Origin of the sequence: Pelagibacterium sediminicola, assembly GCF_003390885.1 — a bacterium.
GTDB classification, from domain to species: Bacteria; Pseudomonadota; Alphaproteobacteria; order Rhizobiales; family Devosiaceae; genus Pelagibacterium; species Pelagibacterium sediminicola.
In genome coordinates this window covers 55,816-286,501 of the sequence record NZ_QMEL01000003.1, presented here as the reverse complement: position 1 = coordinate 286,501, position 230,686 = coordinate 55,816, and the positions used below count along the sequence as shown (strand labels likewise).

Here is a 230,686-nt window from a genome sequence, read left to right as displayed (position 1 = left end):
CGTCCTCGATTTCCGAAAGCATCGCCTGCCGTGCCCGCACGTCCGCGACGAGGCGGTCTGGGTCGAAGGGCAGGCGCACGGTCCTGAATCCCGCTTCGTGCAGGAATTCGAGCACGGCATGGCTGGGCGCAAGGCCAGGCCCATGGGGGTCGTCGAGCCAAAGGGGTATGTTGATGCCGTTCGATGGGATGGGAGCGGGTCGTGCAAAACCGGCGAAAGGCATTGCGGCGCTTGCCGCCAGACCGGCAGCAAGGGACAAAACGGTCCTGCGGCTAAGGCCTTCAGAAAGCATTGCGGAAAGCCTTCCGTGAGAACACGGTTTTCCAGATGATGACGATATCGGTCCAGAGGGACCAGTTGTTGATGTAATCGAGGTCATGGGCGACACGCATGGACATGTGCTCGTGGTCTTCGGCAGCACCCCGCCAGCCGTTGACCTGCGCCCAACCGGTTATGCCGGGCTTGACGTGATGGCGGTATGCGTAATTGGCAATCAGCGTCATGAAGGCATGATTGTGCTCGATTGCGTGCGGGCGAGGGCCGACGAGGCTCATGTCGCCGAGGAACACGTTGATGAGCTGGGGCAGTTCATCGAGATTGGAACGACGCAGAAACGCGCCGATGCGCGTGATGCGGTTGTCATCCTTCCGGGTCTGCTGGAACCCGCCCCCGGACGATTTGCGCATGGAGCGGAACTTGTAGATGGTGAATGGCTGTTCGTTAAAGCCGTTTCGTTGCTGGTAAAAGATTGGAGAGCCGGGGCTTTCGAGACGGATGGCAAGGGCAATCAGCACGAGCAAGGGCGACAGAACGACAAGGGCAGCGCCGGATACGGCAATGTCGAATGCCCGCTTGGCCAGCCGGCTGAGGGGAGGAATAGGACGACGCGATATGCGAATGCCGGTCAGCCCGCTATCCATGTCAGTGAGTGCCTGGGACAGGCTGGTCTGGCCGAGGACCGATCGTTCGAGATGGCGGAAGGCAGGGTCGGGCGAAAGATAGAGCGAGACCGGCAACACGGCGAGCGCATTCAGTGTGGTCTCGATCTTGTCCTGCGCGGACCACGGCAGTATTAGCGCGATATCGTCGACGCCCAACCCGCGCAGAGCCGTGCTGAGGCTCTCGAGCGTGGCGTGGGTCTGCCTGCGTTGGGGCCCGGCGATCCAGAGTTCGGCGGCAATGCTGTTATCGCCGGTTTCGAGATTGGCCGTTCCGGCTACGCGTATCCCGCGCTCCCAGAGCCGGTGCGTGCGGTAATAGCTGTCGATATCTTCGCGAAAGCCCACGAGGGCGACACGGCGGGCATCGTACCGCAGCGTCTTGACGGCCTGTTGCCAGATCACGGACTGGGCCTTGCGGAAAAGCGCAAGCGTCATCAGGCCTGAGATGGCCAGGGTTATCAGCGCGCCACGCGAGATTTCTTCGGACGTCTTGGACAGGAAGGAAATGACGACCACCAGCGCCACCGCACAGGTCCAGTCGCGCAGCAGGTGGGTACGACCCGCCTTGCGGCTGAGGACGCGCGCAACCTTGTATTCACCCGAGGCCGCTTGAATGGCAATGAAGACCATGCCGGCAACCACGCCGTTGCTGAGCGCGAGATCGGAAAACGGCTCGCCGAGCGCCAGCCTGTGGTAGAGGCCATCGGCAGCGAGCGCCGTTGCAAGGATGATCAGCATTTCGACGAGCGCCACCGCAAGACTGGCTGCGGATTGGCGATCTTCAAGCCCGCGTTGCAAGGTGCCTGCTGCCTTGTCTTGTACGCCCGGCAATCCGGGAACGGGATTGATGCCGAATGCAGTCACAGCGCTGCCCCCTCCATGTGCAGGGCGCGCCAGAGGCTGCGCCGGATGCCGATGTCGTTTGCGTGCCCCTTGAAATCTGTTTGGGGTACACCCTTTCCGATCATGGCCAGCAGATCGGCTTCGTTCTCGGCCACGCGGACATTGGGATAGGCTGAAAACCGCTGTGCGAGCCGGAACTGGACGTCGCCATAATCCTCTCCAAAGATCGCAAGTCTTGGAAGAATCAGGGTGGGAAGGTTGCGCTCGACCGCCGCGATGAGCAGTTCGATATTGGCATCGCAGACCAGCAATCGGGTTTCATCGAGCGCAGCGTCCCGGGCGGCGCGGTCGGCAAAATGGAGAATCCATCTGCAATGGACCGGTCTGGCGCCTTTGTCCCCGATCTGGGCGAAGACCGGCGTATCGCGGTGCTGGCCCGCCCAGCGGTCGAGGGTGGATATCAGGCGGTTGAACGGCGCGCGATGTCCGCTGGCTACGAGGATCATAGCGTTCCTCCGTGATAATAAGGGCCATCCTCGCGGGCCAGGTGTTCCCATTGCGTGAGCCAAAGATGCGCGATCCGCCCGGCCAGCCGCCCCGAAAGTGAGAGTTCATCCGTACTCGTGAGGCTCTCCACCCAGATGCAGCGGGCACCCGTCAGCCTGCCCAGCATCAGTGCAAGCGCCCCCGGCGCCGCACCGGTCGAGATGACCACGCGAGGACGAAGCCGAATGAACGCAATGGCAAGCTGGACAGCGCACACAGGCATCCGCCAAAGCTGGAAAAGCGAAAAGTCGACGATCCCGACGAACCGCTCGCTGGCTATTCCCCACCTCCGGGCTGAACCGGATGTAGCAAAATGGACCTCTGCATTGCCGAAGCCATTCGCGATCACGCACAGTTCGGCCAGGCGGCTGCCAGGCGAAGAAACGGCAAGGATTCGACAGGATCGAGTGTCAAGCACGTCTGTCATCCCCTCATCGCGTTCCGTGCCATCATCCTCGCATCACTCTCGGTGGAAAGTGTCAGCGGATAAAACCGGGCGCGAGAGGTTAGCGGGGCGAGGTCGGATCGATCCGGCATTTCGCTGGCATGCAGGCACAGCACCAGTGTTTCGCCTTCCCCGTGACTGAGCGCGCTTATCGGAACATGGCGGTTCAGTCCGTTGACGACCACCACCTGATAGCGCTGCGCTAACCGTGCGGAGAGATGCGAAGGAAGCAGCCGGACCTTCGCAGGGGCTACGGGCAGCGTATCGGCAATAATGTCGAGGCCGACCGTCTCATCGTGAAGATCGGGAAGGGACGTGTCGCGCCCATTAAGATCATGGAGGCGCCGTCCGGAAAACCGCGCATCGATGCCGGTTCTGACGGAAGGGTCGCAATCAAGCAACACGGCCCTGTAGCCGTCCGTCTGAAGGGCCTGCGTCAGTCCATAGGCAAGGGCAGACCGCTCGCGTCGCTGGGATATGGCTTCAACGCTGATAATTATCAATGTTTCGGCGTACTCGATAGCTCTGCATGTGTCCCGGTAAATTCTGGTTGGGGCGATCGCACGGGCATTGTCGCCAGGGGCGGCCTCAAGTGTGACGGCTTCCCGTTGGTTCGGGAGTTCCGGCAAGGACGCGGTTTCTCCTGCGCCGCTTTGACCGACCACTGCAAGGTGTCCGGATGCAGGGGAATGACTTGTCGGACGGCCATCTTCTTTTTTTTCCGGGGACGGCGATCGAGGGCGTCCGGTGGGAGAGGCCGGGGAGGGACTCTGGCCGGCTTGCCGATCCATCATGAGGGCCAGGGCGCAACCAAGCAGCAGTCCCAATGCGCCGGCAACCGCAAGTATGAGGTTGGACCGGGGCCAGGCTGCACTTATGGGAGGAACGGCGGGACTGATCACGCGCGCATCTGAATTCTGAAAGCCATCCAGCTCTTCGGTTTCGCGCGCGCGGCGAAGGAATTCCTCGAGCACCAGGCGGGCGGCCTCGGCCTTTCGCTCGAGCTGGCGCAGTTCGATGTCGGAAGCATTGGTGCGTTCGAGCTCAGCGCGCAGGCGTTCGAGCTCGTTTTCCGCCGCCTCGACATCGGCGAAGGCCAGTTCCTTTTCCGCTGCGAACTGGGCGATGACCCGCTGTGCTTCGCTGCGGATCAGGTTTTCGAGCTGAGCGACTTCGGTCTGGGGCGTGGCAAGACCGGGATGGCGCGGCCCATATACGGATTGAAGGCTGGAAAGCTCGACCGTACGGGCGGCGTGCTCGTCGCGCAGCCGATCCATGGCCGGTGACGTCAGCGTCTGGAGCATAACCGTCATGTCCCCACTCGCCCCTGCCGCTGCAGCTTGCGCATGGCGCGTTTCTGCGGCCCGCGCTTCGGCACGCACGGCGCTGAGCTGACCCGACAGCTGGTCCAACTGGGCTTGGTACAGCATGCCCCCGGATCCCGATCGGAGAATTCCGTTCCGGGCCCTGAATGTGTCGACTGCTGCGTCCGCGGCGGCTACGTCCGCTTCCAGGGTCTCTATCCGGACATCGAGCTGCCGGGTTACCGTGCTGTTGGCTTGTGATTTCAGCCCCACCTGATCGGCCCGGTAGGTTTCCACAATGGCATTCACGACTGTCGCCGCCTTTTCGGGATCGCGCGATGTAAAGCTTACGGTAAGGACATAGGTCAGTCCCTGCCGCTCGGCCTTTACCCGGTTTCGGAACGTTTCAAAGCTGGCACTGGACGAAGAGGGCTCGGCCCTGCCGGTAAGACGCGCGATCAGGCCAGGATCAGAAAATTCGGGGTCGTTATCGAGACGGAGGGCGGTATAGACCTCGGCCAGCAAGGTGCGCGAACGGAGGATTTCGACCTGGCTGGATATCGCAGCGCTATCCGGGCCAATTCCGGAGAGCACGGAATCCGCGCCGGTCACGTTCTCCTGCCTGGGGTCGATGACGATCGTGGATACGGCGACGTAGCTCTTTGGCGCCGTCGTCACATAGGCGAGCGCAAGACCGATGCAGATCAGCGTAGTGAGCGCTATCACGATCTTGCGGCGCCAAAGGACGCTGACAACGCCGCTTATGTTAATCAAGCCTTGAGGCTCGCCGCTCATTTCTTCGCGAAAATGGGAAGAGCGAAAACGGTTTGAGACGCTGTTACTCGCTCCGAGCGTCGCAATTGTATCGTTGTCAGGCAATGAAGCACCAGTTTTCGCTAAGGAAAGGATTTATAAGTATTAAATTTTGCAAGGCGCGCAAACAACATTAGCCAAATGTTAACCTTAATTACGGGGGTTTTAATTAAATTTTATTGTTTAAATTATACACAGGGCGACCATGTGGCTGGCTCTGTGAGGTGGTCCAGTTTCAATCACGATGCATACTTGGCTTTTTACCCATCGCCTGTGCGGATAGTGGTGTTAACCCACATGGCGGTATGAACGATGCTCTTGGCGTCGGTGGTTTATGGTCGAGTGATGAGCTCGGCCGCTCGGTTTTTCAACGATTCAGCAACTGAACGCCAGGGTGGGGGCGGCCATTCCTGCGTTGCGGCGAAAGCTTGATGTTAAAGGTGGTCATATCTCTGCTAACCATTCCGCCACTGCCATCAGGCTTGGAACAGAAATACAGCAACGAGCCATTTAGAGTGCCTAACAAAACCAGAGATGGTCACGATGGGGTTTGGACGAGTCGGGTGCAAGGACAGCCGCTTGGCGATACCGGGGGTATCGCCAAGCGGCTGGACACGGCAGGCAGCCGTCCAAACCCCACCTGCGGCGCGCGGAATTTGTCCATCCGCTGCGTTCCCGCGTTTGCCGATACCTTGGTATCGGCTGCACGCGGCGCCTTGCGGGCTGAACAAATTGCGCGCGTCGTGGCCGTCTCTGGTTTTGTTAGACACTCTTAAGCGCCATGGCCGGATTGGCAATAACTCCCTTGCCGGAAAATATCCTCCGTACCTTTAGCGAATGCCCCGAATATCGCCATCAGCCGACAGCAGCGCTACTTGCGAGACTCATACTCCCTCGCTGCAGCTCTGAGGGGTGAGATGGAGCCGCGTTTGACGACGGGGCAGGGCAGGAGTGTCTGCGTTGGCTTGAGCTTCTTTTTGCGCAACTGGAAGATGCGTTGCACAGCGGTGCGCGCCATGTTCTCGTGCGGCAGCTCGACCGTGGTCAGGCCATTGGGAAAAAGCTTGGACGAGAATGAATCGTTGTCGAAGCCTACGATTGAGAGGTCGTGGGGCACGCGCACCTTCATCTCACGTGCTGCCTGGAGCGCTCCTACCGCCATGCGGTCATTGAAGCAGGCTACGGCGGTCGGTGGCGTGCTCATTGCCATCAGCGCCCGCGTTCCTTCGATGGCGCCCTCGAATGACGAACCCAAGCGCTGGATGTACTGAGGATGGACCGGCAGGCCAGCCGCCTGCAGGGCCGAATAATAGCCGAGAAGGCGGTCGCGTCCCGCATCGAGCCAATCCTCCCCCGCCAGATAGCCGATGGCGGTGTGGCCATCGGCAATCAACGCGCCAGTTACGGCACGAGTGCCAGATAGATCGTCCAGAAGTACCGAGCAATAGCGGTCCTCGGCCTCGTAACAGTTGAGCAGGACGACGGGGACATCCGCGCCGAAATTGGGCAGACATACCTCGCGGGTCAGCAGCGAGGCGTAGATGATGCCAATAACCGGTATGCCCAGAACAGCCTCTATGGTTGCTCGCTCCATGGGTTCGTGCGACCGGGTGGTGACCGTCGCGACCAACGACTGATGCTCCCATGCGGCCTCGCGCGCGCCCGCGATGAAAGGGGCTGCAAACGGGCTGGCATCTACCTCGTCAATGACCATGGCGATCATCGACCCCAATCGTGCATCGGAACGTGTGCGTTTCGAGCGCTTGTAGCCGAGCGCGCGGGCGGCCTTCACTACCCGCTGACGGGTCTGTTCGGAGACCCGCGCGGTGGCCACTCCGTTCAGCACAAAGGACACCGTGGCCTGTGAGACACCGGCCCTGGTCGCCACGTCCTGCATAGTTGCGGCTCGCTTGCGTAAAACCATGTGTCGTTTCCTTAGGTTATAAACCAGACTGATAGTGATAATTTTTTTATCAAAAATTTTCTTTTAATTACAATATGTTATGGAAAAATAAACAAGTTTTTCCGCCGTGATGCCGGTTTGGGCTTGAACCTCTCCGCTTATGATTATTATTGTACTATAAATAGCGGCGGCGCGACTGTCATGAGTAGAGGCCGGCCCACAATAAATAATACAGTTGAGGAGGAAAGGCATGCGCGTAAGGGCGTCGCTGCATCGTGATTTTGCGATCAGCAAAATCGATGACCGGCTTTATTCTGCCTTTATCGAGCATATGGGCCGCGCGATCTATTCAGGCATTTACGAGCCCGGCCACCCCAGGGCCGACGCCAACGGCTTCCGCCAGGACGTGCTCGACATGGTACGCGAACTCGATATTCCTGCCATCCGCTATCCTGGCGGTAATTTCGTTTCAGCCTATCGCTGGGAAGATGGCGTGGGCCCCAGGGATCAGCGTCCGGTTCGCCTCGATCTGGCCTGGCGGTCCAAGGAAACCAACCAGGTGGGCATCAACGAATTTGCCCAATGGGCCGACGCGGCGGAAACCGAGATGATGCTGGCCGTCAATCTTGGCTCGCGGGGCCTGGACGATGCGCGCAACTTTGCCGAGTATGTGAACCACCCCTCCGGGACTCACTGGTCTGACCTGCGGCGCAGTCACGGCGTGGAGCAGCCCTATAATGTGTCGATGTGGTGCCTTGGCAATGAAATGGACGGGCCATGGCAGATCGGCCACAAGCAAGCCAGGGAATATGGCCGGTTGGCCGACGAGACGGCAAAGGCGTTGCGGCAACTGACGCCGGGCGCCGAGATGATCGTATGCGGTTCGTCCAATGACGAGATGCCGACCTATCCCGAGTGGGAGCGCGAGGTCCTCGAGGAATGTTACGAAAATGTCGATTACATCTCGCTGCACAAGTATTTTGGAAATTCCAGTCAGGACACGCTGAACTTTTTCGGCAAGATCGAAGAGACAGGCCGTTACATCCAGACTATTGCCGGTGTCATCGACTTCGTGAAGACAAGAAAGCGCGCCAGGAACGACGTCTATATCTGCTTTGACGAGTGGAACGTATGGTATCATCGGCGCGAGGAAGACTCCCGGCGCTGGCGCGAATGGGATTGGCCCGAGGCTCCCGATCTCCTCGAGGAAGACTATAATTTCGAGGACGCGCTGTTCGTTGCCGGACTGCTCAACGAGTTCATCCGGCGCAGCGACCGGGTGCGGATCGCGTGCATCGCCCAACTCGTCAATGTCATCGCCCCCATCCGTGCCGAAAAGGGCGGGCCGGCCTGGCGTCAGACCATCTACTATCCCTACCAGTTCGCTTCGCTTCATGGCCGGGGCACCGCGCTCAATGTGAGTGTGGACGGGCCGACCTACGACTGCCAGGTCGCCGACGACGTCAATTATCTCGATGCCGCAGCGGTCCACAATGAGGCGCAGGGTACGGTGACGTTGTTCATGGTCAACCGCCATCTCGATGAAGCCGCCGAACTCGATTTCGATCTGGCCGGCTTCCCGAAAGCCCGCGTCATCGGGCACAAGGTCATGGAGGGGTACGGGCTGCGCGATACCAATGGCCCGGACAAACCCGATGCTGTCGCTCCGCGCGACGGCAAGGGGCTCGGTGTCGAGGATGGGCGTGTCAGAGGTGCGCTTGCACCGCTGTCCTACCATCTGCTGCGCCTCGATGTGAGCTGAGGAGCACGATAATGAACGGTGTTCGTCTCCAGTCCGTCGACAAGTATTTTGGGGTTGTCCAGGTTATCGATGGGGTTTCCATGGAGGTGCCCCAGGGCGAGTTCGCCGTCTTTGTCGGCCCGTCGGGTTGCGGGAAATCCACGCTCTTGCGCATGATCGCCGGGCTCGAGGACACGAGTGGAGGCACCATCGAGATCGAGGGGCGGGACGTCACGGCGACGGAGCCGGCCAAACGCGGGGTGGCGATGGTGTTCCAGTCCTACGCGCTTTATCCGCACTTGAGCGTTTTCGAGAACATGGCCTTCAGCCTGCGTCTTGCGCGCGCGCCAAAGGCCAGTGTGATCGAGCAGGTCAACGAGGCCGCGCGGATACTCAAGCTCGAGGAGCATCTGGACAAGAAGCCTTCCCAGCTATCGGGAGGCCAGCGCCAGCGAGTCGCCATCGGGCGTGCCATCGTGCGTCAGCCGAAGGTATTCCTTTTCGATGAGCCGCTCTCCAATCTCGATGCCGAGTTGCGCGTGCAGATGCGGCTCGAGTTGACCCGGCTTCACCGTCAGATCGGCGCGACCATGATCTATGTGACGCACGACCAGGTCGAGGCCATGACACTGGCGGACAAGATTTTCGTTCTGCGCGATGGGGTCGTGCAGCAGGCCGGCGCCCCGCTCGAGCTTTATGATGATCCCGTCAATCAGTTCGTCGCAGGTTTCATCGGTTCGCCGGCGATGAATTTTCTCGACGCAACGATTGCTCGCCGCACCGAGGGCGGCATTGTCGCAACCATAACTGGCACCGAAGGGCAGACCCTCGAGGTGCGCGTTGACGGACGCGACCCCGTGGAAGGGCAAGCCGTTTCGCTCGGCATACGTCCTGAACACCTGAAAATCGGGGAGGGGGGCATTTCGGTCACCGTGGAGATGACCGAAAATCTGGGCGGGGTCGCCTATCTGCACACGCGGCTGCCCGATGGGCGTGAGGTCGTGGTGGAGCGTCGCGGGGAGCGGGAATCGCGGACCCGGGAGACGATTTCGGTCACGGCGAATCCAGAAGATGTCCTGGTCTTTTCCAATGAAGGCCAGCGCATACGGTAGGTCATCTGGTCTGCCGCTTGTTGTCACGATGCACTGCCACAACAGGACTGGCAGGGCGTGATTGTTCCAAGGGAGGACACCATGAAGCTGTTCAATTTGAAGTCCGTACTGCTTGCTACGGCCAGCATGGCCATCGCGGTGCCGGCATTTGCTCAAACAGAAGTGATCTGGTGGGATTTTCTGGCGGGAGGTGATGGCGTGCGCATGAAGGCGCTCATCGACCGGTTCAACCAGGAACATCCCGACATCACCATCACCGGTACGACGAGCGAGTGGGGCGTTCCATTCTATACCAAGGTGCGCACCTCGGCGGCGGTCGGGCAGGGCCCCGACGTCATGACGTATCACCTCTCCCGCGTACCACTTGCGCTTTCCGAAGGCGTGCTGACCCCCATAACCGATGAGGATCTGGAAACGGCCGGGCTGTCCAAGGACGATTTCTTCGACAGGGCGATAGAAGCGGCCTCGGACGACGATGGTACGCTCTATGCCGTGCCCTTCGACATCCACTCGATCGTTCTCTACTACAACAAGAGCTATCTAGAGGGCACCGATTATCTGGACGAGAACGGTGAACTGACCGGGTTGGATGGCCTCGAGAATTTTGAAGCTGCGTTGCAGGTCGCCCAGGAAAACGGCTCCCAGACGCCGCTCTCCTATCAGACCGGCGGCGAAGGCGGCGTCTGGCGTGTGTTCTTCACTCTTCTGGCCCAGCAAGGCGGAACGCTTATCGAGGATGGAGAGGTGCTGCCGGGCGACAATCTCGACAAGGCTGTCCGCGCCATCGAGATCATGAAGAGCTGGACCGACAATGGCTATCAGCCCCAACAAGCAGAGTATGAGGCGTCTGTCGCCCTGTTCACGTCCGGCCAGTCGGCCTTCCACCTCAACGGCGTTTGGGAAGTCCCGACCATGATCGACATGGAGAATGCGGGCACGCTCGGCTTTGAATGGGGCGCGGTACAGGTGCCGGCCCTGCTCGATCACGCGGCCACCTGGGCCGACAGCCACGCCTTCGCCATCCCGATCCAGGGCGACCAGACGATGCCGGAAGAAAAGCGCGACGCGGTAATGACCGTTATCGGCTGGATGAGCAAGAATGCCATCAGTTGGGCCGAGGCCGGCCATATCCCGGCTTATCGCCCCGTTGCCGAGAGCGAGCAGTTCCTCGAGATGGAGCCGAATGCGACATATTCCTCGCTGGCCGATTCCGCGGCCTTTGATCCGCGCTCGACCATCGCCGGAGTGGCTTCGCCGGTCTATGAGGCAGCGCTCAACCTGATCGCACCGGCCATTCATGGTTTCCTTGAGCCGCAGCAGGCCGCCGAACAGATGCAAAGCGAACTGCAGTCGCTCCTTGACTGATGCGCTCAGCCACGCCGCTCGCAGTTGAGCGGCGTGGGCACCCAAAGGGAGTGTCGCACTTGGCTATGATCACAAATCGACGCAAGCACATCGCGATCGCGATGACGCTGATCGCGCCATTCGTCTTTATCTTCGGTCTTGTCTTTCTCTATCCCACGATCCGCGTGATCGAGCTCAGTTTCACCGACGCGCCGCTTATCGGCAGCGGTGAGTGGATAGGGTTGGACAACTACAAAAAGCTGTTGTCGGACAACCTCTTTTACACCTCCCTCAAGAACAATGGATATTTCGTGCTCCTGACGGTGGTGCCAACCACCGTCATCGCGCTGGTGATCGCGCTGGCGGTCAACCGGCTTTCGGGGCGCATGCAGGCATTGATGTTGGCAGCGTTTTTCCTGCCCTATATCCTGCCGGTCTCGGTGGTCACCCAGATCTGGGCATGGATGCTCGATTTCCAGTTCGGCATTCTTCAGCCAGCCATTGCGTTTTTCGTCGGGGAACGCGTTCCCGTGTTCAGACACCCAGTATGGGTTATGCCGACCGTGGCAACGGTCACCATCTGGTGGACAAACGGGTTCAACGTGCTGTTGTTCATCGCCGGGCTGCGCAACATTCCCACCGAACTCTATGAGGCTGCCTCTCTCGATGGCGCCAACCGGTGGCAGCTGTTCTGGAAGGTTACCTGGCCTTTGCTGTGGCCGGTGACCGCACTGGTTCTGACGTTGCAACTGATATTGCAGCTTAAACTGTTCGATCAGGTGTATCTCTTGAGCGGAGGGGGGCCCTTCAATTCCTCATACGTGCTCCTGATGATGGTCTACCGCGAGGCTTTCCAGCTCAACAATGGCGGCTATGCCTCCGCAGTCGCGCTGGTGCTGTTCGTGATCATCATGGTTGTCTCGGTGCTGCAGTTCCAGCTTTTGAGAATTGGGGGGCGCAAATGAGTACCCGGAAAATCGAAAACGGCATCCTGCTGATGATTACGCTGGTGGGCGCCGTGATCTGGATCTTTCCGCTTTATTGGGCGTTCGTCACCTCGATCAGGACCGAAAATCATGTGGTGAGTGCAAATGCCGGCCTTCTGCCCGATATGCTTCACCTCAATGCCTATGTCGAATCCATCTTCAATACCCGGCTGCTCACCTGGTACTTCAACTCCATCGGCACCTCGCTGATCATCACGGTCGTTGTGATCGTTTCGGGCATGATGTGCGCCTATGCGCTTTCCCAGATGCGTTTTCCCGGACGCCGCCTGCTTTACGGCGTGGTGCTGGCGAGCTTCATGATTCCCTCTCAGGCGCTGGTCGTGACCCAGTTCGTGCTGATGAACGATCTGCGGCTGGTCAATACCTGGGGCGGCATCATCCTGCCCCAGCTCATCGTGCCGGTGGTGATCATTGTCTACAAGCAGTTTTTCGACGCGGTGCCCAAGGAGATGCGCGAGGCGGTCTTGCTCGACGGGGGCGGGGAATACACCTTGCTGCTAAAGGTCTATATGCCGCTCAACTGGGGCATTACCACCGCGCTGGCCATCATCACCTTCATCATGGCCTGGAACCAGTTCTTCTGGCCATTCCTCGTCATCACCTCTGAAAACATGATGACCATCCCGGTCGGCATCACCCAGGTCAACGATGCCTTTGGTGTATTCTACGCAAGGTTGATGGCCGTGGCGCTACTGGCAGCGGCTCCGGTGGCGATTGCCTATCTCGTCTTCCAAAAGAAAGTGACGGAAGCGGTGATGATTTCATCGGGTGTGAAGGGGTAGCCGCTAGATAGATCCAGGTTCTCACGGAATCGTCGAGGCTCTCGCAGTTGTGGCGGGTTCGGTCTGGACCCGGGGAATGAATCCCGGGGTGACAAGCGGGAATGGGCAGGTATCGGCCAAAGCCACCAATGTCATTCCGGGACTCGTTCCCGGAAACCAGCGCGATCCAATCCCAACCGCCGCATCGTCATGTTCTCGGCATGGCCTTATCGCGCAGGAAGCGCTTCATGGCGGCGATGCGGAAGGGAGCGTTGGGGGCGCCGTAGCCTGCGTAGTCGCCTCGGCGCTCCACTATCTCGAAAAAGAACCCTTCGCCGAACGGTTCGGAGTAGGCCTGCAGGAATTCCCCGCTCCCATCGCGGTCGTAAAGAAGGTTCAGCGCCTTGAGTTCGGCGGTAAAATCGTCATCAAGGTCGAAGCGCGCCTGCAGATCGTCGTAATAATTGGGTGAGACGGTCAAAAGCCTGATCCCGTTACCGGCCAGCGTCCTTACGGTCCGCCTTATGTCGCGGCTCGTGAACGCTACATGCTGTATGCCGGACCCGAATGTTTCGGCAACGAAGTGCCCCGCCAGCGTACGATGATTTTCCGCGCCGTTGAGCGTAAGCCGCAAGGAGCGGTCCTCGTTCTCGATCACCTGGCTGCGCACCAGACCCGCCGGATCGGGGATGTCGACCATAGGCAGTTTCCGGGTCGCAAGGATCGAGCGATAAAAGAGGATCCAGGTCAGCATCTCCTCGTAATTCATCGTCTGAGCGACGTGGTCGATACCGGCAAGACCGGCATCCGCTTGAGGAGTGGTATCATCGGGGGGCACGAACTCGCGTTCCCAGACCTCGGCCAGTTCGCTCACCGTGTCGAGGAAATAAAGAACGCTTCCGCCCATGCCGCGAATGGCCGGAACATCGATTTCATCGGGGCCGATGGGCTGGCTGAACAATTCCGCGCCCAAGGCTTTTGCGCGCGCGACCGTTGCGGCGGCGTCCTCCACCATCAGGCCAAATGCATAGGCCGAAATCCCGTGCGCAAGATAGGCCGAATGGGCCAGTCCGCTGCGTTCGGTGTTGATGACGATATTGATTGTGCCTTGTCTATAGAGTGTCACGGCCTTGGTGATGTGGCGCCCAGCTCTCCGAAACCCGAGGCTCAAGAGCAATGCGCCCAACGTTTCAGCCTCGGCATCGTTGCAGGCAAATTCGATGAAGGCGACACCTTTTACCGCTACCCGGTCCGGCAGCGAAGGCGCTGGCGTTACGCCCGGTTCAGCGCGCGCGACCTGATCGGCAAGGAACATGAGGGCACGATGGCCGTCGCGGGCCACGGCCTGTGGGGCGCGTCCGCGGAACTGGTCGTTGAAGATTTCCAGCGAATAGGGGCCGGAATAGCCGGTCGCCGCGACCGCCGCCATGAAGTCGACGACAGGCAGATCACCCTGTCCGGGCATGTTGCGGTAGTGGCGGCTCCAGTGGAGCAAATCCATGTCCATCGCCGGTGCGTCGGCCAATTGAACGAAAAATATCTTGTCGCCAGGGATCGCGCGGATCGAATCCGAGGGGATGTCGCGTGAGAGTGAATGAAAGCTGTCAAGGATCAGCCCGACATTGGGATGCTCGGCGCGGCGTACGATCTCCCAGGCGTCGCGGTGGTCCCTGACATGACGGCCCCAAGCAAGCGCCTCATAGCCGATGCGCAGGCCGCGCCCGGCGGCGATGTCGCCGAGCGCGCGCAAATCCGCAGCAGCGCGATCAATACCGCCGAGCGCATGGGGAGAAACGCTCGAGCAGATCAGCACAAGGTCGGTGCTCAGCCGCTCCATGAGGTCGAACTTGTGCTGCGCGCGGGAAAAGGCCGCTTGCCGCAACGGTTCGGGCAGGCCCTCGAAATCGCGAAACGGCTGGAAAAGGGTAATATCCAGTCCATGATCGCGGGCCATGGCGGCAACGTCTTCGGGCGTCTTGTCGAACGTCAGGAAATCGGCCTCGAAAATCTCGACCCCATCGAACCCGGCAGCGGCAATTGCGCTCAGCTTTTCGGGCAGGGTGCCGCTGATCGAAACCGTGGCAATCGAGGTTTTCATTTCAAGGTCCTTATACGAACTGGTTAGTTCATATTATGGATGATCCATGGGGGCGTCAAATTGATACGGAGGGCTTTTGGATCGTTTCAGGTTTTGATCGAAACGATCGGCTTGTCTCCGTCGCTATCCCGGGCTCGACCCGGGATCCATAGCGAACCATCCAACACGGCGGACTTTGCAGCATGGGCCCCGGCTTTCGCCGGGGCAGCAAAGGAGCTTGAAGCTCATTCCGTCAAAACCTGAAATGATCTGGCTGGAGAAGCATCGGTATGCTCTGGCGCTGGGATTTTTGCTCCCCGCGCAGAACGGTTCCACGAGCCATCATTCGGCAAGAAGTTCGGCTTTGATAAGATAGCGCGCCACCATGTCGACGCTTCTGGAGCGCAGCGAGGCGAGGTTTTGAGGTGAGCCGAAATCGCGACCGAACAGTTTTGAGAAGGTCGTGCGGTTGGAGACGTTGAAAAAACACAGCGCGCTGATCTGCCAGTGTATCTCCAGCGGATCCAACCCGGACCGGAACATCCCTTCCGCCGTACCGCGCTCATAAAGGCTGGCGATGCGGGCGATCGCCGTTTGGTTGACGTTGCGCAGCACCGAAGACCGTTCGAGATAGATGCCGGCGTGGATATTCTCGATCATCACCATGCGGATGAAATCCTCATGGGCGTGGTGGTGGTCAAACGTGAACTCAACGAGCCGCTTGAGCCCTTCGCGCGCAGGCAGGTGATCGATCTCCAGCTTGGCCTCGCCCTCACGAACGACGCGATAGGCGTTTTCGAGGCACGAGACGTAAAGCCCCTCCTTGTCCCCGAAATAATAATAGATCATGCGCTTGCTCGACCGGGTCTTTTCCGCGATCTCATCGATCCGGGCCCCGGCGAGCCCGCTCTGGGCGAACTCGTGAGAGGCGACCTCGATGATATTCTGCCGCGTGCCTTCCGGGTCCTGGGCTCTTATTGATGCCCTTTTGCCCCGTTTGGTCTGCATGGTCGTCATGCCTTCACTTCTCCTGCCAACCAATCCCGATTGACTAAACTAACCAGTTCGTACATTAGTCTGATTCCGCATGCCATTTAGGTGGACGCAGGCAAACAAGACAAGGGTGCGCGGATGAATTTGCGCCCCACGGGTACAATCTGACGCGTTTCGAGGCTGGGCGGTCGCCGTTCATGGGCCCGAAAGAGCGAAACATGAAAACTGAAAAAATCTGCTTGGACGTTCGAGCAGACACGGGTCGAGCAGGGAGTGGGGTTATTGAGCCCAGTCGACAGCCAATCTGAACTGGTCGGCCTGATGGCGCGGCAAACGGTGCCGGTGGACGGCAATGCCATCAGGGTAGGGCTTGTCGGGCGCGGCATCGGCGCTTCGCTGACCCCCATAATGCACCAGCGTGAAGGTGCCCGCCTCGGGCTCGAATATGACTATATGCTGCTCGACTTCGATACGCTGGGCCTTGAGAATGCCGATCTTGCCCTTGTTCTCGACCACGCGAGAAAAGCCGGTTTTGCCGGTCTGAACGTAACATATCCCTTCAAGCAGCAGGCCCTGGCGCTGCTTGACGAGATTTCTCCGGATGCAGCCGGTATCGGGGCGGTCAACACCATCGTCTTTGAAAACGGCCATACCGTCGGGCACAATACCGATTGCTGGGGCTTTGCGGAAAGTTTTCGCCGGAACATGGGCAGCGCCCCACGCGACAGGGTTCTGCAATTGGGGGCGGGGGGAGCCGGTGCCGCGGTGGCGCAAGCCTTGCTTGGGCTCGGCGTGGACCGCCTCGCCATTTTCGATATCGACGAGGGCAGGGCCGTCGCGCTCCGTGATAAGTTCGATGGGCAGTTCCCGGGGCGGGTTTTTGTTGCTACCGATCTGCAAAGCGCGATCCGCGCGGCCCAAGGGATCGTCAACACCACCCCGGTGGGCATGGCCAAGCTCCCCGGCACTCCGCTCGATCCCCGGACCCTCGACCCGGGGCAGTGGATTGCCGATATCATCTATTTCCCGCGCGAGACACAGTTGCTCGCCGCCGCGCGTGAAAGAGGGTGCCGTGTGCTCTCGGGGGGAGGCATGGCGATTTTTCAAGCGGTCAGGGCGTTCGAGCTGTTCAGCGGACGCACGCCCGACCCTATGGAAATGGCGCGAACCTTCCAGGCGGAAGCCTGAGAGGATCAGGCGATGCGGCCGCTGGCCAGCACGTGATCGATCCCGGCAGTGATGTGCAGTGCCAGCTTGCCGGCCGCAGCGGGAATGTCGCGCTTGAGGGCGAGATCGAACAACTCGCGGTGATCGTCGGCGACGGCCCGCCCGCGAAAGCTGGCGGCAAGCATGTGATAGCGGATGAACTTGTCGAATACGGAAGCGTGCATCTCCATGAGAGCCTGCGAGCCGCAGGCCGAGATCAGGGCCGCATGGAAATCGAAATCATAGCGCACCCATTCGAGCGTTCGCGATGTATCGCCCGCGACCAGCTTTCCTTCTATCGCCGCAAGCTTGTGATGGGCGGCAACGACCCGCCCTTCCCAGTCGAGATCGCCCACGGCCAACGATTTGGACAGCGCATGGGTTTCCAGCACAAGCCTGAGTTCGCCTATTTCATGCAATCCCGAGGCGGTTGCGCGGGCAACTTCGAAACCCTTTTGTCCCTCGGCCTCCACGAATCCTTCCGTCGCCAGCCGGTTGAGAATCTCGCGCAGGGTGCTGATGCTGGCGCCGTAATCGCGCTTAAGGGCCTCCAGTCTGAGCCGGGATCCGGGCTCGAGGTCGCCCGCGATGATATCGGCGCGCAGACGGACGAAGGTCTGTTCGGCGATGCCGTAATGGTCGTCGCCCGATGTGATGGGAATGATGGTCATGGTGATAATCGGTTTATCTGATAATTTCTAGAATATCATATGAAAAAGGATTTGACAGAGAAATTTTGAAGGCCTTAACCTGCTGCAACATGCAAACCGCACATTGACTTGTACGAACTGTTTCGTACACAATGAGTCGAGTGGCACCAGACGAGTGTCCGGTATTGGGTCACGGGAGTGAGCCACAACCTAAACCAACCGGTTATGCCGGTACGACGGGAGGATTTTGGGAAATGAGTTTTGATTTTACGCGCCGCGCCGTGCTTCTGGGCTCGCTGCTTCTGGCGGGGACGGCGGCTTTGCCGGTCATGGCGCAGGACGTGCCCACGCTGCGTTTTTCGGCGGTGGTTTCCGATCAGGACATTCGCGCCTCGATGATGAACCAGTTCGCCGATCTCGTGCGCGAATACGCAAATGTCGAGAACTATTTCGGCGCGACCATGTTCCGCCAGGGCACCGAGCTGGTTGCCCTGCAGCGTGACAACCTCGAAATGGGCAACATCGCTCCTCAGGATATTTCCGAGCAGATTCCGGAATGGTCCATCCTGACTTCGGCCTATCTGTTCCGCGATGCCGCGCACCTGCGGACCTTCTTTGACAGCGAGATCGGCGAAGAGTTCAAGGCGATGGCCGAAGACCGGCTGGGTATCCGCATTCTCGGCCCCACCTATTTTGGTGCGCGTCAGGTCGGCCTGCGCGGCGACAAGCAGATCACGACGCCCGAGGACATGGCGGGCATCCGCTTGCGCATGCCTGGCGGCGACGCATGGCAGTTCCTCGGGGAATCGCTGGGTGCCAACCCCAACCCGGTCGCCTATGCGGAAGTCTACACCGCGCTCCAGACCGGCACGATCGACGGGCAGGACAACCCGCTGCCCAACGTCCAGAACATGAAGTTCTACGAAGTGATGGATCAGATCGTCCTGACCTCGCATCTGGTGGGTTACGACCTGTTGGTTATCTCTCAGTCCGCATGGGAAAAGCTCTCGCCGGAGGGGCAGGAAGCGGTGCAGGCCGCTGCCGATCAGGTGATCGAGTGGAGTGAGAACATGCACCTCGAGATGGAGGCAAGCCTGCTCGATGAGTTCCGTGCCGCCGGACTCAATATCTATGAGCCCGATCGCGACGCCTTCCGCGTCTATGCGCAGCAGCACTATCTCAACTCCGACATTTCGGCGAGCTGGCCCGAAGGGGCTCTCGAGGCGATCAACGCACTCTGACCGGCACAAAGGCGCCGCGGGCCGTGTCCCGCGGCGCCTTTGTCATTTTCGGCTCCCGTCGGTCCGGCTATCCTTGCCGGACCGATAGTGAGGAGGGCTTCCCGGATGGACCGTATTGCGATGATCGGGCGCTGGCTGTACCGGCGTGCCGAGAATATTCAGGCGCTTATGCTCGGGGTGATGTTCTTTGCCTTCATGGCACAGGTTACCCTGCGCTATCTTTTCAATTTTTCGACCGGCTGGAGCTTTGAGCTTACGGTCGTCATGTGGTTGTGGATGGTTCTCTGGGGCGCGGCGTTCGTCGTCCGCGAGGAAGAGGAGATCCGGTTCGACCTGCTTTACGGCTCGGTACGCGAAAGCGTCCGCCGTATCTTCACGGTCATTACCTCACTCGCCCTGATCGGCCTTTACCTGTTCTCGCTGCCCGCCATCCTCGACTACGTGCTGTTCATGAAGGTGCAGTCGACCGCCTACCTCAAGATCCGGTTCGACTACCTCTTTTCGATCTACATCCTTTTCGTTCTGGGCGTGGTCTGCCGCTATGTCTGGATTCTGTGGACCGCGCTGCGTAACCGGCCGCGCAAGCGGGGGGACGACCCCAAAGCGAGTTCGACTCTATGAACCTGTTCGATCCCTTTGTCGTTTGCATCATCACGCTGGTGGGACTGGCGCTTTTCGGCCTGCCGATCGGGCACTCGATGATCGCTGCTTCGATCCTCTATCTCTTTCTTGCCGGCCTCGACATGGGAACGGCAGCCGAGCAACTGCTCAATTCCATGTTCACGAGCTATACCATGCTCGCGGTGCCGCTGTTCATTCTTGCCGCCGAGTTCATGAACTCGGGCTCGATGACGATGCGATTGCTTAATTTCTCCAATGCTCTTGTGGGACGCTTCCGGGGCGGGCTGGCGCAGGTCAATGTGCTTCAGAGCCTTCTTTTTGCGGGCATGTCCGGCTCTGCGATCGCGGATGCGGCGGGCATGGGCAAGGTCATGATGAAGCTTATGACCCATAATGGGAAATATACGCCGAGCTTCGCCGCTGCCCTCACAGCCGTCGTCGCCGTCGTCGCGCCGATCCTGCCGCCTTCGATCCCCATGGTCATCTACGCCCTCGTTTCAAACGTATCGATCGGATACCTCTTTCTTGCGGGCATCATGCCCGGCCTCCTGATCACGGTAAGCCAGATGATGTTGGTCGGCTGGAGCGCCAGACGCCAGAATTTCCCAACCGAACCTCCCGTGCCGCTGCGGGAGCTTCCTGGGCTCACTCTCAAGGCCATACCGGCATTGATGCTGCCTGTCGTGCTGATCCTGGGCTTGCGCGGGGGCATGATGACCCCGACGGAGGCAGCTGCCGTTGCGGCCGGCTATGCGCTTTTCGTCTCGATGGTCGTCTACCGCGATGTCGGCCTTCGGCAGTTCTACGACTCGCTTCAATCGGCTGCCCGCACGACGACATCGATCGGCATGCTGATCGCCGCCGCGCTGGTGTTCAACTACGTGATTACCGTCGAGAACATTCCCAGCAATATCAATCAGTTCCTGCTCAGCTTCGAGCTGTCGCCACTGATGTTCCTCTTGATGGTCAATGTGCTGTTGTTGCTTGTTGGTGCATTGCTTGAAGGCACGACCATTATCCTCATCGTCGTACCGGTGCTGTTGCCAACCGCGCATGCGCTGGGGATCGATCCGGTACATTTCGGGGTGGTTGTGGTGTTTAACGTCATGCTCGGGCTCGTCACGCCGCCGTACGGCATGCTGCTGTTCGTCGTCAAACGCGTCTCCGGCGCCCCCCTTGGCGCCATATTGCGCGACACGGTACCGTTTCTTCTGGGGCTGCTGGGCGCGTTGGTGCTCATCACGCTCGTTCCCGACATTCCTCTCCTCATCCCGCGCCTTTTTGGCTATTCGGGCTAATCCTTTCGGAAAACAATCATGACCAAACCGATCTATGTCCTCAACGGCCCCAATCTCAACCGGCTTGGCCTGCGGGAAACCGATCTTTACGGCACAACGACCCTGGCCCAGATCGAAGCGATGTGCCGGGAAGCTGCCGGGGAACGCAACGTAGAGTTCCGCCAGACCAACAGCGAGGAAAAGCTGATCGACTGGGTACACGAGGCGATCGACAGCGCAGGGGGCATCATCATCAACCCGGCCGCCTTCACCTTCACCTCGCTGGCGCTCTATGACGCGCTCAGGATGTTTGACGGGCCGATCATCGAGTTGCACATAACCAACGTTCACCGCCGCGAAGCGGTCTACCACCATTCCCATGTCTCGCGGGTCGCCACCGCTGTGATGGCCGGCCTGGGCGCCGAAGGCTATGGTGTCGCCGTCAGGGCCATGTGCGGTCGAACTGATCTTCTGTGATAGCCATGTCCGTTTTGTGGATGTGGCTATAGGCGCACCATACGTCTCTATTTACCAGCCTGACCTGCATGGCATAAGCTTCAAACGGCCGCGCATCCTTAGGGGAGGGTGCGTTCGCGCCGATGGTAGTACGCTATAATGGCAGATTCCGCAGATCATATCATGAGTGATCCACGGCTGGTTCAGCGCCGTCGCTGGCTGGCGTGGGGCTTCGTGGCGCTGGGGCTGCTCCTCGCCACGGCGGGATGGGGCAGTACCTATGCCACGCGATTCTATTTTTCGGAGGCCGAGGCGCGCGGCCAGAATACGTTGCGGCTTGCCACTGCCGTGCTGCGCGGGCAGCTCCAGCGCTATGAACGTCTGCCCGAGCTTCTGGCCGAGGACGAGGGCATAATAAAACTGGTGTCCAACCCGGATGACGCCGCTTTTGTCGATGAGATGAACCGGTGGCTCAAGGAGGTCAACGACCTGCTCGAATCTTCCGATCTCTACGTCATGCTTGCCGATGGCAACACCATAGCGGCGAGCAATTACGACACCAACGCCCCCTTTGTCGGCAACAATTTTGCGTACCGACCGTATTTCCTTGAGCCCATGGCGGGGCGGGAAGGGCGCTTTTTTGCGCTGGGCACCACCTCGTTCAAACGCGGTTACTATTTCGGGGCACCCATCCGGGCTGAAGGCAGAATCGCTGGCGTCGTGGTCATCAAGATCGATCTCGATGCCATCGAGGAGACCTGGCGGGGGGGAGATTTCGAGATCATCGTTACCGACCCCGAAGGGGTCATCTTCATGACCAGCAAGGCCGACTGGTTGTTCATGTCGCTGGCACCGGTGAGCGAAACTCTTCTGGAGCGCACGGCGGAAACGCGCCGCTATGCCGATGTTACCTTGAGGCACTTGCCTGCCGCTGAGCAAACTCATGACGGCGGTTTCAGGTTGATGAGTGTCGAAGCACATGCCGGTTCGACCCGCGAATTTCTCGTCCTGAACGAGGACATGTCCGAGGCCGGATGGTCGGTCAAGGTGCTTCTCGATACGGCGTCGGCGCGGGCGCAGGCCTTCAATACCGTCTCCATCGCCGTTCTCGCGCTTGGCCTTGTGACGCTCTCGATCGCCATCTATTTCCAGCGCCGGGCCCGCCTGCGCGAACGCCGGCAGATCGAGCGTGCCGCCCATGAACAGCTCGAACGCCGCGTCATCGAGCGCACCGCCGAACTGGCGGCGGTCAACACCATGCTCGAAGCTGAAATCGGAGAGCGCCGGACAACGGAACAAATGCTGCGCAAGACCCAGTCCGATCTCGTGCAGGCCGGAAAACTCGCCGCCCTCGGCCAGATGTCGGCCGCGCTCTCGCACGAGTTCAACCAGCCACTGGCGGCGACACGCAATTATGCCGATAACGCCCTCGTGCTCATCGATCGCGGCCGAGTGGAAGACGCCCGCGCCAATGTGGCGCGCATTGCGGGGCTGATAGAACGCATGGCCTCGATCTCAAAGCACTTGCGCAATTTCGCGCGCAAACCCAACCAGCGTCTCCGCCCCGTCGATTTTGGCCAGGTGCTCGCAGATGCCCTCGAGATCATCGGCTGGCGTCTCAAGGCCGGCGAGGCAACGCTTGCAATCGATCTGGGGGACACGCCGATCACCGTCATGGCCGGCCCGGTCCGGTTGCAGCAGGTTCTGGTCAATATCATCGGAAACGCCATCGACGCGGTGAACGAGGAGGAAAGCCGGACCGTCGAGATCACCGCGCGGCAAGATGGAGGGGAGGTGACCATCGCCGTCCGCGACCATGGGCCGGGGATCTCCTTGGGGCTGGGCGGCCGGATCTTCGATCCCTTCTTCTCCACCAAGGGGGTAGGGAAGGGATTGGGGCTAGGGCTTTCAATATCGTATAATATCATCAAGGATTTCGGCGGCGAACTTCTTGCAAGAAATCACCCGGAAGGGGGCGCTGTCTTCACCATCGTTCTCAAAACGGCGGATGCACCGGCCGGGTTGGTATTGGAGCCTGCCCAATGAATGCGGGGCATATCCTGCTCGTCGATGATGAGGAAGAGCTTCGCCTCTCGACGGCCCAGACGCTTGATCTCGCCGGCTTCGAGGTGAAGCATTTCGCCAACCCCGAACGGGTGCTGGAACTGGCCGGTTTCGGCTTTTCCGGCATCGTCATCGCCGATATCCGCATGCCGGGGATGGACGGGCTGACATTGATGAACCGGCTTCACGCCATCGACCGCGACGTGCCGGTCATCCTCGTTACCGGCCATGGCGATGTGCAGCTTGCCGTACGCGCCATGCGCGAGGGGGCCTATGATTTCATCGAAAAACCGTTTGCTTCCTCCCAGCTCGCCGAGATCGCCAGCCGGGCGCTGGGTTACCGGCGGCTGGTACTCGAAAACCGCGTACTACGCGCCGTTGCCGGGCAGCGCGACGATGTCGAGCAGCGGCTTGTCGGGCGCTCCAACGTCATGGTCGATCTCCGGCGCAAGCTGCGTACCGTTGCGCCGACCGATGCGGACGTTCTGATCGTGGGGGAGACCGGGTCGGGTAAAGAAGTGGTGGCCCGCGCCCTGCACGATCTTTCGCCGCGCGCCAACCGGCCCTTTGTGGCCATCAATTGCGCCGCGCTCCCGGCCAGCCTCATCGAAAGCGAACTGTTCGGTCATGAGGCTGGCGCGTTCCCCGGTGCGCTGCGCGCCCGTTTCGGCAAGTTCGAGCTGGCGCAGGGCGGCACGATCCTGCTCGATGAGATCGGCTCGATGCCCCTCGATGTTCAGGGCAAGCTCCTGCGCGTCATTCAGGAGCGGGTGATTACCCGGTTGGGGGCCAACGATCCCCTGCCGCTCGATGTGCGCTTCCTTGCCACCAGCAAGACCGGACTGGAGGACGACGTGGAGGCGGGGCGGTTCCGTGCCGATCTCTTGTATCGGCTCAACGTCATCACCCTTACCGTGCCGCCCCTTTCCGCGCGTCGCGAGGATATCCCGCTGCTCTTCATGCAGCTTCTGACCGAGGCGGCGGCGCGTTATCGCCGCGACCCCGTGAGCGTGTCCCCCCACGTGATCGCCGCTATCGCCGACCGGCAATGGCCGGGAAATGTGCGCGAATTGCGCAACGCGGCGGACCGCTATGCGCTCGATCTCGGCATGCCGGTCGTCGATCCGGACGGTTCCGGGGGCGAAGAGATCTCGAGCCGGCTCGCCGACCGCGTGGCCGCGTTCGAGAAGGGCGTCATCGAAAATGCCCTCATCGCTCACGGCGGCAGTCTCAAGCCGGTATACGAATCGCTGGGCCTTTCGCGCAAGACGCTCTATGAGAAGATGCAGAAATACGATCTCGAGCGCGCCAGGTTCGAGGCGGAGCCCGCCGAGGACAAATAGCGTTTACGCCCTTTGGGGTGGATTTCCACCCGCGCCACGGCGCCGATGTCACCAAATCCACCCATCGGGTCCTCCGGAGCGCGAAAAATTGCGCTTTTTCGCATTTGTGCTGTTGCAGAACCGGTTTTCCGCGCTTTCAGTGCGGCTGTGTCCGGCACTAAGGCAAGGGCTGGACGGGTCTCGTGCCCGCACATGCAAGACCAGATCTCAAGGGAGGATTACAATGCGCCTTTTTTCTCTTGCCGCGTTTGCGGCGGCGGCAACGCTTGCGGTAAGTCCGGCGATCGCGCAGGATCGTGATGGCTGGCCCTCGAGCTTGACCATCGGCACCGCCAGCCAGGGCGGCACCTATTTCATCTACGGCACCGGCCTCGGCGGATTGATCACCGAGGAACTGGGCATCAACGCTTCGGGCGAAGTGACCGGGGGGCCGGTGCAGAACGCCACGCTGGTCGAGACTGGCGATCACCAGGTTGGCCTCGTCACCATGGGGCCGGCCTACGAAGCCTGGACCGGGATGTCCGAACTCGCCCCGGGCCTCGAGCACAAGAATCTGCGCGCCCTGTTCCCGATGTACCAGACACCGTTTCAGGCCGTTGCGCTGACCGCGTCGGGCATTTCGGGGGTTTCCGATCTCGACGGCAAGCGCGTCTCGGTCGGCCCCGCCGGCGGCACCGCGGCGACCTACTGGCCGCGATTCTTTGAAATACTCGGCGTTTCGCCCGAAATTACCTATTCGGGGGCCAATGACGCGGTCGGCCAGGTCAAGGACGGCCTGATCGACACCTTCACCTTCGCCGCCGGCGTGCCTATCGCGGCGTTCGCGCAGATCGCCGCCGAGAACGACGTCCAGATCTTCGGGTTCACCGAAGAGGAACGTGGAAAAATTCTTGAGGTACGGCCCGAACTTGCCGCTTTCGACGTCCCGGCCGGCACCTATCAGGGGTTTGAAGAGGTCGGTCCGACGGTCGCGCTCTGGAACTTCGCAGTGTCTCACGCCGACATGCCCGAGTCTCTGGCCTACGAGATCACCAAGCTGGTGATGGAGAACACTGAGCGTATGGTTCAGATTCACTCGACCGCGGCGGAAACCATCCCCGCCAATGTCGACAAGAACACCTTCCTGCCGTACCACCCCGGCGCCGTGCGTTATTTCGACGAGATCGGCGTGGACATCCCGGACGAATTGCGCGGCTAACACACGCGACACCATTCGGGTAAACTTGCGGGCGGCGGATTCTTTGACAAAGAATGTGCCGCCCCTCTTTGTGGGAGGCCAGACGAAATGACGCAGACCGACAAGCAACAGGCAATGGCGAACGACGCCGGTCCGATGATTGCGCAGGGGACGGATGACGAGCCGCTCGCCACCAATCAGCGCGCGCCCATGGGCCGGTTGAGCTGGACCGTCACCGCGTTCTGTATTCTCTACACCGCGTTCCACATCGCGGTAATGAATCTTTATCCTCTGGAAACATGGACCTACCGCATGCTGCATCTTGCGGGGGGACTGTTCATCGGCTTTCTCATCTATTCCGCGCTCAACCTCACGGACGATGCACCCGCCACGCCCCGGCGCGGCCCGCTCGAATGGGGGTTGCTGGCCATTGCGGCGACCGGGATCGGATACGGTTTCCTGATGGTCGCCTATGCCTGGGCCGGTCTCTGGTTCGCCAATATCCGCATGCCCGATGCCTTCGTCTTCGGAACTTACGGCATTCCGTTGATCGTGGGTACTGGCGCCGCGATCGTTTCGGGCTGGGTCTTTGCCGATCGGCATCGCGAGCGCATCTATCTGGCCGACTGGCTGCTCGGTTTCGCTGCCATCGCCATGATGGGCTATATCCTGTTCAATGTCGGCCCGATCCGCTTGCGTGCGGGCACCGCGCTCGCCCTGCCGGCCGATTTTTACGCCGCGCTGGTCGGCGTGATGCTGATCCTCGAACTGACGCGCCGCGTGGCCGGGCTCGCGCTTGTCGTCATCGCCGGTGTGTTCATCGCCTATTCCTTCTTCGGTCCTTATCTTCCCGGCTTTCTCAACCATCGCGGCTATTCGCCCGAAAGGTTCTTCACCTATATCTTCACCGATCAGGGCATTCTGGGCGCCCCGATTGCGGTCTCATCGACCTATATCATCCTGTTCATCGCCTTTGCCGCCTTTCTCCAGGCTTCGAGGGTCTCGGATTATTTCGTCAATTTCGCCTTTGCCACCGCTGGCCGGGCACGCGGCGGACCGGCCAAGGTGGCCGTGTTCGCCTCGGGCCTGATGGGCATGATCAACGGCACCTCGGCGGGCAATGTGGTGGCGACTGGATCGCTCACCATCCCGTTGATGAAAAAGGTCGGATACCCGGCCAAAAGCTCCGCGGCGATCGAGGCGACCGCATCCTCGGGCGGGCAGATCCTGCCTCCGATCATGGGGGCAGGGGCCTTCATCATGGCCGAGGTTACCGGCATCGCCTATTCCGACATTGTGATCGCGGCGATCATTCCCGCTCTGCTCTATTTCGTTTCCGTCTATTTCATGGTCGACCTTCAGGCCGCCAAGCTCGACATGAAGGGCCTGCCGCGCTCTGAATTGCCCAGGTTCAGCGTGCTGGCGCGCCAAGTCTATCTTTTCCTGCCCATCATCATCCTGATCTTCACGCTGTTTTCCGGCTATTCGGTGATCCGGGCCGGGACCATGGCCATGGCGTCGGCAGCGGTCGTATCCTGGCTCACTCCCTACAAGATGGGCGTCCGAGCGGTGCTCAAGGCGCTAGACATGGCCGCCCGCATGGCGATCCAACTGGTGGCCGTCTGCGCCGCTGCCGGAATTATCGTCGGCGTCATCGCGCTGACCGGAGTCGGCGCGCGTTTCTCGACGCTCCTGCTCTCGATTGCGGAGGCGAACCAGGTGTTGGCGCTGTTCTTCGCCATGTGCATTTCCATCATTCTCGGCATGGGTATGCCGACGACGGCAGCTTATGCGGTGGCGGCAGCGGTAGTCGCCCCCGGCCTCGTCCAACTTGGCATCCCGGTTTTGGTCGCCCATTTCTTCGTCTTTTATTATGCTGTGATGTCGGCGATCACCCCGCCCGTTGCGCTTGCCGCCTATGCCGGCGCCGGGCTTTCGGGGTCCGAACCGATGAGTACTTCGGTCGAGGCGTTCAAGCTCGGGCTCGCCGCCTTTATCGTGCCATTCATGTTCTTTTACAGCCACGAACTGCTCATGCAGGGCGCCTGGCTCGACATCGTTCATGTCGCGGCCAGCGCGACGCTAGGGGTCTTCCTGCTTTCCTCGGCCGTGCAGGGATATTTCTTTGGCCGGATCGGCCCGGTTCTGAGGGCGATCCTTCTGGTGGCCGCGCTGGCAATGATCGAGGGCGGCTGGCTGACCGATGTCATTGGCCTCGCGGTGGGTATCGCGATCTATGCCTATCAGAAGCGGATCGTGACTCCCCGCACACTGGCCAAGGGATCGGACTGACCGACGATCGCAGGGCGCGCGGCCGGCTTATGCCTCGTTGGCGCGCGCGCCTTTATTTCCGCCCAGGTCGGCAATCGCTTCGACCCGCGCATGCGGCGGGTCGTGGTTCCGCCGGAAAATTGGAGCCGCCCGGCGAGAGCCGGAACAAATGGCCCGATCCCTCAGTTTGATTGTTACGTCACGCGATGTGATATCAGCATCCAATTTCGAGGGTAGAAATGATCAATACCGACACGATCCAATCGGGCACCGAAGTCGACGAAATGAAAATTGTCGTCAACTCGCTCTATCTGAGCCTGTCTTTCCTGCTTCAGCGCATTGCCGAGATTGGCGGCAGACAGGCCGCAGACGAGGCCCGCGATGCGCTGATCCACAACCTGGAGGCGGGCAACATCAATTTTGCAATCATGGAAGACCGCAAGCTGTTCGACTTTGTCGTCTCGATAGCCGAAGCGCTTCCAAAAGCCCGTTGAGCATTCTCGTGCCGGGATAGGGTTGGCAAAACATGCGCGCGCAATGTATCTTTGCCCTTTGATGACGTTCGCAAGCTTGAAAGGAACATCAGATGGCAGAAACCTGGCTCCCTTCCCTCAAGACGGCCACACCCCAGGAAGGGTTTGATCTCGCCACCAAGCTTGCCCGGGTGGGCATAAAGGTGACCCAGCCCTCGGCAGAGCTGCGCGACAAGCTGCGCGCCGCTTACGAACAGGACACAACGCAATTGATCGCCTCTTCTCAGGTGATCGCCATCCATTTCCAGACCGTCGCCGCTGCGAACAATTATTGGCGCGATTGACGGCACTCTCAACGACCGGCGTTAACCTCGAGGCTCTGCTTATCGGCAGTGTCCGCCCTCTCGGCACGCGCAGTGTTCCAAGCGGCATTGCCAAGATGAGCGTTGATCGGCCACTCACTGTCGGCGCAACGGGGCTTGTCGGCGACGCGCAGGGCGATACCAGAAATCACGGCGGCCCGGAAAAAGCGCTGCACCACTATCCGCTCGATCATTATTCCGTGTGGACCGCGGAGATCGGCCACCGCGACGTGCTAGCCAAGCCCGGTGCTTTCGGGGAAAACCTCTCCACCCTGGGGCTTGTCGAGGATGACGTCGCCATCGGTGACGTGTTCACGCTCGGCAGCGCCATTATCGAGGTCAGTCAGGGCCGCCAGCCGTGCTGGAAGCTCAACGAGCGCTTCGCGCAACCGGATATGGCAAAGCGGGTACAGGCAAGCGGGCGTACGGGCTGGTATTATCGGGTGCTGCAACCCGGTGAAGTGGCGCCCGACAGCCGGCTCGAACGGATCGATCGCCCGGCGCCAGCCTGGACGATCAGCCGCGTCTGGCGCGTATTCTACATCGATGTACTCAACCGCGCCGAACTCGAGGTGCTTGCCGAACTGCCCAGGCTCGCCGAGGGCTGGAAGCGTTACGCCCGGCGGCGCCTGGAGACCGGGGCCGTCGAGGATTGGACGTCGAGACTGGCCGGTTCATAATACATCCTGCCCTTAGAGCCCCTGTTTTGATGGATTCAAAACAGGGGCTCTAAGTCTTTGTTATATCGCGTTTCGCTTACGCGGCCCTTTGGGTCCGAACCGCATAAGTGGTATCCACTGATGCTGGAAACGCTCTAACAAAGAAGCGCGCCCGTGAGCGCGCTTCTCAAGATCAAGGCAGGGTCAGCTTTCGCCCATGCCCTCGGCGGGCTTTGGCGCGCTGCCCGAGCGGACCTCTTTTTCGATCCGGGCGCCGACGTCGGCGTCGATGCTCTTCCAGTACGCGAACGCGCGGCTCAGAACCGGCTCGCGGACCCCGCCCAGCAGGCTGCCGGCCACCTGATCCACAAGCGCGTCACGCTGTGCGTCGTTGAACACCTCGCGCACGAGAATGCCCGGCTGGCTGAAGTCGTCGTCATCGCTGCGCAGGTTATAGGCGCTGCGCACCATGGCGCCATCGGCCTCCCAGCCGTCATCGACCGGCCCGGTTTCGTCGGCCCATTCGCGGCCCCCGCTATTTGGGACGTAGACGGGCGCGTTGCCGCTGTGGTGATAGGCCATCTGCCCGTCGAACATATAGGTGTTGACGGGAACCTTTGGCTGGTTGACCGGCAATTGATGGAAATTGGTGCCGATACGGTTGCGCTGCGCATCGTTATAGGCGAATGCGCGGCCCAGCAGCATCTTGTCGGGCGAAAGGCCGATGCCGGGCACAGTATTGCCGGGCGAAAACGCTGCCTGCTCGATCTGGGCAAAGAAGTTTTCCGGATTGCGGTTGAGCGTCATCTTGCCCACCCGGATCAGCGGATAGTCGGCATGCGGCCAGGTCTTGGTCAGATCGAACGGGTTGATCCGGTAGGTCCTGGCCTCTTCATAGGGCATCACCTGCATCGACAGGATCCAGCTCGGATGCTCGCCGCGCTCGATGGCGTCGAACAGGTCGCGCCGGTGGAAATCGGCATCGGCGCCCGACATGGCCGTGGCTTCCTGGTTGGTGAAGAATTCCATGCCCTGTTCGGTGTGGAAGTGGTACTTGACCCAGAACTTTTCGCCTTTGGCGTTGACCCACATATAGGTATGCGAGCCATAGCCGTTCATGTTGCGCCATGTGCGCGGCAGGCCCCGCTCGCCCATCAGATAGGTCACCTGATGCGCGGTCTCGGGGTTGTTGGTCCAGAAATCCCACTGCATGTGATTGTCGCGCAGGCCCGAATCCGGCAGGCGTCGCTGGCTGCGGATGAAATGCGGGAACTTCATCGGGTCGCGCACGAAAAAGATCGGCGTATTGTTGCCTACGAGGTCGTAATTGCCCTCGCTGGTGTAGAATTTGAGCGAAAACCCGCGCACGTCCCGCCACGTGTCGGGGCTGCCCTGTTCACCGGCGACGGTTGAAAAGCGCGCCAGCATCTCGGTTGAAGCGCCCTTCTGGAACAGCGCCGCCTTGGTATAGGCCGAGACATCCTCGGTGGTCTCGAAGATGCCGAACGCGCCCGAACCCTTTGCGTGCGGCAGGCGCTCGGGCACCTTCTCGCGGTTGAAATGCGCCATCTGCTCGAGAAAGTGCACATCATGAAGCACGATCGGGCCATCGGCGCCGACGGTCAGCGAATTGCGGTCGCTTACGGCCGGAGCTCCCGTGCTCATGGTGGAGCGAATCCCACGCATACTGGTTTTGTTGTCTTGATCCGACATGGGCATCTCCTTCAAGGATGGATTGTTGAAAAACGGAGGCGATTCCACATCCCGTCCGCTCAAGTGGCACAATTCTAGAACATCTGCCGCTCGAATGCCACTGGCGTTGCTCTGCCGGTGTATCGTGTGCGCCGTCAGGCCCACGCGAAATTTGCATGGCTCCGGCCTGGAACGCAGGCGGCAGTTGACTTGGCGCCTGCGCATGGGCTTTACACGTTCAGCGAAATTCACCCCGCCTGCTTCCGTGTCGAGGCGGGCTGTTCTTGTGACGACAGGTATCGGCGACATGCTCGAAAAGACTTACGATCCGGCTTCGGTGGAAGACCGCATTTATGCGGCATGGCAGGGTGCGGACTGCTTTGCGGCGGGTGCGGGGGCAAAGCCGGGGGCGGAGAGTTTCTCCATCGTCATCCCGCCCCCAAACGTCACCGGGTCGCTCCATATCGGGCACGCGCTCAACAACACGATTCAGGACGTGCTGGTGCGCTTCGAGCGCATGCGCGGCAAGGACGTGCTCTGGCAGCCGGGCACCGACCATGCCGGCATCGCAACCCAGATGGTGGTCGAGCGCCGGCTCATGGAAACCCAGCAGCCCTCGCGCCGCGAGATGGGGCGTGAGAAATTCCTTGAAAAAGTCTGGGAGTGGAAGGCCGAGAGCGGCGGCACGATCCTCAATCAATTGAAGCGCCTCGGTGCGTCCTGCGACTGGTCGCGCGAGCGCTTCACCATGGATGAGGGGCTTTCGCGCGCGGTGCTGAAGGTCTTCGTCCAGCTCCACAAGGAAGGGCTCATCTATCGCGACAAGCGGCTGGTGAACTGGGACCCCCATTTCGAGACGGCGATCTCCGACCTCGAGGTCGAGAACATCGAAGTCGATGGCCATATGTGGCACTTCAAGTATCCCCTGGCGGGCGGGGAAACCTACACCTATGTGGAAAAGGACGAGGACGGCAATATCGTCTTCGAGGAGGAGCGCGACTATATCTCGATCGCGACAACCCGCCCCGAGACCATGCTGGGCGACGGCGCGGTCGCCGTGCATCCCGATGACGAGCGCTATGCGCCCATTGTTGGGAAATTCTGCGAAATCCCGGTGGGTCCAAAAGAGCATCGGCGCCTGATCCCGATCATCACGGATGAATATCCCGATCCCGATTTCGGCTCGGGCGCGGTCAAGATCACCGGCGCGCACGACTTCAACGACTACGAAGTCGCGCGGCGCGGCGGCATTCCGATGTATTCGCTGATGGACACCAAGGGCGCGATGCGTGCCGATGGCGCGCCTTATGCGCAGCAGGCCGAGATTGCCCGGCGCATTGCCGAGGGCAAGCAGGATTTCGACACCAAATCGGTGGCCGAGATCAACATCGTGCCGGACGAATATCGCGGGCTCGACCGCTACGAGGCGCGCAAGCGCGTGGTCGCCGACATCGATGCCGAGGGCCTGCTGATCGAGATCGAGAATAAGAAGATCATGCAGCCGTTCGGCGACCGCTCCAAGGTTGTCATCGAACCGTTCCTCACCGACCAGTGGTTCGTCAACGCCTATGAACTCGCCAAGCCCGCGCTGGCTTCCGTGCGCGAGGGGCGGACGAATTTTGTCCCCAAGAACTGGGAAAACACCTATTTCGCCTGGCTCGAGAACATCCAGCCATGGTGCGTCTCGCGCCAGCTCTGGTGGGGGCACCAGATTCCGGCGTGGTACGGGCCGGATGGCCGGTTCTTCGTCGAGGAAAGCGAAGAGGCCGCGCGTGCGGCCGCCAAGACCCATTACGGCGAGGACGTGGCGCTCGAACGCGATCCGGACGTGCTCGACACCTGGTTTTCGTCCGCGCTCTGGCCGTTCTCGACCATGGGCTGGCCCGACGAGACGCCGGAGGTTTCCCGTTACTACCCCACCAGCGTGCTGGTGACCGGGTTCGACATCATCTTCTTCTGGGTCGCCCGGATGATGATGATGGGCCTGCATTTCATGAAGGAAGAACCGTTCTCGACCGTCTACGTCCACGCGCTGGTGCGTGACGAGAAGGGCCAGAAGATGAGCAAATCCAAGGGGAACGTCATCGATCCTCTTGAACTGGTCGATGGTTATGGGGCCGACGCCACACGCTTCACGCTCGCTGCGATGGCCGCGCAGGGGCGCGACATCAAGCTCTCGATGAGCCGGGTCGAGGGCTACCGCAACTTCGTCACAAAACTCTGGAACGCCGCGCGCTTTCTCGAGATGAACGAATGCGTGCGGGTGGAAGGATACGACCCGAAAACCGTATCGACCTCGCTCAACCGCTGGATCGTCGGGGAAACGGCCAAGGCCGTGGCCGATGTGACGCGCTCGATCGGGGACTACAAGTTCAACGAGGCGGCCAACCACGCCTATGATTTCGTCTGGGGCACGTTCTGCGACTGGTTCGTGGAACTGGCCAAGCCGGTGTTCTCGGGCGCGGACGAAACCGCCAAGACCGAAACCCGCGCGACGGCGGCGTGGGCGCTCGACCAGATCCTCAAGGTGCTCCACCCCTTCATGCCGTTCGTCACCGAAGAGCTTTGGAGCGAGACGGGCAAGACAGGCCCGGCGCGCGAGGGCTTCCTGATGCTCTCGGAATGGCCGGCGCTGGAGGGCCTGTCGTTCCCCGAGGCGGAAGCCGAACTCAACTGGCTCGTTGCCGTCATTTCCTCGATCCGGTCTGTGCGCACGGAAATGAACGTACCCGCCGGGGCAAAGGTGCCCCTGGTGGTGATCGGGGCCGACGAGACGACGCGGGCATGTATCGCCGCCCATGAAGCGGCGATCCAGCGGCTGGGGCGGGTCGAAACCATCGCGCTTGCCGATGCAGTGCCGTCGAGTTCGGCGCAGTTCGTCGTGGGCGAAGCCGTCTGGGCGTTGCCGCTGGCCGATCTCATCGACATCGGGGCCGAACGCCAGCGGCTCGGCAAGGAAGCCGGCAAGCTGGACGGCGAGATCGCCGGGCTCGAAAAAAAGCTCGGCAACGCGCAATTCCTCGCCAAGGCGCCAGAACAGGTGGTTGAGGAGCAAAAGGCACGGCTTGCTGAGGCAAAGGCCCGGCGCGCCAGGATCGCCGAGGCGCTCGAAAGGCTGAGCTGACCCTTTCGGCTGCGGGCTTGCGCCCGGTTTTCGTGATAATTTTACTACACTGCCCGAAGACTCTTTTGAGTCTTCGGGCGGGTCACGTTTCGCTAACTGGATTTGCCACATTCTTTCCCTAAACAGGGGCTGGAATTTGCGCGGGTGGGCGAAATTGAATGATCGCGTGGCGGGTTGAAAGCCGCGCGCGTATCCCTTCATGCCCTCCTACGCAGGCCAGCGGTTTTCCCGATAATCCGGGGACCGCGGCGAGGAGCAGGGATGACCGCAGGACTGGCAGACATCGGGCATTTTGGCGGGGCGGGAGCGCCCGGCGCCGGTGTGTGCTGTAATGCGGACACAATGGTCTCCTATTTTCAAGGAAAGGATCGAGCCGTGTGCAACGACGCGCGGCAGGCAGTCCGATCGGCTCGCTGGCGCATCGTCAGAGCCGGATTGCCGGGTCCGAAACGAAACAGGATCAACAGGGTGGCGGTGGAGCGTTTTTCTACCGGCACGGACAGGTTAACAGCGTACCCCGGCCAACAACGGGCAGCCTGGCGCAAGGCGCGGGCGGCGCTCGGGCAGGGGATGAGAAGGTGTGTCATGCCGATCATCAGATGTGCCACGCTTGCCTTTGCGGCGGCATTTTCGGGGCTCTGCGCAGTTTCATTTACAGTGCCCGTCCAGGCGCAGACGGCTATCGAGGCCGCGCAGGAACTCGCCGACATGCTCGACAGCGCAACGCTGAACCTGAGCGGGGAGAACGTGGTTTCCGCGCTCGAGGGCGGCGCCGAGGCGGGAACGCCGATCGCGCTCTGGCAGTTGGGGCTGATGTATGAGTCCGGCGTGGGCGTCGAAAAGGACCCGGCGCGCGCCTTCCAGTATTTCTCCCAGATCGCCAACGACTATGCCGATGCGCCGCCGCGCTCGCTCGATGCGGACATCGTGGCGCAGTCCTTCGTCAAGATGGGCGATTATTACCTGCATGGCGTGCCCGATGCGGGCGTGCCCGAGGACAACAACCGGGCGCACACGCTGATCCTGCATGCCGCCGCCTATTTCGGTGACGCCGAGGCGCAATATCGTGCGGGCATGCTCTATCTCGACCCCAATGAGCTGGGCTCCAACCCCCTCCAGAGCGCGCGCTGGCTGTCTCTGGCCGCTCGCAAGGGGCACCCGGCAGCGCAGGCAAAGCTCGGCGAATTGCTGCTCGGCGGCAACGGCATCGAAGCCCAGCCCGTCGAGGGGCTGATGTGGCTGACGCTCGCCAAGCGCCGCGCGATGGGAACGAGCGATGAAGCCTGGATCGGCGAACTCTCCGACGCCGCCGTCTCCAGCGCCCCGGTCGCCCAGGTACAGGCGGCAACCCATGCCGCCGATACCCTTGGTCCGCAATTCGGCGGGTATTAGAGACGTTTCAGGTTTTAATCGTAACGATCGGCAGCGAACCCTCTGTCGCGGAGAACACTCCTGTATGGATCCCGGTATTTATTACCGGGGACCAGCGCGCTCCGGGCCCAACCATCCAGCATATCGTTTCCATCAAAACTGAAACAATCTAAAGGTCCTGGATCGCCTGCCCCTTGGCGCCTGCCAGATGCCGGACGAACTGGATGGCGACGCGGCCGGAACGGGCACCGCGTGTGGCGGCCCATTCGATGGCCCGGGCGCGGAGTTCGTCCTCGCCGACCGGGATGCCGTAGTGGTCGACATAGCCCCGGATCATCTCGAGATAGGTGTCCTGGTCGCAGTTGTGGAAGCCGAGCCAGAGCCCGAAACGATCGGAAAGCGAGACCTTTTCCTCAATCGATTCGGCAGGATTGATCGCGGTCGAGCGTTCGTTGTCGATCATGTCGCGCGGCATCAGGTGGCGGCGATTCGAGGTGGCATAGAAAAGGGTATTGGCCGGGCGGCCTTCAAGGCCGCCATCGAGCACCGATTTGAGCGCCTTGTAGCTCGTCTCGTCGCGGTCAAAGCTCAGATCGTCGCAATAGATGATGAAGCGCTCGGGGCGGCGGGTGACGAAGCGCAGCAGTGCGGGCAGGGTGCCGATATCCTCGCGATTGATCTCGATGAGCAAGAGGCGGCCCATGCCGGGTTCGGGATCGGCTGCGATATGGGCGTGGATGGCCTTGACCATCGAGCTCTTGCCCATGCCGCGCGCGCCCCAGAGCAGCGCGTTATTGGCGCCGTGTCCGCGCGCGAAGGCCAGCGTGTTCTCGAGCAGGATGTCGCGCTGGTGGGCAACGCCTCTGAGCAGCGCAAGGGGGACGCGGTTGACATGGGGCACCGGCAGAAGCGCCTCCGATGAGCCGTCCCAGAGATAGGCGTCGGCATTGTCGGTGATTTCGGGGGCAGGGCGGTCGGTCCCCGACATTACACCGAGCGAGCGGGCGATGTCGTCGAGCGCCCCGGCGATCGAGGCAAGCTGGTCGTTCTGGTCCACTGGTGGAAAGGCTCCTTTTGAGCGCCCGATAGGCTTTGCGTTTCTTTAGGGGCGCTTGTATAGTCCGCGCGATTTTTGGGGCGGCACAAGCCTCCCAAAGCCGCGAAACGGCCCCTATATATGGGGCAATCAGCCATGCTTTGACAAGCAGACCCAAGGAGCAGTCTCTATATGTTTGTGACGCCAGCCTATGCCCAGGGACCCGCTGGGGGAGGAATGGAACTCTTTTCCAGTTTCGTTCCCATCATCCTGCTTATCGCCATTTTCTGGTTCCTTATTTTCCGTCCGCAGCAAAAGCGGATGAAGGAACACAAGGCCATGCTGGAAGCGGTCAAGCGCGGCGACACCATCGTCACCAATGGCGGCATCGTGGGCAAGGTCACCAAGGTGGTCGAGAACGAGGACATCGAGATCGAAGTCGCGCAGGGCGTCAAGGTCAAGGTCGTGCGCACGATGATCGCGGACGTGCGGACCAAATCCGAACCGGTCAACGACAACGCCTGACCGCGCCTTTATCGGTACAGCAGCTTTTCGTGCCAGCGCGTCTTGATGCGCTGGCGCTTTAGCTCATCAGGGATATCCCCAATACAATGAAAAACTCGCCGTTCCGAACAGCCATTATTCTTCTCGTCACGCTGGTCAGCATGTTCATGGTGCTGCCCAATTTTCTCGATGACGACACGCTGGACGGGTGGCCCGATTTTCTTCCCAGGGAAAAGATCGTTCTCGGCCTCGATCTCCAGGGCGGGGCGCACTTGCTCTTGCAGGTCAACCGCGAGGATATCGTCGAGGGCCGATTGAGCGATCTGCGGCGCGATGCGCGCTCGATCCTCGTCAACGAGGGAATAGGCAACATCATCACCACGCGCGGGACGGTGCTGGACATCCAGCTCACCGATGCCGGCCAGCGCGATCAGGCGCGCCAGCTTCTGTCCCCGCTCGAAACGATGATCGAGACGTCGGTTTTCGGCACCGGCGGCATTGCGGAAACCTCGATCCAGACCGTGGGTAACGACATTATCCGTGTTTCGCTGACCGACGAGGGCATCACGGACCGCATGTCCTCGCTCGTTGCCCAGTCGCTCGAAGTCATCCGCAAGCGCATTGACGAGGTGGGGACGACCGAGCCGATCATCCAGCGCCAGGGGCAGGACCGCGTTCTGGTGCAGGTTCCCGGATTTGGGGATTCCGAGCGGCTCAAGGACCTGATCAGCCAGACCGCGCGCCTGACCTTCCATATGGTCTACCCCTCGATGAGCGCCGATCAGGCCCGCGCGCAGGGCTTGCCGCCGGGAACCATGATCGTGCCCAGCGCCGATGGGATTGACGAGTTGCTTTATGAGGACGTGACGCTGGGCGGCGAGCAACTGGTGGATGCGCAGCCGGCATTCGACCAGAACTCGCGACCGGTCGTAACCTTCCGCTTCAATACGCAAGGGGCGATCACCTTCGCGGACGTCACCTCGCACAATGTGGGGCGGCGCTTTGCCATCATGCTCGACGGACAGGTCATCACCGCCCCGGTGATTCAGCAGCCGATCACGGGCGGTTCGGGGCAGATCTCCGGCAATTTCACGCCGGAAACGGCGGGCGATCTGGCCGTATTGCTGCGCGCGGGCGCGTTGCCCGCCACCCTCGACGTGGTCGAGGAACGTACCGTGGGGCCAAGCCTTGGCGCGGACTCGATCAATGCCGGTATCACCGCGGGCGTCATCGCCACCATCGGCGTCGTCATCTTCATGTTCGCGGCCTATGGGATATTCGGACTTTTCGCCAATATCGCGCTGCTGCTCAACATCATGATGATGCTGGCGGTGCTGTCGATGCTGGGAGCGACGCTGACGCTGCCAGGTATTGCGGGCATCGTGCTCACCATCGGCGTTGCCGTCGACTCCAACGTCATCATCTTCGAGCGCATACGCGAGGAGTTCGCCGCCGGACGATCGGCGGTGCAGTCGATCGCGCTGGGCTTCAAACGGGCTATGCTGACAGTGGTGGACGCCAACGTCACAACGCTTATCGCCGCGGTCGTGCTCTTCTTTCTCGGGTCCGGCCCGGTGCAGGGCTTTGCGGTAACGCTCGCCATCGGCGTCGTAACGACGATGTTCACGGCCTATACCGTCACCCAGTCACTCATCGAGGGCTGGTTCAAGATAACGCGGTCCAAGACGTTGCGTGTCAACATCATGGAAAAGCTGCTGCCGCTCGAACCGACGATCCCGTTCATGAAATGGCGTATTCCGGCACTGGTGATTAGCGGGATCCTGACGGTGGGCGCCATCGCCTCGCCGTTTATAGTGGGCCTCAATCTGGGTATCGATTTTACCGGCGGCACCGCGATCGAGTTGCAGGCCCGCGAGGGGAATGCCGACATCGCCGATCTGCGCGAGAGGCTTTTGGCGCTCAATGTCGGCGAGATACAGGTGCAGGAATTCGGCAATCCGCAGGACGTTCTGGTCCGCATGGGCATTCAGGACGGAGACGACAGTCAGCAGCAGGTGGCCGTGGCCCAGGTGACCGACGAGGTCTCTGCGGACTACGAGGTGCGCCGTACCGAGGCAGTCAGCGGCACGGTGTCGGGCGAACTTGCCCTGAGCGGGGCCATCGGCGTTTTCGTTGCCATCATCTGCATCATGATTTACGTCTGGACACGCTTTGAGTGGCAGTTCGGTGTGGGCGCGTTGGTGGCGCTGATGCACGACACAGTGATGACGCTGGGCCTGTTTTCGGTGTTCAACCTCGAATTCAATCTCTCGAGTATTGCGGCGATCCTCACCGTCATCGGTTATTCGCTCAACGACACCGTCGTGATTTACGACCGCATCCGCGAAAACCTCGTCAAATACAAACGGATATCGCTGGCTGAAATTGTCAACATGTCGCTCAACCAGACGCTGGCGCGCACGATTCTGACCGGCGGCACCTCGGCGCTGGCCCTGCTTGCGCTCGTCTTCTTTGGGGGCGAGGTTATCCGCGATTTCACTATCGCGATGGCGTGGGGCGTGTTCGTTGGCACCTATTCCTCGATTTTCATCTCCGCCCCGATCCTGCTCTATCTCGGCGTCAAGACGCGCAGCGACGCGGTTGCCGACAAGCCAAAGCCGGAGCGGCGCGCCGATGGCGCTTCGGTCTAGAATATGGATTGGGAAGCGGGGCAGGGGCACTATCCCTATCAGGCCGTCATCGACGCCTATGGCGATGGTGGATTCCGTTTCGCGGAGATGTCGCACAAGGGCTCGCTGATCTGCCTGCCCGGCGGAATGTATGCCTGGGACGTCGAGGCACCGGCAGGCGTTTCGCTTTCGGCGCTCGAACGGGTTTACGCGGCGGCCGGGGCCATCGATGTCCTTCTGATCGGGCTCGGTTCGGACATTGCGGCGATCGACCCGGCGATCCGCGCCGCCTTCAAGGACAAGGGCGTGATCGTCGAAGCCGTATCGACGGGGAGCGCGGTGCGGACCTACAACGTTCTTCTCAATGAACAGCGGGCAGTCGGCGCGGCGCTGATCGCGGTCGAAAAGGCGCGCTGAGATGGCCCGGCCGGACAGCCATGGGCTGGCAGCGGCGCAATTGCGTGAGCTGGACCGGGACCGCTATGCGGCAAGCCTCGTGATCCCCACCCGCAAGCGGACTGATGTGCAGGCGCTGTTTGCCTTTGCTGCCGATGTCGCGGCCATCCGCGAACGCGTTTCCGAACCCACCCCGGGCGAAATCCGGCTGCAATGGTGGATCGATGCGCTGGAAGGCGAGGAGCATGGCGAGGTCCGGCGCAATCCGGTCGCCGATGCGCTGCTCGATACCATCGCCCGGTGCGCGCTGCCGTCCGGCCCGTTGATCCGTCTGCTCGCGGCGCGGCGGTTCGATCTCTACCACGATCCCATGAGCGACATCGGCCAGTTCGAGGGCTATGCCGGCGAAACCGTATCGGTGCTGTTCCAGTACGCGGCGATGATCCTTTCGGGCGAGGAAACGCCGCCAACCGCCGATGCGGCGGGCCATCTCGGCGTTGCGCTGGCGCTGGCGGGCCATCTGCGCGCCTTCGGCTATAACGCCTCACGCGGCCAGCTCTTCCTGCCGCTGTCGGTCTTTACCGCGCATGGCGTGCGCGAAGCCGATATTTATGCGGGAACGGACAGCGCGGCGCTGCGTGCAGCCATCGCGCAGTTATTCGATATTGCCGAGGATCACGCGCAAAAAGCGCGGACCGCGATAGCGGCATTGCCTTCCCCATTGCGCCCGGCCTTTGCCTCGCTGGCCTTGGTGGATGGGGACCTCAGGCGCCTGGAGCAGAGGACAGGCACCCCGTTTGCTCCCCCGGCAGTCTCCAGCCCCTTCCGGCGTCTTGCCAGCCTGATGTGGTGGACGATGCGCAACGGGTAGGCTCCCCACGATCCTATCCGTCGTTGCCCGGTTTATCCGGGCAATCCAGCTTTTGCCGCACTGGGTCACCCGGATAAACCGGGTGACGACGGGGCGTGTTGAGGGTCAGGTCAGAGCGCTCAAACCCAGCCCGCCAGATCCTCGAGCGCGCGGGAGGTGATGGCTTTTTTCTTGACCAGCGCCTTGTCGGGGCCGCGCCAGCGTCCCGTGTGACCCTCGGGCTTGCTGATCGTCACGGGCGGGAAGAGGCCGAAATTGACGTTCATGGGCTGGAAGGACCGGGCCCCCGAATAGGCTTCGGCTTCCAGATGTCCGCCGGTGATATGCCGGATAAGGGCGCCGAACGCGGTCGTTTCGGGTGGTTGCGAAATGGGCTGCCCCTTGGCTTCGGCAGCGGCGAAACGGCCCGCAACAAGGCCCATGGCCGCGCTCTCGACATAACCCTCGACGCCGGTGACCTGCCCGGCGAAGCGCAGCCGGGGCGCGGCCTTGAGCTTTAGGTCCGCGCCCAGCACCTTGGGAGAATTGAGGAACGTATTCCGATGTAGTCCGCCAAGCCGGGCGAATTGCGCATTCTCGAGGCCGGGGATCATGCGAAAGATATCGGTCTGCACCCCGTAGCGCATCTTGGTCTGGAAGCCGACCATGTTCCAGAGCGTGCCCAGCGCGTTGTCCTGGCGCAGTTGCACGACGGCGTGCGGCTTGGTTTCGGGGGCGCGGGGGTTGGTGAGCCCGATGGGCTTCATGGGGCCGTGGCGCAGCGTTTCCCGGCCCCGCTCGGCCATGACCTCGATGGGCAGGCAGCCATCGAAATAGGGAACCTTCTCCCATTCCTTGAACTGGTGCAGGGGCGCTGCCAGGAGGGCATCTATGAAATCGTTGTATTGTTGCTCGTCGAACGGGCAGTTGAGATAGTCAGCACCCGTACCCGCTGGGCCGGGCTTGTCGTAGCGCGATTGGGCCCAGACGATATCCATGTCGATGCTGTCGGCGTGGATAATCGGGGCGATGGCGTCGAAAAAGGCGAGCGCATCCTCGCCGGTCAGCGCCTGGATCGCTTCGGCCAGCGCAGGCGAGGTCAGCGGGCCGGTGGCGATGATGACATTGTCCCACTCGGCCGGCGGCAGTCCGGCGATCTCCTCGCGCGCGATGGTGATGCGCGGATGGGCCGTGAGCGCATCGGTGACGGCCTGGGAAAATCCGTCGCGGTCGACGGCCAGCGCGCCGCCGGCGGGCAGGGCATGGGCATCGGCGCTGCGCATGATGAGCGAGTTGGCCCGCCGCATTTCCTCGTGCAAAAGGCCAACCGCGTTGTGCTCGTGGTCGTCGGACCGGAAACTGTTGGAACAGACCAGTTCGGCAAGTCCGCCGGTCTGGTGCGCATCGGTGGGGCGGACGGGGCGCATTTCATGCAGCACCACATCTATGCCGGCCTCGGCGGCCTGCCATGCGGCTTCGGATCCGGCGAGGCCACCGCCGATGACATGCACTGTACTCATGAAAATTCCTGGCTGGTTCGTATCGGCCCAGGCTATACGCGGTCGCGGCCGGAGGGGCAACCGCCGCCGAGAAAGGGGTGCCGGAAACGAAAAAGGCACCCATTGGAAGGGTGCCTTTCAGGTTCTGCGCGCGGGGAGAAATGCCGGCTTAGAGCGAATTGGCATGTTCACGGGCAATACGCTGGATATCGGCGCGGTTGATGCCGAGATCGCCAAGGTCACGATTGCCGAGCGCGTTCAGTTCACGGACGGTCTGGTTATAGGCCGACCACTTCCTCAGGGTCTTGCGAATGTTCATCTTTATTTCCTTTCGTTGTACGCGCCATACATAGTTCGGCGCAGCGGCCATTTGCAGATGGAGTTTGTTCAATCCGGGTTTGCAGAAACCGCATGCCTCGCCGGAGTAGAAATCGGTTGCTTGAAAAACAAAAGGCACCCGGAACGGATGCCTTTTCAGCTTCTGGCTTTGGAGGTCGCAGAAGGTGCCGTAGCGAACGGCCTGCGGACCGGATGCTTGCCGTCAGATGCGGCTGGCATGGTCGCGGGCGATGCGTTCGATGTCGCCACGGGTAATCCCGAGGTCGGTCAACTCGCGGTTGCCCAGCGCGTTCAGTTCACGCACGGTCTGGCTGTATGCGGCCCACTTCTTAAACGTCTTGCGAATGCTCATTGCTTTTCTCCTTTCGTTGTCACGATACGTATATAGGGGAGTAATCGCGACTAAACCAGTCGTCTTTAGGCAAGCCGGCTATGCGCTGCCCGCATAGCTTGCGTCCCGCTTTATTCGGGGCGGCCGAAAAGGCCCTTCGTCATCTTCGCGAAATCGGGGGCGGGGATGCCCAGGTCATCGATCGCAAGACGCGGCTGGCTGCGGATGGCACGCCATGCGCGCGGGGGATAGGGCTGCACCGCCTTGCTGCTCCACACGATCCTGACGAACATCGCAACCTCCATATGGGGACTGGTTCGAGAGTGTGAAGGATAGCCCGGAATCGCAGGCGGCGGGACCGGGAGAAGACGCAATGCGCCCATGCGGCAGGCGCATGGAAATTATCATGCGTCTGCCACAGTGATGTGTACTCGATGCGGGTTTATTGCGCCGCCGTCTCGATCCGCAGGGGGCGCCGGGACATGACGTCCTTCAAGAACCGCCCGGTGTGCGAGCGCGGGTTCTCGGCAACCTCTTCGGGCGTGCCCGCGGCAACGATCTCGCCGCCCCCGTCGCCGCCCTCGGGCCCCAGATCGATGATCCAGTCCGCCGTCTTGATGACTTCCAGATTGTGCTCGATGACAATGACCGTGTTGCCGGTATCGACCAGTTCCTGGAGCACTTCGAGCAGTTTGGCCACGTCATGGAAATGCAGCCCGGTCGTGGGCTCGTCGAGTACGTAGAGCGTTCGACCCGTTGCGCGCTTCGAGAGTTCCTTGGCGAGCTTGACGCGCTGGGCCTCGCCGCCCGAAAGCGTGGTCGCCTGCTGGCCGATCTTCACATAGCCCAGCCCCACGCGCTGGAGGGTCACCAGCTTGTCGCGGATCGCCGGGACGGCGGAGAAGAACTCGGCGCCTTCGTCCACGGTCATGTCGAGCACATCGGAGATCGACTTGCCCTTGAACTGCACTTCCAGCGTTTCCCGGTTGTAGCGATGCCCCTTGCACACGTCGCAGGTGACGTAGACGTCGGGCAGGAAGTGCATCTCGATCTTGATGACACCGTCACCCTGGCACGCCTCGCAGCGCCCGCCCTTGACGTTGAACGAGAACCGCCCCGGCCCGTACCCCCGCGCCTTGGATTCGGGCATGTTGGCGAACCACTCGCGGATATGGGTGAAGGCCCCGGTATAGGTTGCCGGGTTCGAGCGCGGCGTGCGCCCGATGGGGCTCTGGTCGATGTCGATGACCTTGTCGAGAAATTCGAGGCCCGTGAGGCTTTCGTGCGGGGCGGGGTGCACCCGCGCGCCGTTGAGCCGCCGCGCGATCGCCTGATAGAGCGTATCGATGGTCAGCGTCGATTTCCCGCCCCCCGATACCCCGGTAACCGAGACGAAAAGGCCGAGCGGAATATCCACCGAGACGTTCTTGAGGTTGTTGCCCGTTGCCCCGGCAAGGCTGATCTTGCGGCCCTTCTTGGCCTTGCGCCGTTCGGCGGGCACGGGAATGCCCATGCGGCCCGAAAGATACCCGCCGGTGATGCTGTCGGGGTTGGCCAGAATGTCGTCCGGCGTGCCCTGGGCGACGATCTCGCCGCCATGCACGCCCGCGCCGGGGCCGATATCGAGCACGTGGTCGGCGGTGAGGATGGCGTCCTCGTCGTGCTCGACGACAATTACCGTATTGCCAAGATCGCGCAGGCGCCTCAACGTTTCGAGCAGGCGCGCATTGTCGCGCTGGTGCAGGCCGATCGAGGGCTCGTCGAGAACGTAAAGCACGCCGGTCAGGCCTGAGCCGATCTGGCTGGCGAGCCGGATGCGCTGGCTTTCCCCGCCCGAGAGCGAGCCCGAATTGCGCGAAAGCGTCAGGTATTCCAGCCCCACATCGTTGAGGAAGGTCAGGCGCTCGCGGATTTCCTTCAAAACCCGTTCGCCGATGGCGCGCTGGGTTTCGTTGAGATCCTCGGGCAGTGCCTCGAACCACTGCGCCGCGCCACGGATCGAGAGATTGGCGACCTCGCCGATATGCCGCCCGGCGATCTTGACCGCCAGCGCCTCGGGCTTGAGCCGGAAACCGTTGCAGGCCGGGCAGGGGGCGGCGGACATATAGCGCTCGATATCCTCGCGCGCCGCCGAGGATTCGGTTTCGCGGTAGCGGCGTTCGAGATTGCCGATGACACCCTCGAAGGGCTTTCTGGTGGTGTATTTGCGTAAGCCATCGTCATAGACGAATTCGATAGGCGTCTTGTCGGTGCCGAACAGGATCGCGTGCTGCACCTCGAAGGGCAGGTCGTTCCAGGCCGTGCCGGTAGATGCCTTGAAATGGCGCGTCACCGCCTGCAGTGTCTGGAGATAGTAAGGGGACGAGGTTTTCGACCAAGGGGCGATGGCGCCGTTGCGCAGAGACAGATTGCCGTCCGGCACGATCAGGTCGGGGTCGATCTTGGCTTCAGATCCCAGCCCTGAACAGACCGGGCAGGCACCGAACGGGTTGTTGAACGAAAAAAGACGCGGCTCGATCTCGGCGATGGTGAAACCGGAAACCGGGCAGGCAAACTTTTCCGAAAAGGTCAGGCGTTCGGGCGTGCCGTCATCGTTCACGCTATCGGCCAGTTCGGCAATGGCGATGCCATCGGCCAGCCGCAGCGCGGTCTCGAAACTTTCGGCCAGCCGGCTGGCGATGTCGGCATTGACGACGATGCGGTCGACCACGACCTCGATGTCGTGCTTGAGTTTCTTGTCGAGGACCGGGGCCTCCTCGATCTCGTGGAATTCCCCGTCGATCTTGACGCGCTGGAAGCCCCTTTTCATGAGATCGGCGAGTTCCTTGCGATACTCGCCCTTGCGGCCGCGCACGATTGGCGCGAGCAGGTAAAGCCGGGTGCCTTCCTCGAGTGCCAGCACCTTGTCGACCATCTGGGAGATGGTCTGGCTCTCGATGGGCAGGCCGGTGGCGGGCGAATAGGGGATGCCGACGCGCGCGAACAGCAGGCGCAGATAGTCGTAGATCTCGGTGACGGTGCCGACCGTCGAGCGGGGATTTCGCGAGGTCGTCTTCTGCTCGATGGAAATGGCGGGAGAAAGCCCGTCGATCTGCTCGACATCGGGCTTTTGCATCATTTCGAGGAACTGGCGCGCATAGGCCGAAAGGCTTTCGACATAGCGGCGCTGGCCCTCGGCATAGATGGTATCGAAAGCGAGCGAGGATTTGCCCGAGCCCGACAGCCCGGTCATCACGATCAGCTTGTCGCGCGGCAGCCGCACGTCGATATTCTTGAGATTGTGTTCCTTGGCACCGCGAATGACGATGTCACGATTGGGATTGGAAATGTCCGGCATGATGCGGTCCAGGCAGCAAAAGCCTCCAGCAAGAGGCGACAGGCGAAGCGGGAAACGACACGGGCGTGGCGCACGTCCGGATCACATAAGCACATCGAGGTGACGCCGCAAGGCGGCGCGGCAATTTGGGCACCCGAAGTTAGAACATAATGAGAACAGTATGATTCCGTCAACGGGGTTTGTTGACATTTGTCCCATAAGAACATATTGAGAACAAAAAGTGCGGAGCAAACTGTGCATAAGCGCGACGGGCGGGGCGCGGCGCGCTTGTTTAGGCTCTATAGTGCCGGCGCGAAGAAAATTTTAGAGGTCGATTATGTCGGGAAGCGTCAACAAGGTCATTCTGGTGGGCAATCTTGGGGCCGATCCGGAAATCCGGACGCTGAACAATGGCGGCAAGGTCGCCCAGCTTTCCATCGCGACATCCGAGCGCTGGCGCGACCGCAACAGCGGTGAGCAGCGCGAGCGGACCGAATGGCATCGCGTCGTGATCTTTTCCGAAGGTCTGGTGCGCGTGGTCGAGCAATATCTCAAGAAGGGCGCCAAGGTTTATCTCGAGGGTCAGCTCCAGACCCGCAAATGGCAGGACCAAAGCGGGCAGGACAGATATACCACCGAGATCGTTCTGCAGGGCTTCAACTCGACCCTCACCATGCTCGACGGGCGCGGCGAGGGGGATGGCGGCGGCTACAATCAGGGCGGCGGACGCCCGGTCGAAAACCGCGGGCGGCCCCAAAGTGCCCCCGCCTTCGAGTCCGGCGGCATGGACGACGATATTCCGTTCTGACCTGCGCCGGCGCTTGATAGAATCGCACAAGGTGCGGCGATTGCACGGCACTGGACCCCGGGGCCAAGTCCCGGCGCGACATTGGAGATAGGTAAAGATCGCGCCAAAACACCAATTGTCATTCCGGGATTCATTTCCGGCAATCCAGGGCGATCTTCCCGCACCGCCGTAGGACGCGTTCTGGAAAATAGGCGCAAAAAAGACACTCTTCGAGCCGCCTTTTTAATTTCCGGTCACTGCTCGGCGGAGGGTCCGGGCGGTTGGTCGTCCGCGTCATCGGCATTACGCACGATTTTGACCCGGACGCGCGTTGCCAGTGCCGCGATGGCGCCGATGGCCGCGAGCCAAGGGGCTGCGAGCACCACGACGCTACCGGCGATCGCACCGGTGGTCAGGGGGATTTCGAGAAAGCTGTCGCCGCTTTTGGTCTTGACGCGCAACGTACGCACATTGCCTTCGGCGATCAGCTCCTTGATGTGCGCAAGCAACTGGTGCCCGGCGATCTCGAATTCCTCGGTGAAGGTCCGACCGCCCTTGTTCTCGTCGTTCATCATCGCGCTCCTTTCGCGGGGCATGAACAGGTTCGTCTTTTTTGAGGTGATGTGCCCGGCGGCTGAAATCAAGGGCCGCGGCGTTCCCGATCCTCTTTTCAAACCCGTTTCCATCCCGGTTGAGCCGGCGCGCGCTTAACTCTTCGTTAGGCAAACCGGCGCCGCCGGGATTTATATCTGGACAGGAACAAATAACGAACTTATAAGAACAAACATGGAACTTTATCAAAAGGAGGCAAACATGCTGACCATTGTGAAGGACTTCATGGCTCTGGTTTCGCTTACCGTTTTCGGCGGCGTCATGCTCGCTTACATGGACATGCTGGCCTATATCGCCTGACCCTTGTGCAAAAGCCGCGCCCATGGTTGGCCTTGGGGGCGGGGAGTGGCAAAAGGAAAGCAGCGGCCCGCCCAGAGAGAATCGCCAATATGTCCGGTCCCGGCTTCATCCATCTGCACGTCCATTCCGCCTATTCGCTACTCGAAGGCGCGCTGCCGCTCGGCAAGATCCTCGACCTTGCGGTAAAGGACGGCCAGCCCGCCGTGGGGATCGCGGACACCAATAACCTGTTCGGAGCGCTGGAATTTTCCGAGAAGGCCGTGGGCAAGGGCATCCAGCCCATCACCGGATGCGAATTGGCCATCGATTTCGGCGGCGAGGAGGAAAAGCCCAATGAGCGCGCCAGTTTCGGCAAGGGCATCGTCGTCCTCATCGCGATGACCGAGGAGGGGTTCTCCAACCTCTCGACGCTCGTTTCACGCGCCTATCTCGAAGGCAGCGACGGCAGGACCGCCGCCCACATCGACTGGCTGGGGGGGGCCGCCGAGGGGCTGATCTGCCTCACCGGCGGCCCGGAAGGGGCGATCGATCCGCTCCTTGGAGCGGGCCTCGATGCCGTTGCGGAAAAGCGTCTGCTCAAGCTCCACGATCTGTTTGGTGACCGGCTTTATATCGAAATCCAGCGTCATGACCGGCCCATCGAAAACGCCGTCGAACCGCGCCTGATCGATCTTGCCTACCGGCACGGCCTGCCGCTGGTCGCGACCAACGAGCCCTATTTCCCCATCCAGGCCGATTTCGATTCCCACGACGCGCTGCTGGCCATCGCGGCGGGCTCGGTCGTTGCCCAGACCGAACGGCGGCGGCTCTCGGATCAGCACTGGTTCAAGACCCGCGCCGAGATGATCGCGTTGTTCTCCGATCTCCCCGAGGCGGTCGAGAACACCATCGAGATCGCCCGGCGCGTAAGCTATCGCCCGCAAACCCTCGATCCCATCCTGCCCCGCTTCGCCGCCGTGCCCGGCCAGAGCGAGGCCGACGCGGTCGCCGCCGAGGCTGAGGAGTTGACCCGGCAGGCCGAAGAAGGTCTTGAGCGCCGTATCGAGGCCTTCGGCATCGCGCCCGGCGCCACCGAGGACGAGTACCGCGCGCGCCTTGCCTTCGAGCTGAAAGTCATCCGGGACATGAAGTTTCCTGGCTACTTCCTTATCGTTGCTGACTTTATCAAATGGGCCAAAGCCCATGATATTCCAGTCGGGCCGGGGCGCGGTTCGGGCGCGGGCTCGCTCGTCGCCTATGCGCTCACCATCACCGATCTCGATCCGCTGCGCTACAATCTGCTGTTCGAGCGCTTCCTCAACCCCGAGCGTGTGTCGATGCCCGACTTCGACATCGACTTTTGTCAGGAGCGCCGCGAGGAGGTCATCGACTACGTTCAGAAAAAATACGGGGCCGATCAGGTCGCCCAGATCATCACCTTCGGAACGCTGCAGCCCCGCGCCGCCCTGCGCGACGTGGGCCGCGTGCTCCAGATGCCCTATGGTCAGGTCGATCGCATCTGCAAGCTCGTGCCCAACAACCCGGCCAATCCGGTGACGCTGGCGCAGGCGATCAGCGACGAGCCGCGCCTGCAGATGATGCGCGACGAGGACGAGACCGTCGCCGAACTGTTGCGTATCGCGGGCAAGCTCGAGGGGCTCTATCGCCACGCCTCCACCCACGCCGCCGGCATCGTCATCGGCGACCGGCCGCTGCACGAATTGTTGCCGCTTTATCGCGACCCGCGCTCGGATATGCCGGTCACCCAGTACAATCTCAAATGGGTCGAACCGGCGGGGCTGGTGAAGTTCGATTTTCTGGGGCTCAAGACCCTGACCACGATCCGTTATGCGATCGACATGATCAGGCAAAAGGGGATCGAACTCGATATCGATGCCATCCCGCTCGACGATGCGCCCACCTACAAGCTCTATGCGGACGGCGATACCTACGGCATCTTCCAGTTTGAAAGTCCGGGCATGCGTCGCGCGCTGGTCGAGTTGAAGCCCGACCGCATCGAAGACCTGATCGCCATGAACGCGCTCTATCGGCCTGGCCCGATGGACAATATTCCCAGCTTCATCCATCGCAAACACGGTCGCGAAAAGGTCGAGTATCCACACCCGACCCTCTCTTCGGTGCTCGACGAGACCTACGGGATCATCGTCTATCAGGAACAGGTGATGCAGATCGCCCAGTTGCTTTCGGGCTATTCGCTGGGTGAAGCCGACATGCTGCGGCGCGCCATGGGCAAGAAGATCAAGGCCGAAATGGACCTGCAGCGCGAGCGCTTCCGCGAGGGCGCGCTGGCCAACGGCCTCAAGCAGTCTCTTGCCGACAATATCTTCGATCTTCTGGCTAAGTTCGCCAATTACGGCTTCAACAAGAGCCATGCGGCGGCTTACGCCTGGGTGTCCTACCAGACGGCCTGGCTCAAGACACACTATCCGCACGAATTCTATGCCGCCTCGATGACCCTCGACATGGGCCAGACCGACAAGCTGGCCGATTTCCGGCGCGAGGCGGAAAAGAAGGGCATCGAGGTCGTCCCGCCCTGCATCAACCGGTCCGAGGTCAATTTCTCGGTCCGCGATGGCTGCATTCATTATTCGCTCTGTGCCGTCAAGGGCGTGGGGCGGCAGGTCGCCGAACATATTGTCGAGGTGAGGGGGAACGGGCCCTTCACCGACCTTTCGGATTTCGCCCGCCGCATCGACCCCAGGATCATCAACAAGCGCACCCTCGAAACGCTCATCAATGCCGGCGCATTCGACAGTCTCGTCAAGCGCCGCGAGCAGGTCATCGCCGTCATCGATGCCATCGTGAGCACCGCGCAGCGCGAGACCTCGGGGCGCGCCGACGGGATCGTCGACATGTTCGCGGCCAGCCAGCCCGACAGGATCGAGGTGCCCGGCAATATCGAGCCCTGGAGCCTTGCCGAACGGCTCGCGCGCGAACACGCCGCCATCGGCTTTTATCTCTCGGCCCACCCACTCGACGATTATTTCGAGCTTTTTGAAAAGCTTCGGGTGCAGCAATGGGCGATGTTCGAGAAGGCGGCGAAAGCCGGTGCGGCGGCCGGGCGTCTGGCGGGGACGGTTATTTCCCGGCAGGATCGCCGGACCCGCAAGGGCTCGACCATGACCATCATGATGCTGTCCGACCCCAGCGGTTCGTTTGAATGCGTGGCGTTCTCCGAAACGATTTCCGACTATGGCCATCTGCTCGAAGCGGGGAAATCGGTAGTCATCGAGGTCGGCGCCGACGCACGGCCCGACGGAGTGCGCGTGCGGCTGCTGAAAGCCGAGGCCATCGATACTTCGGTTGAAAAGCTGGGCAAGCGCATGACGATCTTTGCGGGCGACGAAACCTGCCTTGCCCCCATCCGCAGCCAGTTGCAGCCCGGCGGGGAAGGGGTGGTCAGCCTCGTTCTCGTGCGCAACCATGGCGAACAGGAATACGAGATCGAGTTGCCCGGCCAGTTCCGTTTGAGTCCCCAGCTCGCCGGCGGGCTCAAGGCGATTTCGGGGGTCGTGGACGTGCGGCTCAACTGACGAGGCTTGCCTCGGAGGCCCGGCTCCTGTATAGCGCGCAACGTTAAATCCACATGCAAAGGCTGGCTCCGTGACCTAACGGAACCGATCCGGTGGCGGAAATCCGTCCATACGTCCTTTGCAGAGGCAAAACCGGAAAGGAATACACCAATGGCATTGCCCGATTTTTCCATGCGCCAGCTTCTTGAAGCCGGGGTCCACTTCGGCCACCAGAAGCACCGCTGGAACCCCAAGATGGAACGCTACATCTTCGGCGTCCGCAACGACATCCACATCATCGACCTGAGCCAGACTGTGCCTGCGCTTTACCGCGCGCTCCAGCTCATTTCCGATACCGTGGCCGAGGGTGGCCGCGTGCTGTTCGTGGGCACCAAGCGCCAGGCCGCGCCGCTCGTCGCCGAGGCGGCCCGCCAGTCCGCGCAATATTATGTCAACTCCCGCTGGCTCGGCGGCATGCTGACCAACTGGCAGACGATTTCCCACTCGATCCAGCGCCTGCGCGAACTCGAGGCCCTCGAAGCGGAAGGCGCTTCGGGTCTCACCAAGCGCGAGCGCCTGCAGCGCAGCCGCGAGCAGGAGCGTCTTGAGCGCGACCTCGGCGGCATCAAGGACATGGGTAACGTGCCCAACCTGCTGTTCGTGATCGACACGAACAAGGAAGCCAACGCGATCAAGGAAGCCCGCCGTCTGGGCATCCCGGTGGTTGCCATCGTCGATACCAATTGCGATCCCGATGTCGTCGATTTCCCGATTCCGGGTAATGACGACGCGGCTCGTGCGCTCGAGCTTTATCTCTCGCTCGTCTCGCGTGCCGCCATCGACGGCATTTCGCGCTCCTCGTCGGCGCTGGGCCACGATCTGGGCGCATCCAGCGAAGTGCTCGAAGAGCCTGCGCTGGCGGCTGAAGAGCCCGCCGCCGAGGAAACTGCTGCCCAGGATCAGGTGGCCCAGGAGCAGGCCACTCAGGCCTGACAGCCCGTCACCGGGTTGACGCAACTGACGAATATGGCCCCACAAGTCCCGCGTTCCATACGCGGGCCTTGTGGCCGATAAAGAGGTAATCAAGATGTCAATTAGTGCTGCCGACGTAAAAACGCTCCGCGATATGACGGGCGTAGGCATGATGGACTGTAAGAAGGCGCTTACCGAAACCAATGGCGACATCGAGGCCGCCGTTGACTGGCTGCGCTCGCGCGGTCTTGCCAAGGCCGCCAAGAAGGCCGACCGCGTGGCCGCCGAAGGCCTTGTCGGCATCGCAGCCGAAGGTAACCGCGCCGCCATCGTCGAGATCAACTCGGAAACCGACTTCGTGGCCCGCAACGAGCAGTTCCAGTCGATCGTCGCCAACACTGCAAAGCTCGCGCTCGGCACCAATGGCGATGTCGAAGCGCTCGGCGCCGCCGCCTATCCCGGTTCCGGCCGCACGGTCTCCGAGGAACTGACCGAAGCCATCGCCAAGATCGGCGAGAACATGACCCTGCGCCGCACCGCGATCCTCGAGGTCGCCAACGGCGTCGTGGGCACCTATGTGCACTCTTCGGTCGCCGAGGGCCTTGGCCGCATCGGTATCCTGGTGGGACTGGAATCGACCGGAAACAAGGACGTGCTGACGGCGCTCGGCAAGCAGATCGCCATGCACATCGCCGCCACCAATCCGCTTTCTCTCTCGGCTGAAGATCTCGATCCGGCCGCCGTCGAGCGTGAGCGTGCGGTGTTCTCCGAACAGGCCAAGGCCTCGGGCAAGCCCGACAACATCATCGAAAAGATGGTCGAAGGCCGCATCCGCAAGTATTACGAGGAAGTGACCCTTCTGGCCCAGGTCTTCGTCATCGATGGCGAGAACACCGTGGCCCAGGCCGTTGCCAACGCTGAAAAGGACGCTGGCGCGCCGATCAAGGTCACCGGTTTCGTGCGCTATGCGCTTGGTGAGGGCATCGAGAAGAACGAGGCGGACTTTGCCGCCGAGGTTGCCGCCGCAGCCGGCTCCCAGTAACGTAAACCCGATTTTCCTCGGATTCGTTCTTGGCCGTTCTTGCGGGGCAGTCCATGTCCAAACCTGACTACACTCGCGTGCTTTTAAAGGTCTCCGGCGAAGCCCTCGCCGGAGACCAGTCATATGGAATCGAGCCCCGGTTCCTCGATGACGTCGCCCGGCAGATCGTCGATGTGGCCCGCATGGGCGTCCAGGTGGCCATTGTCATCGGGGGCGGCAACATCTTCCGGGGCATGGCGGTCGCGGCCAAAGGAGGCGACAGGGTCATCGGCGACCATATGGGGATGCTGGGCACCGTCATCAATTCGCTGGCGCTTGGTGATGCCATCCGCAGGGCAGGGGGTAGGTCCCACGTTTTTTCGTCGGTCACCATGCCCTCGATCGCCGATACCTTCACCCAGCGTGGCGCGATCGCCGCGCTCGAGGGCGGGGCCGTCGTCATCTGCGCGGGTGGCACCGGCAATCCGTTCTTTACCACCGATACCGCCGCGGCCCTCAAGGCGATCGAATTGCGGTGCGACGTGCTGCTCAAGGGCACCAAGGTCGACGGCGTCTATTCGGCCGACCCGGCCAAGGATCCCTCCGCCGAGCGGTTCGAGACGATTTCCCACGAGGAGGTCATCGCCCGCGATCTGCGCGTGATGGATACCGCCGCATTTGCATTGGCGCGCGACAACAGTCTGCCGATCGTCGTCTATGCGCTCTCTGCACGGGAAGGGCTGGCCGGCGTGCTCGACGGAAGCGCGCCGAGCACGCGCGTCGGGTAACCGCTCTTGCGGCAACGTGATTTGCCGCCACCGGCGTTTTTCCTGCTATTGGGTTGATTCCGGCATATAGATTAATGCAATGGTCCATTGCAGCACCCCGGTGAGGGCTGCTGGCAGAATAAGGGAGAAACACATGTCCGAAGCGTTCTCACTCGAAAGTCTGCGCTCGCGCATGAAGAAGTCCATTGAATCGATGAAATCGGACCTCTCAGGCTTGAGGACCGGCCGCGCCAGCGCCAGCCTGCTCGATCCCATCATGGTCGATGCCTATGGCTCGCCGACCCCGCTCAATCAGGTCGCGACCGTTTCGGTCCCCGAGTCGCGCATGCTTTCCGTCCAGGTCTGGGACCGTTCCATGGCTGCCGCGGTCGAAAAGGCCATCCGCGATTCCCATCTCGGGCTCAACCCGATGTCGGAAGGCGCCGTCATCCGCGTACCGCTCCCCGAACTCAACGAGGAGCGCCGCCGCGAATTGTCCAAAGTTGCCCATCAATATGCCGAGCAGGCCCGCGTTGCGGTGCGCCATGTGCGCCGGGACGGCATCGAATTGCTGCGCAAGCTCGAAAAGGATGGCGAAATGAGCCAGGACGAGTCGCGCGGCAATTCCGACAAGGTTCAGAAGGCAACCGACGAGGCAATCGCGGAAATCGATGCGCTGGTAGCCCACAAGGAACAGGAAATCATGCAGGTCTGACCAGCCTGCCAAGGGGACGCCATGTCAGTCAACCCGGCAATCGTTTCGGCCGCGAACGAGAAGTCCAGCCTCAAGATTCCCGGTCACATCGGGATCATCATGGATGGCAATGGCCGTTGGGCGAAGGCCAGGGGGCTGGGGCGGGCCGAGGGGCATAGAGCCGGCGTCGAGGCCGTGCGGCGGACGGTCGAATTGTGCATAAGCTATGGCGTTGAGTGCCTGACGCTTTTTGCCTTTTCGTCCGAGAACTGGCGCCGCCCGCCCGACGAGGTCAATTTCCTTTTCGGCCTTTTGCGGCGTTTCGTTGCGTCCGATCTGGCGCGGCTGATGCGCCAGAACGTCCAGGTGCGCATCATCGGCGACCGCGCGAGCCTCGATCCGGGCCTGCGCGCCGTCATCGAGGATGTTGAGGCCAAGACTGCAGGAAATACCGGGCTCAACCTCATCATCGCCTTCAATTACGGCGCCAAATCCGAGATCGTCGCAGCCGTAAAAGCGATCGCGGCCAAGGCGGCAGCGGGAGAAATCGACCCCGCCGCCATCGACCAGAACACCCTTGCCACCCACCTTTCCACCGTCGGGCTTCCCGATCCCGACCTGATTGTGCGCACCAGTGGCGAAATGCGCCTCTCTAACTTCTTGCTTTGGCAGTCAGCTTATGCCGAACTGGTCTTTGTGGAGGAGAACTGGCCCGATTTTGACGAATCGGTGTTCGTCCGGGCGCTCAGGGCCTTCACCGAGCGGGATCGAAGGTTTGGCGGTATAGGGACGTGAGCGGCACGCAAGGCAGATCACAAAACAAGCGGTCGCTCTGGCCGTTCGGTCCGGATCTTCTCCCGCGCCTGCTTTCGGCCATCGTGCTCATTCCATTGACCGTCATAGCCCTGGTTGCGGGCTGGATACCCTTTGCGCTGCTCATCGGCCTTGTCATGGCCGGGGCCTATCGCGAATGGGAAAAGATGATCACCGGGCGGGAATCGGGGTGGCCGGGTACTCTTTTCATGGGGCTTTTCGCCATCGTGGCGCTGGCCCATCCGATGAATGGGGCATGGGCCAGCGCGGTCGTGGTCATCGTCGCGGTTTTCATCGCCATATTCGTCAAGGCACCCAACCGGCACTGGCGCATCGCCGGGGTCGTCTTTTTCAGCACCGTTGCCATAGCGTTCATGGCCATTCGCGGCAGTTCAGCCGCCGGTATCTGGTCGGGCGTGTTCCTTGCAACCGTCGTCTGGCTGACCGATACGGGAGCCTATTTTGTGGGCCGGCTGGTAGGCGGCACCAAATTGTCCCCCGATGTCTCGCCCTCGAAGACATGGTCGGGGGCGGCGGGCGGGCTGACGCTGGGCACGCTCGGGGGCATGCTCGTCTGGTGGCTGGCCGATTTGAGCCTCCATACGCAATCGCCTGCCGCCATAGGGCTGCTCATAAGCGTTGTCGTCTCGATTTCCGGTCAATTGGGCGATCTGGGTGAAAGCGCCGTCAAGCGCCGCTTTGCCATCAAGGACAGCGGCAATATCATTCCCGGCCATGGCGGGCTGATGGACCGCATCGACAGCCTGGCGGTCGCCGCGATCGTCTTGTGGCTCATCGGGTTGGCCAATCGTGGCCTCGGCGCGGTCCCCCAGGGCATTTTGTTCTGGTAGCAGCCGCCGTCCGGCCCAATTGCACCATATTGCCGTCGCAATGACGATTGTGCGGCATCTATTGAGAACAGGACAATGATGGGGTCCCTTCCATTCTATCTCAACTACATCGTCCCCTTTCTGGCGGTGCTGACCGTCATCGTCTTCGTCCACGAAATGGGGCACTATCTCGTTGCGCGCTGGAACGGCGTCGCGGTCGATGCCTTTTCGATCGGGTTCGGCCCCGAACTCTTCGGCTGGACCGACCGGCGCGGCACCCGCTGGCGGATTTCCGCCGTGCCCCTCGGGGGCTATGTCAAGTTCACCGGCGACATGAACGCAGCGAGCGTTCCCGACCCCGATCTTGCCGAAAAATATGACGCCCAAACCGCCCCGACGCTGTTTGCCAACAAAAATGTCTGGCAGCGCATGGCGGTCGTCGTGGCCGGTCCCGCCGCCAACGTCATCTTCACCTTCCTCATCCTCTACGCCGTGCTGCTGGGCTACGGACGGATGACGCTCGATCCGGTCATCTCCGGGGTGATGTCCGATTCCCCGGCTGCGGCTGCCGGATTCGAGGCGGGCGACAGGGTGCTTTCCGTCGACGGGTTCAAGGTGCGCGGTTTTGAGGATTTCCAGCGGCTCGTCGCAACCGCGCCAGACCGGCAGGTCAGCGTCGTCGTCGAGAGGAGCGGCGAGCAGGTCGACATCAACGTCGTGCCCGACAGTGAAACGAGCGTCACGCGCTTCGGGCGCGAGCTCAAGATCGGGCGCATCGGCGTCTCCCGCGATGTGGGGGAGGGCGATATCATCCTCTATCACCCCGATCCACTCGAGGCGGTCTCGATGACATTTGAGGAAATCGCCTTCATCGTCGACCGCACAGTCGCTTTCATCGCCGACATCTTCGTGGGGCGTGGCGATCTCGACCAGATCGCCGGGCCGGTCGGCATGGCGCAGGTTTCGGGTGAGGTGGCGACGCTGGGCCTGTTAGCATTGGTTAACCTAACCGCACTTTTATCGCTAAATATCGGCCTGATTAACCTGTTGCCAGTGCCGATGTTGGATGGTGGTCATCTGATGTACTACATCTACGAAGCCATCCGCGGCCGCCCCCTGAGCCAGCGTATTCAGGAGATCGGTTTCCGCATCGGCTTTGCGCTGGTGTGTACGCTGATGGTCTTCACGCTGGTCAACGATCTCGTCTAGCGGCAGGGACCTCAAGGGGTTGGCGGTGTTGCATGATTACATGCCCATCGATCTTTTCCGCTTCGGAACAGGGCGTTGACCTTGCTCTGACGGCAAAAAAAGGTAAAACAACTCCTCGGAGTATCGGGGGAATCCGTGCCTGTGTGCGATTCCCGGGGACAGACCCACAAGGCAAAGCAAGAATAAACATGATCAGATCAGCCCAGCTTTTCCGCAGCATCCTTGTCGCACTGGCGCTGGTTGCTGTCGCGCCGCTCGCAATTCCCGGGGTGCCGGTGGCGGGAATCGCCCAGGCGCAAACGGTCACTACCGTTGCCGAGAACACCGCTGTCGGCTCGGTTGCTTTCCAGGGGAATCGTCGCTTCACGACCGCCCAGCTCAATACCATGGTCGATCTCGCGACGCGCCGCGCTTATACGCAGGCCGGCATCGCCGGAGATGTCGAGACCATCCGCGCGGCCTACGATCAGGCTGGATATTTCAACGTGTCGGTCACCACGCGCACCGAGACGATGAGCGATGGCCGCCTGCGCGTCGTGTTCGTCATCAATGAAGGCGATCGTGCCGGCGTCGCCGCGATCAACTTCACGGGCAATAATTCGGTCGGCGCCAGCGCGCTCAAGAACGCCATTGTGACCAAGGAATCGCATTTCCTGAGCTGGCTGACCCGAGACGACCTTTATGACGAGGACCGCCTGGCGGTCGATCGCGAGCTGATCCGCCTCTATTACGCCGATCGCGGCTTTCCCGATGCCCGCGTGCTTTCGGCGGTTGCCGAGTTCGATGCGGCCCGCAACGCCTACTTCATCAATTTCACCATTGAGGAAGGCGAGCGCTATGATTTTGGCAATATCGCGATCGAGACCTCCATTTCCGGCCTCAATGCCGACGCGCTGCGCGGCGCGATCCGCACCGGTCAGGGCGGGCGTTATTCTCTGAGCGATCTCAACCGTTCCTCGGAAGACCTGGCTGTGCGCGCTACCGAGCAGGGGTTCGCCTTTGCCGAAGTGCGCGCCCGGATGGATCGCGACATCACAAACCGCACCTTCAATGTCACCTATCTGGTCGATGAGGGTGCGCGGGTCTATGTCGAGCGGATCAATATCGTGGGCAACACCCGCACGCGCGATTTCGTCATCCGCCGCGAGTTCGATTTTGCCGAAGGCGATCCCTTCAACCGCACCATGGTCACCCGTGGCCGGGCGGCGGTTGAAGCGCTGGGCTTTTTTGAATCGGTTCAGGTGACAGCGGCGCCCGGCAGCGCGCCGGACAAGATCGTCATCAACGTCGCGGTCGTCGAGCAGAGCACAGGCGACTACGGCATCGGTGGCGGTTATTCGTCTCAGGATGGAATTTTCGGTGAAATTTCACTCACCGAGCGCAATTTCCTTGGCCGCGGCCAATATCTCCGCCTTGCGCTGGGACGTTCCGAGACCGGCCAGACCTTCGACTTCTCGTTCACCGAACCCCGCTTCATGGGGCTCAAGGTGTCCGCCGGCGTCGATGTCTATCGCCGGGTTGTCGATGAAGGCTCGAACTTCACTTATGGCATCGAGACCACCGGCGGACGCCTGCGCTTCGGCCTGCCCGTCATGCGCGATCTCGAGTTCCAGACCCATGTCGGTTTCGAGCAGAAGACCTTCACGGATGCAAAAGCACCACCTGCGCCGGCGTATATTCCGGGCGGGTCATCACTGGACAAACTCACGGTCGGTTATTCGCTCACCTACAGCACGCTTGATAATCCGCGCAGCCCGCGCGAGGGTGTGCACCTCATGTTCTCGCAAGAATATGCCGGGTTGAGCCATGACTTCATCAAGAGTGAAGCCCGCGCCCGCGCCTACTATCCCATCTGGGAAGAAATGGACGTGGTCGGTAGCGTCCGCGGCGTTGCCGGAGCGCTCACCGATCTCGGTACCTCGGGCATTCATCCCACCGAAGCCTTCCTTCTCGGGCCCAACCTCGTGCGCGGCTTCTCTTATGGCGGCATGGGTGCCCGTGCCGGGACCAACCCGCTCGGCGTCCTGAGCTATGCGGGCCTTTCGGCCGAGGTCGATTTCCCGCTGCCGTTGCTCCCCGAATCCTGGGGTATTCGCGGCGCAGTCTGGGGCGACGTTGGTTGGATCGACGGCTTGCCCGCTCATATGGGTGAGGCGACCACGGGCCTGACCAATCCCCTCAAATCCTCTGTCGGTGCATCGCTGATCTGGGATTCGCCGATGGGCCCGCTGCGTGGCGACTTCGCCCACGTGATCGACAAGGACGCCCATGACAAGACTCAGGTCTTCCAGTTGACGCTGTCGACCCTGTTCTAGGCGCCTGAGGCAATAGACATTACTGAAACCGCGGTGCAGGATGCTCCGCGGTTTCTTTTTCACCCGGGTTTCATGATCGATACGCGCTTTCATCACTGCATAGGGCCGCTGGCGCTGTCGCAACTATGCGAGCGCGCCGGGTTGACCGCGCCGGATACCGACCGCCGGATCATCGGCGCAAGCGAACTCGAGGATGCGGGGGAAGGCAGTATTTCCTTTGCCGCGAGCGAAGCCTACCGCAAACGCCTGTCGATGACCCGCGCCGCTGCGGTGATCGTTTCCCCGCAACTCGCCGAGGCGGTTCCGGCAAGTACGATTCCGCTTGTCGCCGACGACCCCTACGCTGCCTTCATCGATATCCTAAACGTCCTTTATCCGAACGATACATTCAACGTCGCCGCCAATAGTGCGCGCTCCGGAGGTCCCGCACCGAGAATCGAAGAGGGCGCGCTGATCGGGACCGGAGCGGTGCTCGGCGCCGGGTGCGAAATCGGATCGGGCACCGTCATCGGCGCCAATGCCGTCATTGGCGCCGGCGTCACGGTCGGGCGCGATTGCGTCATCGGCGCCGGCGCCGTCGTCGAATGCGTGCATCTGGGTAATGGAGTGGTGCTCCAGCCCGGCGTCACCATCGGCGCGGAGGGTTTCGGTTTCCAGATGGGCCGCGAGGGCCACAAGAAAATCCCCCAGTTGGGACGCGTGATCATACAGGATCGCGTGGAGATTGGCGCCAACAGCACGGTCGATCGCGGCACGCTGGGCGACACGACGATCGGGGAAGGCTCCAAGATCGACAATCTCGTCCAGGTGGGTCATAACTGCCGAATTGGCCGCAACTGCGTGATTTCCGGCATGAGCGGCTTGGCCGGTTCGACCGTGCTCGAGGATGGTGTGGTCATGGGGGCCAATTCGGGAGCGCGGGGGCACCTGACAATCGGCGCCGGTTCGGTTGTGCTGGCGCGCGCCGGTGTGACGCACGATATCCCGCCCGGTGCGACGGTTGGCGGCGCGCCGGCCCAGGATGTCAGAGTGTGGAAGCGTGAAATCGCCGCGATCCGGCGGCTGGCAAAAGGGGACAAGACGTGAGTGTGTTGAGCGAAGATGGCGGCACCGGACTGGCGCAACTTTCCACGATGGAAATCGATGCGATCCTTGCAGCGCTCCCGCATCGCTATCCGTTCCTGATGATTGACCGGATCATCGATATTGACGGCGATAATTCCGCCGTTGGCATAAAGAACGTCACCTATAACGAGCCGCAGTTCCAGGGGCACTTCCCCGGCGAGCCGATCTTCCCCGGCGTTCTCATCATCGAGGGCATGGCCCAGACGGCTGGCGCGATCGTCATCAATCTCGAGAACCAGTCGGGCGGCAAGCACATCGTCTACCTGCTCACCATCGACAATGTGAAGTTCCGCAAGCCCGCACGGCCCGGCGACAAGCTCGAATATCACATCCGGAAAATCCATCGCCGCAAGACGGTCGGGCGTTACGAGGCCAAGGCCATCGTCGATGGCGTGGTTTACGCCGAGGCGGAGATTGGCGCCATGATCGTCAAGGAGAATGCGTGACCACCATCCATCCGACTGCCGTCGTCAGCGATGCCGCCACGATCGGTGAAAACGTAACCATCGGTCCTTATTGCGTCGTGGGCGAGAACGTCGTGCTTGGCGATGGCGTTGTGCTGCTTTCCCATGTCTCCATCGATGGCCGGACGACCGTCGGCGCACGCACCAGACTCTATCCGTTTTCCTCCATCGGCCAGCAGCCCCAGGACCTCAAATATGAGGGCGAGGACAGCACCATCTCCATCGGCGAGGATTGCGTGCTGCGCGAGTATGTGACCATCAACCCCGGCACGACCGGCGGGGGCCTCGAAACCCGCGTGGGCAATAGCTGCCTGCTCATGGTCGGCGTCCATATCGCCCATGATTGCCTGGTGGGCGACCATGTGGTGATGGCCAATCAGGCCAGCCTTGCCGGCCATTGCATCGTTGACGATTATGTGCGCTTCGGTGGCATGTGCGGGGTGCACCAGTTCGTTCGCATCGGCGCGCATGCCTTTGTCGGCGCCATGAGCTTCGTGGAAAACGACGTCATCCCCTATGGCTCGGTGCTCGGCAACCGTGCCTATCTCGGCGGGCTCAACCTCGTCGGTCTCAAGCGGCGTAAATTCGACCGGGAATCAATCCACAATCTGCGCGCCGCCTACCGCATGATCTTTTCCAACGAAGGCACGCTGCGCGAGCGGATCGAGGACGCTGCCGAGATGTTCAAGGGCGAAAAGCTCGTCGAGGACATCATAACCTTCATCCGCAAGCCCTCCGAACGCGCGCTCTGCATGCCCCGCAACGGGGTCGGCTCCGAGGAATGACCTCCGAAAAGCGTCTCGCCCTTGTCGCCGGTTCAGGGGCCTTGCCGCCCCGCGCCATCGCGGCGGCCCGCGAGGCAGGATGGCAGGTCCGCGTTCTTTCGGTCATCCCGCGCGACGATCTGGCCGAGGAAAAGCCGTTTCAGATCAAGGTGTCGCGCCCCGATCAGGTCTTGAAGGAAATCCGCGCCTTCAAGGCAACCCATGTCTGCGCCGTCGGGGCCATGCATCTGGGCGACAGGGACAGGGAGACGCTGGCGGCCTTCGCAGGCGATACCGAGCGCGAGAACAAGGGCGACGGCAAGCTCTCCCAACTGGGCGGGCAGCTTCTCAAGATGCTCGGCATCCCCTTCATCGGCGTGCACGAAATCGTCTCCGATCTCCTGGCCCCCGAAGGGGTACTGGGCGCGGTCCAGCCCGATGAATTTCTCGAAACGACGATGCGTCACGCCTTTGCCGCCGTCCGGCGCGCCGGTGAGCTCGATCTGGGGCAGGCCCTCGTGGTTTCCGGCGCGCGCATCGTTGCGACCGAAGACATCGCGGGCACCGACGCGCTCATCGCGCGGATCGAGGCGTTCCGGAAAAATGGGCTGATCGGTGAGGGCGCCGCGCGGCTGGTGCTCGCCAAATCCTCCAAGCCCGGCCAGCCCGTCCATATCGATCTGCCGGCCATCGGCCCCGATACGATAACCAACGCAACCGCCGCCGGTATCGCCGGCATCGTCGTGGAGGCTGGCCACACGCTGTTGATCGAGCGTGAGGACCTGATCTCCGCCGCCAACCGCGCGGGCATCGCGATCATGGGCATCCGGGTGGACAATGGCTAGGGCCTTTATCCTGGCCGGGGAAGCATCGGGCGACCGCATAGGCGGCGCGTTGATGCAGCGGCTGGAAAAAGAAGCCGGTTTCATCTTCACCGGGGTCGGAGGGGAGGCCATGGCGGGGCAGGGGCTCTCCTCGCTTTTCCCTATCGATGATCTCGCGGTGATGGGTTATGCCGATGTCATCGCGCGCCTGCCTTTGCTGCTCTGGCGCGCCCGGCAGGTCGTCCGGCACATCCTTGATGAAAACCCCGCCATCGTCATCCTCATCGATGCGCAGGTCTTCTCGCAGGTGATCGCCACGCGCCTCAGGAAAAAAGGCTATCGCGGCCGCATCGTCCTTTATGTAGCGCCTGCCGTGTGGGCCTGGAACCCCCAGCGGGCAAAAAAAATCGCGCCGCTTTACGACGAGGTGTTCTGTGTTCTTCCGTTCGAGCCGCAGGCCATGACGCGGCTGGGCGGCCCGCCGACCGTCTATGTCGGCCACCCCGCGCTGGAGCGCTTCGCATTCCGCGAGCATCAGCCGGCGCGCGGACCGTTGCTGCTTTTTCCGGGAAGCCGGCCGGGTGAATTACGCCGCCATCTTCCCTTGATGGCCAGCGTCGCGGCCCGGCTCGACGGGCATCCCGCCATTTCCCGTTTCGTGATCCCCACGCTCTCGTCGCTGCATGCGCGCCTCGTCCGCGAGACGGCGGACTGGCCGGTCCGTGTCGAGGTGGTGAGCGGAGAGAGCAACCGCATTGCAGCCCTCGGGGAAGCGGTTGCCGGGTTTGCGGTCAGCGGCACGGTAACGCTTGAGCTGGCCCTTGCCGGCGTGCCGCACGTCCTCACCTACATTGCCGAACCCGCCCAGGTGCGCATCTTTGAAAAAGCCGCTACACGCCACATCGGCCTCCCCAATATCATCGCCGGGCGCGAGATCGTTCCTGAAGTGCTGTTCGCAAAACATGCCGATCCCGCGAAGACCGAAGCGGCCCTCAGGCAATTGCTCGACGATCCGGCAACCCGTCACTCCCAGGTTGCGGCTTTTGCCGATATCAGGGCGCTGATGCAAAAAGGGGCGCCCGAAGCGCCCCTTCACGATCCTGCTCAAAGGATTGCCGCGCTGGTTCAGCGCGCGCCGATCTCCACATAGTCGCGGCTGGTCGCGCCGTTATAGAGCTGGCGCGGACGGCCGATCTTTTTCTGCGGATCGCCGATCATTTCCTTCCACTGGGCGATCCAGCCCACCGTGCGGCTGAGCGCGAAGATCGCCGTGAACATCGAGGTCGGGAACCCGATGGCATCGAGGATGATGCCCGAATAGAAATCGACGTTGGGATAGAGCTTGCGTTCGACGAAATAGGGGTCTTCGAGCGCGATCTTTTCGAGCGCCTGTGCCACCTGGAGCGTGGGGTTGTTCTCGACGCCCATGAGGCTGAGCACCTCGCGCGCCGATTCCTGCATCACGGCGGCGCGGGGGTCGTAATTCTTATAGACCCGGTGCCCGAAGCCCATCAGGCGGAACGGGTCGTCCTTGTTCTTGGCGCGTTCGATGAATTCGGGGATGCGATCCACCGTGCCGATCTCGCGCAGCATGTTGAGCGCGGCCTCGTTCGCCCCGCCATGTGCGGGCCCCCAAAGGCACGCAACGCCCGCAGCGATGCAGGCAAACGGATTGGCGTCCGAAGATCCCGACAGGCGCACCGTCGAGGTCGAGGCGTTCTGCTCGTGGTCGGCATGGAGCGTGAAGATGCGGTCCATCGCCTTGGCGACGACGGGATCGACCTTGTATTCCTCGGCCGGAACCGCAAAGCACATGTGCAGGAAGTTCGAGGCGTAATCGAGATCGTTGCGCGGATAGACGAAGGGCTGGCCGACCGAATATTTATAGGCCATGGCGGCCAGCGTCGGGATCTTGGCGATCATGCGGATGGAGGCGATCTCGCGCTGGACGGGATCGTTGATATCCGTGGAGTCGTGATAGAAAGCGGCCATGGCGCCGACAACGCCGGTCAGCACCGCCATCGGGTGGGCGTCGCGCCGGAAGCCGCGGAAGAAATAGTGCATCTGCTCGTGCACCATGGTGTGGCGTGTCACCCGATTGTCGAAATCGGCCAGTTCCGCCCTGGTCGGCAATTCGCCGTAAAGCAGCAGATAGCAGACTTCGAGATAGGAGCTTTTGGCGGCGAGCTGGTCGATGGGATAGCCGCGATAAAGCAGTTCGCCCGCGTCCCCGTCGATATAGGTGATGGCGCTGTCGCAGGCCGCGGTCGAGGTGAAGCCGGGATCGTAGGTGAAAAGACCGGTCTTGGCATAGAGCGAGCGAATGTCGATGACATCTGGCCCAACCGTCCCACTGAGAACCGGGAACTCGTAGGTCTGGTCGCCCAGGGTGAGTTTCGCTGTTGTCTCGCTCATGCAGTATTCTCCCGAGTTATGCATAGCCGCATGCGCAATGACGCGCGGCCCGCAATGAGCACGTTTCCCAATACTTAAAAATGCCGCACTTCGGTAGCCGATTTAGCATGGCCGCGCAACTGCGTCATCGTGCTTGACGTATAGGTAAGACGAATGGATTAGAGCATTTTTGAACCGGCGAGTGTCGCTTGTTCGATGCAAAAATGCTGTAAATCAAAGGCTTGGGCCTTATGCTTGATTCCATCCGGCGGCAGATCGTTCAGCGCTTTCCTCTGCCTGCATCGCCGATGCGGGCCAGACTTTCATCCTTGCCGATCAGTACCATGACCTCGAATATCCCCGGGCTCACCGTGCGTCCGGTCAGCGCGGCACGCAGGGGCTGGGCGATCTTTCCCAACTTTGCTCCCACGTTTTCGGCATAAGCGCGCACATCCGCATCGATCGCTTCCACTGTCCATTGGGAAAGCGCCTCGAACCGAGCCCTGAGCGCTTCGAGATGCGCCAGCGCCTCGGGGGTCAAAAGTTGGGCCGCCTTGTCCTCGATTGTGAGCGGGCGTTCGGCGTAGATGAACTGAGCGAGGTCAATCAGGTCGAGCACGGTCTTGGCCCGGGGCTGCAACTCGGGGATTGCGGCGAGCACGGTATCGTGATTGTTGAAGAGCCCCGCATAATCGGCGTTGCGCCCAAGCTCGGACGCGGTATTGACCATCACTTCATAAAGCCGCGCGGGATCGGTAGCGCGGATATAATGGCCGTTGAGGTTGTCGAGCTTGGCAAAATCGAAACGCGATGCCCCCTTGTTGAGCGCCTCGAGCGAGAACCACTCGACCATCTGGCTGGTGGAAAAAATCTCGTCGTCGCCATGCGCCCAGCCCAGCCGCGCAAGGTAATTGCGCAATGCTTCGGGCAGGTAGCCAAGCTGGCGGTAGGCTTCGACGCCCATGGCTCCGTGCCGCTTCGACAGCTTGGCGCCGTCCGGCCCGTGGATGAGCGGGATATGGGCCATCTCGGGTACGTCCCAGCCCATGGCGCGGTAAATCACGATCTGCCGAGCCGCGTTTGTCAGGTGATCATCGCCCCGGATGATGTGGGTGACGCCCATATCGTGATCGTCGACGACGACCGCGTGCATGTAGGTGGGCGTGCCGTCCGAGCGCAGGATGATGAAATCGTCGAGGTTCTCGGCCTTGAAGACGACCTCGCCCTGAACGTGATCCCTGACGACGATATCGCCAGATTGCGGGGCCTTGATGCGGATGACCGGGTCGACGCCGGCGGGGGCTTCCGAGGCGTCGCGGTCGCGCCAGCGCCCGTCATAACGCGGCGGGCGTCCCTCGGCACGGGCCTTCTCGCGCATCTGGGTCAACTCGTTCGGTGTGCAATAGCAACGATAGGCAAGGCCCTTGTCGAGCAGTTCGCGAGCAACTTCCGCGTGCCGCCCGGCGCGTGCGACCTGGGAAATCGGCTCGCCGTCCCAGCCAAGCCCCAGCCAACTCAACCCGTCAAGGATCGCCGTGACCGCAGCGTCGGTCGAGCGCTCGCGGTCGGTATCCTCGATCCTGAGCAGCATCGTGCCGCCGGTCTTTCTGGCGAAGGCCCAGTTGAACAGTGCGGTGCGGGCGCCGCCGATATGGAGATAACCGGTGGGCGAGGGGGCAAAGCGTGTGACGACAGGCCTGGACATACGATGATACCGCTTGGAGAAATTGTGGCCCCGTGTGTACCATAGCGCCCGTCAAGCGCAAGGGCAGGGCGGCATGACCGAGGGGGCGGCACCGCGGTACAGGGTCCGCGCAAGACAGGTGAGGACCCGTCTTGCCCGCTGGCTCCTGCGCGGATTTGCGCCCATTCTCTCGGGCTGGAACGTGCTGCATTCCGAAACGCTCGACTGCATCGAACAGCGGCGGACCTTTATTCTTTTGCCGTTTGCGCTCGTCGCCGGGATCATCGTGTACCGCATTGTCGGGTTCGAGCCAGCCAGCCAGTATGTTGCCGTTGGCGCCTTGCTGGCCGTGCTGCTGGCCGTGGCAATGCGTTCACGCGCATGGGCGCTCCCGCTCGTTGCAGCCGCAATCGGCTTTGCCGCGCTGCCGGTTCACAGCGCGCTGTTCGGCACAGCCATGCTCAACACGCCCAAATATGGGTACTATGAGATGCGCCTCGACAGTGTCGTTTTCGATGACGGTGAGGCACAGCGCTGGCTGGTGTCTTCCATCAGCGCCACGGATGATCGCGACGATCCCGGCGTACGCCGCGCGCGTCTGGCCGCGCCGGGTGGTGTTGCCGTTCAGCCCGGCGATGTCATAGAGAGCCGCGTCCGGTTCTATCCTGTGCCCGCGCCCGTTCTTCCCGGCGGGTACGATGCGCAGTTCACCGGCTATTTTGCCGGGATCGGCGCCTATGGCTCGATCCTGGGTGAGCCCCTTGTTATCCCCGCGAAGGAGGGTGGAGTCTATCGGCTCATCGAACATATCCGCAAAGCCATCGCCGATCGTATCCTTGCCGTGCTCAAGCCCAATATCGGCGGCATTGCGATGGCGCTGATCAATGGCGACCAGAGCCGCGTCACCGAAGAGGATTGGGCGACCATGGCGCTTGTGGGGCTTGCTCATGTGCTTTCGGTGTCCGGTCTTCATCTGACCCTTGCGGCGGGAACCATGTACGTCACCATCAGGGTGATTTTCAGCCTCGTGCCCGAGATCGGGCAGCGGCTGCCGGAAAAAAAGATCGCGGCGGCGGGCGGTATCGTCATCGCCATCGGCTACATGTTGATTTCGGGGCTGCAGATCCCGGCCATACGTTCGACGATCATGCTGGTGCTGGTCTTTGGCGCGGTGATCGCCGGGCGGCAGGCGCTGACCATGCGCAACGTTGCGCTGGCCGGTCTCGTTCTGGCCCTTATGGACCCGGCAAGTGTTTTTCGTGCCAGTTATCAGTTGTCCTTTGCCGCAGTCGTGGCGCTGATCGCGGCGTTCGAGCTTGCGCGGCACAAGCGCGAAGGCAGCAGGAAACAGCGCAACCGCGCCGTCGCGATGATCGTCGATGTGACCATGACCAGCCTCGTTGCCGGTGGTGCCACGCTGATGTTCACGGCCTTTCACTTCCAGCAAACCGCACCCTTCGGAGTTCTGGGCAACCTGCTCGCCACCCCGCTCGTGAGTTTCGTGATGATGCCCTCGGCGCTCTTTGCCATGCTGCTCGCGCCCTTCGGGCTCGAGGCACCGCTCCTCATCGTCATGGGATGGAGCATCGAGGCGATGCTGTGGATCGCGCACCTTGTCGGTGTCTTGAGCGGCGGGTTCGATCCCAGCCCGCTGCTGGCGCCCTCCGCGCTCGCCGTCTGTCTCGGCGCGCTGGCCTGGCTGGCCTTCTACCAAAGCCGGATGAGGCTTGTCGGTCCGGTACTCGCCGTGCCGTTGATATTTCTTTTCTGCACCGAACCTTCGCCCGATGTGCTGATCGCCGATTCGACCCAGGCCGTTGCCGTCCGGCATGAGGATGGACTTTCGCTGTTGGCGGGCCGCCTCAATACCTTTGCCACCAATGTCTGGTCTGAACGCTACATGGAGCCCGTGGGGCCCCGCCACGAGGATACCGGCTGCGACAGTACCGGCTGCATCCTCACATCGAGCAGGGGCTACAGCGTCACGCTGGCCCTCTCGCCCGCGGTCCTTGCTGAAGACTGCAGCCTTGCCGATCTGGTCATCGCCCGCTTTCCCGTTCCGCAGGCGTGCCGGGCGGCAACCACCGTCATCGACAGCACCGATCTGTCTTCGGGTGGCGTTCAGGCGCTCTATTGGCACCCCGAGACAGAGACCTTTACCATCCGCGCCGCCATAAACGATGCCGGCCGCCCGTGGCGCAGCGTCAAGGATCAATAACGGCGCATCAGCCCCACGAGCCGGCCTTGAACCTTTACCCGGTCGGGCCGGAAGATGCGGGTCTCATAAGCAGGATTGGCCGCTTCGAGCGCAATGGTCTCACCCTTGCGGCGCAGGCGCTTGAGGGTGGCTTCCTCGTCATCGACCAGCGCGACGATGATCTCGCCGTTTCCGGCGGTATCCTGCTTCTTGATCAGCACGGTATCACCATCGAAAATGCCTGCATCGACCATCGAGTCGCCCCGCACTTCGAGCGCAAAATGCTCGCCGCCGCCCAGCATTTCGGGGGGGACCGAAATGGTGTGCGAATGGGTCTGGATCGCCTCGATCGGCACGCCCGCCGCAATCCGCCCCATGACGGGAATCGCTACCGAGTGGCCTGCATCATTGTCCGCACCGGCGGCATGCGGAGGTATTTTGCCCAGATTGCCCTCAATGACGCTGGGCTCGAACCGCGCCCGGCGCCCGCCCAATGAGGGGTTCATCGAATCGGGAAGCTTGATCACCTCGAGCGCCCGCGCCCTGTTGGGCAGGCGGCGGATGAAGCCACGCTCCTCGAGCGCGGTAATGAGACGATGAATGCCCGATTTGGACTTGAGATCCAGCGCCTCCTTCATTTCATCGAAAGAGGGCGGAATGCCGCTTTCCTTCATCCGCTCATGGATGAACATCAACAGATCGTGTTGCTTTCGCGTGAGCATGCGCGGGTCCCCTTCCAGGCGGCAAGAATCGGAACAAAGGCTGAACTCTTATACGTGTTCTTTAAATGTTCCGCAAGCCCGTCGAAACGGGGATCAGGTATCCTCGTTCTGTCTCATGGAGCGGGGGAGCGGCACGTCGGACCTGCCTTCGGCGCGGTCCCGGTGCAGCGCGGCTCGGGCAAGAAGCATCAGGGTTGCCGGGGTGGTGATCGTCACAAAGACGATCAGAAGCAGTTCGTGCGATGCAAACCGCATCCCGGTGACCGAAAAATAGATGATCGATGCCAACGAGACGAAGATCATGCCAAAGCTCGTGCCCAGGGTCGGTGCGTGGATGCGTGCATAAAACGACTGAAAACGCACGAGCCCGATGCAGCCTAGCAAGGTGAGCAACCCGCCGGCTACCACCAGCATGGCAACTGGTACTGCCGCCCAGAGGGGAAGTTCGCTCATTCGATGACCTCCCCGCGCAAGAGGAACTTGCCCAGCGCCACCGTGCCGGCAAAGCCGAGCAGGGCGATGATGAGCGCGATCTCGAAATAAAGCGTGATATTGGTGCGCATGCCGAGCGTCACGAGCATGAGCATCGCGGTGACGTAAAAGGCATCGAGCGCCAGAACGCGATCCTGGGCCCTGGGTCCCACAATCATGCGCCACATGGTGCAGATCATGGCGATGCCGAGCAGGAGCTGGGCGACCAGCACCGACCATTCGAGCAGCGCGACACTCATGCCAATATCTCCAGAATCAGCCGCTCGTAGCGGCCTTTGATGGTGTCTATCCACTCCTGTTCGTCGATCACATCCAGAATGTGGAGCAAGAGGGTATTGGCTTGCTGATCATGTTCCACCCAGACCGTGCCGGGCGTGGAGGTGATGATCATGGACAGGAAGACGAGCCCGTTCGGATCGCGCAACTCGAGGGGAATTTCGAGAAATCGCGCGGTCCCGGGCCCCGAGCCCTGGGTGAGGATGAGCCACGCCACTGCAACGTTCGAGCGGATGATGTCGATTGTGACGACAACGAAAAGCACCGGCACGAGCCAGGGTTTCTTGAGTTTCGGCCTCGTCAGGGCCAGCGCCCCGGTCGCGGCACCTGCGCCAATGGCGATGATGGCGCCCAACACGATATTGCCGGGCGACAGCGACTGCTGAAGGATCAGCCAGATGACAAGGAGCCCGAGCGAGAGCACGGGATGGGGAAATACGCGGTTCACAGGCCTCCCCCTCGTCCCGGATAGGGTGCGGGCACCGTGTTGATGACGCTCTGGATATAGCCGACCGGATTGTGGAGTTCGGCCGCGGTCGCCTCGAAATAGGTCATGGCCGGGCCGGCAAAGACTGTCAGCGCGACGCATGAAACGATGAGCACAGTGATCGGAACGATCTCGACAAGCCCGATCCTTGGGGTCATGTCCTCTCGCGTCGCCCAGAAGATGTTGATGCCGCTGCGGAGCATCGCGATCAGCACCGCTAGCCCCGAAATGATCAGGAGCGCCACCGCCGCCCAGTCGGCGCCGGCGATCTGCGTGCCCGCACCGCCCGCCTGCACGCCGATGATGCCGCTCAGAATGGCGAATTTGGCAATGAAGCCCGAGAGCGGCGGCTGGCCCGCAATCAACAGCGCGCAGATGATGAAGTTGACCCCGAGCAGGGCCAGCGTACCGGGGATCGGAATACCCACCTCGTCTTCATCGGGCAACACGTCTTCGTCCTCGAAGCCAAAGGCTTCCATGGTGACGGCGAGCACGTCGGCACCCGCCATCCTGCCCCGCTCGATCAATTCGACCAGCATGAAGAGCGCCGAGAGCGCCAGGGTTGAGCCGACCAGATAGTAAAATGCGCCCGCTGCAACCGGCACGCCGCCGATCCCGATGGCGACCAGCATGGTTCCCGTCGAAACGAGCACCGAATAAGCCGTGAGACGCGGCAGGCCCTGTGAAGCAAGAACGCCCACCGAGCCGAAAACCAGCGTCACGAGCCCCCCGATCAGCAGCCAGTTCTGGGCAAGCCCGCCCGAAGGGCCGGTGTCGAGACCGAAGATCAGCAGCGACAGCCGCCAGACGATATAGATGCCTACTTTCGAGAGAATAGCGAATACGGCTGCGACCGGCGATGCCGCCGCCGTGTAGGCCGGCACCAGCCAGAAGGATAGGGGCCACATCCCCGCCTTGAGCAGAAACGCGGTGCCCAGCGTTGCCGCCCCGATTTCGAGCAGCATCCGGTCCGCGTCCTGAACCATGGGTACCCGCAACGCCAGTTCGGCCATATTGAGCGTTCCGGTCACTCCGTAGATCAGGCTTACACCGATGAGAAACACCGAAGAGGCGATGAGGTTCATGGCGATATACTGAAGCCCCGAACGCACCTTTGCTATGCTCGACCCGTGCAGCAACAGGCCGTAGGATGCCGCCAGCATGATCTCGAAAAAGACGAAGAGGTTGAAAAGGTCTCCCGTCAGGAATGCGCCATTGACGCCCGTGATGAGAAACAGGAACAGGCTGTGGAAATGGGGACCCGCCCCGTTCCATTTGGCAGCGGCAAAACTGATCGTGGCCGCGCCCAGCATGGAGGTGAGCGTTATCATCACGGCAGCGGCGCGGTCGGCCACGAGGACGATCCCGAAAACCGGCGACCAGTTGCCCAGGAGATAGACGCCGACCCATCCATCGCTCGCGCCGTTGGCGGTCATCACGAGCAGCGTAAGGGAAATGGCGAGCAGGGCAAGCATCGTTGCAAAGGTGACGAAGGCCTTGACCGCCCTGCGCTGGTCGCGGAACAGCAGGAGCAATGCGGCGACGATCAGTGGAACAATGACCGGGAGAATGACGAGATGGGTCAGGATTCCGTTCATTGCTCGGGCTCCCTTCCATCCACATGGTCGGTACCGGTCAACCCTCGTGAGACGATCAGGACGACGAGAAACAGTGCCGTCATGCCGAAACCGATGACGATGGCGGTCAGCACCAGTGCCTGTGGCAAGGGGTCGGTGAAGGCGGTTGGATCAATCGGCGCCGCGGGATCAACGACCGGAGGGAGCCCGGTCCCCAGCCGTCCCATCGCGAAGATGAAGAGGTTGACGGCATAGGAAAGCAGCGACAGGCCGATGATGACCTGAAAACTGCGGGGGCGCAGCAACAGCCAGACGCCCGATCCGGCCAGAACACCGATGCCGATGGCTAGGACCAGTTCCATTACGCATCTTCCTCCCCGGCTTGGACGCCGTTTTCTTCATCCTCCGCATCGGACCTGCGAACCTTGGGGCGGCGTATCGACTGGTGGGCGATGGCAACCAGCATCAGCACCGTCGCGCCGACGACGAGCACGAAGACCCCCAGATCGAAAAACAGAGCCGAAGCGGTTGGCACTTTGCCGATATAGGGGATTTCGGTGTACTGGAAATAGGACGTGAGGAACGGGTAGTCGAACGTCCATGCCGCCATTCCGGTCAACATCGCAATCAGCAGACCAAAGGAAATCCAGCGCACAGGCAGCACCCGCAAGCGCTCTTCCACCCACCGCGTACCCCCCGCCATATACTGCACGAGAAAGGCGATCGACATTGCTATCCCTGCGGCAAACCCGCCGCCGGGCAGGTCGTGTCCCCTGAAAAAGAGGTAGGCTGCGAGCACGATGATCACCGGGAACATCCAGTGCATAATGAGCCCGGCTGTCGCCGTGTAACGGCCGCCTGTCGCATCGCCGTCGAGATCATGACTGCGGCCGTAACGCTCGATGATCCGGCGTTGCTGCTCGGGCCGCTCCATGCTTTCGGGCGCGGGGCGAAAGCGGCGCAGAAGGGCAAAGACCGAAAGCGCCACGATGGCCAGCACTACGATCTCGCCGAACGTATCGAATCCGCGAAAGTCGACGAGGATCACGTTGACCACATTGGTGCCGCCACCCTCGGGATAGGCCAGTTCGAGGAATGCGGTTCCGACCGTATCGGCCACGTCCCGGGTCAATATGAAAAATGCGATGACTGCGATGGAGATGCCCGAGACCACGGCGATGAGGAAATCACGCGAGCGCCTGATCTTGACCTCGACCGGCCAATGGAAATCCTTGTAGATGTCGGGCACGCGCAACGGCATCCAGCGCAGCCCGAGCAGGATCAGGACGGTCGTCACGATCTCGACCAGAAGCTGCGTGATCGCGAGGTCCGGCGCTGAGAACCACGCAAAGGTCATCACGGTCACCAGTCCTGCGCCGCTCATCAGCACAAGCGCGACGAACCGGTGATATTTGGCCTGATGGGCCGCGCCGACCGCACAGCCCGCCCCCACGATCCAGATGATCGTAAATGGCAAGTCGAACTCGATGGAGGGGAGGGCAAAACCCTGGAGGTCGAATCGCGTCGTGACGGCGAATCCGGCGGCCAGTACCGTCAGGATCAGGAGGCTGATCTGGGGTTGCAGGCGTCGCGTGCCCAGAACGCCCTCGAGCCGGTTGGCCAGCCTCCAGGATATGGCCACCATGATCCGCTCGAAAATGCGTTGTCCCTTCAGATGCCTGACCACCGGCGGGCCGTCCATGGTCATGGCGAGCCGACGGATGGCGAAATAGACGACGATGCCGCCCACCAGCGCAATGATGCTCATGAGAAGGGGAAGGGTGAAGCCGTGCCAGACCGAAAGGGAGTAGTAGGGAGTCTGCTCGCCGAGCACGGCCAGCACCGCGGTATGGAGGAAGGGGCCGATGGTCAGCCCGGGGATGATCCCCACGATAAGGCACATGAGGACCAGGAGTTCTATTGGCACGCGCATCCAGCGTGGAGGCTCGTGCGGCTGGTGCGGGAGATCTACGGGGGCGGGGCCGAAGAACACGCCATGAATGAAGCGGATCGAATAGACGACCGAGAACAGCCCGCCCAGCGTCGCGAAATAGGGCAGGGACTGGTCGAGGAGGCTTCCGGTATGAGTCTCCACCGTTTCGGCGAAAAACATCTCCTTGGACAAGAACCCGTTGAGCAGCGGCACCCCCGCCATCGCCGCGCTTGCGACCATGGCAGCGGTCGCCGTGATGGGCATGTATTTGAACAGGCCCGATAGGCGTCTCAGGTCGCGGGTGCCCGTCTCGTGGTCGATGATCCCCGCCGCCATGAACAGCGACGCCTTGAAGGTCGCGTGGTTGACGATGTGAAAGACCGCCGCAACGGCGGCCAGCGGACTCCCGATGCCCAGCAATAGCGTGATGAGCCCCAGATGACTGATCGTGGAATAAGCCAGCAGACCCTTGAGGTCTTGCTGAAAGATCGCCGAATAGGCCCCGATCACGAACGTGATGAGCCCGGCCGAGCCGACCACCCAGAACCAGATATCGGTTCCCGACATCACCGGCCAGAGCAGGACGAGCAGGAACACGCCGAGCTTGACCATGGTTGCCGAGTGCAGATAGGCCGAAACCGGCGTCGGCGCGGCCATGGCGTTGGGCAACCAGAACTGGAACGGAAACTGCGCACTCTTGGTCAACGCGCCTAACAGGATAAGGACGAGCGCAACGTGGTAGAGCCCGTTATCGCGGATGGCGGTGCCGGCCTCGACGATCTTGTCGAGTTCATAACTTCCCGCGACATGGCCCAGCAGCAGCATGCCCGCCATGAGGGCCAGCCCGCCCGCCGCCGTGATGGTCAGGGCCATGCGCGCGCCATCGCGCGCGGCGGCATTGTGATACCAGTATCCGATCAGGAGGAACGAGAAGAGCCCTGTGATCTCCCAGAAGATCACGAGCTGGATGACGTTGCCCGACAGGATCGTTCCCAGCATGGCGCCCATGAAGGCGAGCAGGAATGAAAAGAACCGGCGCACCGGATCCTCTGGCGACATGTAATAGCGTGCATAAAGCGCCACCAGCGCCCCGATCCCGGTGACCAGCACGGTGAACAGCCAGGTAAAGCCATCCATTCGGACGATGACGTCCAGCCCGATGCTGGGAATCCACTCGAACTTGCGGGCCAGCACCTGCCCTTCAGTGATCTGCGGATAAAGAAAAAGGGCCATTACCAGCCCTACCAGCGCGACGCCCATGGTGATCCATGCGGACATATCGCGCGAAATACGTGTAAAGACCGCCAGCATCAGCGAAGCCGCGAAGGGCAGGGCGACAATCAGAACAAGCGCAAAATATTTATCCATGTACCGATTTCGGACCCGGGGCGGCCTGGGTGGACGTTCCTACACACGATTCTGCCGTAAATCGTCGTAGAGAGCGGCGGGCTTGTCAAAACCTCGGTTACCGATGAACGTCGCTTCAGGCCATCTCCGATGGCCGTCCGAAAGACGGAGCATCGCAACGGTCTTCGTGACCCGCGCGGAAGCGGCACAGAACCTCAGTGAGACTTCCATATTTGTTAAGTGGGCCGTGACCGTGCGTCAACGCCCCGGCCTGCTGATTTTTCAGATTTTGCGGCGTCTACCGCGCCAGCTCGATCACTTCCACGGGGGCGCCCGCCATCCGGCCCTCGTCATGTTCGCGCTGAACGATGAGGCAGTCCGATTTCGCCAGAGAGGAGAGGTGCCCGCTGTCGGTTTCTCCGATAGGCGCAACCCCGGTCACACCGTTTTCGGCCGGGGTGCGGAAGGCCCGGATGAAATGCCGGCGCGGCCCGTTGGCGGGCAGGGGAGAGGCGAGCGGCATCGTGAGGCGGGCAGGGGGCGTCTCGCCCAGCATGGCGCGGATCGCGGGCAGGACGAAAACGGTGGCTGTCACCAGCGCGGATACGGGATTGCCTGGCAGCCCGAAGACGATGGTCTTGTCTTTGCGCCCGAACATCAGCGGCTTGCCCGGCCGCATCGCGATGCGCCAGAAATCGATCTCGACGCCATTTGCCTTGAGCGCATCCTGCACCAGATCGTGCTCGCCCACGCTCGCCCCGCCCGTGGTGACGAGAACGTCGGGCGCATTATCGAGCGCCGCGCCTATGGCCCGGTTGAGGATACCCATGTCGTCGGGGATGATTCCCAGATCGGCTATACCCGCAGCATAAGGGGCAAACAGTGAGCCAAGGCCAAAGCTGTTCGAGCCCACGATCCTGCCCATGGGCAGGGGTGAGCCGGGCGGCACCAGTTCATCGCCCGTCGCCATGATGGCGATGTGCGGCGCCTGTGTCACCGTAACGCTTGCATGGTTGGCGGCTGCAATGAGCGCGATGTGATTGGGCGAAAGACGGGCGCCCGCAGCAACGAGAATGTCGCCGGTGCGGAAATCATGCCCGCGCGGGCGCACATTCTTGCCCGGAACGCTGTCGGCCAGAAAGGTGATGGCATCGCCATCCGCCATCGTCTGTTCCTGCATAATGACGGTGTCGGCCCCCTCGGGCATCGGCGCACCGGTGAAGATGCGCGCGCAGACCCCCTTGCTCACCGTACCGGCAAAGGCTTCCCCCGCCTGCGATACCCCAATCTGGCGCAGTACCGCCCCCTCGTGTACATCCTCGGCGCGAACGGCGTAGCCGTCCATTGCGCTTGCATCGAAGGGAGGGTTGTCGGTGCTCGCCGGCACCGGTGCGGCCAGCACACGGCCAGCGGCGGCGTCGAGCGCCACACTCTCGCAACCCTTGGGCGAAATCGCGGCCATGATCCGCGCCAGAGCCTCATCGACCGGTAGCAGCATTACGTATCCCGCCGGAAGTCGCCGGACTTGCCGCCTGATTTTTCCAGCAACCGGACATTGGTGATGGTCATGGATTTGTCCAGCGCCTTGCCCATGTCGTAAAGGGTCAGGGCCGTGACCGAGGCGGCAGTCAGCGCTTCCATCTCGACGCCCGTGGGGCCGGTGGTTTCGACCTGTGCGCGGATGGCGATGACATGCGCTTCCGTGCCCTTTTCGATCTCGATGGCGACCTTTGAGATCGCGATTGGATGGCAGAGCGGAACGAGTTCGGCGGTTTTCTTGGCGGCCATGATCCCCGCCACCCGCGCCACGGCAACCGCATCGCCCTTCTTGAGATCGCCGCCGAGAATAGCCTCGACGATTTCAGCCGTCGCGTGAAGCTCGGCCCCGGCAATGGCGACCCGTCTGGTGTCCGGCTTGCCCGAGATATCGACGATGCGCGCCGCGCCCTTCTCGTCGAGATGGGTGAGCGGGTCAGCCATGGCCGAAAAGCAGCGCCCGGGTCGCCGCCGCCACATCCGCCTGCCGCATCAGGCTTTCCCCGACAAGGAAGGTGCCAACGCCTGCCGTGCGTTCGAGATGAGTGAGATCGTCATGGGTGAAGATGCCGCTCTCCGAAACCAGAAGCCTGTCCTCGGGCACCATTTTCGCCAGCGCGATCGTGGTATCGAGCGAAACCTCGAACGTGCGCAGGTCGCGGTTGTTGATGCCGATGAACTGCGCGCCCAGTTCCAGCGCCCGCTCCATTTCAGACGCATCATGCACCTCGACCAGCGCGTCCATGCCCCATTCATCGGCGGCATCGAGCAGGTAGCGCGCGCCCTCATCATCGACCGAGGCCAGGATGATGAGGATGCAGTCGGCGCCCCAGGCGCGGGCCTCGGCCACCTGATAGGTCTCGAACAGGAAATCCTTGCGCAGCGCGGGCAGGTTCACCACATCGCGCGCCTGCCTCAGAAACTCCGGGCGTCCCTGAAAGCTCGGCGCATCGGTCAGCACCGAAAGGCACGCCGCTCCGCCGTCCTCATAGGCTTTCGCCAATAGAGGCGGGTTGAAATCCTCGCGGATCAGGCCCTTGGAGGGACTGGCCTTCTTGATCTCGGCGATAAGGCCGAACCTGCCTTCGGCACGCTTTGCCCTGAGCGCGTTGACGAACCCGCGCGGCGGCGTCTGGTCGTGGGCGGCGGCGGCCACTTCGGCCCATGGCCGGGCAGCTTTTGCCGCCTCGATTTCGTCGCGCTTATAGGCTTCGATCCGACGCAGGATGTCCGTCATGCCGCGCCCCCCGAAACCTTGACGAGCTTGTCGAGCGTAGCCTTTGCCTTGCCGCTGTCGATCGTCTCCGCGCCGAGCGCCACGCCTTCCTTCAGCGTCTCGACCTTGTCGGCCACGATGAACGCGGCGGCGGCATTGAGCAGCACGATGTCGCGATAGGGGCCCTTTACCCCGTCGAGCAGCTTGCGCAACTCGCCAGCATTGTGCTCGGGGTCCCCGCCAACGATGTCGCCGAGCGTGGCGCGCGGCAAACCGGCCTCTTCTGGCGTAACCTCGAACGCGGTCAGGTTCCCGTCCTTGATCTGGGAAACGAAGGACGGCCCGGTGGTCGAAAGCTCGTCCAGCCCGCTGTCGCCATGAACGACCCAGGCCGATTTTGCCTGGTTGGCCAGCAGCGCGGCTGCCACGGGCTCCACCCATTCAACGTCGAAAACGCCCAGCACGTAGCGCCGGACCCCGGCAGGGTTGGCCTGCGGGCCGAGCAGATTGAACATCGTTCGCGTGCCCATTTCCATGCGCGTGGGCCCCACATGCTTCATCGCCGGATGGTGGCTGGGCGCGAACATGAAGCCGATGCCGGCCTGGGCGATACAGCTTGAGATTTCCTCGGGCGAAAGATCGAGCCGGATGCCCAGCGCCTGCAATGCTTCCGCCGACCCGGATTTCGAGGAGAGCGCGCGGTTGCCGTGCTTGGCGACCGGCACGCCGGTCCCCGCGACGACCAGCGACGCGCCGGTCGAGATGTTGAGCGTTCCCGCGCCGTCCCCGCCCGTCCCCACGATATCGATGGCATCTTCCGGCGCTTCGACCGGCACCATCTTGCGCCGCATGATCGAAACCGCCGCCGCGATCTCGCCCACCGTCTCGCCCTTGACCCGCATGCCCATCAGGAACGCACCGATCTGGGAAGGCGTCGCCTCGCCGGACATGATGGTTTCCATCACCTCCCGCATTTCGGTGCCCGTAAGATCCTTGCCCTGCGCGATACGGTTGAGGGCCGATTTGATGTCCATGCGGGCTACTCCTCAGGCGGCTTTGTCGCGATTGAAGTCTTTTGCGATGTTCAAAAAGTTCTGCAAGATGGCGTGGCCATTTTCCGAAGCGATGCTTTCGGGGTGGAACTGCACGCCATGCACCGGCAACTTGCTATGCTCGATTCCCATGATCTGCCCATCCTCGGACCGGGCCGTCACCGCGAGAACGCCGGGCAGCGCCTTTTCATCGAGGACCAGCGAGTGGTAGCGCGTTGCCTCGAACTGCCCGTTGATGCCCTTGAACACGCCGCGCCCGTCGTGGGTGATGACCGACACCTTGCCGTGCATGGGGCTGGCCGCGCGGACCACCTTGCCGCCAAAAGCCTGCCCCATCGCCTGTAGCCCCAGGCAAACGCCGAACAGCGGGATTTCGCCCGAAAAACGCTCGACCAGCGAAAGGCAGATGCCCGCCTGGTCGGGCGTTGCCGGACCGGGCGAAATGACGATGGCATCGGGCGCCTTCGCGGCGATCTCGTCGAGCGTGATCCTGTCGTTGCGCACGACCTCGGTGTCGGCCCCAAGCTCTCCGATATAGTGGACGAGGTTGTAGGTGAAACTGTCGTAGTTATCGATGACGAGAACGCGCATCACTGCCCAACTTTCGCTTCGCCCGCGTAGCGTAGCGCTTCTTCGGCGGCGCTGAAAAGGGCCCGCGCCTTGTTCTCGCATTCGAGCTGTTCGAGTTCGGGCTTGGAGTCCGCGACGATCCCGGCGCCTGCCTGCACGTAAAGCTTGCCGTCCTTGAGCAAGGCGGTGCGCAGCACGATACAGGTATCCATCCGCCCGTCCGCGCCGAAATAGCCGACGCATCCGGCATAGACCCCGCGCCGCGCCTTTTCGAGTTCGTCGATGATCTCCATGGCCCGTACCTTGGGGGCACCGGACACGGTGCCTGCGGGGAATCCCGCCGAAAGGGCGTCGATGAAATCGTATTTCGGATCGAGTTCACCCACGACGTTGGAGACGATGTGCATGACGTGGGAATAATATTCGAGGAAGAACCTGTCGGTGACCCTGACGGTCCCCACCTTGGCGACCCGCCCCACATCGTTGCGCCCCAGATCGAGCAGCATCAGATGCTCGGACAGCTCCTTGGGGTCCGCCAGCAGCTCTTCGGCCAGTTCCCTGTCGCGCTCGGGCGTCGCGCCGCGCTTGCGGGTGCCGGCAATCGGGCGGATGGTGACCTCGCCCTCATCGACGCGCACGAGGATTTCCGGGCTCGACCCGGCAACCGCGAAGCCGCCGAAATCGAGAAAATACATATATGGCGATGGATTGGTGCGCCGCAGCGCCCGGTAGAGCGCGGTCGGGGGCAGGGTGAAATCGGCGGAGAACCGCTGGCTCAGCACCACCTGGAAGATGTCTCCCGCCGCGATATAGTCCTGTGCCTTCTCGACCATCGCGGAATACTCGTCGCGCGAGGTGTTGCTGGTCACCTCGATCTTTTCGAGGTCGGGAATATCGCCCGAACGGGGAAGGGGGCGCTCGAGACGCGCGATGGCGCCCTCGATCCGGCTCTGCGCGGCCTCATGGGCCTGCCGCGCGCTCACGCCCTCGCGAGGATAGACGGGCGCAGAGAGATAAAGTTCGTCCCTGAGGGAATCGAACACCGCCAGCATGGACGGACGCATCATGATCGCGTCGGGCACTCCGATGGTATCGGGGTTGGCGTCGGGCAGTTCTTCCATGAACCGCACCATGTCGTAACCGAGATACCCGAAGACACCGGCCGAGTTCGCGGGCAGGGCCGGGGGCATGTCGATCCGGCTTTCCGCGATCAGCGCCTTGAGCGTATCGAGCGGCGCGCCCGGAACGGGAGCGAAGGCATCCCTGTCGAGCGCCGCCTTGCGGTTGATTTCCGCGCGCCCGTCGACGACGCGCCACAACAGGTCCGGTTCGAGCCCGATGATCGAGTAGCGCCCCTTGGTGGCGCCGCCCTCGACCGATTCGAGCAGGAATGTGTGGGTCCGGTCCGCCGCCAGCTTGAGATAGGTTCCCACCGGAGTTTCAAGATCGGCGACGACGCGCCGATAGATCACCTGACCTTTTCCCGCATCATAGGCCGCGGCAAACGCGTTGAACCCCGAATCCATCTTCTGTCCTATTCGAGCCCGATCAGGCGGTTGAGCGTTTCCTGGTTGATCCGGATGGGCATATCCTGCCGCAGTCCTTCAACGAACCCGGAAAACACCTGGTCGGCAAAGGTGTTCTGCATCATCGCGGCGACTTCGGACGTCCCGCCCGCTGGCGCGGGAGTCACCGAACTCACCTGGAAGACGATCACATCGCCCTCGGGGGTCTGGAGATAACCCGCCGTCCCTTCGCCCCCGATAAAGGCGGCGCGCGCAACTTCGGGGCCGATGATGCCATCGGTCGATCCGGTGCGGCCAAAGGGCTGCGAGACTTGTGGAATGCCCCCGCTGTCCATGGCAACGGTAAGTATGTCGCCGCCCGCATCAAGCTGGGCCACCATGTCCTCGGCGGCGGTGAGGATGGCGTTGTCTGTCTGGAGGTCCTGCCAGGCGGCGATCACCTCGTCGCGCACTTCGTCCAGCGTCTGGTCGCGCTCGGGTTCCACCGAAAGCAGCTCGAAAAAGACCGCGCGGTTCGAGCCCAGGCTGATTGCGGGCGTGAAGGTCGCGTCCTGGGATGCCGAGAATATCTGGTTGACGACCGTTTCGCGGGCGGTGGGCGGGATGGTCTCGATGTTCTCGAGCGCGGCACCCGAACGGGTCAGCCCGATCTCGTGGATCTCAAGCCCGTATCCGGCGGCGACATCGTCGATCGGCTGGAAGGCCGCGCGGGCCTCCTCGATCGCATCGTATGCCGTGAGCAGTTCGTCGCGTCCCGCGGCGAGGCGCAAATTCTGCTCGATCCGGTCGCGCACCGCTTCGAGCGGCTGCTGCCCGCCTTCGATGATTTCGGAAACCCAGATGGCCCGCTGCCCCAGCGCGCCGGGGATAATGGCGAAACCGCCTTCGGGAAGCGAGAAGGCGGCTTGCGCCAGTGCGGCATCGGTCAGTTGCGTTTGGGCGAACAGCCCCAGCGGGCTGACATCGGTTTCGACGCCCGCTTCGAGCGTCAGTTCGGCAAAGTCGCGCCCCTCGGCCAGCCCGGCCTCGAACAGCGCCAGCGTTTCGGGGGCGTTGAGCAGAAGCTGGCTGATGCGGCGCTGCTCGACCGTGGTATAGCTGGCCGCCGTGCGCTCATATTCGGCTTCGATCTGGGCGTCGGTGATCTCGACGCCCGCCGCCAGTGCCTCGGGCGTCAGGGGCAGGAGGCGGACGACACGGGTTTCCTCGGTGCGGAAGCGCTCCTGATTTTCAGCAAAGAACTGCGAAAGATCGCTCTCGGAAGGCTCCTCGACGCTCGTGAAAAACATCGGGTTGAGCTCGATATATTCGATCACCCGGCGCTCGTTCTCGTAGGAATTGGCGAGATCGGCGGCAAATTGCGGCATGCGCACGCCATCGAGCATCATGCCGACCTGCTCGCGCTTGGCCGCCTTGCGCTGGAGATTGAGATATTCGCTCTCCGTATACCCCGCCTGCCGCAGTACCGTGATGAAAGCCGTGCGGTCAAACGCGCCCAGCGCGCCCGCAAAGGACGGGTCGCGGCGGACCAGTTCGGCGAGCTTGTCCTCGGAAGCGCCGAGCGAAAGCCGCTGGGCCAGCGTTTCCAGCGCCGCGTCGTTGGCCAGTTGCGCCAGCGTTGCGTTGGGCAGTCCGAAGGCCAGCGCCTGCTGCGCGGTGGGCGACATGCCCGTCTGGGCGGCGAACTGGTTCAGCCGGCTGCGATAGATGCGATCGAATTCGCGTGCGGTGACGTTCTGGTCGCCCACCCGCGCCACCGTATTGGCGTTGAGATCGAGAAAGATGCTCGGCAGGCCGAACCCCGCGACGGCCAGGACGACCACGGCAAGAAAAATCTTTGCGACCCAGCTCCGGCCGAAATTACGCATATTGTCGAGCATGTTGTCCCATTCGATCGAGGTGTGGCCGATGCTTTCGTCCAAAGCGCCGGCCTATGGCTTTTGAGGCGGGCGCATAATAGACAAGGTCCATTCCGGCTCGCAAGGCACGTTCGCGAGCCGGGTTAAGACATTGACATGGACTGCGCAAGCGCAATCAGGGAGACACGATGAGCACGGACAAGCGGCCACTGATCGCCGGCAACTGGAAAATGAACGGCACGGGTGCCGCGCTCGCGGAGATCTCGCGCCTCCGGAACCTCGTCGCCGATAGTGGCGCGGCCAGGGCCGATATCCTTATCTGTCCGCCCGCAACGCTTCTCCATCGCGCATCCGAAACCGCCTCCGGCAGCGCCATCGCGGTCGGCGGGCAGGATTGCCACGCGGCGGCATCGGGGGCCCACACCGGCGATATCAGCGCACAGATGCTGACCGACGCCGGCGCGACCCATGTCATTGTCGGCCACTCCGAGCGGCGCACCGACCACGGCGAAACCAGCGCCGATGTGCGCGCCAAGGCGGACGTGGCGCTGGGGGCAGGGCTGATCCCGGTAATCTGTGTGGGCGAAACCGAGGCCGAGCGGGAAGCGGGCAGCGCGAATCGCGTGGTCGCCGACCAGTTCGCATCGTCCTTGCCGGATTATGGCGATGGCACTGAAATCATCATCGCCTACGAGCCCGTCTGGGCCATCGGCACCGGCAAGACGCCGACCATCGCCGACATTGCCGACATGCACGCCCATATCCGGCAATTGCTCGTTGAGCGTTTCGGGGAGGCTGGGGCGGCAGCACGCATTCTCTATGGCGGATCGGTCAAGCCGTCCAATGCCGAGGAAATCCTTAGTGTTCCGAACGTCGATGGCGCGCTGGTGGGTGGCGCGAGTCTGAAGGCGGATGATTTTTTCGCGATTGTCGCAGCATCGTAGCCCCCTCATCCGTCTCGCCCTTCGGGCGATCCACCTTCTCCCACGAGGGGAGAAGGGAAACCCTGTGGATGTATCGGCCCTTGAGCCCCCCTCTCCCCTCGTGGGAGAGGGGTTGGGGGTGAGGGGGACAGCGATGTCTCCAGGAACGACAAAGCAGTCAAAAAACCCAATCTCCCATCTGGCCATATTCAATCTTTGCGTGTAGAACCGCGCCAACAAACAACGGACTTGAACCGGACGATCCCGATGACGACATCGGGGTCGGCTTTCTATTGACAAGGACTGACCTGTCCCATGGCAACAGTTTTGATTGTCGCCTATCTGCTGATCGTGCTGGCCATGATCGTCGTCATTCTGCTGCAGCGCTCCGAAGGCGGTGGGCTGGGCATGGGCGGCGGTGGTGGCGGTTTCATGACGGCGCGCGGCTCGGCCAATCTTTTGACGCGCACGACCGCGATTCTGGGCACTCTGTTCATGGCGACCGCGATCGCCCTGACTATCGTGAGCCAGATCGATCGGTCTTCCACCTCCATTCTGGACCGTGCCGTGCAGAGCCCCGACGGTTCGCCCGCTTCGGTTCTCGACGCGCTCGATGCCATGGGCGGCGGCGCTGACGATCTTTCCGCGCCCGCTCCGGCCCAGCCGGCGCCCGCACAGGACGATCTGACCGCCCCGGCAGCACCCGCCGGCAGCGACGCGGACCTCATGGTCCCCGAGGCGCCCGCCCAGACGGACACCCCGGGCAACTGAGGGTCCGGATAACTGAACAAGAGAATGGGGATGGAAACATCCCCTTCTTTTTTGTGTGAGCGCACTCAAAAAACGCGCTGCGAATCGATACGGCATATGTAAGGTAAAAGCCCATGGCTCGGTACGTTTTCATCACCGGTGGCGTGGTTTCCTCGCTTGGCAAGGGTCTTGCTTCCGCTGCCCTCGGCGCGGTGTTGCAGGCGCGCGGCTACAAGGTCCGCCTGCGCAAGCTCGACCCCTATCTCAACGTCGATCCGGGCACGATGTCGCCCTATCAGCACGGCGAGGTGTTCGTTACCGACGATGGCGCGGAGACCGATCTGGATCTGGGGCACTACGAGCGCTTCACGGGCCGTTCCGCCAACCAGAAGGACAACGTCACCACCGGGCGCATCTATTCGGACATTCTCGTCAAGGAACGGCGCGGCGACTATCTGGGCGCAACCGTGCAGGTGATCCCGCACGTCACCGACGAGATCAAGGCCTTCATCACCTCGGACAATGACGAGTTCGATTTCGTGCTCTGCGAGATCGGCGGTACGGTGGGCGACATCGAGGCGATGCCGTTCCTCGAATCCATCCGCCAACTCGGCAACGAGCTTCCGCGCGGAGACGCGGTGTTCGTCCACCTGACGCTGATGCCTTTCATCCCCAGCGCGGGGGAGTTGAAGACCAAGCCGACCCAGCATTCGGTCAAGGAGTTGCGCTCCATCGGCATCCAGCCCGACATCCTGCTCGTGCGCTGCGACCGCCCGATCCCCGAGGGGGAAAAGCACAAGCTTTCGCTGTTCTGTAACGTCCGGCCCTCCGCCGTCATCCAGGCGCTCGACGTATCTTCGATCTATGACGTGCCCATCGCCTATCACGAGGAAGGACTCGATGGCGAAGTGCTGGCCGCCTTCGGCATCACCGATGCGCCCGATCCCAAACTCGACGGCTGGCGCGAGATTTCGCACCGCATCCACAGCCCCGAAGGCGAGGTCAATATCGCCATCATCGGCAAATATACCGGGCTCAAGGATGCCTACAAGTCGCTCAACGAGGCGCTGGTCCATGGCGGCATCGCCAACCGCGTGAAGGTCAACATAAGCTGGATCGATTCCGAGGTCTTCGAGCGCGACGATCCCGGTCCCTATCTCGAGGGTATCCACGGCATTATGGTGCCCGGAGGGTTCGGCGAGCGCGGCTCGGAAGGCAAGATCAACGCGGCCCGTTTCGCCCGTATCCGGGGCGTCCCCTATTTCGGTATCTGCTTCGGCATGCAGATGGCCTGCATCGAGGCGGCCCGGAACACCGCCGGCATCGCCAAGGCCAGCTCGACCGAATTTGGACCGGCGAAGGAAGCCGTCGTGGGTCTCATGACGGAATGGGTCAAGGAAAACGAAAAGAAGGCCGGGTCCGACAAGGACCTCGGCGGCACGATGCGGCTCGGCGCCTATCCGGCCAACCTCGTGCGTGGCAGCCGGGTTGCCGATATCTACGGCACCAACCGCATCTCCGAGCGCCACCGTCACCGCTACGAAGTCAACATGAAGTACCGCAAGGTGCTCGAGGCCAATGGCCTGTTGTTCTCGGGCCTCTCGCCGGACGGGCAGTTGCCCGAGATCGTCGAGCGCACCGACCACCCGTGGTTCATCGGCGTGCAATACCACCCCGAACTCAAATCCCGCCCCTTCGAGCCGCACCCGCTGTTCAAATCCTTCATCTCGGCGGCGGTCGATCAGAGCCGGCTCGTGTGATGGCCGAAATCGTCAATCTGAGGTTGGCGAGAAAGCGCAAGGCGCGGGCCGGTGAGGATAAGAAGGCCGAAGCCAATCGCGCAAAGTTCGGCCAGACGAAAGCCGAGCGCGAAAAGCGCAAGGCCGAGGACAAGCTGGCTTCCCAGCGGCTCGACGGCCACAAGCTGGACGACTGAGGGTTAGCCCTGATCAGTTAGCCCTAAAACCCCGTCCTGAACCCGATCGTCGTGGCATTGGCGCTGCCGCCGCCGCCAAAGCTGTTCCATGCGCCCGACCGATGGTGAATGCGCCAGAACAGCTCGGTATCGGGGTTTTCCGCGCTCGAAAAACTGACCTCGGGGCTGAGATAGAACAAAACGTTGCCGGGCAGCCCGTCATGGTCTTCCCGCCACGCCTCGATCCCCATCGTATCGTCCACCACGCTGACTCCGAAGGTCAGCGCTGGCGAAATTCTTAAGCCGTCCCCGACAACGATCCCGTCATAGCGGCCCACCACGCCGCCCCAGATCTCGCCGGTCGTGCGCTCGGACCCGGCCCGGACGGCGCCGCCCACTTCAAGTCCGACCCGGAAATCGTCGAGAGGTTCGCCAAAGAACTGCTGGTATCCCGCGCCCAGAACGATGGTGTTCTCGTACCGCACGTCAAAGGGGTTCAGCATGTCGGCCATGTCGCCGGCTCCCATCGGGCCGCTCAGGATGAAAACGTTTCTATCCGATTGCTGGATGTCCTGGGCAAGTGCAGGCAATGCGAATACGCTCGCCGCAAGGGCGAAGGCTGCGATCTTCATGGCAAAAGCTCCGCCTGCCTGTTGGCAGGCTTATCGTTTCATTTGCCAGTAAAACGCCGCCGCGATTGCCCCGGTTCCGAGAAACAGGACTAGTCAGTCAGGACCAGAAGGACAGGACCGCTTGCAAGGAGGATGAGAATCAGCGCGATCCGCATCGGCCAGTTCCCCCGAATCCTGCCAAGCGGAAGCAGGCTCACGCCGAAAACGATCAGGGGACAAACGATCGCCGCCCGGACAAAACCCATGCCGATGAAATTGGCATAGTCGGCCAGTCGCAACAGCAGCCAGTACCCGGCCACGAACCCGGCGATCGCCGCCATCACCATCAAAAGGACGTCGGAGAAAACCCCGATCATTCGGTCGCAATAGGCGGAATCGATCACCAGCACGAGCCCGGTGATGACGAGAAAGGCCGCTGTCAGCGCCGATAGGGCGCGCAGATCGGTGAGCGCGGCAATCGAGCCGTGCGGGCCATAGTTGTCAAGGGCTGCTCTGCCCAAGCCACCCGGCAGATAGGTGCCCAGCACCCACACAAGCCCCAGCATGGCAAAGGCGCCCGCCGCAAAGGCGAGGGCAGTGACGGCGATGGCTTTGAGCCTTGAGGCGATCGTATTCATGCCGTGCTGTCAGGATTCGGGCGCGATGAAGACCGAATAGGCCGCGTAGCAATAGTTGGCCTCACAATCCTGCATGATGAGTTCCATTTCGATGCGCCCGGTATCGCCTGCGGTGAAATCGACGATGGGGTAATAATCGTCCTCGATATCCTCGGCCAGCACCGTCTTGTCGGGCGAATAGACCACGAGGTCGAGATCGAAACAGTCGTCATCACAATCGCCCATGATCTCGATGGTGCGCCCGGCGGGCACATCGAGCGATATGTGCGAGGCCGCGCCGGGGGTGAGCCGCACGATGCCGAAACTGTCGAGCACATAGCCCGGCGGCGCGATGTCGATATTTTCGAGCACCTGCTCATAGAGCAAGGACGTATGGACGTTCTGCGCGGCAAGCGGGACGGGCAGGGTCATCGCCGTGGCTGCAACGACCACGCCCCGAAAAAGTGTTTTCATCCTATGCCAGCGCCCCCGAATTTCCTGGAAAAGTTTGGTAGGCTCGACGGGATTCGAACCCGTGACAACTCGATTAAAAGTCGAGTGCTCTACCAGCTGAGCTACGAGCCCTTGAACCAGGGGGTCGCCTGTGCTGGCCGACGACGCGCGGAACATAGTATCTGAAGGCGCGGTGTCAACCGCTTTTTGGGTTTTGCAGACACCCGTTCAGTCAGGCCAGTCCTCGCCCACGAACGGCACGGGCTCACAGGCGATGCCCATCGCGGTCAGCGGCTCGCACAGGATATGCGCGGCTTCGTAATCGGCAAGCGGCCCTGCGATAATCCTAGCCTTGTCGAGTTCGTTGGTCTCTCCCATGACGAATGCAAGCTCGTTGAGCATCGGACCCGACCGCGTAAGGATTTCGCTGCGCCGCATGGAAACGCTCTGGCGCAGCACCTCGTTGCCCAGGGCAACGCCATAGCCGTCACCCAGCGGGGGCGGCATCGGCTGGTCGCCTGGCCCACTGGCGTCAACGTCCTCGAAAAGAGCGCTCTGACGCACGATGATGATACCGCCATCGGCCTCGTAGACTTCGGGGCTCGTCGCCGCGATGGAGGCGGTCAGCAGTGAACGGTCGATATCGGCGTCAAGCGGCAGGGATTCGATCAGCAGCGGAAGGCTGCGCTCGACCGCGGCAAGCCTGCGGATGACCTCGCCACTGTCGTCGTCGAGCAGGTTGAACCGCGAGAGCAGCGCGCGCGTATCGCGCGTCAGGCGCAGGTTCTCGGCCCGCACCTCCGCCATTCCCGTACGGAGCTGGTTGACATTGCCACCCTCAAGACGGCTGGCATGCAGGGCCGAGACGATGTTTTCAGGCACGAGCGCGCCCAGATTGACCGAAACGATGGCTATGGCCCCGCAAACCATTGCGGCAATGCCCCAGGTCGAAATGTCGGAGTGATCGGTGTTAAGGTTAGGCAAGGCCACGCGGCTCCCCTCCGGGGTGCGAATCAGTCCAGATCGTCCGGGTATTGTCACCGAGAGAAGTTATGGTTTTACCAACACCTTGCTGCCATAAAGTTGCGCGATGCCGCGAGCCGTATAAGGGCCACGCGAGCCGTATAAGGGCCAGGGGAGAAAACAATGAGCCAGTTTCTGACGATCGTGCTCGCCGCCGGCGAAGGTACGCGCATGAAGTCCTCAAGGCCAAAGGTTCTTCACGCTGTCGGCGGCCTCCCGATCGTCGGACATGTGCTCAAGGCCGCAAAAGGCGCGGGAGCCGACCGGGTCGCAATCGTAACCGGACCGGGCCATGACGCGGTGCGCAAGGCGATGGCCGCGCTGGTGCCGGACGTCGAGTTTTACGAGCAGACCGAGCGGCGCGGTACCGCGCATGCTGCCTCGATGGCCGAACCGGCCTTTCGCGATGCCGATGGTTATGTCGCCATCGTCTATGGCGACCACCCCCTGCTGCGGGCGGAAAATTTCGATGCGATAGGGGCAAGGCTGCAAGCGGGAGCCGATGCGGCGATCCTCGGCTTTGAACCCGCCGATCCGACCGGTTATGGCCGGTTCATCACCGATGGCGACAAACTCCTCGCCATCCGCGAACACAAGGACGCAAGCGAGGAGGAGCGCCGGATCGGGCTGTGCAATGCCTGCATTCTGACCTTCCGCGCCGAAATATTCCGCGAGCTGATCGGCAGGGTCGGGAGCGAGAACGCGCAGGGAGAGTTCTACGCCACCGATCTGGTCGAGCTCGCCAACGCCGCCGGATATACGGTCGGCTATGCCATTGCCCCAGAAGATGACGTGATGGGCGTCAATGACCGCGTGCAACTGGCGCACGCCGAGGCGATCTTCCAGAACCGGCGGCGCGAGGAGATGATGCGGGCAGGCGTCACCCTCATCGACCCGCAAAGCGTTTATTTTTCATTCGATACCGAACTCGCACCCGATGTCGCGGTCGAGCCCAACGTCGTGTTCGGGCCCGGTGTCAAGGTCGAGACCGGGGCGGCCATCCATGCCTTTTCCCATATCGAGGGCGCCCATATCGCGTCCGGCGCCACCGTGGGGCCGTTCGCGCGCCTGCGACCCGGCGCGGATCTGGCCGCAGGCGCCAAGGTCGGCAATTTCGTGGAGATCAAGAAGGCCAGTATCGGGGAGGGCGCCAAGGTCAGCCATCTGACCTATATCGGTGACGCCGAGATCGGGGCGCGGGCCAATATCGGGGCGGGCACAATCACCTGCAATTACGACGGCTACAACAAGGCGCGCACCATCGTGGGAGAGGGGGCCTTCATCGGGTCGAACTCCGCCCTCGTCGCGCCGGTCGAAATCGGTGCGGGCGCCTATGTCGCTTCGGGGTCGGTCATCACCGAACCGGTCGCCGACGCAGCGCTCGGCATCGGCCGTTCCCGCCAGATCAACAAGCCGGGCTACGGCAAGATTCTCAATGAGCGCTTCAAGGCGCAAAAGGAAAAGAACTAGGGGGCAATCAGGCATGTGCGGAATTGTCGGTATCATTGGTGTCGAGCCCGTGGCCGGACGGCTGGTGGAAGCGCTGAGGCGCCTCGAATATCGCGGCTATGACAGCGCGGGCATCGCGACTTTGACCGCAAAAGGACTCGACCGCCGCCGCGCCGAGGGCAAGCTGAACAATCTGGCCGAAAAACTGTCGTCGGAACCCGTCGAGGGCCTGATCGGCATCGGCCACACTCGCTGGGCGACCCATGGCGGGGCGACCGAGCGCAACGCCCACCCGCACATGACCGGCAAGGTCGCGGTCGTCCATAACGGGATCATCGAGAATTTCCGCGAACTGCTTGATGGCCTGGCGCTGGATGGCTATGCGCCCCAGAGTGAGACGGATACCGAATCCGTGGCCCTCTGGCTCACCCGCGCCATCGACAAGGGCGCAACGCCCGAAGAGGCCGTTGCGGCGCTTTTGCCCGAGTTGCGGGGCATGTTCGGGCTGGTGTTTCTGTTTGCCGATCACCCCGACCTGCTCATCGCCGCGCGGCAGGGCTCGCCGCTTGCCATCGGGCATGGCGAAAAGGAAATGTATCTGGGCTCGGACGCCTACGCGCTCGCCCCTTTCACCAATCAGGTGACCTATCTCGAGGAAGGAGACTGGGCGGTCATCCGGCCTTCCAGCGTCACCATCCGCAATTTTTCCGGCACGCCGGTCCAGCGCCAAAGGCAGGTTTCGACCGCCTCTGCGGCGCTGGCCGACAAGGGCAATCACCGCCATTTCATGGCCAAGGAGATTTACGAGCAACCCGAAACGGTCTCGCATACGCTCTCCCACTATATCGATCTCACCACCGAAAAGGTGACGCTGCGCGAAGAATTGCCCTTCGATTTCGCCAAGTTGCCGCGCTTGACGATAACCGCCTGCGGCACGGCCTATTATGCCGGGCTCGTCGCCAAATACTGGTTCGAGAAATACGCGCGCCTTCCCGTCGACGTCGATGTCGCGTCCGAATTCCGCTACCGCGAGCCGCCCCTGCCCGAAAAGGGACTGGCGCTGGTCATCTCCCAGTCGGGCGAAACCGCCGATACGCTCGCTGCGCTGCGCTATGCGGCCAAATCCGGCCAGCATATCGCCGCATTGGTCAATGTGCGTGAATCCACCATCGCCCGCGAGGCCGACGTGGTTTTCCCAACCCTCTGCGGCCCGGAGATCGGCGTCGCCTCGACCAAGGCGTTCACCGCCCAGTTGACGGCCCTTGCCAGCCTCGTCATCGCGGCGGGCGTCGCGCGTGGCGTCCTTGGCGACAGCGAGGCGCACGATCTGGTGCGCGCGCTGATTGAGTTGCCCGGTGCGATGGCTGATGCCCTTCGGCACGAAAACCACATCGAGGACATCGCGCGCAATCTCTCCAAATCCAAGGACGTGCTTTATCTGGGGCGCGGGCAGATGTTCCCGCTGGCGCTCGAAGGCGCTCTCAAGCTCAAGGAAATTTCCTATATCCACGCCGAAGGCTATGCCGCCGGCGAGCTCAAGCACGGCCCGATCGCGCTGGTGAACGAGGAAATGCCGGTCGTCGTCGTCGCCCCTTCCGACGGGTTGATGGAAAAAACCATCTCCAACATGCACGAAGTCGCCGCGCGCGGCGGCAGGATCATCCTCATCACCGACGACAAGGGCATCGCCGAAGCGGGCGATGGCGCGCCGGACATCATCGCCATGCCCGAGGTCAACCCCTTCGTCGCCCCCGTCGCCGCCGCCGTGCCGGTCCAGTTGCTGGCCTATCACACGGCGGTGTTCATGGGCACGGATGTCGACCAGCCGCGCAACCTCGCAAAGTCGGTGACGGTGGAGTAGGCCACGGTCTCTCCTCTCGCTGTCCCGGCCTTGAGCCGGGACCCACAGCGAACCCTCCACCGCTGTGAATCTGGAAATATGGTCCCCGGCTCAAGGCCGGGGAAGCGAATGGGGAAATGCTCACCCCGCCTTGATCAGCGGGATCGCAAGGTCCTTGCGGAAGACATAGAGCAGCATGCGCAGCGCCTCACCTTCCGGCCCCTTTAGGCCGGGGTTGTGGTCCAGTGCGGCGCGGGCGTCGTTGTGGGCCATTTCGAGCAGGTGGCTATGGACGTCCGGGACGGCGATGCGATAGCCGGGCATGCCCGACTGGCGCGTGCCGAGCAGGTCGCCATGGCCGCGCAATTCGAGGTCCTTTTCCGCGATCACAAAGCCATCGTCGGTCTTGCAGATCGTCTCGATGCGCGCCTTTGCCGTTTCGCTCAAGGGCTCGGTATAGAGCAAAAGGCACGCCGAACGCGCCGCGCCGCGGCCCACTCGTCCGCGCAACTGGTGCAACTGGGCAAGGCCGAACCGCTCGGCGTGCTCGATGATGATGATGGTGGCATCGGGTACGTCGACGCCAACCTCGATCACGGTGGTCGCCACCAGAATCTGCGCATCCCCGCTCTGGAACCGCTCCATGGCGGCCTGTTTCTCGCTCGCGCTCATGCGCCCGTGGACAAGCGCCACCTTGTCGCCAAAAACCTTCCTGAGTTCGGCGTGACGATCCTCTGCCGCGACAACGTCGAGCACCTCGCTTTCCTCGACCAGCGGGCACACCCAATAGGCCTGCACGCCCTCGTCGAAGCGCGCCCTGAGCCGCGCGATGACGCGGTCATATTCCGAGATCGGCAGGGCGGCGGTATCGATCGGCTGGCGTCCGGCGGGTTTTTCGCGCAGCACGGACACATCCATGTCCCCGAAATGGGTAAGGACAAGCGTGCGGGGAATGGGAGTGGCCGTCATCACCAGCAGGTCGGTCTTGTGCCCCTTTTCCGAGAGCGCCAGCCTTTGATGGACGCCAAAACGATGCTGCTCATCGACCACCGTCAGCCCCAGATTATGAAATTCCACCCCCGCCTGAAACAGCGCATGGGTGCCGACCGCGACATGGATCGCTCCGCTCGCCAGCCCTGCAAGAACCTTGCGGCGCGTGGCGGCGGGCATCTTGCCGGTCATCAGCACGACGTTCAGCCCGGCCTTTTCGGCAATCGGCTGCAGCGTCCTGAAATGCTGGGCGGCCAGAAGTTCGGTCGGGGCCATCAGCGCCGATTGCGCCCCATCCTCGGCAACCGCCGCCATGGCCATCAGCGCCACCACCGTCTTGCCGGACCCCACATCGCCCTGCAACAGCCGCGACATGCGGGTGGGTTTGGCCAGATCGTCCTTAATGTCGGCAATCGCCAACCGCTGGCCATCCGTCAGCGCAAAGGGCAGGGCCTCCTCCACGCGGCTGGTCAAGTCCCCCGTCATGTGCCGCGCAACGCCAGATGCCTTGACCAGCGTCGAGCGCACCAGCGAGAGCGCCAGTTGCCCGGCCAGATATTCGTCATAGGCCAGCCGCAGGCGGGCGGGTGAGACGATATCGCCCTCGCTGGGCCGTTTGGGCGCGTGGATATGGCGCAGCGCATCGCCAAATCCGGGCCAGGCCATGACGGCCCTGCGATCGTGGCCGATCCATTCGGGCATGACGGGTATGGCTTCGAGCGCGGTTGCAACGACCCTGCGCAGGGCCTTCGACGACAGCCCATGCGTCAGCGGATAGACCGGCTCTACCAGCGGGAGCGTATCGAGCTTTTCGGGTTCGACGATGTAATCGGGGTGCGTCATCTGCTTTTCGCGTCCGAAAAACCCGATTTCGCCGGAGACGTAGCGCGTCTCCCCGATGGGCAGGGAGCGCTCCACCCAGCCCCCCTTGGCGCCGAAAAAGATCAGCGTTATCTCGCCGGTCTCGTCATGCGCCCTCACCCGTAGAGGGGCGCGGTTGTTGCCGCGCGGGGGAACGATATGTTCGTCGATATGGAGTTTGAGTGTTGCGATCGACCCCACCGGGGCAAAGGCGATGCCGTTCTGGGCGCGGCGATCGATGACACCCGAAGGCATGTGCATCAGCACGTCGAGTACGACCGCTTCCTGCCCCTCGGGCGCCCCGAAGAACCTGGAAAACAGCGCGCCAAGCTGCGGGCCGACACCCTTGAGGGATGTCAGCGTGCGAAATAGCGGGTTGAGTGTGTCGGGACGCGGCACGATTCGCTCTTCAACTATTGCCTCGTCGCGACGTTAACCCGCGCACAAAAGGCTGACAAACACGGTTTGAGGTCTTATGAAGACCCTCCATCAAAGAGACTCCTCACCCATGACTGACAGCGAAAGCATCGAAATCCGGCGCAAGCGCGTGCTTTACCGCGCAAACCATCGCGGCACGCAGGAAATGGACATCCTCATCGGGGGATTCGTCGCCGACGGGCTCAAGGGATTCGATGCCGCCATGCTCGACCGGCTCGAAGCGCTGATGGACGAGGAGGAAACCGACCTGCAGGCCTGGATCATGGGCCAGCAGACCGTCCCCGAAACGGTCGACCGCGCGCTGATCGATGCCATCCGCAATCACAAGATCGCAAAGGCCGGCGCGTGACTGTGGATTCCGCCGCAATGCTCGACCGTCCCTCGCGTATTCTTGCCAACCTCCCGGATGGCATGCAGCCTTTCGTGCTCGCTCACGAGATAGAGCAGCGCCTTAAAGAAAACGCACAGTCTCCTGTTTCCATTGTCTTTGTCGCGCGCGACGGCCGCCGGTTGCTGCGCATGGCGGAAATCCTCGAAACGCTGCTGCCCGGCCATCCGGTGGTGACCGTTCCGGCTTGGGATTCGCTCCCCTATGACCGCGTATCGCCCAACGCGGTGACCATCTCGGCGCGCATGGCGGCGTTGAGCCGTCTTGCCGATCCGTCCTCGCGTGGCGTGATCGTCCTCACCGCCGTCAACGCCCTCATCCAGCGCGTCGTGCCGCGCGATATCGTTTCGCGCATGACCTTTTCCGCTTCCGCCGGGGCCATGGTGGACAGCGAAAAGCTTGCCGCATGGGCTGCGGACAATGGTTACCTGCGCGTGCCAACGGTCCGCGAGGCGGGCGAATTTGCCGTCCGGGGCGGGCTGGTCGATCTTTTCCCCGCCGGGCAGGAAACGCCGCTGCGCTTCGATTTCTTCGGCGCCCAGCTCGAAACCATCCGCTCTTTCGACCCCGAAACCCAGCGCACAACCGGCAATCTCAAGTCCATAACGCTGGTCCCCATGAGCGAAGCGCTGCTCAACGAGGAGACCATCCGCCGCTTCCGCCGCAATTATACGACGGCCTTTGGCGGCAACACGGCGGACGATCCGCTTTACGGCGCGATAAGCGCCGGCCAGCGCTATCCGGGCATGGAGCACTGGCTGCCGTTCTTTTACGAAAAGATGGAATCGCTCGCCGATTACACCGGCGATGCGCCCTATTATTTCGACGAGCAGGCACGCGAAGCCTTTCTCGAACGACGCGAACAGATCGCCGATTATTACGATACGCGCGTGCAGGCGCGGGAGCAGGGTGGGGCGGCGGGCGCGCCCTATAAGCCCATCCGGCCCGAATTGCTCTACCACATGGACGAGCCGCCATACGCCCTGGCGCTGGGGCGTGAGGTGAGCGAGCTTTCTGCCTTTATGCCCGCCGACCAGAACCTGCCGGTCATCGATTGCGCAGGCAAGCTTGCCCCGAACTTTGCCGCCGAACGGCAGGCCGCCGATACCAATCTTTTCGAGGCGGTGATCGCCCGCATCAAGACCGAGGCAAGGGCCGGGCGCAAGACGATCATCACCTGCTGGTCCGAGGGGACGCGCGACCGCATGGGGCAGGTGCTGCGCGACCACGGGCTCAAGGCCGTCAGGGCGCTCGACAACTGGCAGCAGACCACGAAACTCAAGGTGGGCCAGCTCGGCCTCATCGTGCTGCCGCTCGAAACCGGCTATCTCGCCAACGACATCGCCGTCATCTCCGAGCAGGACATTCTGGGCGAGCGCATCATCCGCGCGACCCGCCGCCGCAAGGCGTCCGATGCGCTGACCGAAGCCACCAGCCTTTCGGCGGGCGATCTCGTCGTCCATGTCGATCACGGAATCGGACGGTTCATCGGCCTCAAGGCAATCGAGGTCACCGGGGCGCCGCACGATTGCGTCGAAATCGAATATGCCCGTGGCGACAAGCTCTATCTGCCGGTCGAGAACATCGAATTGCTCTCGCGCTACGGGTCCGAGGGCGGCGCAGAGCTGGATCGCCTGGGCGGGGTTGCCTGGCAGGCGAAAAAATCGCGGCTCAAGCAGCGCATCCGCGACATGGCCGAACAGCTCATCCGCATCGCGGCGGCGCGGGAGATGGCCTCGACCGCCCCCGTCGAGGTCCAGACCGGTGCCTACGATGAATTTTGCACCCGCTTTCCCTATGAGGAAACCGAGGATCAGCTTACCGCCATCGATGCGGTGTTCGATGACCTGACCTCGGGCCGCATCATGGACCGGCTGGTGTGCGGGGACGTCGGCTTCGGCAAGACCGAGATCGCCCTGCGCGCGGCCTTCGTCGTTGCCATGAGCGGGCGGCAGGTCGCCGTCGTCGTGCCGACCACGCTCCTGTCGCGCCAGCACTTCAAGACCTTTTCAGAGCGTTTCGCGGGCCTTCCCGTCCGCGTGCGGCAGGCGTCGCGCCTCGTTCCGGCCGCCGAACTCAAGGCTGTCAAGGAAGGCCTCAAGGATGGCAGCGTCGATATTGTCATCGGCACCCACGCGCTGCTCTCCAAATCGGTCAGCTTCCGCGATCTGGGCCTGCTCGTGATCGACGAGGAGCAGCACTTCGGCGTGGCGCACAAGGAACGCCTCAAGGAGATCAAGCACAACGTCCACGTGCTGACGCTTTCGGCGACGCCCATTCCGCGCACGCTGCAACTGGCCCTGACCGGGGTGCGCGACCTGTCGCTGCTGGCGACCCCGCCGGTCGACCGCCTTACCATCCGCACCTTCGTTTCCCCCTTCGACCCGCTGGTGGTACGAGAGGCGCTGCTGCGCGAGAAATATCGGGGCGGACAAGCCTTTTATGTCTGCCCGCGCATTTCCGATCAGGCCGACATCGCCCAGTTCCTCAGGGATCACGTGCCAGAAGTCAGCTTCGTCGTTGCCAACGGCCAGATGCCGCCGCAGGCGCTCGATGATACGATGAACGCCTTTTATGACGGCAAGTTCGACGTCTTGGTCGCCACGACCATCGTGGAATCGGGCCTCGACGTCCCCACGGCCAACACGCTGATTGTGCACCGTGCCGACAAGTTCGGGCTGGCGCAGTTGTACCAGATCAGGGGCCGCATCGGACGTTCCAAGACGCGGGCTTATGCAATCTTCACGGTTCCGCCCGACCGCAAGCTCAACGATCAGGCGCAGCGCCGCCTGCAGGTGCTGCAATCGCTCGAATCGCTGGGCGCGGGCTTCCAGCTCGCCAGCCACGACCTCGATATCCGCGGCGCGGGCAACCTTTTGGGCGAGGAACAGTCCGGCCATATCCGCGAGGTCGGATTCGAGCTTTATCAGTCCATGCTCGAGGAAGCCGTTGCATCGCTCAGGAGCGGGCAGGGGGCCGACGAAGAGGACGGCCAGTGGTCGCCGCAGATTTCGCTCGGCATGCCCGTCATGATCCCCGAGGGCTATGTCCCCGACCTTCAGGTCCGCATGCAGCTTTACCGGCGGCTGGGCGAGCTTTCCGATCCACGTGAGATCGATGCCTTCGGCGCCGAACTCATCGACCGCTTCGGCCCGCTCCCCGACGAGGTCGAAGGGCTCCTGAAGGTCGTTCTGGTCAAATCCTTCTGCCGCACGGCCAATGTTGAAAAGGTCGAGGCGGGACCCAAGGGCGCGCTCATAACATTGCGGCACAACAGCTTCCCCAACCCCGCCGGGCTCGTGCGCCATATCGGCGATCCCGCGCAGGCGGCAAAACTGCGTCCCGACCAGAAGATCATGTTCGCGCGCAACTGGCCGACCGCCGAACAACGGCTCAAGGGGGCCGCGGTTCTCCTGTCGCGCCTTGCAAGGCTCGCCGGCGAGGCCTGATGCGTTTGGGCCACAAGCGCGAGCCATAAGGATTGGAATGGGCAATCCGTCATGCTATTGCCCGATTTCGCCGCTCTTGAAAAATGCCAAACGACGAACTCCGGCGGGACGCTAGACCCTGCCCAGATATACGGGAATATCGATGACTGTAAAAAACGCCATTCTTGCTGGCCTCGTTGCCGTGGGGCTGTCCATGGGCGGCCCGCTCGTCGCGCTCGCGCAGGACTCGGGGCTGGTCGACGAAACGGCCGAAGTCGCCGAGCGCAATCCGGAAGACAACTGGCTCAAGGTCTGCTCCAATCTCGAAGACGGGCGCAAGGCCTGTATCATGCGCCAGGTGGTGACCAATGCGGGCATCTTCGTGGGCTCGTTCCTCCTGCGCGACGATCCGAGCCAGGACAGCCGCCTGCTGGCCGTAGGCTCCGTTCCCGTCGGCGTCATCCTGCCCGCCAACATGTCTTGGCAGATCGATGGGGCCAAGCCGGTGCGCGTGCCCTACATGCTTTGCGACCCCAATGCGTGCAGCGCCCAGACCGTGATCAACGAGGCCTTCGTGCAGGCGCTCAAGCGCGGCGCCAAGCTGTCGCTGACCTACACCAACCGGCAGTTCGAGCCGGTGGTCGTGGATATCGACCTCGCTGGCTTCACAGCGGTTTATGACGACCCCGAGGGCATCGATATCGACGAGCTCAATCAGGCCAACTCCACCGAGAACGTGCTTGAGCAGGTGCTTCAGGATCGCGCCCAGCAGCTCCGTCAGCAACTCGAGCAGAACGGCGATGCGGAAGCCGCGCCGGCCGAACCTGCCGAGGGTGAACCCGCCGAGGAAGCTCCGGCCCAGTAAGGCCGAGCCTGCAAACTGTCGGATTTTTCTACCGGCCCATGCCGAAGGCGATAGCCCGCCTTCGCAGGGCCGGTATCGTTTTGAGTGCCCACAAGCCACCCGTGCGCAGAGCCTGCGCGGGCAGCCAGCCCGAAAGCAGCGACCGGAACAGCGAATCGACGAACACGCCGGTACGGGTCAGGTCGCTGGCGCGCGAGCGGCCATAGGCGCGCGCAACGCTATCCGCCCAGCCCCACGCGCCGGGATTGGCAGCGGCAAGGCACGCGGCAAGATCCTCGACATCGCGCAGCCCCAGATTGAGCCCCTGCGCCCCGATCGGCGGGAAGGCATGGGCTGCCTCGCCGACCAGCACGGCGGCGTTCTTTCCGGCCACGTCGACGCTGAGCGTCGAGAGCGGGAAGACGAAGGTGGGGGTCACCGGGGTGACCCGCCCAAAAAGGTGCATCGATTTTTCCGCCAGCGCGGCGGCCAGGGTTTCCGGGTCGCGCCGCGCCGCCTCGAGGACGGACATCTTGTCGATCCAGACCAGATTTGCCTTGTGACCGCCGGCGGGAACGAAGGTGAAGGGGCCGTCGGGGTAATGGAACTCGGTCGAACACCCCTCCAATGGCCGCTCCAGTTCGAGATCGCCGACCAGTGCCGACTGCGCGAAACGGCGCTCGCGCACCTCGATCCCGGCCAGCTTGCGCACGCTTGAAGCCTTGCCATCCGCACCGACCAGCAGCCGAACCTGAACTTGCGTGCCATCGCCAAGGGAAAGGGTCCAGAGTTCCTCGCCGCGCTCCGCCGTCGCGAGGGTGGTTTGCAGCGTGGTCAGATCATCCAGTCCCGCCGCCGCGCTCTCGAACGCTTTGCCCAGCCGTTCATTGCCAAAATTCCAGCCAAATGCTTCATGATCGAATTCCGATGACTTAAAGAAGGTCTCGGGTGCGCGCAAAAACCTGTCGGTCGCATCGATGATGCGGATGCTTTCAAGCGGAACGCCGAGTGCCGCAGGTTCATCGATCAACTCGGCCTTGCGCATGAAGTCGACGCTGGGCAGCATGAGGGCCGAGGTCCGGCGATCGGGGGGAGCCGCTGGCGCGATATGGATCGTTGAAAACCCGGCGCGCGCCGCGCTCACCGCCGCCGCTTTGCCGGTCAGCCCGCCGCCGATAACGGCGATGTCGAAAACTTCTGCCATTGTCAGATCCTTGTGTGCCCTGAAAGATAGGGCCGTGCACCCCGGCGGGCAAGACAGGGCAGGGCGCTGCGTTCAAATGCCCCTATTTCGCCGCTCTTGCAGCCGACCTTCAATAAAAGCGCCTAACAGAACCAGAGATGGCCACGATGGGGTTTGGACGAGTCGGATGCAAGGACAGGCGCGCGGGCGATACCGGGGGTATCGCCAAGCGACTGGACACGGCAGCCATCTCTGGTTCTGTTAGGCGCTCTAAGAGCGCCGGGCGGTCGCTTGCCAGCACTTCAAACGCAAGAGTAAGCCAATGATCGAATTTTTCCTCGACCCCGCCTTCTGGGCGACGCTTGCCATCCTGATCGGGCTCGAACTCGCCCTCGGGGTCGACAACATCGTTTTCGTATCGCTCGTTCTGGCGCGCGTCCCCGAGGAGCAGCGCGACCTCGCCCGCCGCATCGGCCTTGCGATCTCCGCCATCGTCCAGATCATCGTCCTGGCCATAATGCTGTGGATCGCCGGGATCGACCGCACCGCCTTCACCCTCGGGCCATGGGCGCCGGGCTGGAACGAACTGGCCTTCCTCGCAGGGGGGCTGTTCCTTGTCTACAAGGCCGTTTCCGAACTTCATATCCATATCGAACACGGCCCACGCCTGCCCGCCGAGCCGCCCAGATCAGATCCCGACATGTCGTTCGCCACCGCCATCGTACAGGTTACGCTCATCAATGCGGTCTTTTCGGTCGACACCATCATCACCGCCGTGGGCGTCACCCGCTCGGTCGAGGTCATCGTCGTCGCCATCCTCGCGACCACCGCGATCATCTATTTCGCGACCGCTCCTCTCTCGGCCTTTATCGCCCGCCACAAATCGGTGCGCGCGCTGGCGCTGGCCTTCCTGCTCCTGATTGGCGGCTCGCTGATCTCCGAGGGGCTGGGCGTCACGCCCGATCCAATGCTGCTCTACGCGGTCGTCGGTTTCGGTACGCTCGTCCTTGCCGCCGTAAAACTTTCCGGCCACCTGCGCGGAAGACCCGAACCTGCCACTGCCGTCCCGCAAGAGCCGGTGCTGGAGGCCGCACAAACCGATGAAATCGCCCGCGACGACGAGGCGCTTGAGATACCCGCGCCCATCGTGCAAGAGTCCACCCCGAAGCGCCGCCCCGCACGCCGCAAGAGGGCGCGCAGAACCAGGGCCTCACCGCGAGGGTAGAATTTTCATGAAAGCAGTTTTTGTCGATCAGTTCGGCGGCGCCGAAGTGCTCTCCATGCGTGATCGGGAACTGCCCGAACCCGGATCGGGGGAAGTTGCCATCCGCCAGCACGCGATTGGCGTCAACTTCATCGATATCTACCACCGCAGCGGCCTTTACCCCAACCCGCTACCGCTGGTTCCCGGCTCGGAAGGCGCTGGCGAAGTCATCGCCGTCGGCCCGGGTGTCAGCGGCTTCAAGGTCGGCGACCGCGTCGCCTATCAGGGCACCATTGGCGCCTACGCCCAGGAGCGCATCCTGCCTGCCTCGCGTGCCATCCTGCTGCCCGACTCGATCAGCTACGAAATCGCCGCCGCGATCATGCTCAAGGGCCTTACTGCCTACTACCTCCTGTTCCTCACCTGGCCGGTTCGGGCGGGCGAAACCATCCTGTTCCATGCAGCAGCCGGGGGAATGGGTCTCATCGCCTGCCAGTGGGCCAGATCCATCGGGGCGAAGGTCATCGGCACCGCGGGTAGCGCTGAAAAGGTTGCACTGGCCCTCGCCAACGGCTGCGATCACGTCATCAATTACACCGAAGAGCACTTTCCCGACCGGGTCCGCGAGATCACCGGTGGCAAAGGCGTCGATGTCGTTTACGACGGGGTAGGGCAGGCGACCTTCGAGCCGTCCCTCGATTGCCTGCGTCCGCTGGGCTTAATGGTGAGCTACGGCAATGCCACCGGGCCCGTCTCCATCCCCGATCTGGGCATCCTTGCCCGCAAGGGATCGCTGTTCCTGACCCGCCCCACCGGCCTTCATTATTTCGCCGAGCGCAACGCGCTGGTCTCCGGCGCCAAGGCGCTGTTTGCGGCCATAGAATCGGGGGCCATAAAGCCCCATATCGGCCAGACCTTCCCGCTGGCAGAGGCCGGAGATGCGCACCGGGCGCTTGAAGGACGCGGGACGGTCGGCTCGACCATTCTCATTCCCTGATGGTCCGGGCAACGCTTATCGGGTTCACAGCGATCCTGATGTGGTCGCTGCTGGCGGTGCTGAGCGCGCTTTCGGGCGCGGTGCCGCCATTCCTGCTGTGCACCTTTTCTTTCGCCATAGCCACGGTGATCGGGGTTGCCGTCGGCGCTGCCTCGCCCAAGCCGGCGACCCCGGTAAAAGTGCCGCCGCTGGCATGGGCCGTCGGGATCGTGGGGCTTTTCGGCTACCACTTTTTCTATTTCACCGCCGTGCGCAACGCCCCGGTCGTCGAGGCCAATCTCATCAACTATCTCTGGCCGCTCCTGATCGTGCTCGGTTCGACGCTCATGCCCGGCGAACGGCTGAAATGGCACCATGTGGCGGGCGCGCTGCTGGGGCTGGCCGGAACGGTATTGATTGTCACCAATGGCGGCCGGTTCGCCTTCGAGCCTGCCTATCTCCCCGGTTATCTTATCGCGGTTCTCGCCGCCGTCACCTGGGCGGCCTATTCGCTGCTCTCGCGCCGCTTTGCGCAGGTGCCGACCCGCATGGTCACCTGGTATTGCGCCGCCGCCGCGCTTCTCTCGCTCATTTGCCATCTGGTGCTGGAAGAAACCCTCATGCCGCAGGATGCCGTGCAATGGCTGGCCGTCATCGGCATGGGGCTGATGCCAGTCGGGGGCGCGTTCTTCGTCTGGGACTACGGGGTCAAGCGCGGCAACATCCAGCTTCTCGGCGTCGCGAGTTACGCCGCGCCCCTTCTTTCAACTCTCATCCTCATCGTTGCCGGGTTCGCTCCACTGACCCCGGTCATCGTCATCGCTTGCATCCTCGTCACCGGCGGCGCGATGCTGGCCTCGATGGACGTATTGATCCGCCCGCGCAAAAAGGCGGACATGCCGATGCCATCCCCGTGAGCACACTGGACAGCCGGGCGGCGAACCGCTAAATCGCGATGGGCAACGGCACGCCGCGCATAGGCGAAACGGGTGGGTGGCAGAGTGGTTGATTGCACCGGTCTTGAAAACCGGCGGGCGTGAGAGCGTCTCGGGAGTTCGAATCTCCCCCCACCCGCCACTTGCCTTTCCGACAACATTCTCCTCATCCGGCTACCGCCGGATTTTCTCGTTGTTTTAGAGGGTTATAGCGATTGGGCTGAACACTGGCTCTATCACCAAGATGCCCGAAAATGCTCTCTCGTGGCCGATATTCTCTAAACCTGAAGACTCGTCGTTTTTAGTGAATAGCTTTGTAAGCTATTGAAATACATCAGTTTTCAGTGGGAGCATGAATGGAGTTGGATCCCGGTTCCATTAGGTCAAGATGAAACTGGGATCGAACCACCGCGTCCCTTCTAAGGCGCTGAGCAGCGCGTCTTTTGCTGCGGCAAGTTGCTGTCAGCGATCGAACTTATCTCAGTCGTTCCAACATCACGGGCACCTTCCGAAAGCCGTCGCTCCCAGCGCACCGACTATCGGCATGATCGGGACCGGAACCGGCCGGTCCGGTTCTGGCGACGAAACGGAGAATGCCGCCGTTCAGCTGCCGACCCCACCTTTGCCCTTCCCGCAGCTTTTGTCTCTGATCGAAAGCAGCCATTGTTCAGCGCCTACAAACTACTGAGAGGCAAGGACGGCGGCACTGTCCTGTCTTTCACTTTCCTTAGTAGCTTGCGCAGCTTCAATGTTGGTGATTGCATCCTGGACGTTCGCCGCATAGCGCACCAGCGGTTTCCTGAGACCATGGGTGATGAACGCGCGCCGGATGTCCCGGCTTGCACCTGTCAGCCAGAGCGTGACGTCGCGTCGATGCGCCTTGTGCGCCAGACCTTCGATCATGTTGGCGCCGGTCGAGTCGAGGAACGGCACCTCGGAGAAGTCAACGATCAGCGCCTTGTGGGTGTCCTGGATACGGTCGAGAACCGAACCGATCGAAGCCGTCGCGCCGAAGAACAGCGCCCCGCTGATGCGGTAGATGACGACATCTGGGTCCGCCGCCTGTTCCTCGTCATAGGCCTCGCGCGGGCGCACGGTGTCCGCCTCATCGCGGCCGACGAAGGCGGTATTGGTGGCAACCTCGGTCGTCCGGCTCATGCGGTGGATGAACAGGACCGACCCGAGCGCGAAGCCGACGACGATGGCCTCGGTCAGGTCGCGGAAGATGGTCAGGAAGAAGGTGGCGCCAAGCACTGTCGCCTCACCCCAGCCCGAGCGCAGCAGGATCGCGATGGCGGGCTTCTCGATCATGTTCCACGCCACCACGGCCAGCAATCCCGCCAGTGCCGCAAGCGGGATGTAGGCGGCGAGTGGCGCCGCCACGAGCATGAAGAGAAGAATGAACACCGCGTGCAGCATCCCCGCGACCGGCCCATGCGCGCCGGCACGCACGTTGGTCGCTGTGCGTGCGATGGTTCCCGTCACGCAGAAGCCGCTAAAGAGCGCCGAGCCGATGTTTGCCGCCCCCTGAGCGACTAGCTCGCAGTTCGAGCGGTGCCTGCGGCCGGTCATGCCGTCGGCGACGACTGCCGACAGAAGCGACTCGATGGCGCCAAGAAGGGTGAAGGAGATCGCAGCCGGAAGAACCGCCATGATCTTCTCCATCGACAGATCCGGCAGGCTCGGGGCCGGCAGTGACGACGGGATGCCGCCGAACTTCGTGCCGATGGTCTCTACGGGCAGCCCCAGGAGGGCGGCCCCCGCCGCAGCCAGCCCGACCGCGATGAGCATGCCCGGCCAGTGTGGACGCCAGCGGCGCAAGCCGAGGATGACCGCAACTGTCGCGACGGACAGGAGGACCGCAGCAGGCGTTACGCTGTCCCGGACCGCCCACAAGGCGGGAAGCTTCTCCAGAAGCTCGCCAGGCTCATGCTCCAGCGCCAGCCCGAACAGCTCCCTGATCTGACTGGCGAAGATGATCACCGCAATGCCCGCCGTGAACCCGACGGTCACCGGGAAGGGAATGAACTTGATGAAGGTGCCGAGCCGCAGGAACCCGACAGCGGCCAGCATCAGTCCCGACAGGAACGTCGCGAGGATCAGCCCATCCATTCCGTGGAGCGCGACGGTGCTGGCCACCAGAACGATGAAGGCGCCGGCTGGGCCACCGACCTGGAAGCGCGAGCCGCCGAGGAGCGAGACGAGGAACCCGCCCACGATGGCGGTGTAGAGGCCCTGCGCCGGAGTTGCGCCCGATGCAATAGCGATGGCCATGGACAGCGGCAGCGCCACGATGGCGACGGTCAGTCCGGCGATGGCGTCGGCGCGCAATTGTGGCAGCCCGTAGCCTTCGCGCAGGACAGTGACGAGTTTCGGGGTGAAGAGCTCGGCGAAGCTCGGAGCGTCGCTCTGTCTGGTGGTCTGGTCTTCCATCTTCGGCCGCACCTTTGAGGGTTGCGGCGGGATCGTCGGCATGTCGTCGGCGGTCGCCGTCGCGGGGTTGAGGGATCAGTGTCTGGGTGGGGGCGCCTTCAGGCGCACGCCTCGTCCGCTTGCCGTGCTGGCGGATCCTTCTCCGATGAGTTCGACGCCAGCAAGTTCGAGTGCCGCGACCACCTTGGTCAGGCTATCTACGACACCACGCACATTTCCATTGCTGGCTTCCATGCGCTGTATTGTCGGAACGGAAAGCCCGGCTAGTTCCGCCAGTGTCTTCTGGTCGATACCGAGCATGGCGCGCGCGGCGCGCATCTGTGGCCCAGTGATCATAGGAGTCCTCTAAACACACAATGATTGATGCCTAGATCGTCGACGTTGATATGTCAAATATCGATATGAGGGTTCTGGATATGCCGCCAAAACTTTGTCGACAAAGAAGCCTATGTGGCACCCTGCAAGCACGGGGCAAACAAGCCGAGGCCGCTTTCGGCGGCGCCACGCCAAAACCCGACAGTCCGTTTTCCACCCCTTGTGGATGCAAGTGGATGAGGAACCAGCCTTGCGAAGCGGTCATCCGTTGTGAGTGAATGACCGCTCCATGTTCAGATTTCCGTCCGCTCGGCCAAAAGCAACGCGTCCTCGATATCCACACCGAGATACCGAACGGTATTCTCGATCTTAGTATGGCCTAGTAGGATTTGGATGGCGCGCAAATTGCCAGTTGCCTTGTAGATCATCGCCGCTTTCGTTCTTCGCAGCGAATGGGTGCCATAGTCCGATGATCGAAGGCCGATGGCTGAGACCCACTCGTCGACCAAACGGGCATACTGCCGCGTGCTCATGTGATGTGCATGGTCGACGCGGCTTGGGAAAGCATGATCATCGACGCTGCCCCCGCGCCGTTCGAGCCAAACCAATAGGCTGGTACGCACATCGCTGGTCAATTCGAATTGGACAGGTCGTCCGGTTTTCTGTTGAACCACTGTAGCCCGTGTTCGAATTTCCGGCCCCGTCACTAGGTCGCCTGTTTTGATCTTCACCAGATCGCATCCGCGAAGCTTGCTGTCGATTGCAAGATCGAACAGGGCTCGGTCTCGAACCCTCCCCTCCCGATCCAGGAAGAAACGAATTGCCCAGATCTGCTTCTGCGTTAGAGGGCGCTTCGTCCCAACAGTCTTTCCAGCATTCCATGCAGCCCGTCCTCGGGCTGCAGCATCATATCGTGAAAATCCCATCGAAGTTCTCCTATGGCCGTGATTGGCCAAAAGAGTAACGCTGGGACCGGCAGCCGCGGGGCCGTGAGCGGAATGGCGGGTTTTGGCAGCCGACCCAGGCAAGCGGACATCGCAGTTTAGACCTAGCCGGCCAAAGCGTTCACAAGGTTCATGTTTCGGTTGGTAGAACTCAAAGCTAGATCGTGAAGTCATGCTTGAGATGGTGTCGGTTAAGACCCACCGACTATACACAGTGCCCGTTGCCAAAGCCAAATGCCGGTTACTCGCGTATTGCCAAACTGAGTTCTTTCCCTAAAGTTCGCGGCGGGGGGACAAATGCCGCTCGAATTTACCGATATTAAAGGCGATCCGGTATGGTCCGGAAGCAGTTGGAAGGTCGTTGACGACGATGACCTAGCCCGGTTGATTGCGCGAGTCGCACTGGGGCAGAGCTACTTCGTGGAACGAATCCTGAAAGAAACCGGGTTTGCGGGACCGAAGGCGCAAGAGAACATGCTCGCCGGCGCCATTGAACTTTTGACCGCAGTAAACCCCGATGACCCTTATCATCGGGATGGCTGGATGTTTCAGGTCATGTCATGGATCGCCGCGCACCTGCAGAACAGAACCTCGCTGATCCGTGAGCCACACATGATCCATGCCCATAAGGGTTTTGATGGGATTCATGTGAAGCTGAACCCCGACACCAAGCTAGTGAACTTCATGGTGGTCTGCGAGGAAAAGGCGACGGAGAACGCCCGCAAGATGATCACGGGCAAAGTCTGGCCGGAATTTAGAAGTCTCGAGAAAGCCGAACGCGATCATCAGCTCCTTTCCGAACTGATCGGCCTCTTACGGCTCCACCCCGATGCAAATATCGACAATGCCGTCGAGCAGATCGTGTGGAAGGACGCAAGGAGTTACCGGGTGTCGATCACAACCGAGGACGGAGAAGATCTCGAGAAAACTTTCAGAGGATATGCCGACGTCGTGCCCGGAGAGATCGAGCGCAGGCGCGCAGAGGCCCTGCCGGTCAAGGATGTGAGGAATTGGATGGCGGGGATAGCCGACAAGGCTATTGCCTATGCCGAGGAACTGGCGACCGCTGATGTATGATCAGGAAACCGCGTCGCTGATCCGTGCAGCACCTCGTTTCGACGGGCTTGATACCGAGCGACTCCCCGAAACGCTTACGGAGGCCTTTGCGAAGATCGCCGCGGCTCGTGTCCGACTTCGCGAAGGGTCGCTTCGGCAGGACGAAGAAATTGCCGCGCTGTTCCGGGATATGCAGCGTCTTGCGCTCGCCAATGAGGCGCTGGTCAGCGTCTCCCCTGAACGGAAAAACAGGGCTGCTGCTGCGTTCGTAGCAGGGTCTGCCCACCAATTGTGTTTCAATGCGGGGGCGATGCAGGCGGGTGACCGTCCACGAACATACCTTGGCGCAGAGAGCATCTCGACCGATCTTGCTGCGGTCCTTCTTTTCCTGATTGCCGAGGCGCCTGCCGACGCGAGCGAGATCGCCGGCATGTTCGACGCCGAAAATTCATCTCTGATTGAGACTAGCCTCATCTCCGCAATCCAGTCTCTTGCGGAAGGCAGTCTTGTCGCGATTACCGAAGCTGCGATGCCGTCTCGTGACGCCGTGCGGGAAGTCGACAGCAGGACGGAGGCCGCATCGGCCGCACTCTACTACGAATTACTGCGCGGTATTCGCGAATTGGCTTCTGAGCTGTTGGCTCTCGATGGGACGGAGTCAGGGCGTAGTGCTGCCACCTTCCGCCGAGTGATGGCCCTGGCGCTTCCGGAAAGAACTGGTGAGGCCCCCGCATGGGAATACTCCGAGATTGGCATGTACTCAGGGCCGTACCATCTCGCCTCGCTGCTTCTCGCCGTCGCCGGTGATCTCGGGGAAAGCGCGGTCGCGAGGATATCGCCACCGAGCGGCGTGGACAGCGTTAAATGGCTCCGGGCGATGAAACGGGTAGCCAGAACCAGACCGTATCTCTGGCGCAACCACCGTCAGGCCGTTGATGCCGGATACCTGGAAATCTATATGTCCGCAGCCGTAAGCTTTCCTACTGGCGCAGGTAAATCGACGCTGGCTGAACTGAAGATCAACGCGACCCTACTCGCCGACAAGAAGGTGATTTTTCTCGCGCCGACCAACGCGCTTGTCGGCCAGACCACATGGGCACTGAGGCGGGCGTTCAAAAGGACCAAGGTCGGCCAGGAGCGATTCGATGAAGTCGGTTTCCTGAGCGATGAGGACGAACTCCCCCAGATTTTCGTCATGACGCCAGAGTCGTGTCTGGCTCAAATGAGCATTGAACCGGAGGTCTTTGACGGCGTGGGACTGCTGGTGTTCGACGAGTGCCACCTCTTGCACGCGAGGGACCTATCCGACAGCCGGCGTGCTCTGGACGCAATGTTGTGCGTCCTCAATTTCGGCGCGCGGGTGCCCGAAGCGAGCATGCTGCTGCTGTCCGCCATGATGAAGAATACGGATGAGATTGCCGGATGGGTCAGTGAGCTCACCGGTCGTCAATGTCTCAAGTTGGATTTGGCGTGGAAGCCGACTCGGCAACTACGTGGAAGCGTCGTCTACCCGCAGGCGGAAATAGCGAGCCTGACGGACGGACTGCGTGCTTCCCGCATGCGAGGTCAGACGGCGACGCCATCGGTGAAGGACAAGGCCGCACTGCAGACGGAAGCCTTGGGGTTTTTCGGACTTCAGCAGACCTGGGCGACGAGAAAAGCAGCGGACTACTCGCTGGTCAAATTACTCGATGATCGGGTAACGCTTGGTGCCAGTCCATACTGGAGCCTGACGCCGAACGCAGGGGTAGTTTCGTCGGCCATAGCGAGCGCGGCAGCCCACAGCGATCTCAAGACACTCGTATTCTTCCAAACGATCCCGAATGCGTTTGCAAACAAGAACCGCATTTCTGAAGCACTGGGGAAAGTGGCAATCAAACTGACCGATGAAGAGCGGTCGTGGATGGCGATTACCGCGCTAGAGCTCGGTGACGGATCGTACAGTTATCTGGATATCGCGGACGATCACCTCACTTCGAAGTGTGTGGTGCATCACGGGTTGCTGCTTCCGGAAGAGCGGCAGCTGTGCGAGTCCCTGTACCAGCGGTCGGACGGAGCGACGGTGATGGTGGCGACATCTACCGTTGCTCAGGGAATGAATTTCCCGAGCGAACTTGTGATTATCGCAGAGGACAGCCGCTTCGAAGCTGAGGCCAACCGGCGGGAGGTGCTGGAAGCGCAGGAGCTGTTGAATGCCGCAGGGCGTGCCGGGCGCGCTGGTCAGAATGCGAATGGCATCGTGCTCGTGGTTCCGGGCAAGGTTGTAGGGATAGACCTCAAGGATGCGACGATCGGCGCGCACTGGACCACGCTGCAGAAAATATTCGGCCAATCTGACCAATGTCTGGAAATCGACGATCCGCTGACCGCAGTCCTTGATCGGGTTCATGCCAAGGCAGCTGCAGACGACGCACTTGAGAGGTACGCTATTGCGAGATTGGCGAGCGCGGATATCGAGAAGTCTCTTAGCAAGTCACTCGTCGCCTATCAGGTCAAGAAAAAGGGCCGCGAAGACTGGCTGAAGGAGCGGATCGACGCGGCAGTCCAATTCTACAATGGTCAAGCGCCCGAGTCGGACGAGGAAATCGCAGAGCATCAGGTATCTGCGAAACTGGGAGTTTCGCTCGCCGTGGTCAGTAGGCTTTCCGCAGAGATCAAGGGCGATGAGACCAGAACCGTTCTCGAGTGGACCTCTTGGTTCTTCGACTGGATGGCTAAGAATCCGGATCTATTTGATCAGATGCTCCGGCCGACGAACGTCGACGATTTGCTTGGAAGCGCTATCAATAAGATCAAGGACCCGACCGACCGCGCCAAAATTGCTGTCCCGATCCTCCAGAAGTTGACGACCCTTTGGCTCGCAGGGAAGCCGCTTTCAGAATTGCAGTTGTCGCTCGGGACCGATGCAGACAGGCTGAAAACCTGCCTGGATGCGAGAAAATTTGCCCTGCGCGTAATACCCGATCTAGCCTATCTTTTCGGCATCCCAGCATTCCTCATCCAGAATAGGCATGCGCTTAAAGTGGATGGCAGTCAGGAGTTGTCGGCCGGATTGGCGAAGCTCGGCGCATGCATCCGTTTAGGATTCGAAAGCGTCGATTTGATAGCCCTTGGCTTTTCTCTTCGTGCGGAGCGGCCATCTCGCAGGCAGGTTCACGAGCGGCTTGCAGCTATCCTTCCGCATCTCAAGGCCGCTTCACCGGGCGAGACATGGGACGCGGCCGTCGACAGGATTGCCGGTGCCCAAGTTGCGCCATCATAGATATCGAAGCACCGCTTGCCGAACGGCCGCTTTCAGGATGTGGCCAGTGCAGCGTGAACGGCCCGAATGGGGCGCGTTGCCGCCGAAGCTCGCTGACCAGCTGAACGGCAGCTTTCCCGAAGAAACCAGCCGAAACCTGCTAGTCCGTTTCCCACTCCGTATGAGCCACTTTGTTGTCGTGATCAGCCGCAGCGATCAGATTGGGGAAAGATGTGTCCTGTCGCCTATGGAGAGAACAGCTCGATTGCGAAAAAAATTATCCTGGCGAAGCCGCGTTATGCTTCCGGATTTGACGGGAAAGGCGACAAAGCCTGCTGCGTCGATGGGGATTTTCATCCATGCCGCAACGACCATGCTCAGCGTAAAGCCGTGTGTCACGATAATCTGTTTCTCACAACGGCGTTCTATAACTTCATCGATGAAGGGAAACACTCGCTTTGCGACGTCGCGCCGCGTCTCCGCGCCTTCAATGCCACAATCATAGTCTAGCCGATTATCGTCCGGCGCAGGGGTATAGCGTGCATCGAGCCAGTGTTGCGATTTGCCATCTGCAACGCCGTAGCTGATTTCCCGCAGGGCGGACGTCTCATGTACTGGCTGGCCTAAACGTTTTGCGATTGCGGCCGCAGTTTGGGTCGCACGGCGCAGATCAGAACTGTAGAGTTCGAGTTCCGCCGAACCGATCAAGGATGCCAGGCATTCGGCGACAGCCTCTGCCTCCTGCAAGCCGCGATCAGTTAAATCGCTATCGTACCAACCCCCAACTCTATTTTCCAAGTGATGGCTGGCCTCAGTATGTGTGACAACAAAGATCTCTTTCACGATGGCCAACCCGCACGTGTTTTGTAAGTCTGCTTTGTCGCCGTACTAAATCAAAGCTGACGGCTGCAAACCTAAAGAGTTTCGGCTGCCGGTAGGCGCCCGAAAGTCCGGGAAGACCGAACCCGCGAGCCACGAGGTGGGAGCTATGAGGCAACTTTTGGAAGGTCCGTAACGCGGACGTTCCTCCCACCCAGCAGGTCAGTGACTTTGACGTCCAGCACCCGCGCTATGGCTTCGACCACGTCCAACGTGCGATTGCGCTCAGGGCCTCTACCCTCCGAATTTTGACATGCCGGGCCGTAATGTTACAAGTCCCGCAGGCCACCACGCGTTTCCCTCCCCGGTCGTGGCTTGGGGCATGAGCGTCTCCCTGTAAACATCGCTCTGTAAGAACATCGGAATTTTTTGGGAAAGGCGACACGAAGGACTTTTGACTTTTGACTAACACAAAAACGGCCCTGCTGGTCATCGATCTGCAGGAAGCCAATCGGCCAGCAGGCGCTTGGCCGGTTTTCGACTACTCGGGCGTTATTGATCGTTCAAAAACAGTGATCGAGGCGGCACGAGCGACAGGGATCCAAGTCATCTACACGCGCCATTGGCACGCTAAAGATGGATCCGACCTGCTCCGTTTCGAAGCGACCGGAGCTAATGGTGAGCCTACCCATTGCATCGAGGGTAGCGATTCAGCGCAAATCAGCCCTGAGGTTGCGGCCAAAGACGGCGACATAATCGTCGACAAGACCCGGTATTCGGCATTTTTCGGCACCCGGCTGGAAGCTGTGTTACAGCGCTTGGATATCGAGAACCTTATCGTCATCGGCGTCTGGACCGAAGCCTGTGTGGAAACCACGGTCAACGATGCGGTCTGGAAGGGCTATAAGGTCACGCTGGTGAAGGATGCCATGACGACGGCCACTCAGACGATGCACAAGTCTGCCGTTCTGAGCATGGCCAATTGGCTCTATGGCGGCGAGATCGTCACAGCCGAGCAGGCTGTCAAATCGATGAGGGGGGAAGCCTACCAAGGATGGGTGTTCAAGGATCCGTCCCAGTTCCTTTTCGAAGCGGACACCATCGACCAACTTTACGACCAGATATAAGCGATCATCATGCACATCAATAAACGTATTGGCGCCGTTGCTACAGCGGCGCTCCTCCTCAGCTCGTCTTACGGGCTGGCAGCAGAGATAAATCCCGCACGGGGAACTTGGGATTCTGGATGGTTTGACACCGAAGTCTATATCGCTGCATTGCGCGAATTGGGGCATTCGGTCAACGAACCCATCACGCTCGATGACGCTGTTCGTTACCAGGCTCTCAGTCAGCGTGACGCTGACTTTTCGGTGATGGAGTGGTTCCCACTGTTCAACGACCGCTTCGCAATGTTCGATAATCTCGATATGGTCGGATATGTGATCCGGGGCGGCGCACTTGAAGGCTACCTGGTTGATAAGAAGACCGCCGATGAATACGGCATCACGTCGCTAGCCGATTTTGCCGATCCCGAAATTTCGGCCCTGTTCGACCGCAACGGCGACGGTATTGCCGACATGGTAGCTTGCCCGCCGGGATGGGACTGCGGCCTTGTGATCGATCATCACATAACCGAGTTTAGTCTCGAAGAGCACATTGACCTTATCACCGCGGCTTATGACCCGGCGATGGCGGACGCCATAGCCGCCTACGAAGCTGGGGAGCCAATCCTTTTTTACACGTGGACGCCCAACTGGGTTCTCGGGGAACTGGTGCCGGATAAGGATGTAGTATGGCTTGAAGTTCCCTACTCATCCCTTCCTGAAGGACAGTCGGAGTTCGAAGGCCACACGGCAATTGAAGGCGTCGTCGGTTGTGCCACCGATCCTTGTGAAATGGGCTTTCCGGCCAACGACATCCGTCCGGTAGGCAATTCGGCATTCCTTGATGAAAATCCCGATGTCTACCGTCTCTTTGAAGTTATGGAGATACCGCTTGATGCGGTCGGCGAACAGAACGTTCGCATGAAGGAGGGTGAGAACAGCGCAGAAGACGTGCGCCGGCACGCCCAGGAATGGATTGCCGCTAACCGAGAGCTCTTCGACGGATGGATCGAAGAGGCCAAGGGCGCGCTTGAGCAGTAGTTCTGCACCAGCTCAAAACGAATGACCTATGGCGGCTCCGGGGAACACTTGGGGCCGTCGTGACAAGTCGGGCGGGTTGGAATACTGGTTCCTTGCCGAAAATAGAGTGGCAGGCTGGCATCCCCTGCGCCCTGATGAAGAGTTCTTCTCCGCCACGGCGTCAACCTGATCCCGCGGGGAGGACGTCTTGTATTTGTTGCAGGGCGGCGCTCCCGACCATAATGGAGCGCAAAATGAACTATCTGTATCTCGCGGTAGCGATCGTATCTGAAGTTGTGGCTACGAGCTTCATGAAAGAGAGCGACGGCTTTACAAAAGTGGTGCCCGGGCTCATCACTGTCATTGGGTATGCCGTAGCATTCTACTTTCTTTCTCTGACCTTGCGGACAATTCCGACTGGTATCGCTTACGCGATATGGTCGGCGCTTGGAATCGTTTTGATCTCAGCGGTCGCCTGGATTTTTCAGGGACAGAAACTTGACGCGCCGGCAATACTGGGGATGGCCATGATCATTGGTGGCGTCGTGGTGATGAACCTGTTCTCACAATCGGCATCGCATTGAGGCGTCGGGTCCGCTTCGAGTTCGTACACGACATTCAACATCAGAAGAGGATATTGAGCAATGCGGCCGCGTCCTGCACCAAACGACGACGGTTCGTAGAGTTCAATTTTTGAGATAATAGATGGGGTAGGCGTTTGATGCGAACGCCGCAATTGCGGCCAACAGCAAAACTTGTTTCATTTCCCCTCCCATCCCGATATCGGGCTATTTCTCACATTCCAACTCACCGGCAACAGCCTCGAACTGCCGCCGCCCGATCGTAAGTGGCTCGCCTTCTTCTGCCAAATCCACGATCTCCACCATCAACGAACACCGTGCCGAGCGAACTTCATACGCATCGACATGAACGAAGTTGACCTGCTCGATTACACGAACGCCAAAGGCGGGCAGGGCGGCTTCAATGACCGCATTGAACTCGGCCGCGCGCTGATAGGGTGAGGCGAGCACGGCGAGCGCTGGTGTGGCGATAAACGATGCTGCCGCGATGATTGCCAGTCGTTTCATATTTACACCTCCCGATGCAGCGGGTTATTGCGTCAATCTCGTTTACCGTTGTCCCTGAATGACCTCGGTCCGCATATCTCTCGCCAGCGATCAGTCCCACTCAGTCTGCGTCGATTGTCGTTGTAAGGCTGTGGCCCTGTACTGCAGCGGCGTCTCGCCGAGAACCTTGCGGAAATCGGTGATAAAATGTTGCTGGCTCGAATAGCCCAGGTCGTAGGCCATGCCGGCCCAGTCCGGCGCATCGCTGCCGCGAATGCGTTCGGCGGCCAATAATAACCTGTGACGCTGCAGGAACCATTTAAGTCCTATGCCGACATAGGTGCGAAACAGTTGCTGCATCCAGCGCTCGCTATAGCGAAAGCTGTTGGCGACAGCGGACACGGTGGATAAAGTGTCATCGGCTTCGATTGCCGCAATGATCGTATTGACCAAAGCAATATTGGCGTCCGGCGCCGGCTTCTTGAGCAAAAGCAGTTCTTCAAGGCGATCCATGACGACTTCGTCATCATGTTCAAGCAGCTGCTCCACAGCTGCCCGATCAAGGCCTTCAAAGAGCTCGGAGAGAGGCAATTGCTGATCCTGCAGGTTTGCCAGTTCACCCGACCAGAATGACCCGAAGGCACCAGGCAGAAATCGGGCACCTATTATGCGACCGCTTCCCTGAGCCTCATAAACGCGTTTGCCCCGAAAGGTCCCCTGGACGCCTGACCAGTCAAGGGAGAGAAAAACGTCGACATAGGGTCGATGCATGAGTTCCACCGAGTGATACCCATTTTCCGAAACGTCCCAGCCAATAACCCAGAAATGATCCAGGAACGGGCGCAGGGGCGCGCAGGGCAATCGCGTGCGGAAGCGCACATGCCGATCAAAGCCTATAGGGTCGAGGCGGCCACGGGGATCATAAGTCCCTGCGGGTTTTTGAAATACACCGGGATCCTTTGGCGGCATTATTTCTCCATCGAGAACAAACCATGTGGAGTAAACCAATGGCAAATAAACATTTTCTACGTGGCATGGCCACCATCAACTACTTCGCCGATGACGTGACCGCCGCCCGTGACTGGTACACTGAACTTTTCGGCATCGAAGCTTATTTCCAGATGCCGAGCCGCGAACGTCCCGCCTATATCGAGTTCCGCGTTGGAGACGATGCCGATGAGTTCGGTATCATCGACAGTAAATATGCTCCTGGTGGCATGAGAACAGGGCCGGGAGGCGCCATACTGTACTGGCACGTCGATGATATCGAAAGCGCTCTGTCCCGGTTGAAAGCGCTCGGCGCCACCGAACACGATCCGATCACGAAGCGGGGCGAGTCCGGTTTTGTCACCGCATCGGTTCTCGACCCCTTCGGCAACGTCGTGGGCATCATGTACAACCCGCACTTTGTAGAGCAGCACTGAGTGAGGGCGCTATCGGGTTGCTACCCGTCTTTTTCCGGATGCCGGCCTTGACCTTCAACAGCGGAAATCTGCTGTGTTCTGAACGATGTTGATACGACAAGAACAAGAAGGTGATCACTCCGCCATCGCCGACGTTACAGCGTGGGCATTCGCCGGTGTGGAGTACAGCGACCAGACCGAAACTGAAATCATCGCAAGGTTGCGGGCGACCGACGCATTGGCGATTTCGCTGGTTGCTATCGAGAGTGGCACGCTGGTCGGCCACGTCGCCTTCTCGCCTGTCACGATCGATGGGACGGATCACTGCTGGTTTGGGCTGGGACCTGTATCGGTTAAACCCGATCATCAGGGCACAGGCATTGGTTCGGCTCTGATCTGCATGGGTCTTGAGCAACTTCTCCCGAGGTGCCGCAGGATGCGTGGTTCTTGGTGAGCCGGCCTATTATTATCGCTTCGGCTTCGAACGAGATGATGATTTACGCTACGAGAGTGCGCCGCCCGAACACTTCATGCGCATAAACTTCACTGCCGACGATACGCCAACCGGCCGCGTCGACTACGCACCTGCCTTTGCAGGTTAGCCTATTGTCTGTTTTCCTCCGGGCGCCGGCGAAAGCCGTCGTCCCACGTCCCACCAACACGGACCTGGACGCACTTGTGAGGGAGATCGAGACCGTTGTGCTGGCATCCCGCACTGGGCAGTGGCTATTTGGGCGGATGAGCACTGCAATGCGTGAGAATGCGCTGGGCGATCACAGGAGCATCCTGCACCAGGAGTTCGTGCCCAACACCTTCAAGAATCATCAGTTCTGAGCGAGAGACCACCTGCGCCGACTTGTGGGCTGCATTCACCGAGATGATAGGATCATCCGAACCGTGGATCACGAGCACGGGGCAGTGCAGATCGCTGGCTGTTTGATGCAGGTCGATGGAGCCTGCCATCATTGAGTGGTTGAAGGCACTTTGCATGCTGGAAGTCCGCGAAAGTTCACCTTCGATCCGGTCTAGGGCAGCCCTTCTATCAAACGGGCCGCGTGTTCCAGAGCTCAGTTCAGCGATCCTGAGGAGGAACGCCGCGACTGCATCACTATCTGCCCAGTCCAGCGATGCCATGGTGCCGAAATGCGCCATGAAGTCGTCTCCGATCCCTTCGGCCTCGTATGAAATGCCGAAGGGTTCAGATGCGATGAGGGTCAGGCTCAACACACGTTCCGGATGCCGCAAGGAATTGATCTGCGCGAGATAGCCGCCCAGCGACATGCCCACGAGGTGCGCTTGACTGGCGCCATAGGCATCCAGGATTGCCATCAGGTCGCCAGCCAGATCGTCCAGATCGTAGGATATTTCCCCCCGTGGCTTTGTGGTCGAGCGACCCGTGTCACGATGATCGAAACGGATTACCTGGTATCCGCCATCGACCAAGCCCTCGATGAGCGGATCCGGCCACCACAACATTGATGCCGTGGCCCCCATGGCCATTAAGATGGTCCCCTTTTGCGGTTTGCCACTCGCCACCGTTGCAAGCTGGGCATCTCCGCTGTGAACCATTCTCTCATGTGCCTGCATGATTGCCTCCTGCGTCGACCGCAGCGCTTGGATCTGGCGCTGATTAGCATCGCGGGGAGCCGAATGGTAGTGGCCGATGGGGAAGACCAAGTGCCGAAAGCGTCGTCAGTTTTTGGTGGCGCCGCTTCCACAACCCGCCTGTCCCCCTTCCACCCATTTTCAGTCGGTTTGAGGCGGCAATCGCCGATCTGGCGGGCATCGACGCCATCGCGGCCATCCATTAGCTTGATCGCATCGCTACAAAACTGACATCGTTCACCAACAAACGTGCCGCAGGTTTTGGGAATTTCGCGTCGCAGGGGTGCTATTGCGGACACCCGCTGTTCTGGCTGATATCGTGGCAGACATGAGTAACGTGAAAATCATTCCTTATCGTTCCGAATTTCAGAGCGCTGTTGTTGCCCTTACGGTCGCAGCTTGGTCGCCAGTTTTTGCCAAGACCGAGAACGAAGTGCCTCGATTCGTCTATGATGCTTTCTACCCCCAAGGATGGCAGGCACGCCAAACCGCCGATGTGGTCTTGCTTCTGGGGGACGAACCGCAAAACTTTTGGCTGGCGCTCCAGGATGAAGAATTGGTTGGTTTCATCGGGATACGAATCCATCCGGAGGATCGGATGGGCGAAATCCACATCATGGCCGTGTCGCCTGCTCACCAAAGGCAAGGTATAGGCAAGGCATTGATGGACTTTGCAGATCAGCAAATTCGCAAAGCCGGAATGACGATGGTGATGGTTGAAACGGGCGGCGACACGGGACACGCACCCGCTCGCCATGCCTACGAATCTTCTGGATTTGAACGCTGGCCGGTCGCTCGATATTTCAAGCGCCTGTAAGGGCGACCTATGGCCCTTTTCTCATCCGAACTGACAGCGCTGCTCGTCCCAGTCCAGCGGGAAGGGCTCCAGCATCCTTGCCAGCGTCACCTCCGGCCCGTGTCTGCCGTCCAGTATCGCCTCGACGATATCGGGTGCGAGCAGGGTTAACCGCAGGACGCGGGTCATGTAGGAGGGGGCGATGCTTTCGCGCGCGGCCAGTTCGGCGCTGGTGAACGCGCCGGACTCCAGCATGCGCTTCCAGCGAAAGGCCCGGGCGAGTGCCTTGACCAGCGTGTTGTCCGTCCGTGGCGTTGGCGAAGCGCCCTCGGGAAGCACAATCTCCTTGCGCCCGCCGCGCTTTGCCACCTTGAAGGGGACCTGGAGGGTGATCGTCCCGGTGGTGGGCAGGGCGCCGCTCATGCCGCCGCTCGCATCGGTGCTGGCATCGTCTCTCTGGCCAGCCCGCTGAGCCCATCGATGCGAAGCCGGATATTGAGACTGTCCATGCCGATATCGATCCGCTCGACCAGCAGCGCCACGATGCGGGCCTGTTCGGCGGGGAACAGTTCCTCCCACAGCGGATCGAACAGGTTGAGGGCGGCGTGGACATCGGCCTCGGTGATATCCTCGGCATGGGTGCGCGCCGCCTTCCATGTGCCCGCGACAATCTCGGGCTGGCGGAACACGGCGCGCAACTGGCCGATGACGGCGGCCTCGATCTCGCCGGCAGGAACGCGGCCCACCGGACACGATCCTGCCCCGTGCCTGAGCACGCTCTGGCTGACGTAATAGCGGTAGAGCTTGCCGCCCTTGCGGGTATGGGTCGGCGAGAAGGCAGCGCCATCGGGGCCGAACAGCAGCCCCTTCAATAGCGCGGGCGTATCGGCGCGGCTGCGCGCGGCGCGCTTGCGCGGGCTTTCGGTGAGGATGGCGTGCACCTTGTCCCACACTTTCCGGTCAATAATAGCCTCGTGCTCGCCGGGGTAGCTGTTGCCCTTGTGGACCGCCTCGCCGATATAGGCGCGGTTGTTGAGCATGCGGTAGAGATAGGTTTTGTCGATCCGGTTGCCGCGCGGGGTGCGCAGACCTTTCCTGGCGATCTCGCGTGCGAGATCGGTTGCCGAGCCGATCTTGATAAAGTGGGCAAAGATCCAGCGCACATGGGCGGCACGCTCTTTGTCGATGACCAGCTTGCGCGTCTCGACGCGGTAGCCATAGGGCGGCACGCCGCCCATCCACAGGCCCTTTTTGCGCGAGGCGGCGAACTTGTCGCGGATGCGCTCGCCGGTGAGCTCGCGCTCATATTGGGAAAAGTTCATGATGATATTGAGCATCAATCGCCCCATTGGCGTGGTGGTGCTGAAGCTCTGTGTGACGGAGAGGAAGGTTACTGCGTGGTGTTCGAATATTTCGACGAGCCTGATAAAATCAGGCTGCGAGCGGGAGAGACGATCGACCTTGTAGACCACGACCACATCGATGAGCCCGTCCTCGATGTCGGCGATGAGCCGCTGCAGGGCAGGGCGCTCCAGCGTGCCCCCGGAAAGGCCACCATCGTCATAGCGATCGCGAACCAGCACCCAGCCTTCCGAGCGCTGGCTGGCGATATAGGATTCGCAGGCCTCGCGCTGGGCATCGAGGCTGTTGAACTCCTGGTCCAGTCCTTGCTCGGACGACTTTCGGGTGTAGATGGCACAGCGCAGTTTGCGCACCACCGCCGTTTTCTCCAACGACCCAGTCATGCTCGCCCCCTGTGGTTCTTGAGCCCGAAGAAGGTCCAGCCGTTCCAGCGCGTGCCGGTGATGGTGCGCGCGATGGCCGAGAGCGATCTGTAGGGCTGCCCCTGCCATTCAAAGCCATCGGCGGTGACGGTGACGACATGCTCGACACCCTGCCACTCGCGGATCAGCCGCGTACCGGTAATAGGGCGATCGCGGTCGAGACGGATGCCGCGCTTTTTCTTGTCGCCGCCATCCAGTTGCTCGCCCAGCTTTTCGAGCCGCCGGACCGTCCCGGGCTTTAACCCGCCCAGACTGAGTTCCTGAATGCGGTAGGCCAGCCGGCTCTCGAGATAGCGTCGGTTGAAGGGCGGCGGTTCGCTCTCGAACAGATCGCGCCAGTGCTGCTTCAACGCGGGCGTCGGCATCGTCCTGAGCGCCAGAAGGCGGGCCGGGATGGAAGCGGTACCGTTCATAAGGACCTCCATGGATCATCGAGATGATGTCGGCATGGTTCTGCGCCTTTGTGTAGTCGAACCTGCTCCACCAGCCCCTTGTGTCCACTGCTCAATCCCTGTCTCGGGCGCAGGCGCAGCAAACCATGGGCGAGCATCTTGCAAAGCTCAGCCCGCCGCTCCGGAGGCGTCATCAGATCGGGCGACAATGGGTTGGGGCCGACATTGGGCATTGCCTCCTCCCAGGCTGGAAAAACCTCTGTCGCTGCCTCAGGGCTCTTTGCGACATACCCAGAGTCTGCCAGATGCGATCCGATTGTGTCGCTCGAAAAGTTCAACGTCCCGGGCCGCTTCAACCCTGTCCGACCACGTCGAGTGCCGTTTAAAGCCCGTTCTCATTTACGGCGTCTTTCCCGCAGGGATGATTCGTTCCGAATCGCCCTTTGCATTCAGATGCTTGGTGGAAGGGATGCGGATCGCGGCACCGCGCGGCGACGCAATTTGCCCGATACGGCCCGTTTGCAGGCACCTTGAGGCAAGGTGCATCGGCCGCAGATATGGCTAGCCTGTCAGATTAATGGGAGGCCGGATGGCAGCGAAGGCTCGTCGTCCTGCTATTCCCACTCGCCGGCCTTGTGCCGCCGCCACAACTCGCGCCGGACCCGGCGCCACCGCCCTTGCTGGAGCGTGTCGGACCTGTACCACGCCTCTTCTTCGTAAGAGCGCGCCCAGTCCTCGGCGTCAGGCCCGTGCCGTGCGATCAGCTCATCCACAATGGCATCGATCTCGGCTTCGGGGATCGCCAGCGGTTTGAGATAAAACGCCCACACATGCCAGAACGCAACCGCCGCGATCATGGCGATAACGATGACGACGGCGAGATGATCGATCAGAACCTGTCCCATTGGCCTTGCCCCCGAAAGACTGATACGAGGAACGGTAACCTTGAATGGGATAATCCGATAATCGGATTATGCTCAATGCACATAATCTTTGTGAGGTGCGCCGTGCCCAGATCGACCCACTCAGACCAGTACCGGACGCTGACCGCGCTGCTTGTCGAGGCGCGCAAATCTGCTGGCCTCACCCAGCAGCAGGTCGCCGACCGCCTGGGCAAGCCGCAATCCTACGTGGCCAAGGTCGAGGGCAATGAGCGCCGCATCGACGTGGTTGAGTTCATCGCACTGGCCAAAGTACTTGGGGTCGATCCCCGTGGCGTGTTCGATACCCTTCTGGCCCGCATCGACACGCCGTGAGCGTGACCGTTCAGTGGCCGTGATATGCGTTTTACCCTCGACTTGCAGCATAAGCTGTCGGAGCGCCGGAAAGGTTCGGAGCCTGGAAATCCTCGGCAGCCACCGCAGTGGAAACCTGGAAACCCAAAGTGGAAACCCGAGTGGAAACCCAAGGGTGGAAACCCAGAAAAATCCTTTGTCGCTAGCGCTTTGGCGGGCAAAGACACCCCGCATACGTCAACCGCCCGGAAGGACCCAAGGGGGGCGGATCGGAGTGGGGGCTCGGTTAGAAGAATAGTAAAAATCAAATAACAAGACACTTGTTCTGACCGGCGGTAGCTCTCGCGAGCATAGCCAGAACCTGCCCTATTTGTCGCACCCAAAGTTCAACGGCTCTGACATTACAACAGCGTCGGGGCCACATCCCCAGCCAATTCAACTACGTCCCCACCCGAGCGCTCTTTTCGAGGGGTGGGCGCGCGTCCAGATTTGCCGTTTTCGCCCAATCGCTTAGAGACCGACGAGCGCCGCCACCCAGCGCCGCTAAGCAGTCTGCCGAACGCATCCCGCGCGAATTCCGATTTGGCGCTGGGTTTCGTGGATGGCGATCGTCTTGTCCGCCTCGATGCCCCGGCCGACCTCCTCGACTTAGGCCCGTACCATCAGCCTGCCTTCGCTTTTTGGCGTTCAAGGATTTCAGTTGCCAGCCGCAACCACAACCGCCGGGTTTCGAGCGGTGGCTTTGCCAGCTCGAGCAAATGTCCCGGCGTCGGCGCATAGGTGTTCGGCGAGCGCCGCCATTGCTGGCATGCCGCCTGCAGAATGTCCGCAGGGACATCACCAAAATCCGAGAGCCAATCTTCCGCAACGATCCGGCGGTCGCTTGGCGACAGCGTCCTCGGCGGATAATGCAGCATCAGCGTGCCGACATGCCCGCCGATTTCCTTGGCGGTGGCCGGGAACAGAGCGGCATCGAGCAGAGTCTTGGCCTCCTCGAGCAGTCGGACGCGATCAGGCTCCCACGCCCGGCGCCTATCTGCTGGGTTCATTCGCAATGCTTCCTTGAGCAGCTTGATCGAAGGCTTGCTCCCATGACCTGGCAAGGGATTGTCCACGGTGGGAGGATCGCTTTGATCGAATACGAGTTTGGACATCGTGGTGGACCTCGTCGCGAAGGGGGGTAGGGAGGATAGGTTCTTTTGAAGGTTCTCTTAAAGGTTCAAGTCTGGCACGCGGTGCCGGAGGCTCCGGTCCGTGGTGCCGGGGGGTGGGGCATGTGGTGCCGGTTGCTACAGGCCGGTTGCCGGTGGCAACTTTCTGCCATGCCTCATCATCGAGCAGGCCAAACAGCTCGTGATCGTCGCGGCTGGACGGCACCGTGCGGCCGGGAAAACCGATCAGGACTGTAGCGTCCGTCGTACGCGATCCGCTATCCAGATGCCGTGGCGCCCGGACAATCAGACCGGCAGCTTCCAGCGATTTGAGGGAATCGCGGACCTTGCGCTCGGAGCACGAGCAGCAATTACGGATCCGCCTCTGTGACACCCACGTCACGCCGAAATCGTCGGCGAAATTGGCAAGGGCGAGAAGGACGAACTTCTCGATGGGATCGTCATGCTGGATACTCAGCACCCAGGAGATTGCCGCCATACTCATGCCTCACTCCGATTCACGTTTGAGGCTCGCATCGTTTGGCACGTGGATGAACACGAGGCGCACGGGCCTTGCGGACATCACATCGGCGGAGTGGGACAGATGAGGTTCAGCGACGATCTCGTCCGTGTGTGCGATCGAGATGTGGGGAAATTCGGCAATGTCTGCGCTCATTCCCGTTTCCTCCATCCGCTGTTCCCGGGGCGTTCCTGTTCACTTAACCATTTCCGCACCGCTTTCCGGCGATAGAGCACCCGCCGCCCGACCCTTACGCAGGGCGGGCCGACACGGCGCGTTTGCCAGCGCGAAAGCGTGTCCACAGAAAGCTGCAGCGCGCGGGCCAACGCCTCGCGGCTGATCCAGTCATCAAGCAGATCGTGTTCGCGTCCAGCGGACGCTGCGGTGCCGTGGTTCATGTCATCCTCCGATAGGCGAATCAGTTCCTGCCGAGGACTATGGAATGGCCGGAGGGGCGGCGGGGTGGCGCATGGTGGCGCGTGGTGGCACGGAAAGCGCCAGGAGCCTGCCGGTCTCCTTTTGTTCCGGCGTAGCTACTGCCCACACAGGCAGTTGTATGCCACGCTGCCGGAAAACAGTTCTTTATCAATCGTATAACGGAATTTCTGCCCAGAGCATTCCAGCCAACTGCGACTGCGCCCAACGACCCGAATCGGTCGAGAACGGCGGTCTGGCAGAAGTCAAGGCAAGGGGTGGCGCATGGTGGCACCGGCAGCGCCGGGAGCTTGCCAGTCTCCTTTTGTTCTAGCGATGGTTCGCACAGGCGCTTGCCTGCCATGCTTTCGGAAAATGATTTTATATCAACAGCGTATCAGGGACCGCTGCCGCTATCGCCCGGCAGCAGCCTCCAAATCTGGGGGCTGGCTCTTCCATCACATCCAACTTGATCTTGAACATGACACGGAAAGGGCGGCCAAAGTTCCGCCATCAACGAGTCCGTTGTCGGTGGTGCCGATCGGCCTCGACGCCTTTGCTCCGCTCCGAACGTGAATCTCAACCCATGGTGGCTGAGACGTCAAGAACCGTAGCCGTATTGTTGGCACCGCTCCGTCCGGCTGATCAATGACCCAGATATCTGCGGCTGGTGATCAGCATCATGGTGAGAATGCAGGGGAGACGTCGGGCCGATCCTTGCCTTGGTGCCAAACGCAACGAGGAGATTCGGTATGCCTTTCACGCCCTGATGGTACTCGGCAGTAAGCGCTGCCTCTGCGATTGACGCGATGATCTGATGACGGCACTAGCACTGGGTGTCCTCAGGAAATCACCGGTTCTGCCAAGGAGGATATCTCACCCTTCTTGCAAATAGGACTTTTCCTATACCGCGATTCTCCATGCCTAGCGGCGCCGGGCTCATCCCCCAACCGCTTTCCCCACGACAGCATGTGGCCTGCTGCATAACAACAAGAACGCCATAATCGACGCAGGGAAGGAGAATATCGTGAAACACAGGAACGGACTATTGGCTGGTCTCATCGCAGGCGCGGGGTTGATGATCGGTCTTGCGACATCACCGGCATTGGCGCATCAGGCGCCGACCTCGCTCGAAGGCTTGCCGCTACTTGAAGATGTCGCTGCCGACGCGGTCCAGATCAGTCCGCATGTGCCAAATATGGGTGCGCATTGGGCACGCGAAGGCGATCTGCCTGTAGGGCCGATTTACTGCGTGATCGAAGGGCATGTGGTCTGCGTGGAATACATGTTCACGATGGAAGCTTTCGAAGCCGGCACGGATTGGCTTGCCCTGCTTCCGGGGATCGAGACACCTCCCATCAGCCATATCGATGTTGAGTTCAAGGCCGAGGGCATCGAACCAAATCCGGTCCCGCTCTATCAGCTACACATCTATTTTGCCGGGACAGAACTGCTCGATCAGCACTGATACCTGTTCGTAGACGGCGTGCTCGACAGCCGAACCATGACACGCGGGCTTGTGTCGGATGGCACCTTCCGGCCCGCGCGCTCATTCCGGTAAAGATGTGACTGGATTGCACAATCGTGGCGACTTGAAGCCGTGTTTGAAATTATCTGAAGCGTGGCGGGATCAAGGGTCAATACCGTTTCTGCTGAACCCCGCCGCAATGAGTAACGGTCAATGAAGGAGCCCACACGCACCATCGCCGTCACAGCGCTGATCGGGGTGTTCGTGACCCTCGAAACGGGCGTTCTTTACGATCTTGCCGCCCGCGTGATGCCTACCCATGCGGAACAGGCCGCCATTCTCGGGCGCGATACCCATCGAACCATCTTGCCGAACCTCGCGACGCGAACACGAACATTTGCCTCCGTCCATCGCGTTGTCGTGGCGGGCGAAGATGGAATCCCGTTCACCATCGATGTACCGAAGGCGCTCCATGATCGCGCGCTGCGGGGCCTGATGACGATGGACGGGGCGTCGGTGAACATCCGGCGCTCAGTTCTTTTCGGTAAGCCGGTAGAACTCGAAATCATAGAACGCCCGCTGGTCGATCTGGGTGATTTTCCCGCGCTTGAGGGACTGCTCGGCGGCCCCGGATACGAATCGCCGACGCGGGTAACGACCTATGATTTGCGCCTGCCTTACGTTCTCAGTATCGGGGGGCTAGCCATGCTTGGGCTCATGGCATGGTTGATGATGAGACTACCACGCAAGGAACAGTTCGTGTGGCCGCTCTTTCGGGGCGGAATGGTGGTGTCCATTGCACTTGGCACATGGTGGTGGGCGGCGTGATCCGGCAGTTTGCCCTGTTCCCCCTCACCGATAGCGATCACAACTCGCATCGAACCCCAATTCCGCGATCACCTCGGCAATCTGCTTCCGCAGCCAGGCATGTTCGGGATGGCTGTCGAGACGCGGGTGCCAGTGCATCCCGATCTTCTGTAGCCCGAGATCGATCGGCGGCCTGAACACGGCGAGATCAAGCCGGGCCGCGACCGCTTCGGCAAACTGACACGGTATGAGTGCCGCCACATCTCCGGTATGCGCGGCAATCGCCACGGCATGGAAATGCGGAAGCGTTAGCGACACGCGCAAATCCTCCCCCCGCGTGCCCATTCCATCCAGCACGCAGCCGCTTTCCCCGCCATCCTGGGAGTAAACGGCAAAGCTCAGCGCATCGAACATTTCGCGAGGCAGTGTATCGCCCGAAGATAACGATGCGCCCTCAAGCGCCGGGTGTCCCTTGCGCAGAGCAACGACAAAGACGGAGCGGAACAGGGGTTGGCCGGAAAGACCGGTGGGGGCGTAGGTTTCCTCCTCAAAAGCGAGGTCCGCAAATCCGCTTTGCAGTAGCTCCAGGGCGTCGCCCCTTGCATTATCCAGGAATCCCAGTTCGACACCGGGTGTCATTGTGGCAAGCCGCGCCGACAAGGACGGCATGAACAGCACCGAGAAAAAGTCTGCGCCGAGCATTCTGAACTTTCGGCTCATCGCCGACGGCTCAAAGGGAAGGCGCGAAATCAATCCCTGCTCCAGCATCGCCATGGCGGACTGCACATAAGTGCCCACCTGGATTGCCTTTGCCGTCGGCTGCATTTGCCGCCCGTTGCGCAAGAACAGCGGATCGTCCAGCAACGTTCGCAACCGCGCAAGGGCGGAACTGACCGCAGGCTGGCTAAGGCCGATCCGCTGTCCGGCCAAGGTCACGCTGCGCTCCTTGAGCAGAGCATCGAAGACACGAACGAGATTGAGATCCAAAGCATTGAAATTCATGCTACGGATAGTGACCATACATTCATTTGATTTCAAGATGAAGTTGTTGTCTTGTATGGTCTTGCCATCGTACTGAAAGGGGGCAGGCGTTGGATAGCGAGGCGCTTGAGGTTGTGGGCAGCCTCTATGCAGCCGCGACCGGCGAGGAAGGCTGGAACAATTTTCTCTGTCGGCTGGCGGATTTCTGTGGCGCGGAGAACGCCGCGCTGGTCCGTGCGGATCAGCTTGTCGGGCAATCCTCCGTTCTGGCGCCGCGTGCCGATCCTGCCGTCACCGCCGCCTATAACGAACGGTGGTGGGCCGAAGATCCAACCTCCAAGGCAACCGCTACTGCACCGGTCGGCCGGATCACCAGCCTTGACGATACGGGTCGAGAGCTTTTTTACAAAAGTACATTTCATAATGAGTTCTGGGCGCAGTCGGGGCTGGGCGCCGAACGGTTGGCGGTCAATCTCAGCCTTGGCAGATATCGTTTTGCCAGTTGCGTGTTGCAGACCTCCGCCGCAAGGGACGAACTCGGCCAGGACGCCCGGAAGCGGTTCGCGCATCTGACGCCCCATCTCATTCGTGGTGTCGCCATTCACGGGCGACTGCACCGCCTGGCGATGGAAAACGTCGTGCTCTCGACGTTCAGGGACAGGCCGCGCATTGGCTTGATCGTTGTCGATCCTGCCATGCGTGTTCTCTTTGCCGACGAAGCCGGCGAGGCACAACTGGCGGGTGGCGTGGGCCTGCGTGTCCAAAACCTTGTGTTCAGCCTCGGGAGCCGCAGGGCTAACAGGCTGTTGCAACGCGCTGTTGCCGCCTGTGCCGGAAATCATCACGACTTGCCTGCAATCCGCGATATCGTGTGGAACAGAGGCGGTGGCCATCGCCCTCTGTCAATCGAAGTCCTGCCCTGGACGCCCGAAATCACGCCGCTTGATTTTGCCACTCCGCGCCCGGCGGCGATTCTGCTCCTGCATGATCGGCACACCGAACCCGATTCCACCGAAGCGGAGGCTCAAGCACTTGATGGTACGAGCCCGCTTCTGATTTCGCCGGGCGGCAACCGGACGCGTGCGGAGCTGTTTGCCGCGATCACGGGAGATATTGCCGCTAATCTGGACGATTGCGACATCTCGCTTGCCTGGCTGGCCAAACGCCATGCCATGACACCGCGACGGATTCGCGATCTCTTTTATGCACAGAATACGAACTTCACCGACTATCTCCTGAACTCCCGGCTCGACCGGGCAAGGGATATGTTGACCGATTCTGCTCTGGCTCATGTCAATATCGCGACGATCGCGCTTGATTGCGGCTTCGGAGATATTTCCTGGTTCCATCACGCCTTCCGCCGCCGTTTTCACAAGACGCCCGCGGATATGCGCAGGCAGAAAAAGGACGAACAGCGATGACCGGAAAAACTGTGGTGTATCATATTCCTGTCTGCCCCTTCTCGCAGCGCCTGGAAATCCTGCTCGAACTCAAGGGGCTGGTTGAGGAAGTTGAGTTTCACAAGGTCGACATTACCCAAAAACGTCCCCAGTGGCTGCTCAATCTGACGCGCGGCACCACCGCGCTGCCGATCCTCGTCACGCCGGACGGTAAGGTCATCAAAGAGAGCCTCGTCATCCTTCAATACCTTGAGCAGACTTTCGCCGATCCGCCGATCGCGCGTAGAGGCCCTTATGAACGGGCGGTCGAGAACATGATGGTTGCCATGGAAGGGCCGTTCACCGTCACGGGCTACACTTTCGTCATGAACCGTGACCCCGACCGCCGCAACAAGTTCGAGGCCGACATGCTCGGCCATTACGGAAAGCTGAACGACTTTCTGGTGCAGCACAGCCCGTCCGGCACATTCCTGTTTGACCGTTTCGGGTGGGCGGAAGCCGTGTTCACGCCGCTGTTCATGCGGTTTTGGTTCCTTGATTATTACGAAGGGTTCGAACTTCCCGACGATGATCGCTATGCGCGGGTGCGAAAATGGCGCGATGCCTGTCTCGCTCATCCGGCGGCGCAGCAGGTTTCCCGCGAAGAGATCGTCAAGCTCTATTACGACTATGCGCTCGGGGCCGGAAATGGAGCACTCTTACCGGACCGGCAGAGATCGAGTTTTGTCTTCGAGCCGCACTGGTCGGCGCGTCCCTGGCCTCCAGCAGCAAAATACGATGTATCGGCCTCGGATCGGGAACTGGGCCTGCTTATATGAATTAAGCCCGGCCCTCATCGTTCGTCCGCAGATCGGACTGGAATACAGCTTGCTTGGGCTCTTACCCCAACCGCATTCCCCAAGATATTGGTGTGACACTCGGCTTTATTGCTCCGGTTGCTGGCGGCGCGAACCGCCAGTTTCGATGACCGGAGGGACCGAAAATGCCATATCGTGTTCTGGGCGAAGGCGCGTTCGAGTGGATCGGTGCCTGGTATAAGACCATCCTTTCGAGCGAGGACACCGAAGGTGAAATATCGGTCGTCGACTGCGTATCGCCGCCCGGCTTCGGGCCACCGCGCCATATTCATCACAATCAGGACGAAACCTTCATCATTCTGACCGGACGGATCGAGTTCTGGTTCGAGGGTACGCGCTTTATACGCGGCCCAGGTGAGACCGCGTATATTCCAAAGGGGCGGGAACACACGTTCCGCATCGCGGGAGAGGAATGGTCACGCCATTTCGTTACGACCACACCCGGTGGCCTTGATGCCTTTTTCGAGGAAATGGGAAGGCAAGGGCTGGGCCTGCCGCACGATATGGAGCGGGTTGTCGAAAGCGCCCGCCGTCACGCGCTCGAATTTACCGGCCCACCGCTGGAAGACGAATAGTCGAAGCTATCCCGCCGCGAGACCGTGGCGCTGAATATCAGATCGTGAAATCCATAAAGAAGGGAAACATCAATGCCTGCACTGGCACAGCTTTATTTCAAGACGGCAATCGTCTTTCTGATCGTCGGTATCGCGGCGGGGATCCACATGTCGATTTCAGGAAATCACAGCGTCGCCGGCGCGCATGCGCACATCAACCTGCTCGGCTGGGTGACCATGGCCCTGTTCGGAACCTATTTCGCATTCGAGCCTGAAAAGGCGCGCTCGCGGCTCGCCCGCATCCAGTATGGCGTCTATACGCTCGGTGTCGTCGTCATGATGCCCTCGCTCTATTTCATGCTGATGGGCAATCCCGCGCTCGAACCGGTGGTCGCGGTCTCGTCACTTGTCGTCTTTGCTGGCGTGCTGTTGTTCGCTGTCGTGATCTTTTCCAGCAGGAAGACGGCAGCGCGTGAAGCAGTGTCCGCAACCGGTTGATGCGCCGCCGGCAAGCGCGAAGCAACACCTCCTTTCGGGCTTATTCCCCAACCGCCTTCCCCACGACCGCCCTGAAAACTGGCGGTAGCCTGACGCCAAATTGCAGAGAAAAAGCGTTGCTGCCGCTTTGGGGAAGAGATCATGACATTGGAAAAAGTAACGACAGTTTCGTGGTTTGACCGGCTAAAAAATTCAATCGCGGGGATTGGCTTCGGTTTTTTGCTGGTGATCGGCATAACCGTCGGGTTGTTCTGGAACGAAGGCCGCGCCGTCCAGACGCAGCGTTCGCTCGATGAAGGCGCGGGCCTTGTCGTTTCGCTGACGCCTGAAGCCATCGATCCAGCCTATGAAGGGCAACTTATCCATCTGACGGGTCCTATCATCGCGGATCAGCCGATATCGGATGACCAGTTCGCAGTAACCGCCGAGGGTGTGAGGCTGGTGCGGTTCGTGGAGATGTTCCAATGGATTGAAACATCAAAGACCGAGAGCCAGCAGAATGTCGGCGGCAGCGAAACGCGCGTGACCACCTACAGCTATGGGCTGGACTGGTCTGACCGCCACCACGACTCGTCACGGTTCGAGGATACGGCGGATCATCGAACAAATCCTGCAATGATCTATGAACGCAGAATCTTCAGCCTAGATAACGCCGAACTTGGGGCTTTTTCGCTTGGCCGCACCGTACTTGATCGGGTTGGCGGTGCCCAACCCTTCCCAATCGCCGCCGAGCAAATCGAGACGCTGCGCGATGCGTTGGGTGACGACAGTGATGTCCGCGTGGTCGATGGTGCAATCTATCTGGGCCCAAATCCCACCCGGCCGCAGGTCGGTGATTATCGCATCCGCTATGAACTCGTCCCGCTTGGTACGATCAGCGTTATTGGACAGCAACGGGACAATGGCATTGCCGCCTACAATACACAGGCTGGCGATTCCCTATTGATCGTGGACACCGGCAATCTGTCGGCACAGGAAATGTTCGACTCAGCCGCCAGCAGCAACAGCGTCATGACCTGGGTTCTGCGCGCCTGTGGCCTTGTCCTGCTCATTACCGGTTTCTCTCTGATGCTGGGGCCGATCTCGGTCGTCGCAAGCGTCATCCCGTTTCTGGGCAGCATCGTGGGCATGGGCACCGGGCTGGTCTCCACCATTGCCGGGATCACACTTGGCACGCTGACCATCGGCTCCGCCTGGCTGTTTTATCGGCCGCTGACCGCCGTACTGATTTTCATCGCGGGGGCTGCATTGATCGTGGCTATCAGGATGCTGGCCAAGCGCAAAAAGCGGTCCCCGGAAGAGCAAGTCGCCACGACATAACGAGACAAAAGGGGGAACCCATCATGAAAAAACTGATCCTTGCCATTGGACTGACCGCACTCGCATTCAGTACGCCGGCCTTCGCCCAAACCGATGAAGAGGCCATTGCGCGGCTGAACGAGCTTGGTCTGGAGTTCCGCAACGCACCTATCGATGCTGAAGCGCTTGCGGAGATACAATCCTTGCGGATCCCACGTGAGGCCCTGGAGGCTTTCACCGACGCCGATCTGCGGCATCTGACACGAATGCCGCGTCTCGGGCACCTTGAACTCGCCGCTGGCGATGCGCTTACGCCAGACGGGCTGGCAGTCCTGGCCGGGGTGGAAAATCTCTGGAGCCTCAGTTTCCGCGGCGGAAACCTGACCGACGCCCATATTGCCGCGCTGTCGGACATCGAAGGGCTACGAAGGCTCGACTTGGCGCTGAACAGAAATATCGGCGACGACGCCCTTGCTCATATCGCGGCCCATGAAACGCTCAGATCGCTCACGCTCGACAGCACGGCGGTGACCGATGATGGCATTGCCGCCCTGGCCGGACACCCGGCACTGGAGCAACTCAGCCTGACCCAGACCGCCATAACCGATGCGGCCTTCGAACCGTTGGGCACGATCGCCACGCTCAAAACACTTGGATTGACCAGCACTGCTGTGACCGGCAGCGGGTTCAGCCATCTGATTGGTCTGTCCAATCTCGAAGAGATTTCGGCGCGCGGCACACAGATGGACGATGACAGCGTTGCGACACTATCCGGCATCCCATCGCTGAAACGGCTGTTTATCTGGAGCACCAATGTGACGGATGCGGCCATGCCCGATCTTGCCAGCCTGCCCGATCTCCAGGTGCTTTATCTCGATGGCAACGATATTTCCGATGCCGGGCTTGCGGCGTTCGCGGGCCACGAATCGCTGCGCACACTGTGGATCTCCGATACCAGCGTAACCGATGCCGGACTTGAAGCGCTGGCCGACTTGTCCCTCGAAGTAATCTTTCTCAACAAGACTGGTGTTTCCGATGCTGGCATGCTGCTTCTGGCCGGGATTCCCACGCTCCGCAGTATCAGCGCGCGCGACAGTGATGTGACCGAGCCCGGGATCGAAGCTGCGCTGGCCGTCGAGGGCCGCAATGACAGATTGCAGATCCGCAACTGACATCGGCTGGCGCCGGCGTGAGCGGAAATTTTGCGCTGCTCTTGCCGGTGTCCGCTCCGATAAACGGAGCATGACATGCGCGACCTTACCGAGAGATTTCGCTATACGCCGTACTGGGATGCCTTCAACGCCATTGCAATCATGGCGGGGCTGACCAGCATTATTGTCCTGATATTGGGTATTGCGCAAAGTCCGAAGGAAAAGGCGATGATGTGGGCGGGGCTTGCGTTGCTGTTCCTTGCCATCGGCTTTTCTATGCTGTTCGAGGAAATCTTGCCCCTTTGGCCCTCCCTGCCCGAACACCGGCGCATCCCTTATGCTCTCAGCTTTCCGGGCTTTTTCCTGTTCCTCGTCCTGTTCATCTGCGGCAGCCGCCGCTTCTTGGGCGATGTCCTGACGGCCTTCCCGGACCTGTTCCGGCAGAAGACTGGCGAGGAGAGAGACAAAGGGGCCATCACGCTGTTTACGGCCATGCGGCCCGGTGCAACATGGCTTGGCGTGAGCGGTATTGTCTTTCTTGCGTCAGTCGTTGGCTATCACGGACCGGACGTGACGCTGGGTTGGGCAGGCTGGGGGCGGCATTAGTCATGTCTTCTTGCCTCCTGCCTCAGAGAATCGTGAGCATCCCAATGGGATGGATACTTGTATTCGCCGTAGCAGCTCTGGCTCACTCAACGCCTTCCCAAGCTTTCGATGCTTGTGGGGACGCCGCAGACACGGCATCGATGCTGGCCTGCATCAACGAGGATCTGAGCATTGCCGATGACGCGTTGAACGCGCTCTATAGCGAGCTTCTCGGCAAAGTGCAGCATTGGGACAGGGCAGACGACGTCGAGGTCGGATTTGAAACCCGATTGCGTCAGTCACAGCGAGCATGGATTTCTTTTCGCGATGCGGAATGTGCGTTTCGCGGTTCGGTCATGGAAGGGGGCAGTGCCCAGCCGCTGATCGAGCATGGGTGCCGCGTCGCCTTGACCAAGGAACGAAATATGCATCTGCGCGCTCTTCTCAGTATGTTCTGAAGAGTTAGTGATGAAAATCATCCCGGCGCTGATCTTGTAGACGCCGATCCGGCTCTTTCCCCAACCGGATTCCCCACGACTTACCCGGTAATGGCAGCCTACCAGTTCTTCAACTGCATCAAACCGTTTTGGGGAATCGGATGGGCAAGAACGAGAAATCGCGCCGGGAGAATACCAAGCGCCTTGCACTGCTCGCCAGTACGGCGTTGTGTCTGGCCGCGCAGCCGGCCACCGGACAGGTCGTGTGGCAAGCCAATGAGAACAGGGCATGGAGTAATCCCAATAATTGGGATACCGGCTCCATTCCTGCCTCCACTGATGATGTTGAAATCAATCTAAGCGGTTTTGATGGCCCAATCATCGGTAACATCGAGGGCGTATCCTTTGAAACTCGCAATATGGTGGTTGGAACCACTGGTGAAGCCCTGTTGCTCATCAACGCGAGAGAACTCGAAACGCATGGATTGGTGACGCTGGGCCAGCAAGACGGATCATTTGGCGATATGCGGATGCGCACCAAATGGACCGCTCACGACGATATAATTGTAGGTGACGAGGGCATAGGTATACTGGTGTTGTCCGATTCCTATGGTGGAGTTTCCGGGGGGCTCGATGTCGAAGAAGGAAAGTCCATAACGATTGCAAGAGGGAGCGGCAGTGAAGGGACATTTCAGATCGGAGAAGGTGGGACACCGGGTAAGCTCAATGTATCGACGATAAATTTCGGTGACGGCACCGGCACGCTGATTTTCAACCACAACGCTACGGAAGCAAACAGCTATCAGTTTGCAGCCGATCTGGAATCAACTGGCACGGGCAACCACGCCATTGAACATCTGGCAGGCGTGACCACCTACACCGGCGACGGCTCTGACTTCACGGGAACGACTACAATTTCCGGCGGTGCCCTGCTGATCACTGGCAACCTTGGCAGTTCATCAGTTACCGTTTCCGGCGACGATGGTGCCGAACTCCAGATCCTGAGCGGGGGCCATTTAGAAAGCATCGGCACGGCTAACATCGGAAACAGTGCCGACCCGTCCAGCACGATCCTTGTTTCTGGTAGCGGCTCTATCTGGACGAATGAAGGCTCCATATGGATCGGGCGCCTTGGAGCAGGTAGCGTGGTTATCGAGGCTGGCGGCCACATTGACAGCGGTAATGTCGAGGTTGGCGGCCTGCCCGCGCCGGATAGGAGCCAGATAGCTGTTGACGATGGAACCTGGGATTTAGGCAGCCTCTACGCCGGCCTCGCCACGATCGAGGTGCGTAATGGAGCCGTCGTGATCAATGACGGGATCGCAAGGCTCGGCAATGGTGGGAATCGCCATACCGAACTCACAATCTCCAACAGTGAATGGACAACGACCGGCCAGTTCGAGATCGGGTGGGAAAGCTCGGCGGAAATTTCGGTTGTCGATGGCGGGACGCTCGAAACCGGGGCCACGGTTCTCGGCGATCGCTTTGACGGCGCTTGGGGAACTCTGACCATTTCCGATTTGGGCTCCACATGGACGGCCAACGGAGATGTAATTGTCGGCAATAAAGGCAAAGGAATGCTGACGATCTCCAACGGAGCAGAGGTTGTTGCAGGCGGTAACGACATACACTTGGCTCATGATAATGGCAGCGAAGGCGTCCTCAATATCGGTGCGGCGGCAGGCGAGATCGAGCAGGATGCAGGGTTCCTCACTGCCGATAGCATCGTCTTCCTGGATGGTAACGGCACCCTCGTCTTCAATCACACCGGCACGGAAACGAACAGCTACGCCTTCGATATTGCTCTGGAGTCTGATGGTGCGGGCAACCATGCCATAGAACATCTGGCAGGCGTGACCAACTACACCGGTGACGGCTCAGGATTCACCGGCACGACCACCATTTCCGGTGGCACGCTTTATGTAGACGACGCTTTGGGCGGGTCGCTCAATGTTGACGGTGGCGTGCTCGGCGGCATCGGGACGCTATCAGGCGATGTCACGATCAACTCCGGTAGCACTATTGCGCCCGGCAACTCCATCGGAACGCTGCATGTCTCGGGCAACGTCGTCTTCAATGCCGGGTCGACCTATGAGATCGAAATTGCCGCTCCCGATCAGGCCGATCTGATTTCGGCCAAAGGTAGCGTGACGATCGACGGTGGCGAACTGGCGATCATCGCGCTTGATACCGGCACGAGCTATGCGGAAGGGCAGACGTACCGCATTATCGAGGCCGATGACGGTGTGATCCGAAATGCTGAGTTCCTGCACAACCAGCCTGTATCGCTGATGCGAACCGAAGTGATCTACGGTGTTGATGTTGTGGACCTGCTGCTGAGCGCAGACATTCCCTTTACGAGCTTCGCCCAGACCTACAACCAGTTCCAGAGCGCCGCGGGGCTTCAGGACATGGAACAGAGCGGCGATGCAGTGACGGTTTACAATGAGGTTGTCCAACTTTCATTGCAATCAGATGGTCAGGACGCGGTTCGTCGCGCCTTCGACCTATCCTCGGGAGAGGTTCACGCCTCTGGCCAGCATGTGATCGACCAGACCTTTGGGCTGTTCAACCGCACTCTACGTCAGCAAGGCTCGGCCGGGGTCGGCGCGCTCGGCAGCACCAGTGTGATCGCACCACTGGCTTATGGCCCGGTAACGCGGCCCGCCAGCGTCGGCGCCATCGATGATGCGACCGCCAACTATGCCGAAAGCCGTGTGGCCAATGCCTGGCTCGCCCCGCTCGGCGGACGCGGCAGTATCGACGGTGACGGCAATGCCGCCACGCTCGATTGGTGGAGCGCCGGTATCGCCGGTGGCTATGAAGGCCAGATCGATATGGGCACGGGCAATGCCTTCGCCGGCTTCGGGCTAGGCTATATCCGCAGCCATGGCTCGGTCGATGCCCGGCTCTCCAGCTTCGATGCCGATGGTTTCCATATCGGTGCTTATGGCGCATGGGAGGATGGGCCGTGGCGGCTGGTCGGCGCGCTGACTTATGCGGCAAACCGTATCTCGACCGAGCGCAACATCGTCTTCGGTGGCCTCGACCGCACGGCCGAGGCCGACTACTGGATTCATTCGCTCGGCTTCTCGGGCGAAGCTGCCTACGGCATGGACATGGGCGGCGGCACAACACTCTTGCCACTCTTCACCCTCGATGCAGGCTGGTCGGGGCATGGCGGGTTCACCGAGACGGGCGCCGACGCGCTCAACCTCACCGGAGCCTCGGAGAACTGGACGCGGCTGGACACCGGCGTCGGGATTGGCATCAGCCATGTCGTTCCCACCGAGACCGGACGTCTGATACTGGAAGGCCGGGCGGTATGGGAGCACGCCTTTGCCGATGATGTGCCCAGTCAGTTGCTCTCCTTTGCGGGCAGCCCCACCAGCTTCACCGTCAACGGTCCTGCGGCCAACCGTGACCGCCTGCGCCTGGGCGCCGGCCTCGGCTGGGACATCGCACCCGACATGACCTTGCGCGCCAACTACGAAGGTGTCTTCGCGGGCAGTTATGACAGCCATACGGCATCCCTGGGTCTCAACATCAGGTTCTGACGTGCAGCATGGTTTGAATTCCGGCACCACAGATCGGTTGTCCTCTAGGGTTGAGGCTCAATTGAGAACGGCGGTGCAAAGTTAGTCCACGGTAGCGGCTGGATTGTCCTGCTGCGGGCGGTTTAAAAGTCGTCCACCTATTTTCCTTCTGCAATTTGTGCGGGAGGGACGAGGGATCTACACCGTGGACTTATATTTGAAGGTTCGTCTGGCTTGCGATGGCGGCATGAGCCAGCGCGAAGCAGCCAGGCATTTCGGCATCTCGCGCGACACGGTTCGCAAGATGATGGCGTATTCGGTTCCGCCGGGCTATCGGCGGCAGGCGCCGGTGCGACGCCCGAAGCTGGACGCGTTCATCGCGATCATTGATCGGTGGCTTGACGAGGACCGGGCGGTCCCGCGCAAGCAGCGTCATACGGCCAAACGCGTTTTTGATCGCCTTCGTGACGAACATGGGTTTGCCGGCGGCTACACGATCATCAAGGACTACATGCGCGAGCGGGACCGGCGCGGTCAGGAAGTATTTGTGCCGCTGGCCCATCCTGCCGGGCATGGCCAGGCGGACTTCGGGGAGGCTGTGGTTATCATCGGCGGGGTGGAACAGAAGGCGCACTTCTTCGTGCTCGATCTGCCCCACAGCGACGCCTGCTATGTTCGTGCCTATCCGGCGGCGGTGGCCGAGGCATGGGTGGACGGCCATATCCATGCGTTTGCCTTTCTGGGCGCAGTGCCGCAATCGATCGTCTACGACAACGACCGCTGCCTGGTGGCAAAAATTCTTCCTGACGGCACGCGCAAGCGGACAACGCTGTTCAGCGGATTTTTATCCCACTATCTGATCCGGGACCGTTACGGTCGCCCCGGCAAGGGCAATGACAAGGGCAGTGTTGAAGGTCTTGTGGGCTATGCCCGCCGCAACTTCATGGTGCCGATCCCGCGGTTTGCAACCTGGGACGCGTTCAACCTGTGGCTCGAGGAGCAGTGCCGCAGGCGCCAGGGCGATCGGCTACGCGGGGAGAGCGAGACGATCGGCGAACGGCTGCAACGCGATCTGGCGGCGATGCGGCCGCTGCCGGCATCGCCCTTCGAGGCCTGCGACCAGGCCAGCGGCCGGGTCTCCTCCCAGGCGCTGGTGCGCTACAGAACCAACGACTATTCCGTCCCTGTTGCCTATGGCCATCAGGACGCCTGGATCCGTGGCTATGTCGATGAGGTGGTGATCGGCTGCGGCGGGGAGACCATCGCCCGTCATCCGCGCAGTTATGGGCGCGAAGACATCGTCTTTGACCCACTGCATTACCTGCCGCTGATCGAGCACAAGATCAATGCGCTCGACCAGGCGGCCCCGCTCCAGGGCTGGGAACTTCCCGAGGCGTTCGCCACACTGCGTCGCCTGATGGAAGCGCGGATGGGCAAGCAGGGCCGGCGCGCCTATGTGCAAGTGTTGCGTCTTCTGGAAAGCTTCGAACTGGCCGATCTGCATGCGGCCATAAAGCAGGCGCTGCACCTGGGCGCCATAAGCTTCGATGCCATCAAGCATCTCGTCCTGTGCCGGGCCGAACGCCGGCCACCCAGGCTCGACCTTGCCATCTACGGTGCTGGTGGTTCTCAATGGATTGCGGCTGCTCCGCGATCCTATTCGGCGAGGCAAGGCAGTGACGCCGCCTATGCGGATGTCCAGGTCGGCCTCCTCCGTGCAGGCCCGACCAGATGCGAGCCGGGCGTATCGCAGGAAGGTAACCCGATCCGCAGGCTGAACTTTCATACGAGCGGCTCCTTTCCGAATTCAGGAATTTGCAGATTGATTTGGATTGAACTTATCATCGGTCTTGCACTGCTGCTCGGCGGCGGCGAAGCCTTGGTCAAAGGCAGCGTCAGTGTAGCGACCCGTCTTGGCGTTTCGCAGTTAATGATCGGGCTGACGCTGGTCGGCTTCGGCACCTCGACCCCTGAACTCGTCTCGAGCCTTGAGGCTACACTGAGTGGCGCCCCTGGAAACGCCGTAGGGAACGTCATCGGCAGCAACATCGCTAACGTGTTACTCATCCTAGGGGTTTCCGCATTGATCCTGCCTATCGCCACGCGAAAAGAGGCCTTCCGTCGCGACGGGTTCGCCCTCATCGGAGCCAGCGTGCTGGTACTTGTTGTTGCGCTGAGTGGAGAAATTGGCCCGTGGAGCGGCGGTGTCTTCCTAGTTTTGCTCACAGCCTACGTCGCCTATACTTACGCAACAGAGAAGATGTCATCCGACGCAAGCGCTGAAATGCACAGCGCGCAAGCGGAGGCACACGTAGCAACGCGACTGCCGATCTGGTTCGGGTTGGTGCTCGCCTTTGGCGGAATTGTTGGAGTTGTATTTGGAGCGGACCTCCTGGTCGGCGCAGCCATCGAACTCGCCCCGCGCCTCGGGCTGTCGGAAACGGTAATCGGCCTGACGCTAGTGGCGGTCGGCACGTCGATGCCGGAGCTTGCAACATCGGTGATGGCCGCAATCCGCGGAAACGGGGACGTTGCCTTCGGCAATGTCGTTGGTAGCAACATCTTCAACGCGCTCGGCATTCTTGGAGGTTGTGCGCTGGTCGCGCCGGTCGCCGTCAGCCCCGAGATCATGCGACTGGACGTTTGGGTGATGGTCGGAACGGCGATGCTGCTCGTCCTGTTCGCAACAACCGGCAGGCGCGTAAGTCGACGCGAGGGCGGAGTTTTTCTGGCCGCGTATGGGCTCTACCTGGTGGCTCAGTTTGCCCCGGGCGTACGCGATTTTGTTGGCTTGATCTGATCTTCGGGCGGCTCTTGGTCCCTCCGCATGAGCCGCCGTTCGGGCTCAACCTCAACCTAGTTCAAGTAGCCGCCCCAAGACATCCTCGCGGCGCAACAAGCCGATAATCTGTCCCGATCGAAGCACCGGAAAGGCTCGGTGCGGCTCGGAAAGAAACATCTCGGCGGCGGCAACGATGTCCGAGTCAGCTTCGATGATCTTGACGGGACTACTCATTTGGTCGCCCACGGTGCCCCGCCACTGCCGGTAGTAGCTCGCCATCATGGCGGGGCGGAAGCAGTCCTTTTGCGTCAGAATTCCGACGAGGGTTCCTGCAGCGTCCACGACCGGTGCTGCTTCCTGGCCGTTCGCGTGCAGCAGGCCGGCGGCCTGACGGATCGGCATTTCGGTGTCGAGCGTCAGATAATCCGTTCGCATGACGCTGGCGATAACGTCAGTCATCGCCGTGCACCTGCTGAGTCCGCTTCGGGCATCCCGCACAACGGGCATCGTCAGGTAGGCAGGCTAACCCGCCGCAGGAGGTCTGAAGCACGCGGCCCCGAACCATCAGTCCCAGGGCCAGACCGCCTGTTGCCAGAATGACGATCAGTGGCGCGATAACAAGCTCCATGTGCGTTCCTCCTCAGGCCAAGTGCTCGTCGAAGCGACCCACCGCTACGCGTCGAAGGCTCGCCTCCTCGTTGAAAAGGAAAAGCGCGTCCAGGCCATTCCGCTGAGCCAGTGCAGGGCCTTTGACGCCCGCGGACACGAGCGCAGTTGCCCATCCGTCGGCCAGCATGGCGTTGCCGGCGATGACGGAGACCGATGCAGCGGCCCCCTCTACGGGCTCGTCCGTGGACGGATCGATAATGTGGCTGTAGCGCCTTCCGCCAAGCGTATAGCCGTTGACCTTGTCGCCCGACGTAGCGATTGCCCGCCCAGCGAGGGCAACGATTTCGGCCGAACCGAAATGGCCATGGCGGGGATCCTCCACCGCAATCTGCCATGAACGACCGCTCGGATGATGTCCAAGCGCAGCGACTTCGCCGCCCAGGTCGACGACAAAATTCTCCTCGCCGTGTTCACGGAGCATGCTCACCAACTGGTCAAGCGCATAACCCTTGGCAATTCCACAGAGGTCGATGGTCACTTCAGGGTGGGACTTGCAAAGGGCAGCATTCGAAGCCAGAATCTCAGCGTCTTGGGGAACCTCTGCTGCCGCCATTGGACCGAAGCCCCAGCGTCCTACATGCGGTCCGACGGCGATGTCGAATGCTCGCTCGCTGGCGCCCCGAACTGACAACGCCGACCGAACGACCGTAGCGATTTCGCTGTCGATCGGCTGCCAATCCTGGCTTCGCCTCTCATTGAACGCTGTGATGGCGCTGTCGCGGCGCCATGGCGACATCAGCCGGTCGATCCGAGCAAGCGTCTCCTGCAGGGCGGTCTGGAGCACGCCCGCGTTGGCCGCGGCACTCAACGTGGCCTTCCAGGAGGTGCCGAAGGCCGGTCCGCCGATTGCCAAAGTCGGAGATGCGGAGCGGGCGAGCGCCGGATGGGCAAGTACCGTTGCCGCTGCAAGGCCGCCTGCGATGACCTGACGCCGGGTGAGATGGATCTTGTTCATGTCCTCAGCTCCCGAAATCGTCGTTGAAGATAGATTGCGGCTCCACGCCCAGATCGTCGAGCGTGGAGAGCACGGCAGAGATCATCACCGGTGGTCCGCAGAGATAGTATTCACATTCGTCGGGCGCCGGATGGTCGCTCATGGCCTTCCGCAAGACCTCGTGAATAAAGCCGGTCGCGCCCCGCCAACGGTCGCCTGGCGCGGGGTCTGAAAGGGCCACCGTCCAGTCGAAGTTCTCGTGCTGCGCAGCTAGTGCCTCGAATTCCTCAACATAGAAAAGATCGGCCACCGACCGAGCACCGTAAAAATACGACATCTTGCGGCTTGTGCCGTGGGCAAGTTGCTCATGGATCATAGCGCGAAGCGGTGCCATACCGACACCGCCGCCGACGAAGACCATCTCGCGTTGAGTCGGCTGGACGTGGAATTCCCCATACGGGCCGGACACGTCGATGCTGTCGTCTGGTTTCAGCCCGAAGAGGTACGACGAGACGATGCCCGGCGGGATCTCCGCTTCGCGCCCTGCAGGCGGAACTGCCAGGCGGATATTGTGAACCAGGTGGCCACGATCCTCCGGTCGCCCCGCGAACGAGTAAGCGCGTGACGTGCGCTCTGTGGTACCTGATCTCAGCCCCGACCAACCCGAAATGCGCCAGGTCAGCTCGTGCTCCGCATCGATCTCGAGCTGCGAGAAGTCGCGTTCATAGGGAGGCGCGGTCAGCAGCATGAAACCGCCCGCTCGAAAGGTCAGGTCGCGCCCTTCCGGGATCTTCAGCACCAACTCGCGGATCAGTGGAGCGAGCATGCGGTTGCTGATGACCCGGCATGTGAAGCCCTCTGCCGACATGATCTCAGGTGGCACGGAAACATCTACCGTGCCGCGCAGGTTGAGCTGACACGCCAGCCGCACATTCTCGCGACGCTCCTTCGCTGACAGTAGACCGCGCTCGGTCGATCGCAACTCGCCGGCGCCGTCACCGGTGACGGTGACGCGGCATTGCCCGCAGGTTCCGCTGCCGCCGCAGGCTGCGGGAATGGGAATGTCGGCGCCATGCAGGACCTCGAGGAGCTTCGCGCCCCGCTTGGCTGTGATTGCCTGCCCCTCATTCACGATCACCTTCAGAGCGATGTCTGGCACCAGTCGCGACCGCGCTGCGAGAAGACCCAAGGCAAGTCCTAAAATGAGGAGGACGATCAGTGCGCTGCCAAGAGTGATCTCAATCATGGTACCGCCACCTGGGCAAAGGTGGCGAAACCGAGCGACATCATGCCCGTCAGGATAAAGGCAATGCCTAGTCCCTGAAGTCCCGCCGGCATATCCGCATATGCCAGTCGCCGCCGGATTGCGGACAGCAGGATCACCGCCACGGCAAAACCTGTGCCGGCCCCAATGCCAAAAACGGTACTCTCGGCGAGATTGTAGCTGCGGTCGGCCATGAACAGGCTTCCGCCGAGAATTGCGCAGTGGACTGCGAGCAGGGAGAGAAAGACGCCGAACGTGGCAAAAAGGGCGGGAAAGGACCGGTCGAGGACCATCTCGACCAGCTGCACCGCCGCTGAGACCACGCCGATAAAGGTCAGAAGGCGCAAATAGCTGAGGTCGAGATCGGGAAAACCGGCCCACGTCCACGCGCCCGGGGCGAGCAGATACGTGTAGAGCAAATGATTGAGCGGCACAGTCACCCCCATGACCGCGATTACCGCTACGCCGAGCCCAACTGCCGTTCCTGGTCTGCGGGACAGCGCCAGAAAGGTGCACAGCCCTAGAAACAGTGTCAGGGGCATGTTCTCGATAAACGCCGAGCGTATGAAGAGCGCCCCGAGATCGCTCATCCCCGCGTCTCCTCGGCAGGGGCCAGCGCGTGCTCGGAGACCTCCACCTGCTCCACCCGCCAGCTGCGGATTGCCCAGACCAGGCCGCCGAGCAGGAAGAACGCACTCGGTGCAAGAAGCATCAGGCTCAGCGGCTCGAACCAGCCGCCCTGTTCGGTGGTGCGAAAGACTTCAGTGCCCAGGAGAGTGCCCTGGCCGAACAGCTCGCGCACGCTGCCGATGATCACGAGGACCAGTGAATAGCCAAGGCCGTTACCCAGCGCGTCGGTCATGGCGGGAACGGGTGGATTGTGAAGCGAGAAGGACTCGGTGCGTCCCAGAACAACGCAATTTGTGGCGATCAGACTGACAAAGACGGAGAGCCGTTGGCTCATCTCGAAGAAGAACGCCTGCAGAAACTGATCCACGACGATGACGAGCGAGGCGACGATGATGATCTGAACGATGAGGCGGATGGAGGAAGGCAGATGCCGCCGGATGAGGCTGATGATCCCTGCGGCGGCCACGATGACCGCAGTCAGTGCTGCTGACATGGTGATCGCAGCTGCGAGCGTGGTCGTCACCGCAAGTGCCGAACAGATGCCAAGGATCTGCAGCGTGACCGGGTTCTGTCGCAGGATTGGGTCGGTAAGGGTTCCCCAGAGCCGCATCAGAATTCTCCCCGTCGTATGGCATCGAGAAGCGGGCCGTACCCGTTTGGCCCGAGCCAGAATGCCAGCATTTGCGTCATGGCGGTGTTGGTTCGCGTCGCGCCGGTAATGGCGTCGACCTCGAATTCGGTCGTCGCTACGCCGCGCGCAACAGCCAACTGAGGTGTTCCGGTGTCGTCCTTGATGCGCTTGCCCGCAAACTGCTGCCGCCAGGCGGGTTCATCGATCCGCGCTCCCAGCCCGGGAGTCTCGTTGTGCGACATCACCGCGAGCCCCGCAACGGTGTTCATATCGGTATCGATGGCAATCATCGCCTCTATGGGGCCGCCATAACCCGTCCCGCTGATCGGCAGGATTACCAGTTCCACTTGATCCTCTGGGCCACGGAGCAGGTAAATCTGCTTTAAGTCGGCGCGGCTCCCGAGATTGGCGATATCCTCCTGCGGCGACAGCTGTGTCCAGTTGACGGAATTCGTCAGGGCGTTTGCCAACGTCTCGGGTGTGACATCCTGTGCAGCCTCGGCGCGCCGAAGATCCACCACGACTGTCGATAACGTCATCTCGTCGGACGTTGCCAATATCGCCGATAGCCCCGGAATTTCTGCCAGCAGCGCCTCAAGTCGAGTCTGCTGTTCAAGCGCGCGGTTCTGCGCCTGGATGGGCCGCAGCACCACCGTTGCACCCGTAACCAGCAGCGCGCACACAATCGAAACGATGAAGGCAACGGCGATGGTCTTGGTTCGGCTTTCATTGGGCAGCGACAGGATCCCTCGCCACAGCTTGATCGGGTTGAACTCAGCCATGACGATATCTCCGAACAGCCTGCCAGAGGGCGATGGCCATTTCATCCAGTAAAGGTGCTGCGAGCGAAACCAGGAGTGCTGCCGAAACAGCAATCTGCACGGGCGCGGTCTCCCAAAATGCGGCGAAGAGTGCGGTCAATGCACCAAAGAGGGCTCCATAGAGCCAACGCCCAAGCGGCGTCGACGCACTGACCGCCGGATCGCAGACGAGGAAAACCAGAACAAATGCAACGGCACTGGTCAGCAGGTCGAAGTTGAATCCGCCCGCAGCGATGAGCACCACAAGTGCGCCAACCAGGACGCGCCAGGGCAGCACGCCGAAGAACAAGAGAATTGCCGCCGCCGGGATCGTGGCCCAGCCGATCTGAACCGGCAGGTGAGGCCAATCCGCCACGGGAAAGCCGAAGCCGAGGAACATGATGGTCACCACCGCGGGGCTGAGGACACTCCGCCCCCAGCCGCCAAAGACCAGTTCGCCGAAGACGAAACCGAAACTGACTCCTATCGCGAACTGAAGCGGCCCCACCTCAGGTGCCAGAACGGCGATGGCAAATGCGGATACAGCTCCGGCCGCGCTCGGGGGCTGGGCGCGGAAAAAGGTAAACAGCGCCTGCCATAGCCCGGCCAGGACAAGGACGAACACGAGGCGACCGGTGCCCAAGACCCCTTCGTCCCAGATCCACGACACCGCGACTGGCAGCACTGCAGCCAGGAAAACCATGGCCACGGTCTCGCGAGTCCAGATGCCCCGGATCATGCGTTCGCCTCAATGCGGTTCAGAGCAGCGCGCAACAGATCCGAGAAGCGCGGCGAGGCCGCGGTGACGTAGTCAACGAGCGCCAGGTCTTCTTCGACCAGCGAAAGGACATCAAGGTCGACTGCGGCCTCGTCGTCCCCGACAGAGAGCGCCCGCAAAAGTGCCATCCCCGGCATAGCGCCCCCCAAAGCCTGCTCGACGGCGGCCGTGGCAATGACCGGTTCGGGGCGCGATGCGCGGCGCAGGGCGGCATCCAGCCAGTGTCGCGGTGTTGGCTCGCGACGCTCGAGCACCGTAACCTGCCGATCGTGGAAACCGAGCCAACGCGACTCCCGCCCATCCAGAACCGAGCCGGAGAGGATAATGCGCGGACCGGGTGACATGAAGGCGTAGCAGAGTTCGCGCAGATCTGCTCCGGGAGGGCAGCGGACGAGCCTCGCCTCGCGCAGTCCCGGCCCCGCAACGGACACTACTTGCGTTTCAGGCAGCCGGCCCTCGGACAGCAGTTGTCCGATGGCAACGACATCCTCCATGGAAATGTCCCAGACCTGTCGGCTGAGACGCGCAGGGAACAGCCGGTGGATCTGGAGGCCCGCAAGACCCTCGGGGTGCAACTCGCCGATGCGAACTATCTTCAATCTACCGTGCGCGTCAGGGATATCCGGCCCTCGGTCCTGACAGAAGAATATCGGCCCGTCGCAGAGGCTTGAGAGCGCGCGTAACCCGAGATTGAGTCGTGCTGTGTTTTCCTCGCCGATCGCATGGCGCGGGTCCGGCGCCAGGGGACGGGTATCGACTGCCATCACAACAATCGCGGCAGGAACCGTTGATGCTTCCGGCACTTTGCCGAAAGGTCGTGCCCGCAGTCGCATCCAGAGTCCGGAACTCTGAAGCAGCTGACGCAGCGCCGTTGTTCCGCTTCCGCCTTCAAGCTCGCCGAGTGCTAAGCGGGTATCATACTGGTGCCGGTCGCATGGACCTTCCGCCTGAACGATGAGGCTCGTCAGGCGGCGCCCCGCACCAGTCTCAAGTTCTGCAACCCGGCCCGCGATGGGAGCCGTGACGATGCATTCGGGCCGTCGGCGATCCCTCAGGATTGGCGCGCCCTGCGCAACCAGGCTGCCGACCTCGGCCAGCGGCTCCACCCTGAATTCCATCCACGGGGCCAGGCTCACCCCGGCTTCGGATGTGAGGATCTTTTCTGGCATCCCTGTCGAGAGGGGCGGCGAACCCGCATGCACGGAGAGGCCGCGTTGCGTCAGACCTAGTATGGCGGGTCCCTCCGTGGCTTGATTGAGTCGGCAATGCCCTTACGCTTGACATTACAAGGACTACCAGAGAACTTTTTATCCTTCCACCCGTGCGAGGAAGCCGCTCATGCAACTCAGATCAATTCTGCTTTTGGGCAGTATTTCCGCCATATTCGTGGTTGCCTCGGCAATTGGTCAGTCGCCGGAGCGCACCCCCAACATCGAAGAGATCACGCAGTGGGCGCGATCCGGGCACGCAAACATCCATTCTGAATCGTTCGCGCACTGGAACGATGCTGGCGAAATCCCGCCGGTTTGCTCCACCTGTCACTCTGGAGCGGGGTTTCGCTCATTGTACGGGTTCGATGGCAGCACTCCGGGACTGCCGCAGAGTCCTATACCCGTCGGCGGGGTGGTGGACTGCGACACATGCCACCATCCAGGCCTTCCGAGCGTAACCGAGATCCGGCTCCCTTCCGGCACTCAGCATCCCGTCGTGGGTGCTGAAGCCGCATGCATGACTTGCCACCAGGGCCGAGCGTCGACCGCAACGATTGAACGTGCAGTGGCGGAAAGCTCCGAAGACGAGGTCAATCCAGAGCTGTCCTTCATCAACCCACACTACGCGGTAGCCGCAGCGAGCCTTCTAGGGGGTTCCGGCGCTTTGGGATACCAGTATCCGGGGAAGGACTACCAGCAGCGGTTCTTCCACGCCCGCCCGGTTTCTACCTGTGTGGGGTGCCATGAACCGCATAACCTGACCGTGGCGGAGGAGACGTGCGCCACCTGCCATGAATCGGGCGATTCACGTGCAATCCGCATTTCCCGCCAGAGTTTCGACGGCAGCGGCAATCTTGAGCAGGGCATCTTCGCCGACATCGTCGCCAACAGGGAGCGACTGTTCGCTTTGCTGGCCGAGTACGCGCGAGAGATAGCTGGAACGGCGATGGTCTACGACGGAAATCGTCATCCCTACTTTTTTGCCGACCACAACGGCGACGGCTTGCCGGACCAAAGGGAAGGCGCCCCGGTCCCGTATGCAAGCTGGACGCCACGGTTGTTGAAAGCAGCCTACAACTGGAAATTTGTGGGATCGGACGCTGGGATTCACGTTCACAATCCGCACTACGCGCTGCAACTGCTCTTTGACTCCGCCGAGGATATCTCGAACGCTCTGGGCCGAGACCTGACGGGTATGGCCCGATGATCGTTAGCTCCGGCGACTAGACAACAGGGACATCGATAAACTGAAGGACTTGCACGCCGACCCGACGTTCCCAGCGAAGTATCTGCTGCTGGCCGGCATGGCTGCACCCCTAGTCTATGCTGCCACGGTGCTTTTGGGCGGGGTGCTGACGCCCAACTACAGTCACGTCGACCAGGCGATCAGCGAATTGACAGCAACCGGCGCTTCACGGCGTCGCCAACTGGAACCGGGCTTCGTTGTCTACAACGTGCTCGTCGTCCTGTTCGCTGTCGGTCTGCTCTTCCGCACGCGCCACTGGGGCCGCTTGTTCCGCTGGGGTAGCCTGACCGTCGGCCTGACAGGCGTGCTGGGTCTTGCTTCCACTCCCTTTCCGATGGACCCGATAGGCGAGACCGCAACAGCGGCAGGAATCCTGCATCTGGTGACTGCCGGATTCTTGTCCGTTGGCACCATGGCGGCGATGCTTCTTTTTGGGATGGGTTGGCGGAGTCGCCCAGATAGGCAAACTTGGTCCTTTTTGACCCTGGCGGCGTTGGCAGCCGTTTTCGTTTCTGGCCTGCTGGCGGCCATGGCCGCGGCGCAAGGCTGGCCTGCCATGGGTTTTTACGAGCGGATCACAATCGGCATTTTCCTGGCTTGGATGTTCTTGACCGCACTCGACCTATGGCTGCAGACAGTTAAGCTCGCGCCGGTGAAGGGCCGGTAAGACATAGAGAGAGGAAAGACATCGATGCCGATTATTCGAGTTGCCTACCTGCCGCTCATCACCTACCCAGAACCCGTTTCCGATGACGCTATCGAAGCCGCCGTTGAAGTGGCGGCAGCGCTTGGGTGTGAGGTTCGCGCGACGACCTTCTCGGCGGACATACCGAGCGTTTCCACGCCAATAGGCGGGCTTCTAATCAACATTCCGGAGATGATCCGGACGGCGGAAGAAACCAGCCGGAACCATTGTGGCCGCCTGCACAAATTGGTGGCTGACCGGGCAGGCTCACGCGTCAAATCGCATTGCTCAACGCGGAAAGTACACGCTGGCGCCGAGGGTGACGCGGCAGCAGTCGAGGCGCGGTATTATGATCTGACGCTGCTCCCGCTTGCCAAGGGCAGCGTCACGGGTCGCGATCACGCTCAATCGGTCATCTTTGGCGCAGGCCGCCCGGCCATTTTGATCCCTCCCTCTGTCAAGTCGGAGCCGCTCAAGCGCGTGGCAGTGGCATGGGATGGAAGTCGGGTCGCCGCCCGTGCCCTCGCCGATGTGATGCCATTCCTGGGGGATGATACGCAGCTCACGGTCCTCACCGTTCAAGGTGAGAAGGCACTTGCCGGGCAGGACATCGCTGAAGCTTTGGCGTCTTCGCTGGAGTTACGTGGATATAGCGCGCGAGCCCAAAACGTGGCTCTCGGCGGTCGAAAGATCGCAGAGGCACTTCAGGAAGCGGCGCTGGAATCGGGCTCCGGCTTGTTAGTGATGGGCGGCTTCGGCCACTCGCGCGTTCGCGACTTCGTACTCGGCGGCGCAACCCAGGGGGTCTTCGCAGACACACGTCTGCCGATCCTGCTTTCGCATTAGCCACGAGGTTCAGCAACAAAAACGGCGCCTTGGTCACTTGTCACACGATGATCGCAGCGAAGGCGAGGCCATACAGTCATGACATTACCACGGCGGCATCACCCAAGGCGCGACGAGGCCGAGGGCAAGGAGGACCGAGGCAGTGGCTGCGGCTGCACCATATATGCCAAGACGCCAGAGGGTGGAAATGCGGCCATCCAACCGAACAGCAGCACCGGCAACGCGATCTGAAGCATCATTAGGAGCGCCGTCATCGGCTCGGGGCCAAATTCGAGGGAAACGTGATTTCCGTGACGTCCGCGATAAAGAACGGGAAATACGCGTCGGTGCCAAACTGATTGCCTGCCTCGACATGGGTGGGCAGGCGAAAGCCATCGAAATCCCGGAACTCAGATAGAATGCCGCCGAACGGTTGGATCTTGAAAGTCTTCTCAGGATTGGCATCGCTCCAGCGCGAAAAGACGACAGTGACGGGACGACCATCGGTATCCACCGTCACGTCGACTGACTGCTGCATTCCGTCATGAGTGACGGTAACACGGGCGGTGTTTTCGTCGAGATCCTCCCATACCACCCCGGGTCTGGGTAACAAGGCGGCAGGCGTCCAGAAAACTGCTTCGGCCACGTAGCGCCCAAACGCTGACCGCCGGTGATCGACTGTCCCGCTTATGCGGGCCACCGGGACTAGGCCCATGAGCCAGAACCGCGTCCAGCTCACCCCGTCCGCTGCGGCATCAGAGCCGGAGATGCGCATCAGCCCGTTCCTGGCAGACATGCTCCACACGAAGCCCTCGGGCGCGGCCAGAACTTGATGAGCTCGCATCGCCATGTAGTTCGGCGACTCCTTGGTCCCGAGGCTGAACCTGCCGGTCATTTCGATCTCCGCCACCGCATAGAGCGGCGTGCCCGGCGTGATGGTGAACGAGAAGTACCGCCGTGCGGGATCGGGCAGGTTGGCGACCATCTCCGGATCGAACTGCGCCGGATTTTCCGGTTGAGTCGCAGCCAGTGATGCTCCAATCCGACGGTCGGCTCGGTGGTCCGACCAGCGCCAAAGGAGTAGCCCGGCAACAATGCACCCTAATATGATTAGCGCCGCCAAGAAGAGCATTTTCATTTGCGCGTAGTCTTCGGTTGCAGTCGATCAGATCCAACGATCTATACCTGTCGCTGCAGGTGTTTGGAAACCGTCTCGCTCCGCAAGTTTCGTCCGTTTATCGCTCTTGCTTGGGCCGCCACCGCTTGTACGACCAGAGGTCCATCACCCCCCTTCGGCTACGCTGCCACGGTATTCCAGAGAAGGTTCGATGTCAGTCCCGTCCCCTCCGCCATAAACTCAATTGTGCGGCCCGGAGACATGGGTAACAATTTGTACCTAAAGCATGGCTGCCGATTAACGGATTTCTTCTTTCAGTCCATTCTCGTCGGGGTTTTGTTTCGGGAAGCGATGAGTGTCGCTGCGAAGATGATGCCCGCGCCGATCCAGGTGGAAAGGCCCGCGACCTGCCCGAACAGCAGGAAGGCGATCAGCGCGACGGCGGGCAGGCGGATGAAGTCGAAGGGCGCGAGGAAGGAGGCGTCCGCGTAGCTGAAGGCGCGGGTCACCAGCGCCATGTTGAGCGCCCCGCACATCCCCTGAACCACAAGCAGGAAGAAGGCCGGCCAGCCTGGCGTCGTCCACATGAACATCGCCGGTATCAGGGCCAGCGGCACGGTAAGGATAAGATTCCATGCGACCAGCGTATCGGCGCTGTCGCGCTGCGACATTTTCTTGAGGACCAGTTGCGCCAGCGCCATCAGCGCCGACCCGGCGAGCGCCAGCAGCAGGGCCGGTTCGAGCGCGCCCGATCCGCCCGGATTGATGATGATGAGCGCACCCGAAAAGCCCGCCGCTATGGCCAGAACCCGCATCGGCCCCAGCTTTTCGCCCAGAAACAGCCAGGCGCCGATAGCCAGAAGGATCGGGCTGAGGAAGATGATGGCCGTGACATCGGCGAGGGGCGCGAGCGTAAACGCCACGAAAAAGCACAACAGACCGCCAAGCTTGAGCGCCGCGCGGACCGCATGGGTCGCGCGATAGCCCGACGCCAGTATCGCGGGGCGGCGCACGATCATCGGCGCCACGAACAGCAGCCCGAAAAGGGCGCGGAAAAAGCCGATGACGAAGGGATGGACGTCGACCAGCAAGCGCACGATCGCCGCGTCGATCCCGTTGAGCACGGCGGCAGCACTCATCATCAGCCCCGCGGCAAGGTAGGCGTTTCTCGTATCCACGGCGGGCAGGGCACTTGTGTTGCGGGCGGCTGTCTGCGCCTCAGGAAAGGGTCAGCGCGTTCCGATATATCGTATGGATGTCCTCGACGCTCATCGGCTTTGGATTGTTGTCCATCAGCCGCCGGATGGCATGGGCTTCCTCTGCCCAGCCGGGCAAATTATCTGCTTTCGCGCCATGGTCGGCCAGAGCCATTGAAAGTCCCAGCGAACGGCAATAGCCAAACGCGGCCTCGGGAATCCCGATTTTTTCCGCATCGGGCGACAAGCCGAGGAGCGCAAGGATTTCCTGGGTCTTTTCCGGCCGGGCCGGCGCGTTGAAGGCCAGCACGTGGGGAAAGATGATCGCGTTGGCCAGCCCGTGCGGCAGTCCCAGATTGGTGCTCAGCGGATAGGCCAGCGCGTGCCCGGCGGCGGTGTTGACCGGCCCCAGGCAAATCCCGCCATAATACGAAGCCAGCATCATTCCGGCCCGCGCCTCGGTGTCCGAGCCATCGGCAACGGCGCGCGCCAGATAGCGGCCCACCAGCTCGATCCCGAGGCGGGCATAGCCGTCGATCATCGGATGGGCCTTGAGATTGGTGAAAGCCTCGACGCAATGGGCCAGCGCGTCCACCCCGGTGGCTGCCGTCACGGCAGCGGGGACCGAGTAGGTGAGTTCGGGATCGAGGATGGCGATATCGGCCAGCATATGATCGCTTTCGACCGCCAGCTTGGCGAGCGTTGCCGGATCGGTGACGAGGGCGCGCGTGCCCGCTTCCGAGCCAGTGCCGGAAGTCGTTGGGACCTGGACGAGCGCCGTCCGCCGGCCTTCGATCTTTCCCGTTCCGACCACATCGGGAATCGACCGGTCGCTGTCCCAGAGCACGGCGACGAGCTTGGCCACATCCATGGCCGAACCGCCGCCCAGCCCGATGACCAGATCGGGCTTGAAGGCGCGGGCGCGTTCCAGAACCTTCTCGACGGCGGGCAAATCGGGCTCGGGCGGCAGGTCGATGAACACCTCGACCTCCCCCTCGATCCCGATGCGCTCGACAAAGCCCGCGGTGGGCGCCATGGCAACGACGAATACCCGGCTGAAACGGGCGGCAAAGGGGGTGAGCCGCGTCAGCGTTCCAGCGCCGATTTCGACCTGCGCGGGCTGGCGCAGCGTGATCTGCCTGGAAAGGGAAAGAACCGGATCAGACATTGTCCTGCTCCTCAAGGCTCTGCATCTGGTCCCAGACCGTTTCGATCTGCTCCCGGGTCAGTTCCACCAGCGGCGGGCGGACCCGCGTCCAGCCATCGTGCTGGCGGCGGCGCGACAGCATGGCCTTGATGGTAGGCAACTGCACATAGGCGTTGGAAAGGTTGCGCCAGGCATCGATGCGCTGTTGGGCGGCGTTCACCGCCTCTTCCTGTGCGGCATCGAACCAGTTGTCGAAAACGAAGCGCAGATGCCTTGCGATGAGGTTGGAGCTCGACGTGATGCAGCCCGCGCCGCCCGCACGCAGCAGGGGCAGCATGAAGGGGTCGGCGCCCGAGAGAACCGAAAAGTCCGGAAAGCGCCCGGCCAGCCCCTGCATGTGCTCGAGATTGCCCGAGCTGTCCTTGATGCCGATGACGATGCCGGGAAACTGCTCGCGGAGGCGGGCGATGAGATCGGTGGAAAGCCCAACTTGCGCGATGGGGGGGATGTGATAGAGGATGATGCGCAGGCGATCGCTGCCCACGCCCTCGATCAGTTCCGCATAGAACCTGAACAGCCCCTCATCGCTCACGCCCTTGTAATAAAAAGGCGGCAGCACGACCGTTGCCGCGACACCCAGGTCCACCGCATGGCGGGTAAGGGCGATGCTGTCGGCGACATTGGTCTGCGAGGTGCCGGGGAGCAGGCGGGAGGGATCGACGCCTGCATCCACAAGACTCGCCAGAAGGTTTTGGCGCTGGGCGATGGAAAACGAATTGGCCTCGCCGGTCGTGCCCAGAAGCGCGATGCCGTCGCAGCCTTCTTCCAGAAGGGCCTTGCAATGGATTGCGAACGTTGCGTGATCCGGCTTGCCCGAGGCAAGGACCGGCGTCGCGGCGGCGCTGTAGACGCCGCTGACGGGAAGGGCAAGAGCGGGGTTCATGATGTGCTCCCGGCAGCCAGCCGGCGCGCATAGGCGATGGCGGCATTCATGTTGGTGTGGTTGGCCTTGCCGGTTCCGGCAATGTCGAAGGCTGTGCCGTGATCGACCGAGGTCCGGTCGATGGGCAGGCCCAGCGATACGTTAACCGCCGTATCGAAGGCGACGAGCTTGATGGGGATGTGGCCCTGATCGTGATACTGGGCGACCACCAGATCGAAAGCCCCGTTATAGGCCCGGTGATAGACCGTATCTGCGGAAATCGGCCCGGTAACATCGATGCCTTCGGCGCGCGCCATTTCGACGGCAGGCACGACCTGTTCGTCGTCCTCGGTGCCGAACAGCCCGCTTTCCCCGCAATGGGGGTTGATCCCCGCCACCGCGATGCGCGGCGCGGCGTAGCCGATGCGCTTGAGGTGGTCGTTTCCGGCGCGGATCGTATCGAGAATACGCTGGGGCGTCGCCCGGTCGATCGCGGTCTTGAGCGAAACGTGGGTGGAAACGTGGATGACCTTGAGCCGGTCGGAAGCCAGCAGCATGAAGGCGGATTTCTGGCCCGTCAGCGCCGCCAGCATCCCGGTATGCCCGTCATAATGGTGCCCGGCGCTGTTGAGCGCTTCCTTGTTGATCGGAGCCGTGACGATGCAGCCGATCTTTTTGGCCTGCGCGTCCTCGACCGCGCGGGCGATGAAGCGAAAAGCGGCGTCGCCTGCCCGCGCATCGAGTTTGCCCCACGGCACCATGCCCCCTTCGATCTCGATATGCTCGACAAGGCCGTTGAGGTCGAGATCGAGCCCGCAGGCTTCAAGGGCTGCCTCGAGCGTTTCGCGGTGGCCATAGACGCGCGTCCGTGCGCGGTCCGCATCGCTCATTTCCGCGATGGCGCGGACCGTGATTTCCGGTCCCACGCCCGCGGGATCACCCATTGTTATGCCGACAATATCGCTCACGCGGATGCTCCGTCGATCCAGCCTGCTGGCAGGCGTACATATTTGATGGCCCTGCGGAAATAGGTGTAGGCGACATGCAGTTCGCCTCCATCGCCTTCGAGCAGGTAGGGATAGGACAGCTCCTTGTTGCGCCCGTCCTCGGAATTGTTGGACAGGCACGTGCCGGCGCTGTCATCGATCAGGCGGCGCAAGGGGAAGGTCTTGCCGCCATCGGTCGAGATGCAAAGGCTCAGCGGCGCGCGCGGCACGCCCCAGACCGGCTCGCACCCCCCGCTTGCATCGGGCCGGTCATCACCTTCCTCGATCTCGTCATAAAGCGACACGCGACGGTCGCTCGATGTTGCCGCCGAGGACGGGTTGCACACCATGGCCAGCCGCCCGCCCGACAGGCGGATGACGTTGATCGAGGAGTTGTTGTTGGGAACGTCGGTCGGCTCGGTCGCCGACCAGGTGATCCCGCCATCGGTGCTGACCGACCGGTGCACGAAATCGGACTGCCTGCGGCGGTAAAAGGCGACCATCTCATCGCCATCGAGCGGCACGATGGTCATGTGGACCGACCCGGTCGAGCCGGGCACGTCCTCGAGCGCCCATGTCTTGCCATCGTCGTGGCTGACACCTACGGCGGCGTTGTCGTGGCTGCCGTTCCAGCGCTGGCCGGGGCGGGGGATGCAGCGAAAGATGGGCATCATCCACGCCCCATCCTTCCTGCGCACGAAACGGGCGCGGATGAAGCTGCCCAGCGGAAGGTCGACGGTGCGCGGCTCGCCCGCCGTCAGTGCACCATTCTCAAGCGATACCGGACGCGCGCGCAGCAGGCATTCATCCTGATTGCCCGAAGGCTGGGCGGTGTGAAAAAGCTGCCATTCGTGTCCGTTATGGGCCAGCACCGGGTTCTGCTCGGACCGCTCAGGGTCGTTCGATAGCTGAACCGGGGCGCTCCAGCGGTCCGCGCCGGGCGCGAGCGTACTGCCATAGATCGAAATATCGGCCTTGCCCTCGAGCGTGCCGCCAAACCAGAGGCACACCAGCGTGCCGTTCTCGAACCGCTCCAGGAATGCCGCGTGATTCTGGACCATGGGGGAGGGGAGGTAGGCTTCACTGCGCCCACCGGCCGGCGCGCTCAGCGCTCCGGTCATCTTTTCGGCAATGTCATGGGGGGACATATTTCTCCTCTCCGGCCTCGCGTCAAACCTTTTGAAAGCGTATTGTTGTTAAGTTATATTCCGGCCCAGAAAAGTCAAACAGGATTTATGGTTCCGAATTTTTATACGTTAAATCATATAGTTAGAATGAAATATCGCATCTGCTATTTTGTCGCAAGGATTTATGTTTGACAACTTTGGGCGGGCAGGGAATAGTGAGGGCCGGTCCCGATGGGGCCTTCGTACGTCGCTGGGCGACCGGCAGCGCCGCCCAGTGCTCCAATGGCTGCCAAGGGAGGTAGAATTGACCTTACGTTATCTTTTGACCGGCGCATTGCTTGCGTCGGCGGCGGTGAGCCCGGCGCTTGCCCAGGACAATACCGCCATCACCGTCGTGCTCAGCGAAGAGCTCGATCTTGTGGAGCCCTGCATGGCGACCCGCTCCAATATCGGGCGCGTCATTTTGCAGAACATCAACGAAACCCTCACCGAACTCGACGTCCGGGGCGACGCCGGGCTGATGCCGCGCCTTGCCGAGAGCTGGGAAGATCGCGGTGATGGCGTCTGGCGCTTCAGCTTGCGCGACGGCGTCACCTTCTCGGATGGCACCGCGTTTGACGCCGCCGACGTCAAGCACAGCTTCGACCGCGTGTTCAGCGACCAGATCACCTGCGAAAGCGCGCGCTACTTTGCCGACACGCAGCTTACCTTCGATATCGTCGATGACCTCACTATCGATGTCACCGCCGAACCGGCCCAGCCGATCCTGCCGCTGCTGATGTCGCTCGTGACCATCGTTCCTTCCGAAACGCCCGTCGAGTTCGTCCGCGATCCGATCGGCACCGGGCCCTACGTTCTGTCCGAGTGGCAGGCCGGCCAGTATATCCAGCTCGACCGCCGCGACGACTATTGGGGCGAACAGCCCGAAGTCACCTCGGCGCGTTATGTGTTCCGTGGCGAAGCCGCCGTGCGCGCCGCCATGGTCGAGACGGGCGAGGCCGATATCGCCCCGCAGATCACCGAGCTCGAAGCCACGAACCCGGCGACCGACTTCAGCTATCCCAACTCGGAAACGGTCTATCTGCGCGTCGACAGCGCCGATGAACCCACCTCCGATATCCGCGTCCGCAAGGCGCTGAACCACGCCATCGACCGCGAAGCCTTCATCGGCACGCTGCTGGCCGATGGCACCGAACTGGCCGTTGCCATGGTCCCGCCCACGACGCTGGGCTGGAACGGCGATCTCGCGCCCCTCGCATACGATCCCGACCTCGCGCGTGAACTGCTTGCGGAGGCCGAGGCCGATGGGGTCGATGTGTCCCTGCCCGTCGAGATCATCGCCCGGACGGAAAACTTCCCCAACGTGACGGAAGTGGCCGAGGCGCTGACCCAGATGCTGAGCGATGCGGGCTTCAACGCCTCCATGCGTATGGTCGAGGTGGCCGAGCACGAGCAGTATTACTCAAAGCCCTACCCGGAAAGCGAGGGCACGAACCTGATCCTCGCCCAGCACGACAACAGCCGTGGCGATCCGGTCTTTTCGATGTACTTCAAGTACCATAGCGAGGGGACCCAGTCGGGCATCGCCATTCCCGAAGTGGATGACCTGATCGAGCGGGCGACCGCTGCGACGGGCGCCGAGCGTGATGCCCTCTGGTCCGAGCTCTTCGCCTATGTCCATGACGAAGCGGTTGCCGATGTGCTGCTGTTCCACATGGTCGGCCACAGCCGGGTCGGCGAGCGGCTGGACTTTACGCCCACCATCGCCACCAACCAGCAGCTTCAGCTTTCCGAAATCGGCTTCAAGTAGCAAACTGGCCAACAGCAATCCTGGCGGCGCCGGAGGTCCGGCGCCGCTTTCCATAAAATGATCGGTGTGCCGCAATGATCAAACTGGTAGGACAAAGAGCAATCGCGAGCCTGCTGTCGCTGAGCGTCCTGATGGTGATGGTCTTCTTCCTCTCGCGGTTGACCGGCGATCCGGCGGCCCTGTTCCTGCCGATCGATGCGACCGAGCAGATGAAGGAGCAGTTCCGCGCGCTCCATGGGCTCGACCGGCCCATCCTCGAACAGTTCGGTCTTTACATCCGGGACGTGCTGCATCTCGATTTCGGCGAGTCCCTGCGCCGCGCCCGCCCGGCCATCGATATCGTCCTCGAAGCCTATGCCTGGACCCTGCCGCTGGCGCTCATCACCATGGCGCTGGTCATCGTCGCGGCCATCTTCCTGGGCTCGATCGCGGCCTTCAACGTCGGCGGCGTGATCGACCGGGGGATTTCCGTTGTGTCCCTCATCGGGGCCTCGGCGCCCGACTTCTGGATCGCCATCGTCGCGATCGTCGTTTTCGCGATCAATCTTGCATGGCTGCCCACTTCGGGCGTCGGCACGCCGTGGCACTGGATCATGCCGGTCGGCATCCTGTTCATCCGCCCCTTCGGGCTGATCGTGCAGGTGGTGCGCGGCTCGATGCTTTCGGCGCTCTCGGCGCCCTACGTCAAGACGGCCCGCGCCAAGGGCGTCAAGAACGGTCCGCTGATTTTCGTCCACACCCTGCGCAACGCCATGCTGCCGGTCATCACCGTCATCGGCGATCAGGCGGCGGCGCTTTTGAACGGCGCGGTGATCGTCGAGACGATCTTCGGCTTTCCGGGCGTCGGCAAGCTGATGATCGATTCCATCCTGCAACGCGACTTCAATGTGGTGATGGCCGCGATCCTCGTGACGGCAATCGCCATCTTCATCATGAACATCCTGATCGACATCGCCTATTCGATCCTCGATCCACGCATTCGGCAGTAGGCGGGAGAAGACGGATGAGCGACAGCACGGCTGTAAAACCGGTTTCCCAGGACCAGAACAAGGGCGCATCCGCCCTGCTCGGCATGCTCTGGCGCGACAAGTTCGCCTTCGTGTCGGCCATTGTCCTGCTGATCATCATGGCCTTTGCGATTTTCGGCCCGGCCCTTCTGGGCGATCTGGCCACCAGCCAGAACCTGCGCGGGCGCAACAGCCCGCCCTTCGATCTGTCGCGCGGCTGGATCTTCGTGCTCGGCGGGGATTCGCTGGGCCGGCCCATTCTTGCGCGCCTCATCGTTGCCGCGCAAAGCACCATGGCGGTCGCCGCCGGTGCGGTGGCCACGGCCCTCGTCATCGGCGCGTTCTTTGGCCTCATCGCAGGCTATATGGGCAAGACCGCCTCGCAAATCATCATGCGGCTGGCCGATGTCATCATGTCCTTCCCCTCGCTGCTGCTGGCGGTGGTGGTGCTCTATGTACTGGGGCCCTCGATCCCCAACATGATCCTCGTTCTGGCGATCACCCGCATTCCGATCTATCTGCGCACCACCCGCGCCGAAGTGCTTGAAGTGCGCGAGCGCATGTTCGTGCAGGCCGCCGTCGTGATGGGCGCCTCGCATCGCCGCATCGTGCTGCGTCACATCCTGCCGGTCATCGCCCCGACGCTGATCACCATCGCAACCCTCGATTTCGCTTTCGTCATGCTGGCCGAATCCTCGCTCTCGTTCCTCGGTATCGGCATCCAACCGCCCAGCATCACCTGGGGCCTGATGGTCAGCCAGGGCCGCCCCTATCTCAACACCGCATGGTGGCTGGCGTTCTGGCCGGGGCTGATGATCGTCATCACCGCCCTTTCCCTCAACCTGCTCTCCAACTGGATGCGCGTCGCTCTCGACCCCGCGCAGCGTTGGCGCCTCGAAAGCCGGAAGTCTACAGATGCCTGAAGCCCTGCTGACGGTTAAAAACCTCTCGGTCGATTTTCACACCGCGCGCGGCACCGTCCACGCCGTGCGCAACGTGTCCTGGTCGGTCAATCGCGGCGAGACGCTGGCTATTCTGGGCGAAAGCGGTTCGGGGAAATCGGTTTCGGCCTCCGCCGTGATGAACCTGCTCGACACCCCGCCCGCCGAGATCGTGAGCGGTGAAATCTTCCATGAGGGCAAGGAGCTCCTCAAGATCAGCTATGAAGAGCACCGGGCCCTCAACGGCAAGAAGATCGCCATGATCTTCCAGGACCCGCTCGGTCACCTCAACCCCGTCTATACGGTCGGCTGGCAGATCGTCGAGATGATGACCGCCCATGGCCGCCCCATCGAGATGGCACGGGCGCGTGCGTTGGAACTGGTGACCCGCGTCGGCATTCCCGAGCCTGAAAAGGCGCTCAAGAAATATCCGCACCAGTTTTCGGGTGGCCAGCGCCAGCGCTTGATGATCGCCATGGCGCTGATGCTCAAGCCCGACATCCTGATCGCCGACGAACCCACCACTGCGCTCGATGTGACCGTGCAGGCCGAAGTGCTGGCGCTGCTCAAGGAGTTGCAGCAGGAAACCGGCATGGCGCTGGTGCTGATCACCCACGATCTGGGCGTCGTCGCCGAGATCGCCGACCGGGTCGTGGTGATGAGCGAAGGCGAGATCGTCGAGGAGGGCACGGCGCGCGAGGTTTACCACAAACCCCGGCATGCCTATACCCGCAAGCTCATCGGCGCCGCGCCGGGTAAAGGCGATATCCGCCAGCCCGGGCCCGAGGCTTCCGTTCTGCTCGAGGTCAGCGGGCTTGAAAAGACATACGGCAATTTCACCGCCCTCAAGGATGCCGCCTTTACGCTGGCGCGCGGGCAGAGCCTTGCCGTGGTGGGGGAGAGCGGGTCGGGGAAATCCACCCTCGCGCGCACCATCCTGCGGCTTGAACAGGCCGACAAGGGGACGGCGCTCTGGAAAGGGCGCGATCTCATTACCATGCCCCAGCGCGATCTGCTGGCCATCCGCCAGCAGATCCAGATGGTCTTCCAGGACCCCACGCAATCGCTCAACCCGCGCATGTCGGTCTATCAGTTGATCTCGGAGGGCTGGGAAATCCACGGCCTGATGCCGGACCGCAAGGCGCGGCGCGCACGCGTCGAGGAACTGCTTGAACAGGTCGAACTCCTGCCCTCCCATTGCGACCGCTATCCGCACCAGTTCTCCGGCGGCCAGCGCCAGCGCATCGCCATTGCGCGCGCCCTTGCGCTCGAACCCGAACTCATCATATGCGACGAGGCCGTTTCCGCGCTCGATGTGTCCGTTCAGGCGCAGGTGATGGCGCTGCTCGATGATTTGCGCGCCAAGCTGGGTATCTCCTATCTCTTCATTGCCCACGATCTGGGCGTGGTGCGTGATTTCGCCGATACGGTTCTTGTCATGAAGGAAGGCGAGATTGTCGAGCAGGGTTCGACCGAAGCGATCTTTTCGGCTCCACAACACCCCTATACCCAGCGCCTGCTGGCTGCCAATCTCGACCCCGATCCCGACATTCAGGCACAGCGCGCGCGATCGGGCCGCGCTGCGCCATGACGCGGCTGGCGATCATCGCCGACGATCTGACCGGTGCTCTGGATACGGCAGCGCCTTTCGCAACACGCGGCCTTAAGACGGTGGTCGCCGTATCGCCCGAATGGCTCGCCGATGCGCTTGCCACCGGCCCCGATGTGCTCGGCGTTTCAACCAACAGCCGCGAGATCGAGCCTCAAGCGGCCCGGGAGCGGGTGGGCCGGGTGGTTGGCCAACTCCCCGCTCTGCCCATGGTCAAGAAGGTCGATTCCCGCTTGAAGGGAAATATCGAGGCGGAGCTGGATGCGATCGCGTTTGAAAAGGCGCTCGTCGTCCCGGCCATCCCTGCCTTTGGCCGAACGGTGAAGGACGGCATGCTCGCCGGGTTCGGTATCGATACGCCCATATCGGTGGCCGAGAGACTCGGGCATCATGCCCGGCGCGCCCTCATCCCGGATACCGCCAGCGAGGACGACATCGCGGAGGCGCTCTACGCCCACCCCGACACGCTTGCCGTAGGTGCGCGCGGGCTGGCCGAAGCCATGGCCGGGCATATGGCGGAAAATGCCGCTCCCGCGCCGGATGTTTCCGCAAAACGCATTATCATCCTCGTGGGCTCGCGCGACCCGATAACGCTCGCGCAGGTCGAGCATTTGCGGCGCGGGCATCCCGATGTCGATCATATCCCCGCGCCCGGCGGCCACGCCGGCCGCTCCATCGACAAGGCGCGGGACGTGACCGTCATCCAGGCGCAGGAGGCGAAGACGCCTTCCGATCCGCAGGAGGTAGCGCGCCGGCTCGCCGAAACCATCGGCAACACCCCGCTCGAAGATGCGCTGGTGCTGATCACGGGCGGAGCGACGGCCCAGACGGTTCTCGAGTATCTCGGGATCGGCGTTCTCGAGGTTCTTGGTGAAGCGCTGCCCGGCCTGCCTATTGCCCAGACGAAGGCGTTCAAGCTAATCACCAAATCGGGCGGGTTTGGCACGCCGGGTGCACTGCTGGATATCGTCGGCAGGGCAGGGGGATCGAAGGCTGGGAGATAAATCCATGTCCAATGGTTTGAATGCGCGGCGCAGTTTGTCCGATACGGTTTTCGAGCGCATCCAAAAGGCCATCAAATCGGGCGCATATAGCGTGGACGAGCGGTTGCCGACCGAACACGTGCTGGCCGCCGAATTTCAGGTGTCCCGCCCTGTCGTGCGCGATGCCTTGCAGCGCCTGCGCGATCAGGGGCTGATCTACTCGCGCCGGGGCGCCGGCAGCTTCGTGCGCGAACAGGGCATCCGCGAGCCGCTGGGTTTTGGGCAGATGCAGAACCTGTCAGACCTGCAACACTGCTATGATTTCCGCCTGACCATCGAGCCGGAAGCCGCCGCCATGGCGGCGGAGCGCCGCTCGGAGGAAGCGCTGCACAAGATCAGGACGGCGCTGAGCCTCTTGCGCGACGCCACCAACCGGCAGGCGCACCGCGCCGACGCCGATTTCATGTTCCACCTCAGCATCGCGCACGCCTCGGCCAACCCGTATTTCGCGACGGCCATGCAGGCCCTCGAAGACCACATCGCAGTCGGCATGCGCTTCCATGGACTGTCGCTCAAAAGCGCGGGCGATGGATTGCAACACGTCTTCGTGGAACATAACGCTATTTATCAGGCCATTTTGAATCAAGAGATCGCTGCCGCACGAGACGCGATGCACAAACACATAGCAGGCTCACGCAACCGCCTTCTTGCGCCCCGCGAGACGTGACAATTTACGCGGAACCTCGTGCCTCTCTGGCAAGCGGCCCTGAATGCGCGCTGACCCCGCATTGCTCATTGCTTTCGTATCCATCGAAAACCGCACACGTTTGCGCCCAAAACCGGCCCGCCAGATCGTGTCAGGTTTTGATGGAAACGGCCTGCCGCGGCGGTTGGGGTTGGATCGCGCTGGAGTCCGGGAACGAGTCCCGGAATGACATTGGTGATTTTGGCCGATACCTGCCCCATGCCCGCTTGTTACCCCGGGATTCATTGCCGGGATTCAGGCCGAACCCGCCGCAATCGGGGACGTCACCTGAGACGCCTGCGAACGGGGAGCCGTAAACCGAAAATAGCGGTGTTTGCGGTTAGGCCCCAGATAAGCCCAACCACCAGAAAATAGTGGCGCCAATGATCTGTATCGATGATGCCGGCTTGAATGACCAACGGAACATATACCGCCATCACCGGAATCAGCGCACCTCGTATGGCCGGATTTTTCATTCCGACGATCCCGCGCCAGAGCGTGAAAAACACCAGTAGATAATAGCAAAATCCGCCGCCCCAGCCATAGGCATGCAGGACGTTGACATAGGTGTTATGCGGGTCTTCCTGAATCCGCAAATGCCGGAATTCACCGGGCCCCAATCCCCAAGGATGCGTCAAGGCAAGATCAAAAGCATAACCCTGGCGACCAAAACGACCGGTCGAGCCGGTGTCGTAGCTCTGACTCATGCTCGCTCTTTGCTCAAAGAGCGAGGCGACTTCCGGGATCGATAGAAGGCCAACAAATGTAATGGCCAACACGAGCGTCCCAACCAAGGCAAGGACCAGCATGCGCACCTTGAATGCGGCCTTGGCTTCCAGCCAGAAGCACATCGCAAAAACCAGCAGACCGGAGACAGCGAGGTGGCCCCAGGCCGCTCGCGAAAAACTCACAAACACACCGACGGTCAGCATCAAAAGCAGCGCTCCGTTTAGCAAACGGCTTCTTTGCTCGAAAAACAGATCTCGCAGCAGAAACATCGCCGGCAGAACGAGAAAGGGACCATAGACGTTGGGATCCTTGAACATTGCCCTGGCCCTGCCATGGAGCAGAAACAAATCGGCACTCGGCAACAGGCCCAGATAGGCGAGCACCCCGATGGTGGCAGAGACCATGGCGATCCATAGATATGCCCGCCGAATGATCTTGATGTGCCGTTCAGGCTCCCCGGCAATGAAGTTGGCGACAAAGAATGCGGTGAGCAGCAGGTAGATGGTGACCGCAATGTAAACAAAGCCGCCCAATGGAGAGCCGTAGCGCACTTGCAGCCCGGCAATCAGCGCAGAAACAGAGAAAGGAAAAAGAAGAAAGAACAGCGGTGTCGTCGATACGAACAGGGGCATCCGTGCCATTGCGGCTACACAGAGCACCGCCATGAAAAGAAATTCATACAGGGACGGCTCAAAAAAAATGAGGCCGCCGGAGAAAATCCAGATCCAGACGCATGTTCCGAGCGCCTTCGACCCGAGAGCAGGCAAACGTGTTTGCCTCCAGAATCGAAGGGGGCTCGGGGGTATGACGCCAGCTCTGAACAGTGTGTCGGTCATTCACGCATGATTCCGAAATGCTGCCAAGATTAGGCCCGTGGTCTGAAGGAGACATTAACTTACTGATTGTATGAACGGATTCGGGAACAGGGACGCTGATACGCCAACACATTCCGAAAGGATTGCAATGACTGTCACCCGCCGAAACCTGTTACTAGGCGGCTCTGCTGCTCTGGCAAGCGTGGCCCTGTCCGACAGCGTGCTGGCCCACCCCTTTGTTGATGCGGGTTCATTCGGCGTGGACCCGTCGGGAGGGGACCAGACACAAGCACTGCAGATGGCCATCGATGCGGCAGCCTCACTTCGGCAACCGCTGTTTATCGGCGCAGGGTCATATGAGATCAACGGGGCGACGATCGCCAGCCCGGTGACAATCCGTGGCTCGGGCCAAACCGTCCTCCGAGTGCGAAATGGCAGTTCGATCCTTTCGGTCACTGCGAGCGGTCGGGTGGCTCTTGAGGGTTTGACGTTCGATGGAGAGGTTCAACGGGACTCTCAATCGACACTACTCGAGTTGACCGGAGCGAATGATGCCATCATTCGCGATTGCCGGCTCGTGAATGCCGCAGGGAATGGGATCAACGCGCACGATGTGGGGGGACGTATTGAAAACTGTATCCTGTCCGATATCGGCAATACGGGCATATTTTGCACCGACAGCCGTGGACTGGACGTTTTTGGCAACACCATAACCCGGTGCGGCAATGGCGGCATTCGCATCTGGCGGTATGAGAGCGGGGCGGACGGCTCTCGCGTGTTTGGCAACCGGATCAGCCAGATCGGCTGGGTTGGCGGTGGTAACGGGCAGAATGGCAATGGCATCAACGTGTTCCGTGCCGATGGTGTCAGCGTTTCTGACAACTCCATCACCGATTGCGCCTTTTCGGCCATCCGGTTGAATGCCACCAATAATACCCGCGTGACAGGCAATCATTGCGCCGACAGTGATGAAGTCTCCATCTATTCCGAGTTTGGTTTCTCGGGCTCCATCATCAGCGACAACGTGATCGAGCGCGGCGCAGCGGGCATATCGATTACCAATTTCGATCATGGTGGCCGGTTGTGCGTCTGCAGCGGCAATATCGTGCGTGACATGAAGGCGGATTCTCCAACAAATCCTGACGTCGTTCCTTACGGTATTGCAGCGGAAGCCGATGCGGTCGTTACAGGAAACGTCGTCGATGGCGTGCCGGGCACTGGCATCGTGATAGGATGGGGACCTTATCTGCGCGACGTCATCGTAAGCGAAAATCTGGTCCGTGGTTGTGATGTTGGCATTGCGGTGAGTGTGGTTCCGGATGCTGGCCACGCCCGCATCAGTGGAAACCTCGTCTCGGGTTCCCGGCATCATGCAATCGTCGGCACCCAGTGGCGGGAGATTGTGACTGCAGATCTGACCATTAATACCGAGAACTATGGGAATATTGCCGTAAGGGACAACAGCATTTTTTAGAGCGTTTCCAGGATAGGTGGGCGCAACTTATCCTGGAAACGCACTAGATTCCGGGAACGAGTGCCGGAATGACATTGGTGGTTTTGGCCGATACCGGCCCTATTCCCGCTTGCCTTCCCGGGATTCATTCCCGGGGTCCAGACCGAACCTGCCGCAATTGCGGGAATCTCGACGATTCCGCCAAATACTGACCTGCTCTGGCGGTCATCGGCCCACAAAGGTGGCACGGAGTCGCCTGCCGGCAGGCCCGTGTCAAATTTCCTGCGAACCGAGAAAGCGCCCGAAGGTCCGGGTGGCCGGGCCGAAGAGGAACGCTTCATAGGGCAGGGGATCGATGCCCGGGAAGTCCATGCCGGGCGATCCGGCAGGCATGCCGGGAACGGCCAGTCCCCTCGCCTTGGGCCGCTCGGCCAGCAGGCGGTGGATGGCAACGGCAGGCGCATGGCCCTCGATCACATAGCCGTCCACCTCGGCGGTGTGGCACGATGCCAGTTCGGCCGGAATGCCTAACCGTTGCTTGACACTGGCCATGTCTGCGGATTCCACGACCCGTACCGGAAAGCCCGCGGATTCGATATGCGCAGCCCATCCATCGCAGCAGCCGCAGGAGGGATCCTTGGTGACCATCACAAGGGGCAATGTGTCAGCATATCCCATGCGTGTCACGGTCAACAGCAGGGGAAGGGCGCCGACTGCGGCCAGAATGCTGCGCCGGCTGATGTTACTATCATTTTTCATCTTCAAGCCTCATTGCATGGATTGCATCGTCTCGCCAGTTCTGAGGCGAGGCCGGACGGGGTGAACAGGCACCCGCGCGGGATGGGGACGATACCGCCGCCATCATCACAGCTTCACTCTTCGCAGCCTTGCTGCATTGGCGATGACGCTGACCGAAGACAGCGCCATGGCGGCTGCGGCGATGATCGGCGACAGCAGGATACCAAAGAACGGATACAGCACCCCCGCTGCTACCGGCACGCCGAGCGCATTGTAGATAAAAGCGAAAAACAGGTTCTGGCGGATGTTGCCCATCACCGCCCGCGACAGTCGGCGGGCGCGGACGATACCGGTCAGATCGCCCTTGAGCAGGGTGACGCCCGCGCTTTCCATCGCCACATCGGTGCCGGTGCCCATGGCGATGCCGACATCGGCGGCGGCCAGTGCCGGGGCATCGTTGACGCCGTCGCCCGCCATTGCCACCACCTCTCCGGCCGCCTTGTGCCGCTGAACGACCGCGCTTTTTTGATCGGGCAGCACTTCGGCCTCGACCTCGTCGATACCAAGCTGGCGCGCGACTGCCTTTGCCGTTGTCCAGTTGTCGCCGGTCAACATGACCACGCGGATGCCTTGTGCCTTCAGGGCGGCCAGCGCCTCGGGCGTCGAGGGCTTGACCGGATCGGCGATGGCGAAGATGGCGGCGACGCGGCCATCCACCCCCATGAAGATCGCGGTCGCCCCATCCTTGCGAAGCCGGTCGGCCTCATCGGCGAGCGGTGCGACATCGACGCCCTGCTCGGCAAGGAATTTCGCATTGCCAAGGGGTATATGCTTGCCCTCCACCGTACCATAGGCGCCCTTGCCGGTGGGTGAGTCGAAATCCGCCACCGGCGCGGTCGCGATCGCGCGCTCCTCGGCGGCGCGCAGGATGGCCAGCGCCAGAGGATGCTCGCTGGCGCGTTCGACGCTCGCGGCAAGGCGCAGGGCTTCGTCCTCGGAAAACCCCGGTGTGGGCACGATGGCGGTAACCGCGGGGCGCCCTTCGGTCAGGGTTCCGGTCTTGTCGACGATGATGGTGTCGATCTTCTCCATATGCTCCAACGCTTCGGCATTCTTGATCAGCACGCCCGACTGTGCGCCGCGCCCGACGCCGACCATGATCGACATCGGCGTTGCAAGCCCGAGTGCACAGGGACAGGCGATGATCAACACCGACACGGCGGCGATCAGGCCGAAGGAAAAGCGCGGCTCCGGTCCCCAGACCGACCAGGCGATAAAGGCAAGGACCGCGACCACGATCACCGTCGGCACGAACCAGCCCGAAACCTGATCGGCCAACCGCTGGATCGGCGCACGGCTTCGCTGCGCCTCGGCGACTAGCTGGACGATCTGCGACAGCATGGTGTCGCGGCCAACCCTTTTCGCCTCGATCACCAGCGCTCCCGACTGGTTCATGGTGCCGCCGATAGCCAACGCACCGACCTCTTTGGTCACCGGCATCGATTCGCCCGTCACCATCGATTCATCGACGGCGCTGCGGCCTTCCAGCACCTCGCCATCGACCGGCACCTTCTCGCCCGGCCGGACCCGCAGACGGTCGCCGGCCTGAACGCTGTCGAGCTGAACCTCTTCCTCGGTGCCGTCGTCACGAATGATCCGGGCTACCCTGGGGGCAAGATCGAGCAGCGCGCGGATCGCGCCGCTTGTGCTTTCGCGTGCGCGCAACTCCAGAACCTGCCCGAGCAGGACCAGCACGGTGATGACTGCCGCCGCCTCGAAATAGACTGCGACCGAGCCGTCGTGTTGGCGGAACGCGTCGGGAAAGATGCCCGGCACCAGCGTGGCGACGATACTGTAGATCCAGGCCGCCCCGGTGCCCAAGGCAATGAGGGTGAACATGTTGAGGCTGCGGTTGACCAGCGATTGCCAGCCGCGCTGGAAGAATGGCCACCCCGCCCAAAGCACCACCGGCGTGGCGAGGATCAGTTGCAGCCAGTTTGACACCTGCTGGCCGATGGCGTGGGTAAATCCGAAAAGATGTCCGCCCATTTCCAGGACGAACACCGGAATTGCGAGCGCAAATCCGATCCAGAATCGCCGCGTCATGTCGATCAGTTCGACATTCGGCTCCGCCTCAAGGCTGACCAGCACCGGCTCCAGTGCCATGCCGCAGATCGGGCAGGATCCGGGACCGACCTGCCGGATTTCCGGATGCATTGGACAGGTATAGATCGTCCCCTCAGGAACAGGCTCGGCCCTGGCCGCCGCGACAGCCGGATCGAGATAACGTGCCGGATCGGCCAGGAACTTCGCGCGGCAACCCGCCGAACAGAAATAATAAGGTCGACCGGCATGCTCGGCTTTGTGCCGGGTCGTGTGGGGATCGACCATCATGCCGCAGACCGGGTCCTTGACCTTATGGCCGCTGTCCGGGGCAACGGCCGCGTGTTCATGCACATGCTCCCCGGCCGAATGGCCAGTATGTTTCGGGTGATCGTTTTGGGTCTTGCCGGTCATGTCCACGCCTTCCGGTATTTGATCCTCAGCCTGCGTTTCACGTGCTCTGCGCGCGCCAATCGCTGGAATATAAAGAGACGATCGCCAGACGGATATGGTTCCCATCGTGGCCATCTCTGGTTTTGTTAGGCACTCTTAGTGCTGGCCGCGAACTCGGCCATCATGCCGGTCTCGAGATGCGGCATGTGTTGGCAATGCAGCATCCAGCGCGCGGCCACCTTAACCCGAGCCGTTACGCTCGAAATTTTCCAGCTTTTCCTCGAGCGCGCGCTTGAACCGATCCTTGTCGCCCTCCGCCATTTCGATCAATTCCCGGACCCGCCAGAACTCCATCAGCCCGAACGGATTGACCGAGGGGCGCACGTAGATGTCGGGAGGGTATTTCTCGATATGGGCATCGACGATCGTCTGGGTCATGATCTGGGTGGCCACGAACCCGATATCGACCAGCCCCGGCGGCACGTCGTCCTCGCCGGGTTCGGGGCTGCCATTGACGTCGATGGCAACGACGATGTCGCTCTTGTCCAGAACCTGATCGATCGGAACCGGGTTGATGACCCCGCCATCGATATAGGTACGCCCTTCAAAGACCACGGGCTTGAACGCGGCCGGAATGGCAAGGGACGCCGCGATGGCGCGCCTGAGCGGGCCGGAGGCGAAGACGATCTGCTCCCAGGAATAATAATCCGCCGCCACGGTCACGAACGGTATTTTCAGCTCCGCGAACGTTTCGGGAAATCCTTCGGGCAGGAACGCCTCGGTGATGCTCTGCGCGTCCACCTGAAAGCTCAGCCCGTTCTTGAGCAGTCCCACGAGGCTGGGCTGGTGGGCGTTCCACACGGTTCCGGCGATAAGCTGGAAGCTGCCCAACACCTCGAGCGCGTAGGAACGCAATTCCGCCCCGGTCATGCCAGCTGCCCAGCCCGCACCGATCAGCGCGCCGATGGAAGTGCCGGCGATGGCGGAGGGGTAAAGCCCCATCTCGTCCATCGCTTCGATATAGGGGATATGGGACAGACCACGTGCCGCACCGCCCCCCAGGGCGACGCCGATGCGGGGCGCGGAAGGTTCAGCGATTTCAAACGCCATGGCGGACGCCTTGCGCAACGGGCAGCGATCAAGGCAATCTAGACCGGCAGGGGCGGCGATACAACGCCGGGAAAATTATGTGTTCGAGCTTTCGGTGCGGACCCGCGCCGCGCGGAACGCGGCGAGATCGATCACCGGGGCCAGCGCTGCCTCCTGACGGCGATAAGCGATTTCCCAGGCGCGTTCGAGGATTTCCTCGATCGACAGGCTCAACTCGACCGGCAGGCTGCCGGTGCGCGTCAGGATGTCGAACACGGCATCGGCCTGTCCGCAAAGAGCCCGTTCGGGCACGTCGATGTCTCGATCTGTCTGCATGGCGCGAAAGCTACGCCCAAGAATGAAAACGGTGGCAAACAACACCGTCAGCATTTGAATTAAAGCGATGCCCGGCCATCCATCTGGCGGCAACCGCGAAGCGCTCTTGCTTCTCCGGCGAAAACCGGAAGCCATGCCGTTTCCATCAAAACACGATGCGATCTAGAGTTCGGGCGGCTCGCGGCTGTCCTTTTCCGCATCCGTCATGCGCTGGTAGCGCCGCCGGGTGAGAAAGAACATGACAACCGCGACCGCCGCCGCGCCGCCCAGAAGGACGATGCCGAATTCGGTAGCGGATAGATCGAGCGTCAGGAGGGCCACGACCGCAACGAGAATGGCGGCAGCGATCAGCAAAAGGCGCATGTTTCCCATCTCGATCCTCCCTGTAGCCTTCAACGCCGGGAATGGTCTCGCGTTTGGCTTGTCATTGCAAGTGCAGCGGGATACGCCAAAATCCGAACAAGGAGGCAAGGGTGCCCGATCTTCCCATTCCGCGGATCGTCCCGCTCGGCGACAGCGCACTGCTGGTCCGGTTTTCTGACCGGATTGGGGACGAGGCCACCTCGGCGGTGGTGGCCTTTGCGCGCACGGCGGAAGATGCGCGCCTGCCGGGTGTAACCGAAATCGTGCCCAATCTCGTTTCGGTACTGCTGCTTTACGATCCCACGAGGATCACGTTTACCGGGCTTTCGGCGGAACTGCGTCTCGCCATCTCGCGGCGCCGCGATGATGCCGGCGAAACCCGGTCCTATTCCATCGCCATCCGGTTTGGCGGCGCGGACGGCCCCGATCTCGATGCCGTAGCCGAAGCGTTGGGAATGGATAGCCACACATTTATCGCCCGGCACAATGGCGCGCCCTTGCGGATTCTGGCGACCGGCTTTGCGCCGGGCTTCGTTTATTGCGGGCTCCACGCCGAGGACATGCGCCTGCCGCGCCGCAACGCGGTACGCGACCGCGTGCCACCGGGCAGCGTTCTGTTCGCGGCGGGTCAGACCGCGATCACATCGACGCCGATCCCCACGGGCTGGCACGTCATCGGGCGCACCGATTTTTCCAACTTCGACCCAGCGGGAACACCACCAACGCTGTTGCGGGCCGGAGACTCGGTAATCTTCGAGGCTATGGCATGAGTACGCTCACCATTCTGCGTGCCGGCCCGCTGGTAACGGTGCAGGATCTTGGGCGTCCCGGCCAGCTTATCCATGGCATCAGCGCCTCGGGCGCGCTCGACAGGTCCGCCTATCGACTGGCCGGCGCCCTCGCCGGAAAGGCTGCCGGGGCGGCGCTGGAGTTCACCTCGGCCGGCCTCGGCTTGCGCTATTCCGGCACCGATTGCACCGCAGGCTTTGCGGGCGGCCAGTTCGGGTTGACCCTCAACGGCGAGCCCCGCCAATGGCCTTTGGCGCTCAACCTCACAGACGGCGATGTGATCGATATCACCACCGGCCCCTGGGGCAATTACGGCTATATCCGGTTTGAAAAGCAGATCGATTGCGCGCCGGTCATGGGCAGCCGCTCGACCAACGCGGTTGTCGGGCTGGGCGGATATGAGGGCAGGGCGCTGAGGGCAGGGGACGAACTGGCGCTCGTCCCCCTTGATGGCAGCAGTGTCCCGGAGACCATCCACACAGTCTCCGGGCAGCACCAGCTTTCCGACCCGATCCGCGTAACCTGGAGCGTCCACGCCGATCTTTTCCCCGAAACGGCAAGATCGTCTTTCATCTCCACCCAATTCCAGATAACCGCCCGCATGGATCGCATGGGCGTTCGCCTCAAGGATGCGGCAGGCGTATTCACCGACGCAAATATCCTTTCACTGGTTTCCGATTCCATCGTGCCCGGCGATATTCAAATTCTCGGGGATGGCACACCTATCGTCCTGTTGCGCGATCACCAGCCGACCGGCGGCTACCCCCGCATCGCGACCGTCATTTCCGCCGATCTCGACCGGTTCGCCCAGATCCGTTCGGGCAGGATGGTACGCTTCCAGCCGGTAACCGTCGAGGCGGCGCAGGCCGCGCTGAAAGGAACGCTATGATCCGGCAACTCGATCTCAATGCCGATCTGGGCGAGGGGTTGGGCAATGACGAAGCCCTGCTGGCCATCGTCACGAGCGCCTCCATCGCCTGTGGCGGACATGCAGGGAACGAAAAGACCATGCGCGCCGCACTGGTCGCGGCACGCGCCAATGGCGTGAGGGCCGGGGCACATCCGGGGTTCGATGACCCCGAACATTTCGGCCGCCGCCGTCTTTCCCTGCCCCCCGAAGCGATCGCGGCTGAAACCGTTCGCCAGATCGGCAGGCTCGCCGCGATCGCCACGGCGGAAGGCGTGCCGCTCGCCTATTTCAAGCTCCACGGCGCGCTGGCCAACATGGCCGCCGAAGACGACGCGCTGGCCGAAACCGTCTTTGCCTCCATCAAGAAAAGGCATCCGCATCTGGCTGCGCTGGTGCTCGAAAATTCCGCCCAGCACCGCGCGGCGCAACGCCTTGGGCTCGAAACCATCCTCGAAGCCTATGCCGACCGCGCCTATACCCCGGACGGCCTTCTGGCACCCCGGACGCGCGATGGCGCGGTCATCCACGATGACGAACAGGTGGTGGTGCGGTGTCTGCTTCTTGCGGAAACGGGGGAGATAGAAGCTCTCGACGGCACTACGCTTCGTTCCGACGCAGCCTCGATCTGTCTGCACGGCGACACGCCGGGCGCGGTTTCCCTTGCGCGTCGGATCAGGTCCGAACTCTCGGCCATCGGCGCGCTCGCCGCGCGACAATTTACATAAGTTTAAGAAAATCTAAACAAAGCTATGGTGTTTGGGATGTCTTGAAGTGAAGGCGCTTGCCTTCGAGTAATGCGTATCAGGTGCCGCGTATGAGTTCTCACACTGCTCCGATGACCCGGCGTCCCGCCGGGCTGACGATCCTTGCAACCGCTATCGCAGCGATCACTCTTTCCGGGTGTGGAGGCGGGCTCGATCTTTTCGCGGGCAATGAATATTTCGCCGCCTCCAAGATGGGGGTGAAGGCATCGCCCCGCGTCACGACCTCACGCAACGTCCCCAAGGGCGGCGGGCGTTATCACGTGGGCAAGCCCTATACCGTGGCCGGCCAGCGTTTCGTGCCCCAGGAACAGCCCGATCTGGATGTGACCGGGCAAGCGTCGTGGTACGGTCCGGCTTTTCATGGCCGCCTTACCGCCAATGGAGAAGTGTTCGACATGAACCACCTTTCCGGCGCCCATCCCACATTGCCGCTGCCGTCCTATGTGCGGGTCACCAATCTCGACAACGGCCATTCGGCGCTCGTGCGGGTCAACGACCGGGGTCCCTTTGCCAAGGGCCGTGTCATCGATCTTTCCCGCCGCACGGCAGAGGTGCTGGGCTATTCCAACAAGGGCATGGCCAATGTGCGCGTGCAATATGTCGGCCCCGCTCCGCTAGAAGGCGACGACACCCGGTTCCTGATGGCCGGCATCAACCAGTTGACGCCGTACGAGCTCAACAGCACGACCCGCGTCGCCTATAACGCCGCACCGCAAGCCCCGGCCGCGCTCGATGCGGTTGAAACGCTCGCGCCCACCGTGCCCCAGAACATTCCCTTCCAGGTCCTTTCCTATGGCGGGACCGGCGCCCTCGACATCGACGCCGTTTCCGAAATCACCGGAACGCCCGTGCGCATCGCGCTGGGCACGTTCGATGCCGATACCGCGCCCGGGATCGCCGAGGCGTTTGCGGTTCTGGGTGCCGTCGATCAGGTTTCCGTCACCCATGGCGGCCAGACCGCCGTCCAGCTCACCCTCACCCATCTTCGCGAAGGTGTGACCACGGCGGACGCGACCGACCTTGCCGGTTCTCTTGGCTTGAGCGGGACAATTTTGTATTGAATGTCCCCAAATTAGCCGTATCGAGCGGGGCAGGGCGATCTATCCGACCAAATCAAACGCAGGGCCGTTCTGGCGCACGACCGCATTCGCGCTCGCCGCGCTGATCCTTGCCCTCGCCTGCGCGCGCCCTCTCCTTGCGCAGCAGGCTTTCGAGACCGCCGCCCCCTACGCCATCCTTCTCGACCACCAGTCGGGTGCGGTTCTTTACCAGCATAATGCCGACGAGCGCGTCGAACCGGCCAGCATGGCCAAGCTGGCGACGGTTGCGCTGACCCTCGATCTGGTCCGCCGCGGCGCGCTGGGTCTTGACGATACGATGGTGATTTCCGAGCACGCCTGGCGCACCGGTGGCGCGCCCGCGCGGGGCACCACGATGTTTGCCGAACTGGGGTCCGAGGTGTCGGTGGACGATCTGCTCCATTCCGCCATCATCCAGTCCGGCAACGACGCGACCATCGCGCTCGCCGAAGGCATCGCGGGCAGCGAGACAGCCTTTGCGGGCCTGATGAACCAGTTCGGCGCCGAGATCGGGCTCACCAATTCCCATTTCACCAATCCGAGCGGATTGCCTGACCCGGAAATGTACACGACCGCACGCGATCTTGCGTACCTGGCCCGCTACATCATCCGCGAGTTTCCCGAATACTATCCCGTATTTTCCGCCGAAGCCTTCGAGTGGAACGGCATTTTCCAGCGCAACCGCAACGATCTTCTCGGCCAGGTCGGCATCGACGGGCTCAAGACCGGCAGCACCGGTTCGGTCGGCAACGGCGTGGTCGTCTCCACGACAGAAGGTGGCCGACGGCTGGTCGGTGTGGTGCACGGGCTTGCCACGGCCCAGCAGCGCACCGATGAAGTGCGCAGGCTCATCACGTGGGGCGCAACGAGTTTCGACCGCATTCCCGCTTTTTCGGACGGCACCATCATCGGCCACGCGTCGGTTTATGGCGGCGCGGTTTCACAGGTCGGCCTCGTGGGCGCGAGCGGGGTCGATATCTTTCTGCCCAAGAACAACCGACAGTGCCTCAGAGGCAATATCAGCTATCAGGCCCCCCTTCTTCCGCCCGTCAGGGCAGGGGACCAGATCGCCTATCTCAACATCTTCTGCGACGATCAGCAAATCCAGTCCGTCCCGCTTTATGCCGCAACGGACATCGAGGCGGGCGGTATCTTCCGCCGGGCGACCGACGCCCTCTGGGAACTGGCCTTCGGCTGGCTGCCTTTTTAGTATAAGGCTAAGGTTCATGGATTATCCGGCGATTCCCAGACACGGGTTGCGGCATGGCGGCTTACGACACTGATACATCACCGGCCCGTTTCCTGACCTTCGAGGGCGGGGAGGGGGTCGGCAAGTCCACGCAGGTCAAGCGGCTTGCGGCGCGCCTTGGCGATCTCGGCGTATCCGTCGTGCGCAGCCGCGAGCCGGGCGGCACGCCCAAGGCCGAGGCCGTCCGCTCCTTCATCCTGCAGGGCAAACCCGAAAGCTGGGGCGTGGGCGCCGAAGCGGTACTTTTCGCCGCCGCCCGCCTCGATCATGTCAACGAACTGATCGCCCCCGCGCTCGCATCCGGAAAATGGGTTCTCTGCGACCGCTTCGCCGATTCCACCCGCGTTTATCAGGGCCTGACGGGCGGCGTCGAGGAAGGGCTGATCGATGCGCTCGAAGCGCTGGCGCTCAACGGTCATGTGCCCGACCTCACCATCATCCTCGACATGGACCCCGAAAACGCCTTCGAGCGGGTGCGCAGGCGCGCCATGGAGGACGGCATGCCCGCCCTTGCCGACCGGTTCGAGAAGGAAGACCTCGATTTCCACCGCCGCCTGCGCGCAGGCTTCCTCGCTATCGCCGCCAAAAATCCCGACCGCTGTGTCGTACTGTCCGCCGATATGGACGAGGACGCGTTGGCCGAGGAGATATGGCGCGTGGTGCGCGAGCGGTTTCCCGAACTCGAAACCGAGGATCAGCCCGCGTGAGCTGGGAGCGTGTGGAAGCCGACCAGATCGAAGGCGTGCCTGCCCCCGAAACGCAGCGTCTTGTCGGCCATGAACGCGCCTATGCGGGCATCCTCGCCGCGCTTGACGCCGGGCGTCCGCCCAGCGCCATCATGCTGCATGGCCCGCGCGGCATCGGCAAGGCGACCTTTGCCTTCACGCTGGCGCGCGAACTTCTGACCCGCACCTCCGACGAGACCGCCGAACGGGTTGATGCGCAGGTCGCGTCCATGGCGCACCCCAATCTTTTCGTCCTGCGCCGTGCCCGCGACCTCTCGGCAACCGACAAGTTCTACACCGCCATCCGCGTCGAGGATGTGCGTACCGCCCGAGACGCGTTGCAAAGGACGCGGGGCAGGGCGGGCTATCGCATCGCGATTATCGACAGCGTCGACGATTGCAACGCCAATTCGGCCAACGCCCTGCTCAAGACGCTCGAAGAGCCGCCCGCCGAAACGCTTTTCATCGTCCTTTCGCACCGTCCGGGCGGGCTTTTGCCCACTATCCGCTCACGCTGCCAAAGCATCGCCCTGCGACCCCTGCCCGACGGCGAGGTCAGCACGGTCGTCAGCGCGATCAGGCCCGATACCGATAGCGAAGCGCTGGCCCGCGCCATCCGGCTCGCCGGAGGCCGACCGCGCCGGGCGCTCGAAACGCTGATGTTCGAGGAAGGCGATATGCTCGATGCGCTGGTCACCTGGCTCGATTCCCCCCACGTCCAGCCGGTCCGTGCCCAGCTCGCCATCGCCGAAAGCCTTGCCGCCGCCAAGGGCGCCGAACTCTCCTTCGCCCAGGATATCATCCGCGACTGGATCGCCGCCGAAGCCGAAAACGCCGCGCGGGCAGGGGCTTCGGCGCGTTTCCGCCTTGCTTCGGCCAACGCGCTGTGGGACAAGGCCAGCGCCCTCGTCGCCGACGCCGACATCTACAACCTCGACCGGCGGCAGACGCTGGTTTCGGTATTCGATCTCATCCGCGACCATGCCCGCAAATTTGCCACAGCAGCCTGACAGACCCGGACCCTTATGAGCCGCTCCACCTTTTACATCACGACCGCCATCTCCTACCCCAACGGCGCCCCCCATATCGGGCACGCCTATGAGGCGCTGGCAACCGATACGATCGCCCGCTTCAAGCGGCTAGACGGGTATGACGTCTATTTCCTCACTGGAACGGACGAGCACGGCCAGAAGATGCTCCAGACCGCCCGCAAGGAAGGCATCCCGGTATCCGAACTGGCCGACCGCAATGCCGGGCGTTTCAAGGAGATGGTCGCCGCGCTCAACTGCTCGAACGACGATTTCATCCGCACCACCGAAAAGCGCCATTACGACGCCTCGCAAGCCATCTGGAAGCGCATGGCCGAGTCCGGCAATGGCGACATCTACAAGAACACCTATTCGGGCTGGTATTCGGTGCGCGACGAAGCCTATTACGCCGAGGAGGAAACCGAGCTTCGCCCCGATGGCGTCCGCTATGGTCCGCAAGGAACCCCGGTCGAATGGATCGAGGAAGACAGCTATTTCTTCCGCCTTTCCGCCTATCAGCAGAAACTCCTAGACCTCTATGAAAGCAACCCCGAGTTCATCGGGCCGGACGAGCGCCGCAACGAAGTCGTCAATTTCGTCAAGGGCGGTCTCAAGGACCTCTCGGTCTCACGCACGACCTTCGACTGGGGCATCCGGGTGCCGGGCGATGAAGACCATGTGATGTATGTGTGGGTCGATGCGCTCACCAACTACATCACCGCCGTGGGTTTTCCCGACGAGGACAATCCGCTCTGGCGCTACTGGCCGGCGGATGTGCACATTATCGGCAAGGACATCACGCGTTTTCACGCGGTCTATTGGCCCGCCTTCCTGATGAGCGCGGGGATCGAACTGCCCAAGCGGGTGTTCGGCCACGGGTTCCTCTTTAACCGCGGCGAGAAGATGAGCAAGTCGACCGGCAACGTCATCGACCCGTTCGGCATGGTCGAGCGCTACGGGGTCGATCCGGTGCGCTATTTCTTCCTGCGCGAGGTTTCGTTCGGCCAGGACGGCTCCTACAGTCACGAGGCCATCGTCAACCGCATCAATGCCGATCTCGCCAACGATCTGGGCAACCTCGCCCAGCGCTCGCTCTCGATGGTCAGCAAACACTGCGAGGCAAAGGTGCCGCAGCCGGGGGATTTCACCGCCGAAGACCGGGAAATCCTCGCCGCCGCCGATGCCATGCTGGAGACGGCACGCGCCGCGATGGCCAATTTCGCCATGCACCGCATGCTGGAAGGCATCTGGCAGGTCGTGGCCGACACCAACCGCTATTTTGCCGCGCAAGAACCATGGGCGCTTCGCAAGACCGATCCCGCGCGCATGGCGACGGTGCTCTACGTTACCATCGAAGCGGTGCGGCAGGTGGCCATTCTCATTCAGGCCGTCATGCCGGATTCGGCCTCGCGCCTGCTCGATCTGCTCGGCATCGATCCCGCCCAGCGCGATTTTGCCGCTCTGGGCGAGGCGGGAAGGCTGGCGTCGGGCGCCGCGCTGCCCGAACCGCAAGGGGTCTTCCCGCGCTATGTCGAAAAGGACGAAGGCGCGGCCTGACATGCTGATCGACAGCCATTGCCATCTCGATTTCGATTCCCTGTCGGAAGACCTCGGCGGCGTGCTCACGCGCGCCCGGGACAATGGGGTGACCGGTTGCGTCACCATCTCGACGCGCATCAGAAATTTCGAGGCGATCAAGGCCATCACGGCCTATGAGAATGTCTGGTGCTCGGTCGGCACCCATCCGCATAATGCGCATGAAGAACTCGATATAACCACCGAGGAAATCGTCAGATTATCGGATTTTGATAAATGCGTCGCCATCGGCGAAGCCGGGCTCGACTATCACTACGATTCCTCGCCGCGCGACGCTCAGGCCCAGGGCTTCCGCAATCACATCGCCGCCGCCCGCATCACCGGCCTGCCGCTGGTCATCCATGCCCGTTCCGCCGATGACGACATGATCGCCATTCTGGAGGATGAGGCGGGGAAGGGGGCTTTCCCCTTCGTTCTGCACTGCTTTACGTCGGGCAGGGCGCTGGCCCGGCGCGGTCTCGAACTCGGTGGCTACATCTCGTTTTCGGGTATCGTGACATTCAGAAATGCGGCGGACATTCAGGAGATCGCCCGCGAGGTTCCCGCCGACCGCTATCTGGTTGAAACAGACGCGCCATACCTTGCCCCGGTGCCTCATCGCGGCAAGAGCAACGAACCGGCATTCGTGCGCCATACGGCTGAAAAGCTGGCCGAATTGCGCGGTGTGGCGCTCGAACGGGTTGCGGCGGAAACCTCGGATAATTTCTTCAAGCTGTTCTCAAAGGCGAGGCGCGCCTGATGGACACCCTGCCGTCCACACGCATCGTCGCGCGCATTCTGGGATGCGGTTCATCGGGCGGCGTGCCGCGCATCGGCAACAATTGGGGCGCCTGCAATCCCCAGAATCCCAAGAACAGGCGCAGCCGCTGCGCCTTGCTCATCACCGGATCGCGTCCCGATATGCCTGGCAAGACCCGCATTCTGATCGATACGGGATGCGATCTGCGCGAGCAGCTTCTTGCCGCCGAAGTGGCCGAGATCGACGGCGTTTTTTACACCCACGAGCACGCCGACCACACCCACGGCATTGACGATCTGCGCGTTCTGGCGCTGAATTCCCGCCGTCGCGTGGATGTCTATATGGACACGACAACCGAGGTGCGCCTGCGCGATGCCTTCGGCTATTGTTTTACCGCGCCCGAGGATAGCCCATATCCACCCATCCTCAATGCCAATTCCATAGCGCCGGGCGAGCGCATCACGATCACCGGCGCGGGCGGCACGATCGAGGTCACGCCATTCGAGCAGGAGCACGGCAACATCACCTCGCTGGGGTTCCGCGTCGCCGACTTTGCCTATTCATGCGATCTCTCGGGCGTGCCTAAAAGCTCGTTCTGGGCCGTGCGCGATCTCGATATCTGGGTGCTCGACGCACTGCGCTACGCACCGCATCCGAGCCATCTGAACCTCGAGCAATCCCTGGCCCAGATCGCCCGCCACACCCCAAAACACGCCATCCTCACCAATCTCCACGTCGACCTCGATTATGACGTGCTCGACAGTGAGACACCGGACCACGTGGAACCGGCCTATGACGGCATGGAGATCGTGGTGGCGGACAACGAGACTGGACCCCGGGAATAAATCCCGGGGTGACATAAGAGATGGGGGTTGGCTTAAAGCCCTTCGCAACCACCATTGTCATTCCGGGATTTATTCCCGGGATCCCGCCGCGACCACCGGAACATACCGTGATGATCTCCGATTTCTTCGCATGCAAAAGTTCCATAATATATATTATGCGAATCATGCTGATACCTAAACCGAACCCGACATCCCCGCCTTCTTTTCTCCTCGCCTCCGATCCCGTTATGATCGGAACAAACGAATCTCAAGGTAGCCCGCATGCAGCCCTCCCGCGAACTCTCGACGCTTCTCGACATCATGGCGCGGCTGCGCGATCCAGTGAATGGGTGTCCGTGGGACATCGAGCAGGATTTCCGCTCGATCCGCCATTACACCATCGAGGAAGCCTATGAGGTGGCCGATGCCATCGAGCGCGAGGATTACGAGGATCTGCGCGACGAACTGGGCGATCTGATCCTCCAGCCCGTCTATCACGCCCAGATGGCGTCAGAGGCAGGACTGTTCGATATTGGTGACGTGATCTTCTCGGTCACCGAAAAGCTCATCCGGCGCCATCCGCACGTCTTTGGCGATGACGATCCGGGCAATGCCACGAGCACCGAAAGGCGCTGGGAGAACATCAAGGCAGCCGAGCGCGCGAAAAAGGCCGAGCGGCGTGGTGCTGAAAAGCCGCCCTCGCTGCTCGATGACGTGCCCGTCGGTCTGCCCGCCCTGGCACGCGCCGGAAAGCTCACCAAACGCGCCGCCCGTGTCGGGTTCGACTGGCCCGATACCCGATCGGTCATCGCCAAGATCGCCGAGGAACTCGACGAAACCAACGAGGCTCTCGCGAGCGGTTCGGCCGAACAGCAGGCCGAGGAAATCGGCGACCTGCTTTTTGCCGTCGCCAACCTCGCCCGCCACGCCGGCATCGACCCCGAAGCCTCGCTTCGCGACGCCAACGCCAAATTCATCCGCCGTTTCGAGCATGTCGAGGCGCGGTGCCGGAAGGACGGTGTGGAAATCGCGGAAGCTGGTCTCGAACGGCTCGATGGCTACTGGAACGAGATCAGGGCTGCGGACAAATCGTCATAAGTAGCCACCTGCCCAGTCTGCAGGATCGCTCTGGACCCCGGTAATGAATACCGGGGTGACATCGGAGTTGGGGATGGATTTCAGCAAAACACGCCATTGTCATTCCGGCATTTATTGCCGGAATCCAGTGCAGTTTATCCCCCCGCATCCGGCGCAGCCCGCTTAACCGTCCAGCCCCTCGATCCGCCCCTCGAAACGGCTGAGAAATTCCGCTCGCATCCGGGGGGGCACGCGCACGATATAGCGCGTGCCCGCCTCGTCCGGCTCGCCGCGTTCGAGCACTTCGGCGTTGGCGTAGAGCCAGCCGGTGTCGGCGCTCGCGCTGTGCGGCACCGACACCGCGAACCGCCGTGCATCCTGCGACAGAACCTTTTCGATCGCCTCACGCAGCGCGGGGATGCCCTCCCCTGTCACCGCCGAAACCGCAACCGTCGCCGCGACCTTGCCCGCCGGCTGGATTACGGCCAGCCCCCTGCCCCCGGCATCGTCCGCCAGCATGTCGATCTTGTTCCAGACCTCGATGATCGGCGTCGTCTCCCCGTTGACGCCGAGATCGGCGAGCACCGCCAGCACATCGGCGGCCTGGGCCGGATGGTCGGGGCTCGAAACGTCCCGCACATGCAGGATCACCCGCGCGTCGATCACTTCTTCCAACGTGCCCCGAAAGGCCGCGACGAGATCGGTGGGCAGGTCGGAAATGAAGCCCACCGTATCGGACAGGATAATGTCGCGCCCATGCGGGAGAGTCGTTTTGCGTACGGTGGTGTCGAGGGTGGCAAACAGCAGATCCTTGGCCATCACCTCCGAGCCGGTCAGCGCATTGAAAAGGCTTGATTTTCCCGCATTGGTGTAGCCGACCAGCGCAACGACCGGAAACGGCACCGTCTCGCGCGGGCCGCGCTGGAGCTGGCGCGTGCGGCGCACCTTTTCCAGCCGCCGCTCGAGGATGAGGATACGGTCCTGGATCTGCCGCCGGTCGGATTCGATCTGGGTTTCGCCTGGACCGCCGAGGAACCCGCTGCCGCCGCGCTGGCGCTCGAGATGCGTCCAGGAGCGCACCAGCCGCCCCTTCTGGTAGTTGAGATGGGCAAGTTCCACCTGCAACACGCCTTCGCGGGTTGCTGCACGTTCCCCGAAAATCTCGAGGATCAGCCCGGTGCGGTCGAGCACCTTGACGCCCGTATCGCGTTCGAGGTTGCGCTGCTGGATGGGCGAGAGCGGCGCATCGACGAGTAGCAGCTCGATATCGTCCGCCTCGGCCCGTTCGGCAAGGCTCGCCACCTGTCCGCCGCCCAGATAGGTCGCCGGCTTGATTTCCCGGACGGATAGAATTTCCTCGTGAACAAGGTCGAGATCGATCGCGGCAGCAAGGCCGATGAATTCGGCGTGCCGCACTTCTGCCGTTCTGGCATAGCGCTGCCCCCGCACCTCGGGGGTGACGGCCATGGCGCGCGTCCTGAGCTTGCGGTGATCCACAAGCCCATCCGTGTCGCGGGTGTCGTTATCGTTCAATCGGCGTTCTCGGGATCGAAGAGCTGGATCGGCGCGCCCGGCATGATCGTGGAGATGGCATGCTTGTAAACGAGTTGGGATTGCGCATCGCGGCGCAGCAGCAGACAGAAATTATCAAACCAGGTGATGACGCCCTGCAGCTTGACGCCGTTGACGAGGAAAATCGTCACCGGCACCTTCTGCTTGCGGACGTGATTGAGAAAGGAGTCCTGCAGGTTCTGCACCTTTTCACTGGGCATTTCTCGGCCTCTTCTTTGCCGGGCAAAGCTTATGACCGCCTGAGGCATTCCGCCTCCATACCGCCCTGCCCGTTATCGTTTTCGTGTCAGCGGTCACGACTATTGCACAACTCGCGAGCCGTGCCTATAGCCCCAGCGATTTGATCTTGCGGTGCAATGCGCTGCGCTCCATGCCCACGAACTCGGCAGTCTTGGAAATATTGCCCCCGAACCGGTCGATCTGGGCGATGAGATATTGCCGCTCGAACACCTCGCGGGCGTCGCGCAGCGGCAGGCTCATCAGATGCGCCGAGCTGTCCGTATCCCCGATGGTGGGCAGCACTTCCGAGATGTCGGGCGGCAGCATCGCGGCGGTGATTACCCCGTCTTCGGGACGATGGTCGCGCACCAGGATCAGCAGCCGCTCGATGGCATTGCGAAGCTGACGGGCGTTGCCCGGCCAGTCCTGCCCCTGCAGAACGGCAATCGCGTCCTCGCCCAGAATGAAGCGCGGCAGATTGTGCATCCGCGAAAGCTGGGCCACGAACACCCCGATCAGCGCCGGGATGTCCTCACGCCGTTCGCGCAGCGCCGTCAATTGCAGCGGCACGACGGAAAGCCGGTGAAACAGGTCGGAGCGGAACTGCCCCGCCTCGATCAGCCCGGCGATGTTCTGCGAGCTCGACGAGATGATCCGCACATCGACCGGCACGGGGCCGGCCCCGCCCAAGCGGGTGAACTTGTTCTCGACCAGCGTACGCAGCAACGCCGTCTGTGTATCGGCGGGAAGCTGTGTTACTTCCGAAAGATAGAGCGTGCCGCCATGAGCGCGTTCGAGCGCGCCCACTTCCGTTCTCAACCCCGAGGCATCGCGGGTTTCCCGCCCGAACAGCACGCCAGGAATTTCGTCGGGCGCATAGAGCGAGGCGTTGATCTCGATGAATGGGCCGTTGGCGCGCGGGCTCTTGAGATGCAGCAGCCGCGCGCAAAGGCCCTTGCCGGTTCCCGCCCCGCCCGAAATGAACACGCGTGAGCGCGTGCCGGCCGATTTTTCGATCAGCGAGCGCACCTGCGCGATGGCCGAGGACACCCCGGCAATCTCGGATTCCTCGCCCCCCGTGCGCTCCTTGAGGTCGGCGACCTCGGTGCGCAGCTTGCTGGCCTCGATGGCGCGCTGGGTGATCAGCAGCAGCCGGTCGATCTTGAAGGGCTTTTCGATATAGTCGTAAGCTCCGCGCCGGATGGCCGAAACCGCCGTCTCCACATTGCCGTGCCCCGAGATCATCACCACCGGCAGATCGGGATGGTCGGCCTGCAGGAGGTCGAGCAGTTGCAGCCCGTCGAGCCGCGACCCCTGCATCCAGATGTCGAGAAAGACCAGATTGGGGCGGCGCCTGGCGATTTCCTCAAGTGCGGAATCGGCATCGCTCGCTTGCCTTGGTTCATAGCCTTCGTCCTCGAGAATCCCGGCGATCAGGTCGCGAATGTCTTCCTCGTCGTCGACGATCAATATGTCACGGGCCATTACTTCGCTGCCATCGCAGAAACGCGCGATGCCTCCTTTTGATCGGGATTGCCGGGCCGGGCCGTGTCGGCTTGGGCCAGGGGTTCGCGGGGCGATCTCGCACCTTCATGCAACGGAAGCGTGAATGCAAAACACGCACCGATGCGGCCGTTTCCGTCGGGGGCCGCGTCGCGAAGGTCGATCCTGCCGCCGTGCTGCTCAATGATCTTTGCGACAATTGCAAGGCCGAGCCCCGTGCCTTTTTCCCGCGTGGTCATGTAGGGTTCGAGAAGCTGGTGGCGGTTCTCGTCCGGCCAGCCCTTGCCATTGTCGCTTACCGAGATGACGATCTCATCGCCCACCTTTTCGGCCGACACAATGACTTCGGGATTATCTATTTCAGTTACACCCACATTTTCAATGGCTTCCACGGCGTTCTTTATAAGGTTCGTGAGCGCCTGCGAGATCAGTCGCGTGTCGAACTGCGCATAAAGCGGGTCGTCCGGCAACTCGGCCCTGATGTTCACTTCGGGCAACCGCACGCTTTCAAGGAACACCGCCTGCCGGATGGTATCGGAGAGGTCGGCCCGCGCGATCGCGGCGGTCGGCATGCGGGCAAAGGACGAGAATTCATCCACCATCCGCCCGATATCGCCCACCTGCCGCACGATGGTCGAGATGCACTTGTCGAACACCTCGAAATCGTCCACCAGCTTGTTGGCGTAGCGGCGGCGCAGGCGTTCGGCGGAAAGCTGGATGGGCGTCAGCGGGTTCTTGATCTCGTGGGCGATGCGGCGCGCCACGTCCGCCCAGGCGCTGTTGCGCTGGGCGGCGACCAGTTCGGTGATATCGTCGAGCGTGATGACGAACCCCTTGGATTCGGTTATTGTCCCCTCACGCGTCAACCGCACCTGATAGGTTCGGCGATCGAACCCGGTCGAGAGTTGAATCTGGTCCTGCACCCTGCCTCGCCGCGCAGATTGCGCCCGCTCCATGATCGGGGCGAGCGCGGGTGCGATGCTGGCGAGTTCCTGATCCATCAGGTCCAGTTCGTCCTGCCCAAGAGCGGCGCAGGCCCGCGAATTGACCAGCGTTATGCGCCCGAACGCATCGAGCCCGATGATCCCCGCCGAAACGCCCTCCACGACTGCTTCGGTGAACTGGCGCCGCTGCTCGTTGGTGCGGCTGGCGGCCCGCAACGCGGCGTGCTGGGAGCGCAATTGCTGGGTCATCTTGTTGAACCGTACCGCGAGGTCATGCAGATCCCCCCGCCGCTCGGGCACCGGCAGTTGCACGTCGAGATCCCCACTCGACACGCGGTTCGAGGCGATCATCAGGTTGCGGATGGGATCGACGAGACCATTGGCCAGCGCGATCCCGGTCCAGAGCGCTGCGAGCAGGAACACGAACGCGACGCCCACATACATGAGCGTGAAGGTGATCTGGAAGACCAGCCTGTTGGAATCGTAGAGCCGGTATTCGGTGATGTTCTCGTCGGTCAGCCGCACATATTCGAGCACTTCTGGGTCGACCGGGCGCGCAACGAACAGATAGAGGTCCGCATAGCCGCGCAGCTTGACGACCGCGCCCACCAGATTGCTCGCGCCGGGCGAAATCGGTGTCGGCGTCCCTTCCCCGGCCAGATCCAGCACGCCGTCGGGCACGCGCGGCATGGCGCCCTGGACGTTGATCTGCGCGCGCATAACCGTTTCACCGGCCCTGTTGACCACCGCGGTGAGAGGCAGCGAGCGCGTCGTCGCCAGCGCCGTGAGGATACGCTGAAAGCGCGGCGGATCGGTTATATAGGTGTCGCGCGTTGCCTCCAGTTCCTCGGCGATCCAGATGATGTCGCCGCGCAGTACCTGCGCGTGTTCGAGCATGTAGGACCGCGCAACCAGCCGTGAGCTTTCCACCATCGAGCGGGTGCGCTCGGAGAACCACTGGTCGAGCCCCTGATTGAGCGCGATGGTAGCAACGACCGCCACGATGAAGGCAGGCGCCGCGGCGATGATGGCGATCATCCCCACGATGCGCGTCTGAAGGCGCGCGCCGGCCTGCCTTTGCAGCCGCGACTGGAGCAGCATCACCAGTTCGGTCAGGACCAGCGCGATGACCAGCAGAATCAGGATCGCGTTGGCGATCCAGATCCACGTCCAGACGTCCGGGCTCGGCTCAACCCGCGTCGCCCCGCTCATGATGAGGAACGAGCCCGAGGCAACGATGACCGAGATCAGCACCACGACAAAGCCGATGGTCCGGATCAGCCGGTTGTTCTGGAACAACGGGCTCTTGGGCGGCGGGCGTGTCCGGGCGCCGTCAACGGGCGGAGTATCCGTCATTGTTGCAACCCAACTCGCTTTCGAGGTCCTGACCCTAAGGCGTTCCCGATGAAGATAACGCCCCTTATCCCGGGAGATGGCCCGAGTCTCCCCCAACTCGCCCCTTGGTTCAAGACAATTGTTGCCGAAATGTGACAGTGAGGAGTGGCCCGGCCTCTGTTACCGGAATTCTGGACCCTACCCCAACTGCCGCGAGTGCTTCACGATTTCGATCCCGTGCGTGCGGATCTTCTTGCGCAGGGTATTGCGATTGAGCCCCAGCAATTCGGCCGCCTTGATCTGGTTGCCACCGCAGGCGTTCAGCACCATCGAGATCAGCGGCACCTCTACCTTGTCGATCACACGCTGATAGACGCCCGGCGGCGGCAGGTTGGGCTCGTACTCGGCGAAAAGCCGGGCCAGTTCGGTCTCGATGGCGGTCGTTACGTCCGCCACGCCCGCCGCCTGCGCCGAAAACCCCGTGCGATCGGCAAGGTTGAGCTCGTTCTGGACGATCTCGGCGGAAATGGTCTCGTCGGCATAAAGCGCTGCAAGCCGCCGTACGAGGTTTTCCAGTTCGCGCACGTTTCCGGGCCAGCTATATTGCTGCATGAGCTTGAGCGCATCGCCTGAAATAATTTTCAACGGCTCCCCTTCCCGCTGGGCGTCCTTGAGAAAGCTCGTGGCGAGGTCGGGCACGTCATCGATGCGTTCGCGCAGCGGCGGCAGGCGGATGGGGACGACATTGAGTCGATAAAAGAGGTCCTCGCGGAACAGACCCTGCCGGATCAACTGGCCGAGGTCGCGGTGCGTCGCCGCGACGATCCGCACATCGGTCCGGATCGGGGTCCGCCCCCCGACCATCGTGTATTCACCCTCCTGCAGCACCCGCAGCAGCCGCGTCTGGGCGTCCATGGGCATGTCGCCGATCTCATCGAGGAACAGCGTGCCGCCCTCGGCCTGCTCGAAGCGCCCCGAGGATCGCGAGGTGGCACCCGTAAACGCCCCCTTTTCGTGCCCGAACAGTTCGGCTTCGATCAGATCGCGCGGGATCGCCGCCATGTTGATCGCAACAAACGGACCGTTCTTGCGCTTGCCGAAATTGTGCAGGGCTCGGGCCACCAGTTCCTTGCCCGTCCCGCTCTCCCCGGTGATCATCACCGTGAGATCGGTCTGCATCAGCCGCGCCAGTGCACGGTAAATGTCCTGCATGGCCGCCGAACGCCCCACCAGCGGCATGTTCTCGGTTTCTTCGGCGCGCCGCTCCGCATCGGCCGGACGCCTTGCCTCGGCAAGCGCGCGTCCCACGACCGCCAGCACCTCGGTAATATCGAAGGGCTTGGGCAGGTATTCATAGGCGCCCAGTTCCGAGGCCCTGATCGCCGTCATGAAGGTGTTCTGCGCGCTCATCACGACAATCGGCAGTTCAGGGCGCAGCTTCCTGATCTTTGGCATCACGTCGAACGCATTGCCATCCGGCATGGAAACATCGGTAACGAGCAGGTCCCCCTCTCCGCGCGTGACCATATTCCACATGGTCGAGATATTGCCCGTGGGCCGCACCTCGTAACCGGCCCGCGACAGGGCCTGGTTGAGCACCATGCGAATGGCGGCGTCATCGTCTACAAGAAGAATGGTTTGACCTGGCATGGCTTAGACTGCGCTATCGGTTAGTGGGATATCCTCGTCGTCAAAACCTTCCCCGTCCCGCGCCACCGGCAACAGGACGCGGAACCGGGTGCGGCCGGGGCGACTTTCGCAATCGATCACCCCGCCATGATCGCCCACGATCTTGGCGACGAGCGCGAGCCCCAGCCCCGAACCTGAAAGCTTGGTGGTGACGAACGGATCGAAAAGGAACGGCAGAAGGTCGGCGGACACGCCCGGCCCGTTGTCCTCGATGAGGATTTCAAGCGGCAGCGAAATGCGCTGCGCCACACCTGCGAGCGCAATGCGGATGCCGGGGCGAAAAGCCGTCGTTATCCTGATTTCTGGTTTCGCTGTTCTCTCAAGCGCTTCCGCCGCATTCTTGATGAGATTGAGGAAGACCTGAATGAGTTGATCACGGTCTCCGGCGACGGGCGGCAGGCTCGGATCGTAATCTTCGGAAAAGCTCACGCCCCTGGCGACGCCGTTCGCCGCGAGCAGCTTGACCCGCTCGAGAACGCTATGAATATTTACGGGCATGCGTTCGACAGGCCGTTCGTCCCCGAACACTTCCATACGGTCCACCAGCCCGACAATGCGGTCGGTTTCATCCCTGATCAGCCGCGCCAGCGCGCGGTCGTCGCCGGTCGCCGATTGTTCGAGCAGTTGCGAAGCGCCCCTGATGCCCGATAGCGGGTTCTTGATCTCATGGGCCAGCATGGCGGCAAGCCCGGTCACCGACCGTGCCGCCCCGCGCGAGACCAGCTGCCGGTCGATCTTGTCGGCCATGGTCCGTTCCTGAAAGGTCAGCGTCACATGGCCGGGCTGTTCGGGAATCGGGCTGGCATAGACGTCAACGACCGTTTCCTCGCTCATGCGCGACGTGCCAATCTGGACGCGGTATTCGATCATCGAAGCCTGCCGGGCCAGCACACTGTCGATAAGGCTCAGGATCGGGGAATCGAAGGCGATGAAGTCCGAAAGCTTCTGACGCGCCAGAATGCTCTGGGACGCCTGGAAAAAGGTTTCCGCCGCATAATTGGCGAAAACGATCGCGCCATCCCCGCCGCACACCAGCACCGGCTGCGGCAGCGCCTGGAGAATAGCGGCATGAAAATCGGCTGACACGACGCTGCTCATGCCGCTTCGCTCACTGGTGCGCCCAGCATTTGCGGCAGGGCAGCCAGCACCTCGGACGGCTCGTTATTGGTGAGCAGCGCCTTGCGCGCCGCACCCCCTGTTACGCCAACCATATCAAGATACCACCCGATATGCTTTCGCGCCACGCGCACGCCGAGTTCGGCCCCGTATTCGTCCAGCATCGCCTCATAATGGGCCGAAACCAGTTCGATCAAGGCCTGCCCCTGCGGCGCATCGATCATCTTTCCGCCAGCAAGCGCCGCGCCGATCTGCCCGACGATCCATGGCCGGCCCTGCGCGCCGCGCCCGATCATCACCGCATCGGCGCCCGAGGCTTCGAGTGCCGCCTCGGCCCGTTCGATATCGGTGATATCGCCATTGATCACCAGCGGGATCGACACCGCGTCCCTCACGGCGCGCACCGGTTCCCAGCGCGCCTCGCCCTTGTAGAATTGCTGGCGCGTGCGGCCATGGACCGTCACCATGCGCGCGCCCGCCTCTTCCGCGGATTTTGCGATCTGGGGCGCATTGAGGTTGTCATCGTCCCAGCCCAGCCGCATCTTGACGGTCACCGGCAGGCTGGTCGCCTTGACGGTTGCCTCGATCAGCCGCAGCGCCACATCGGGCACTCGCATCAGCGCCGAACCGGCGAACCCGTTGGTGACGCGCTTGGAGGGACAGCCCAGATTGAGGTCGATCATGTCGGCCCCGGCGTCCTCGGCGATCTCGACGCCCCGCACCAGCCATTTCGCCTCGCATCCGGCGAGCTGCACCACATGCGGCAGTCCTTCGCTCGCGGCGGTGCGGCGCACCATGTCGTCCTGCCCCGTCGTCAGCGCCTCGCTGGCGATCATTTCGGACACGACCATCCCAGCCCCGAACCGGGCGGCGATCTCGCGCATGGGCCGGTCGGTGATCCCGGCCATCGGCGCAAGGAACGCGCGGTTGGGCAGATTTACACTCTCGATGCTTATTCCGCAGGCAAACTGCGCCAAGCCAATGCCTCAAAACTGAACAGCGGGGTAGGTTTGACGATAGATTAGTCAATTCATGATCCGTTTCAATGCCAATTCGAGGATAAGTTTGCTAGAATCCGTCACTCCGGGCTTTTCCAAAACGCTTCGATTTTGCGCGCTTTGCAATCCTGCGCGCCCCGATGTATCGGATGGGGAACATGCCGGAACCCATCCGGCCTCAATCGGATTTCGGATCATCATGGCAGATCACCCCCGGATAGCAGTGGTCGTCGTCGCGGGCGGCAAGGGCGAGCGCGCGGCCGGCGCCGATACGGTGCCCAAGCAATACCGCCCGCTGGCAGGCCAACCGGTGCTGGCCCGGACGCTTTCGGGCTTTCTGGCGCAGGACCGGATCGAGCGGGTCCTGCCCGTCATTGGCGCGGACCATGCCAGCCAGTACGCAAGTCTGGGGCTTGCTCACCCCCGTCTCATGCCGCCAGTCACCGGCGGCGGCACCCGGCAGAGTTCGACGCTCGCCGGCTTGGATGCACTTGCGTCAGACCCGCCCGACATCGTACTCATCCATGACGGGGCCCGGCCTTTCATCGAGCCGGACGTTATCGCCAACGTCATAGCCGCGCTCGATGATGCCGATGGCGCCCTGCCCGTAACGCTGGTCACCGATACGATCAAGCGCTCGCTCGACGGCAAGACCGTTGGCGGCACCGAGGACCGCACCCAGCTCTTCGCCGCCCAGACCCCACAGGGCTTCCGGTTCGGCGCCATCTACGACGCCCATCGCCGTGCCATCGCATATTCCGACAGCTTTACCGACGATGCTGCCATCGCCGAATGGGCGCACCTGCGGGTCGCGCTGGCCGAGGGCAGCACGCGCAACATCAAGATTACGCTGGCCCAGGACTTTGCCCGCGCCGAACGCATGATCGAGGGAGAGACACCGATGGAAACCCGCACCGGGCTCGGTTACGACGTCCATGCCTTCGAGGACGGCGACCACGTGATCCTCGGCAATATCAAAATCCCCCACACCGCCAGGCTCAAGGGTCATTCGGACGCCGATGTCGTGCTCCATGCGCTGTCGGATGCGCTTTACGGCGCGCTGGCCGATGGCGATATCGGCAAACACTTCCCGCCTTCCGACATGCAATGGAAAGGCGCGGATTCGTCTATTTTCCTCGAACACGCCGCCGGGCTCGTCCACCAGCGCGGCGGGCGGATCGTTCATCTGGACACCACCATCGTCTGCGAGCATCCAAGGATCGGCCCGCACGTCGAAAGCATGCGCACCCGCATCGCCGAAATCGTCTCGATCTCCCCTTCCCGCGTCGCCGTCAAGGCAACCACATCCGAGCGTCTGGGCTTCATAGGCCGGGAGGAAGGCATCGCCGCCCACGCGATCGCCACCATCGAATTGCCCCGGAGCGATTGAACGATGCTCGATACAGAAACGCTCGGGCTTGCCCGCAAGGTCAACGACCGCCTGCTGCTTGCCGAAAAGACCATGGTCACCGCCGAAAGCTGCACCGGCGGGCTGGTTGCAGCCGCGCTCACGTCCGTCGCGGGCTCTTCGGCCATCCTTTACGGGGGGTTCGTCACCTACGCCAACGAAGCCAAGACAGCGATGATTTCGGTCCCCGCCGATCTCATCGCCCGGCACGGCGCGGTCTCGCAGGAAGTTGCCCGCGCCATGGCCGAAGGCGCCCGCCGCACCGCCGGCGTCGATCTCGCCATCGCCATCACCGGCATCGCCGGTCCGGGGGGCGGCTCGGACGAAAAGCCGATCGGCCTCGTCCATTTCGGGTTGGCCACTGCCGAAAATACCATCCATCGCAAGGAAAATTTTGGCGATCTGGGCCGCGACCGTATTCGGCAGGAGGCGGTAAGGGTGGCGCTGGAGATGATCCTCGATGCTTGCGGGCCTTAGCGCGCGCCCCACCTCTCCTTCGCTTCCCCGGCGAAAGCCGGGGTCCATGCTTTACCATCCATAGGGGTCGAGAGTCCGCTCTGGGTCCCGGCGTTCGCCGGGACAGCGATAGAGGAGAGAGCGCCCTATCCATAACGCCGCCCCGCCTCGACAACGAACGCATCGATGATCTCTTCCTGCTTTGCGGCAAACGCCGGCTCGGCCACCGACCGGATCAGAACGTTGGCTATGCGGAAATCGATGTCGAAACGGATTTTTGCCCCCTCGCCCGCCGGCTCGAAGCGCCATACGCTATGGAGGTGGCTGAACGGCCCGTCGATCGCATTGGCGGTAAGGGTCATCGCTTCGCGGTTCACCTCGATGCGGCTGGTATAGGCCTGTGCGATCGGCCCGAACCGGATGTGCATGCGCGCATCGAACTGCGTATCGGGCGCAATTGCATCGCGCTTCACCTCCATGCGTTCGCAATGGGGGATGAAACGGGGATAGGTTTCGACATCGGCTACAAGGGCAAGCATCCGGGCCGGGCTGTGCGGCACGGTGCGCTCAAACGAAAGCCGCATCAGGCGATGCCGGCCCTGGCCTGTCTCGCGGCGCGAAGCTTTGCGAAATCCTCGCCCGCGTGGTGCGAGGACCGCGTCAGCGGGCTCGACGATACCAGGAGGAACCCCTTGGTCTTTGCGATGGTCGCATAAGACTTGAATTCCTCCGGCGTCACGAACTTTTCCACCTTGTGGTGCTTGCGCGTCGGCTGGAGGTACTGGCCGATGGTCATGAAATCCACATCCGCCACGCGCAAATCGTCCATCAACTGCAACACTTCGTTGCGCGTTTCCCCGAGCCCCACCATGATGCCCGACTTCGTGAACATCTGCGGGTCGAGTTCCTTGACCCGTTGCAGCAGCCGGATCGAGTGGAAGTAGCGCGCGCCGGGCCGGACTGTCAGGTATTTGGAGGGCACCGTTTCAAGGTTGTGGTTGAAAACGTCCGGCTTTGCCGCAACCACGATCTCGAGCGCTCCTTCCTTGCGCAGGAAGTCCGGTGTCAGGATCTCGATGGTCGTCCTGGGGTTCCGCGCGCGGATCGCGTGGATCACATCGGCAAAATGCTGCGCGCCGCCGTCCGGCAGGTCGTCGCGGTCCACCGACGTGATGACCACGTGTTGAAGGCCGAGCTTTTCCACGGCCTTGGCGGTGTTTTCCGGCTCCAGCGGATCGAGCGCGGTCGGCAGCCCGGTGCGCACGTTGCAGAACGCGCAGGCGCGGGTGCAGATTTCACCCATGATCATGAAGGTTGCGTGCTTCTTGGACCAGCATTCCCCGATATTGGGACAGCCCGCTTCCTCGCAGACCGTCACCAGCCCATGCGCACGCACGATCTCCTGGGTCTCGCGATAGACCGGGGAGCCCGGCGCCTTGACCCGGATCCAGTCGGGCTTGCGCAGCATTTCGGTGTCGGGCCTGTTGGCCTTTTCAGGGTGCCTGACCTGCGTCCGGCTCGTGGTGTCGAGAAGCGTTACCATGGTGTCCCGCTGGGGTCCTTGTCATGAAGCGGATGCCACACCGGATCGATTGGCGTGGCATCCTTTAGTCTGCCTGGTATGCGCTAGGCGCGTCCGCGTACGGCGCGCACGATCGCTATGAGGATCACCGCCCCGATCACGCCTGCGATCAGGTTGCCGATCCACCCGGCAAACGAGATGCCGACAATCGACAGCAGGGCATTGGCGACGATGGCGCCGAGAATGCCCAGGATGATATTGAGCCACAAATTGGTATTGGCTCCGGTAATTGCCTGGGCGATCCATCCGGCAAGTCCGCCGATGATGATTGCCCCGATCCAGCCTACACCTTCCATGCTTCTCTCCGTTGTGTACGTGACACAGACCAGTTGCGATGGCGACCTGATGTATGGCCGACCGCCACCGCCCTAAATGTTGAGCGCCTGGCCGTAGGCGTCAAGTACGCTCTCTTTCATAGTTTCCGAGAGGGTGGGGTGCGGGAAGATGGTGTGCATCAGCTCTTCCTCGGTGGTCTCGAGGTTCATTGCCACCACAAAGCCTTGAATCAGTTCGGTAACTTCCGCTCCGATCATGTGCGCGCCGAGCAGTTCGCCCGTCTTCTTGTCGAAAATGGTCTTGACCAGCCCGTCCGGCTCGCCAAGCGCGATCGCCTTGCCGTTCCCCACGAACGGGAAGCGGCCGACGCGAATCTCGCGCCCCGATTCTTTTGCCTTGGCCTCGGTCAGCCCCACGCTCGCCACCTGCGGCTCGCAATAGGTGCAGCCAGGGATCTTGAGCTTGTCCAGCCCGTGCACCGCCTTGCCCGCGATGGTCTCGACCGCGAGCACCGCCTCGTGCTCGGCCTTGTGGGCGAGCATCGGGGGCCCGGCCACGTCGCCGATGGCCCAGATGCCGTCCACATTGGTGCGGCCGTGACCGTCGACGACAATAACGCCCCGGTCGATCTTGACCCCAATCTTTTCGAGCCCGAGATTTTCCGAATTGGCCTGTACGCCGACCGCCGAGATCAGCACATCGGCCTTGATCTCCTTTTTCTCGCCAGCCTTGAGTTCGGCATGGGCGACAATCCCGTCCTTGGTCTTGTCGACCTTTGCGACCTTAGCGTCGGTCAGGATGGTCATCCCGCGCTTTTCAAACCGCTTGCGCGCCAGCCCGGCAATTTCGGCGTCTTCGACCGGCATGATCTGCGGCAGCAGTTCGATCACCGTCACGTCCGCGCCCAGCGAACGATAGAAAGATGCAAACTCGATCCCGATGGCGCCCGATCCCATAACGGCTACCGATTTGGGCATCTTGGCCGGTTTCAGCGCCTCGAAATAGGTCCAGATCTTGTCGCCGTCCGGTTCGATCCCCGGCAGCACGCGCGGGCGCGCGCCGGTGGCCACGATGATGTTTTTCGCCTTGTAGGTGCCCTCGCCCAGCGCGCCCTTGGGCACCGGCCCCTGCGGCTCGACGATCTTTTTCTGCGTCGGGGCAACCTTGATCTCACCGGGCTTGGTGATCGTTGCCTCGCCCCAGATGATATCGACCTTGTTCTTCTTCATGAGAAACTGGACGCCATTGTTCATCTGCGCGGCGATGCCGCGCGAACGCTTGACGATCCCGTCGAGATCGAACCCGAACTTGTCCGCCGTCAGCCCGAAATCCTTGGCGTGGTTCATATGGCCGTAGATTTCCGCCGACCGCAGCAGCGCCTTGGTCGGAATACAGCCCCAGTTCGAGCAGATGCCCGCCATGTGCTCACGCTCGACGATGGCGGCCTTGAGCCCAAGCTGGCTGGCGCGAATGGCCGCGATATACCCGCCGGGTCCCGCGCCGATCACGATAATATCGTACTGATCCGCCATTGGTTTTACCTCTTTCGTTCGGGCGCTGAAGCCCCTTGCATTTCATTTCGTCCGGCGCGCGCCGCCTCACCCCTCCCCGGCCCTCCCCATCAAGGGGAGGGTGCTAGGGAGCGAAGGCGACGGCCAGTGGCACGATCCAACACCTCCCCCCTTGTGGGGGAGGTTGGGAGGGGGGATCGGCTAAGCCGAGCCGGATTGTACGAAACTGTGCGGGTCACTTTGCTAAATCTCCAGCAGTTCCCGAACCACCGGCGCCAGCGCTTCACCGATCGCCCGCGTGTTGGCCGCATCCAGATGAACCCCGTCCAGCGGATCGGCCGCAGCCACCGTCGCCGCGTCGAAAAACGTAACGCCGGTCTCATCGGCGTGCCGCCGGTAGTGGCGGGCGAAATCCCGGGACTCACGCAAAAGATCGTCCACCGCGCCAAAATAGCCCGGCATGATCTCATCACTGGTTTCGACCGCATGCGGCGGTGAAACGAGGAGAATTTGCGGCACCGTCTCACCCGCACCGGCAAAATGACCGCGCACGATCTCTATGAGCCGCCGCGCGCCACGCGCGGCAAACGCCGCCGTTCCGGCGATGCAAGGCTTGAGGTCATTGGTCCCCAGCATCACGATCACCAGATCGAGTGGGGAATGGCTGGCCAGCAGGGTCGGCAATATCCGTGCGCCATTCCGGTCCGCATTGGCGACCCAATCGTCATACGCTGTCGTTCGTCCGCCCAGCCCTTCCGCGATCACCCTCGCCCTGCCCTCCAGCGCCTTTTCCAGCACACTCGGCCAGCGATCCTCGAAGGGATGCCGGCCGCCCGCCGGATCGGTGCCATAGGTCAGGCTGTCGCCATAGGCGAGGACGGTTTTCATGCCAGCATCATCACCGGGGTTTCAATGAGCGTCTTGAAGGCTCCGAGCGCTTCCGCCCCCAGCGCGCCGTCCACCGAACGGTGGTCGCACGAGAGCGTCACCGTCATGAACGTGCCCGTGCGGACCTCGCCCTTTTCGACGTAAACGCGCTCTTCGCCTGCCCCGACCGCAAGGATCGTGCCGTGCGGCGGGTTGATGACCGCGTCGAAATGCTTGATGCCGTACATGCCCAGATTGGACACCGCGCTCGAGCCGCCCTGATATTCGTGGGGCGCGAGCTTCTTGTTGCGCGCGCGGACTGCAAGGTCTTTCACTTCTTCAGAAATCTTCCGCAAGCTCTTGGTATCGCAAGACTTTACGACCGGAGTAAACAGCCCGCCGGGCACCGCGACCGCCACGGCCACGTCCGAGCGGTGATGATAAAGGATCGCGTCCCCCGCCCACGTCGCGTTGGCCTGCGGCACCTGCTGCAGCGCCAGCGCCCAGGCTTTCATGATGAAATCGTTGACCGAAAGCTTGTAGGCGGGTTTGCCGTCCTTGTCCTTGGGGGCGGCCGCATTGATGTTCTCGCGCGCCTTCATCAGATCGTCGATGCGGCAATCGAGCGTCAGGTAGAAATGCGGCACGGTCTGCTTGGATTCGGTAAGGCGCGCGGCAACCGTCTTGCGCATGCCATCGGCGGGCACGAGATCGTATGTGCCTTCCTCGTACATTGCGACGACCTGCTCGCGGCCCAGCCCCTTGGCCAGCGCTGCGCCTGCTGCCGGTGCGGCAGCCGCCCTGGGCGCAACGCCCTCTTTTTTCGCCTTTTCGATGTCGGCCTTGACCACCCGTCCCTTGGGACCGGTGCCGGCAACGGCGGCAATATCGATCCCCGCTTCTTTCGCCATTCTGCGGGCGAGCGGGGAAGCGAACACGCGCTGGCCCTCCTGGCGCCGGGGAGCGGCGGCCGGTTGCGGTGCCGGTTCCGCCTTGGGTGCGGGAGCCTCGGCCTTCGACTCGTCATCCTTTTTGGGTTCAGGCTGGGGTGCGGGTGCGCTTTCCGCCGCGCTCACATCGCCGATGCTGTCCGCGCTCTCGCCCTCTTCGAGCAGAACCGCGATCACGGCGTTGACCTTGACGTTCTCGGCGCCCTCGGCGACGAGGATCTTGCCGATGGTCCCCTCATCGACCGCCTCGACTTCCATCGTGGCCTTGTCGGTCTCGATCTCGGCGATGACGTCGCCCGCGGAAACGCTGTCGCCTTCCTTGACGTGCCATTTGGCCAGCGTGCCCTCCTCCATGGTGGGCGACAGGGCGGGCATTGTGATGTTGATGGGCATCCTCGCCTCCCTTAGCTGCGGTAGGTCACGGCGTTGACCGCCGCGATCACCTCATCGACGCTGGGCAGCGCCATTTTTTCAAGATTGGCCGCGTAGGGCATCGGAACGTCCTTGCCCGTCACCCGCGTTACCGGCGCATCCAGATAATCGAAGGCATGCTCCATCATCTGCGCGGCGATTTCCGCGCCGATGCCGCCCTGCGGCCAGCCTTCCTCGACGGTCACGAGCCGCCCGGTCTTCTTGACCGATTCGACGATCGTGCCGACATCCATGGGCCGCAGCGTCCGAAGGTCGATCAGTTCCACATCGACCCCCGCCGCGACCAGCTTCTCGGTTGCCTGCGTTGCATAGCGCATGCCGATCGAGAACGAGACGATGGTCACGTCCCTGCCCTCGCGCGCGATGCGCGCCTTGCCGATGGGCAGGACGAAATCGTCCATCTCGGGCACTTCGCCGGTGCTGCCGTAAAGAATTTCGTTTTCGAGAAACACCACCGGGTTTTTCGAGCGGATCGCCGCCTTCAAAAGCCCCTTGGCGTCCGCCGCCGTATAGGGCGCGATGACGATCAGCCCCGGCACGTGGGAGTACCACGCTGAAAAATCCTGGCTGTGCTGCGCGCCAACCCGCGCCGCCGCCCCGTTCGGGCCACGGAACACCATCGGCGCGGAGACCTGCCCGCCCGACATGTAAAGCTGCTTGGCGGCCGAGTTGATGATCTGGTCCATGGCCTGCATGCCGAAATTCCAGGTCATGAACTCGACGATCGGCTTCAATCCCGCAAACGCCGCGCCGATGCCCAGCCCCGCAAAACCGTGCTCGGTAATGGGCGTATCGACGACCCGCTCGGGTCCGAATTCCTGCAACAGCCCCTGCGTGACCTTGTAGGCGCCCTGATACTCGGCGACTTCCTCGCCCATCACGAACACGTCCTTGTCGGCCCGCATTTCCTCGGCCATCGCATCACGCAGCGCCTCGCGGACCGAGATAGTCACCATCTCGGCCCCCTCGGGGATATCGGGGTCGCTCGCCGGCGTGAACTGCGGTGCAGCGGGTGCGGCATCGGACTTCGAGGAAACCGTGGGCTGGCTCGCGGCATCAATTGCCGCATCCGGGCCGGGCTGCTCGCTTTCCTTGGGCGCGTCTTCCTGCGCCGGGGCGGGGCTCGATGCCTCCTCACCCTCTACCAGAAGCTGGGCAATGGGGGCGTTGACCTTCACCCCCTCGGTGCCTTCGGCAACCAGCAGCTTGCCGATGGTGCCTTCATCGACGGCTTCGACTTCCATCGTCGCCTTGTCTGTCTCGATCTCGGCGATCACGTCACCGGGGCCGACCTTGTCGCCTTCCTTGACGAGCCATTTGGCGAGTGTGCCTTCTTCCATGGTAGGCGAGAGGGCGGGCATCAGAATATCGGGCATTGAAACGCTCCGGTTAAGAGCCGAAAAACAAAACGGGGTGAAGCTGAGGGGCCGCGCCGCTCATTGCTCCACCAGAACATCGGTCCACAGTTCGGACGCATCGGGCTCAGGATCTCTGGTCGCGAAATCGGCGGCCTTGGTGACGATGGCCCGCACGTCCTTTTCGATCTCCTTGAGCTCGTCCTCGGACGCATACCCCAATTCGACGATGCGCTTGCGCACCTGCTCGATCGGGTCGCGCTCGGTCCGCATCGTGGTCACTTCGTCCTTGGAGCGGTATTTCGCCGGGTCGGACATGGAGTGGCCGCGATAGCGGTAGGTCAGCATTTCAAGGATATAGGGGCCCTTGCCCGAGCGCGCGTGCTCGATGGCGCGTTGTGCCGCCTCGAACACCATGCGCACGTCCATCCCGTCCACCTGCTCGCCGGGAATGCCGAAGCTCAGCCCGCGCTGGGAAAGATCGGTGGTCGCGGCAGCGCGCTCCAGAGAGGTGCCCATCGCGTACTTGTTGTTCTCGATGATATAGACCACCGGCAGGCTCCAGAGCTTGGCCATGTTGAAGCTCTCATAGACCTGCCCCTGATTGGCCGCGCCATCCCCGAAATAGGTCAGGGAAACCGTGTCCTCGCCCCGGTACTTGGCCGCGAATGCCAGCCCGGTCCCCAGCGGCACCTGCGCGCCCACGATGCCGTTGCCGCCGTAAAAACGGTGCTCGGTCGAGAACATGTGCATCGAGCCGCCCTTGCCTTTGGAAAGGCCGCCCTGGCGTCCGGTCAGCTCGGCCATCACCGCATCGGGGTCGAGGTCCATGACCAGCATGTGCCCGTGATCGCGATAGCCGGTGATCTGGGCGTCCTCGCCCTTTTTCGAGGCCATCGTGATGCCGGTCACCACGGCTTCCTGCCCGATATAAAGGTGGCAGAAGCCCCCGATCAGGCCCATGCCGTACATCTGGCCAGCCTTTTCCTCGAAGCGCCGGATAAGCAGCATTTCGCGGAACGCGTGCAGTTCCTGGTCCTTGGTGAATTCGGGGGCGTTGGACTTTGCCCTGGCCTTGGTGGCTGTCGCCTTTCGCGCCATGCGGACATCTCCAGTCAGAATGGAAGGGTCCCGTCACCGTGAGGTGCGCGGAGCATTGTTTGGGTGGTTAGCACATTATCCCGGCCAAGGTCACGGCAAAAGCGGCAGGTCCGCGCCGAACTTGCGCTTAATACGCTGAATTTCCTACGAAAAGTACAAATAACTGAAAATCAGTTCATTTCAATAATGAACCGAAAACAAGTTATCTACCCTTCTTCCGGCACGACAAGAATGCGATCGGGCTGCACAAGCCCGAGCATGGCGCCCGCCCGCTCCGTCAGGATGTCGGGATCGAGCCGCTGCGGATCGAAAAGCGCGATCCGGTGCTTATAGGCGTCGATCTCGATCTGAAAAGCCGCCTGCCGCGCCTTGAGCACGGCGATCTCGTCGAGCATGTCCTTCTGGCTCTCGATCCCGAACGCGCCCGTGAACACGTGATAGCCGAGATAGCCAAGAAACCCGACCAACCCCACGGTCGTGCCGAGTTTCAAAAGGATTGAAGGACGCTTGACGCGGGTTGGCATGAAAAACGCCGCCGACTCGATGGTGATACCTGCCCCGCACTATCGGGCAACGGGCTTAAGGAGTGGTTGCCACGCGGGGCAGCACGAGGCGTTTTCACAAACCACCCTTGTGCCCACGCCCCACGCCATCGCTTCTCCGGCGAAAGCCGGAGTCCATCGATCCTTCAACGCGGGAAGTGGGCGCGGCGATGGTCCCCGGCTTTCGCCGGGGAAGCGACGAGGTGTGGCGAGGCCGAAAGTACCTCTTATCCTCTCAGGATCGAGCGTCCCGCATACCGCCCGGACGACCCCAGATATTCCTCTATGCGGATGAGCTGGTTGTACTTGGCCAACCGGTCAGAGCGCGCCAGCGAGCCGGTCTTGATCTGCCCGCAATTGAGCGCGACCGCGAGGTCGGCGATGGTCGAATCCTCGGTCTCCCCCGAACGGTGCGACATGACCGATGTATAGGACGCCTTATGCGCCGTCTCGACGGCTTCCAGCGTCTCGGAAAGCGAGCCGATCTGGTTGACCTTCACGAGAATGGAGTTGGCGACGCCCATCCGGATGCCCGAGGAGAGCCGCTCGGTGTTGGTAACGAAAAGATCATCGCCCACCAGTTGCACCTTATCCCCGATAGTCTCGGTCAGCGCCTTCCAGCCGTCCCAGTCGTCTTCGGCCATGCCGTCCTCGATCGAGATAATGGGGAAGCGCGCGGTCAGGTCCTCGAGATATTTCACCATTTCGTCCGGGCCGAGTACCCTGCCCTCGCCCTTGAGGTTGTACTTGCCGTCCGCGAAAAATTCCGTCGAGGCGCAATCGAGCGCGAGGTAGACGTCTTCGCCCGGCTTGTAGCCGGCCTTTTCGATGGACGTCATGATGAAGCCCAGCGCATCCTCGGTCGAATTGAGGTTCGGGGCAAAGCCGCCCTCGTCGCCCACATTGGTGTTGTGCCCCTCGGCAGCCAGCCCCTTCTTGAGCGTATGGAAGATTTCCGTGCCGATCCGCACCGCGTCGGAAAGCGAATCCGCGCCGACCGGCATCACCATGAATTCCTGGATGTCGATGGGGTTGTCGGCGTGCTCGCCGCCATTGATGATGTTCATCATCGGCACGGGCAGCAGGCGCGCGTTGGGGCCGCCCAGATATTTCCACAGCGGCAGCGCCGAGGAATCGGCAGCGGCCTTGGCGACGGCAAGAGAAACGCCCAGGATCGCGTTGGCACCCAGCTTGCCCTTGTTGTGGGTGCCGTCGAGGTCGATCATGGCGCGGTCGATGGCGATCTGGTCGAGGGCGTCCATGCCCTCGATTTCCGCCGCGATCGCGGTGTTGACGTTCTCGACCGCATTGAGCACGCCCTTACCCATATAGGCCTGCCCGCCGTCGCGAAGCTCAACCGCCTCATGCGCACCGGTCGAAGCGCCCGAAGGCACGGCGGCGCGGCCGAAGCTGCCGTCATCGAGAACGACATCGACTTCGACGGTTGGATTGCCGCGGCTGTCGAAAATCTGACGGCCGATGACATCTACGATTGCAGACATTGAAAAGCCCTTCATGCTGGAGGCGGGAGGTCGATACGTCTTCTATTCAACCCCGTGTTCAGAAGGAAGGGCTTAAGCGACAAAAACATTGCGGACGAGTGCCTGCCCTGCCGCCCGCGGCTGTTTCAACATGGGCCCCGGCTCGAGGCCGGGGCAGCGAAGGGCGTGAGGGCGATTCAGCCAAAACCCGAAACACTCAGTGCCAATACGGTTCGACCTTGTAATAGTCGTACGCCTCCTGACGGGCATTGTAGCCATCGTCGCGCGTCAGGTCCTTGATACTGTTCGCCGGGGCAGCTTCCAGTTCCGCGCGCGAGTAGGGCACGACATACCCGCCCGTATCCTTGGAATAGTCGAGCGCCGCCCAGGGCAGCGGGTGGAATTTCTCGCCCATGCCGAGAAACCCGCCGAACCCGACGACTGCGAACATGATCGTATTATCGGTCTTGTCCAGCATGAGGTCCTCGACCTTGCCGATCTTTTCCCCGTCGAGATTGTAAACGTCGGTGCCGATCGCGCGCGAGGCGGGAATGGCGATGGTATGTCCGGATGCTGTGGGCATGAGCCTGTCTCCTTGGTTGATTGCGCCGCTCGCGGCTTGCCTCATCAACGGCTGGAAATAGCTCTTGTTCCGCCCTTCCCTTCTTGTCCCCGTCCCGCCAAGCCCGCTTATCCTGAAACGTTGCCCGGCCACCGAAACAGGACGAAATTCATGGAACCCGCAAATTTATAACTGAACGAATTGAACGAAAATCGTTTTTTCGTTCAATCAAGACCTTCCTAAGCCGCCAGCGTCACGACAACCGCGCCCCGGCGCGTCGCCACCACCGTATGCTCATACTGGACGCATAGTGCAGCAGGCACGGCAACCAGCGTCCAGGGATCGTCCATTGCCTTTTCCTGCGCCATCTTCCCGCCCAGCGAAAGGAACGGCTCAACGGTGAAGACCAGTCCGTCCGCGATGCGGCGACGTTCGGAACGGTCCGGCCAGGTGGGAATCTCGCCCGGCTCGTCATGCAGGCTGTAGCCGATGCCATGGCTGGCAAGGTTGCGGATCAGCGTATAACCGTTGGTGCCCGCGAACTTGCCGATGGCCTGCCCGATATCGGCCAGATTGCCGCCTGCCTTCACCGCGCGGATGCCGGCCCACATGGCCTTCTTGCCGTCCCGGCAGAGCTTTTCGATCTCCCTTGTCCCGGGCGGCACGATGTAGGAGGCGCCGGTATCGGCGAAAAGCCCGTCCTTTTCGGCCGAAACGTCGATATTGACGAGGTCCCCCGCCGCGATCACCCGGTCGCCCGGAATGCCGTGCGCGATTTCCTCGTTGACCGAAATACAAGTGGCGCCGGGGAAATCATAGGTGACCTCGGGCGCCGAGCGCGCGCCGTTATCGTCCAGCACCTTGCGCCCGATATCGTCGAGCTCGCGCGTCGTCATGCCCGGCTCGAGCGCAGCGGCCATGGCGTCGCGGGCAATAGCGCAGATGCGACCGATAGCCTTGAGGCGTTCGAGTTCTTCCTCGGTGGTGACAGTCAAGTCCGGCCTTTCAATGCGTGAAAATGCGCCAGCAGCCCCTCGGTGGAACTGTCGTGCTCCTTGCCCCCGGCCTGTCCTTCGACCTCGGGCAGCAGAGCCTTGGCAAGCTGCTTGCCCAGTTCCACCCCCCACTGGTCGAAGGAGTTGATGTTCCAGATCACGCCCTGGACGAACACCTTGTGCTCATAGAGCGCCACCAGCTTGCCCAGCGTTGCTGGATCGAGTTGGCTGTAAAGTATGGTGTTGGAGGGCCGGTTGCCCGGGAACACCTTATGCGGCACCAGCGCCTTGATCTGCGATTTGGTCAGCCCGGTGCCCTTGAGTTCGGCCAGCACCTCGTCTTCGGTCTTGCCCAGCATCAGGGCTTCGGACTGCGCCAGACAATTGGCCACCAGTTTTGCATGGTGGGGCGGCAGGTTTTCGTGCGGGTTCGCCGCGAGGAGGAAATCGCAAGGGACGACGCTCGTGCCCTGATGGATCAACTGGTAAAAGGCGTGCTGGCCGTTGGTGCCCGGCTCGCCCCAGATGACCGGCCCCGTATCCCACGGCACGGCCTTGCCGTTGAGCGTCACCGATTTGCCGTTCGATTCCATGTCCTGCTGTTGCAGATAGGCCGGAAAGCGCGAAAGCCGCTGGTCGTAGGGCAGCACCGCATGGGACGCAAAGCCCCAGACATTGCGATACCACACCCCGATCAACGCCATGATGACCGGCAGGTTCTCTTCCAGCGGCGCGGTGCGGAAATGAGCGTCCATTTCCCCTGCCCCGCGCAGGAAAGCCTCGAAATTGGAGTAGCCCACGGCAATGGCCACCGGAAGCCCGATCGCCGACCACACCGAATAGCGCCCGCCGACCCAGTCCCAGAACCCGAAGATCCGGTCCTCGCTGATGCCGAAACTCTGGCATCCTTCGATGTTGGTCGAAACCGCAGTAAAATGCGAGTTGACCGCTTCTTCCCCCAACGCCCCGGCCACCCACTGGCGCGCCGAATGGGCATTGGTCATGGTTTCGTCGGTGGTAAAAGTCTTGGAGGCGACGATGAACAGCGTTCGTGCCGGATCGAGCCCCTTGAGCGTATCGGAAATATGCGCGCCATCCACATTGGAAACGTAATGGGCGCGCAGGTCGGGCCGCATATAGGGTTCGAGCGCCAGCGTCACCATCGCCGGCCCGAGATCGGAACCGCCGATGCCGATATTGACGATATCGGTGAACTGATCGCCCCTGCTCCCTCGGATTTCGCCATTGCGGATCGCATCGGAAAACCGGCGGATACGGTCCAGTACGTCCCGCACGCCCGGCATGACGTCCGTGCCGTCGACCATAACGGGATCGTCCCCAAAATGGCGCAGAGCCATATGCAGCACGGCGCGGTTCTCGGTGACATTTATTGCCTCGCCCGCCCACATGGCGTCGCGCTTTTCCTCGACACCGGCCACCCGCGCCAGATCGAACAGGGCGTCCATCGCCGGGGCATCGACCCGGTTCTTGGAATAATCGAGCAGGATGTCGCCAAACCGCGCCGAGAACGCCGAAAAGCGCGCCGGATCGTCCGCGAACATCTCGCGCATCGTCGTGCCCGAAATGCGCTTTTTATGTCTGGAAAGTTCGGAAAATTCTGTCTTGCGGGCTTTGTTGGACATCGGAATATCCTTTAATCCAGCGCGGGCAGGTCCCCTCGGGCCCATCCCTCACGGATCGCTGCGCAGTATGATGCGAAAGTCGTATTCTCAATCGCATTTCGCATGCCCTCCATCAACTCCTGATAATAGGAAAGGTTGATCTGGGAGAGGATCATTGCGCCCAGGATTTCCTCACAGCGCACCAGATGATGGAGATAAGCGCGCGAAAAACGCCGCGCCGTCGGGTTGGGCGAGGTCTCGTCCAGCGGACGCGGATCGTCCTTGTGGCGGGCGTTCTTCAAATTGACGACGCCGAACCGCGTATAGGCATGCCCGTGCCGTCCGGCGCGGGTGGGGTGCACGCAATCGAACATGTCGATGCCGCGCTCGACCGCGCCGAGCAGATCGTCGGGCTTGCCCACCCCCATCAGATAGCGCGGCTTGTCTGTGGGAAGCTGGGGCGTTATCTCCTCGATCACCTTGAACATCACGTCCTGCGGCTCGCCGACCGCCAGCCCGCCCACAGAATAACCGTGAAAGCCGATATCGGTGAGCCCCCTTGCCGAACGTGCACGCAATTCGGGATTATCCCCCCCTTGGACGATCCCGAACAACGCCCTGCCCCTGGCATCATCGAACGCCTTTTTGGAGCGCTCCGCCCAGCGGATGGAGAGTTCCATCGCCCGCTCCAGTTCCTCATACCCGGCAGGAAGCCCCACGCATTCATCAAGCTGCATGATGATGTCGGAATCGAGTAACTTCTGGATCTCGATCGAGCGTTCGGGCGTAAGGTCGTGGCTCGACCCGTCGATGTGGGATCTGAAGGTCACCCCGTTTTCATCGAGCTTGCGCAGCTTGGCGAGACTCATCACCTGAAACCCGCCGGAATCGGTGAGGATCGGGCGCTGCCAGTCCATGAAATCATGCAACCCCCCGAGCCGGGCAACGCGCTCCGCGCCGGGACGCAGCATCAGGTGATAGGTGTTGCCCAAGAGAACATCGGCGCCCGTTTCGCGCACCTGTTCGGGATAGAGCGCCTTGACCGTTCCGGCCGTGCCCACCGGCATGAAAGCGGGCGTGCGGATGTCGCCGCGCGGCGTATCGATCCGCCCCCGGCGGGCCATGCTGTCGGTCTTTAAAAGCGTAAAGCTGAAATGGTCAGTCATCACCCGGCCCGGAACAGCAGCGAGGAGTCGCCATAGGAGTAAAAGCGGTATTGGTTGTCGATGGCGTGCTTATAGGCTTTGCGCATGGTCTCCAAGCCGGAAAAGGCCGAAACCAGCATGAAGAGCGTCGAACGCGGCAGGTGAAAATTGGTCATCAGCACGTCGACGACGCGGAAGCGGAAGCCGGGTGTAATGAAAATATCGGTTTCCCCGGTGAAGGGCTGGAGTTCACCGTTCGCCCGCGCCGCGCTTTCAAGCAGTCGCAGGCTGGTCGTGCCGACCGCGATCACCCGGCCGCCGCTGGCCCTGGCCGCAACGATGCGCGCAACCGTTTCGGCGGAAACCTCGCCCCACTCAGCGTGCATCTTGTGGTCGTCGGTATCGTCCGCCTTCATCGGCAGGAACGTCCCCGCCCCAACGTGGAGCGTTACCCGTTCGATGGCGACGCCGCTGGCCTCCAGCCGCTCCAGCAATTCGGGCGTAAAATGCAGCCCCGCCGTGGGCGCCGCGACCGCGCCGTCGTGCTTTGCATAAACGGTCTGGTAATCGGCCTTGTCCCGCTCCTCGATATCGCGCTTCAATCCGATATAGGGCGGCAGCGGCATCGCCCCGCGCGCCTTGATCGCCTCGTCCAGCACGGCATCGGAAAAATCGAACGCCAGCGTCACCTGCCCGTCCTCGACCGCTTTTACCGTCGCAGACAGCTCATCGAGCATGCAGACTTCGGAGGTCTCGCCAAAATGCACCCGGTCGCCGGGCCTCAGCCGCTTCGCCGGCCGCGCAAACGCCAGCCACATGTTCCCGTTCACTCGCTTGTGGAGGTTGAACGAGACATGGGCAACATGCTCCCCTCGATGCCGCGCGCCCCAGAGTTCAGCGGGAATGACTCGCGTGTCGTTGACGACCAGAACATCATTGGGACGGAGAATTTCGGCGAGATCGGTGACGACCCGATCTGAAAGTACGCCATCCGGGCCGACCACGAGCATCCTGGCGCTGTCACGCGGGTTCACCGGATACAGCGCGATCCGGTCCTCGGGCAAATCGAAATCGAACAGATCGACCTTCATGGGGTTTATAATGACCCGCCACCCCTCCATTGTCATTCCGGGATTTATTCCCGGAACCCAGCGCGATCCCGCCGTAAGCCCGGAGTTCTGGGCGAAGCCTTCTCTGGCCCCCGGGAATAAATCCCGGGGTGACAATAGTGGGATAGATAGGCCCTACGCCACGTCCGCCGCAACGCGCATGGTGATGATCTTGTCGGGGTTGCGGACCGGTTCGCCGCGTTCGAGCTGGTCAATCACGTCCATGCCCTCGATCACCTTGCCGAATACCGAATACTGGCCGTTGAGCCAGGGCGCGTCGGTAAAGCAGATGAAGAACTGGGAGTTGGCCGAATTGGGATTGGCCGAGCGGGCGGCCGAAACCGTGCCGCGCACATGCTTTTCGGTAGAGAATTCGGCGGCAAGATCGGGCTTGTCCGATCCACCCGTGCCATTGCCCTTGGGGCACCCCACCTGCGCCATGAAATCCTCGATTACGCGGTGAAAGACGATCCCGTCATAAAAATTCTCCCGCGCCAGTTCCTTGATGCGCGCGGCATGGTTGGGAGCAATGTCGGGACGCAGTTCGATGACGACCGTTCCCTTGCTCGTTTCCATGACGATCGTGTTTTCCGGGTCCTTGATGTCGGCCATGAGGCTTTCCTTGTTCTGGTTATTCCGGTTGGGCAATGCGCAGCGAGATCATGGCATCCGGGTTCTGGACCGTGCCATTGCTCCGCACGTCACCCTGCTTGATGGCATCGATATGATCCATGCCGGAGATGACGTTGCCAAAGAGCGTGTATTGCCCGTTGAGATGGGGCGAATCCGCGGTGACGATGAAGAATTGCGAATTGGCGGAATCGGGATTCGCCGAACGGGCCATGCCCACCGTGCCGCGGGTAAAGTTGGTATTGGTGAACTCGGCTTCAAGGTCCGGCAGGTCCGAACCGCCCATTCCCGTCCCCTGCGGATCGCCGGTCTGGGCCATGAAACCGGGGATGACGCGATGGAAGACGATCCCGTCGTAAAAGCCCGAATTGGCCAGTTCGATGATGCGCTCGACGTGCCTGGGGGCAAGATCGCGCCGCAGCGCGATCTCGACTTCCCCAGTGGCAAGCGTCAGCGTTGCAACCGGCGCATCCGCCGGAATGCCGGACACCACCGGCCCCGGCGCTTCCACACGCCACGGGGTGTGGGGCAAGGCGGCCATGACCCCGAACAGCGCGACGAAAGCGAGGACCAGCACGCCGATCTTGCGGCTGGTCTGCCCTGGAGCGTTCGCAGACATTATTTCCCCAACGCTTTGAGAACGGTACGTGGAACGAACGGGGTCACGTCCCCGCCCATCTCGGCGATCTGGCGCACCAGCGTCGCTGAGATATGCCGAACATAGGGGCTCGAGGGGACGAACACCGTCTGCACCTCAGGCGCCATCTGGGCGTTCATGCCTACCATCTGCATTTCATAATTGTAGTCGGTCGTGTCGCGCAGCCCCCGGATGACGATGGTCGCACCGAGCCGTTGGGCTGCCTGCACCATGAGCCCGTCGAACTCCGTGATTTCAACAGCAACGCCGTGGCGCTGCGCGATCGGCGCGGCGACCTCTCCGAGCAATTGCCTGCGAGCTTCGGCTGACAGATAGGGCGACTTGGCTGCATGGACGCCGATGGCGACGATCAGCTTGTCCACCAGCTTGCAGGCCCGTTCGATCACATCGATATGCCCGTTGGTCACGGGGTCGAACGAGCCGGGGTAGAATCCGATGCGCTGTGTCATGGCAGCGGTTTTGTCATGCCCGCCGCGCGAGTGCAAGCCAGATACCGCCGCCGATGAGCATCGCGCCGGATACGCGGCTGACCAGCCTCACCCGTGCCGCCGTGATCCAGTGCCGCGCGCGTCCGGCGAGAACGGCATAAACGGAATCGCTCAATGTGGTGACGATCATGAACAACACGCCCAGCAGCACGATCTGCGGCAGGGCCGCACCCGAACCCACCACGAATTGCGGCAGGAAGGCCCCAAAGAACAGCAAAGCCTTGGGGTTGGCCCAGATGACGAAGAACCCCTGCGCGACATAACCGCGCAAGGATCGGTGCTTTTCGGCCTCCATCTGCTCGATCTCGCCGTGCGAACGCAGCATCTTGAAACCGAGCCAAACGAGATAGGCTGCCCCGGCCAGCTTGATGATATCGAACGCCCAGCCCATGAAGCTCATCACCGCCTCGAGCCCGAACGCGACCACGAGGATCATGGTGATGAGCCCGATCTGCGTACCAAGAATGATGGCCAGCCCGGCCAGCGTTCCGCGCGAAAGCGCGCTGGCGATGATCACCGTGACGGTCGGGCCCGGCACCACGGCGATAAAGAACGCAGCCGTCACGAATGCGACGAGAGAGGCGGCATCGGGCATCGGACGATCTCCGGAAATTGACGCGGCCGTGCCCCCCTGCCGGCGGGCAGGAGGTCACATGGCTTATTCGTCGGCGGGCGGCTCGCCTTCTTCGCCGTCCAACTCGTCTTCGCCGTTCTCAGGCTCGGTGATTCGCTCGACCGAGACGACTTTTTCGTCTTCGGCCGTGTGGAAAACCCGCACGCCCTTGGATGCGCGGCTCGTGAAGCGGATGCCCTCGACCGGAACGCGGATCAATTGTCCCCCGTCCGAAACCAGCATCAACTCATCCATTTCCTCCACCGGGAAGGCCGCGACGAGGCTGCCGATCTCACCGATCTTGGAGAGGTCGGTCGCCTGTATCCCCTTGCCGCCGCGATTGGAGGTGCGGAAGTCGTAGGACGAGGACATCTTGCCGAAGCCCTTTTCGCTGATCGTCAGGATGAACTGCTGGGCGGCGTCCATTTCGGCATAACGCTCGACCGAAAGCGCGGCCTCATCGGCTTCGCCCTCGCCATCGTCGGTGATAACGGTTTCGGTATCGGGCTCATCGCCCGTCGCAGCGCGCCGGTTGGCGCCGTAAAGCTTGAGGAAACTGTTGCGCTCGCCCGGCGTTGCATCGAAGTGACGCAGGATCGAAAGGGAAATGACCTCCTCGCCCTCGCCCAGCGACACGCCGCGCACCCCGGTGGAATCCCGGCCCTTGAAGACGCGCACATTGTCGATCTCGAACCGGATGGCCCGCCCCCCGGACGTTGCCAGCAGCACGTCGTCATCGTCCCGCGCCGTCTCGACGCCCACGATGCCGTCGCCTTCGTCGAGCTTCATGGCGATCTTGCCGTTCTGGCGGACCTCGACGAAATCGGAGAGCTTGTTGCGCCGGACATTGCCGCCACGGGTGGCAAAGACCACGTCGAGGCTGTCCCAGGTATCCTCGTCCTCGGGCAACGGCATGATCGAGGTGATGCGCTCGCCCTCCTCGAGCGGGAGCATGTTGATGAGCGCCTTGCCGCGCGCATTGGGCGCGGCGACCGGCAGGCGCCAGACCTTGAGCTTGTAGACGATGCCGCGCGAGGAAAAGAACAGCACCGGCGTATGCGTATTGGCAACGAATAGCCGCGCGACGAAATCCTCGTCCCGCGTCGCCATGCCCGAACGCCCCTTGCCGCCCCGGCGCTGCGCGCGATAGGTCGAAAGCGGAACGCGCTTGATGTAACCGGCGTGGGAGACGGTGACGACCATATCCTCGCGCGCGATCAGATCCTCGTCGTCGAGGTCGCCCGCGAACTCGTCGATCTGCGTCATGCGGGGCGTCGCGTACTGCGCTTTTACTTCCTCGAGTTCGGTGCGGATGATGTCCAGCACGCGCTCGCGGCTGCGCAGGATGTCGAGGTAGTCCGCGATCTGCCCGCCGAGCCCATTGAGTTCGTCCCCGATCTCGTTGCGGCCGAGCGCCGTCAGCCGCGACAGGGTAAGCGCAAGGATGGCGCGAGCCTGCTCGTCCGAAAGCCTGAACGTGCCGTCCGCGTTCACCGTATGCCGCGGATCGTCGATCAGCGCGATGAGGTCGGCCACATCCGCCGCCGGCCAGTCGCGGTCGAGCAGCTTTTCGCGTGCCGTCGCGGGATCGGGCGAGGAACGGATCAGCCGGATCACCTCGTCCACATTGTTGACGGCAACCAGAAGGCCGACCAGCACATGCGCGCGGTCGCGGGCCTTGTTGAGCAGGAAGCGTGCCCGCCGCGTCACCACCTCCTCACGGAAAATGAGGAACGCTTCGAGGATGCGCTTCAAGGACATCAGCTCGGGCTTGCCGCCATTGAGCGCGACGAAATTGCAGCCGAACGAAGTCTGCAACATCGAGAAGCGGTAAAGCTGATTGAGAACGACGTCGGCAACCGCGTCGCGTTTCAGTTCAATCACCACCCGCATGCCCTGCCGGTCGGATTCGTCACGGATGTCCGCGATGCCCTCGATACGCTTGTCGCGCACCATCTCGGCGATCTTTTCGATCATCGTCGCCTTGTTCACCTGATAGGGTATCTCGTGAACGATCAACGCCTCGCGTTCCTTGCGCACCTCCTCGATGGTGACGCGTCCGCGCATCAGAACCGAGCCCCGGCCCGTTTCATAAGCCGAGCGGATGCCGGATTTCCCGATGATTATACCCGCCGTGGGGAAATCTGGGCCCGGCATGATCTCCATGAGATCGTCGACGGTGATGTCGGCATTGTCCATCACGGCGAGCGTTGCGTCGATCACCTCGCCCAGATTGTGGCTGGGGATGTTGGTCGCCATACCAACGGCGATACCGCCGCCGCCGTTGACCAGAAGGTTGGGAAACCGGGCGGGCAGTACCGAGGGTTCGAATTCAGTGTTGTCGTAGTTGTCGCGGAAATCGACCGTATCCTTGTCGAGGTCATCGAGCAGCGTGTTCGTGACCTTTTCCATGCGCACTTCAGTATACCGCATGGCGGCGGGCATATCGCCGTCGACCGAACCGAAATTGCCCTGCCCGTCGATCAGCGTGACGCGCATGGAGAAATTCTGCGCCATGCGAACCAGAGACATATAGACCGCCGCATCGCCGTGCGGGTGGTATTTACCGATCACGTCGCCGACGACGCGTGCCGATTTGCGGTAGGGCTTGTTGTGCTCGTAGCCCTGCTCGTGCATCGAAAAGAGGATGCGCCGGTGCACGGGCTTGAGCCCGTCGCGTACGTCGGGCAGCGCGCGGCTCACGATCACGCTCATGGCGTAATCGAGATAGGATTTGCGCATTTCGTCGGTAATGGAGATCGGGGTTATATCGGTCGGGCCGATCCCGCCGGCGTCGTTTTCAGGCGTGTCTGTCACGATGCTCGTTCTGTATTATTTATACTTGGATGAGGGTGTATGCGATTCCGCCCGCAAACACCAGTTTATGCGGGCGCTGTGACGCAATAGGGGCACAGATTCCACCGAATTATTCGCCATGTCTCCATATAGGCACGATCACTCTTGCCCAAAACGTTTGGGCGCTGTTTATCTTGGCCGGTTTTCCCTCTTCCCTGAGTCTTTCCTCCCCATGTCCGGCACTGCCCCATCCGTCATGTCCGCTCGCCTTCCTTTCGGTCTGAGGACCGACCGCGTCGCGGTTTCCATCCTGTTCCTCGTCAACGGTTTCCTGATCGGAAACTGGGCACCAAAAATCCCGCTTCTGATGAACCGGCTTGAAATCGGCGAGACCGTCATGGGACTGCTGATCCTCGCCTTCGGGATCGGCTCGGTCACCATGATGCCGGTGATCGGCGCGCTGACGGCCAGATATGGCTCCGCACCGGTGCTGCGGGTCGTTTCGGTCATCGTCCTACCCATCCTGCTCATCATCACGGTTCTGCCCGAGTTATGGATGGTCGCCATAGTCGTTGTGCTGTTCGGCGGTTTCGTCGGCGGCATGGACGTGGCCATGAACGCCAACGCCGTCGCGGTCGAAAAGGCCATGGGCAAGGCCATCATGTCGTCCTGTCACGGGTTCTGGAGCCTGGGTGGGCTGATCGGCGCCGCTACCGGCGGCTTGCTGATCGGCACGCTGGGCGAGGTCGGGCACGCCATCGCCTTCACTATCGTCGCGACCATCGGCATCCTGCTCGTCCTGCCCTGGATCGTGCGTGACAACACGACCGCCGCCACGCGCGCCCAGACGCCCCTCGCGCTGCCGCGTTCGCCCCTGCCCTATCTCGTGGGCATCATGGCGCTGTTCTGCATGCTCCCCGAAGGGGTTGTGCTCGACTGGTCGGCTCATTTCCTGCAAAAGGAACTGGATGCCACCATCGAACTGGCCGCGCTCGGCTATGCCGCGTTCTCGGGCACCATGGCCATCATGCGTTTTCTGGGCGACCATATCCGCAATCGCCTCGGGGCGGTCACCACCCTGCGCATCTGCGCCGTAATCGCAATGATCGGCATGTCGCTCGGCGCCATGGCACCCACGGCGGACCTGGCCATCGCGGGTTTTGCCTTCGCCGGCATTGGCATTTCCAACATGGTGCCCATCGCCTTTTCGGCGGCGGGCAACCTCCCTGGCATCCCTCCGGGCATCGGGCTCTCGATCGTGACCGTGACGGGCTATTCGGGCATCCTGCTCGCTCCTTCGTTCATCGGATTTGCTGCCGAGCATGTGGGGTTCTCTCCGGTCATTCTCGGTGTGACGGCGCTGGTGGTCATTCCGCTCCTTCTTTCGTACCTTGGAAAATACGCCGATTTCTCCACCGACTGATCCGTCCCGGAACATCGGCGGCGGACAATGAGTTCTCAATGCGTATGGAACATGGAGACGTCTCATGCAGGACATGGATTTCCGGGTCGATAACAAGGTTTGGGTACTCGTCGCAGACGGGGAAAAGGCCCTGTTCTTCGAGAACAAGGGAACGCGGAACACCCCCGATTTCCGGGTCGTGCGCGAAATGGCGCAGGAAAACCCGGCAACCCGTGACCAGGGCACCTCGCGGCCGGGCCGCCTGAACGATCCCGGTCCGGGGCATAAGAGCGCCATCGAGCAGACCGACTGGCACCGGCTCGCTGAGGAGCGCTTTGCCAAGGATGCCGCCGAACTGCTCTACCGCTATGCGACCGACAAGCGTTACAGCCAGATCGTCTTGTGCGCCGCGCCCCGCATCCTTGGTGAGTTGCGCAAGGAACTCCATCCGATTGTCACCGACCGGGTGATCGGTGAAGTCCCCAAGACCCTGACGAACCACCCCGTTGACCAGATCGAACGCATATTGAGCGCAGGCTGACCGCGATGGCGGCCGAGGAATTCACCGCGCATAAACCGGTTGCAATCGGGTGGAGGGGATGGAAAGCCATCATCGGCCGCACCATCCGCTCCATGTCGGACAAGGACACCTCGCTGCGCTGCGCGGGGGTTGCATTCTTCGGGTTCCTCTCGATTTTCCCCGCCATTGCCATCGTGGTGCTGATGGTGGGGATTTTGGGCGATCATGACGTCCTGCGGGGTGAGTTGGCCCGCCTTTCGGCCTTCATGCCCGAAATGTCATTTTCACTGATCCTCAACCAGCTCGACTCCGTGATGAGCCAGCCCCCGTCGGGTCTGGGGATCGGGCTTGCCATGTCGATCGTCGTTGCGCTGTGGAGCGGTTCGCGCGGGGTGGATGCGCTGATCCACGCCGCCTCGGTCGCCTACCATGAAAGGACTGAGCGCAAGTTCGTGACCTCGGTTCTCCTGTCCTTTGCCGTGACGGTTCTGGGCGCCCTGTTCATGATCATCGCGCTCGGGCTCATCGCCGCCATCCCGATCATCACGCGCTTATCGCCTATCCCGGGCACCAGCGAACAGCTCGCGCTGCTGCTGCGCTGGCCGGTGCTGCTGGCTCTTTCAGTCATGGCCTTCGCCCTGCTCTACCGGTTCACGGTGAACCGCCGCGCGGCAAGGCTGCGCTGGATATGGCCCGGCGCGACGCTCGCCTCGGTGCTATGGCTCATCGCGAGCCTGCTCTTTTCCCTCTACGTCGAATATTTCGGCGAGTTCGAGGCCACCTTCGGGTCGATTGCGGCCACCGTCGTATTGCTGTTCTGGCTCTATATCTCGGCGCTCATTTTCGTTCTGGGCGCAACGTTGAACGCCGAGATCGAACTCCAGACCTCCATCGACACCACCATCGGCCCCGCCCGCCCCATCGGCAAACGCGGCGCCTATGTCGCCGACAACGTGGCGGACCGATGACTCCGGAACCAAGAACGGCCTCCGGCCTCAGAGGGTCGCGGAGGTGATGATGCCGTCTGCGATCGTCACGATCCTGTCGGCCTTGCGGGCGAGGTCATGGTTGTGGGTGGCGATGATGCAGCCGGCCTTCTGTTCATGGATCAGCTGCGAGAGGGCCGCGAAAACCTTGTCGCTCGTTGCGGGATCGAGATTGCCGGTGGGTTCGTCGGCAAGGATCAGGCTTGGCGTGTTGGCGGCGGCACGGGCGATGGCGACGCGCTGCTGCTCGCCGCCGGACAGCTCGGCCGGCCGGTGCTCGGCGCGATGGGCGATCCCCATGATGTCGAGCAGCGCCCGGCTCCGCTCATTGGCTTCGCGTATGGATCTGCCCGCGATGAGCCGGGGCATGGCGATGTTCTCAGCGGCGCTGAATTCAGGCAGCAGGTGATGAAACTGATAGACATAGCCGATCGCATGACGGCGCATCAGCGTGCGCTGGCGGTCCGAGAGGTTGGCGGTCGATTGGCCGAGGATCGAGACCTCGCCATCGCGCGGACGTTCGAGCAGGCCGCAGATATGGAGAAGCGTCGATTTGCCCGCCCCGGACGGCGCAACGAGCGCAACCAGTTCTCCCTTGGAGATGGAAAGGTCCGCGCCCTTGAGAACGTGCACCGCGCCTTCGCCGTCGCCATAGCTCTGGCGAACATCTTTTAGCTCGAGCAGGATGTCACTCATAGCGCAGCGCCTCCACGGGGTCGTATTGCGCGGCGCGCCAGGCGGGATAGAGCGTGGCAAGGAACGACAGGCCCAGCGCCATGATGAGGACCACGCTCACCTCGACCGCGTCGACACGTGACGGCAGCACCGAAAGCATGAAGACTTCGGGGGGGAAGAGCGCGATGCCGAGCAGATCCGAGATCCAGGCGCGGATGGATTCTGCGTTTATGGCCAGAACCAGCCCCAAAAGAAAACCCACGATGGTGCCGATAAAGCCGATGGCCGTGCCGGTCATGCAGAATATGCGCATGATAGAGGCCCGCGTTGCGCCCATGGTGCGCAGGATGGCAATGTCTGCGGCCTTGTCCTTGACCAGCATCACGAGGCTCGAAATGATGTTGAACGCGGCGACCAGCACGATCATCGACAAGATGACGAACATCACGACCCGCTCGACCTGAAGGGCGGAAAAGAACGTCTCGTTGCGGCGCTGCCAGTCGGTGAACAACATCGGCCGCCCGGCGGCGATCTCAAGATCGGTGCGGATGGCGCTGGTGGCGTCAGGATTGGCGAGGAAGACCTCGATTGCCGTCGCGTTATAGACGCGCTCGTAGGCAGCATCGATCTCCTCATCGGTCGCCATGATGTCCGGCTGCTCGGCCCCGTCGCGCAAGCGATCGGTATAGAGCCGGAAATATTCCTGCGCGGGCCGGATCGGCATGAAGACGAAAAAGCTGTCGAACTCCACCATGCCGACCTCGAAGATCGCATTGACCGGATAGGACCGTATCTGCGGGGTCGAGCCGAAAGGGGTCTGGATGCCGCGCGGGCTGACGATAGTGATGGCATCCCCCAGCCCAACGCCGAGCTGGGTGGCCATGCGCGTGCCGATCGCGACGCCTTCGAGATCGTCCCAGTCCTCCCAGCCGCCAAGGATGGCGCTCTGGTTCAAAAGCGGCAGCTTGGAGATGTCTTCATAGGTCATGCCGCGCACCGCGACACCGGCGGAATTGTATGGTCCGGTGGCCAGCGCCTGCCCTTCGACGAACGCTACGGCACCCACCACGCCCGGCACCTCTTCAATCCGGTCCTTGACCGCTTCGTAATCGTGGAAGACCTCCTCGATGGGAAAGGCGGTGAAATGGCCGTTGAGGCCGAGGATCTTGTTCAGGAGCTCGTCGCGAAAGCCGTTCATCACGCTCATCACGACGATGAGCGTTGCAACGCCCAGCGCGATCCCGATCATGGTCAGCGCCGAGATGACCGAAATGAACGTGTCCCTGCGCCGCGCGCGCAGATAGCGGCCCGCGACCATGCGCTCGAAGCGCGAGAACGGTCCGGTGCCCCTGTCGAGCCGGGCGGGTGCGGGGGCGGTCAAACCGTGTCCCTGCGCGCCGGTTCGATCAGCGTTTTGAGGCGGGTCACGGCCTGGTCGATGGAGATGGTTTCGCGCTCGCCCGTTTTGCGGTGTTTGATTTCCACCTCCCCGGCGGCAAGCCCGCGCGGGCCCGCGATGAGCTGGTAGGGGATGCCGATGAGGTCGGCGGTCGCAAACTTGCCCCCTGCCCCGGTCTGGCGATCGTCATAAAGCGCATCAATCCCCGCGGCGCGGAGCTGGTCGTAAAGCTTGGTGCTCGCCGCGTCGCATTCGGCGTCGCCCGACTTGGCATTGATGACCACGGCCTCGAAGGGCGCCACCGAAACGGGCCAGATGACGCCGTTCTCGTCGTGGCTCGCCTCGATGATGGCGGGCACGATACGGGTCAGCCCGATGCCGTAGGAGCCCATATGGACCGTTACGGGCTTGCCGTCCGGCCCTTGAACCTGCGCACCCATGGGCCCTGAATATTTGGTGCCGAAATAAAAGACCTGCCCGACCTCGATGCCGCGCGCCGCGATGCGCTTGTCCTCGGGGACCTTGGCGGTGAACTCGGTATCGTCGTGCATGTCCTCGGTCGCGGCATAAAGCGAGGTCCAGTCCGAGACGATGGGGGTGAGATCGCCGAGGAAATCGGTGTCGGGGCCGGGAATGGTCTTGCCGAGCATGTCGGCATGGCAGAAGACGGCGCTTTCGCCGGTTTCGGCCAAGACGATGAACTCGTGGCTGAGATCGCCCCCGATGGGACCGGTTTCCGCGCGCATCGGAATAGCGGTCATTCCCATGCGGTGGAAGGTACGCAGATAAGCCACGAACATGCGGTTATAGGCCCTCACCGCATCGTCCTTGGACAGATCGAAGGAATAGGCGTCCTTCATCAGAAATTCGCGGCTGCGCATGGTGCCGAAGCGCGGGCGGATCTCGTCGCGGAACTTCCACTGGATATGATAGAGGTTGAGCGGCAGGTCCTTGTAGGATTGCACGTAGGACCGGAAGATCGAGGTGATCATCTCCTCATTGGTCGGCCCGTAGAGCATGTCGCGCTCGTGCCGGTCTTGCATACGGAGCATTTCCTTGCCGTAATCCTCATAGCGCCCGCTCTCGCGCCAGAGATCGGCGGACTGGAGCGTGGGCATGAGCAATTCGATGGCCCCGGAGCGGTTCTGCTCCTGCTCGATGATGTCCTGCACCTTGCGCAGCACCTTGTAGCCGAGCGGCAGCCAGGCATACATGCCCGCGCCCTGCTGAGAGATCATCCCAGCGCGCAGCATGAGCCGGTGCGACACGATTTCGGCCTCCTTCGGGGTCTCCTTGAGGACGGGCAGGAAATATCTCGAAAGGCGCATGGAAACTCCGGTTTTCCAGTCTCGACTCAGTGGTTCATAAAGGGCCGTGCAATCAAGCGCAAAGCACTTGTTTCTGGCAAGGGCAAGGACACGGTTATGACGGTGTCATTTTTTGTGCACGGGTGTGACAAAAGACCACAAATTTCGCTTGGCAGACTAAAAGCTCCTTGATAGGGTCCGCGTCTATAAAACGAAAGGTGGAGTTACGACCGCCTGACGCCGACAACGTCAAGGGAGGAGCACTGGCCGCCCAGGTTTGCGCGCATAAGACCAGTGGATTGTCGCGAAACTTGTTTATTTGCAGGGCTTTGTCCCTGCTTTTTTTTGTTCTGCATCAGGGCTTGCGGCTCTTGGCTGTGGATCCCGGCTTTCGCCGGGACAGCAACGGAGCCGCGCAACGGCATCAGGGCTTGCATGCCTCCGCGGTCAGCGGCTCCAATAGGCCTGCAGGTCCGGATTGGCCAACACCCAGAAGATCAGTGTCGTCACGATCGCAGCGAGCACTGTGGTGGCAAGCATCTTGCGGCCCATATAGGTGTTGACCGGCGCGCCCGGTTCAGTGCCGTCGGTCACCTCTCCGTCCTCGTGCTGACCGCGCACGCCGAACGGAAGGGTGACGAACAGGCAGACCCACCAGACGATGAAATAGATCGCGATATAGGTAAAAAGCTGCATCAGACCTTGTGTACCATGACCTTGACGATTGGCTTGCGCCCCCAGACGGCATTGACCTCGGAGCGCACCGCGCGGCGGATCGCCTCGGCGAAACGCCCCGTATCGGTGCGCCGCTTTTCCGGAAAACTCCTGATCGTGCCGGTGGCAGCCGAACGGACGACTTCGGAAAGCGTATAGTCATCGTCCTCGACTTCGGGCAATCCGTCGAGATCGAATACGGGCCCTGAGACGATCTGCCCCTTGCCGTTGACCGCAAGGGAAACGACCACGAGTCCCCCGAAAGAGAGACGGCGGCGATCGCGCACGCCGCTTTCCTCGGGCGTGCACAAGATGTTACCATCGAGATAGAGAATGCCGGTCGGCACTTCGCGGGGAAAGTGCGCGGGCTGGGGGAACATGCGCACCATGTCGCCGTTGCGGATCGAGAAGACGGTGCCGATACCGTGTTCGCGCCCGAATTTGGCATGGGCCTCGAGGTGCATCGCCTCGCCGTGCACGGGGATGAGCATGCTGGGCTTCGTCCATTCGTAGAGCTGGGCCAGTTCGTTGCGGCGCGGGTGGCCGGACACGTGGATCATCTCGTCGCGCGATGTGACGACCTCGACGCCACGGTCGATAAGCTGGTTCTGGATGTCGAGGACGGCCTTCTCGTTGCCCGGAATGGCCCAGGAGGAAAAAATCGCCATGTCGCCGGGGGAAAGGTCGACGACGGGATGGTTGCCCGAAGCGATCCGTGCCATGGCCGCCCGCGCTTCGCCCTGGCTTCCGGTGGCGAGGAGGACGACCTTTTCACGCGGAAGATAGCCATAGGCGTCCTGATCGAGAAAATCGGGAATGCCTTCCATCAGGCCCAACTCGCGCGCGATCCCGGCGACACGATGAACCGCCCTGCCCGCCGCGACCACCTGCCGGTCGGCCTTGGCGGCGGCGCGCGCGATCGAGATCATGCGGCCAAGATTGGAGGCAAAGATCGTCACCGCGACGCGATGCTTGGCGGTAGCGATCAGGCGTTCCAGGTGAATGCCCACCTCGGTTTCGGAAGGGCTGATACCCTCCTTCATGGCGTTGGTCGAATCGCAAACCAGCGCAAGCGGCTTGCCTTCATCGCCCAGAGCGCGCAGGCGCTCGATATCGGTGGCGGGCGTTCCCACCGGCGACGGATCGATCTTCCAGTCGCCGGTGTGAAGGACGCGCCCGGCGGGCGTTTCGATCAGCAGGGCGCAGCTTTCCGGGATCGAGTGGGCCATGCCGATGGCTTCGATCGTGAAGGGCCCGGCGTGAAACGGGACGTTGGGCGCAAAGATCTCGACGTCCACGTCGTCTTCGATGGCGTTGGAAATGCGCTTGGCGCGCAGCATGGCGGCGGCAAAGGGCGTGGCGAAAACGGGCTTGTCGAAACCCGGCCAGAGATCGAGAACCGCGCCGTAGTGATCCTCATGGGCGTGGGTCAGCACGAGCCCCACCACATTGTCGGCCTCTTCCTCGATGAAGGTGGGGTCGGGCATGACCAGTTCGACACCCGGCGTTTCCGGGCCGCCAAAGCTCACCCCGCAGTCGACGACCAGCCATTTGCGGTCATCGGCGGGGCCGAAGCCGTATAGCCCCATGTTACGCCCGATCTCACCCACGCCGCCCAGCGGCACAAAGACAAGCTCGTCGCCGGTCGATTTCTTTTTCGCCATGCCATGATCCTGTTGGCCAGCGGGATCGCCCGCGCCGGCATCATCTGTTTGCTGAAAGGCGAACGCTACTGGCGCAGCGTCGCCGTGGTGCCGAAATGGACATCGCCCGCCGTGATCGCGGTGCGGTGCCCTTCATTGTCGCGGACAATCAGCCTGCCCGCATCATCAATCGTTTCAAAGACGCCCCGCAGGACGTCTTTGTTGCGCTGCACCGCGACTTCCGCTCCGATGCCGGCAGCGTTATCGCGCCAGCGGGCGAGGATAGCGGGCAACCCGATTCCGTCGTTCCAAAGGGTATAAGCCTCTACCCAGCTTTCGGCCAGTGCCTCGAAGACGGTTTCCGCATTGGCGGACGAACCGAACTGGCGCAGGGACGCGGCCGGATAGGGCAAACCTTCCGGCGCGGCGACGACATTGACCCCGAAGCCGATGACGATCGCGGTCCGCCCATCGGGACGCTTCAAGGCTTCAAGCAGGATGCCGGCCAGTTTCTGGCCTTCGGCCAGTACGTCATTGGGCCATTTGAGCGCAATGCGCTTTACGGACTCGCCGGGTGCAGCGTCGGCGCCGTCAAGGCCGGTGTGAAGATTCGCCGACGGCAGGATGCGCTGAAGCGCGGCATTGAGCGCAACCCCCGCCACAAAACCCAGCGAGCCGAGCGCATTCGCATCGGCGTTGGGGACGATCATCAGGCTGGCGGCAAGATTGCCGTATGGGCTTTCCCACACCCTGCCCCGCCGTCCACGCCCCTCGGTCTGCTGGAGTGCGGCGTACCAGACCTTGCCGCTGTCCCCGCGCGTGACAGCCTCCATGGCTTCGGCGTTGGTCGAGCCGATGGAATCGAAGCCCAGAACCCTGTAGCCAGCGTCGACTGCCGATTGTGGAAGCGGAAAAGCGGGCACGCTAGGAACTTCCGGGTATTATTTGGAGTCGTCCAGTCTGCTCCCTCCGCTGTCCCGGCGAAAGCCGGGACCCACTATAAAACCATCCACCATCGTGGACGGCTGAAGCATGGACTCCGGCTTTCGCCGGAGAAGCGAAAGAAGGGAACGCGGGCCTCATGAGGCTTACACCCGTCTTCAGAACAGGCTGCCCGCCGCGTTGTGGGCGTATTCGGCCAAGGGTGCGCCGACCGTAAAATAATAGGTAACGATCAGAAAGCCGGTCAGCGCAACGACGGCCCGTATCTCGATGGCCGGGACGGCGTAGTCCCGGGTAGGCTCGTCGAAATACATGACCTTGACGATACGCAGATAGTAGAACGCGCTCACCGCGCTCGCCAGCATGCCGATGACGGCAAGGACGAAAAGCTGGGCCTCGATGGCCGCGAGGAACACATACCACTTGGCAAAGAACCCGGCGAGCGGCGGCAGGCCGACCAGCGAGAACATGAACACGGCCAGCATGCCGGCAACGAACGGCCGGTTCTGCGACAGCCCGGCCAGATCGTCGATGGACTCTGCATAGCCATCGGCGTTCCGGAGCGCGAGAATGCAGGCGAAGGTGCCGATGGTCATGGTGAGATAAATCGCCATGTAGATCGCGACGCCCTCGACCCCCGTGAGATTGCCCGCCGACAGGCCCACCAGCGCAAAGCCGACATGACCGATCGAGGAATAGGCCAGGAGGCGCTTGAGGTTGTTCTGCCCGATCGCCGCAAAGCTCGCCAGCACCATCGAGGCGATGGACAGGAAGATGACGACCTGTTGCCAGTCGCGCGCGATGGGCTCGAAAGCATCGAAGACGACGCGGATGAGCAGCGCGACGGCGGCGACCTTGGGTGCGGAGGCAAAGAAGGCGGTGACCGGCATCGGCGCGCCCTCATAAACGTCCGGCGTCCACATGTGGAAGGGCACGGCGGAGATCTTGAAGGCGATGCCTGCGAGCAGGAACACAAGGCCGAAGATCACCCCGACATTGCGCTCGCCCATGGCGACGGCCTCGGCGATACGGTCGAGCTGGGTGTGGCCGGTAAAGCCGTAGACCAGCGATGCCCCGTAAAGCAGCAGGCCCGAGGAGAGCGCGCCAAGCACGAAATATTTGAGCCCCGCTTCGGCGGCCCTGGCGTTTTCCCGGCGGAAGGCGGCGACGACATAGAGTGCCAGCGACTGCAGTTCGAGGCCGACATAAAGGCTCATCAGATCGTTTGCCGAGACCATCATCATCATGCCCAGCGTCGAGAGGACGACGAGGACGGGATACTCGAACTTGTTAAGCCCCTTGTCTTCGGCGGTCGAGACGGTGAGGACCAGCGCGAGGATCGAACCCGCAATGACGAACGCCTTCATGAAGCGCGCGAACTCATCGTTTATGAAGCCGTTCGAGAATATCGCGCCCTGGGTCGAGAAAAGGACCATGGCCCCGGCAACGGCCAACAGGCCAATGGCCAGAATGGTGACGAAGCGCGAGGCTTCGTTGCGGGCGAAGACGCCGACCATCAGCAGCGCCAGAGCGCCTGCCGCGAGCAGCATTTCGGGCCAGGCCGGAGCCAGGGAGGCGAAACCGGAAAATTCGGACATCATCATCACCTCCTAGTGGCCCGTCGCGGCCGAGACGGCCTGATCGACGGGGGCCAGCGCGCCAGCCTGGGCGGCAAGCTCAGCCAGCCCGCTTGCATTCATGTAGTGTTCGACCAGCGCGGCGGACGCCGCATAGGTCGTATCGAGGATGGGGGCAGGATAAAAGCCGAAGATGATCGTCAGGACTGCCAGCGGAAGAAGCGTCATCACCTCGCGGGCGTTGAGATCGAGGATGCCCTTGAGACTTTCCTTTGTCAGCGCGCCCCAGATGATCTTGCGGTAGAGCCAAAGCCCATAGCACGCCGACAGGATCACACCGGTCGCCGCAAAGATGGCGAACCAGGTGTTGACCTGGAAGATCGCAAGCATCGTGAGGAACTCGCCTACAAACCCGGATGTGCCCGGCAGGCCGACATTGGCCATGGTGAACACCATGAAGGCCAGGGCGTATTTGGGCATGCGCTCGACAAGGCCGCCATAGGCTTCGATGTCGCGAGTGTGCATCCGGTCATAGATGACGCCGATCGACAGGAACAGCGCGCCGGAAACGATGCCGTGCGAGATCATCTGGAAGATCGCGCCCTGCACGCCATAGATGTTGCCCGAAAAGATGCCCATGGTCACAAAACCCATATGAGCGACCGAGGAATAGGCGATCAGCTTCTTGATATCGGTCTGAACGAAAGCCACCAGCGAGGTGATGATGATGGCGGCGACCGAAAGAAAGAAGATGAAGTTGGCGAAATACGCCGAGGCGTCGGGGAACATGGGCAGCGAGAAGCGCAGGAAGCCGTAACCACCCAGCTTGAGAAGGATCGCGGCCAGGATGACAGACCCGGCGGTCGGCGCCTCGACGTGCGCTTCCGGCAGCCAGCGGTGCAACGGCCACATGGGCATCTTGACCGCGAGCGAGGCAAAGAAGGCCAGCCAGAGCCAGAACTGCATCTCGGGCGGGAACTCCACGCGCAGCAGGCGCGAAATATCGAGCGTTCCGCCGAACCAGTACATGGCCATGATGGCGAGCAGCATCAGCACCGAACCGGTGAACGTATAAAAAAAGAACTTGTAGCTCGCCTGGATGCGCCGCGCGCCGCCCCAGATGCCGATGATCAGGAACATCGGGATCAGGCTGCCCTCGAAGAAGACATAGAACATCGCCAGGTCGAGCGTGGTGAACACGCCGATCATCAGCGTCTCAAGCACGAGGAACAGCAGCATGTATTCGCGCTGGCGGTGCGTGATCGAGTCCCAGCTCGCAAGGATGCACATGGGCATCAGGAGGGCGGTGAGCACGACGAACAGGATCGAAATGCCGTCGACGCCGACGCGATAGCCGATGACGTTGCCGAGCCATGCGTGGTTGACCACGAACTGGAAACCCGTGTCGGACGGATCGAACATAGCCCATATCTGCAACGACACGGCAAAGGTTGCCAGCGTCGTTACGAGCGCGATCCATTTGACAGCGCGGATCGAGCCCCCGTCGCGTCCGGGAGTCAGCAGAATGAGAAGAGCCCCGACCAGCGGCAGAAAGGTGACGATGGTCAGGATGGTGTTATCGAGGTTCATCCCAGAAGTCCCCCGGCGGCGATGGCCCAGGTGATGAGCGCAGCGATGCCGATAATCATGGCGAAGGCATAGTGATAGAGGTAGCCGGACTGAAGCCGGACGACCTGCGCGGTGACATCCTTGACCCGGCGGCCAAGGCCCTCAACGATCGTCTGGTCGACCAGCCAGTCGTCAAAGCCCTTCCAGAGCGCGGTGCCGAGCCAGCGGGCCGGGCGCACGAAGATGCGGTCGTAGAGTTCGTCGAAATACCACTTGTTCAGGAGGAACTGGTAGAGACCGCGATGTTCGCGGGCCAACTCCCTCGGGGCGTCCGGGTTGCGGATGTACATGTACCAGGCCAGCGCAAAGCCGATCAGCATGGCAAACGTTGCGGACCACTTGACCCATGTGGGGACATTGTGGGCGGCATCGATGATCGCCGCGTCCACGGCCAGCGAGCCCTGGAAGAAATGGTCCACATGCTCAGCGTGGCCGAAGAAGGCGTCATAAAAGATCGCGCCCGACAGCACCGCGCCGATGGCAAGCACAAAGAGCGGAACCAGCATGACGGGCGGGCTTTCATGGGCGTTGTCGTAGGCGCTGCCGTGCTGGTGGTGCCCCGTCTCACCGTGGGAAGGATCGCGCGGGCTGCCGTGGAAGGTCAGGTGGATCAGCCGCCAAGAGTAGAAACTCGTCATCAGCGCGGCGAAAACCAGCAGCCAGAAGGCGAGCGAGCCGACATTACCGCCAAAGGCATAAGCTGCCTCGATGATCGCATCCTTGGAGAAAAAGCCTGCAAAGCCGAACATGGTGCCGGGGATGCCGACGCCGGTCAGCGCGAGCGTCCCGATGATCATCA

General features: G+C 61.8%; 209 protein-coding genes, 2 tRNA genes and 3 pseudogenes (2 of these 214 running past the window's edge). 100 read left to right on the top strand and 114 right to left on the bottom strand.

Annotation, left to right across the window (positions count from 1 at the left end):
* From DQG18_RS07575 to DQG18_RS07550, 6 genes are all read right to left on the bottom strand, one after another.
* Positions 1-292, bottom strand: the 5' portion of a protein-coding gene (locus tag DQG18_RS07575) for a glycoside hydrolase family 5 protein (RefSeq protein ID WP_157970055.1). It extends 716 nt beyond the left edge of the window; 292 of the gene's 1,008 nt are visible here — the first part of the coding sequence; it begins with the start codon at positions 290-292; the stop codon falls past the left edge of the window.
* Complete coding sequence (locus tag DQG18_RS07570) at positions 282-1,805, bottom strand: exopolysaccharide biosynthesis polyprenyl glycosylphosphotransferase (protein ID WP_157970054.1); 1,524 nt, start codon at positions 1,803-1,805, stop codon at positions 282-284. Before DQG18_RS07570 ends, DQG18_RS07575 begins: the two co-directional genes overlap by 11 nt.
* Positions 1,802-2,290 carry a hypothetical protein gene (locus tag DQG18_RS07565; protein ID WP_116653626.1) on the bottom strand — a complete coding sequence of 163 codons (489 nt, stop codon included), beginning with the start codon at positions 2,288-2,290 and terminating at the stop codon, positions 1,802-1,804. The genes DQG18_RS07570 and DQG18_RS07565 overlap by 4 nt, the downstream gene beginning before the upstream one ends.
* Positions 2,287-2,757, bottom strand: a complete 471-nt coding sequence (locus DQG18_RS16495) for a UDP-N-acetylglucosamine transferase subunit ALG14 (RefSeq protein WP_245958400.1) — start codon at positions 2,755-2,757, stop codon at positions 2,287-2,289. Before DQG18_RS16495 ends, DQG18_RS07565 begins: the two co-directional genes overlap by 4 nt.
* A complete protein-coding gene (locus tag DQG18_RS07555; protein ID WP_157970053.1) occupies positions 2,754-4,958 on the bottom strand; it encodes a GumC family protein in 2,205 nt (734 codons plus the stop codon). Before DQG18_RS07555 ends, DQG18_RS16495 begins: the two co-directional genes overlap by 4 nt.
* An 805-nt stretch (positions 4,959-5,763) precedes the next feature.
* Complete coding sequence (locus DQG18_RS07550; protein WP_116653624.1) at positions 5,764-6,816, bottom strand: LacI family DNA-binding transcriptional regulator; 1,053 nt, start codon at positions 6,814-6,816, stop codon at positions 5,764-5,766.
* Between the two features lie 229 nt (positions 6,817-7,045).
* Between DQG18_RS07550 and arfA the strand changes: the two genes are divergently transcribed.
* The 5 genes from arfA (at position 7,046) to DQG18_RS07525 (ending at position 12,781) form a co-directional block, all read left to right on the top strand.
* Positions 7,046-8,557 (top strand): arabinosylfuranosidase ArfA, encoded by a 1,512-nt coding sequence (arfA, locus tag DQG18_RS07545; RefSeq protein ID WP_116653623.1) that lies wholly within the window; start codon positions 7,046-7,048, stop codon positions 8,555-8,557.
* Positions 8,558-8,568: 11 nt separating this feature from the next.
* Positions 8,569-9,648 (top strand): ABC transporter ATP-binding protein, encoded by a 1,080-nt coding sequence (locus DQG18_RS07540; protein WP_116653622.1) that lies wholly within the window; start codon positions 8,569-8,571, stop codon positions 9,646-9,648.
* A gap of 81 nt (positions 9,649-9,729) precedes the next feature.
* Positions 9,730-11,013 (top strand): extracellular solute-binding protein, encoded by a 1,284-nt coding sequence (locus DQG18_RS07535; protein ID WP_116653621.1) that lies wholly within the window; start codon positions 9,730-9,732, stop codon positions 11,011-11,013.
* Positions 11,014-11,078: 65 nt separating this feature from the next.
* Entirely contained in the window at positions 11,079-11,957 is an 879-nt protein-coding gene (locus DQG18_RS07530) for a carbohydrate ABC transporter permease (RefSeq protein WP_116653620.1), read from the top strand.
* Positions 11,954-12,781 (top strand): carbohydrate ABC transporter permease, encoded by an 828-nt coding sequence (locus tag DQG18_RS07525; RefSeq protein ID WP_116653619.1) that lies wholly within the window; start codon positions 11,954-11,956, stop codon positions 12,779-12,781. The genes DQG18_RS07530 and DQG18_RS07525 overlap by 4 nt, the downstream gene beginning before the upstream one ends.
* A 187-nt stretch (positions 12,782-12,968) precedes the next feature.
* On the opposite strand, the gene DQG18_RS07520 is transcribed toward DQG18_RS07525, so the two are convergent.
* Positions 12,969-14,858, bottom strand: a complete 1,890-nt coding sequence (locus DQG18_RS07520; protein WP_116653618.1) for a bifunctional sugar phosphate isomerase/epimerase/4-hydroxyphenylpyruvate dioxygenase family protein — start codon at positions 14,856-14,858, stop codon at positions 12,969-12,971.
* Between the two features lie 321 nt (positions 14,859-15,179).
* Positions 15,180-15,854 carry a TetR/AcrR family transcriptional regulator gene (locus DQG18_RS07515; protein WP_245958399.1) on the bottom strand — a complete coding sequence of 225 codons (675 nt, stop codon included), beginning with the start codon at positions 15,852-15,854 and terminating at the stop codon, positions 15,180-15,182.
* A gap of 297 nt (positions 15,855-16,151) precedes the next feature.
* Here DQG18_RS07515 and DQG18_RS07510 point away from each other — a divergent pair, with 297 nt between their 5' ends.
* Entirely contained in the window at positions 16,152-17,018 is an 867-nt protein-coding gene (locus tag DQG18_RS07510) for a shikimate dehydrogenase (RefSeq protein ID WP_198669711.1), read from the top strand.
* A 5-nt stretch (positions 17,019-17,023) separates the two neighbouring features.
* Here the strand turns inward: DQG18_RS07510 and DQG18_RS07505 are convergent, their stop codons facing one another.
* Positions 17,024-17,707 (bottom strand): GntR family transcriptional regulator, encoded by a 684-nt coding sequence (locus DQG18_RS07505; protein WP_116653617.1) that lies wholly within the window; start codon positions 17,705-17,707, stop codon positions 17,024-17,026.
* A 233-nt stretch (positions 17,708-17,940) separates the two neighbouring features.
* Between DQG18_RS07505 and dctP the strand changes: the two genes are divergently transcribed.
* From dctP to DQG18_RS07450, 11 genes are all read left to right on the top strand, one after another.
* Positions 17,941-18,927, top strand: a complete 987-nt coding sequence (dctP, locus tag DQG18_RS07500) for a TRAP transporter substrate-binding protein DctP (protein ID WP_116653616.1) — start codon at positions 17,941-17,943, stop codon at positions 18,925-18,927.
* Between the two features lie 105 nt (positions 18,928-19,032).
* Entirely contained in the window at positions 19,033-19,548 is a 516-nt protein-coding gene (locus DQG18_RS07495; protein ID WP_116653615.1) for a TRAP transporter small permease, read from the top strand.
* Positions 19,545-20,846 carry a TRAP transporter large permease gene (locus tag DQG18_RS07490; RefSeq protein ID WP_116653614.1) on the top strand — a complete coding sequence of 434 codons (1,302 nt, stop codon included), beginning with the start codon at positions 19,545-19,547 and terminating at the stop codon, positions 20,844-20,846. The genes DQG18_RS07495 and DQG18_RS07490 overlap by 4 nt, the downstream gene beginning before the upstream one ends.
* A gap of 18 nt (positions 20,847-20,864) precedes the next feature.
* Positions 20,865-21,302 carry a type II 3-dehydroquinate dehydratase gene (locus tag DQG18_RS07485; protein WP_116653613.1) on the top strand — a complete coding sequence of 146 codons (438 nt, stop codon included), beginning with the start codon at positions 20,865-20,867 and terminating at the stop codon, positions 21,300-21,302.
* Positions 21,303-21,464: 162 nt separating this feature from the next.
* The gene (locus tag DQG18_RS07480; RefSeq protein ID WP_116653792.1) at positions 21,465-23,327 is read left to right on the top strand and encodes a sensor histidine kinase; all 1,863 of its coding nucleotides are present in this window, start codon (positions 21,465-21,467) and stop codon (positions 23,325-23,327) included.
* Complete coding sequence (locus DQG18_RS07475; protein ID WP_116653612.1) at positions 23,324-24,688, top strand: sigma-54-dependent transcriptional regulator; 1,365 nt, start codon at positions 23,324-23,326, stop codon at positions 24,686-24,688. Before DQG18_RS07480 ends, DQG18_RS07475 begins: the two co-directional genes overlap by 4 nt.
* 223 nt (positions 24,689-24,911) lie before the next feature.
* Positions 24,912-25,886: a TAXI family TRAP transporter solute-binding subunit gene (locus tag DQG18_RS07470; RefSeq protein WP_116653611.1), complete on the top strand. Its 975-nt coding sequence runs from the start codon at positions 24,912-24,914 to the stop codon at positions 25,884-25,886.
* An 87-nt stretch (positions 25,887-25,973) separates the two neighbouring features.
* Entirely contained in the window at positions 25,974-28,157 is a 2,184-nt protein-coding gene (locus DQG18_RS07465; protein WP_245958398.1) for a TRAP transporter permease, read from the top strand.
* 218 nt (positions 28,158-28,375) lie between these two features.
* A complete protein-coding gene (locus tag DQG18_RS07460) occupies positions 28,376-28,630 on the top strand; it encodes a hypothetical protein (protein WP_116653610.1) in 255 nt (84 codons plus the stop codon).
* 92 nt (positions 28,631-28,722) lie between these two features.
* On the top strand, positions 28,723-28,953 hold the full coding sequence (locus DQG18_RS07455; RefSeq protein WP_116653609.1) for a hexameric tyrosine-coordinated heme protein: 231 nt from the start codon (positions 28,723-28,725) through the stop codon (positions 28,951-28,953).
* A gap of 95 nt (positions 28,954-29,048) precedes the next feature.
* Positions 29,049-29,651, top strand: coding sequence for an MOSC domain-containing protein (locus DQG18_RS07450; RefSeq protein ID WP_116653790.1), 603 nt, complete (start codon positions 29,049-29,051; stop codon positions 29,649-29,651).
* Between the two features lie 183 nt (positions 29,652-29,834).
* Here DQG18_RS07450 and DQG18_RS07445 read toward each other — a convergent pair whose 3' ends face one another.
* A complete protein-coding gene (locus DQG18_RS07445; RefSeq protein WP_245958397.1) occupies positions 29,835-31,295 on the bottom strand; it encodes a catalase in 1,461 nt (486 codons plus the stop codon).
* A gap of 334 nt (positions 31,296-31,629) precedes the next feature.
* Here DQG18_RS07445 and DQG18_RS07440 point away from each other — a divergent pair, with 334 nt between their 5' ends.
* Positions 31,630-34,446, top strand: coding sequence for a valine--tRNA ligase (locus tag DQG18_RS07440; protein ID WP_116653608.1), 2,817 nt, complete (start codon positions 31,630-31,632; stop codon positions 34,444-34,446).
* A gap of 585 nt (positions 34,447-35,031) precedes the next feature.
* On the top strand, positions 35,032-35,838 hold the full coding sequence (locus DQG18_RS07435) for a tetratricopeptide repeat protein (protein WP_198669699.1): 807 nt from the start codon (positions 35,032-35,034) through the stop codon (positions 35,836-35,838).
* Between the two features lie 148 nt (positions 35,839-35,986).
* On the opposite strand, the gene DQG18_RS07430 is transcribed toward DQG18_RS07435, so the two are convergent.
* On the bottom strand, positions 35,987-36,874 hold the full coding sequence (locus DQG18_RS07430; protein WP_425454217.1) for an ATP-binding protein: 888 nt from the start codon (positions 36,872-36,874) through the stop codon (positions 35,987-35,989).
* Positions 36,875-37,090: 216 nt separating this feature from the next.
* Between DQG18_RS07430 and yajC the strand changes: the two genes are divergently transcribed.
* From yajC to DQG18_RS07410, 4 genes are all read left to right on the top strand, one after another.
* Entirely contained in the window at positions 37,091-37,378 is a 288-nt protein-coding gene (yajC, locus tag DQG18_RS07425; protein ID WP_342771497.1) for a preprotein translocase subunit YajC, read from the top strand.
* Between the two features lie 86 nt (positions 37,379-37,464).
* The gene (secD, locus tag DQG18_RS07420) at positions 37,465-40,008 is read left to right on the top strand and encodes a protein translocase subunit SecD (protein ID WP_116653605.1); all 2,544 of its coding nucleotides are present in this window, start codon (positions 37,465-37,467) and stop codon (positions 40,006-40,008) included.
* 3 nt (positions 40,009-40,011) lie between these two features.
* Positions 40,012-40,404: an Mth938-like domain-containing protein gene (locus DQG18_RS07415; RefSeq protein ID WP_116653604.1), complete on the top strand. Its 393-nt coding sequence runs from the start codon at positions 40,012-40,014 to the stop codon at positions 40,402-40,404.
* Between the two features lies 1 nt (position 40,405).
* The gene (locus DQG18_RS07410; RefSeq protein WP_116653603.1) at positions 40,406-41,254 is read left to right on the top strand and encodes a phytoene/squalene synthase family protein; all 849 of its coding nucleotides are present in this window, start codon (positions 40,406-40,408) and stop codon (positions 41,252-41,254) included.
* 119 nt (positions 41,255-41,373) lie between these two features.
* On the opposite strand, the gene trmFO is transcribed toward DQG18_RS07410, so the two are convergent.
* The 5 genes from trmFO to uvrA form a co-directional block, all read right to left on the bottom strand.
* Positions 41,374-42,753 carry a methylenetetrahydrofolate--tRNA-(uracil(54)-C(5))-methyltransferase (FADH(2)-oxidizing) TrmFO gene (gene trmFO / locus DQG18_RS07405; RefSeq protein WP_116653602.1) on the bottom strand — a complete coding sequence of 460 codons (1,380 nt, stop codon included), beginning with the start codon at positions 42,751-42,753 and terminating at the stop codon, positions 41,374-41,376.
* Between the two features lie 148 nt (positions 42,754-42,901).
* Entirely contained in the window at positions 42,902-43,051 is a 150-nt protein-coding gene (locus DQG18_RS07400; RefSeq protein ID WP_116653787.1) for a DUF1127 domain-containing protein, read from the bottom strand.
* Positions 43,052-43,273: 222 nt separating this feature from the next.
* Positions 43,274-43,423, bottom strand: coding sequence for a DUF1127 domain-containing protein (locus DQG18_RS07395; RefSeq protein WP_116653601.1), 150 nt, complete (start codon positions 43,421-43,423; stop codon positions 43,274-43,276).
* Positions 43,424-43,533: 110 nt separating this feature from the next.
* Positions 43,534-43,695: a hypothetical protein gene (locus tag DQG18_RS16030; protein ID WP_157970052.1), complete on the bottom strand. Its 162-nt coding sequence runs from the start codon at positions 43,693-43,695 to the stop codon at positions 43,534-43,536.
* A 149-nt stretch (positions 43,696-43,844) separates the two neighbouring features.
* Positions 43,845-46,739, bottom strand: coding sequence for an excinuclease ABC subunit UvrA (gene uvrA, locus DQG18_RS07390; protein WP_116653600.1), 2,895 nt, complete (start codon positions 46,737-46,739; stop codon positions 43,845-43,847).
* A 316-nt stretch (positions 46,740-47,055) separates the two neighbouring features.
* Between uvrA and ssb the strand changes: the two genes are divergently transcribed.
* Positions 47,056-47,526 (top strand): single-stranded DNA-binding protein, encoded by a 471-nt coding sequence (gene ssb / locus DQG18_RS07385; RefSeq protein ID WP_116653599.1) that lies wholly within the window; start codon positions 47,056-47,058, stop codon positions 47,524-47,526.
* 233 nt (positions 47,527-47,759) lie between these two features.
* Here the strand turns inward: ssb and DQG18_RS07380 are convergent, their stop codons facing one another.
* Positions 47,760-48,077, bottom strand: a complete 318-nt coding sequence (locus tag DQG18_RS07380) for a DUF4342 domain-containing protein (protein ID WP_245958396.1) — start codon at positions 48,075-48,077, stop codon at positions 47,760-47,762.
* Between the two features lie 429 nt (positions 48,078-48,506).
* Between DQG18_RS07380 and dnaE the strand changes: the two genes are divergently transcribed.
* From dnaE to DQG18_RS07310, 14 genes are all read left to right on the top strand, one after another.
* Positions 48,507-51,950, top strand: a complete 3,444-nt coding sequence (gene dnaE, locus DQG18_RS07375) for a DNA polymerase III subunit alpha (protein WP_116653598.1) — start codon at positions 48,507-48,509, stop codon at positions 51,948-51,950.
* A 150-nt stretch (positions 51,951-52,100) separates the two neighbouring features.
* Positions 52,101-52,922, top strand: a complete 822-nt coding sequence (gene rpsB, locus DQG18_RS07370) for a 30S ribosomal protein S2 (RefSeq protein ID WP_116653597.1) — start codon at positions 52,101-52,103, stop codon at positions 52,920-52,922.
* A gap of 94 nt (positions 52,923-53,016) precedes the next feature.
* The gene (tsf, locus tag DQG18_RS07365; RefSeq protein WP_116653785.1) at positions 53,017-53,943 is read left to right on the top strand and encodes a translation elongation factor Ts; all 927 of its coding nucleotides are present in this window, start codon (positions 53,017-53,019) and stop codon (positions 53,941-53,943) included.
* Positions 53,944-53,996: 53 nt separating this feature from the next.
* Positions 53,997-54,710, top strand: coding sequence for a UMP kinase (gene pyrH, locus DQG18_RS07360; RefSeq protein ID WP_116653784.1), 714 nt, complete (start codon positions 53,997-53,999; stop codon positions 54,708-54,710).
* Between the two features lie 133 nt (positions 54,711-54,843).
* Positions 54,844-55,404, top strand: coding sequence for a ribosome recycling factor (gene frr / locus DQG18_RS07355; RefSeq protein WP_116653596.1), 561 nt, complete (start codon positions 54,844-54,846; stop codon positions 55,402-55,404).
* Positions 55,405-55,425: 21 nt separating this feature from the next.
* A complete protein-coding gene (locus DQG18_RS07350) occupies positions 55,426-56,178 on the top strand; it encodes an undecaprenyl pyrophosphate synthase (RefSeq protein WP_116653595.1) in 753 nt (250 codons plus the stop codon).
* On the top strand, positions 56,175-57,047 hold the full coding sequence (locus tag DQG18_RS07345) for a phosphatidate cytidylyltransferase (protein WP_157970051.1): 873 nt from the start codon (positions 56,175-56,177) through the stop codon (positions 57,045-57,047). Before DQG18_RS07350 ends, DQG18_RS07345 begins: the two co-directional genes overlap by 4 nt.
* 75 nt (positions 57,048-57,122) lie before the next feature.
* A complete protein-coding gene (rseP, locus tag DQG18_RS07340; protein ID WP_116653593.1) occupies positions 57,123-58,235 on the top strand; it encodes an RIP metalloprotease RseP in 1,113 nt (370 codons plus the stop codon).
* A gap of 188 nt (positions 58,236-58,423) precedes the next feature.
* Positions 58,424-60,550: an outer membrane protein assembly factor BamA gene (bamA, locus tag DQG18_RS07335; RefSeq protein ID WP_157970050.1), complete on the top strand. Its 2,127-nt coding sequence runs from the start codon at positions 58,424-58,426 to the stop codon at positions 60,548-60,550.
* A 72-nt stretch (positions 60,551-60,622) separates the two neighbouring features.
* On the top strand, positions 60,623-61,636 hold the full coding sequence (lpxD, locus tag DQG18_RS07330) for a UDP-3-O-(3-hydroxymyristoyl)glucosamine N-acyltransferase (RefSeq protein ID WP_116653591.1): 1,014 nt from the start codon (positions 60,623-60,625) through the stop codon (positions 61,634-61,636).
* A 5-nt stretch (positions 61,637-61,641) separates the two neighbouring features.
* Positions 61,642-62,121 carry a 3-hydroxyacyl-ACP dehydratase FabZ gene (gene fabZ / locus DQG18_RS07325; protein WP_425454220.1) on the top strand — a complete coding sequence of 160 codons (480 nt, stop codon included), beginning with the start codon at positions 61,642-61,644 and terminating at the stop codon, positions 62,119-62,121.
* On the top strand, positions 62,118-62,924 hold the full coding sequence (lpxA, locus tag DQG18_RS07320; RefSeq protein ID WP_116653590.1) for an acyl-ACP--UDP-N-acetylglucosamine O-acyltransferase: 807 nt from the start codon (positions 62,118-62,120) through the stop codon (positions 62,922-62,924). The genes fabZ and lpxA overlap by 4 nt, the downstream gene beginning before the upstream one ends.
* Positions 62,921-63,748 (top strand): LpxI family protein, encoded by an 828-nt coding sequence (locus tag DQG18_RS07315; protein WP_116653589.1) that lies wholly within the window; start codon positions 62,921-62,923, stop codon positions 63,746-63,748. Before lpxA ends, DQG18_RS07315 begins: the two co-directional genes overlap by 4 nt.
* Entirely contained in the window at positions 63,741-64,877 is a 1,137-nt protein-coding gene (locus tag DQG18_RS07310) for a lipid-A-disaccharide synthase (RefSeq protein WP_116653588.1), read from the top strand. Before DQG18_RS07315 ends, DQG18_RS07310 begins: the two co-directional genes overlap by 8 nt.
* Here the strand turns inward: DQG18_RS07310 and gltA are convergent.
* On the bottom strand, positions 64,853-66,142 hold the full coding sequence (gene gltA, locus DQG18_RS07305) for a citrate synthase (protein WP_116653587.1): 1,290 nt from the start codon (positions 66,140-66,142) through the stop codon (positions 64,853-64,855). The genes DQG18_RS07310 and gltA overlap by 25 nt on opposite strands.
* A 259-nt stretch (positions 66,143-66,401) precedes the next feature.
* A complete protein-coding gene (gltX, locus tag DQG18_RS07300; protein ID WP_116653586.1) occupies positions 66,402-67,826 on the bottom strand; it encodes a glutamate--tRNA ligase in 1,425 nt (474 codons plus the stop codon).
* Between the two features lie 118 nt (positions 67,827-67,944).
* Between gltX and DQG18_RS07295 the strand changes: the two genes are divergently transcribed.
* Positions 67,945-70,023, top strand: a complete 2,079-nt coding sequence (locus DQG18_RS07295; protein WP_198669698.1) for a ComEC/Rec2 family competence protein — start codon at positions 67,945-67,947, stop codon at positions 70,021-70,023.
* Here DQG18_RS07295 and lexA read toward each other — a convergent pair.
* The 14 genes from lexA to DQG18_RS07225 all read right to left on the bottom strand — a co-directional run bounded on the left by lexA (position 70,017) and on the right by DQG18_RS07225 (position 84,658).
* On the bottom strand, positions 70,017-70,724 hold the full coding sequence (gene lexA, locus DQG18_RS07290; RefSeq protein WP_116653584.1) for a transcriptional repressor LexA: 708 nt from the start codon (positions 70,722-70,724) through the stop codon (positions 70,017-70,019). The two genes, DQG18_RS07295 and lexA, sit on opposite strands and share 7 nt — an antisense overlap.
* Before the next feature lie 93 nt (positions 70,725-70,817).
* Complete coding sequence (gene mnhG, locus DQG18_RS07285; RefSeq protein ID WP_116653583.1) at positions 70,818-71,177, bottom strand: monovalent cation/H(+) antiporter subunit G; 360 nt, start codon at positions 71,175-71,177, stop codon at positions 70,818-70,820.
* Positions 71,174-71,455: a K+/H+ antiporter subunit F gene (locus DQG18_RS07280; protein ID WP_116653582.1), complete on the bottom strand. Its 282-nt coding sequence runs from the start codon at positions 71,453-71,455 to the stop codon at positions 71,174-71,176. The genes mnhG and DQG18_RS07280 overlap by 4 nt, the downstream gene beginning before the upstream one ends.
* Positions 71,452-71,940, bottom strand: a complete 489-nt coding sequence (locus tag DQG18_RS07275; RefSeq protein WP_198669713.1) for a Na+/H+ antiporter subunit E — start codon at positions 71,938-71,940, stop codon at positions 71,452-71,454. The genes DQG18_RS07280 and DQG18_RS07275 overlap by 4 nt, the downstream gene beginning before the upstream one ends.
* A complete protein-coding gene (locus DQG18_RS07270; RefSeq protein ID WP_116653580.1) occupies positions 71,937-73,577 on the bottom strand; it encodes a monovalent cation/H+ antiporter subunit D in 1,641 nt (546 codons plus the stop codon). The genes DQG18_RS07275 and DQG18_RS07270 overlap by 4 nt, the downstream gene beginning before the upstream one ends.
* The gene (locus DQG18_RS07265) at positions 73,574-73,918 is read right to left on the bottom strand and encodes a Na+/H+ antiporter subunit C (RefSeq protein ID WP_116653579.1); all 345 of its coding nucleotides are present in this window, start codon (positions 73,916-73,918) and stop codon (positions 73,574-73,576) included. The genes DQG18_RS07270 and DQG18_RS07265 overlap by 4 nt, the downstream gene beginning before the upstream one ends.
* Positions 73,918-76,857, bottom strand: coding sequence for a monovalent cation/H+ antiporter subunit A (locus tag DQG18_RS07260; RefSeq protein ID WP_116653578.1), 2,940 nt, complete (start codon positions 76,855-76,857; stop codon positions 73,918-73,920). The genes DQG18_RS07265 and DQG18_RS07260 overlap by 1 nt, the downstream gene beginning before the upstream one ends.
* A 277-nt stretch (positions 76,858-77,134) precedes the next feature.
* The gene (locus tag DQG18_RS07255; RefSeq protein WP_116653577.1) at positions 77,135-78,334 is read right to left on the bottom strand and encodes a molybdopterin molybdotransferase MoeA; all 1,200 of its coding nucleotides are present in this window, start codon (positions 78,332-78,334) and stop codon (positions 77,135-77,137) included.
* Positions 78,334-78,816: a cyclic pyranopterin monophosphate synthase MoaC gene (gene moaC / locus DQG18_RS07250; protein WP_116653576.1), complete on the bottom strand. Its 483-nt coding sequence runs from the start codon at positions 78,814-78,816 to the stop codon at positions 78,334-78,336. Before moaC ends, DQG18_RS07255 begins: the two co-directional genes overlap by 1 nt.
* Positions 78,809-79,609, bottom strand: a complete 801-nt coding sequence (trpC, locus tag DQG18_RS07245; RefSeq protein ID WP_116653575.1) for an indole-3-glycerol phosphate synthase TrpC — start codon at positions 79,607-79,609, stop codon at positions 78,809-78,811. The genes moaC and trpC overlap by 8 nt, the downstream gene beginning before the upstream one ends.
* Positions 79,606-80,622 carry an anthranilate phosphoribosyltransferase gene (trpD, locus tag DQG18_RS07240; protein WP_116653574.1) on the bottom strand — a complete coding sequence of 339 codons (1,017 nt, stop codon included), beginning with the start codon at positions 80,620-80,622 and terminating at the stop codon, positions 79,606-79,608. The genes trpC and trpD overlap by 4 nt, the downstream gene beginning before the upstream one ends.
* 12 nt (positions 80,623-80,634) lie before the next feature.
* A complete protein-coding gene (locus DQG18_RS07235) occupies positions 80,635-81,231 on the bottom strand; it encodes an anthranilate synthase component II (protein WP_116653573.1) in 597 nt (198 codons plus the stop codon).
* Complete coding sequence (trpE, locus tag DQG18_RS07230; RefSeq protein WP_116653572.1) at positions 81,231-82,736, bottom strand: anthranilate synthase component I; 1,506 nt, start codon at positions 82,734-82,736, stop codon at positions 81,231-81,233. Before trpE ends, DQG18_RS07235 begins: the two co-directional genes overlap by 1 nt.
* 8 nt (positions 82,737-82,744) lie before the next feature.
* A complete protein-coding gene (locus DQG18_RS07225) occupies positions 82,745-84,658 on the bottom strand; it encodes a peptidylprolyl isomerase (RefSeq protein WP_116653571.1) in 1,914 nt (637 codons plus the stop codon).
* Between the two features lie 125 nt (positions 84,659-84,783).
* Here DQG18_RS07225 and tpiA point away from each other — a divergent pair, with 125 nt between their 5' ends.
* The 4 genes from tpiA (at position 84,784) to DQG18_RS07205 (ending at position 88,204) form a co-directional block, all read left to right on the top strand.
* Positions 84,784-85,539 carry a triose-phosphate isomerase gene (tpiA, locus tag DQG18_RS07220; protein ID WP_116653570.1) on the top strand — a complete coding sequence of 252 codons (756 nt, stop codon included), beginning with the start codon at positions 84,784-84,786 and terminating at the stop codon, positions 85,537-85,539.
* 294 nt (positions 85,540-85,833) lie between these two features.
* A complete protein-coding gene (gene secG / locus DQG18_RS07215; RefSeq protein WP_116653569.1) occupies positions 85,834-86,289 on the top strand; it encodes a preprotein translocase subunit SecG in 456 nt (151 codons plus the stop codon).
* A 113-nt stretch (positions 86,290-86,402) separates the two neighbouring features.
* The gene (locus DQG18_RS07210; RefSeq protein WP_116653568.1) at positions 86,403-88,028 is read left to right on the top strand and encodes a CTP synthase; all 1,626 of its coding nucleotides are present in this window, start codon (positions 86,403-86,405) and stop codon (positions 88,026-88,028) included.
* Positions 88,028-88,204: a DUF4169 family protein gene (locus DQG18_RS07205; RefSeq protein ID WP_116653567.1), complete on the top strand. Its 177-nt coding sequence runs from the start codon at positions 88,028-88,030 to the stop codon at positions 88,202-88,204. Before DQG18_RS07210 ends, DQG18_RS07205 begins: the two co-directional genes overlap by 1 nt.
* Before the next feature lie 23 nt (positions 88,205-88,227).
* Here the strand turns inward: DQG18_RS07205 and DQG18_RS07200 are convergent, their stop codons facing one another.
* From DQG18_RS07200 to DQG18_RS07180, 5 genes are all read right to left on the bottom strand, one after another.
* Positions 88,228-88,815, bottom strand: coding sequence for a hypothetical protein (locus DQG18_RS07200; protein ID WP_116653566.1), 588 nt, complete (start codon positions 88,813-88,815; stop codon positions 88,228-88,230).
* 89 nt (positions 88,816-88,904) lie between these two features.
* Complete coding sequence (locus DQG18_RS07195) at positions 88,905-89,432, bottom strand: hypothetical protein (protein ID WP_116653565.1); 528 nt, start codon at positions 89,430-89,432, stop codon at positions 88,905-88,907.
* A gap of 9 nt (positions 89,433-89,441) precedes the next feature.
* On the bottom strand, positions 89,442-89,885 hold the full coding sequence (locus tag DQG18_RS07190) for a hypothetical protein (protein WP_116653564.1): 444 nt from the start codon (positions 89,883-89,885) through the stop codon (positions 89,442-89,444).
* Positions 89,886-89,920: 35 nt separating this feature from the next.
* Positions 89,921-89,996: transfer RNA gene (locus DQG18_RS07185), tRNA-Lys, on the bottom strand.
* Between the two features lie 96 nt (positions 89,997-90,092).
* A complete protein-coding gene (locus tag DQG18_RS07180) occupies positions 90,093-90,854 on the bottom strand; it encodes a hypothetical protein (protein WP_157970049.1) in 762 nt (253 codons plus the stop codon).
* Between the two features lie 156 nt (positions 90,855-91,010).
* Between DQG18_RS07180 and glmU the strand changes: the two genes are divergently transcribed.
* Together glmU and glmS are read left to right on the top strand one after the other, a co-directional pair.
* On the top strand, positions 91,011-92,357 hold the full coding sequence (glmU, locus tag DQG18_RS07175; RefSeq protein WP_116653562.1) for a bifunctional UDP-N-acetylglucosamine diphosphorylase/glucosamine-1-phosphate N-acetyltransferase GlmU: 1,347 nt from the start codon (positions 91,011-91,013) through the stop codon (positions 92,355-92,357).
* Positions 92,358-92,370: 13 nt separating this feature from the next.
* Positions 92,371-94,197, top strand: coding sequence for a glutamine--fructose-6-phosphate transaminase (isomerizing) (gene glmS, locus DQG18_RS07170; protein ID WP_116653561.1), 1,827 nt, complete (start codon positions 92,371-92,373; stop codon positions 94,195-94,197).
* A gap of 120 nt (positions 94,198-94,317) precedes the next feature.
* Here the strand turns inward: glmS and recG are convergent, their stop codons facing one another.
* A complete protein-coding gene (gene recG / locus DQG18_RS07165) occupies positions 94,318-96,426 on the bottom strand; it encodes an ATP-dependent DNA helicase RecG (RefSeq protein WP_116653560.1) in 2,109 nt (702 codons plus the stop codon).
* Between the two features lie 109 nt (positions 96,427-96,535).
* Between recG and DQG18_RS07160 the strand changes: the two genes are divergently transcribed.
* The 3 genes from DQG18_RS07160 to DQG18_RS07150 all read left to right on the top strand — a co-directional run bounded on the left by DQG18_RS07160 (position 96,536) and on the right by DQG18_RS07150 (position 101,146).
* The gene (locus DQG18_RS07160; protein ID WP_116653559.1) at positions 96,536-96,814 is read left to right on the top strand and encodes a succinate dehydrogenase assembly factor 2; all 279 of its coding nucleotides are present in this window, start codon (positions 96,536-96,538) and stop codon (positions 96,812-96,814) included.
* Between the two features lie 17 nt (positions 96,815-96,831).
* Complete coding sequence (gene mfd, locus DQG18_RS07155) at positions 96,832-100,302, top strand: transcription-repair coupling factor (RefSeq protein WP_116653782.1); 3,471 nt, start codon at positions 96,832-96,834, stop codon at positions 100,300-100,302.
* Between the two features lie 142 nt (positions 100,303-100,444).
* Entirely contained in the window at positions 100,445-101,146 is a 702-nt protein-coding gene (locus DQG18_RS07150; RefSeq protein ID WP_116653558.1) for an invasion associated locus B family protein, read from the top strand.
* 28 nt (positions 101,147-101,174) lie between these two features.
* Here the strand turns inward: DQG18_RS07150 and DQG18_RS07145 are convergent, their stop codons facing one another.
* Positions 101,175-102,329: an FAD-dependent monooxygenase gene (locus DQG18_RS07145; RefSeq protein ID WP_116653557.1), complete on the bottom strand. Its 1,155-nt coding sequence runs from the start codon at positions 102,327-102,329 to the stop codon at positions 101,175-101,177.
* Between the two features lie 301 nt (positions 102,330-102,630).
* Here DQG18_RS07145 and DQG18_RS07140 point away from each other — a divergent pair, with 301 nt between their 5' ends.
* The 4 genes from DQG18_RS07140 (at position 102,631) to DQG18_RS07125 (ending at position 105,565) form a co-directional block, all read left to right on the top strand.
* On the top strand, positions 102,631-103,533 hold the full coding sequence (locus tag DQG18_RS07140) for a TerC family protein (protein WP_116653556.1): 903 nt from the start codon (positions 102,631-102,633) through the stop codon (positions 103,531-103,533).
* A 7-nt stretch (positions 103,534-103,540) separates the two neighbouring features.
* Positions 103,541-104,509, top strand: a complete 969-nt coding sequence (locus DQG18_RS07135; RefSeq protein WP_116653555.1) for a quinone oxidoreductase family protein — start codon at positions 103,541-103,543, stop codon at positions 104,507-104,509.
* Positions 104,509-105,405: an aromatic amino acid exporter YddG gene (yddG, locus tag DQG18_RS07130; protein ID WP_116653554.1), complete on the top strand. Its 897-nt coding sequence runs from the start codon at positions 104,509-104,511 to the stop codon at positions 105,403-105,405. The genes DQG18_RS07135 and yddG overlap by 1 nt, the downstream gene beginning before the upstream one ends.
* A 70-nt stretch (positions 105,406-105,475) precedes the next feature.
* Positions 105,476-105,565: transfer RNA gene (locus tag DQG18_RS07125), tRNA-Ser, on the top strand.
* A gap of 539 nt (positions 105,566-106,104) precedes the next feature.
* Here the strand turns inward: DQG18_RS07125 and DQG18_RS07120 are convergent.
* The 3 genes from DQG18_RS07120 to DQG18_RS07110 form a co-directional block, all read right to left on the bottom strand.
* Positions 106,105-107,856: a SulP family inorganic anion transporter gene (locus DQG18_RS07120; protein WP_116653781.1), complete on the bottom strand. Its 1,752-nt coding sequence runs from the start codon at positions 107,854-107,856 to the stop codon at positions 106,105-106,107.
* Positions 107,857-107,931: 75 nt separating this feature from the next.
* Positions 107,932-108,192 carry a helix-turn-helix domain-containing protein gene (locus DQG18_RS07115; RefSeq protein ID WP_116653553.1) on the bottom strand — a complete coding sequence of 87 codons (261 nt, stop codon included), beginning with the start codon at positions 108,190-108,192 and terminating at the stop codon, positions 107,932-107,934.
* Positions 108,193-108,464: 272 nt separating this feature from the next.
* Positions 108,465-109,097 (bottom strand): tyrosine-type recombinase/integrase, encoded by a 633-nt coding sequence (locus DQG18_RS07110; protein ID WP_116653552.1) that lies wholly within the window; start codon positions 109,095-109,097, stop codon positions 108,465-108,467.
* 315 nt (positions 109,098-109,412) lie between these two features.
* On the opposite strand from DQG18_RS07110, the gene DQG18_RS07105 reads away from it, so the two are divergent.
* Positions 109,413-110,192 (top strand): hypothetical protein, encoded by a 780-nt coding sequence (locus DQG18_RS07105; RefSeq protein WP_116653551.1) that lies wholly within the window; start codon positions 109,413-109,415, stop codon positions 110,190-110,192.
* Positions 110,185-113,433, top strand: a complete 3,249-nt coding sequence (locus tag DQG18_RS07100; RefSeq protein WP_157970048.1) for a DEAD/DEAH box helicase — start codon at positions 110,185-110,187, stop codon at positions 113,431-113,433. The genes DQG18_RS07105 and DQG18_RS07100 overlap by 8 nt, the downstream gene beginning before the upstream one ends.
* A 195-nt stretch (positions 113,434-113,628) precedes the next feature.
* Here DQG18_RS07100 and DQG18_RS07095 read toward each other — a convergent pair whose 3' ends face one another.
* Positions 113,629-114,255 carry a histidine phosphatase family protein gene (locus DQG18_RS07095; RefSeq protein ID WP_116653780.1) on the bottom strand — a complete coding sequence of 209 codons (627 nt, stop codon included), beginning with the start codon at positions 114,253-114,255 and terminating at the stop codon, positions 113,629-113,631.
* Between the two features lie 437 nt (positions 114,256-114,692).
* Between DQG18_RS07095 and DQG18_RS07090 the strand changes: the two genes are divergently transcribed.
* The 3 genes from DQG18_RS07090 (at position 114,693) to DQG18_RS07080 (ending at position 116,938) form a co-directional block, all read left to right on the top strand.
* On the top strand, positions 114,693-115,358 hold the full coding sequence (locus DQG18_RS07090) for a cysteine hydrolase family protein (RefSeq protein WP_116653549.1): 666 nt from the start codon (positions 114,693-114,695) through the stop codon (positions 115,356-115,358).
* A gap of 9 nt (positions 115,359-115,367) precedes the next feature.
* Positions 115,368-116,375 (top strand): glycine betaine/L-proline ABC transporter substrate-binding protein ProX, encoded by a 1,008-nt coding sequence (gene proX, locus DQG18_RS07085; RefSeq protein ID WP_116653548.1) that lies wholly within the window; start codon positions 115,368-115,370, stop codon positions 116,373-116,375.
* A gap of 233 nt (positions 116,376-116,608) precedes the next feature.
* Positions 116,609-116,938, top strand: a complete 330-nt coding sequence (locus DQG18_RS07080) for a DMT family transporter (RefSeq protein ID WP_116653779.1) — start codon at positions 116,609-116,611, stop codon at positions 116,936-116,938.
* Positions 116,939-117,142: 204 nt separating this feature from the next.
* Here DQG18_RS07080 and DQG18_RS07075 read toward each other — a convergent pair whose 3' ends face one another.
* Together DQG18_RS07075 and DQG18_RS07070 are read right to left on the bottom strand one after the other, a co-directional pair.
* On the bottom strand, positions 117,143-117,442 hold the full coding sequence (locus DQG18_RS07075; protein WP_116653547.1) for a hypothetical protein: 300 nt from the start codon (positions 117,440-117,442) through the stop codon (positions 117,143-117,145).
* Positions 117,443-117,532: 90 nt separating this feature from the next.
* Positions 117,533-118,390 (bottom strand): helix-turn-helix domain-containing protein, encoded by an 858-nt coding sequence (locus tag DQG18_RS07070; protein WP_198669697.1) that lies wholly within the window; start codon positions 118,388-118,390, stop codon positions 117,533-117,535.
* A gap of 38 nt (positions 118,391-118,428) precedes the next feature.
* On the opposite strand from DQG18_RS07070, the gene DQG18_RS07065 reads away from it, so the two are divergent.
* Positions 118,429-118,845 carry a VOC family protein gene (locus tag DQG18_RS07065; RefSeq protein WP_116653546.1) on the top strand — a complete coding sequence of 139 codons (417 nt, stop codon included), beginning with the start codon at positions 118,429-118,431 and terminating at the stop codon, positions 118,843-118,845.
* 85 nt (positions 118,846-118,930) lie between these two features.
* Positions 118,931-119,426: pseudogene (locus DQG18_RS07060) on the top strand (GNAT family N-acetyltransferase).
* A gap of 124 nt (positions 119,427-119,550) precedes the next feature.
* On the opposite strand, the gene DQG18_RS07055 reads toward DQG18_RS07060, so the two are convergent.
* Positions 119,551-120,411 carry an alpha/beta fold hydrolase gene (locus DQG18_RS07055; protein WP_157970047.1) on the bottom strand — a complete coding sequence of 287 codons (861 nt, stop codon included), beginning with the start codon at positions 120,409-120,411 and terminating at the stop codon, positions 119,551-119,553.
* Positions 120,412-120,757: 346 nt separating this feature from the next.
* Between DQG18_RS07055 and DQG18_RS07050 the strand changes: the two genes are divergently transcribed.
* The gene (locus DQG18_RS07050; RefSeq protein WP_116653777.1) at positions 120,758-121,246 is read left to right on the top strand and encodes a GNAT family N-acetyltransferase; all 489 of its coding nucleotides are present in this window, start codon (positions 120,758-120,760) and stop codon (positions 121,244-121,246) included.
* 21 nt (positions 121,247-121,267) lie between these two features.
* Here the strand turns inward: DQG18_RS07050 and DQG18_RS07045 are convergent, their stop codons facing one another.
* From DQG18_RS07045 to DQG18_RS07025, 4 genes are all read right to left on the bottom strand, one after another.
* The gene (locus tag DQG18_RS07045; RefSeq protein ID WP_116653544.1) at positions 121,268-121,648 is read right to left on the bottom strand and encodes a hypothetical protein; all 381 of its coding nucleotides are present in this window, start codon (positions 121,646-121,648) and stop codon (positions 121,268-121,270) included.
* Positions 121,645-122,970 (bottom strand): recombinase family protein, encoded by a 1,326-nt coding sequence (locus DQG18_RS07040; protein ID WP_116653543.1) that lies wholly within the window; start codon positions 122,968-122,970, stop codon positions 121,645-121,647. Before DQG18_RS07040 ends, DQG18_RS07045 begins: the two co-directional genes overlap by 4 nt.
* Positions 122,967-123,422 (bottom strand): DUF2924 domain-containing protein, encoded by a 456-nt coding sequence (locus tag DQG18_RS07035; RefSeq protein WP_116653542.1) that lies wholly within the window; start codon positions 123,420-123,422, stop codon positions 122,967-122,969. The genes DQG18_RS07040 and DQG18_RS07035 overlap by 4 nt, the downstream gene beginning before the upstream one ends.
* Positions 123,423-124,015: 593 nt before the next feature.
* Positions 124,016-124,306 carry a hypothetical protein gene (locus tag DQG18_RS07025; protein ID WP_116653540.1) on the bottom strand — a complete coding sequence of 97 codons (291 nt, stop codon included), beginning with the start codon at positions 124,304-124,306 and terminating at the stop codon, positions 124,016-124,018.
* Positions 124,307-124,381: 75 nt separating this feature from the next.
* On the opposite strand from DQG18_RS07025, the gene DQG18_RS07020 reads away from it, so the two are divergent.
* Positions 124,382-124,657, top strand: coding sequence for a helix-turn-helix domain-containing protein (locus DQG18_RS07020; RefSeq protein ID WP_198669696.1), 276 nt, complete (start codon positions 124,382-124,384; stop codon positions 124,655-124,657).
* A 641-nt stretch (positions 124,658-125,298) separates the two neighbouring features.
* Here DQG18_RS07020 and DQG18_RS07015 read toward each other — a convergent pair.
* From DQG18_RS07015 to DQG18_RS07005, 4 genes and pseudogenes are all read right to left on the bottom strand, one after another.
* Positions 125,299-125,790, bottom strand: coding sequence for a hypothetical protein (locus DQG18_RS07015; RefSeq protein ID WP_245958394.1), 492 nt, complete (start codon positions 125,788-125,790; stop codon positions 125,299-125,301).
* 313 nt (positions 125,791-126,103) lie between these two features.
* A pseudogene (locus tag DQG18_RS16720) lies at positions 126,104-126,286 on the bottom strand (helix-turn-helix domain-containing protein); the annotation flags it as partial.
* A 9-nt stretch (positions 126,287-126,295) separates the two neighbouring features.
* Positions 126,296-126,463: a hypothetical protein gene (locus tag DQG18_RS16025; RefSeq protein WP_157970046.1), complete on the bottom strand. Its 168-nt coding sequence runs from the start codon at positions 126,461-126,463 to the stop codon at positions 126,296-126,298.
* Complete coding sequence (locus DQG18_RS07005; protein WP_116653537.1) at positions 126,460-126,705, bottom strand: helix-turn-helix transcriptional regulator; 246 nt, start codon at positions 126,703-126,705, stop codon at positions 126,460-126,462. The genes DQG18_RS16025 and DQG18_RS07005 overlap by 4 nt, the downstream gene beginning before the upstream one ends.
* Before the next feature lie 1,064 nt (positions 126,706-127,769).
* On the opposite strand from DQG18_RS07005, the gene DQG18_RS07000 reads away from it, so the two are divergent.
* Both DQG18_RS07000 and DQG18_RS06995 read left to right on the top strand, forming a co-directional pair.
* Complete coding sequence (locus tag DQG18_RS07000) at positions 127,770-128,189, top strand: hypothetical protein (protein ID WP_157970045.1); 420 nt, start codon at positions 127,770-127,772, stop codon at positions 128,187-128,189.
* Between the two features lie 213 nt (positions 128,190-128,402).
* Entirely contained in the window at positions 128,403-129,017 is a 615-nt protein-coding gene (locus DQG18_RS06995) for a hypothetical protein (protein WP_116653535.1), read from the top strand.
* Between the two features lie 24 nt (positions 129,018-129,041).
* On the opposite strand, the gene DQG18_RS06990 is transcribed toward DQG18_RS06995, so the two are convergent.
* Positions 129,042-129,998 (bottom strand): LysR family transcriptional regulator, encoded by a 957-nt coding sequence (locus DQG18_RS06990; RefSeq protein WP_198669695.1) that lies wholly within the window; start codon positions 129,996-129,998, stop codon positions 129,042-129,044.
* A gap of 89 nt (positions 129,999-130,087) precedes the next feature.
* On the opposite strand from DQG18_RS06990, the gene DQG18_RS06985 reads away from it, so the two are divergent.
* From DQG18_RS06985 to DQG18_RS06935, 11 genes and pseudogenes are all read left to right on the top strand, one after another.
* A complete protein-coding gene (locus tag DQG18_RS06985) occupies positions 130,088-131,398 on the top strand; it encodes a helix-turn-helix domain-containing protein (protein ID WP_116653533.1) in 1,311 nt (436 codons plus the stop codon).
* Positions 131,395-132,195, top strand: a complete 801-nt coding sequence (locus DQG18_RS06980) for a glutathione S-transferase family protein (protein WP_116653532.1) — start codon at positions 131,395-131,397, stop codon at positions 132,193-132,195. Before DQG18_RS06985 ends, DQG18_RS06980 begins: the two co-directional genes overlap by 4 nt.
* A 164-nt stretch (positions 132,196-132,359) precedes the next feature.
* Positions 132,360-132,809, top strand: a complete 450-nt coding sequence (locus DQG18_RS06975; RefSeq protein ID WP_116653531.1) for a cupin domain-containing protein — start codon at positions 132,360-132,362, stop codon at positions 132,807-132,809.
* Positions 132,810-132,881: 72 nt separating this feature from the next.
* Positions 132,882-133,286, top strand: coding sequence for a hypothetical protein (locus DQG18_RS06970; protein ID WP_116653530.1), 405 nt, complete (start codon positions 132,882-132,884; stop codon positions 133,284-133,286).
* Between the two features lie 141 nt (positions 133,287-133,427).
* Positions 133,428-134,606 (top strand): TMEM43 family protein, encoded by a 1,179-nt coding sequence (locus DQG18_RS06965; RefSeq protein WP_116653529.1) that lies wholly within the window; start codon positions 133,428-133,430, stop codon positions 134,604-134,606.
* Between the two features lie 23 nt (positions 134,607-134,629).
* Positions 134,630-135,757 (top strand): leucine-rich repeat domain-containing protein, encoded by a 1,128-nt coding sequence (locus DQG18_RS06960; RefSeq protein WP_116653528.1) that lies wholly within the window; start codon positions 134,630-134,632, stop codon positions 135,755-135,757.
* Positions 135,758-135,832: 75 nt separating this feature from the next.
* The gene (locus DQG18_RS06955) at positions 135,833-136,342 is read left to right on the top strand and encodes a hypothetical protein (RefSeq protein WP_116653527.1); all 510 of its coding nucleotides are present in this window, start codon (positions 135,833-135,835) and stop codon (positions 136,340-136,342) included.
* Entirely contained in the window at positions 136,246-136,779 is a 534-nt protein-coding gene (locus DQG18_RS16020) for a lysozyme inhibitor LprI family protein (RefSeq protein ID WP_116653526.1), read from the top strand. Before DQG18_RS06955 ends, DQG18_RS16020 begins: the two co-directional genes overlap by 97 nt.
* 140 nt (positions 136,780-136,919) lie before the next feature.
* On the top strand, positions 136,920-140,315 hold the full coding sequence (locus DQG18_RS06945) for an autotransporter family protein (RefSeq protein ID WP_116653525.1): 3,396 nt from the start codon (positions 136,920-136,922) through the stop codon (positions 140,313-140,315).
* A 184-nt stretch (positions 140,316-140,499) separates the two neighbouring features.
* Positions 140,500-141,909: pseudogene (gene istA / locus DQG18_RS06940) on the top strand (IS21 family transposase); the annotation flags it as partial.
* A gap of 207 nt (positions 141,910-142,116) precedes the next feature.
* Positions 142,117-143,094 (top strand): calcium/sodium antiporter, encoded by a 978-nt coding sequence (locus DQG18_RS06935; protein ID WP_116653775.1) that lies wholly within the window; start codon positions 142,117-142,119, stop codon positions 143,092-143,094.
* A 51-nt stretch (positions 143,095-143,145) separates the two neighbouring features.
* Here DQG18_RS06935 and DQG18_RS06930 read toward each other — a convergent pair whose 3' ends face one another.
* The 8 genes from DQG18_RS06930 to DQG18_RS06895 all read right to left on the bottom strand — a co-directional run bounded on the left by DQG18_RS06930 (position 143,146) and on the right by DQG18_RS06895 (position 149,951).
* On the bottom strand, positions 143,146-143,535 hold the full coding sequence (locus tag DQG18_RS06930) for a CBS domain-containing protein (RefSeq protein WP_116653524.1): 390 nt from the start codon (positions 143,533-143,535) through the stop codon (positions 143,146-143,148).
* Between the two features lie 181 nt (positions 143,536-143,716).
* Positions 143,717-144,700, bottom strand: a complete 984-nt coding sequence (locus tag DQG18_RS06925) for an FAD:protein FMN transferase (protein ID WP_116653523.1) — start codon at positions 144,698-144,700, stop codon at positions 143,717-143,719.
* A 4-nt stretch (positions 144,701-144,704) separates the two neighbouring features.
* Positions 144,705-145,925 carry an NADH:ubiquinone reductase (Na(+)-transporting) subunit F gene (gene nqrF / locus DQG18_RS06920; RefSeq protein WP_116653522.1) on the bottom strand — a complete coding sequence of 407 codons (1,221 nt, stop codon included), beginning with the start codon at positions 145,923-145,925 and terminating at the stop codon, positions 144,705-144,707.
* Positions 145,922-146,533 carry an NADH:ubiquinone reductase (Na(+)-transporting) subunit E gene (gene nqrE / locus DQG18_RS06915; protein WP_116653521.1) on the bottom strand — a complete coding sequence of 204 codons (612 nt, stop codon included), beginning with the start codon at positions 146,531-146,533 and terminating at the stop codon, positions 145,922-145,924. The genes nqrF and nqrE overlap by 4 nt, the downstream gene beginning before the upstream one ends.
* Positions 146,530-147,183: an NADH:ubiquinone reductase (Na(+)-transporting) subunit D gene (locus DQG18_RS06910; protein WP_116653520.1), complete on the bottom strand. Its 654-nt coding sequence runs from the start codon at positions 147,181-147,183 to the stop codon at positions 146,530-146,532. Before DQG18_RS06910 ends, nqrE begins: the two co-directional genes overlap by 4 nt.
* On the bottom strand, positions 147,183-147,986 hold the full coding sequence (gene nqrC / locus DQG18_RS06905) for an NADH:ubiquinone reductase (Na(+)-transporting) subunit C (protein WP_116653519.1): 804 nt from the start codon (positions 147,984-147,986) through the stop codon (positions 147,183-147,185). The genes DQG18_RS06910 and nqrC overlap by 1 nt, the downstream gene beginning before the upstream one ends.
* The gene (locus DQG18_RS06900) at positions 147,979-148,743 is read right to left on the bottom strand and encodes an RnfABCDGE type electron transport complex subunit D (protein ID WP_116653518.1); all 765 of its coding nucleotides are present in this window, start codon (positions 148,741-148,743) and stop codon (positions 147,979-147,981) included. Before DQG18_RS06900 ends, nqrC begins: the two co-directional genes overlap by 8 nt.
* Positions 148,740-149,951 carry a Na(+)-translocating NADH-quinone reductase subunit A gene (locus DQG18_RS06895; RefSeq protein WP_245958393.1) on the bottom strand — a complete coding sequence of 404 codons (1,212 nt, stop codon included), beginning with the start codon at positions 149,949-149,951 and terminating at the stop codon, positions 148,740-148,742. The genes DQG18_RS06900 and DQG18_RS06895 overlap by 4 nt, the downstream gene beginning before the upstream one ends.
* A 169-nt stretch (positions 149,952-150,120) precedes the next feature.
* Here DQG18_RS06895 and DQG18_RS06890 point away from each other — a divergent pair, with 169 nt between their 5' ends.
* Genes DQG18_RS06890 through DQG18_RS06880 form a run of 3 tightly spaced genes read left to right on the top strand, consistent with a single transcriptional unit; the run spans position 150,121 to position 152,770 of the window.
* Positions 150,121-151,200 carry a cytochrome C gene (locus DQG18_RS06890; protein ID WP_116653516.1) on the top strand — a complete coding sequence of 360 codons (1,080 nt, stop codon included), beginning with the start codon at positions 150,121-150,123 and terminating at the stop codon, positions 151,198-151,200.
* Between the two features lie 49 nt (positions 151,201-151,249).
* Positions 151,250-151,906, top strand: a complete 657-nt coding sequence (locus tag DQG18_RS06885) for a DUF998 domain-containing protein (RefSeq protein WP_116653515.1) — start codon at positions 151,250-151,252, stop codon at positions 151,904-151,906.
* Between the two features lie 24 nt (positions 151,907-151,930).
* Complete coding sequence (locus DQG18_RS06880) at positions 151,931-152,770, top strand: universal stress protein (RefSeq protein ID WP_116653514.1); 840 nt, start codon at positions 151,931-151,933, stop codon at positions 152,768-152,770.
* Positions 152,771-153,020: 250 nt separating this feature from the next.
* Here the strand turns inward: DQG18_RS06880 and DQG18_RS06875 are convergent, their stop codons facing one another.
* The 6 genes from DQG18_RS06875 to DQG18_RS06850 form a co-directional block, all read right to left on the bottom strand.
* On the bottom strand, positions 153,021-153,887 hold the full coding sequence (locus DQG18_RS06875) for a DUF6544 family protein (protein ID WP_116653513.1): 867 nt from the start codon (positions 153,885-153,887) through the stop codon (positions 153,021-153,023).
* A 293-nt stretch (positions 153,888-154,180) separates the two neighbouring features.
* Positions 154,181-155,008: a DMT family transporter gene (locus DQG18_RS06870; RefSeq protein ID WP_116653512.1), complete on the bottom strand. Its 828-nt coding sequence runs from the start codon at positions 155,006-155,008 to the stop codon at positions 154,181-154,183.
* 76 nt (positions 155,009-155,084) lie between these two features.
* Positions 155,085-156,230: an iron-containing alcohol dehydrogenase gene (locus tag DQG18_RS06865; RefSeq protein WP_116653511.1), complete on the bottom strand. Its 1,146-nt coding sequence runs from the start codon at positions 156,228-156,230 to the stop codon at positions 155,085-155,087.
* Positions 156,223-157,152 (bottom strand): dihydrodipicolinate synthase family protein, encoded by a 930-nt coding sequence (locus tag DQG18_RS06860; protein ID WP_116653510.1) that lies wholly within the window; start codon positions 157,150-157,152, stop codon positions 156,223-156,225. Before DQG18_RS06860 ends, DQG18_RS06865 begins: the two co-directional genes overlap by 8 nt.
* A complete protein-coding gene (gene pdxA / locus DQG18_RS06855; protein ID WP_116653509.1) occupies positions 157,149-158,099 on the bottom strand; it encodes a 4-hydroxythreonine-4-phosphate dehydrogenase PdxA in 951 nt (316 codons plus the stop codon). Before pdxA ends, DQG18_RS06860 begins: the two co-directional genes overlap by 4 nt.
* The gene (locus tag DQG18_RS06850) at positions 158,096-159,265 is read right to left on the bottom strand and encodes a sialidase family protein (RefSeq protein WP_116653508.1); all 1,170 of its coding nucleotides are present in this window, start codon (positions 159,263-159,265) and stop codon (positions 158,096-158,098) included. Before DQG18_RS06850 ends, pdxA begins: the two co-directional genes overlap by 4 nt.
* 283 nt (positions 159,266-159,548) lie before the next feature.
* Between DQG18_RS06850 and DQG18_RS06845 the strand changes: the two genes are divergently transcribed.
* The 6 genes from DQG18_RS06845 to DQG18_RS06820 all read left to right on the top strand — a co-directional run bounded on the left by DQG18_RS06845 (position 159,549) and on the right by DQG18_RS06820 (position 166,321).
* Positions 159,549-161,054: an ABC transporter substrate-binding protein gene (locus DQG18_RS06845; protein WP_245958392.1), complete on the top strand. Its 1,506-nt coding sequence runs from the start codon at positions 159,549-159,551 to the stop codon at positions 161,052-161,054.
* A gap of 74 nt (positions 161,055-161,128) precedes the next feature.
* Positions 161,129-162,043 carry an ABC transporter permease gene (locus DQG18_RS06840; RefSeq protein ID WP_116653506.1) on the top strand — a complete coding sequence of 305 codons (915 nt, stop codon included), beginning with the start codon at positions 161,129-161,131 and terminating at the stop codon, positions 162,041-162,043.
* A gap of 83 nt (positions 162,044-162,126) precedes the next feature.
* Positions 162,127-162,984, top strand: coding sequence for an ABC transporter permease (locus DQG18_RS06835; RefSeq protein ID WP_245958412.1), 858 nt, complete (start codon positions 162,127-162,129; stop codon positions 162,982-162,984).
* The gene (locus tag DQG18_RS06830) at positions 162,977-164,593 is read left to right on the top strand and encodes an ABC transporter ATP-binding protein (protein WP_116653504.1); all 1,617 of its coding nucleotides are present in this window, start codon (positions 162,977-162,979) and stop codon (positions 164,591-164,593) included. The genes DQG18_RS06835 and DQG18_RS06830 overlap by 8 nt, the downstream gene beginning before the upstream one ends.
* Complete coding sequence (locus DQG18_RS06825) at positions 164,590-165,615, top strand: four-carbon acid sugar kinase family protein (RefSeq protein WP_116653503.1); 1,026 nt, start codon at positions 164,590-164,592, stop codon at positions 165,613-165,615. Before DQG18_RS06830 ends, DQG18_RS06825 begins: the two co-directional genes overlap by 4 nt.
* A gap of 4 nt (positions 165,616-165,619) precedes the next feature.
* Entirely contained in the window at positions 165,620-166,321 is a 702-nt protein-coding gene (locus tag DQG18_RS06820) for a FadR/GntR family transcriptional regulator (protein WP_116653502.1), read from the top strand.
* A gap of 302 nt (positions 166,322-166,623) precedes the next feature.
* On the opposite strand, the gene DQG18_RS06815 is transcribed toward DQG18_RS06820, so the two are convergent.
* Positions 166,624-167,904 carry an O-antigen ligase family protein gene (locus DQG18_RS06815; protein ID WP_116653501.1) on the bottom strand — a complete coding sequence of 427 codons (1,281 nt, stop codon included), beginning with the start codon at positions 167,902-167,904 and terminating at the stop codon, positions 166,624-166,626.
* Between the two features lie 127 nt (positions 167,905-168,031).
* Between DQG18_RS06815 and DQG18_RS06810 the strand changes: the two genes are divergently transcribed.
* Positions 168,032-169,357 carry a TIGR03808 family TAT-translocated repetitive protein gene (locus tag DQG18_RS06810; protein WP_157970042.1) on the top strand — a complete coding sequence of 442 codons (1,326 nt, stop codon included), beginning with the start codon at positions 168,032-168,034 and terminating at the stop codon, positions 169,355-169,357.
* 252 nt (positions 169,358-169,609) lie between these two features.
* On the opposite strand, the gene DQG18_RS16715 is transcribed toward DQG18_RS06810, so the two are convergent.
* From DQG18_RS16715 to DQG18_RS06780, 6 genes are all read right to left on the bottom strand, one after another.
* Complete coding sequence (locus DQG18_RS16715) at positions 169,610-169,888, bottom strand: DUF411 domain-containing protein (RefSeq protein ID WP_425454216.1); 279 nt, start codon at positions 169,886-169,888, stop codon at positions 169,610-169,612.
* Between the two features lie 312 nt (positions 169,889-170,200).
* The gene (locus DQG18_RS06800) at positions 170,201-172,591 is read right to left on the bottom strand and encodes a heavy metal translocating P-type ATPase (protein WP_116653498.1); all 2,391 of its coding nucleotides are present in this window, start codon (positions 172,589-172,591) and stop codon (positions 170,201-170,203) included.
* Between the two features lie 125 nt (positions 172,592-172,716).
* Complete coding sequence (locus DQG18_RS06795; protein WP_245958410.1) at positions 172,717-172,794, bottom strand: hypothetical protein; 78 nt, start codon at positions 172,792-172,794, stop codon at positions 172,717-172,719.
* A gap of 16 nt (positions 172,795-172,810) precedes the next feature.
* Complete coding sequence (locus tag DQG18_RS06790) at positions 172,811-173,680, bottom strand: patatin-like phospholipase family protein (RefSeq protein WP_116653497.1); 870 nt, start codon at positions 173,678-173,680, stop codon at positions 172,811-172,813.
* Between the two features lie 75 nt (positions 173,681-173,755).
* The gene (locus DQG18_RS06785) at positions 173,756-173,995 is read right to left on the bottom strand and encodes a hypothetical protein (RefSeq protein ID WP_157970041.1); all 240 of its coding nucleotides are present in this window, start codon (positions 173,993-173,995) and stop codon (positions 173,756-173,758) included.
* Positions 173,996-174,157: 162 nt separating this feature from the next.
* Positions 174,158-174,367: a hypothetical protein gene (locus tag DQG18_RS06780; protein WP_116653495.1), complete on the bottom strand. Its 210-nt coding sequence runs from the start codon at positions 174,365-174,367 to the stop codon at positions 174,158-174,160.
* Between the two features lie 101 nt (positions 174,368-174,468).
* Here DQG18_RS06780 and DQG18_RS06775 point away from each other — a divergent pair, with 101 nt between their 5' ends.
* The 4 genes from DQG18_RS06775 (at position 174,469) to DQG18_RS06760 (ending at position 177,882) form a co-directional block, all read left to right on the top strand.
* Positions 174,469-175,128 carry a 5-oxoprolinase subunit B family protein gene (locus DQG18_RS06775; protein ID WP_157970040.1) on the top strand — a complete coding sequence of 220 codons (660 nt, stop codon included), beginning with the start codon at positions 174,469-174,471 and terminating at the stop codon, positions 175,126-175,128.
* Complete coding sequence (locus DQG18_RS06770; protein ID WP_116653493.1) at positions 175,125-176,036, top strand: 5-oxoprolinase subunit C family protein; 912 nt, start codon at positions 175,125-175,127, stop codon at positions 176,034-176,036. The genes DQG18_RS06775 and DQG18_RS06770 overlap by 4 nt, the downstream gene beginning before the upstream one ends.
* Entirely contained in the window at positions 176,033-176,782 is a 750-nt protein-coding gene (locus tag DQG18_RS06765; protein ID WP_116653492.1) for a 5-oxoprolinase subunit PxpA, read from the top strand. Before DQG18_RS06770 ends, DQG18_RS06765 begins: the two co-directional genes overlap by 4 nt.
* An 89-nt stretch (positions 176,783-176,871) precedes the next feature.
* On the top strand, positions 176,872-177,882 hold the full coding sequence (locus tag DQG18_RS06760; RefSeq protein WP_116653491.1) for a septal ring lytic transglycosylase RlpA family protein: 1,011 nt from the start codon (positions 176,872-176,874) through the stop codon (positions 177,880-177,882).
* 52 nt (positions 177,883-177,934) lie between these two features.
* Here DQG18_RS06760 and DQG18_RS16015 read toward each other — a convergent pair whose 3' ends face one another.
* Complete coding sequence (locus DQG18_RS16015) at positions 177,935-178,096, bottom strand: hypothetical protein (protein WP_157970039.1); 162 nt, start codon at positions 178,094-178,096, stop codon at positions 177,935-177,937.
* Between DQG18_RS16015 and DQG18_RS06755 the strand changes: the two genes are divergently transcribed.
* The 7 genes from DQG18_RS06755 (at position 178,055) to mazG (ending at position 185,159) form a co-directional block, all read left to right on the top strand.
* Positions 178,055-179,110, top strand: a complete 1,056-nt coding sequence (locus DQG18_RS06755) for a D-alanyl-D-alanine carboxypeptidase family protein (RefSeq protein WP_245958409.1) — start codon at positions 178,055-178,057, stop codon at positions 179,108-179,110. The genes DQG18_RS16015 and DQG18_RS06755 overlap by 42 nt on opposite strands.
* A 53-nt stretch (positions 179,111-179,163) precedes the next feature.
* Entirely contained in the window at positions 179,164-179,856 is a 693-nt protein-coding gene (gene tmk, locus DQG18_RS06750) for a dTMP kinase (protein WP_116653489.1), read from the top strand.
* Positions 179,853-180,884, top strand: coding sequence for an AAA family ATPase (locus DQG18_RS06745; RefSeq protein WP_198669694.1), 1,032 nt, complete (start codon positions 179,853-179,855; stop codon positions 180,882-180,884). The genes tmk and DQG18_RS06745 overlap by 4 nt, the downstream gene beginning before the upstream one ends.
* Positions 180,885-180,899: 15 nt before the next feature.
* Positions 180,900-182,459: a methionine--tRNA ligase gene (gene metG, locus DQG18_RS06740; protein ID WP_116653487.1), complete on the top strand. Its 1,560-nt coding sequence runs from the start codon at positions 180,900-180,902 to the stop codon at positions 182,457-182,459.
* A 1-nt stretch (position 182,460) separates the two neighbouring features.
* Positions 182,461-183,237 carry a TatD family hydrolase gene (locus DQG18_RS06735; protein ID WP_116653486.1) on the top strand — a complete coding sequence of 259 codons (777 nt, stop codon included), beginning with the start codon at positions 182,461-182,463 and terminating at the stop codon, positions 183,235-183,237.
* Positions 183,237-184,082 carry an MBL fold metallo-hydrolase gene (locus DQG18_RS06730; RefSeq protein ID WP_116653485.1) on the top strand — a complete coding sequence of 282 codons (846 nt, stop codon included), beginning with the start codon at positions 183,237-183,239 and terminating at the stop codon, positions 184,080-184,082. Before DQG18_RS06735 ends, DQG18_RS06730 begins: the two co-directional genes overlap by 1 nt.
* A gap of 261 nt (positions 184,083-184,343) precedes the next feature.
* Positions 184,344-185,159, top strand: coding sequence for a nucleoside triphosphate pyrophosphohydrolase (mazG, locus tag DQG18_RS06725; protein ID WP_116653484.1), 816 nt, complete (start codon positions 184,344-184,346; stop codon positions 185,157-185,159).
* 162 nt (positions 185,160-185,321) lie between these two features.
* Here mazG and hflX read toward each other — a convergent pair whose 3' ends face one another.
* The 7 genes from hflX to dusB form a co-directional block, all read right to left on the bottom strand.
* Entirely contained in the window at positions 185,322-186,671 is a 1,350-nt protein-coding gene (gene hflX, locus DQG18_RS06720) for a GTPase HflX (RefSeq protein WP_245958391.1), read from the bottom strand.
* Positions 186,668-186,910: an RNA chaperone Hfq gene (gene hfq, locus DQG18_RS06715; RefSeq protein ID WP_116653483.1), complete on the bottom strand. Its 243-nt coding sequence runs from the start codon at positions 186,908-186,910 to the stop codon at positions 186,668-186,670. Before hfq ends, hflX begins: the two co-directional genes overlap by 4 nt.
* A 124-nt stretch (positions 186,911-187,034) precedes the next feature.
* Positions 187,035-188,414, bottom strand: a complete 1,380-nt coding sequence (gene ntrX / locus DQG18_RS06710) for a nitrogen assimilation response regulator NtrX (RefSeq protein WP_116653482.1) — start codon at positions 188,412-188,414, stop codon at positions 187,035-187,037.
* Entirely contained in the window at positions 188,414-190,732 is a 2,319-nt protein-coding gene (locus DQG18_RS06705) for a sensor histidine kinase NtrY-like (protein WP_116653481.1), read from the bottom strand. Before DQG18_RS06705 ends, ntrX begins: the two co-directional genes overlap by 1 nt.
* A 177-nt stretch (positions 190,733-190,909) precedes the next feature.
* On the bottom strand, positions 190,910-192,361 hold the full coding sequence (ntrC, locus tag DQG18_RS06700; protein ID WP_116653480.1) for a nitrogen regulation protein NR(I): 1,452 nt from the start codon (positions 192,359-192,361) through the stop codon (positions 190,910-190,912).
* Between the two features lie 3 nt (positions 192,362-192,364).
* Positions 192,365-193,498, bottom strand: a complete 1,134-nt coding sequence (locus tag DQG18_RS06695; RefSeq protein ID WP_116653479.1) for a two-component system sensor histidine kinase NtrB — start codon at positions 193,496-193,498, stop codon at positions 192,365-192,367.
* A complete protein-coding gene (gene dusB, locus DQG18_RS06690) occupies positions 193,495-194,493 on the bottom strand; it encodes a tRNA dihydrouridine synthase DusB (RefSeq protein WP_116653478.1) in 999 nt (332 codons plus the stop codon). The genes DQG18_RS06695 and dusB overlap by 4 nt, the downstream gene beginning before the upstream one ends.
* A gap of 220 nt (positions 194,494-194,713) precedes the next feature.
* Between dusB and DQG18_RS06685 the strand changes: the two genes are divergently transcribed.
* Both DQG18_RS06685 and DQG18_RS06680 read left to right on the top strand, forming a co-directional pair.
* Positions 194,714-195,904, top strand: a complete 1,191-nt coding sequence (locus DQG18_RS06685) for a bifunctional 2-C-methyl-D-erythritol 4-phosphate cytidylyltransferase/2-C-methyl-D-erythritol 2,4-cyclodiphosphate synthase (RefSeq protein ID WP_116653773.1) — start codon at positions 194,714-194,716, stop codon at positions 195,902-195,904.
* A gap of 3 nt (positions 195,905-195,907) precedes the next feature.
* Positions 195,908-196,399 carry a CinA family protein gene (locus DQG18_RS06680; RefSeq protein WP_116653477.1) on the top strand — a complete coding sequence of 164 codons (492 nt, stop codon included), beginning with the start codon at positions 195,908-195,910 and terminating at the stop codon, positions 196,397-196,399.
* 125 nt (positions 196,400-196,524) lie between these two features.
* Here the strand turns inward: DQG18_RS06680 and DQG18_RS06675 are convergent, their stop codons facing one another.
* From DQG18_RS06675 to gyrA, 20 genes are all read right to left on the bottom strand, one after another.
* Entirely contained in the window at positions 196,525-196,962 is a 438-nt protein-coding gene (locus DQG18_RS06675) for a type II toxin-antitoxin system RatA family toxin (protein WP_116653476.1), read from the bottom strand.
* Positions 196,962-197,921, bottom strand: a complete 960-nt coding sequence (lipA, locus tag DQG18_RS06670; protein ID WP_116653475.1) for a lipoyl synthase — start codon at positions 197,919-197,921, stop codon at positions 196,962-196,964. Before lipA ends, DQG18_RS06675 begins: the two co-directional genes overlap by 1 nt.
* A gap of 83 nt (positions 197,922-198,004) precedes the next feature.
* Positions 198,005-198,256 (bottom strand): GlsB/YeaQ/YmgE family stress response membrane protein, encoded by a 252-nt coding sequence (locus DQG18_RS06665; protein ID WP_116653474.1) that lies wholly within the window; start codon positions 198,254-198,256, stop codon positions 198,005-198,007.
* Between the two features lie 72 nt (positions 198,257-198,328).
* Entirely contained in the window at positions 198,329-199,768 is a 1,440-nt protein-coding gene (gene lpdA, locus DQG18_RS06660) for a dihydrolipoyl dehydrogenase (RefSeq protein WP_116653473.1), read from the bottom strand.
* 222 nt (positions 199,769-199,990) lie between these two features.
* Complete coding sequence (locus DQG18_RS06655; protein WP_116653472.1) at positions 199,991-200,635, bottom strand: SGNH/GDSL hydrolase family protein; 645 nt, start codon at positions 200,633-200,635, stop codon at positions 199,991-199,993.
* The gene (locus DQG18_RS06650; RefSeq protein ID WP_116653471.1) at positions 200,632-201,957 is read right to left on the bottom strand and encodes a pyruvate dehydrogenase complex dihydrolipoamide acetyltransferase; all 1,326 of its coding nucleotides are present in this window, start codon (positions 201,955-201,957) and stop codon (positions 200,632-200,634) included. The genes DQG18_RS06655 and DQG18_RS06650 overlap by 4 nt, the downstream gene beginning before the upstream one ends.
* A gap of 11 nt (positions 201,958-201,968) precedes the next feature.
* Positions 201,969-203,336, bottom strand: a complete 1,368-nt coding sequence (locus DQG18_RS06645) for a pyruvate dehydrogenase complex E1 component subunit beta (RefSeq protein ID WP_425454219.1) — start codon at positions 203,334-203,336, stop codon at positions 201,969-201,971.
* Positions 203,337-203,432: 96 nt separating this feature from the next.
* Positions 203,433-204,452: a pyruvate dehydrogenase (acetyl-transferring) E1 component subunit alpha gene (gene pdhA / locus DQG18_RS06640; protein ID WP_116653469.1), complete on the bottom strand. Its 1,020-nt coding sequence runs from the start codon at positions 204,450-204,452 to the stop codon at positions 203,433-203,435.
* Positions 204,453-204,658: 206 nt separating this feature from the next.
* Positions 204,659-204,976 (bottom strand): FtsB family cell division protein, encoded by a 318-nt coding sequence (locus DQG18_RS06635; protein WP_116653468.1) that lies wholly within the window; start codon positions 204,974-204,976, stop codon positions 204,659-204,661.
* A gap of 245 nt (positions 204,977-205,221) precedes the next feature.
* Entirely contained in the window at positions 205,222-206,496 is a 1,275-nt protein-coding gene (gene eno / locus DQG18_RS06630) for a phosphopyruvate hydratase (protein WP_116653467.1), read from the bottom strand.
* 196 nt (positions 206,497-206,692) lie between these two features.
* On the bottom strand, positions 206,693-207,058 hold the full coding sequence (locus DQG18_RS06625; protein WP_116653466.1) for a PRC-barrel domain-containing protein: 366 nt from the start codon (positions 207,056-207,058) through the stop codon (positions 206,693-206,695).
* Positions 207,059-207,276: 218 nt separating this feature from the next.
* Entirely contained in the window at positions 207,277-208,032 is a 756-nt protein-coding gene (gene map, locus DQG18_RS06620; RefSeq protein WP_116653465.1) for a type I methionyl aminopeptidase, read from the bottom strand.
* Positions 208,029-209,675 carry a glucose-6-phosphate isomerase gene (gene pgi / locus DQG18_RS06615; RefSeq protein ID WP_116653464.1) on the bottom strand — a complete coding sequence of 549 codons (1,647 nt, stop codon included), beginning with the start codon at positions 209,673-209,675 and terminating at the stop codon, positions 208,029-208,031. The genes map and pgi overlap by 4 nt, the downstream gene beginning before the upstream one ends.
* Positions 209,676-209,686: 11 nt before the next feature.
* Complete coding sequence (gene tgt / locus DQG18_RS06610; RefSeq protein ID WP_116653463.1) at positions 209,687-210,820, bottom strand: tRNA guanosine(34) transglycosylase Tgt; 1,134 nt, start codon at positions 210,818-210,820, stop codon at positions 209,687-209,689.
* Positions 210,820-211,890, bottom strand: coding sequence for a tRNA preQ1(34) S-adenosylmethionine ribosyltransferase-isomerase QueA (gene queA / locus DQG18_RS06605; RefSeq protein ID WP_116653462.1), 1,071 nt, complete (start codon positions 211,888-211,890; stop codon positions 210,820-210,822). The genes tgt and queA overlap by 1 nt, the downstream gene beginning before the upstream one ends.
* A gap of 153 nt (positions 211,891-212,043) precedes the next feature.
* Positions 212,044-212,520, bottom strand: coding sequence for a peptidylprolyl isomerase (locus tag DQG18_RS06600; RefSeq protein WP_116653461.1), 477 nt, complete (start codon positions 212,518-212,520; stop codon positions 212,044-212,046).
* A 19-nt stretch (positions 212,521-212,539) separates the two neighbouring features.
* Positions 212,540-213,157: a peptidylprolyl isomerase gene (locus tag DQG18_RS06595; protein ID WP_116653460.1), complete on the bottom strand. Its 618-nt coding sequence runs from the start codon at positions 213,155-213,157 to the stop codon at positions 212,540-212,542.
* Positions 213,157-213,645: a pantetheine-phosphate adenylyltransferase gene (gene coaD, locus DQG18_RS06590; protein WP_116653772.1), complete on the bottom strand. Its 489-nt coding sequence runs from the start codon at positions 213,643-213,645 to the stop codon at positions 213,157-213,159. Before coaD ends, DQG18_RS06595 begins: the two co-directional genes overlap by 1 nt.
* A 13-nt stretch (positions 213,646-213,658) precedes the next feature.
* The gene (locus DQG18_RS06585; protein WP_116653459.1) at positions 213,659-214,279 is read right to left on the bottom strand and encodes a LysE family translocator; all 621 of its coding nucleotides are present in this window, start codon (positions 214,277-214,279) and stop codon (positions 213,659-213,661) included.
* Between the two features lie 63 nt (positions 214,280-214,342).
* A complete protein-coding gene (gyrA, locus tag DQG18_RS06580; RefSeq protein ID WP_116653771.1) occupies positions 214,343-217,039 on the bottom strand; it encodes a DNA gyrase subunit A in 2,697 nt (898 codons plus the stop codon).
* 286 nt (positions 217,040-217,325) lie between these two features.
* Between gyrA and DQG18_RS06575 the strand changes: the two genes are divergently transcribed.
* From DQG18_RS06575 to DQG18_RS06565, 3 genes are all read left to right on the top strand, one after another.
* Complete coding sequence (locus DQG18_RS06575) at positions 217,326-218,516, top strand: MFS transporter (protein ID WP_116653458.1); 1,191 nt, start codon at positions 217,326-217,328, stop codon at positions 218,514-218,516.
* 64 nt (positions 218,517-218,580) lie between these two features.
* Entirely contained in the window at positions 218,581-219,036 is a 456-nt protein-coding gene (locus tag DQG18_RS06570) for a host attachment family protein (RefSeq protein ID WP_116653457.1), read from the top strand.
* 5 nt (positions 219,037-219,041) lie between these two features.
* Positions 219,042-219,983 (top strand): YihY/virulence factor BrkB family protein, encoded by a 942-nt coding sequence (locus DQG18_RS06565; RefSeq protein WP_116653456.1) that lies wholly within the window; start codon positions 219,042-219,044, stop codon positions 219,981-219,983.
* Positions 219,984-220,010: 27 nt separating this feature from the next.
* Here DQG18_RS06565 and DQG18_RS06560 read toward each other — a convergent pair whose 3' ends face one another.
* The 9 genes from DQG18_RS06560 to nuoL form a co-directional block, all read right to left on the bottom strand.
* Positions 220,011-220,697 carry an ABC transporter ATP-binding protein gene (locus tag DQG18_RS06560; RefSeq protein ID WP_116653455.1) on the bottom strand — a complete coding sequence of 229 codons (687 nt, stop codon included), beginning with the start codon at positions 220,695-220,697 and terminating at the stop codon, positions 220,011-220,013.
* A complete protein-coding gene (locus DQG18_RS06555) occupies positions 220,690-221,994 on the bottom strand; it encodes an ABC transporter permease (protein ID WP_116653770.1) in 1,305 nt (434 codons plus the stop codon). The genes DQG18_RS06560 and DQG18_RS06555 overlap by 8 nt, the downstream gene beginning before the upstream one ends.
* 59 nt (positions 221,995-222,053) lie before the next feature.
* Positions 222,054-223,403, bottom strand: a complete 1,350-nt coding sequence (gene proS / locus DQG18_RS06550; protein ID WP_116653454.1) for a proline--tRNA ligase — start codon at positions 223,401-223,403, stop codon at positions 222,054-222,056.
* 426 nt (positions 223,404-223,829) lie between these two features.
* Complete coding sequence (locus tag DQG18_RS06545) at positions 223,830-224,078, bottom strand: DUF1467 family protein (RefSeq protein WP_116653453.1); 249 nt, start codon at positions 224,076-224,078, stop codon at positions 223,830-223,832.
* A complete protein-coding gene (locus tag DQG18_RS06540) occupies positions 224,078-225,760 on the bottom strand; it encodes a ribonuclease J (protein ID WP_116653452.1) in 1,683 nt (560 codons plus the stop codon). Before DQG18_RS06540 ends, DQG18_RS06545 begins: the two co-directional genes overlap by 1 nt.
* 65 nt (positions 225,761-225,825) lie before the next feature.
* Entirely contained in the window at positions 225,826-226,662 is an 837-nt protein-coding gene (locus tag DQG18_RS06535) for a biotin--[acetyl-CoA-carboxylase] ligase (RefSeq protein WP_116653451.1), read from the bottom strand.
* Positions 226,663-226,839: 177 nt separating this feature from the next.
* Positions 226,840-228,279, bottom strand: coding sequence for an NADH-quinone oxidoreductase subunit NuoN (nuoN, locus tag DQG18_RS06530; protein WP_198669693.1), 1,440 nt, complete (start codon positions 228,277-228,279; stop codon positions 226,840-226,842).
* A gap of 12 nt (positions 228,280-228,291) precedes the next feature.
* On the bottom strand, positions 228,292-229,848 hold the full coding sequence (locus DQG18_RS06525) for an NADH-quinone oxidoreductase subunit M (RefSeq protein ID WP_116653450.1): 1,557 nt from the start codon (positions 229,846-229,848) through the stop codon (positions 228,292-228,294).
* Positions 229,845-230,686, bottom strand: partial view of an NADH-quinone oxidoreductase subunit L gene (gene nuoL / locus DQG18_RS06520; protein ID WP_116653449.1) — the end only. The gene runs 1,147 nt beyond the window's last position; the window shows 842 of its 1,989 coding nt (coding positions 1,148-1,989); its start codon lies off the right edge, out of view — the gene reads right to left on this strand; it ends in the stop codon at positions 229,845-229,847. The genes DQG18_RS06525 and nuoL overlap by 4 nt, the downstream gene beginning before the upstream one ends.

Coding starts and splice junctions, on each gene's coding strand:
- DQG18_RS07565 (WP_116653626.1), bottom strand. CDS start 2,290: ATGATCCTCGTAGCCAGCGGACATCGCGCGCCGTTCAACCGCCTGATA.
- DQG18_RS16495 (WP_245958400.1), bottom strand. CDS start 2,757: ATGACAGACGTGCTTGACACTCGATCCTGTCGAATCCTTGCCGTTTCT.
- DQG18_RS07550 (WP_116653624.1), bottom strand. CDS start 6,816: ATGGTTTTACGCAAGCGAGCCGCAACTATGCAGGACGTGGCGACCAGG.
- arfA (WP_116653623.1), top strand. CDS start 7,046: ATGCGCGTAAGGGCGTCGCTGCATCGTGATTTTGCGATCAGCAAAATC.
- DQG18_RS07540 (WP_116653622.1), top strand. CDS start 8,569: ATGAACGGTGTTCGTCTCCAGTCCGTCGACAAGTATTTTGGGGTTGTC.
- DQG18_RS07535 (WP_116653621.1), top strand. CDS start 9,730: ATGAAGCTGTTCAATTTGAAGTCCGTACTGCTTGCTACGGCCAGCATG.
- DQG18_RS07530 (WP_116653620.1), top strand. CDS start 11,079: ATGATCACAAATCGACGCAAGCACATCGCGATCGCGATGACGCTGATC.
- DQG18_RS07525 (WP_116653619.1), top strand. CDS start 11,954: ATGAGTACCCGGAAAATCGAAAACGGCATCCTGCTGATGATTACGCTG.
- DQG18_RS07520 (WP_116653618.1), bottom strand. CDS start 14,858: ATGAAAACCTCGATTGCCACGGTTTCGATCAGCGGCACCCTGCCCGAA.
- DQG18_RS07515 (WP_245958399.1), bottom strand. CDS start 15,854: ATGACGACCATGCAGACCAAACGGGGCAAAAGGGCATCAATAAGAGCC.
- DQG18_RS07510 (WP_198669711.1), top strand. CDS start 16,152: ATGGCGCGGCAAACGGTGCCGGTGGACGGCAATGCCATCAGGGTAGGG.
- DQG18_RS07505 (WP_116653617.1), bottom strand. CDS start 17,707: ATGACCATCATTCCCATCACATCGGGCGACGACCATTACGGCATCGCC.
- dctP (WP_116653616.1), top strand. CDS start 17,941: ATGAGTTTTGATTTTACGCGCCGCGCCGTGCTTCTGGGCTCGCTGCTT.
- DQG18_RS07495 (WP_116653615.1), top strand. CDS start 19,033: ATGGACCGTATTGCGATGATCGGGCGCTGGCTGTACCGGCGTGCCGAG.
- DQG18_RS07490 (WP_116653614.1), top strand. CDS start 19,545: ATGAACCTGTTCGATCCCTTTGTCGTTTGCATCATCACGCTGGTGGGA.
- DQG18_RS07485 (WP_116653613.1), top strand. CDS start 20,865: ATGACCAAACCGATCTATGTCCTCAACGGCCCCAATCTCAACCGGCTT.
- DQG18_RS07480 (WP_116653792.1), top strand. CDS start 21,465: ATGAGTGATCCACGGCTGGTTCAGCGCCGTCGCTGGCTGGCGTGGGGC.
- DQG18_RS07475 (WP_116653612.1), top strand. CDS start 23,324: ATGAATGCGGGGCATATCCTGCTCGTCGATGATGAGGAAGAGCTTCGC.
- DQG18_RS07470 (WP_116653611.1), top strand. CDS start 24,912: ATGCGCCTTTTTTCTCTTGCCGCGTTTGCGGCGGCGGCAACGCTTGCG.
- DQG18_RS07465 (WP_245958398.1), top strand. CDS start 25,974: ATGACGCAGACCGACAAGCAACAGGCAATGGCGAACGACGCCGGTCCG.
- DQG18_RS07460 (WP_116653610.1), top strand. CDS start 28,376: ATGATCAATACCGACACGATCCAATCGGGCACCGAAGTCGACGAAATG.
- DQG18_RS07455 (WP_116653609.1), top strand. CDS start 28,723: ATGGCAGAAACCTGGCTCCCTTCCCTCAAGACGGCCACACCCCAGGAA.
- DQG18_RS07450 (WP_116653790.1), top strand. CDS start 29,049: ATGAGCGTTGATCGGCCACTCACTGTCGGCGCAACGGGGCTTGTCGGC.
- DQG18_RS07445 (WP_245958397.1), bottom strand. CDS start 31,295: ATGAGCACGGGAGCTCCGGCCGTAAGCGACCGCAATTCGCTGACCGTC.
- DQG18_RS07440 (WP_116653608.1), top strand. CDS start 31,630: ATGCTCGAAAAGACTTACGATCCGGCTTCGGTGGAAGACCGCATTTAT.
- DQG18_RS07435 (WP_198669699.1), top strand. CDS start 35,032: ATGCCGATCATCAGATGTGCCACGCTTGCCTTTGCGGCGGCATTTTCG.
- yajC (WP_342771497.1), top strand. CDS start 37,091: ATGGAACTCTTTTCCAGTTTCGTTCCCATCATCCTGCTTATCGCCATT.
- secD (WP_116653605.1), top strand. CDS start 37,465: ATGAAAAACTCGCCGTTCCGAACAGCCATTATTCTTCTCGTCACGCTG.
- DQG18_RS07415 (WP_116653604.1), top strand. CDS start 40,012: ATGGATTGGGAAGCGGGGCAGGGGCACTATCCCTATCAGGCCGTCATC.
- DQG18_RS07410 (WP_116653603.1), top strand. CDS start 40,406: ATGGCCCGGCCGGACAGCCATGGGCTGGCAGCGGCGCAATTGCGTGAG.
- trmFO (WP_116653602.1), bottom strand. CDS start 42,753: ATGAGTACAGTGCATGTCATCGGCGGTGGCCTCGCCGGATCCGAAGCC.
- DQG18_RS07400 (WP_116653787.1), bottom strand. CDS start 43,051: ATGAACATTCGCAAGACCCTGAGGAAGTGGTCGGCCTATAACCAGACC.
- DQG18_RS07395 (WP_116653601.1), bottom strand. CDS start 43,423: ATGAGCATTCGCAAGACGTTTAAGAAGTGGGCCGCATACAGCCAGACC.
- DQG18_RS16030 (WP_157970052.1), bottom strand. CDS start 43,695: ATGTTCGTCAGGATCGTGTGGAGCAGCAAGGCGGTGCAGCCCTATCCC.
- uvrA (WP_116653600.1), bottom strand. CDS start 46,739: ATGCCGGACATTTCCAATCCCAATCGTGACATCGTCATTCGCGGTGCC.
- ssb (WP_116653599.1), top strand. CDS start 47,056: ATGTCGGGAAGCGTCAACAAGGTCATTCTGGTGGGCAATCTTGGGGCC.
- DQG18_RS07380 (WP_245958396.1), bottom strand. CDS start 48,077: ATGAACGACGAGAACAAGGGCGGTCGGACCTTCACCGAGGAATTCGAG.
- dnaE (WP_116653598.1), top strand. CDS start 48,507: ATGTCCGGTCCCGGCTTCATCCATCTGCACGTCCATTCCGCCTATTCG.
- rpsB (WP_116653597.1), top strand. CDS start 52,101: ATGGCATTGCCCGATTTTTCCATGCGCCAGCTTCTTGAAGCCGGGGTC.
- tsf (WP_116653785.1), top strand. CDS start 53,017: ATGTCAATTAGTGCTGCCGACGTAAAAACGCTCCGCGATATGACGGGC.
- pyrH (WP_116653784.1), top strand. CDS start 53,997: ATGTCCAAACCTGACTACACTCGCGTGCTTTTAAAGGTCTCCGGCGAA.
- frr (WP_116653596.1), top strand. CDS start 54,844: ATGTCCGAAGCGTTCTCACTCGAAAGTCTGCGCTCGCGCATGAAGAAG.
- DQG18_RS07350 (WP_116653595.1), top strand. CDS start 55,426: ATGTCAGTCAACCCGGCAATCGTTTCGGCCGCGAACGAGAAGTCCAGC.
- rseP (WP_116653593.1), top strand. CDS start 57,123: ATGATGGGGTCCCTTCCATTCTATCTCAACTACATCGTCCCCTTTCTG.
- bamA (WP_157970050.1), top strand. CDS start 58,424: ATGATCAGATCAGCCCAGCTTTTCCGCAGCATCCTTGTCGCACTGGCG.
- lpxD (WP_116653591.1), top strand. CDS start 60,623: ATGATCGATACGCGCTTTCATCACTGCATAGGGCCGCTGGCGCTGTCG.
- DQG18_RS07315 (WP_116653589.1), top strand. CDS start 62,921: ATGACCTCCGAAAAGCGTCTCGCCCTTGTCGCCGGTTCAGGGGCCTTG.
- DQG18_RS07310 (WP_116653588.1), top strand. CDS start 63,741: ATGGCTAGGGCCTTTATCCTGGCCGGGGAAGCATCGGGCGACCGCATA.
- gltA (WP_116653587.1), bottom strand. CDS start 66,142: ATGAGCGAGACAACAGCGAAACTCACCCTGGGCGACCAGACCTACGAG.
- gltX (WP_116653586.1), bottom strand. CDS start 67,826: ATGTCCAGGCCTGTCGTCACACGCTTTGCCCCCTCGCCCACCGGTTAT.
- lexA (WP_116653584.1), bottom strand. CDS start 70,724: ATGCTCACGCGAAAGCAACACGATCTGTTGATGTTCATCCATGAGCGG.
- mnhG (WP_116653583.1), bottom strand. CDS start 71,177: ATGAGCGAACTTCCCCTCTGGGCGGCAGTACCAGTTGCCATGCTGGTG.
- DQG18_RS07280 (WP_116653582.1), bottom strand. CDS start 71,455: ATGAGTGTCGCGCTGCTCGAATGGTCGGTGCTGGTCGCCCAGCTCCTG.
- DQG18_RS07270 (WP_116653580.1), bottom strand. CDS start 73,577: ATGAACGGAATCCTGACCCATCTCGTCATTCTCCCGGTCATTGTTCCA.
- DQG18_RS07265 (WP_116653579.1), bottom strand. CDS start 73,918: ATGGAACTGGTCCTAGCCATCGGCATCGGTGTTCTGGCCGGATCGGGC.
- DQG18_RS07260 (WP_116653578.1), bottom strand. CDS start 76,857: ATGGATAAATATTTTGCGCTTGTTCTGATTGTCGCCCTGCCCTTCGCG.
- DQG18_RS07255 (WP_116653577.1), bottom strand. CDS start 78,334: ATGCTGCTACCGGTCGATGAGGCTCTGGCGCGGATCATGGCCGCGATT.
- moaC (WP_116653576.1), bottom strand. CDS start 78,816: ATGGCTGACCCGCTCACCCATCTCGACGAGAAGGGCGCGGCGCGCATC.
- trpC (WP_116653575.1), bottom strand. CDS start 79,609: ATGACGGACATCCTGCGTCGGATCGAAGCCTATAAGCGCGACGAAATC.
- trpD (WP_116653574.1), bottom strand. CDS start 80,622: ATGGACATCAAATCGGCCCTCAACCGTATCGCGCAGGGCAAGGATCTT.
- DQG18_RS07235 (WP_116653573.1), bottom strand. CDS start 81,231: ATGCGCGTTCTCGTCATCGATAACTACGACAGTTTCACCTACAACCTC.
- trpE (WP_116653572.1), bottom strand. CDS start 82,736: ATGGATTCGGGGTTCAACGCGTTTGCCGCGGCCTATGATGCGGGAAAA.
- tpiA (WP_116653570.1), top strand. CDS start 84,784: ATGAGCACGGACAAGCGGCCACTGATCGCCGGCAACTGGAAAATGAAC.
- secG (WP_116653569.1), top strand. CDS start 85,834: ATGGCAACAGTTTTGATTGTCGCCTATCTGCTGATCGTGCTGGCCATG.
- DQG18_RS07210 (WP_116653568.1), top strand. CDS start 86,403: ATGGCTCGGTACGTTTTCATCACCGGTGGCGTGGTTTCCTCGCTTGGC.
- DQG18_RS07205 (WP_116653567.1), top strand. CDS start 88,028: ATGGCCGAAATCGTCAATCTGAGGTTGGCGAGAAAGCGCAAGGCGCGG.
- DQG18_RS07200 (WP_116653566.1), bottom strand. CDS start 88,815: ATGAAGATCGCAGCCTTCGCCCTTGCGGCGAGCGTATTCGCATTGCCT.
- DQG18_RS07195 (WP_116653565.1), bottom strand. CDS start 89,432: ATGAATACGATCGCCTCAAGGCTCAAAGCCATCGCCGTCACTGCCCTC.
- DQG18_RS07190 (WP_116653564.1), bottom strand. CDS start 89,885: ATGAAAACACTTTTTCGGGGCGTGGTCGTTGCAGCCACGGCGATGACC.
- glmU (WP_116653562.1), top strand. CDS start 91,011: ATGAGCCAGTTTCTGACGATCGTGCTCGCCGCCGGCGAAGGTACGCGC.
- glmS (WP_116653561.1), top strand. CDS start 92,371: ATGTGCGGAATTGTCGGTATCATTGGTGTCGAGCCCGTGGCCGGACGG.
- DQG18_RS07160 (WP_116653559.1), top strand. CDS start 96,536: ATGACTGACAGCGAAAGCATCGAAATCCGGCGCAAGCGCGTGCTTTAC.
- mfd (WP_116653782.1), top strand. CDS start 96,832: ATGCTCGACCGTCCCTCGCGTATTCTTGCCAACCTCCCGGATGGCATG.
- DQG18_RS07150 (WP_116653558.1), top strand. CDS start 100,445: ATGACTGTAAAAAACGCCATTCTTGCTGGCCTCGTTGCCGTGGGGCTG.
- DQG18_RS07145 (WP_116653557.1), bottom strand. CDS start 102,329: ATGGCAGAAGTTTTCGACATCGCCGTTATCGGCGGCGGGCTGACCGGC.
- DQG18_RS07140 (WP_116653556.1), top strand. CDS start 102,631: ATGATCGAATTTTTCCTCGACCCCGCCTTCTGGGCGACGCTTGCCATC.
- DQG18_RS07135 (WP_116653555.1), top strand. CDS start 103,541: ATGAAAGCAGTTTTTGTCGATCAGTTCGGCGGCGCCGAAGTGCTCTCC.
- yddG (WP_116653554.1), top strand. CDS start 104,509: ATGGTCCGGGCAACGCTTATCGGGTTCACAGCGATCCTGATGTGGTCG.
- DQG18_RS07120 (WP_116653781.1), bottom strand. CDS start 107,856: ATGGAAGACCAGACCACCAGACAGAGCGACGCTCCGAGCTTCGCCGAG.
- DQG18_RS07115 (WP_116653553.1), bottom strand. CDS start 108,192: ATGATCACTGGGCCACAGATGCGCGCCGCGCGCGCCATGCTCGGTATC.
- DQG18_RS07110 (WP_116653552.1), bottom strand. CDS start 109,097: ATGGGATTTTCACGATATGATGCTGCAGCCCGAGGACGGGCTGCATGG.
- DQG18_RS07105 (WP_116653551.1), top strand. CDS start 109,413: ATGCCGCTCGAATTTACCGATATTAAAGGCGATCCGGTATGGTCCGGA.
- DQG18_RS07100 (WP_157970048.1), top strand. CDS start 110,185: ATGTATGATCAGGAAACCGCGTCGCTGATCCGTGCAGCACCTCGTTTC.
- proX (WP_116653548.1), top strand. CDS start 115,368: ATGCACATCAATAAACGTATTGGCGCCGTTGCTACAGCGGCGCTCCTC.
- DQG18_RS07080 (WP_116653779.1), top strand. CDS start 116,609: ATGAACTATCTGTATCTCGCGGTAGCGATCGTATCTGAAGTTGTGGCT.
- DQG18_RS07075 (WP_116653547.1), bottom strand. CDS start 117,442: ATGAAACGACTGGCAATCATCGCGGCAGCATCGTTTATCGCCACACCA.
- DQG18_RS07070 (WP_198669697.1), bottom strand. CDS start 118,390: ATGCCGCCAAAGGATCCCGGTGTATTTCAAAAACCCGCAGGGACTTAT.
- DQG18_RS07065 (WP_116653546.1), top strand. CDS start 118,429: ATGGCAAATAAACATTTTCTACGTGGCATGGCCACCATCAACTACTTC.
- DQG18_RS07055 (WP_157970047.1), bottom strand. CDS start 120,411: ATGCAGGCACATGAGAGAATGGTTCACAGCGGAGATGCCCAGCTTGCA.
- DQG18_RS07050 (WP_116653777.1), top strand. CDS start 120,758: ATGAGTAACGTGAAAATCATTCCTTATCGTTCCGAATTTCAGAGCGCT.
- DQG18_RS07045 (WP_116653544.1), bottom strand. CDS start 121,648: ATGAGCGGCGCCCTGCCCACCACCGGGACGATCACCCTCCAGGTCCCC.
- DQG18_RS07040 (WP_116653543.1), bottom strand. CDS start 122,970: ATGACTGGGTCGTTGGAGAAAACGGCGGTGGTGCGCAAACTGCGCTGT.
- DQG18_RS07035 (WP_116653542.1), bottom strand. CDS start 123,422: ATGAACGGTACCGCTTCCATCCCGGCCCGCCTTCTGGCGCTCAGGACG.
- DQG18_RS07025 (WP_116653540.1), bottom strand. CDS start 124,306: ATGGGACAGGTTCTGATCGATCATCTCGCCGTCGTCATCGTTATCGCC.
- DQG18_RS07020 (WP_198669696.1), top strand. CDS start 124,382: ATGCACATAATCTTTGTGAGGTGCGCCGTGCCCAGATCGACCCACTCA.
- DQG18_RS07015 (WP_245958394.1), bottom strand. CDS start 125,790: ATGTCCAAACTCGTATTCGATCAAAGCGATCCTCCCACCGTGGACAAT.
- DQG18_RS16025 (WP_157970046.1), bottom strand. CDS start 126,463: ATGAGCGCAGACATTGCCGAATTTCCCCACATCTCGATCGCACACACG.
- DQG18_RS07005 (WP_116653537.1), bottom strand. CDS start 126,705: ATGAACCACGGCACCGCAGCGTCCGCTGGACGCGAACACGATCTGCTT.
- DQG18_RS06995 (WP_116653535.1), top strand. CDS start 128,403: ATGAAGGAGCCCACACGCACCATCGCCGTCACAGCGCTGATCGGGGTG.
- DQG18_RS06990 (WP_198669695.1), bottom strand. CDS start 129,998: ATGAATTTCAATGCTTTGGATCTCAATCTCGTTCGTGTCTTCGATGCT.
- DQG18_RS06980 (WP_116653532.1), top strand. CDS start 131,395: ATGACCGGAAAAACTGTGGTGTATCATATTCCTGTCTGCCCCTTCTCG.
- DQG18_RS06975 (WP_116653531.1), top strand. CDS start 132,360: ATGCCATATCGTGTTCTGGGCGAAGGCGCGTTCGAGTGGATCGGTGCC.
- DQG18_RS06970 (WP_116653530.1), top strand. CDS start 132,882: ATGCCTGCACTGGCACAGCTTTATTTCAAGACGGCAATCGTCTTTCTG.
- DQG18_RS06965 (WP_116653529.1), top strand. CDS start 133,428: ATGACATTGGAAAAAGTAACGACAGTTTCGTGGTTTGACCGGCTAAAA.
- DQG18_RS06960 (WP_116653528.1), top strand. CDS start 134,630: ATGAAAAAACTGATCCTTGCCATTGGACTGACCGCACTCGCATTCAGT.
- DQG18_RS06955 (WP_116653527.1), top strand. CDS start 135,833: ATGCGCGACCTTACCGAGAGATTTCGCTATACGCCGTACTGGGATGCC.
- DQG18_RS16020 (WP_116653526.1), top strand. CDS start 136,246: ATGGCTTGGCGTGAGCGGTATTGTCTTTCTTGCGTCAGTCGTTGGCTA.
- DQG18_RS06945 (WP_116653525.1), top strand. CDS start 136,920: ATGGGCAAGAACGAGAAATCGCGCCGGGAGAATACCAAGCGCCTTGCA.
- DQG18_RS06930 (WP_116653524.1), bottom strand. CDS start 143,535: ATGACTGACGTTATCGCCAGCGTCATGCGAACGGATTATCTGACGCTC.
- DQG18_RS06925 (WP_116653523.1), bottom strand. CDS start 144,700: ATGAACAAGATCCATCTCACCCGGCGTCAGGTCATCGCAGGCGGCCTT.
- nqrF (WP_116653522.1), bottom strand. CDS start 145,925: ATGATTGAGATCACTCTTGGCAGCGCACTGATCGTCCTCCTCATTTTA.
- nqrE (WP_116653521.1), bottom strand. CDS start 146,533: ATGAGCGATCTCGGGGCGCTCTTCATACGCTCGGCGTTTATCGAGAAC.
- DQG18_RS06910 (WP_116653520.1), bottom strand. CDS start 147,183: ATGCGGCTCTGGGGAACCCTTACCGACCCAATCCTGCGACAGAACCCG.
- nqrC (WP_116653519.1), bottom strand. CDS start 147,986: ATGGCTGAGTTCAACCCGATCAAGCTGTGGCGAGGGATCCTGTCGCTG.
- DQG18_RS06900 (WP_116653518.1), bottom strand. CDS start 148,743: ATGATCCGGGGCATCTGGACTCGCGAGACCGTGGCCATGGTTTTCCTG.
- DQG18_RS06895 (WP_245958393.1), bottom strand. CDS start 149,951: ATGCCAGAAAAGATCCTCACATCCGAAGCCGGGGTGAGCCTGGCCCCG.
- DQG18_RS06890 (WP_116653516.1), top strand. CDS start 150,121: ATGCAACTCAGATCAATTCTGCTTTTGGGCAGTATTTCCGCCATATTC.
- DQG18_RS06880 (WP_116653514.1), top strand. CDS start 151,931: ATGCCGATTATTCGAGTTGCCTACCTGCCGCTCATCACCTACCCAGAA.
- DQG18_RS06875 (WP_116653513.1), bottom strand. CDS start 153,887: ATGAAAATGCTCTTCTTGGCGGCGCTAATCATATTAGGGTGCATTGTT.
- DQG18_RS06870 (WP_116653512.1), bottom strand. CDS start 155,008: ATGATGAGTGCTGCCGCCGTGCTCAACGGGATCGACGCGGCGATCGTG.
- DQG18_RS06865 (WP_116653511.1), bottom strand. CDS start 156,230: ATGTCTGATCCGGTTCTTTCCCTTTCCAGGCAGATCACGCTGCGCCAG.
- DQG18_RS06860 (WP_116653510.1), bottom strand. CDS start 157,152: ATGAACCCCGCTCTTGCCCTTCCCGTCAGCGGCGTCTACAGCGCCGCC.
- DQG18_RS06850 (WP_116653508.1), bottom strand. CDS start 159,265: ATGTCCCCCCATGACATTGCCGAAAAGATGACCGGAGCGCTGAGCGCG.
- DQG18_RS06840 (WP_116653506.1), top strand. CDS start 161,129: ATGATCAAACTGGTAGGACAAAGAGCAATCGCGAGCCTGCTGTCGCTG.
- DQG18_RS06835 (WP_245958412.1), top strand. CDS start 162,127: ATGCTCTGGCGCGACAAGTTCGCCTTCGTGTCGGCCATTGTCCTGCTG.
- DQG18_RS06830 (WP_116653504.1), top strand. CDS start 162,977: ATGCCTGAAGCCCTGCTGACGGTTAAAAACCTCTCGGTCGATTTTCAC.
- DQG18_RS06825 (WP_116653503.1), top strand. CDS start 164,590: ATGACGCGGCTGGCGATCATCGCCGACGATCTGACCGGTGCTCTGGAT.
- DQG18_RS06820 (WP_116653502.1), top strand. CDS start 165,620: ATGTCCAATGGTTTGAATGCGCGGCGCAGTTTGTCCGATACGGTTTTC.
- DQG18_RS06815 (WP_116653501.1), bottom strand. CDS start 167,904: ATGACCGACACACTGTTCAGAGCTGGCGTCATACCCCCGAGCCCCCTT.
- DQG18_RS06810 (WP_157970042.1), top strand. CDS start 168,032: ATGACTGTCACCCGCCGAAACCTGTTACTAGGCGGCTCTGCTGCTCTG.
- DQG18_RS16715 (WP_425454216.1), bottom strand. CDS start 169,888: ATGGCCAGTGTCAAGCAACGGTTAGGCATTCCGGCCGAACTGGCATCG.
- DQG18_RS06800 (WP_116653498.1), bottom strand. CDS start 172,591: ATGACCGGCAAGACCCAAAACGATCACCCGAAACATACTGGCCATTCG.
- DQG18_RS06795 (WP_245958410.1), bottom strand. CDS start 172,794: ATGCTGCATTGCCAACACATGCCGCATCTCGAGACCGGCATGATGGCC.
- DQG18_RS06790 (WP_116653497.1), bottom strand. CDS start 173,680: ATGGCGTTTGAAATCGCTGAACCTTCCGCGCCCCGCATCGGCGTCGCC.
- DQG18_RS06785 (WP_157970041.1), bottom strand. CDS start 173,995: ATGCAGACAGATCGAGACATCGACGTGCCCGAACGGGCTCTTTGCGGA.
- DQG18_RS06780 (WP_116653495.1), bottom strand. CDS start 174,367: ATGGGAAACATGCGCCTTTTGCTGATCGCTGCCGCCATTCTCGTTGCG.
- DQG18_RS06770 (WP_116653493.1), top strand. CDS start 175,125: ATGAGTACGCTCACCATTCTGCGTGCCGGCCCGCTGGTAACGGTGCAG.
- DQG18_RS06765 (WP_116653492.1), top strand. CDS start 176,033: ATGATCCGGCAACTCGATCTCAATGCCGATCTGGGCGAGGGGTTGGGC.
- DQG18_RS06760 (WP_116653491.1), top strand. CDS start 176,872: ATGAGTTCTCACACTGCTCCGATGACCCGGCGTCCCGCCGGGCTGACG.
- DQG18_RS16015 (WP_157970039.1), bottom strand. CDS start 178,096: ATGCTGGTAAAGAACCGCACCCGACTGGTGGTCGAGAAGGATGGCGTA.
- tmk (WP_116653489.1), top strand. CDS start 179,164: ATGGCGGCTTACGACACTGATACATCACCGGCCCGTTTCCTGACCTTC.
- metG (WP_116653487.1), top strand. CDS start 180,900: ATGAGCCGCTCCACCTTTTACATCACGACCGCCATCTCCTACCCCAAC.
- DQG18_RS06735 (WP_116653486.1), top strand. CDS start 182,461: ATGCTGATCGACAGCCATTGCCATCTCGATTTCGATTCCCTGTCGGAA.
- DQG18_RS06730 (WP_116653485.1), top strand. CDS start 183,237: ATGGACACCCTGCCGTCCACACGCATCGTCGCGCGCATTCTGGGATGC.
- mazG (WP_116653484.1), top strand. CDS start 184,344: ATGCAGCCCTCCCGCGAACTCTCGACGCTTCTCGACATCATGGCGCGG.
- hfq (WP_116653483.1), bottom strand. CDS start 186,910: ATGCCCAGTGAAAAGGTGCAGAACCTGCAGGACTCCTTTCTCAATCAC.
- ntrX (WP_116653482.1), bottom strand. CDS start 188,414: ATGGCCCGTGACATATTGATCGTCGACGACGAGGAAGACATTCGCGAC.
- DQG18_RS06705 (WP_116653481.1), bottom strand. CDS start 190,732: ATGACGGATACTCCGCCCGTTGACGGCGCCCGGACACGCCCGCCGCCC.
- ntrC (WP_116653480.1), bottom strand. CDS start 192,361: ATGCCAGGTCAAACCATTCTTCTTGTAGACGATGACGCCGCCATTCGC.
- DQG18_RS06695 (WP_116653479.1), bottom strand. CDS start 193,498: ATGAGCAGCGTCGTGTCAGCCGATTTTCATGCCGCTATTCTCCAGGCG.
- DQG18_RS06685 (WP_116653773.1), top strand. CDS start 194,714: ATGGCAGATCACCCCCGGATAGCAGTGGTCGTCGTCGCGGGCGGCAAG.
- DQG18_RS06680 (WP_116653477.1), top strand. CDS start 195,908: ATGCTCGATACAGAAACGCTCGGGCTTGCCCGCAAGGTCAACGACCGC.
- DQG18_RS06675 (WP_116653476.1), bottom strand. CDS start 196,962: ATGCGGCTTTCGTTTGAGCGCACCGTGCCGCACAGCCCGGCCCGGATG.
- lipA (WP_116653475.1), bottom strand. CDS start 197,921: ATGGTAACGCTTCTCGACACCACGAGCCGGACGCAGGTCAGGCACCCT.
- DQG18_RS06665 (WP_116653474.1), bottom strand. CDS start 198,256: ATGGAAGGTGTAGGCTGGATCGGGGCAATCATCATCGGCGGACTTGCC.
- lpdA (WP_116653473.1), bottom strand. CDS start 199,768: ATGGCGGATCAGTACGATATTATCGTGATCGGCGCGGGACCCGGCGGG.
- DQG18_RS06655 (WP_116653472.1), bottom strand. CDS start 200,635: ATGAAAACCGTCCTCGCCTATGGCGACAGCCTGACCTATGGCACCGAT.
- DQG18_RS06650 (WP_116653471.1), bottom strand. CDS start 201,957: ATGCCCATCAACATCACAATGCCCGCCCTGTCGCCCACCATGGAGGAG.
- DQG18_RS06645 (WP_425454219.1), bottom strand. CDS start 203,336: ATGGAAGAAGGCACACTCGCCAAATGGCTCGTCAAGGAAGGCGACAAG.
- pdhA (WP_116653469.1), bottom strand. CDS start 204,452: ATGGCGCGAAAGGCGACAGCCACCAAGGCCAGGGCAAAGTCCAACGCC.
- DQG18_RS06635 (WP_116653468.1), bottom strand. CDS start 204,976: ATGCCAACCCGCGTCAAGCGTCCTTCAATCCTTTTGAAACTCGGCACG.
- eno (WP_116653467.1), bottom strand. CDS start 206,496: ATGTCTGCAATCGTAGATGTCATCGGCCGTCAGATTTTCGACAGCCGC.
- DQG18_RS06625 (WP_116653466.1), bottom strand. CDS start 207,058: ATGCCCACAGCATCCGGACATACCATCGCCATTCCCGCCTCGCGCGCG.
- pgi (WP_116653464.1), bottom strand. CDS start 209,675: ATGTCCAACAAAGCCCGCAAGACAGAATTTTCCGAACTTTCCAGACAT.
- tgt (WP_116653463.1), bottom strand. CDS start 210,820: ATGACTGACCATTTCAGCTTTACGCTTTTAAAGACCGACAGCATGGCC.
- queA (WP_116653462.1), bottom strand. CDS start 211,890: ATGAAGGTCGATCTGTTCGATTTCGATTTGCCCGAGGACCGGATCGCG.
- DQG18_RS06600 (WP_116653461.1), bottom strand. CDS start 212,520: ATGGCCGACATCAAGGACCCGGAAAACACGATCGTCATGGAAACGAGC.
- DQG18_RS06595 (WP_116653460.1), bottom strand. CDS start 213,157: ATGTCTGCGAACGCTCCAGGGCAGACCAGCCGCAAGATCGGCGTGCTG.
- coaD (WP_116653772.1), bottom strand. CDS start 213,645: ATGACACAGCGCATCGGATTCTACCCCGGCTCGTTCGACCCCGTGACC.
- DQG18_RS06585 (WP_116653459.1), bottom strand. CDS start 214,279: ATGCCCGATGCCGCCTCTCTCGTCGCATTCGTGACGGCTGCGTTCTTT.
- gyrA (WP_116653771.1), bottom strand. CDS start 217,039: ATGCGCAAATCCTATCTCGATTACGCCATGAGCGTGATCGTGAGCCGC.
- DQG18_RS06575 (WP_116653458.1), top strand. CDS start 217,326: ATGTCCGGCACTGCCCCATCCGTCATGTCCGCTCGCCTTCCTTTCGGT.
- DQG18_RS06570 (WP_116653457.1), top strand. CDS start 218,581: ATGCAGGACATGGATTTCCGGGTCGATAACAAGGTTTGGGTACTCGTC.
- DQG18_RS06565 (WP_116653456.1), top strand. CDS start 219,042: ATGGCGGCCGAGGAATTCACCGCGCATAAACCGGTTGCAATCGGGTGG.
- DQG18_RS06560 (WP_116653455.1), bottom strand. CDS start 220,697: ATGAGTGACATCCTGCTCGAGCTAAAAGATGTTCGCCAGAGCTATGGC.
- DQG18_RS06555 (WP_116653770.1), bottom strand. CDS start 221,994: ATGGTCGCGGGCCGCTATCTGCGCGCGCGGCGCAGGGACACGTTCATT.
- proS (WP_116653454.1), bottom strand. CDS start 223,403: ATGCGCCTTTCGAGATATTTCCTGCCCGTCCTCAAGGAGACCCCGAAG.
- DQG18_RS06545 (WP_116653453.1), bottom strand. CDS start 224,078: ATGCAGCTTTTTACCTATATCGCGATCTATTTCATCGTCTGGTGGGTC.
- DQG18_RS06540 (WP_116653452.1), bottom strand. CDS start 225,760: ATGGCGAAAAAGAAATCGACCGGCGACGAGCTTGTCTTTGTGCCGCTG.
- nuoN (WP_198669693.1), bottom strand. CDS start 228,279: ATGTCCGAATTTTCCGGTTTCGCCTCCCTGGCTCCGGCCTGGCCCGAA.
- DQG18_RS06525 (WP_116653450.1), bottom strand. CDS start 229,848: ATGAACCTCGATAACACCATCCTGACCATCGTCACCTTTCTGCCGCTG.